Genomic DNA, 198,564 nt, shown 5'->3' on the forward strand with positions numbered 1-198,564 from the left:
CAGGCCAGGGTTGGCTGCCGCCACTTTGACCCGGTTAGCGAGGATAAACATATTCCAGCCCGCAAAGGCCAGACCGAGGCCGAGGCAGTACGGAACGGTACCTGAATAATTCGAAGGCCACGGTTGATAGAAGAAAATCGCCAGCGCAATTTCGACGATCCCTCCTGCCAGGGCAGGCCGCCAGCGCCGATAGCGCACCACGATGGCCGAGGCAATTTGGAGCGCGCCATCCAGCAAGAACAGCGTGCCGAAGATCATTGCCAGCACAATATTACCGTCGTGGTTTCCGGCGAGGATGAGCACGGCGGCCAGCGAAAACGTCGCCCCTTTGACATAGCGCAAAATGCGCTGTCCGCCCATGCCGCTGTGTGCGACCAGCAAGGTGGCGACGCCCTCGACCAGCAGCAGACACGCAAAAGGTTCGATAGGGAAGTAGAGCACGCCGTCCAGTGCGTCGATAAAAATAACCGTCCCGGCGATGAGCGTGACCCACCCGAAGCGCCGCAGTCCGCGCCAGTGCGAACGCAGATAATCAACGCCGAGCAGAATCAGGATCAATCGCATCATAAGAGGGGCTTCCGGAATTGGCCTCCCACATTTATAACCCACGCAGGGCGGAAGTGCCTCAGGAAATGATAGCGAGTTGAAGGGAAGGGGCCGTCCATCGTCATGCCCATATCGATCGTGACCGATATGGGCATTTAGCTCAGCCTTTTAAACGTTAGAAGGTTTCCCAGTCGCTGTTATTGACAGCGCTACTGGTCAAACTGCGCGCCTCGGATTGTCGTACTGCGGACGAATGCTCCAGTCTCTGCGGCTTAACGGTGGTGGCGAGTTTTACCGTGTTGGCTCCGGCATGATTCGGTAAAGTAAAAACGGCTACCGCTTGTTCCAGTTGCGCCGCCTGATCTTCCAGCGAGCTGGCGGCGGCTGACGATTCTTCAACGAGCGCGGCGTTTTGTTGGGTAGAGGTGTCCATTTCAGCCATCGCCTGTGCAATCTGCGCAATGCCACGACTTTGCTCATCGGAGGCGGCAGCAATTTCGCTCATGATATCGCGCACCTGAATGACCGATTTCACCGTCTCACCCATAATAGAACCGGCGTGCTCTACCTTCACAAAACCGCTATCTACTTTTGATACCGATTCATTAATCAGTGCTTCAATTTCTTTGGCGGACTGCGAACTGCGTTGCGCCAGGCTTCTCACCTCTCCAGCAACCACGGCAAAACCACGCCCCTGCTCACCCGCACGCGCCGCTTCAACTGCCGCGTTGAGCGCCAGGATGTTGGTCTGGAAGGCGATACCGTTTATCACCGAAATAATTTCTGAAATACGCTGCGAGCTGTCACGGATATCTTTCATTGTGGCGATTAATTCATCGACCACTGCGCCGCCATCGTTGGCCTTCTGCGACGCCTGCTCGGAGAGCTGACGGGCCTGATGCGCATTCGAGGCGTTCTGCTGCACGGTAGACGTCAGCTGCTCCATACTGGCAGCCGTTTGCACTACCGCCGCAGACTGCTGTTCAGTGCGGGCCGACAAATCCATATTACCGGCAGCGATTTCCGTTGAGGCCCGGCTCACGCTTCCTACGCCGTCGCGCACGTTATAAATAATGTCTTTCAGATTCTCATTCATCGTAGACACGGCCTGAATCAGCTGGCCGGTTTCATCTTTGCGATTATTGATCAACGTACCGGTGAGATCGCCTTTCGCGATCTGCTGCGCAAGAGTCAGCGTCTGATTCAACGGGGCGGTAATTGAGCGGGTAATGAGCCAGGCCAGTATTATCCCGAGGATGACCACTGTCAGGGCGGTGGCTCCCATCATCCATTCGGCATTGCCAACAAACTGTTTTGACAGTTCTTGCTGGTAGGTGAACCAGCTATTGATGTCTGTGCCCAATTGCACGCCTAAGCGCGAAAACTCGGCCTGCGTGTCTATCTGTTTTTTCAGCGCCTGTTGGTAAGCGTCAAGGGCATCTAAATAGCGCTGTGATGCGGCAAGACCGCGAATGAGTATTTTCTGCTGGTCGGTCGATAATAACGGGCGCAGTTTTTCAGCCATCGCGACAGCGGCGGGAATTTGATCTCTGATTCCCTGTTTGCTCACCTCGAGCGGATTAAGGGTAAAGTTCTCAATGCGGGTGACGATGTCGTTCCATTCAAATGCCAGGTGCGCCATATCGCGTGACGTTTCAATCGATAAGCCTGGCTGATGGCTAAGCGCATCTAAGTCGACAGAGCTTTTGTACAGATCGGTGGTGTTAAGGGTCTGAGCCAATTCAGCTCGCTTGTCAAAAGCATCCAGGAAAATGGCGCGAACCACGAGATCGGTTTTAAACAGCTCATCCACCTTGTCAGCACTCGCTTTCCCTACAGGTCTCCACTGAAACTGCTCATGGAGCTGCGCGATCAGTTCACCCATCCGATTCATGGCTGCTGTGTTGACGTCACGATCCTTTTGATTGTTTGTAGACTGGAAAATCAACCGACTGGATCGGGCATTCCCGAGCGAATCCATTAACTTTACCATCACCGCTGTTTTTGCCGAATTGTCCTGAATTTGTTCAAAACCGCGAATACCGGTTAAAGCAACAATCACTGTCAGAAGCAGCACGATGGCAAATCCGAGACTCAATTTTTTACCGATTCGCAAATTTGCAAAATAAGTAAATTTACTTTGATGCTGGGTCATTATTCCGGTCCACATAGATAAAGAAGAGAATAGGATGATTTTCAGAAGGTTATTTCTCTCAACATCCCGCATCTCAACTATCGGCAACCGCGTTTTAGAATTTATTCTGTATTTTAACCCTGCAGAGATTAAAGGTCTGATTGGTGGTTATCTGATTGATTTATTTAACTAAAATAAACTTACTACGCTAATGCTTAGCAGGGTGGAATTGTCATTATTAATATAATATTCAATGGGTTAAATATCCAGTGGGGTAAGTTGACGCAATCAATTTTCAGTCTTGATAGGTCATTAAGCGTGATGAAACAGGGCTTTTTTCTCGTTTGGTTTAAATACTGGTTTTTTACGTTGATGATGAAAATATATATTAATATTTTTTCTGTAAAAACAATGATGTTGGAACCGGAATAAATCATTTAGGCGCAGAGTAAACAAGAGAAGAAAAAATCGAGCAATGCTTAATGGCTGATATCAAATATAAAAATATCCAGGCGTGCCTGCGACTATCCTGATTTACTGCATGGCGTCATGATGTTAACAAACGAAATAAAGGATTCTGGATGACTGCACAGTGGCTGAAAGCTCTGGCGGGTGTGTAGCGACAAAAGAGGATGTCAGATGTGCGTGGATTTTGTTGGGATGGGAGATGGGTGACGCGTCATCGAACGGATTTGAGGGCGACGCGTGCTTCCAAAAGCAAAAAACCCGCCATAGGCGGGTTCTTCTAAATAGTGGTGCCCGGACTCGGAATCGAACCAAGGACACGGGGATTTTCAATCCCCTGCTCTACCGACTGAGCTATCCGGGCAACGGAGCGCATTAAACCTTAATCCCGTTTGGTCGTCAACCCTAATTCGGGGAAAGCTGTTCAACTGCTTAACTTTACGGCAATCTGTCGATCTACGCGTCGATTTTGCACAAATCTTCCAGACAAAAACGCCAGGGCGAGCAATGCTGATTGTGATGAGGGGGAAGTATGGCAAACGACTGGCTTGAGCTGCGTCAGCATGCGGAAACAGGTATTGAGACGATCAAAGCGCACTTTGAAGGCCACGCCTTCGATCCGCACTGGCATGACAGCTATCTGGTGGGCATTACCCTGTCTGGCACGCAGCAATTCCACTGCCGCCGCGAGCGGCATCGCAGTCATCCCGGCGATGCGTTTTTACTGGAACCGGGTGAAATTCACGACGGTGACGCGCCGGTAGACGGTGGTTTTACCTATCTGACGTTTTACCTCGATGAGCAGTGGCTGACAAATACGCTGCACGGCTTATATGAATCCACGCCGGGAAGTTACTCGCTGCATTTCGCGCAAACCCTGACGCGTGAACCGCAGCTAGTGCGTACCATCAGCGACACGTTTTCCACGCTTCACAATGATGAGATGAAGATCGTGCAGCAGAGCACAATGGATAATCTGCTCGCACAAATCACGTCCCATTGTCACTGGCGCAAAAGATTGCCCTCTCAGCTTCAAAGCGCCGCGGTTGCTCATCGTGCGCGCGATTATTTGTATGCGCACATGGGAGACAATATCGGCTTGTCCGATCTGGCGCGAGAAACAGGCACCGATCGCTTTACGCTGACGCGCTGCTTTAAACGCGAATTCCACCTGGCACCGCACGCCTGGCTTATCCAGCTGCGCCTGGCAAAAGCGCGTCAAATGTTGGGAATGGGCAAGCAACCTGTCGAGGTGGCCGCGGCGCTCGGTTTTGCCGATCAAAGTCATTTAGGACGCTGGTTCCAGCGTGCCTACCGCATAACACCTGCCCATTACCGTCGGTTGTGCACAAACCTTCCAGACGTTTCCAGAAAATAGCGGCACAGTCAGGACTCTAAAAATAAGGAGTCACCTGTGGATCTGATGCCGTTTCTGCTGTTTGCGTTTGTCGCTTCAATAACGCCCGGACCGACCAATATTCTCATTTTGACCAACAGTCAGCACGTTGGCGTTATAAAAACCGTGCCTGCGATTCTGGGGGGATGTGGTGCGGCAAGCCTGATTGTGTTGATTTCTGGCGCGGGGGCAGGGGAGATTTTGCGTCAATATCCGCTGGTGCGTCAGGTGATGAGCTTGGCCGGCGTGCTGTGGCTGAGTTGGATGAGCTGGCAGCTTTTCAGCGCGCCAGCGGCAAATTTATCGACAGGAACACATCGACGGTTTACCGCTCGCGCGGCGGCATTATTGCAGGTGATCAACCCAAAAACATGGATGATGGCGCTGGCGGTTGTGAGCTTGTTTACACCCGCAGGCGCGAATGCGCTGCACGATGTGGCGTTAATGGCGCTGTGGTTTCTGATGATTTCGATGGCGTGTTTGATGTGCTGGGCATGGCTGGGAAAAGCGGTGAATCGGGTGTTTCGCACCACCGTGGCGATGGTGCGCTTTCAGCGCCTGATGGCGCTGTGTCTGTTCATCTCCGCGTGGGCGGGAATGCTGGCTTAGGTTAGCGCGCCGCCCATGCGACACTGGGCAAAGCGCAGAATATCTTCTGCCAGACGATGCGCCGTCTCAACGTCAGTCAGGCTACGATTGATTAGCATGCGGCTCAGGCAGCCCTCCAGCACCAGTTCCATCTGTTTGGCGACCATTGCCGGATCGTCGACCTCAAGCTTTGTGAGCAGCTCATGGGTAAAGTCGTGAGCGGCACGTTTTTGCTGATCGGCGAGCTGATGGATCGGGTGGTCCGGATCCGGGTAGAACGTGCAGGCGGCGATAAACAGGCAGCCTGGATAGCGGTTGTTACGCACGCAATCCGCCAGCGCGGTATAGCGCGCCAGTACTTTTTGCTCGGCCGTCAGCTCTTCGTTCAGCATGAGCTGTCTGCGCCAGATATCGACCTGTTGGCTAAGATAGCGGAGCGCATCGTAGAGCAGCGCTTCTTTATCCGGCCAGAAACGGCGCAGTTCATCCAGAGGATAATCGATGCGTTCGGCGACCATCTCAAGCGTGGTGCTGGCGATCCCTTGTATCTCAAGTAATTGCAGGGCTTGTCCCAGTACGTCTTCACGTTGCACGGTTTTCTCCTCCCAATGCTAACGGTTTATCCCGTTAACAGTGTCGTTTACGGTTGGCGATCGCGCAAATGCGCGCTGAACGCTGTTGCATCCATAAATCCTGTCACCCGCTCGCTCGGCTGCTCTTCTCCCTGCTCATTGAAGAACAGAATAGTCGGCAGGCCGAGCACGCTGAGTTGTTTCAGTAAAGCCTTGTCCTGCGCGTTATTAGCGGTAACGTTCGCCTGCAACAGGACCGTATCTTTTAACGCATTTTGTACCAGCGGATCGCTAAAGGTGTATTTTTCGAACTCTTTACAGGCGACGCACCAGTCGGCGTACAGATCGAGCATGACGGGTTTACCTTTTGCCTGCGCCAGCGCTTGGTGCAGCTCATCAACGTTGCTGATTTGAATAAAGTTAAGATGAGCCTGATTTTGCGCTGCAGGTGTACCAAATGCCCAATCCTGAAGCGGTCGCACGCTGATCAACGCAGCCGCCAGCAGGATGATTTGCACGATGCGCATCCACCCTTTTTGTGCCTGCAGGCTGGTTATAAACGCCCAGCCGAAGAACGCGACGCCAAGAAGCGCCCACAGACGAAGGCCCCCTACGTCACCAATCACGCGCTCCAGGAGGAACACCGGCAGCGCCAGGATGACGAAACCGAAGGCGATTTTGACCGTTTCCATCCACGGCCCGCTTTTCGGCAGCAGACGGTTACCAAACACGGTGACCAGAATCAGCGGCAAACCCATGCCCAGCGCGTACAAATACAAGGTGCCGCCACCCAGCCACATGTTCCCGCTTTGTGCGATGTAGAGCAGGATCGCGCTCAGCGGCGCGGTGGTGCACGGCGAGCAAATCAGCCCGGCAATCGCGCCCATCACAAACACGCCGCCAGCGGAGCCGCCTTGCTGACGGTTGCTCATCAGCGTTAAACGCGTTTGCAGCGATGACGGCAGTTGCAGGGTGAACAGGCCAAACATCGACAGCGCCAACAGGGTAAAGACCACTGACAGGCCGATAAGCACATACGGATGCTGAAGCGCGGCCTGGAACTGAAGTCCGGCGGCGGCGACCACAATCCCGAGCGCGGTGTAGGTGAGCGCCATGCCCTGAACGTAGATGAACGCCAGCAGCAATGCGCGACCGGTGGATAAACGTTGTTTACCGCCGAGCACGATGCCTGAGATGAGTGGATACATCGGCAACACGCACGGCGTAAAGGCGATACCGATACCGATGAGTAGCGCCCACAATGCGGAGAACGGCAGCTCTGCACTGTCTTCCCCCTTCTCACTGGACGGCGGTACAGCAGGCTGAGCAGCCGCAGCCACTTCACTGAGCGGCACAATTTTGGTTTCGGGCGGATAGCAGAAACCCGCGTCGGCACAGCCCTGATACGTCACGGTGAGCGTCGCGCCTTTATCGGCCTGATTGACGCTAACCGGCACGACAAGCTGGTGGCGGTAGATTTCACTTTTGCCGTAAAACTCGTCTTCGTGCCACTCGCCCGCAGGCAGTTGCGGCTCGCCGATTTTCGCATTGGCTGGCGTGATGCTGACCTGTTTGCGATAGAGGTAGTACCCGTCTTTGACCTGCCAGTTGAGGCTGAGATCGTGCTGGTTTTGCTGGAAGTCGAAGACAAACGCCTGGTCAGCAGGAATAAAATTGGAGCGGCCAGGTGCGTCGAACAACCCGGCAAAAGCTGATGTGCTGCACAGCAGCAGGATCAGCGTAAAGAAGCGTTGAGCCATGAGAGATAGTCGTTATCGCCGTGGGACACTGGGAGCACCAGCAGTTCCGGAGTCTGGTAGGGATGATGAGATTTGAGGCAATCCAGCAGCGCCTGCTGATGCGCTACCGTGGTTTTGAGCAGCATTTGCACTTCGTACTCTTGCTCAAGCTTGCCTTCCCAGTAGTACAGGGAGGTGGCGCCAGGCAGGATCGTGACGCAGGCAGCGAGCTTGTCAGCCAGTACTTTGGCGGCCAGCTCCTGAGCAGTCGCTTCATCGGGAGCGGTACAAAGTACAACAACGGCGTCAGGCGTGTTCACAAGTCGACCTCCTCATCGCGAAAAAATCACTATATCACGGCGGGTCGGAGGTCATTAATGAATCGGGCCGCTGAGCGGCCCGAATTTAACAAATTTTACAACATCAAACGCTTAAAGAATCACGCTACCGATGAGGAAACCGAAGCACACGGCAAACACTACGCCCATCGTGCCTGGAATAAAGAACGGATGGTTAAAGACGAAACGCCCGATGCGCGTCGTCCCGGTATCGTCCATCTGCACGGCTGCGACAAGCGTCGGGTAGGTTGGCAGAATAAACAGGCCAGAAACGGCAGCGAAGGAGGCGACCGCTGTCAGTGGCGACACGTTCAGCGCCAGCGCCATCGGCATCAGCGCTTTCGCCGTCGCGGCCTGAGAGTACAGCAGCGCGGAAGCCACAAAGAAAATCACCGCCAGCAGCCACGGATGGCCCTGAATCACGGTGCCTGCGGTATCTTTAATCCAGTCGATATTGTGGGAGACGAAGGTATCACCCAGCCACGCCACGCCGAGAATACATATACAGGCGCTCATCCCGGCTTTGAAAGTACTGGAGCTGAGTATGCTGTCCGTTTCCACGCCGCACAGCACGGTGGTCAGGGTCGCGACGCTCAGCATAATAATCAGGATCGCGTTGGTGGTATTCATCAGCGGCGTTGCCACCAGACCCAGGCTTGGGCTGTTGACGATGGCATAAATCACCACGCAGACCACCCCCAGCAGGAACAGCAGCACCGACAGTTTTGCGCGTGGTTTGATCTCAACTTTATTTTCACCGCGCAGTTCGATCAGACCTTCTTCCAGACGTTTCAGGTACACCGGATCGTCAGAAAGTTTGGAGTTAAACAGCGTGGTGACCAGGAACGACATCAGCAGTACGGCCAGCAGCGTCGACGGGATCACCACGGAGAGCAGATGAATATAGCTGACGCCATGGCCTTCCATTACCGATGACATATACACCACCGCGGCAGAAATCGGCGAGGCGGTAATCGCAATCTGCGCAGACACCACGGCAGTCGACAGCGGGCGGCACGGCTTAATACCTTGCTCTTTCGCCACTTCGGCAATAACCGGCAGCGTCGCCAGAGAGATGTTGCCCGTACCGGCAAAAATCGTCAGGAAGTAAGTGACGACTGGCGCGAGAATGGTGATGTATTTCGGGTTTTTGCGTAGCAGTTTTTCGGTTTGATTAACCAGATAATCCAGACCCCCTGCAATCTGCATAGCCGAGATGGCCGCAATCACCGCCATGATGATGGAGATCACGTCAAAAGGGATTTTCCCCGGAGCGACACCAATGGCTGCCAGAACCAGTACGCCCAATCCCCCGGCATAGCCGATACCAATTCCTCCTAGCCTGGCGCCGATGAAAATCGCCGCTAAAACGATAATCAGCTCAATGACAATCATAATCGCTTCCTTGAATGTTAGATGTTGGATACATAAATGTTATTTTTGTGATGTCCTATAAAAGCAAAAAGGCACGTCACCGGGTGACGTGCCTTTCGGAAATTTAACCGGAACGGTTACTGTTCGCTTTCATCGGTATACCGTTTCGCTTTATATGCCGGATGCATCAGGTTTTGCGCCGAGAAGATATCATCCAGTTCGGCCTCTGTCAGCAATCCACGCTCAAGTACGACTTCGCGCACGCTCTTACCGGTTTCAGCACAAATCTTACCAACGATATCGCCGTTGTGATGGCCAATGAACGGGTTCAGATAGGTGACGATGCCGATAGAATTGTAGACGAAGCTTTCACACACGGCTTTATTGGCCGTGATGCCGTTGATGCATTTTTCCAGCAGGTTGTAGCATGCGTTAGTCAGGATATGGATGGATTCAAACATTGCCTGGCCAATCACGGGCTCCATGACGTTCAGCTGCAGCTGGCCGGCTTCGGAAGCCATGGTGACGGTGATGTCGTTACCGATGACTTTGAAGCACACCTGATTCACCACTTCTGGCACTACCGGGTTCACTTTGGCTGGCATGATGGACGAACCGGCCTGCAGCTCTGGCAGGTTGATTTCGTTCAGGCCAGCGCGCGGGCCGGAAGAGAGCAGGCGCAAGTCGTTACAGATTTTGGACAGTTTAACCGCCAGGCGTTTCAGCGCACTGTGCACCATGACGTAAGCGCCGCAGTCGGACGTCGCTTCGATCAGGTCTTCGGCTGGAACAACCGCGAGGTTAGACACTTCTGCCAGCTTCGCGACGGCCAACTGTTGATAACCGTCTGGTGTATTCAGACGAGTCCCGATGGCCGTTGCGCCGAGGTTGACTTCAAGCAGCAGTTCGGAGGTACGCAGAATGTTGCGGGTCTCTTCATTCAACAGCACGTTAAACGCGTGGAATTCCTGACCGAGGGTCATCGGCACCGCATCTTGCAACTGGGTACGACCCATTTTCAGAATGTCCTGGAACTCCACCGCTTTGCGCTGGAAGCCGTCGCCCAGTTGGTTAATCGCGTCGATCAGTTTCAAAACAGAAGCGTAAACCGCGATGCGGAAGCCGGTCGGGTAGGCGTCGTTAGTAGACTGGCATTTGTTTACGTGGTCGTTAGGATTGAGGTACTGGTACTCACCTTTCTGGTGACCCATCAGCTCCAGGCCAATGTTTGCCAATACTTCGTTGGTGTTCATGTTCACGGATGTGCCTGCGCCGCCCTGATAGACGTCGACGGGGAACTGGTCCATGCATTTTCCGTTGTTCAACACTTCATCGCAGGCTGCGATGATGGCATTTGCAGCGCTTTTAGGAATGGTTTGCAGCTCTTTGTTTGCCAGCGCTGCCGCTTTCTTCACCATCACCATACCGCGTACAAACTCAGGGATGTCACTGATTTTGTTGTTGCTGATGTAGAAGTTCTCAATCGCTCTCAGAGTGTGAATACCATAATAGGCATCCGCTGGAACTTCCCTGGTACCCAACAAATCTTCTTCGATACGAATGTTGTTTAACATGTGAACCTTCTTTTAAAGCTGCCGATGGATTGTACTAAACACACAGTAGATATGTGGTTTTGAATATTTGCTGACCGACGATTATTCCCTCAATCAGCCAGATATCCGAGATGATATGCTGATGATAGCGAATTGCCGTAATCTGGATCACTTATTATCGCCCTCGCGGCATGATAATTATTAATCTGTGAAATGAGTCACCGCTTGAATGTTTCCAAAAAAATATCCGTGCAAACCGATTGAATTTTGGCTAACCGTCACCATTTCAAAGAAACGCGAATCGCAAACACATTCAGACAGGGGCCAGACGGCGTCTGCCATACAGGAGAAGCCAGTGCGCTGGATACCTTTTATTGCTATTTTTCTCTACGTTTACATAGAGATTTCCATTTTTATCCAGGTCGCCCATGTGATGGGAGTCCTGCTGACGCTGATCCTGGTCATCTTTACATCAGTAATAGGTATGTCGCTGGTACGTAATCAGGGTTTCAAAAATTTCCTGTTAATGCAGCAAAAGATGGCGGCCGGTGAAAGCCCTGCTGAGGAGATGATCAAAAGCGTGTCGCTGATTCTTGCTGGTCTGCTGCTGATCCTGCCAGGATTTTTCACCGATTTCCTGGGCCTGTTGCTGCTGCTGCCGCCAGTGCAAAAGCTCCTGACGATGCGCCTTTTGCCCCATTTGCGTTTTAACCGGATGCCCGGTGGTGGATTCAGCACCGGGCCGGGAAATGGAGACACCTTCGAAGGGGAATACCAGCGTAAAGACGATCAGCGTGACCGCCTCGATCATAAAGATGACGACCGCTAAGACAACAACGCCCGGCTTTGCCGGGCGTTTTGCTATCTAATGATGCTGCGCTTGGGCAGTAAGAACCATAGCCCCGCCAGCATAATAATCGCGTAGAGGCTTTTCCAGCCCACCATGGCCAGCAGGAGCATACACAGCACGCCACCGATGACCGCCAGCACTTTAAAACGCCCCGTCAACAATCGACATCCTGCCAGCATACACAGCAGGTAAATCATAATGAAAATGCCGTTGGCATAGATAATGAGCGCATCCAGATTGATGTTGAGCCAATAAATGCCGAGCGTACTCAACACGCAGCAGCCCAGCACCGCGTTTAATGCATTTATCGGCAACTGGCGCTTCGACAGGCGTGACAGACGGCTGTTCGGCTTGTATTGCGCCTGGGACCACATCAGGCGAGCAAAACTTTGAATGTAGATGTTCAGGCTGGCGAAACAGGCGAGATAGCCAATCACGCAGGCAATCCACAACGCTTTCACTCCAAACAGTTGTACAACGATCCCCGGCAGCGATGCGGCCGCAGCGGTATCTGAGCCGTAGGCGTTAAAGTGCAGCACCAGCACGGTACATGCCCAGTAAACCGTCCCGGCCAGCAACAGGCCAATCATCAGCGCGCGCGGAAAATCACGTTCAGGCTGTTTAAATTCTGATGCCAGATGCGCAAAAGCTTCCAGCCCGACAAAGCACCAGAACATCACCGAAAGCGCGGCGAAGAGTTGTGAATGATTCACGTCCGATATGGCCGGGAACGGAATTTCGCCCACGCGAATGTCACCCGCCCACCAGATCGCCGCGATCAACGCCACAATCAGTATGGCGACCAGCGTTTGCAGGTTGGCGCTGGAGCTGGCCCCGCGTGAACCCACCCACCAGACGATCGCCAGCGTGCCCAGCTCAGCAAACAGCAGTTGCTCATCGTGCCAGCCAAACAGTGCCTGGCCGAAACCGGTGGCGATATGCAGGGCGGCGGGTAAGCCAACCGGAATCACCGACAGAAAAAGCCAGCCCGTGACGCGCTCCAGGCGCGGCCCAAACGCCATGCCGACAAAATGCGCCACGCCGCCAGCGCTGGGGAAATGGCGGCCGAGAATTGCGAAGACAATGGCTATCGGAAAGACCAGGGCGATCAACACTGGCCACGCCCACAGGCTGTTGTTTCCGGCCACCAGCGCCGCCAGTGCGGGCACCGCAAACACGCCGGTTCCCAGTAAGGAGGTTGAGAGTAAACCCACGCCCTGCGCAAGTCCCAACTCCTGTTTTAGTCCACTCATTGACCTCGTCCTGCCACTGCTAAAAGAGAAGCGATGGTAACACTTTCGTAAATTTTTTTTCGACAACCCCTTGAAGGGGCAGTTTTCGACCCCCATCTCTCAGGTCACCAGTCGGTAAACCTTTTACGGCCCGGCGTCTTCCATAACTGATAATGACTTTCTCGAAGGAGAGCTATCAATGAGTATTCGTCCGTTACATGATCGTGTGATCGTCAAGCGTAAAGAAGTTGAAACCAAATCTGCGGGCGGCATCGTTCTGACCGGTTCTGCAGCAACCAAATCAACTCGTGGCGAAATCATCGCTGTCGGTAAGGGCCGCATCCTGGAAAACGGTACTGTGCAGCCACTGGACGTTAAAGTGGGCGACATCGTGATTTTCAACGATGGTTACGGCGTGAAATCCGAGAAGATCGACAATGAAGAAGTGTTGATCATGTCCGAAAGCGACATTCTGGCAATTGTTGAAGCGTAATCCGCGAACGACACTGAACATACGAATTTAAGGGAAAGATAAAATGGCAGCTAAAGACGTAAAATTCGGTAACGACGCTCGTGTGAAAATGCTGCGCGGCGTAAACGTACTGGCAGACGCAGTAAAAGTCACCCTCGGCCCGAAAGGCCGTAACGTAGTGCTGGATAAATCCTTCGGCGCTCCAACCATCACGAAAGATGGTGTTTCCGTAGCACGTGAAATCGAACTGGAAGACAAGTTCGAAAACATGGGCGCACAGATGGTGAAAGAAGTTGCCTCTAAAGCGAACGACGCTGCAGGCGACGGCACCACCACCGCAACCGTACTGGCACAGGCTATCATCACTGAAGGTCTGAAAGCGGTCGCTGCGGGCATGAACCCGATGGATCTGAAACGTGGTATCGACAAAGCGGTTATCGCCGCTGTTGAAGAGCTGAAAACCCTGTCCGTACCGTGCTCTGACTCTAAAGCTATTGCGCAGGTGGGTACTATCTCCGCTAACTCCGACGAAACCGTAGGTAAATTGATCGCTGAAGCGATGGATAAAGTCGGTAAAGAAGGCGTGATCACCGTTGAAGATGGTACCGGCCTGGAAGACGAACTGGACGTGGTTGAAGGTATGCAGTTCGACCGCGGCTACCTGTCTCCTTACTTCATCAACAAGCCAGAAACTGGCGCTGTTGAACTGGAAAGCCCGTTCATCCTGCTGGCTGACAAAAAAATCTCCAACATCCGCGAAATGCTGCCTGTTCTGGAAGCCGTTGCGAAAGCAGGTAAACCACTGCTGATCATCGCTGAAGATGTTGAAGGCGAAGCGCTGGCGACGCTGGTGGTTAACACCATGCGCGGTATCGTGAAAGTGGCTGCCGTTAAAGCACCTGGCTTCGGCGACCGTCGTAAAGCTATGCTGCAGGACATCGCAACCTTGACTGGCGGTACCGTTATCTCTGAAGAGATCGGTATGGAGCTGGAAAAAGCGACTCTGGAAGATATGGGTCAGGCGAAGCGCGTCATCATCAACAAAGACACCACCACCATCATCGATGGCGTGGGTGAAGAAGCCGCTATTCAGGGCCGTGTTGGTCAGATTCGTAAGCAAATCGAAGAAGCGACCTCTGATTACGACCGTGAAAAACTGCAGGAGCGCGTAGCGAAACTGGCTGGCGGCGTTGCGGTTATCAAAGTCGGTGCAGCGACCGAAGTTGAAATGAAAGAGAAAAAAGCACGCGTTGACGATGCTCTGCACGCGACCCGTGCAGCAGTGGAAGAAGGCGTGGTTGCAGGTGGTGGCGTAGCGCTGATTCGCGTGGCGTCTAAACTGAGCGAACTGCGTGGTCAGAACGAAGATCAAAACGTGGGTATCAAAGTTGCGCTGCGCGCAATGGAAGCGCCACTGCGTCAGATCGTGCTGAACTGCGGCGAAGAGCCTTCAGTAGTGGCTAACACCGTGAAAGCGGGTGACGGTAACTACGGTTACAACGCTGCAACCGAAGAATACGGCAACATGATCGACATGGGTATCCTGGATCCAACTAAAGTGACCCGTTCTGCTCTGCAGTATGCGGCGTCCGTAGCGGGTCTGATGATCACCACCGAATGCATGATTACCGACGTGCCGAAAGGCGACGGTCCTGACTTAGGTGCAGGCGGTATGGGTGGTATGGGTGGTATGGGCGGCATGATGTAATTTGCCCGCGCCCGGCATCCTTCAGGCTGCAGATGCGTTGGCTGCGTTCGCGAACCCCAGTCACTTACTTCAGTAAGCTCCTGGGAATTCACGAACTTGCCGCCTTCCTGCAACCAGAATGATTTGGGCGTATACGTCCCAGAATTGAAAAACCCTCAGGCAGAAATGTCTGGGGGTTTTTCTTTTGGTCATCTTTTTAGTATAAGGTTTAGACAGGGACAACGTTTGTCCAGCTTATTGAAAACGAGGAATAACATGCGCGTAACAGTCTGTGCAGGGATCGTAGGGGCAGCAATGCTGCTGGCGGGTTGTAGCTCCAGTAACGAGCTATCCGCAGGTGGTCAGAGCGTTCGCTTTGTGGAAGATAAGCCGGGCAGCGAATGTCAGCTAGTAGGCACGGCGACCGGTGAACAAAGTAACTGGATGTCAGGCCAACACGGTGACGAGGGCGGTTCAATGCGCGGAGCGGCGAACGCGCTACGCAATCAGGCAGCAGCGATGGGTGGGAACGTGATTTATGGCGTCAGCAGCCCAACCCAGGGCGTGCTGTCGAGCTTTGTCCCGACCGCCAGCACAATGAACGGTCAGGTTTATAAGTGCCCGAATTGATCGATGTTTTCTGAGCCCCTCTCCCGCGGGAGAGGGGATTGTTCGGTGCAAACATTCTGTCGAATAGGTACAGGACTCGTCACCCTCTTCCAGCAGAAGAGGACTGGGGAATTAATTCTGCCGCAGCTGTAAATCTAGCGGCGTTTTACTTGGCTCACCGCCGATTTCTCTCGCCAGTTTCGGCACCATATAGCCGGAAACAAGCGTCAACAGCTCCCGCATAATCTGCCGGGCTTCTTCATCGCTCACCATGAAGTGCGCTGCACCCTGAACCCTGTCCAAAACGTGCAGGTAATAGGGCATTACCGATGCATCAAACAGGGCGTTACTCAGGTCAGCAAGCGTCTGAGCATTATCATTCACGCCGCGCAGCAGCACGCTTTGATTCAACAGCGTCACGCCCACGTTACGCAGACGCGTCATCGCAGAGCGGAACGCCTCATCAATTTCATTCGCGTGGTTAATATGATTGACCAACAGGATTTGCAAAGGGGACGCTGCAAATCGGGAAACCAGACCGTCAGTAATGCGCGCTGGGATGACAATCGGCAAACGGCTGTGAATACGCAAACGCTTAATATGCGGGATCGCTTCCAACTGCGTGAGCAGCCAGTCAAGCTCGTGATCCTTCGCCATGAGCGGATCGCCACCGGAAAAAATAATCTCATCCAGCTCGGGATGGGCCGCAATATAGTCCAGCGCCACCTGCCAGTTGCGCTTATTGCCTGGATTTTCGGCGTATGGGAAGTGACGGCGGAAGCAATAACGACAATTTACCGCGCAGCCTCCTTTCACCAGCAGCAGTGCGCGGTTACGGTATTTGTGCAGTAAACCGGGCACGACGCTGTTCTGCTCTTCTAACGGATCGGTGCTAAAACCGGGGGCGGCAACAAACTCATCTTGCGATGTAAGCACCTGTTTTAACAGTGGATCGTTAGGATTTCCTTTCTCCATGCGTGCGACAAATGCCCGTGGCACACGCAGCGCAAAGAGACGCTTTGCCTCACGGCCAGCCAGCATATTTTCATCAGAGTCTATATTCAACAGACGCAGCAGTTCATCGGGACTGGTGATGACATCGGCAAGTTGCGATAACCAATCTTCTCTGTACGGGGTATTTAGGGTTACAATATGCGCCATTTTGTGGCTTAGCTACCAGTTAACAATTTTCAGAGGGCCTTATGGCGACTTACTATAGCAACGATTTTCGTGCTGGTCTTAAAATCATGATGGATGGCGAACCGTATGCGGTTGAAGCGAGCGAATTCGTTAAACCAGGTAAAGGCCAGGCATTCGCGCGCGTTAAGCTGCGCCGCCTGCTGACCGGTACCCGCGTTGAGAAAACCTTCAAATCTACTGACTCTGCCGAAGGCGCAGACGTAGTCGATATGAACCTGACTTACCTGTACAACGACGGTGAGTTCTATCACTTCATGAACAACACGACTTTCGAACAGCTGTCTGCTGATGAGAAAGCCGTGGGTGAGAATGCGAAATGGTTGTTGGATCAGGCAGAGTGCATCGTGACTCTGTGGAACGGTCAGCCAATCTCCGTAACGCCACCAAACTTTGTAGAACTGGAAATCATCGAAACCGATCCAGGCCTGAAGGGTGACACTGCTGGTACTGGCGGTAAGCCAGCCAAACTGTCTACCGGTGCAGTGGTTAAAGTACCGCTGTTCGTACAGACTGGCGAAGTCATCAAAGTCGATACCCGCTCCGGCGAATACGTATCTCGCGTGAAGTAATTCATGTAAAAGACTTAAGGCGCAGCGCTCGCTGCGCCTGTAATATTCAGGCAGGGATGATGAAACGTACGATTAAAATTCTGCTGATGCTGACCCTTTCCAGCGCCATCCTGTCTGGCTGCAATACCGCGCGTGGTGTAGGCGAAGACATTAAATCCCTCGGCCATGCCATTTCTCACGCCGCCAGCTAAAACGTCTAATTTTCCTAAAAATCGGCCCTTTTCCGTCGAACGGATGGATTTTGTCTATCCTTAAGTAGCTATACACAAATAACATTGGCTATAAAAGGAAGATATTATGGTTAAGAAAACAATTGCAGCGATCTTTTCTGTTCTGGTGCTTTCCTCGGTTCTGACCGCCTGTAACACCACGCGTGGTGTAGGTGAGGATATTTCGGACGGCGGTAGCGCAATTTCTGGCGCAGCGACGAAAGCGCAAAACTAAGCAGTGTGATATCCGGACGGTACGGGATACGAACGATCGCCGTACCGTCAGCTTTGTACGGCCTGAAGTGACAAAAACGGTGAAAAACGGGTATCCATATGTAGCTTCACGCGGATATTTCGTTTGTAGGTATACACCGTTTTACTGTTAATGCTGAGCTGCCCGGCTATCTTCTGATTGCTGGCGCCTTCCATCCAGAGCGTTAAGACTTTCTCTTCCTGTCTTGTCAGAAGGGGTTGTGTGACGCTCGGCGACGCACATTGAACACGAGTGCTCAATGCTTCGTTAATGACTTTCGCCAGCAATTCCAGTCGGGCACTTTTGCAGAGAGTGGCCCACAGCGGGTATTGCTTAATATACCCTGACATATCTGTCTGTTCGCTGGATTGCAGTAATATAAACGGCAGCCTCTCGCTCGCGTTAAGCAGCGAAGATAATTGCTGCGCATCATTCATATCCTGCATAAAACTATTTAAATCAGCGATGACCAGCGTCGGTTTCCAGTGGAGAATATGTTCTCTCGCCAGGAAAAGGTTATTCACACCCGTTATTGTAAAATCGCCGGTGAACAAACCTGAATGATTGAGCCATGCTTCAAGCCCTGAACGGGTGAAGTGACAACGGTCAATCAAAAGAATTTTAAACATGTCGTTTTCGCATCAGGCAAAGGGATAAGCTGACTGTCATCAGAAAGGCCCCTATCTTAAACAAGTCCGATGAGTGATAAAGGAGCGAACTCCGTTACATACCGCGGCTATTTCCGGCTATTACCTGTCTTTTAGAAATGGATTGAAATAAATTCGCTTTCTGCGGAAAATACACACTCTGCTTATGCCTTGCGGGACGACCTGCAAGCGCTTCGAACATCGGGGACGGCCCCATACTGTTATTTAAGTTAAGGAGCCTGATATGTCCTGGATTATTCTTTTGATTGCCGGTTTGCTTGAAGTGGTGTGGGCGATTGGCCTGAAATACACCCACGGTTTTACCCGTTTAACGCCGAGCATCATTACGGTGACGGCGATGATTGTCAGCATTGCGCTGCTCTCATGGGCGATGCGAACGCTGCCCGTAGGGACCGCTTATGCTGTCTGGACAGGGATCGGTGCGGTCGGCGCTGCGATCACCGGCATTCTGCTGCTGGGTGAGTCTGCGAGCCCGGCGCGTATCGCCAGCCTCGCGTTAATCGTGGCAGGAATCATCGGGTTAAAAATCAGCACGCACTAATGCGGCTGTTCAATCCACATTAATTTCGACACATCAAACCCTTGCCGGGTCGCGACATCAAGCATCTGCTGTTTCATTTCGTCTGAAATGGTCGGGGTGCGAGAGAGTATCCACAAATAGTCGCGATCTGGCCCGCATACCAGCGCATGGCGATATTCTTTGTCCAGCGCGATGACGTTATAGCCACCATAGAATGGCCCGAAGAAGGACACTTTCAGGGCCGCTCTGCTTGGGTCGCCGGTAAAGTAGGCCTGGCCAACCACCTGCTGCCACATTCCGCGTTCAGGGTTATATCCTCGGTTCACCACCTGAATTCCGCCATCATCCATGGAACTGTAGGTTGCCGTCACGCGCTGTAATCCGCGCTCAAAACGGTGGTCAAATCGGGCGATTTCATACCATTTGCCAAGATAACGTTGCGAATCGAAAGGGGTGACAACGGTGACGCCCGGAGGTGGCGTCGGGGAGCTACAGGCAACAACGAGAAACGCGGCTGTCACCGCGGCGATAACAGGCAAAATACGCATAGCCATTTCCTTGCTGTTTTTTTGATAAGTGTAGATGACAGCAAGGAAAATGGGGGTAAATCGGTTATTTCAACGCGTCCAGGATACGATACGCCGCATCGACACGCGCAGGGTTAGGATAGCTTTTATTCGCCAGCATCACGATGCCGATGTTCTTTTCAGGAATAAAGGCGACGTAGCTCCCAAATCCGCCGGTTGAACCCGTCTTGTGTACCCACGAGGCTTTAACTGCGGGCGCGGGAGGATTCACTTCGACGGCCGTCAGCGGTGCCAGTGCGATTTTGTTATCGCTGCCGTCGACGACGGTTTTTGCTTTCACCGGCCAGTTCAGCATTTCCCAGCCTAAGCCCTGATACATCTCCCCGATACGCCAGTAACGTGACTGTGCCAGTTCGATTCCTTGCTTAAGCATTTCATCTTTAACGCCCGCAGGATTCATATTGGCCCGAACCCAGCTCGCCATATCTTCAATGGTCGTTTTGACGCCGTAAGATTCCGCATCAAGCATGCCGGGCGAAACGTGCACCGGTTTACCGTCACGATAGCCCCAGGCGTAATGCTTCTTCTCTGCTGCCGGGACGTTAATCCAGGTGTGATTGAGTTCCAGCGGCTGGAACACGCGTGTGGTCATCGCCTGTTCAAAATCCACCCCTGATGGCTTGACCGCCAGCATGCCGAATAAACCGATACTGGCGTTGGCGTACAGGCGTTTTGCGCCCGGCGTCCACTGCGGTTGCCAGTTTTGGTAGAAATGCAGAAGCGCCGCCTGATCGGTTACCTCATCCGGTACTTGCAGCGGCAAACCGCCTGCGGTGTAGGTAGCCAGATGCAGCAGAGTAATGCCTTTCCATTGTTTACCCGTCAGCGCAGGCCAGTATTTGCTGGCGGGATCGTCAAGCCTGATTTCACCGCGTGCGATGGCTTCGCCGCCCAGAACGCCGGTAAAGGTTTTGCTCACGGAGCCCAGCTCAAACAAGGTGTGCTGAGTGACGGGCTGATTCGCGGCGATATCTGCTTTGCCATAGACAAAATAGTGCGTCTTTCCCTGATAAATCACGGCGACGGCCATGCCCGGAATCGCCTGTTCTTTCATGAGCGGGGTCATGATGCGATTGACGGTATCAGCGATCTGTTTTTCAGTTTGAGGCGCGGCAAGCGCAGAGCATGAAGCGGTGAGCAGCAGCACGGCGCAAAGGGATTTTTTCATCTGATTCTCTTCCATAAAAAAAGCCCGCCGGGAAGGGCGGGCCGGATGAAGAACCACAATATCAGATAGTGACGATAGCCACCAAAGTTACCACGGTCAGGATCGTCGCCAGACCGTAAAATACCCATTTACCGTTGGGTACGTGGATTTTTAAATCATGCATGGCGTGATGAATACGGTGCAGTCCCAGCCACAGCGGCAGAACAATCATCAGGAAGATAAACACGCGACCAATAAAACTGCTCGCGAATGCCAGTACACGCTCGTATCCCAGTGCCTCGCCAGGGAACAGCCCCAGCGGCAGCAAAATAGCGACCAGCAGAATAATGACCGGAGCGACGATGGCGCTCCACATTCCGCCTGCGCCAAACAGACCCCAGAATACCGGCTCGTCAGAGCGCTTTGGATTTGGATTAATCACTCAGGCCTCCTTACCAGAACAGTGCGACAAACAGAACGACCGCAGTCACGACTGCCGTCACCGCCCAAAGCCCTTTAATGACCGGCTCGGGTCCCATTTTTTCGCCTTTAACAATGATATTCGCGGCTTTTGGCGCCAGCTCAAACCAGGTTTTGGTATGCAGCAGCGCGGCTGCCAGCACGATCAGGTTCAGGATCACCACCACCGGATTTTGCAGGAAACCCACAAAACCCGCCCAGGTTTCCGGACCGTGTTTCAGGGCGAACACCCCATACATCAGCTCAAGGCTGAACCAGACCGCCGGAACCGCAGTGCCTTCGCGCAGCATATAGAAGCGATAAAACGGCAGTTTTTTCCACCAGGTGGACGGCATTGGCCGCACGTAGGCTTTGCGTTTAGTCGTCATCATGCACTCCTTAGCGTGGTTTCAGGGTGGCGATAAGAAAGTCTTTCGAGCTTTCCACTTTACCCTGCTGAATGGCGGCGGCCGGATCGACATGTTTCGGGCACACTTCGGAGCAGTAGCCCACGAAAGTACAGCTCCACACGCCGTTCTGACTGTTCAACTGCGCCATACGTTCTTTCTTACCGTGGTCGCGGCTGTCTTCGTTGTAACGATGCGCCAGCGTAATCGCAGCCGGACCGATAAACTCCGGATTCAGGCCGAACTGTGGGCAGGCCGCGTAGCACAGACCGCAGTTGATACAGCCGGAAAACTGATGGTATTTCGCCATCTGCGCAGGCGTCTGGGTGTTTGGACCCTGATCCGGCGTACGCGGGTTACCGATAATATACGGCTTAATCGCTTCCAGACTTTCGATAAAGTGGGTCATATCGACCACCAGATCGCGCTCGATCGGGAAGTTGCCCAGCGCTTCGACCTTCATGCCTTTGGTGTATTCACGCAGGAACGTTTTACACGCCAGCTTCGGCACTTTGTTGACCATCATGCCGCAGGAACCGCAGATTGCCATACGGCAAGACCAGCGATAGCTCAGGTCCGGGGCCAGGTTATCTTTGATGTACCCAAGCGCATCCAGCAGGGACGTTTGCTCGTCATAAGGTACGTCATAGAAAGCGCTGTGCGGTGCGGCGTCCACTTCCGGGTTGTAGCGCACCACTTCGATTTTCAGCGTTTGCATCTCAGCCATTTGCCGTCTCCTTTTTGTCGGCTGCTTCCGCTTCTCCACCGTAAACACGTTTTGCTGGCGGCAGCGTGGTGATCTTCACATCGCTGTAGCTCAGGCGAGTCGTGCCGTCAGCGTCGCGATAAGCGAGGGTATGCTTGAGGAAATTGACGTCATCACGTTCGGTGCAGCCTTCGTCAAGACGTTGATGCGCGCCGCGCGACTCTTTACGAGCCAGCGCAGAGTGCGCCATACATTCGGCGACGTTCAGGCCGTGGCCCAGCTCGAGGGTGTAGAGCAGATCGGTATTGAACACGCTGGAGGTATCGGTAATACGCACGCGCTTGAAGCGCTCCTGCAGTTCTGCCAGCTTATCAACGGTTTTCTGCATCAGCTCTGGCGTACGGTAGATACCGCAGCCTTCTTCCATGGACAGACCCATTTCATCGCGGATCTTCGACCAGTTCTCGTTACCTTCCTGATTGACCAGCGCTTTCAGACGCTTCTCGACATCAGCCACCTGTGCGTCCAGCGCGGCGCTATTGGCCTCACCGGTTGTTGCCGCACGTTCCATCGCTTTTTCACCGGCCATGCGGCCAAAGACGACCAGCTCTGCCAGAGAGTTTGATCCGAGTCGGTTCGCGCCGTGCAAGCCGACAGAAGAACATTCGCCAACGGCAAACAGCCCTTTAATGTGGGTTTCGCACTCCTGGTTGGTTTCGATACCGCCCATGGTGTAGTGCGCGGTTGGACGAACAGGAATCGGCTCTTTTACCGGATCGACGCCGACGTAGGCTTTTGCCAGTTCACAAATGAACGGCAGACGCTCCAGCAATTTCTTCTCGCCAAGATGACGCAGGTCGAGGTAAACCACATCGCCGCGCGGCGTCGGAATGGTGTTGCCTTTGCGCCACTCGTGCCAGAACGCCTGGGACACTTTGTCGCGTGGGCCGAGTTCCATATATTTGTTTTTCGGCTCGCCAAGCGGGGTTTCAGGACCCATGCCGTAATCCTGCAGATAGCGATAGCCATCTTTATTGACCAAAATCCCGCCTTCACCGCGGCAGCCTTCCGTCATCAGAATGCCGGAACCCGGCAGACCGGTTGGGTGATACTGCACAAATTCCATATCGCGTAGCGGAACGCCGTGACGTAACGCCATGCCCATTCCGTCGCCCGTCACAATCCCGCCGTTGGTGTTGTAACGATAAACTCGACCCGCACCGCCGGTTGCCATCACCACGGCGTTCGCGCGGATTTGCATCAAGGTGCCTTCCATCATGTTCATCGCCACCAGACCGCGCGCATGACCGTCATCGACCAGAATATCCAGGACGAAGTGTTCATCGAAGCGTTGAATTTGTGGGAACTGGAGGGATGTCTGGAACAGGGTATGCAGCATGTGGAAGCCGGTTTTGTCGGCGGCAAACCATGTTCGTTCGATTTTCATGCCGCCGAAACGGCGAACGTTGACGCTGCCATCTTCACGGCGGCTCCACGGGCATCCCCACTGTTCCAGTTGCGTCATTTCGGTTGGACAATGATGAACGAAGTAGTCAACGACATCCTGTTCGCACAGCCAGTCGCCACCGGCCACCGTGTCGTGGAAATGGTATTCGAAGCTGTCATGATCCTGCGCGACGGCGGCGGATCCTCCTTCTGCGGCAACCGTGTGGCTGCGCATCGGATAGACTTTTGAAACCAGCGCGATTTTAGCATTCGGATTAGCCTGCGCTGCGGCAATAGCGGCGCGTAATCCCGCACCGCCAGCGCCTATAACGACCAGATCGGCTTGAAAAGTGTGCACGACATTCCTCCAGATTTTTGTTATTCCGCAACGCGAATGCCTTAACGGTGTTCACCTGCCCGAGGGCGATTGCGAAAGAGATTCCACTGCTCCTTTATGGGTAAAACAGTATAACCGTATGGATGTCGGGGAAATTTGACGTGTTCGATTTTTTTGCTGTTCTGTGCGCAGATTTATCATCTTGATTGATGAATTGTGTCACGGAATCACGCGGTCGGCTGAATCGAGAGAATTTAGTGTGCAAAATTTGTCACTCCCGACGCTTACGAGTAGACTTCGTGCCCTTGTCTGAAATCGGAGAAAGTCTCATGAGCGAAACGGCCACCTGGCAGCCGAGCGCATCCATCCCAAACCTGTTAAAACGCGCGGCAATTATGACGGAAATCCGTCGTTTCTTTGCTGACCGTGGCGTACTGGAGGTGGAAACGCCGTGCATGAGCCAGGCGACGGTAACCGATATTCATCTGGTGCCGTTTGAAACCCGTTTCGTGGGGCCTGGCCACTCGCAGGGGATGAACCTCTACATGATGACCAGCCCGGAATATCACATGAAACGCCTGCTGGCGGCGGGCTGTGGGCCGGTTTATCAGCTGTGTCGCAGCTTCCGTAATGAAGAGATGGGGCGTCACCACAATCCGGAATTTACCATGCTGGAGTGGTATCGCCCGCATTACGACATGTATCGTCTGATGAACGAAGTGGACGACTTGCTGCAACAGGTGCTGGATTGCGCTGGAGCAGAAACCCTGTCGTATCAGCAGGTCTTCCAGCGTCATCTGGAAATCGATCCGCTGTCGGCAGATAAAACGCAGCTGCGCGAAGCGGCAGCAAAGCTGGATCTCAGCAACGTCGCGGACACGGAAGAAGATCGCGATACCTTATTGCAGCTGCTGTTTGCTTTTGGCGTTGAACCGCACATTGGCAAAGATCGCCCGACTTTTGTTTATCACTTCCCGGCAAGCCAGGCGTCGCTGGCGCAGATCAGCACCGAAGATCACCGCGTCGCCGAGCGTTTTGAGGTGTATTACAAAGGTATTGAGCTGGCGAATGGTTTCCATGAACTGACGGATGCCCGCGAGCAGCAGCAGCGTTTTGATCAGGATAACCGCAAGCGCGCCGCACGCGGATTGCCGCAGCAGCCTATTGATACGAATTTACTGGAAGCGTTGAAAGCCGGGCTTCCGGATTGCTCCGGCGTGGCGCTGGGCGTCGATCGTCTGGTGATGCTGGCGCTGGGGGCTGAGCAACTGGCGGACGTGATCGCCTTTACGGTCGATCGGGCCTAGCCAAAAGCAAAACGGCAACTCAGTTGCCGTTTTTAGTATTTTCTCCCTCTCCCGTGGGAGAGGGCTAGTGTGACGGCATCAGACCGCACCGACCTTCCCGCATCACACCTTACAAACTTCCTGCCGGGCGTTTTCGCGTTGCCGACGACAGTGTTCTACCCGTTTTACGCCCATCGAGAGTTTCCAGACGCATCTGGAACGGTGGGAACGGCATATCAATCCCGTGTTCACGGAAGCCCGCCAGAATAAGCTGATGGATTTCGTGGCGCAGCGGCATACGGTGTCCCATTTCAGCGGCGTAGATACGCAGCTCGAAAATCTGAATCCCCTGCTGTAAATCCACCAGGAACACTTCCGGCGCTGGATTATCAATCACCAGCGAGCAGCGCTCCGCCGCCGTGTACAGAATCTGCGTCACCTCTTCGCTGTTGGCATCCGATGGCGCAGGCACGGTGAGCACCACGCGCGTCACGGAGTCGGAGAGGGACCAGTTGATAAACTGTTCGGTGATAAACGCTTTGTTCGGCACGATGATCTCTTTGCGATCCCAGTCGCTGATCGTCGTGGCGCGGGTGTTGATCTTGGTAATGCTGCCGGTCAGATCGCGGATCGTCACGGTGTCGCCAATACGTATTGGTTTCTCGAACAAGATGATCAGACCCGAGATAAAGTTGGCGAATATCTCCTGTAAGCCGAAGCCTAACCCGACACCCAGCGCGGCGACCAGCCATTGCAGCTTCGACCATTCAATACCTATCATCGAAAAGCCCATCAGCGCGCCAAACAGCAAGATCAGATATTTAGTGATCGTGGTGATGGCGTACCCGGTGCCGGGGGTCAAATCCAGATGCTGCAACAGCGCCAGTTCCAGCAGGGCTGGGAAATTTCGCACCAGTTGGGTAGTGATAATCAGGACCAGAATCGCGATCAGCACTGCACCGAGGGTTATCGGTTCAATGCTTTCGACACCCTGAACGGTCGAGGTGGCATCCCACAGCGAAATGTTCTCCAGGAAGCCAAACGCCGAGTGGATTTCCGACCACAGAACGATGACCGACAACAGCGCGATCAGCATCAGGATGGATCGCACCAGGCGCAGAGACTGGGTACTGATGGCGTCAAGATCCAGCTCGACTTCATCGACATCCATATTGCCTTCTGTACTACTGGTGCTATGCGGATCTTCTTCACCGCGCGCACGCTGGGCAAGAATTTCGGCTCGGCGATGCTTAGCACGATCAAAAGCCAGTCGGCGGCGCTGAATCAGCATCCAACGACGGATAACGTGATACACCACCAACAGCAGGAACCAGATCGCGACCGACGTTTCCAGACGCGCCAGCAGCGCCTGCGCGGTGGCGAGATACCCCACGGCGGCAGCCAGAATTGCCGCCAGCGGGGCGCTAAGCAGCAGGTTCCACAGCATGCGGTTCACCATGTTGTCGCCGCTGCCGGTCTTGTCGACATACAGCGGAATGCCTGCGCGCTTGAGACTTAGTGTGACCATCGCCAGCGCGCCGCAGATCAGCATAAAGCACAGCCGTCCGAGCGAGCCCGAAAATTCACGGTCGTTCAGATTATCGAACATAATCAGCGCCATAATCAGCGGCACAATCAGTCCGATGCTCATCAGGTAATAGCGCATCGCGCGCGACACACGCTGGCGCGGCCAGGCAAAGTGGGCGATAAACAGGCCATTGGGGCGAGCAAAGGTGGCGCAAATCATCACCACCCATAGCAGCGGAACCGTGGCGGTTACACCATCGCCAATCGCCACGGCCAGCGGATATGGCCACGCTTCTCGCAGGCCATAGCCCAGCGTCATCCACAGAACCGGCAGCGGTGACGCCACCAGAATCGACCAGAAAACGGTGCGCAGCGTGAGCCAGAAGTGGTCCTGCGTCACTTTACCGACGCGGGAGCTGGAACGTTCCAGGAACCGCGTGAAATGCCGGCGCGAGTAAATACTAAATCCAACCAGGATCAGTGCGCCCAGCAGCGGGAAGATGGTCTCTTTGCTGGTGAGAATCATGACACCGGCTTTGCCCACCTGACCAAAGGTATCCAGTGAAATCAAACGACGCAGATCCTGCACGATATCAATTGGCCAGGAGAAGGTCATGGGCCGAACATCGGAGGTCCAGAAAAGGTAGCGATGCGTCGCCTCGTTGACTTCTTTCAGCGCGTCTTCAAGCTGGCTATTGGAAACTTTCAGCTTGGTCAGTTCGAGAATGAGCGTATCACCACCCTGTAACAGCGAGTTCAGCAGTTCGCGTTGGGTACGCAGTTGCGCTTCCAGAATGCGGTTTTGCTCGCTGGTCAACGGCTTACCATCCGCCTGCTTAAGCTGGCGAATTTGCGGCTGTTTGTTGAGTAGATCTTCAAAACGCAGGCGCTGAACGCGCAATTGCGCCATTTCGGTGTCCAGCTGCTGCGGCTTTGGCATTTCAGGCAGACGCGAAACCTGCGCACGTAATGCTTCGCCGAGTAAATTCGATGAGCCGAGCCACTGCGATTGCTCGCGCAATGTGTTCAGGGCCTGTCGGACCTGCAACGTCTGATTGGTGGCCTGGCGCTGCTGAGAGGCCACCAGATCCATGCGTTGAGCCTGCTGGTTGAGCGCGGCGGACAGCTCACGGTTAATTTTGAACTGATCGACGATGCCCGCAGGCAGGTTTTCGCTGTTTTCGGCCAGCAGTTCGGTGCTCTCCAGCGCGCGCTCGGCTTCACGCTGGCGTTGACTGTTCAACTGATTACGCAGGGCTTGCAGATAGGCATCAAGCTGCTGGCTCTGTTTTTGCGCCAGTTCTGAACGCATACGCGCCAGTTCCTGACGGTTATTGGCCGACAACTGGGCGAGTTCGAGCTCATCAACTTGTGCTTTTAGTTTGGCTGACTCTGCCTGCAAACTGAGATTTTGCGGGGTATTGCCTGGCTGCGCACCGGTCCGGCGTTCAATTTCATTTAACTGGCGACGGGCATCGGTTTGCTGTTGCGGCAGTTGGCTTAGGGAATCCGCGATTTCGCGGGCGCGCTCTTGTTCCTGCTGGGCCTGACGACTTTTTTCCAGCAACTGGCTACTGACCTGAAGGATTTCCTGGTTCAGGGCGTCGGACGTCATACCCAAAGGGGCATCACGCGGCTCGTCGCGCAGATTAGTCAGCTGCGAACGCAACGTTTGCGAGAGTTTAGGGAAGTTATCAATAACTTGTTGATACTGCTGCGCACGCTCAAGAGAGCCTTTACGTTCTTCAAGCGCATTCAGGGCGGCCTGGAGCGACTCAACGGTCTCGGGCTGAGCGGGTTTTGCCGCTTTAGCCTGTTCCAGTTCCTGGGTGATTTGTTTGGCGTCAGGGGCTGTTGCTGCATACGCCCCCACACTGAGGCACCAGGCCATCAGAAAAATAATTATCAGGCGCACGTCAGCGGTTCCTTCATACATTTTTTACTTCAGGCTGCCGATTGGCTCAGCGCAGCCTGAAGGGTATGCGTATGTTTTAGACTGGGTCTTTACTGTCGTCAACCAGCGGGCTGGCGTCGTGTTCAGCGTTGATCTCTTCTTCTGCCAGCGGTGCAGGTTCTGCATCCGGCGTTACGAAGGTTTCGGTAGAGATAGCCAGCGGTTGACCAATCTTAGTCACGGACAGGCTTTTCAGCGACTCCACCAGGCTAACTTTGCCCGGGGCGAACAGGTTAATCACCGTTGAACCGAGTTTGAATCGACCCATTTCCTGGCCTTTCAGCAGGGCGACAGACCCTTCGCTTTCTCCAGCCGGCCAGGTCCAGCGTTTGATGACGCCTTCACGCGGTGGAGTAATCGTGCCAGCCCATACGGTTTCGATGCTGCCCACAATCGTCGCACCTACCAGAATCTGGGCCATCGGACCGAATTCAGTATCAAACAGGCAGATGACGCGCTCGTTACGGGCGAACAGGTTCGGTACATTTTGCGCGGTCAGATGATTGACGGAGAACAGATCGCCCGGCACATAGATCATCTCGCGCAGGATGCCGTTGCATGGCATATGTACGCGGTGATAGTCACGCGGTGACAAGTAAGTGGTCACAAACGAGCCGTTACGGAACAGATCCGCCATCAGATAGTTTCCTGCCAGCAGGGCTTCCATGCTGTAGTCATGGCCTTTGGCCTGCAGGATTTTGTCTTCTTCAATCTTGCCGAGCTGACTGATTACGCCGTCAGCCGGCATCACCAGCACGTTGGGATCGGTATTCAGCGGGCGAACTTCATCACGCAGTGGGCGCACGAAAAAATCGTTAAAGGAGCGATAGCTGGCAGTATCCGGCTTCTGCGCTTCTTTCATATCGACCTTGTAGTATTTAACGAACAGATCGATAACCAGCTTCGTTAACCAACCCGCTCGTTTGCTCGCGCCCCAACCCGCCAGGCGGGTGAGCCATAGTTTCGGCAGAATGTATTGAAGCGAAAGTTTAAATGAGTTTAACAAGGTAGCCTCCAGGCCATTGTTTTGTCGTTCCTGATCCGGCTTAACGCAGCCGGAACCTGAAAAAAGGGGACGATTTTAGCGACGCTTAGCTTAGTTGTCAGTTATCAGAATCAGAAAAGTTTTTACGTGTTTTTACCTGATCCATGCTTTCGAGAATGTGGTGATAGTTGTAAAAGCGTGTCTCCGCAATTTTGCCGTCTTCAACTGCCTGACGAATGGCGCAGCCAGGGTCATTGTCGTGTTTGCAGTCGCGGTATTTGCAAGCGCCTAAATATTCATGGAATTCGACAAATCCGTTGAAGATTTGTTCCGGTTCAAGATGCCACAGACCAAACTCACGTACGCCGGGGGAGTCGATCACATCGCCGCCGTGCGGGAAATGATACAGGCGAGAAGCCGTGGTGGTGTGCTGGCCCAGACCCGAGTTGTCCGAAACATCGTTAGTGAGGATCTCTTCCTGTAACCCCAGCAGGTTGTTCAGCAGGCTGGATTTACCCACGCCAGACTGGCCCGCAAAAATGCTGATACGATCTGTCAGCGCTTCTTCAAGCGGCTTCAGGCCATCTTTCTTATGGCTCGACACCATCAGCACGCGATAGCCAATCTTCCGGTATATATCCATCTGCTCATTCACAAAACGCATGCCTTCGTCGTCGAGCAGATCGATTTTGTTAAGAACGATCAATGGCTCGACTTCAAGCGTTTCGCAGGCAACAAGATAGCGGTCGATAATATTGAGTGAAAGTTCGGGTAAAATCGCCGAAACAATCACGATTTGATTGATGTTGGCGGCGATAGGTTTAACGCCGTCGTAAAAATCAGGACGATTGAGCACCGATGTGCGCTCATGAACCGCTTCGACGATCCCTTTTACTCGGACGCCCTCAGCGGCTGCTTTTCCCGGTCGCCAAACGACGCGGTCGCCGGTCACCAGCGATCGGATGGTGCGGCGGATGTTGCAGCGGTGAACGCCACCGTCGGCGGCTTCTACGTCAGCATGCATGCCGAAACGGCTTATGACCATGCCTTCAGTGGGCTCGCCAAACAGATTGTCGTCGTAATCGGGTTTCTCCGAAGTGGTTTTAAGACGGCGTTCATGGTTGGCATTTACGCGGCGCTGTTGCCCTTTGGAGAGTTTATTTTTACTCAATCGTGCTGGCTCCTGGTCGCCCATAACGGGCAAAACCTCTATGATACACACTAATTAATACTAGTTAACCAGCTACAGCCGGTTATGCGAGAAGGGTGGAAAATAACATGAGCGCAGATGAAAACAACCTGATTTGGATCGATCTGGAAATGACCGGCCTTGATCCCGAGCGCGATCGCATCATTGAGATCGCGACGCTGGTGACCGATGCCAACCTGAATATTCTGGCTGAAGGCCCGACGATTGCGGTGCATCAGTCCGATGAGCAGCTGGCGCTGATGGATGACTGGAACGTGCGGACTCATACTGGCAGCGGGCTAGTGGAGCGAGTGAAAGCCAGCACCCAAGGCGATCGCGAAGCGGAGCTGGCAACGATTGAGTTCCTGAAACAGTGGATTCCAGCGGGCAAATCGCCGATTTGCGGTAACAGCATTGGGCAAGACCGCCGCTTCCTGTTTAAGTACATGCCGGAACTGGAAGCGTATTTCCACTACCGTTATCTGGACGTGAGCACGTTGAAAGAGTTGGCGCGTCGCTGGAAGCCGGAAATTTTAGACGGCTTTAAGAAGCAAGGAACGCATCAGGCGATGGACGACATTCGCGAGTCAGTGGCCGAACTGGCGTTTTACCGCGAGAATTTCATTAAGCTTTGATTTTTATGCCCGGTACGCTTGCGCGGCCGGGTATTTGCCGTTAAATTGTCCAGCTTGCCGATTAATTAATCACTTGAACGTGATTTTAAAAAAATCGCTTTCAGGGGGGTTGCAGCTAAAAGGATTTCTCGTATAATGCGCCTCCCGTAACGACAGAGAATTACGCGTTACGACAGCAGCAAAAGCAGTAGCAAATTTGCGGGAATAGCTCAGTTGGTAGAGCACGACCTTGCCAAGGTCGGGGTCGCGAGTTCGAGTCTCGTTTCCCGCTCCAAAATTTGAAAAGTGCTTTTTAAGCACGTACCAACCAACCAATCGAAGAATTTTGAGTCGCTATCATACGGCAGCTTAAAAGACATAGATTATGCGGGAATAGCTCAGTTGGTAGAGCACGACCTTGCCAAGGTCGGGGTCGCGAGTTCGAGTCTCGTTTCCCGCTCCAAAATTTGAAAGTGCTTTTAAGCACGTACCAACCAATCAAAGAATTTTGAGTCGCTATCATACGGCAGCTTAAAAGACATAGATTAAGCGGGAATAGCTCAGTTGGTAGAGCACGACCTTGCCAAGGTCGGGGTCGCGAGTTCGAGTCTCGTTTCCCGCTCCAAATTTTTCTCCAGTCTCCAGATTATCCACAGCGAATTCCTTCGTTGGGGGCATTTTCTATTGTATTTGAAATATTCTTGTAAACAGAGTTATCCACAGTTAATAGCGCTTTAGCGAAACGACCAAACGCTTCGCAGGGTGAAGGGTTATTTTTTAACTGCATGAATAATATCAATAAAATTTCATTTCAAAATGTTATCCAGATCACTTGACCTGTTTGCAAAGCCTGATGGTATCTGGCTTGGTAATTTTATTCACAGGCTGTGAATATATCAGGCGTCGCGGATAAGCCCTTTTTCGATCACTCTGACCAGTCGCTGTTTCTTCGGTAATTGCACCTCGACCACGCAGGCATTTCGCTTCTCGATTTGCTGCGCAATAGCCCATTCTATGTGCTCATCGAGAAGTGGGTGCTCACCTCTGCGACTTTCCAGCGCCGTAATATTCGCTTCATCCCAGGAGGCGTTTCCTAATGCAACGGCAATATTTCGCAGCCAGCGCAGATGACCAATGCGTCGAATCGCAGACCCTTCCGTTATCCGCAGGAAATAAGCTTCGTCCCAGGCGAATAACTCGATGAGCTTTGGCGCGTGCAGGGCTTTTCGTGGGCTGAAATCGTCTTCATCAGTCAGCTGCGAGTAGCGATTCCACGGGCAAATCAGCTGGCAATCATCGCAGCCGTAAATTCGGTTACCGATAAGAGGTCGAAACGCTTCCGGAATTGCGCCTTCCAGTTCGATAGTGAGATACGAGATGCAGCGACGTGCATCAACGGTGTAAGGCTCAACAATCGCACCCGTCGGGCAAATCGTCATGCAGGCCACGCAACGCCCGCAACCTTCTTCAACCGGGCCATCAACGGGCAGCGGTAAATCAATCAGCAATTCGCCGAGAAAAAAGAATGAACCCGCATCACGGCTGAGAATAAGTGAGTGCTTACCTGTCCATCCCAGGCCTGCTTTTTCGGCGATTGGGCGCTCAAGAATAGGCGCAGAGTCGACAAAGGGTCTAAAATTCAGCGAGCCACAATGCTCCTGGATGGTCTCCCCGAGTTTTTTGAGTCGGTTACGCAGAAGTTTGTGGTAGTCACGCCCCAGGGCGTAACGGCTGACGTAACCCAGCGACGGATCTTTTAGCGTGCGGGCAAACGCCGCGTTGGCGGGAAGATAGTTCATGCGAACGCTGATGACGCGCAAGGTTCCCGGCAATAGTTCATGAGGGCGCGCGCGCATCATACCGTGGCGCGCCATCCACTCCATTTCGCCGTGGTATTGTTTGTCCAGCCAGGCCTGCAGTTTTGGCTCGCTCGCGGAAAGATCGGTATCGGTGATACCGACTTTCTGGAAGCCAAGCTCAGCGCCCCACTGTTTAATGTTTTGCGCTAACTGATTGAGATCGAGGGGCTGTGACATGACGGACCATACAATGAAGAAAATCCCCATCAGTATACCACATTCCATTTGGCCTGCGGATGACCTCCGTCGCGCTGAAAAAGAGGCCGCAGACAGCCTGGGTATCACGCTGTATGAACTGATGCTCCGTGCCGGCGAGGCGGCGTTTTCCGTGGCGCGAGAGACGTGTCCCGGGGCACAACATTGGCTGATTCTGTGCGGGCACGGCAACAACGGCGGCGATGGTTATGTGGTCGCGCGTCTGGCCGTTGCCGCTGGTCTGCGCGTCACGCTGCTGGCCATCGAAAGTGAAAAACCGCTGCCGGAAGAGGCGAGCGAAGCTCGTGAGGCGTGGCTGAATGCGGGTGGGGAGATTCATGCTGCCGATATCATCTGGCCAGAAGGGATTGATCTGATTGTTGATGGGTTACTGGGGACGGGGCTCAGGCAGGCTCCACGCGAAACAATCGCAACGCTCATCGATAAAGCGAATGCGCATCCGGCTCCTGTCATTGCGCTGGATATTCCGTCGGGTCTGATTGCCCAGACGGGTGCCACGCCGGGTGCAGTCATTAACGCAAAGCTTACCGTTACGTTTATTGCGCTCAAGCCTGGATTACTGACCGGCAAAGCCCGCGATGTGGTGGGAAAACTTCATCACCATGCGCTGGGGCTTGAAAGCTGGCTTGCCGGACAAGAACCGCCCATCTCACGCCTGGATGCGAATCAGCTTGAGGCGTGGCTACCGCCGCGCCGTCCTACGTCGAACAAGGGCGATCACGGCAAGCTGGTGATTATTGGCGGCGATCACGGCACTGCGGGTGCGATTCGTATGACCGGAGAGGCCGCGCTGCGTGCGGGAGCCGGCCTGGTCCGAGTGCTAACGCGCATCGAAAATATCCCTCCCATTATTACCGCTCGCCCTGAACTGATGGCTCATGAACTGACGCCAGAATCTCTTGATGCGAGCCTGGAGTGGGCCGATGTGGTGGTCATTGGCCCTGGATTGGGACAACAAGCGTGGGGCAAGAAAGCGCTACAAAAGGTCGAGAATTGTCGTAAACCGATGCTGTGGGATGCCGACGCGCTTAACCTTCTGGCAATCAATCCTGATAAACGTCACAATCGCATCCTGACGCCACACCCCGGCGAAGCCGCGCGGCTGCTTAGCTGCAGCGTCGCAGAAATTGAAAACGATCGCTTACTTTCTGCGCAGCGTCTGGTAAAACGTTACGGAGGTGTTGCAGTTTTAAAAGGGGCGGGCACGATTGTGGCCTGTGAGTCCGGCGCGCTCAGCATTATTGACGCGGGCAATGCGGGAATGGCGAGTGGCGGAATGGGCGATGTGCTCTCCGGTATTATCGGCGCATTGCTGGGACAACAATTTAATTCTTATGAAGCAGCCAGCGTAGGCTGCGTGGTCCACGGGGAGGCAGCAGATAAGCTGGCTGTTCGCTACGGAACGCGCGGTATGCTGGCCACCGATCTTTTTGACACGCTGCGGCGTGTTGTTAACCCAGATGTGATTGACGTAGAAAATGACTAATCGAGTGATGGCTTTACCCGACGAGCAGGCAACTTTGGATCTTGGCAAGCGCATGGCGCAGGCCTGTGAGGGCGCGACCGTCATTTATTTGTACGGTGATTTGGGGGCGGGTAAAACAACGTTTAGCCGGGGCTTTTTGCAGGCTCTTGGCCATAAAGGGAACGTGAAAAGCCCGACTTACACGCTCGTTGAACCCTATACTCTCGACAATCTGATGGTGTACCACTTCGATCTTTACCGTCTTGCGGACCCTGAGGAGCTGGAATTTATGGGGATCCGTGACTATTTTGCCAACGATGCCATTTGCCTGGTGGAGTGGCCGCAACAAGGTGCGGGTGTGTTGCCTGACCCGGATGTCGAAATTCACTTAGATTACCAGGCTCAAGGGCGTGAGGCACGCATCAGTGCAGTTTCCTCATCAGGTAATTCCTTGCTGGCGCGTTTAGCTGGCTGAACTCAGGGATAACGGGATGATTAATCGCGTTAAAGGTTGGTTGTTAGCTGCAACGGTTCTGCTGTGCGCGCAGGCCGGAGCCGCAAGTTTATCGGATATTCAGGTCTCCAACGGTGATTCGCAGGCGCGGATCACCTTCAGTTTTATGGGCGATCCGGATTATGCGTTTTCACAGGTTGATAAGCGCAGCGTTGCGCTGGATATTAAACAAACTGGCGTGATTCAAGGCCTGCCGCTGCAATTTAGCGGTAATAACCTGGTCAAAAGTATTCGTTCCGGCATGGCAAAAGATGCTCAGTCTTTACGGCTGGTGGTCGATCTTACCCAAAACGGTAAAACCCGCGCCGTGAAGCAGCAAAACGGTGCGAATTATACCGTGGTCTTTACGATCAATGCTGATGTTCCGCCGCCTCCACCGCCACCGCCTGTCGTGGCGAAACGCGTTGAAGCGCCGATTGTTGCACCGCGTCCGTCTGAACCTGCGCGTAATCCGTTTAAAGCGGAAAACGATCGCATAACCAGCGTCACCAGCAGCAATACGGTCACGCGCCCTGCGGCTCGCGCTCGTCCTGCCACGAATACCAACGGTGAGAAAGTGATTATCGCCATTGATGCGGGGCACGGCGGGCAAGATCCTGGCGCAATTGGCCCAAGTGGGATGCGTGAGAAAAATGTCACGATCGCGATTGCGCGCAAACTGCGTGAACTCTTGAATGATGACCCGATGTTTAAAGGCGTAATGACCCGCGATGGCGATTACTTTATCTCCGTCATGGGGCGTTCTGACGTTGCACGCAAGCAAAACGCTAACTTCCTGGTGTCAATTCATGCGGATGCTGCGCCAAATCGCAGCGCGACCGGCGCGTCCGTTTGGGTGTTGTCGAATCGCCGCGCCAACAGCGAGATGGCGAACTGGCTGGAAGAGCATGAGAAACAGTCTGAACTGTTGGGTGGCGCAGGTGATGTGCTGGCAAACAGTCAGTCCGACCCGTATCTCAGCCAGGCGGTGCTGGATTTACAATTCGGTCATTCCCAGCGCGTCGGGTATGATGTGGCCACTAATGTGATAAGCCAGTTGCAGCGTGTGGGCGCAATCCACAAACGCCGTCCAGAGCATGCCAGCCTTGGCGTGTTGCGTTCGCCGGATATCCCGTCGATTCTGGTCGAAACCGGTTTTATCAGTAATAACGGCGAAGAGCGCCTGCTGGCGAGCGACAGTTACCAGCAGGAAATCGCCGATGCTATTTACAACGGTCTGCGCAATTACTTTGCGTCACATCCGTTACAGTCAGCGCCGCAAGGGGGCGGGGGACAAACTGCCAGTGCAGCCCTCCCCGGTGAGATGAGCGCGACCCACTAAGGAGAAGTCATGCCGATTCAGGTTCTGCCGCCGCAGCTTGCGAACCAAATCGCCGCCGGTGAGGTGGTGGAGCGTCCTGCATCGGTTGTGAAGGAACTCGTCGAAAACAGTCTTGATGCGGGCGCGACCCGCATCGATATCGACATCGAACGCGGCGGCGCAAAGCTTATCCGCATTCGTGACAACGGCTGCGGCATCAAAAAAGACGAACTGGCGCTGGCGCTGGCACGTCATGCCACCAGTAAAATTGCCTCACTTGACGATCTGGAAGCCATTATTAGCCTCGGTTTTCGCGGCGAGGCGCTGGCCAGTATCAGCTCCGTATCCCGCCTGACGCTCACTTCCCGCACGGCTGAACAGCAGGAAGCCTGGCAGGCTTACGCCGAAGGGCGTGACATGGACGTGACGGTCAAACCCGCTGCCCACCCGGTGGGCACGACGCTGGAGGTGTTGGATCTGTTTTACAACACCCCCGCGCGCCGCAAATTCATGCGCACCGAAAAAACCGAATTCAACCACATCGACGAGATTATTCGCCGCATCGCGCTGGCCCGTTTTGACGTTACGATTAACCTCAGCCATAACGGTAAGGTGATGCGCCAGTATCGCGCGGTAGCGGAGGGCGGGCAGAAAGAGCGCCGTCTGGGCGCGATCTGCGGTACGGCTTTTCTTGAACAGGCGCTGGCGATTGAGTGGCAGCATGGCGATTTAGCGATGCGCGGCTGGGTTGCCGATCCTAAAACGGTGAACGCGACGCTGGCTGAGATTCAGTATTGTTATGTGAATGGCCGCATGATGCGCGATCGCCTGATAAATCACGCCATTCGCCAGGCCTGTGAAGACAAACTGGGTGCCGATCAGCAGCCCGCATTTGTGCTTTATCTTGAAATCGATCCGCATCAGGTTGATGTCAACGTGCATCCGGCCAAGCATGAAGTGCGTTTTCATCAGTCGCGACTGGTTCACGATTTTATTTATCAGGGCGTGCTGAGCGTTTTGCAGCAGCAGGCTGAACCGTCGCTACCGCTGACTGAAGAGGTTGTCAGCCCACGGCCGATCCCGGAAAACCGTATTGCAGCGGGACGCAACCAGTTTGCTGAGCCTGCGGTTGCGCGACAGCCTGAAGCGCCGCGCTATTCATCGGGCGCAAGTGCGCCGCGTCCCACCGGGGCGAATTATCCCCATGCACCGGTTTATCAGAAACAGCAGGGTGCGCTTTACAGCAAATTGCTGGATACTCCCGCAGTTGAACGTAAAGAGAATGTTGCGCAGTCGGCTCCGGCACTCGATGGGCACAGCCAGAGTTTTGGCCGCGTGCTGACCATTATTGCGCCGGACATGGCTTTACTTGAACGCGATAGCCACCTTGCGTTGCTGGCGTTACCCGTCGCGGAGCGCTGGCTGAAACAAGTGCAGCTGACGCCGGGAGCAAACGCAGCGTGCGCACAGCCGCTGTTGATTCCCGTCCGGCTTAAAGTGTCGGCAGAAGAAGTGGCGGTTTTACAGCGTGCGAAAGCGGTGTTGGTGGAAATGGGCATTGAATTTGTTGTAGAAGCACATCATGTGACCATTCGCGCGGTGCCTTTACCCTTACGCCAACAAAATTTACAAAACTTGATTCCTGAACTGATAGGCTACCTGGCGCAGCAAACAACCTTTGATGCTGCCAATACCGCGCAGTGGATCGCCCGCCATTTAGCGAGTGACCATCCTCTGTGGAGTATGGCTCAGGCCATTACCGTATTGGCGGAAGTTGAACGTCTTTGTCCACAACTGGTCAAAGCTCCGCCGGGTGGTTTATTACAACGTGTTGATTTGCATTCGGCGATGAAAGCCCTGAAAGATGAGTGATGTGAGTAAGGCGAGCCTGCCTAAGGCGATTTTTTTGATGGGGCCTACGGCCTCCGGTAAAACGGCGTTAGCCATTGAGCTACGTAAAGTTTTGCCAGTAGAGTTGATTAGCGTCGATTCCGCCCTTATTTATCAAGGGATGGATGTCGGCACGGCGAAGCCAAATGCAGAAGAACTGCATGCGGCACCGCACCGGTTGCTGGATATTCTCGACCCGGCGCAGGCGTATTCCGCAGCGGATTTCCGTCGCGATGCGCTCGCTGAGATGGCCGAGATAACCGCGGCGGGACGGATACCGTTGTTGGTTGGCGGTACCATGCTTTACTTTAAGGCGCTGTTGGAGGGGTTATCACCTTTGCCATCAGCGGATCCTGAGGTAAGAGCCAAGATTGAGCAGCAGGCGGCAGAGCAGGGATGGGGCGCGTTGCATAAGCAACTGGAAGAGGTTGATCCGGTTGCCGCAGCACGGATTCATCCAAATGATCCGCAAAGGCTTTCCCGAGCACTGGAAGTTTTTTTCATTTCGGGTAAAACTTTAACGGAACTGACGCAAACGTCAGGCGAGGCTCTGCCGTATCAGGTGCATCAGTTCGCCATCGCCCCGGCGAGCCGTGAACTGCTCCATCAGCGAATTGAGCAGCGTTTTCATCAGATGTTAGCTTCAGGTTTTGAAGCAGAAGTGCGGGCGTTATTTGCTCGCGGAGATTTGCATACGGACATGCCTTCCATTCGTTGTGTCGGATATCGCCAGATGTGGTCATACATTGAAGGTGAGATCTCATACGATGAAATGGTTTACCGAGGTGTTTGCGCCACCAGACAGTTGGCGAAGCGGCAGATTACCTGGTTGCGTGGTTGGGAGGGGATTCACTGGTTAGACAGCGAAAAACCTGAACAGTCATACAACGAAGTTTTACAGGTAGTGGGTGCTATCGCAGACTGAGTGTGTACAATTAAGTCGTACCGTGCGCAATTTTTCAGAATCGCAAGGTTCTAAGTACAAAACAAACATATAAGGAAAAGAGAGAATGGCTAAGGGGCAATCTTTACAAGATCCGTTCTTGAACGCACTGCGTCGTGAACGTGTTCCAGTTTCTATTTATTTGGTGAATGGTATTAAGCTGCAAGGTCAGATTGAATCTTTCGATCAGTTCGTGATCCTGTTGAAAAACACGGTCAGCCAGATGGTTTATAAGCACGCTATCTCTACTGTTGTTCCGTCCCGTCCAGTTTCTCATCACAGCAACAACGCTGGCGGCGGCACCGGTAGTAACTTCCATCATGGCAGCAACGCGCAGGGTTCTTCTGCTCCTGCGCAAGACAGCGACGAAACCGAATAAGGTTGCGGGCTGTTTTTCCACACGGGGAGCCAGGTCTTCTGCGTTCCCCGCTGATTTATATTGAGGATAATACGCTTGTTTGACCGTTATGATGCCGGTGAGCATGCGGTGCTGGTACACATCTATTTTACGCAAGACAAAGATAAAGAAGATCTCGAGGAGTTTGAAGCTCTGGTCTCTTCCGCTGGCGTCGAAGCAATGCAGGTGATTACCGGTAGTCGTAAAGCACCGCACCCGAAGTTTTTTGTAGGCGAAGGTAAAGCAATCGAAATTGCGGAAGCCGTAAAAGCAACCGGCGCGTCAGTCGTGCTGTTTGATCATGCGTTGTCTCCGGCTCAAGAGCGTAACCTGGAAAGTCTGTGCGAATGTCGTGTTATCGACCGTACCGGCCTGATATTAGATATTTTTGCTCAGCGTGCACGTACCCACGAGGGGAAATTGCAGGTTGAGCTGGCGCAATTGCGTCATCTGGCAACGCGCCTTGTGCGGGGCTGGACCCACCTTGAAAGACAAAAAGGCGGTATTGGTTTGCGCGGCCCGGGTGAAACCCAGCTCGAAACTGACCGTCGATTACTGCGTGGCCGTATTACCCAGATCCTCTCGCGACTGGCAAGAGTCGAGAAACAGCGTGAGCAAGGACGTCGTTCGCGAACCAAAGCTGACATCCCAACGGTGTCGCTGGTGGGGTATACCAATGCCGGTAAATCCACCCTGTTTAACCAGATTACGAATGCTGAAGTCTACGCCGCAGACCAGCTGTTTGCGACGCTCGATCCTACGCTTCGCCGTATCGATGTAGCGGACGTTGGCGAAACCGTGCTGGCGGATACCGTAGGGTTTATTCGTCATTTACCCCACGATTTGGTGGCTGCGTTTAAAGCGACCTTGCAGGAGACGCGTCAGGCGACCCTGCTGCTGCATATTATCGACGCCGCCGATTTCCGCGTGCAGGAAAATATTGATGCGGTGAATACCGTACTCGAAGAGATCGAAGCGGATGAGATCCCAACGCTGTTGGTGATGAATAAAATCGATATGCTCGAAGACTTTGAGCCGCGTATCGACAGAGATGATGAGAACAAACCGATTCGGGTCTGGCTGTCTGCGCAGACCGGGATTGGCGTGCCACTGCTTTTCCAGGCTTTAACAGAACGTCTTTCCGGTGAGGTTGCTCAGCACACGCTGCGTCTGCCACCACAGGAAGGCAAGCTGCGCAGCCGGTTTTATCAACTTCAGGCGATAGAAAAAGAGTGGATGGAGGATGACGGCAGCGTGGGGATGCAGGTGCGTATGCCAATCGTTGACTGGCGTCGCCTCTGTAAACAAGAACCTACGTTGATCGACTACGTAGTCTGATCAGATTAGGGTAGTCCTGAAGATATTCGCCCTTGCATAACAAATATGGAGCATATACATGGCGTGGAATCAGCCCGGTAATAACGGACAAGACCGCGACCCGTGGGGAAGCAGCAATAATCAAGGCGGCAACTCTGGGGGAAATGGCAACAAAGGTGGTCGCGAGCAGGGGCCTCCTGATCTGGACGATATCTTCCGCAAGCTAAGCAAAAAGCTTGGCGGTTTTGGTGGAAAAGGGTCCGGTTCGGGTTCCGGCGGAAATGCCCCGCAGGGGCCGCGCCCGCATATTGGTGGCCGCGTAGTGAGCATTGTTGCCGCTGCCGTGGTGATCATTTGGGCCGCCAGCGGTTTCTACACCATTAAAGAAGCGGAGCGCGGTGTCGTCACTCGCTTCGGCAAGTTTAGCCATCTGGTTGAACCGGGTCTGAACTGGAAGCCAACGTTTGTCGATAACGTGACTGCGGTCAACGTAGAATCGGTTCGTGAACTGGCGGCGTCCGGCGTGATGCTGACCTCTGACGAGAACGTGGTTCGCGTCGAGATGAACGTCCAGTACCGCGTAACCGATCCACAGCATTATCTGTTTAGTGTGACCAGCGCGGACGATAGCCTGCGTCAGGCGACGGACAGTGCGCTTCGTGGTGTGATCGGTAAATACACCATGGACCGTATTTTGACTGAAGGTCGTACCGTTATTCGTAGCGATACCCAGCGCGAGCTGGAAGAGACCATTCGTCCATACAACATGGGTATCACCCTGCTGGACGTCAACTTCCAGGCTGCTCGTCCGCCGGAAGAGGTGAAAGCTGCGTTTGATGATGCGATTTCCGCACGTGAAAATGAGCAGCAGTATATCCGTGAAGCAGAAGCCTACACCAACGAAGTTCAGCCACGTGCTAACGGTCAGGCGCAGCGTATCCTCGAAGAGGCGCGTGCGTATAAGACTCAGACCGTGCTAGAAGCGCAGGGTGAAGTTGCCCGCTTTGCTAAGCTCCTGCCTGAATATAAAGCCGCTCCGGAAATTACCCGTGAACGTCTGTATATCGAGACCATGGAGAAAGTGCTGAGCCATACCCGTAAAGTGCTGGTGAATGACAGCAAAGGTGGCAACCTGATGGTTCTGCCGCTGGACCAGATGCTGAAAGGCGGTAATGCGTCCGGCGCAAAACAGGATAATAGCGGAGCCAACAATCTGCTGCGCCTGCCTCCTGCGTCCGGGAGCAACTCCAACGCCAAAAACACGTCGTCTTCAACCGATGGTGACATCATGGACCAACGTCGCGCTAATGCGCAGCGTAACGACAGCCAGCGTCAGGGGGAATAACGATGCGTAAGTCAGTTATTGCGATTATTATCATCGTGCTGGTAGTGCTTTATGCCTCAATCTTTGTAGTGAAAGAGGGCGAACGCGGTATCACCATGCGCTTCGGCAAAGTTCTGCGTGACGATGAAAACAAACCGCTGGTTTTCGAGCCGGGTCTGCACTTCAAGCTCCCGATGATCGAATCAGTGAAAATGCTCGACGCCCGTATCCAGACCATGGATAACCAGGCCGATCGTTTCGTGACCAAAGAGAAAAAAGACCTGATCGTCGATTCTTATATCAAATGGCGTATCAGCGATTTTAGCCGCTACTATCTGGCAACGGGCGGCGGTGACGTCTCTCAGGCAGAAGTGCTGCTGAAACGTAAGTTCTCTGACCGTCTGCGTTCTGAAATTGGTCGTCTGGATGTAAAAGACATCGTAACCGATTCCCGTGGTCGTCTGACGATTGAAGTCCGTGATGCGCTGAACTCCGGTTCTGCGGGTACAGAAGACGAAGTCGCAACGCCAGCAGCAGATGATGCAATTGCGAAAGCGGCTGAACGTGTTCAGACCGAGACCAACGGCAAAGCGCCGGTAATCAACCCGAACAGTATGGCGGCGTTGGGTATCGAAGTTGTCGACGTGCGGATCAAGCAGATCAACCTGCCTACCGAAGTGTCCGAAGCGATCTACAACCGTATGCGCGCTGAGCGTGAAGCGGTCGCACGTCGCCACCGTTCACAAGGTCAGGAAGAAGCTGAAAAGCTGCGCGCAACAGCCGATTATGAAGTGACGAAAACGCTGGCAGAATCTGAACGTCAGGGCCGCATCTTGCGCGGTGAAGGCGATGCAGAAGCTGCGAAACTGTTTGCTGATGCATTCAGTCAGGATCCGGATTTCTATGCCTTTATCCGTAGCCTGCGTGCGTATGAAAACAGCTTCCAGAGCAATCAGGATGTGATGGTGCTCAGCCCGGATAGCGATTTCTTCCGTTATATGAAGACGCCAGGCAACGCCACGCGATAAACTCAAATCCGTTTGAGTGATCAAACCACCGCTCTCTTCCGAGGCGGTGGTTTTCTTTTATAAGGATCCGCAATGAATTCAACCATCCTGTTGGCACTGGCGTTAGTTTTAGTGCTGGAAGGCCTTGGACCGATGCTTTATCCGCGTGCCTGGCGACGCATGATCGCCACCATGAGCCAACTGCCGGATACTATTTTGCGTCGTTTTGGAGGAGGTCTTGTGGTTGCCGGTATCGTTATCTACTACATGTTGAGGAAAACGATTGGCTGATCAAAAAGTGGTCGGATTTGCCTTATATTGCGGGCAAAAAGTGCTGTATATCTGAAAAAGCGGTGGTAGAATCCATTTTTAAGCAATCGGTGATTTTTAAAATGGGTAACAACGTTGTCGTACTGGGCACCCAATGGGGTGACGAAGGTAAAGGGAAGATCGTTGATCTTCTGACTGAACGTGCTAAATATGTTGTACGCTATCAGGGTGGCCACAACGCGGGCCATACTCTCGTAATCAACGGTGAAAAAACCGTCCTCCATCTCATTCCATCAGGTATTCTTCGCGACAATGTGACCAGCATCATCGGTAACGGTGTTGTGCTGTCTCCTGCTGCGCTGATGAAAGAGATGAAAGGCCTGGAAGACCGTGGTATCCCGGTTCGTGAGCGTCTGCTGCTCTCCGAAGCTTGCCCGCTGATCCTCGACTATCACGTGGCGCTGGACGTAGCGCGTGAAAAAGCGCGCGGCGCAAAAGCTATCGGCACCACGGGCCGTGGTATCGGCCCTGCTTATGAAGATAAAGTTGCCCGCCGTGGTCTGCGCGTTGGCGATCTGTTCGACAAAGCCACCTTCGCTGACAAACTGAAAGAAGTGATGGAATATCACAACTTCCAGCTGGTGAATTTCTATAAAGCTGACGCTGTTGACTACCAGAAAGTGCTGGATGATGTCATGGCGGTAGCGGATATCCTGACCGGTATGGTTGTGGATGTGTCCGATCTGCTGGACCAGGCGCGTAAACGTGGCGATTTCGTCATGTTCGAAGGTGCACAAGGTACGCTGTTGGATATCGACCACGGTACCTATCCGTACGTGACCTCCTCTAACACCACCGCGGGTGGCGTGGCGACCGGCTCTGGCTTGGGTCCGCGTTACGTGAATTACGTTCTGGGTATCATCAAAGCTTACTCCACTCGCGTGGGCGCAGGTCCATTCCCGACTGAGCTGTTTGATGACATCGGCGAGTTCCTGTGCAAGCAGGGTAACGAGTTTGGCGCCACCACCGGTCGTCGTCGTCGTACCGGCTGGCTGGATATCGTTGCGATTCGTCGCGCAGTGCAGATCAACTCCCTGTCTGGCTTCTGCCTGACCAAGCTGGACGTGCTGGACGGCCTGAAAGAAGTGAAACTGTGTATCGGTTACCGTATGCCAGATGGCCGCGAAGTGACAACCACGCCGCTGGCTGCTGACGACTGGGAAGGCATCGAGCCAATCTACGAAACCATGCCTGGCTGGTCAGAAACCACCTTTGGCGTGAAAGAGCGTAGCGGCCTGCCGCAGGCGGCGCTGGACTACATCAAGCGTATTGAAGAACTGACTGAAGTGCCGATTGATATTATTTCTACCGGCCCTGACCGTAGTGAAACGATGATTCTGCGCGACCCGTTCGACGCATAATTTTCGTGAATCCTGGCCTGCGGAGCGATCCGTAGGCCGGATAAACGCCGTTCCATCTGGTTTTTGTCCTCTCTTTCCGCTTTTACCCCTTTCCGTTTAAATAAATTCGCCGTTAACTATCTGGCTGGTTTATCATCATTATTGAATATCTCTGCGGTTACACCGCGTTTTTCCCTTTTCCTGAGGTTGATGTGCAGTTAACGAGTTTCACCGATTACGGCTTACGTGCGCTGATTTACATGGCGTCGTTGCCACAAGGGCAGATGACCAGTATCTCTCAAGTTACAGAGGTCTACGGCGTGTCCCGTAATCATATGGTCAAAATAATCAATCAACTTAGCCGTGCGGGATACGTGACTGCCGTCCGCGGGAAAAACGGGGGAATTCGTCTCGGTAAGCCCGCACAGAGTATTCGTGTAGGGGACGTGGTGCGCGAACTGGAGCCGCTGTCTCTGGTGAATTGCAGCAGCGACTTTTGCCATATCACCCCCGCATGCCGCCTGAAACAGGCACTTTCTAAGGCTGTGCAAAGTTTCCTTATGGAACTGGATAACTACACGCTGGCCGATTTGGTTGAAGAGAATCAACCGCTGTATAAATTATTGCTGGTGGAATGAAGAAAACTTTCGCCGGAGCTGACAACGGAGGAACCGCTATGTCACATGATCCTTTCCAGGACCGCGAAGCAGAAAAGTACGCGAATCCTATCCCAAGCCGCGAGTTCATCATCGAACACTTAACAAAACGCGAAAAACCCGCCAATCGTGAAGAACTTGCCGTTGAATTAAATATTGAAGGTGAAGAGCAAATTGAAGCCCTTCGCCGCCGTCTGCGCGCTATGGAGCGTGACGGTCAGTTGGTCTTTACCCGCCGCCAGTGCTATGCGCTGCCAGAACGTCTCGACCTGCTGAAAGGCGTCGTTATCGGTCACCGCGATGGTTACGGCTTCCTGCGCGTCGAAGGGCGTAAAGACGATCTGTACCTTTCCTCTGAACAGATGAAAATGTGCATCCACGGCGACCAGATTTTGGCTCAGCCGCTGGGGGCCGATCGTAAAGGCCGTCGCGAAGCGCGTGTGGTGCGTGTGCTGGTGCCAAAAAACAGCCAGATTGTCGGTCGTTACTTTACCGATGCCGGCGTGGGCTTTGTGGTGCCGGACGACAGCCGTATGAGCTTCGACATCCTCATCCCACCGGAAGAGGTGATGGGCGCACGAATGGGCTTTGTGGTGGTGGTTGAACTCACCCAGCGCCCAACGCGCCGCACCAAAGCGATCGGTAAAATCGTAGAAGTGCTGGGCGATAACATGGGTACCAGCATGGCCGTTGACATGGCGCTGCGTACGCATGAAATCCCTTACGTCTGGCCGCATGCGGTGGAAGAGCAGGTCAAAGACCTGAAAGAACAGGTGCCAGAAGAGGCCAAAGTCGGCCGCGTGGACTTGCGTGATTTGCCGCTGGTGACCATCGATGGCGAAGACGCGCGTGATTTCGATGACGCCGTGTTCTGCGAGAAGAAACGCGGCGGCGGCTGGCGTTTGTGGGTGGCGATTGCTGACGTCAGCTATTATGTTCGCCCTAACACGCCGCTCGATGCCGAAGCGCGCAGTCGCGGTACGTCGGTGTACTTCCCGTCGCAGGTCGTGCCGATGCTGCCAGAAGTGCTCTCCAATGGCCTGTGTTCTCTGAACCCGCAGGTTGACAGGCTGTGTATGGTCTGCGAAATGACCATCTCCACCAAAGGGCGCTTAACCGGCTACAAATTCTATGAAGCGGTGATGAGCTCTCATGCCCGTCTGACCTATACCAAGGTCTGGCATATGCTGCAGGGCGATCAGGAACTGCGCGAGCAGTATGCGCCGCTGGTCAAACACATTGAAGAGCTGCACAACCTCTACAAAACCCTGGAGCAAGCGCGCGAAGAGCGCGGCGGGATCTCCTTTGAGAGTGAAGAAGCCAAATTCATCTTTAACGCTGAGCGCCGTATCGAACGTATCGAGCAGACCCAGCGTAACGATGCGCACAAGCTTATCGAAGAGTGCATGATTTTAGCTAACATCTCGGCGGCGCGTTTCGTTGAGAAAGCCAAAGAGCCTGCGTTGTTCCGTATCCACGATAAGCCGACGACCGAAGCCATCACCTCTTTCCGTTCAGTGCTGGCGGAGCTGGGTCTTGAGCTGCCGGGTGGTAGCAAGCCAGAGCCGCGCGATTATGCCGAACTCTTGACCGCGATCGCCGATCGTCCTGACGCAGAAATGCTGCAAACCATGCTGCTGCGTTCGATGAAACAGGCGATTTACGATCCGGAAAACCGCGGTCACTTTGGCCTGGCGCTGCAGTCTTACGCGCACTTTACTTCACCGATCCGTCGTTATCCGGATCTGTCGCTGCACCGCGCCCTTAAATACTTGGTGGCGCAAGAGCAGGGGCATAAGGGCAACACCACCGAAACCGGCGGCTACCATTATTCCATGGAAGAGGTGCTGCAATTGGGTCAGCACTGTTCCATGGCGGAACGTCGCGCCGATGAAGCAACGCGTGATGTTGCTGACTGGCTGAAGTGTGACTTTATGCTGGATCAGGTGGGTAACGTCTTTAAAGGCGTGATTGCCAGCGTGACCGGTTTTGGTTTCTTCGTCCGTCTCGATGAGCTGTTCATTGATGGTCTGGTGCATGTCTCCTCGCTGGACAACGATTACTATCGTTACGACCAGGTAGGACAGCGCCTGACCGGTGAGTCCGGCGGTCAAACGTATCGTCTGGGCGATCGCGTCGAAGTGCGCGTTGAAGCCGTGAACATGGACGAACGTAAGATTGATTTCAGCCTGATTTCAAGCGAACGCGCGCCGCGTAATGTGGGTAAAACCGCGCGTGAAAGTGCGAAAAAAGGGTCTGGCGGTAAGAGCAACGGCAAACGTCGTCAGTCTGGCAAAAAGGTGAACTTCGAGCCAGACAGCGCTTTCCGGGGTGACAAAGGCAAAGCGGCACCTAAACAGCCAAAATCTCCGCAAGCTCCAAAAGCGAAAGCGGAGAAAGGCGCGAAAAAACCGTCAGCTAAAACGCAAAAAATAGCTGCTGCCACCAAAGCAAAACGCGCAGCGAAGAAAAAAATCGCTGAGTAATTTTTACCCTCACTTCCATGGAAGCATTTCCCCCCTCTTCCTGTGGGAGAGGGCCGGGGTGAGGGGAATCCGTTAACAGAGTGAAAGACGAGTCCATTAATGAGTGAAATGATTTACGGCATCCACGCGGTGCAGGCCCTGCTGGAGCGCGCTCCAGAGCGTTTTCAGGAAGTGTTTATTCTGAAAGGCCGTGAGGACAAACGTCTGCTCCCGCTGATCCATGCGCTTGAAGCTCAGGGCGTAGTGATTCAGCTGGCCAGCCGTCAGTTCCTCGACGAGAAAAGTGAAGGCGCGGTACACCAGGGGATCATTGCCCGTGCGAAACCGGGTCGTCAGTACCAGGAAAACGATCTGCCGGATTTGATTGCCCAGTTGGATAACCCGTTCTTCCTGATCCTCGACGGCGTGACCGATCCGCACAACCTCGGCGCGTGTCTGCGTAGTGCTGATGCAGCAGGTGTGCATGCGGTGATCGTTCCACGAGATCGTGCGGCACAGCTGAATGCGACGGCGAAGAAAGTGGCCTGTGGCGCAGCGGAAAACGTTCCGTTGATCCGCGTGACCAATCTGGCGCGTACCATGCGTCAGCTGCAGGAAGAGAATATCTGGATCGTTGGTACGGCGGGTGAAGCCGATCATACCGTTTATCAGAGTAAAATGACCGGCCGTCTGGCGCTGGTGATGGGTGCAGAAGGCGAAGGTATGCGTCGTCTGACTCGCGAGCATTGCGATGAGCTGATTAGCATCCCGATGGCGGGGAGCGTGTCGTCTCTGAACGTCTCCGTTGCGACAGGTATTTGCCTGTTTGAAGCGGTTCGTCAGCGCACGAAATAAACAGTAAGGCCGTCCTGTGGACGGCCTTACTGTTTTCTCTCTTTCCCAGTGGGAAAGCGCAGGAGTGAGGGCCCCAGACGGCGGCAACCTTACTCCTCTAACGACCGCAGATGGTCATCTTTATTGAGCGTCATCAGCGCCGCCATGCTGACCACCGCCGTCGCCATCACGTAGTACGCCGGAATATCGAGATTACCCGTCTGTTTGATCAAGCCTGTAATGATTAAGCCCGCACAGCCTGAGAAAATCGCGTTCGAAAGCGAATACGCCAGTCCAAGCCCTGTGTAACGCACGCGCGTCGGGAACATCTCCGAGAGCATTGCAGGCCCTGGCCCTGCCAGCATCCCCACCAAACCGCCAGCAATCAGAACCACAATGGCTTTAATGGCCAGCGTGCTGGATTCTGCCTGCAACACTTTGAGCAGCGGCAGCGCCAGAATCAGTAATAGCCCAGTGGCGATGAGCATCACCGTGCGCCGACCGATTTTGTCGCTCAATATCCCCGATGGAATAATGGTCAGCGCAAATCCGACATTCGAGATCACGGCAATCAGCAGCGCCTGGTTAAAGCCAGTATGCAGCGCCGACTGTAAATAGGTGGGCATGATGACCAGATAGGTATAGCCCGCAGCCGACCACACCATCACGCGCCCTATCCCCATCACGATCGCTTTGAGCGTTTCCGCAGTCTGCGCCTTCGCAACGACCGGTTTTTCCTGCTGTTTTACAAAGCTTGGCGTCTCTTCCATGCTCACCCGCAGCCACAGGGCGACCACGCCCATCGGCAGCGCGAGGAAGAACGGAATGCGCCAGCCCCAGTCGTGCAGCGCTTCGGGCGTGAGGACGGCGGAAAGCAGCGCCACGATCCCCGCACCGGCTAGTAGACCCAGTGCCACGGTAAAGGACTGCCACGCACCGTAAAGCCCGCGTTTGCCGCGTGGAGCGAATTCGGTCATTAGCGACACCGCGCCGCCGTATTCACCGCCCGCAAACAGCCCCTGTAAAATGCGCAGACCGGTGATAATCAGCGGGGCGGCAATGCCAATACTGGCGTAGACCGGCACGACACCAATCGCCGCCGTCGCGAGGGTCATCAGCACCAGCACAATGATCAACGTCGGCTTACGCCCAATACGGTCACCTATTCGCCCGAACACCACCGCGCCCAACGGTCGGAAGAAAAACGCAATCGCAAACGAAGCGTAGGTGAGAATCAGGCCGGTTGTTCCCGCTTCACCTTCAAGCTGGAAGAAATTTTTCGCAATAACGGTGGCCATAAAGCCATACACCGCAAACTCATACCATTCGATAAAGTTACCAATAGAGCCTGCAATTAAAGCGCGCTTATGCGCATCCGGCGCACGTTGGGAAGATTGCATAATGATTCTCTTCTGGAAGGTGAGAATAAATTATTCAACAGAATCGCCGGAGTGAAATAGTTTATTCTTATATTGTGTGACCTGTTTCACGAATGATCTCAGCAAGATCGCTGCCTTGTGACCCGACTCCCATGCAGCCTTCGCGCAGGTTGTCCATAATGACCTTCATTGCCATTGAAGGAGGGACGCACCATGCACTGGCAGACTCATACCGTTTTTAATCAGCCGTTACCCCTTTCCAACAGTAATCTGTTTCTTTCCGATTGCGCGCTACGTGACGCCGTCATCCGAGAGGGGGCGGAGTGGGACATGGAGCTGCTCGCCAGCATCGGCCAGCAGCTAGGTACAGCGGAATCGCTGGAGCTTGGCAGGCTCGCCAATGCAAATCCCCCTGAACTTTTACGCTACAACGCCGCGGGTGAGCGGCTGGACGATGTACGTTTTCATCCGGCGTGGCATCTGCTCATGCAGGGACTGTGTGCGAATCGGGTCCATAACCTGGCGTGGGAAGATCAGGCTCGCAAGGGATCGTTTGTCGCGCGCGCGGCACGGTTCATTCTCCATGCCCAAGTGGAAGCCGGAACGCTTTGCCCAGTCACCATGACGTTTGCCGCGACGCCGTTGTTACAGCAATCCCTCCCTAAACCTTTTCACGACTGGCTGACGCCGCTGATGAGCGATCGTTACGATCCGCATATCGCGCCTGGCGGGCAAAAACGCGGACTCCTGATCGGGATGGGAATGACCGAAAAACAGGGCGGCTCAGATGTACTGAGCAACACCACGCGCGCCGAAAAATGCAGCGACGGCAGCTATCGGCTGGTGGGGCATAAATGGTTTTACTCAGTGCCTCAAAGCGATGCGCATCTGGTGCTGGCGCAGGCGAAAGGAGGGCTTTCATGCTTTTTCGTCCCGCGCATATTGCCTGACGGGCAGCGCAACGCTGTTCGGCTGGAGCGCCTGAAAGATAAGCTCGGCAATCGCTCAAACGCCAGCAGCGAAGCGGAGTTTATGGACGCTTCCGGTTGGATTGTAGGGGAAGAGGGCGAAGGCGTACGCCAGATCCTCAAAATGGGGGGCCTGACGCGCTTTGACTGCGCGCTGGGTAGCCACGGGCTGATGCGCCGTGCGCTCTCTGTTGCGCTGTACCACGCCCACCAGCGCCAGACGTTTGGCAAAAATCTGGTCGATCAGCCGCTGATGCGCGAAGTACTGAGCCGCATGGCGTTGCAGCTCGAAGGGCAAACCGCGCTGCTGTTCCGTCTTGCGCGTGCCTGGGATCAGCGCGAGGATCAGAAGGAAATAGCCTGGGCGCGGCTCTTTACACCCGCCGCGAAATTCAGCGTCTGCAAAGCGGGGATCCCCTTTGTGGCGGAGGCGATGGAAGTGCTGGGCGGCGCAGGCTATTGCGAAGAGAGTGAATTGCCGCGTCTTTACCGTGAAATGCCGGTGAACAGCATCTGGGAAGGGTCGGGCAACATTATGTGCCTGGATGTTTTGCGCGTCCTGGCGAAGCAGCCTGCCATTCTCGACGTATTACAGGAGGATTTTGCCCAGGTAAAAGGGCAAGACCGACATTTTGATCGCAGCTGGCGACAACTGCTGCAAAAGCTACGTAAGCCTCAGGAGTCCCAGGGGCGGGAGATCACCCAGCAGATATTTTTGCTGGGCGCAGGCGCACAAATGCTACGGCACGCATCGCCACCGGTAGCGCAGGCGTGGTGCCGCATGATGCTGGATGCCCGTGGCAGTCTGGTGCTCAGCGAGCAGGTCAAAAATGACCTGCTGCTGCGCGCCACGGGACGGGTGGTTTAGTGTTTTAAGCGGAAAATGCTGACCACTTCAGCCAGGTGCGATCCCTTCTCACGCAGCGTTTGTGCAGTTTGCTCGCTGCGTGAAACGCGATCGGCGTTGATATGCGACGCTTCGCCAATGTGGGTCATCGCCAGGTTGACCTGATGGATGCCCGCAGATTGCTCATGCGACGCGTGGTTAATCTCGGTTACCAGCTGGTTGATGTTATCGATATGCACAATGATCGACTCCATCGCATGCTGGGTTTGTTCGGAAAGCTGGTGGCCTTCGCTCACTTTTTTCAGCGTGTCGCCAATCAACTGCTCGATTTCTTTCACCGCATTGGCACTGCGGGCGGCCAGCGCACGCACTTCCTGGGCGACAACGGCAAAACCTTTGCCGTGCTCACCCGCACGCGCGGCTTCCACCGCGGCGTTCAGCGCCAGAATATTGGTCTGAAACGCAATCGATTCGATCACGCGTGTGATGTCTTCAATACGTTTCGATGCGTCGCGAATATCATCCATGGTGGCGACCGCGTTTCCGACGGTTTCGCCACCGTGATGCACGGCGCGTGAGGTCTCGCCTACCAGCTGCTGCGTTTGTTCCATGTTCGCCGCATTTTGCTGCACAGTTGCGGCAAGTTGTTCCATACTCGCCGACGTTTCTTCAACGCTACTCGCCTGCTTATTTATTTGCTCAGAGATTTCACCGGTATCGGAAGCCAGCGCGTTAGTCCCCTGATGGATTTCACCTGCCGCTTCACGAACCTGCTGAACGATCTGCTGCAATCCAGCGCCAATGCCGTTAATCGCGCCAATCAACTGGCCGACTTCATCCTGACGGGTGACGGGCAGCTCCGCCCGAAGATCGCCCGCGGCGTATTGACGAGCCAAATCGATGACGTCGCGCAGTGGACGGGTTAACCAGCGACGGATAATCACAACGAACAGTGCGGCAAACAGCGCAGATAGTACGATTCCCGCCAGCAGGAAACGGTCGCGCAAGGCGTTGACGTTGGCCAGCAACACGGATTTATCCACTTCACCAATGATCGTCCAGTTCCAGCCTGGCAACGGGGTATACGCCATTTTAAGGGTACGCCCATCGTCGCTTTGACGTTCCAGGGTGCCGGATTTTCCGCTCAGAAGCTGTTGCTGAATTTCGTTATCCCACTTCGGCAATTTTCCTTCTTCGCTAGAGTGGAACAGATACTGCCCGCGCGTTTTGCCGTTGCCGCGATCTAACACATAGAAATGACCGCTGTCGCCGAGGCGGCGATTCAGGATCTTTTCACGCATCACGTTCCAGGAATTCGTGATATCGACCCCGACAAAAACGATCGCAATGACTTGGCCGCTCGCATCTTTAACCGGCTGATACTGGGTGATGTAGCGCTTGCCAAACAGCAAAGCCAGACCGCGATAAACTTCGCCTTTGGTCACGGAGCTAAACGCGGCGCTGGAATTATCCAGCACGGTGCCGATGGCGCGCTCGCCGTTTTCTTTACGCAGCGACGTCGCTACACGAATAAAGTCATTACCGCTGCGGACAAACAGAGTTGAAATCGCACCGGTACGATTCAGGAAATCATCAGAGAAGGCATTGTTTTCGTGGAGTTCGGTGTCACCCCCTTTCAGCAAAGGTGCATTTTGCCCGTTAATGGTACGCATTTGACTGGCATCGCTGCTCAGCGGCTGGGGCAGAAATGTGCCAAATAGTTTGGTGTAGCTCTCGACTTCTTCGCTGAGGCTGGTGTTGAACATCTGGACCATATCCACCACGCCCGTGGACTGATTATGCAGATCTTCCACCGCAAGGGCTTCGAGCTGTTGGCTGGCTTTTTGACTCAGGAGAAAGGTGAATAACAGGAAGAGCGTAGCAACGCTCGTACCGGTAAGCAGCGAAAGCTTGGTGCCCAAACCAGAACGGCGGAAAAAATTGATCATAAATTGCTCATTGTCGAAAAGGTATGGCAGTTCAACGGCAGAGCGGGGATAACATTTACCAAACTTATGTAACAAAATGTTACATTGATGTGATGAATGAGCAACAGTCAGGGTAAACGATTTGTAGAAATAGAAAAGCCACTAATATTAAGTGGCTTTTATGGACGGGCTTCAGGTGTAGAGAATCGCTTGCACTCGCCACTGGTCGGCATGTCGGTCCTCCTGCATCTGGACGATGCGATACCAGGAAGCACCTTGCTCATCCGCTTTTAAGGCAATTACACGTTCAACATCTTGCGGGCTCCCTGAAATGTTAGTCACGGAGATCAGACCCATTTCGTTTAAGCCTGTGACGCAATCCGCACTGGCAAATTCCGCTGACTGCGCGGTGGTGCTCATCAGTCCCGCTGAGAGCAGCAGTGAGGTCAAAGCAAGAGATCGTTTCATTGTCAGCTCCATTTCACATGTCTCCGGTATCCGCCGGGCAATCCTTCGCAAATAAACTCACTTCCTATGTCACAGGCATGGAGTTTATTGTGGACAGGAAAACGTCTATGGACGCAAAGCAGTGTAAATGTCGTTTAAATGCTGACAGTTATTTGCGGTACAAAATGGCTTGTGAGTACCACTGTCCCGTTATGATTGTTTCATCAATCATAATGATGACGTAATAATCTGCTTTCGCAGCGACAGCTTTGGCTTTTATTTCATCCTCTGCATCCGCCGGTGAACCGCGAACTAACGCACTGACGGTACCCAGTCGTTGTAATCCTTCGGTCTGATTACGGCGAATTTCCTGAGGATGATCGGTAGCCGCGGGAGCGGGTTGCGGTGTGCCTTGCAACGCGCTACAGCCCATTAATAGCGACACCAGCAATAAAGCAGCGAACCTGCGCATAACCATATCTCGTTTCCTGATAGTCATAGTGTAGATGTCTGCGAATTTCCTTTTGGGGGAATGTTCCCAAACTGTTATCTGTGACGTAAATTTCGAATGAAAATGTCGTGAAAGCGTAATCCAGTTCTCAACATTATGAATCACCCATCAGACAAGAGGATCGACCATGATTGAACTTACAACGCAGCGGCTTGGCGAACACGAAATTCTACACGCTTTTCCGGCGGGAATGCGTGAGCAGCCGTTGCCGGTTGTTATTTTTTATCATGGCTTTACGTCATCAAAACTGGTGTACAGCTATTTTGCCGTGGCATTGGCGCAGGCAGGCTTTCGGGTCGTGATGCCTGATGCTCCCGATCATGGCGCGCGATATTCAGGTGATGAACAGACGCGATTGGGCCAGTTCTGGCCCATTCTTCACGGCAATCTGCTGGAGTTCAGCGGATTACGTGATGCGGTGTATCAGGCGGGGTGGGTCGCTGATGACCGACTGGCCGTTGCCGGAGCATCAATGGGCGGCATGACTGCGTTGGGCATCATGACGCGTTACCCGGAAGTGAAATGCGTCGCGAGCCTGATGGGATCGGGCTTTTTCACCACGCTTGCTCACACACTTTTTCCGCCGACGGGTGATGTTGACGCGATGGTTTCTCTACTCGCTGACTGGGAGGTCACGCATGCTCTGCCGCGTCTGGCCGATCGCCCACTGCTGCTCTGGCATGGTGAAGCGGATGACGTCGTGCCTGCGGGTGAGACGTTCCGTTTGCAGCAAGCCTTGATTCGCGATGGGCTGGATAAAAATCTAACGTGTTTGTGGGAAGCGGGTGTTAAGCATCGCATCACACCCACGTCGCTGGATGCCACGGTTGCGTTCTTCCAAAAGCATCTTTAAAAGCACAGGTTTAACGCCATGGGCGCAAAAAAAAAGCCCCCGGGCAGGGGGCAAGTCAAACTAGGACTATGTTCTCGTTTTTGGCTTTCCTGGTGCTAACGTTAAGTCTTATCGGTAGATATCTGCGCTTGCATGCATATTGCCGTTGCTACCGGGTTCGCGTGTTAAAACTACATGGTAATACGCCGCACCCTGTGCGTCGGTCTCTTCATTAAGCGCCTGATCTGCTTCACTTTCAGTGGCGAAATTATGATTAATGTAAATCACGCCTAAGCTGTGCACATCATCCATATTTTTAGCCTGTTGGCTGTCTACTTTGATGGCTGCCATCGCGCTTGTACTCAGCACAAGCGCAGCCAAAATGACTATTGCGATGTTTTTCATGATCTGTACTCCACGACAACATGCTGTTTGCGGTTTTGCCTCTCCTGTCGTGTCTGGATGGGGTCTGATTAAAGTGTAATCGCTTATCTGGCGGGAAATCGCGACCATTTCTGATGCTGTTGTTCAAAAAAATGGCGCTTTCAGATGTGATTAATTTTAAATCATCCACTTAGACTGGCTTTACGCTTTGTGCGAATTAATTGTGCAATCAGCTTGAGTTTATGGGGCTTCGCAATTAGAATGGCGCGTCAATTTTTCAGCCGACCTTTAACAACGTTCCTTGCCTCCATGGGCCTCGGCTGACCCAGACAGGAGGCTGAATAATCCGTAAGGAGCAATTCGATGCGTCATTACGAAATCGTTTTTATGGTCCATCCTGACCAGAGCGAACAGGTTCCGGGTATGATCGAACGCTACACTGGTGCAATCACTGCAGCAGAAGGCACGATCCACCGTCTGGAAGACTGGGGTCGCCGTCAGCTGGCTTATCCGATCAACAAACTGCACAAAGCGCACTACGTTCTGCTGAACGTTGAAGCTCCGCAGGAAGCGATCGATGAGCTGGAAACTAACTTCCGCTTTAACGACGCCGTTATCCGCAGCATGGTAATGCGTACTAAAAACGCAGTTACTGAAGCATCTCCGATGGTTAAAGCGAAAGACGAGCGCCGTGAGCGTCGCGATGATTTCGCAAACGAAACCGCAGATGATTCTGATGCTGGGGATTCTGAAGAGTAATTTCTGATGACCAACCGTCTGGTGTTGTCCGGTACCGTGTGCAGGACCCCCCTTCGTAAGGTCAGCCCATCAGGAATTCCTCATTGCCAGTTCGTGCTTGAGCATCGTTCTGTGCAAGAGGAAGCCGGGTTTCACCGGCAGGCGTGGTGCCAAATGCCCGTTATTATTAGCGGACACGAAAACCAGGCCATTACTCACAGTATAACGGTCGGTAGCGCAGTAACCGTTCAGGGGTTCATTTCTTGCCACAAGGCAAAGAACGGTCTGAGCAAAATGGTTCTGCATGCCGAGCAGATTGATTTGATAGATTCTGGAGACTAGCCATATGGCACGTTATTTCCGTCGTCGCAAGTTCTGCCGTTTCACCGCGGAAGGCGTTCAAGAGATCGACTATAAAGATATCGCAACGCTGAAAAACTACATCACCGAAAGCGGTAAGATTGTCCCAAGCCGTATCACCGGTACTCGTGCAAAATATCAGCGTCAGCTGGCTCGCGCTATCAAACGCGCTCGCTACCTGTCTCTGCTGCCGTACACTGATCGTCATCAGTAATCGGGCACAGTCCATTAATACGACTTTAAGAGGATAAGGTAATGCAAGTTATTCTGCTTGATAAAGTAGCAAACCTGGGCAGCCTGGGTGATCAGGTTAACGTTAAAGCGGGCTACGCTCGTAACTTCCTGGTTCCACAGGGTAAAGCTGTTCCTGCTACTAAGAAAAACGTAGAGTTTTTCGAAGCACGTCGTGCTGAACTGGAAGCCAAACTGGCTGACGTTCTGGCGGCTGCTAACGCTCGCGCTGAAGCAATCAACGCACTGGGCACCGTTACTATCGCGTCTAAATCTGGCGACGAAGGTAAACTGTTCGGTTCTATCGGTACTCGCGACATCGCTGATGCTGTAACTGCAGCTGGCGTTGAAGTGGCTAAGAGCGAAGTTCGCATGCCGAACGGCGTTCTGCGTACCACTGGTGAGCACGAAGTGGACTTCCAGGTTCACAGCGAAGTGTTCGCTAAACTGGTAGTAAACGTTGTAGCTGAGTAATTTATTACTGAGTTAGCGTAAAAACGCCGGCCTTGTGCCGGCGTTTTGCTTTTTGTCTCACCCCACCTCTCACAACTCTCCCTATAGGGTAGTAATTGCTGCCGCAATCTCTGATAATGAATTGAAACGTCATTTTATTTTTGAGATGCGCCATGAACTCCGCTCCGCCTGTGCCCGTTTTTGCCCGTAAAAATGTTGCTTATGCTTGCGCGACGCTATGTTGTCTGCTGTGGGGTAGCTCTTATCCGGCAATAAAAAGCGGGTATGAACTCTTCCAGATAGCCATCGACGATATCCCGTCGAAAGTGGTATTCGCAGGGTATCGTTTTCTCTTTGCTGGTCTGTTGTTGCTGATTTTTGCGCTCGCCCAGCGTAAACCCATCGCCAGACTCACGCCGCGGCAATTTGGGCAACTGTCCCTGCTGGGGTTGACGCAAACCACGATTCAGTACACGTTCTTTTATATTGGTCTTGCATATACCACGGGCGTGAAAGGTTCAATCATGAACGCCACCGGGACTTTTTTCAGCGTCCTGCTGGCACACTTTATCTACCAAAACGACAAGCTCAGCTATAACAAAACCATTGGCTGTATTCTGGGGTTTGCGGGCGTGATGCTGGTGAACTTCAACAGTGGATTGATGGATTTTAGCTTTGTCTGGAACGGCGATGGCTTTGTGATTCTGGCCGCCTTTATCCTCTCTGCCGCCACGTTGTACGGGAAACGTATCTCTCAAACGGTCGATCCGACCGTGATGACCGGCTGGCAACTGGCGATTGGCGGACTGGTGCTGGTTGTGGGCGGCTACTCGACGGGCGGAACGCTGGAAGTGCACAGCATTGAAGCCGTTGCGATTTTGGGTTACCTGACGCTGTTATCGTCAGTCGCTTTTGCGTTGTGGAGTGTGCTGTTGAAAGTTAACCGCGTCAGTATGATCGCCCCATTCAACTTTGTCGTACCGGTGGCCGGGACGGTGCTGTCCGCTATTTTCCTGGGCGAAAACATTCTGGACATCAAATATGCCATCGCGCTGGTACTGGTGTGTTCAGGGATTTGGTGGGTGAATAAGGTCAGTAAAAAAACAGTCTAAAAAGTCTGCCCGGTGAACGTCACGTCACCGGGCGGAGAATTATTTCGCGCGGATAAAACTGCCGTCAGTCTGGCGAGTGAACAACACCTGTTCGCCATTTCCGGTATCAATTGTCAGACCCGTCACCACGCCGCTGGCATTCTGGCGAATCTGCACCATCTGACCGCTTTGCAAATTGCTGAGCGGTTTCCCTGCACCTTCTACCTGCGCCATGGAATAGACATCAGTCGGTGGCAAATTGTGGTCGCGGAACAGCTGCGCCATTGTTTTCCCAGGCTCAACGCGATACGAACGCCATTGCTGTTCGATACCCGAAGGTTGCTGGGCCTGTGGTGCGGATGCTTGTTCCTGAGGCTGTTCGTCCTGGATTGGTTCAGGCTCTACCGGCGCAACTTGGCCGGGATCGTTTGACGGCGTCACCAGCTGTGTCTGCATGGGCTGCTGATCGCGTTGTGGTTGTGATTGCGACTGGATATCCAGCTGCGCGTTGCGACTCGCTGGTACGGTATCGCTGTCATCGCCAGAAGGAAGCAGGAAGCCTACCACCACCAGCAGGGCGGCAATGATGATGCCTCTGCGATGGAGGTTCGGCAGCGGGTCCATGATGCGAAAATTATCTGGCGCATGCCAGATTTTCGCCAGGGTAGGTTTCAGTTCAAATCGCCCGGGCATGGCTCTCCTCCTGCTCCGCGTCTTTTACCCGTCATCCACGGGTCGATATCCTGTCTCAGAAGTATAGTTCGCTAACTGCCTGAATGGCGTAGCAAAGCCGCCTTCACTGTCCCACGTTTGGGAAAAATCCTGGTAAGCCCTATTGTTTCTGTTTCGCGGCGGTTTGTCATCTTAACTTAAGACAAAGTTTTACCCGTAAGGGCGTGGCTGCTATGCTGCCCGCTACTTTAAATGTGATGGAAGGAAACCCCCCATGACCACCCCGACTTTTGACACTATCGAAGCGCAGGCAAGCTACGGTATCGGTTTGCAGGTAGGACAGCAGTTGAGCGAATCCGGCCTGGAAGGACTGTTACCTGAAGCGCTGGTGGCGGGTATCGCTGACGCGCTGGAAGGCAAACAGCCGGCAGTGCCAGTCGACGTTGTTCATCGCGCACTGCGTGAAATCCACGAGCGTGCTGATGCCGTTCGTCGCGAGCGTTTTGAAGAAATGGCTGCTGACGGCGTGAAATATCTCGAAGAAAACCGTGAGCGCGAAGGCGTGAACATCACCGAATCTGGCCTGCAGTTCCGCGTGATCACTCAGGGCGAAGGCGCAATCCCGGCTCGCACCAACCACGTTCGCGTGCATTACACCGGTAAACTGATCGACGGTACCGTGTTCGATAGCTCCGTTGCGCGTGGCGAACCGGCTGAATTCCCGGTTAACGGCGTGATTCCTGGCTGGATCGAAGCGCTGACCCTGATGCCGGTTGGCTCTAAATGGGAACTGACGATCCCACAAAACCTGGCATACGGTGAGCGTGGCGCGGGTGCTTCTATCCCACCATTCAGCACCCTGGTATTTGAAGTCGAGTTGCTGGAAATCCTGTAATCGACGTGCATTTCCTCTCCCGCTTTGGGAGAGGAAATGCGTGATAAAACCTAAAGTTACAGCGATATCAACATTTTATTTTGCATATGCACACTTTGCGTGTATTTTTGTGAGCTGTTTTGCATTGTACAAGTGATATGACACTCACTTTAAACATATTGTTAACATAATATCTAATTCACAGTATTCATCCTGCCGATTCTTACCTACTATCGACGAGTCCTTGTATAGGGATCGTTGCATTTTGACGTCATTAAAGGCCAGAAGAGCCTAAACAACACAGACAGGTACAACAGGAAAATCACATGGTAGATCAGGTTAAAGTCGTCGCCGCTGAAGAGGCTTCGTCTGAACAGTCGCTGCGGCGCAATCTCACAAACCGTCATATTCAGCTTATCGCCATCGGCGGTGCCATTGGCACCGGGCTGTTTATGGGGTCGGGTAAAACCATCAGCCTTGCCGGGCCATCGATCATATTCGTCTATATGATCATCGGTTTTATGCTTTTCTTCGTGATGCGGGCAATGGGTGAATTGCTGCTCTCGAATCTCGAGTACAAATCGTTTAGCGATTTTGCCTCCGATTTACTCGGACCGTGGGCGGGCTATTTTACCGGCTGGACCTACTGGTTCTGCTGGGTAGTAACCGGAATGGCCGATGTCGTCGCCATTACCGCGTATGCACAATTCTGGTTCCCCGGATTGTCTGACTGGGTCGCGTCGCTGGCGGTGATCGTGCTGTTACTGAGCCTCAACCTTGCGACCGTCAAAATGTTCGGTGAGATGGAGTTCTGGTTTGCGATGATCAAAATCGTCGCGATCGTCGGCCTGATCGTGGTGGGTCTGGTGATGATACTGACGCACTTCCAGTCACCAACCGGCGTTCAGGCATCGTTTACCCATCTGTGGAACGACGGCGGCTGGTTCCCGAAAGGCCTGAGCGGATTCTTCGCAGGCTTCCAGATTGCGGTGTTTGCTTTTGTGGGCATCGAACTGGTGGGGACAACGGCGGCGGAAACCAAAGATCCTGAAAAATCCCTGCCACGCGCCATTAACTCGATTCCGATTCGCATCATTATGTTCTATGTGTTTGCGCTGATCGTGATCATGTCCGTGACGCCATGGGGTTCCGTGGTGCCAACGAAGAGCCCGTTCGTCGAGCTGTTCGTACTGGTGGGACTGCCAGCTGCGGCAAGCCTGATTAACTTCGTGGTGCTGACCTCTGCGGCGTCTTCTGCGAACAGCGGCGTGTTCTCCACCAGCCGTATGCTGTTTGGCCTGGCGCAGGAAGGTGTTGCACCCGGCGCATTCGCTAAGCTGTCTAAGCGTGCGGTTCCCGCGAAAGGGCTGACCTTCTCCTGCATCTGCCTGCTGGGCGGTGTGGTGATGCTTTACGTCAATCCGAGCGTGATCGGCGCGTTTACCATGATCACCACGGTATCCGCGATTCTGTTCATGTTTGTCTGGACGATCATTCTTTGCTCGTACCTTGTGTACCGCAAACAGCGTCCGCAGCTGCATGCGTCATCCAAATACAAAATGCCGCTCGGCAAACTGATGTGCTGGGTGTGTATGGCGTTCTTTGTCTTTGTGCTGGTATTGCTGACGCTGGAAGATGATACCCGTCAGGCGCTGATGGTCACGCCGCTGTGGTTCATTGCGCTGGGTCTCGGCTGGCTGTTTATCGGTAAGAAACGTATGGCCGGTATGCGCTAAAGAAAAAAGGCCACGTGAGGTGGCCTAAAGCAAGGACTTCCAACAAGACGCTCTCGGGCGTCTTTTTTTATTCGCCTGCGAGGGCTCGCGGGAATAAGACGTTGTTTTCGAGGCTGATGTGTTCCATCAGATCGTCGATCAATTCGTTAATGCCGTTATACATCGCTTTCCAGGTGGTACATGCATCCGCTGGAGGCGTCACGTTATCGGTGGTGTGTTTAATCACTTCGAGCAGTTCGCCCGCATCGTCATGCTCACTTTCCATCACGCTGATAGGCCCCATCGCCTGGCTACCCATTCCCTGTTTAATCATCGGGAACAGGATTTGCTCTTCTTTCATCATGTGGCTGGAGAGTTCTTCGTGCAGCATGGTCAGGTATTTTGCCAGTCCGCGCGGGACAGAGGCTTTATCGGCATGCACGCGCTCGACTTTCGTCGCCTGCAAGATCAGCTCCGGCAACTGTTCGCGGTGGCGATCGTGGTAGCGCACGATGATGTGATCGATGATTTCGGCAAGCGCGACGGTACGCCAGTCTTTGTCGATGGGCTGCTCGGCCAGTTGCGCCAGTTCAGCTTCAATCGCGTCAACATCCAGCTCCTTACGCAGAGCAGCGCGTGCCAGCGTTTGCTTACCGCCGCAGCAGTAATCCATGTCGTATTTACGAAACAGCGCAGATGCGCGCGGGATGGAGAGCGCCAGCTCGCCTAAAGGTTGGTCGCGAAAGGCCATCAGCAGTTACCTCATCATCAATAGTATAAGATGCATATTAAATACATCTTTAAGTGAAGGCTATAACCCTTTAGTGGCAAAGAGTAAAATGTGAGGTGTATCACAAATTTATTTTGAAGTATTAAGATGCTGAATGGATTTGAGAAATTCAGAAAGTGTGGGTATTAGAGAATTTACAGCGTTAAACAACCCAGCGCACCTGCCGATAGATACACGTCAGACAATATCCTGCATATAACAAAGGCATACAATGTTTAAGCGTATTAAAGTTATCACACTACTTGTTTCGGTGTTGCTGGTGCTGGGTGCCATGCAAATTATCTCTGCAGGCGTATTCATAAATGCGCTGAATAATGACAAAGACAATTTCACCGTTTCACAGGTGTCCAGTCAGAACGTTGCAGAGTTTACCGACGCATGGATCAGCCTCAACCAGGCGCGCGTAACCCTCAACCGCGGCATGCTCCGCCTGCAAAGCAGCACAGCGAGCCAGATAAACGGCGGACAGCTCAGCGAACTGGTCGCCACGGCGAAAAACCTGCTGGCGAACGCACAAGGACATTACGACAAATACTACGCCTTGCCGGAAACGCCGGGAATGGACGAAAACCTGGGTAAACAACTGGAAGAGCAATATCGCGTCTACTCTTCCACGCTGGCGCAAATGAACAGCTTGCTGGCGCAGGGTAATCTGGAAGATATGTTTAAACAGAATGCCGAGTCAAAGCAGCAGGCGATGCAAAAAGTGTATCGCGAATGGCGCGAGGCGCAGGCTAAGCTGACCAACAGAGGGATTGCGGATAACGAAAAGGACTATCAGCGCATCCTGTGGATCCTCTCTGCGATTATGATTGTGGTGGTGGGCGTGATTATCACCAGTTGGATTGCAATGCGTCGCGTGCTGCTCAAGCCGCTGGACGAGGTCATTAGCCATATCCGCGCGATTGCCGCAGGCGATCTGACGCAGCCAATCGAAGCCCATGGCAAAAACGAAATGGCCGTGCTGGGGCGCAACGTGCAGGAAATGCAAACCGCGCTGGCGAATACCGTCGGTGTCGTGCGTGAAGGCGCAGACACTATCTTTACGGGCGCAGGTGAAATTTCTGCAGGCAGCAACGATCTTTCTTCTCGTACCGAGCAGCAGGCCGCTTCTCTGGAAGAAACCGCAGCCAGCATGGAACAGCTGACCGCCACCGTGAAACAAAATGCGGACAACGCCCGTCAGGCGTCACGTCTGGCGAAAGACGCGTCCACCACCGCCAAAAAAGGCGGCAATGTGGTCGAAGGCGTGGTGCGTACGATGGATGAAATCGCCACCAGCTCCAGCAAAATTGCGCAGATCACGAACGTGATCGACGGTATCGCTTTCCAGACCAATATCCTGGCGCTCAACGCGGCGGTAGAAGCCGCACGCGCAGGCGAGCAGGGACGTGGTTTTGCGGTGGTTGCCGGTGAAGTCCGCACCCTGGCGCAACGCAGCGCTCAGGCAGCGAAAGAGATCAAAGCGCTGATCGATGATTCCGGCGAGCGCGTCAGCGCAGGTTCTCAGTTGGTTAACGAAGCGGGCAGCACGATGGCAGAAATTGTCAGTGCCGTCACGCGCGTGACCGACATTATGGGCGAAATCGCTTCCGCCTCTGATGAGCAAAGCCGTGGTATCGACCAGGTTGGTCTGGCGGTAGCGGAAATGGACCGCGTGACGCAGCAGAACTCCTCATTGGTTGAAGAGTCAGCGGCAGCGGCCGCAGCGCTGGAAGATCAGGCCGCACGTCTGAACGAAGCGGTTGCGGTGTTTAAAATCAACCGTAGCCGGGCCGTGAAAGCCGCGCCGGTCAAAACCTTCGCAGCGAAGGTCAAGCCGACGGCAACGGTTTCAGACGGTAACTGGGAAACGTTCTAATAAGTTGCCCGGCGGCACACCGCCTGCCGGGCATTATTCAACTCAGCGAAACCGGAACGACCGTGGGTTTTTCCGGTTTTGCTTTTACCGCGATCACCACGCCAATCACCAACAGCGCAATCCCGCAGGCGGTTAACAGCGGCGGCACGCTCTCACGCATCAGGAACGTATAAAGCAAACCGGCGAGCGTTTCGAACACGATCAGCGGCCCCAAAATCACCGTCGGCAATTTCTGGCTGGCAATGTTCCAGCACAGCGCACCCACCCACGAGCACAGCACGGCGATGGCGATCATCAACCCTACAAACACCCACGGCCTCGGCCCAAACGGCAGGGCAAACTCCGGCTGCTGAAGCCCTAACCATCCGCATGCAGCGAGGTAACCCACCAGTGAGACGGGCAGCGTCACCAGCGCTTGCGCAGTCGCCCACATCATCGGGTTTTTATCTGGGTTTTCCCTCAGCCATTGGGCATTACGCAGGGCATACCACGCCCAACACACCACAGAAATCATTGCCAGCACAATGCCTGAGCCATAGCGCCATCCGCTCATATCGGCCAGTCCATGACGCAGTTCCGCAATATTCACGCACGCCAGTCCGGCCGCAATGCAGACCAGCGCGGGCAGCATTTTTGACCACGCCAGCTTGCCGTCACGATGGCTATACAGAAGGTTGGCGAACACCGGGATCACCACGGGTAACGTGCCGATAATCATGGTCGATACTGGCGCGCCGGTGCGCTGAATGGCGCTTGCCAGGCAAACGTAATAAATCAGATTCCCCATCATGGTCAGCGCCAGCGCGGTCATCCAGTCTTGACGGCGTAGCTGACGTAAACGCGCACGGCCCAGCCAGGCCAGCGGCAGAGCGATCAAGCCCAACGCCAGATAACGTCCCATCGACTGCAAAACCGCCGGGTATTCCGGCACGATCAGCGGGCCGACAAAAATCAGTCCCCACATCAAACCTGCAAGCAGGGCATACAGCACTCCGCTAATCATTTTTCCCTCCACAACCAGTAAACCTGCGTGAAGTGTAGGAAGACCAGCGCCTGGCGTATTGTATGAGATTGCGCATTAGCGCTGAGCGACCTGCTTTTGATAGCGCACGGGCGTAATACCGTAGCGATGCGTAAACGCGCGGGTGAGATGCGATTGATCGGTGAGTCCGGTCGCAGCCGCCACGTGTGCCGCGGGCATGCCGTGGGTGAGAAACGCTTTGGCGCGCCACAGACGAATCGCCATCAGCATTTGATGCGGCGTAACGTGAAAGTGCGCCTTAAACTGACGCTGGAAATGATAAGGGCTCAGCGACACCACGCGTGCCAGCTCGTCGAGCGTAACCGGATGCATATAATTGTCGTGCAGATAGTCACGCGCCTGCTCAAAGCGGTGCGCGCCTTCCTGTACCCTCGGCGCATGGCGAGCCAGCGGCGTAAAGGTGTCGATCAGATCCAGCAGCAACCCTTTTTGCGCCAGCGGATCGTCCGTATGCCACAGGCCATAAATCAGCTGGCAGATTTGCTGTGAGCGTTGCGGATCGTGGCGCGTCACGTCGCTGAACCACCAGTGGCGAATACCGGTCACCTCCTCCAGTAAATCAGGCTCGAGATAAACCATGCGATAGCGCCAGCCGTCGTCCGTAGCGGATTCGCCGGTATGCAGCTCATCTGGATTCATGGTGACGACGGAATGGACAGGGGCGACGTATTGCGTGCCGCGATAGCGAAAGCGCTCGGCACCGGCTTCAATCGCGCCGATTCCGAAGGCTTCGTGGGTGTGAGGCTCAAAGGCGTAGCGAGAGATATGGGCGTGATACAGCTCGATGCCCGGCACCTGCGCCAGATGGCGAAAACGCGCGCTGTCTCTCTCATCGATGAACTGTTCGGGTACGCCTTGCACGGTGAGTCTCCTCCAGGGTCATCCTTTGATTATCAGAGATGACCCTGGGGGATGCCACAAAAATTAACCCGTGCTTAACCGTTACAGAATACTTTTGACGCTTTCCGCCAGCGGCGTAGTGGCGCGGCCAATCAATTTGCTCAGCGTATGGCTATCGTCAAACAGACCGCCTTTTGACGCGCCCGTGTCAGAATCGGCCAGCATATCCGCCAGGCCTGCGGGTAATCCCACACCCTTCAGCGCGGCGGCGAAATCCGCTTCGCTCAGGTTCTGATACGTCACGGGTTTGCCGCTCTGTTTGCTCAGCTCTGCCGCCAGCTCGCTTAAGGTCCATGCGCTGTCGCCAGCCAGTTCGTACACGTTGCCCGCGTGACCGTCTTGCGCGATGACTGTTGCCGCCGCAGCGGCGTAATCCGCACGGGTAGCCGCGGCAATTTTACCGTCGCCAGCCGCGCCGATAAACACGCCGTGTTCAATAGCAGGTGGTGCGCTTGCCAGATAGTTCTCGGTATACCAGCCGTTGCGCAGCAGGGCGTAAGGGATACCAGAATCTGCCAGCGCTTTCTCGGTCGCGACGTGTTCATCGGCAAGGCCCAGCGGCGACTTATCCGCATGCAGCAGGCTGGTGTAGGCGATAAATTTCACGCCCGCCGCTTTGGCTGCGTTGATAACATTCTTGTGCTGCGGTTCACGCTGGCCGACTTCGCTGGACGAGATCAGCAGCAGTTTTTCCACGCCAGTCAGCGCAGCGGTGAAGGCGGCCTGGTCGGTGTAATCCGCCTGACGCACGGTAATGCCTTGTTTGCTCAGCGCATCGGCTTTTGCCGGGTTACGCACGATAGCCACAATCTGACTGGCCGAAACGGTTTTAAGCAGATGTTCGATAACGTGTTGGCCAAGCTGGCCGGTAGCGCCGGTAATCGCGATCATGAGGAACTCCTTCGTGTTTGTCTGATGTTGTGGCACACTATCACTCAAACTAACTTATAGTAAGTACGTACAAAAAGGTAAGTATGAACTCAACCCTCCCGACGCTCAGCGAGCAAATGCGCGACGGCAATCTTTTTGCCGAGCAGTGCCCATCCCGGGACGTGCTCAAGCATGTCACCAGCCGCTGGGGCGTGCTGATTCTGGTGGCGCTGCGGCAGGGAACGCATCGGTTTAGCGATCTGCGCCGTAAAATGGGCGGCGTCAGTGAGAAAATGCTGGCGCAGTCGTTACAGGCGCTGGAGCAGGATGGGTTTGTGAAACGCGTCTCTTATCCTGTGGTGCCTCCGCACGTTGAGTATAGCCTGACCCCTCTTGGCACGGAGGTGAGCGAGAAAGTAGCCGCGCTGGCGGACTGGATTGAGGTGAACACCCCGCAAGTGCTCACTAACCGGGACGAACGCGCAGCGTAAAGTCGTTGAGGAAACCTCTGCACGCCTTGCAGGGATGGCGGCGAATAAAAATGGATTTTCAGGCGCTGTGCCTGCGTCAATTTATGGCTTTTCTGGGCATTGAACGGGTGGAGTGTATCCGTGCTGAAGGTGCATCAAAAAGTGAAGACATGAAGCAATAAGAAATATATCTAGCTATGGCGTCACTTCCCCATGGTATTAACAATATTTTAAATCATGGGGAATGAGCTATGTTGCATGCCGTAACGTTAACGTATTCGAGTTATGAAGAAGACATTGCCCTAGATTTTGATGCACACAAGAAATGGCTCATTAGGGGAATATATTCTTTTTTAAAGTAATAATGGTTACCGATTTACTATATTCAGACTTGCTTGAAGTGAAATACTGTCTGCCGGATTGCCTTTGCCTTCTACCGTATTGGTAAAATAATTATAATCAAGCTCAATCCATTTCTGCAGTTTAGTTTCATAGTTGTCGGGATATTGTGCCTGCTCGATATCCGGTAACGTTTTGAAGTGTTCCAGCACGGCGCTAAAGAAATTTGTCAGCTTTCCGCTGCTGTTATATTCAGCCATCGCTTTGGCGACAACCTCTTTTCGCCAGGCGTATTCCTGATCGGTAGACGCTTCCCATGCGGCTCTTCTTTCGTTGGTGGTGTAGATCCCGCTGTCGTCATAAGTCACTAAAGCCAGTTGCTCGCGTGTAAAGCCAGCGAAAGGGTTTCTGCCGTCGCCATTAACAAATTTTGTGGCTTGCGCGGCTCTGGCTAAACGTTCGGGATCTGAAGAATCAGGTATTTCGGCGTTATACATCGCCCGGTTCGCGATATATTCAGGTCCGGTAATTTTATTAAGCAGCGTTTCTGCTTTTGCCCCCAACTCTTTTCTGCTGAGGCCTGCATTCTCAGCATCGGCCCGACTTGCACTCTCACTGAATTGTTGAGCAAGCGAGGAAAGCACAACGTCTTTTTTGGTCGTCATGTCGACCTTACCGGTTGTATTACCAGATCTCTCTGGCTGCATCATGGTGCGCCTGTTATCCGTCGAATCATTATTGAGACTCGATTTACTTCCGACAGGGTTGAGCATAGGTGTCTTTCCTTTTGCTGCGGCTACACCTGCAGCGCTGTTATCCATCGCTAATAAAGAGTATATCGGTCAACCGTCAATAATCTTTAATTTCGTTTCTCCTGAATGTGTCGTCGTTTTCGCTGAAAAATGGCATTTAAAATCATGAAGTGACTCAATGATAAAAACGCATCCTTAGAAGGTTTGCGCTTAAGAACGGGCAGGATAACGTTATTTTTCATCGTATGCGTAAAAGCGCTTTCCTGAAAAGTTAAGAGGCAAAACCGGAAGCTCATGAAATTTGGTAGCTATACATTTACGCCGGGTTGTTATGCTAATACGGGTTGGTCTTGTAGTTAACAGCAGGAGTATTTATGAATTCGCATCCGCTACGCCAGGTGATTGAATCGTGTGACAGAGCGATATCCGATAAAGATTATGATTCGTTAATGGAAAATTATAGCGAAGACGCTGCGCTGGTGGTTAAGCCCGGTATGGTCGTCAAAGGTAAAGAGAATATCCGCAAAGCCTTTATTGCCATCTCTGATTATTTTCAGGACCAGCTCGTTGTGGAGCAGGGAAATATGGAGGTCATCGAAGGGGGGGACAGCGCGCTGGTTATCATGGAAACGGTACTGCGCTTCCCGGATGGTAAGAACGAAACGGTGGAAATAACCCGTCGCGCCACCTATGTCTTCCGGCACGAAAACGACGGTCGTTGGCTCTGTACCATCGACAATTCGTACGGTACCGCTCTGTTGGATGCGGAAACGGCGTAGCCTTTCTCTCTGAATGGCTGCGCTTTGCGCTAAGCCGCCCTGAATGGTCAAAGGCGACCAACGCCGACCCGGCGCAGTTAATCGCGTAACGCGTCGATATCACCGGACATGATTGCCGTGAGGTTTTGGGTGATCTTTTCTACCGGCCAGTCCCACCAGGCGAGTTTTTCAAGCGTCGTGATGGTGTCATCTGAGAAGCGCATCTTAATGAGTCTGGCAGGATTACCGCCCACAATCGCATAGGCCGGTACGTCGGAGGTCACAACCGAGCGTGAGGAAACGATCGCGCCGTTGCCTACCTTCACGCCCGGCATAATCAGTGCCTGATAACCGATCCACACATCGTTCCCAATCACCGTATCGCCCTTGTAGGGTAAATCTTCGGGCTGCGGCGTGGCTTTCTCCCAGCCGTTGCCAAAAATATAAAACGGAAAAGTCGAGATCCCAGAAAGCTTATGGTTTGCGCCGTTCATTATAAATTGAACGCCTTTTGCTATCGCGCAAAACTTGCCGATGATCAGCTTGTCGCCAATAAAAGGAAAATGATAAAGGACGTTACGCTCGAAGTTTTCCGAGTCTTCCGGATCGTCGTAGTAGGTATAATCGCCCACGATGATATTGGGATTGGTCACCGTGTTTTTGATAAAACAAACCTGAGGGAATCCCTCCATCGGATGTGCCGTTGATGGGTTTGGTCCGTTCATACGCCTCCCGTTGCAATGTTTTACTGCCCGCAGGCCTTTGACTGGCGTCTAACGCAAAGGCGCGCAGAGTGCTCCGCGCGCCTGCTGTGTTTATTTCTGATTCAACTCCACCTGGTAAATCGCAAAGCCGATCTCATCGGTGCTGACTTTGGTCATCGGATATTGCGCTTTCTCTTTGATAAACGCCGCCGCTTTATCGGACGGTGAGGTCTCGAAACGGATATCCAGCGTGGTGTCGCTGTGAATCGGCGCCAAACGCCAGTTGTTGTCCGCTGCCGGATGGACCGCGCCTGCTTTCTTCGACTGCTCGCTAATCCAGGCCGCCAGCACCGAGCGGTTTTCATCCGGTGAGGCAAACGCAATATGGCTATCGCCGGTTCCGGCAAACTTGCCACCGTAGGCGCGATAGTTATTGGTGGCAACCAGGAATGTAGCATTCGGATCGACAGGCTTGCCGTTGAAGGTCAGGTTCTTGATGCGTTCCGCTTGCGGGTTAATGGCCTGACACTCACCGTCGTATTTCGCCGGCTGCGACACGTCAATCTGATATTCCACGCCGTCAATCACGTCGAAGTTATAGGTGCGGAAACCGTCCCAGTTGATCAGCGACTGCGGCTTGCTGCTTTTGGTATCAATCTGGTTAAACTGCCCGGCGGAACACTCCAGCCACTCTTTTACCTCTTTGCCCGTCGCTTTCACCACAACCAGCGTGTTGGGATAAAGATACAGATCCGCCGCGTTGCGGAAGGTGAGTTGACCTTTTTCCACTTCGACGTAGCTGGCCGGATCGTTCTTACGTCCGCCGACTTTGAACGGTGCGGCAGCCGAGAGAACCGGCAGTTTTGCCAGATCCGGATCGCCCTGAATGAAGTGCTCAACGTAGGCTTTCTGCGCCATGTTGACGATCTGCACGGTCGGATCGTCCTGCACCAGCGCCAGGTAGCTGTACATGTTGTCGGACGATTTTCCGATCGGCTTACTGACAAACTCACGCGTGGCGTCATGGTCGTGCTTGAGCACGTTCACCAGATTTTTATCTTCTGCGGCCAGCGATTTTTTGGCTGCCGCATCGTAAATCGGGCGAGCCTCGGCTTTCGACTGCGTCACCTGCCATTTTCCGGCGTCATTGTTCAGCACCAGATCGACTACGCCCAGATGATCGCCCCACATGCCAGGCATCACTGACGGCACACCGTTCAGCGTTCCTTTTTCGATATCCGCGCCTTTGATGCTGGCAAAATCTTTGCCCGGGAAGACGGCATGGGCGTGACCAAACAGAATTGCGTCGACGCCTGGCACTTCGCTGAGGTAATAGACGGAGTTCTCAGCCATCGCCTGATACGGATCGGCTGACAGCCCGGAGTGGGCGACGACCACCACGATATCTGCGCCTTTCTCGCGCATCTCTGGCACATACTTGCGCGCGGTTTCGGTGATGTCGTTCACGGTCACTTTGCCGGTGAGATTAGCCTTATCCCACGTCATGATCTGCGGCGGCACAAAGCCGATATAACCGATTTTCAGCGTCTGCTTTTTACCGTCCTGATCGACCACTTCAGTCTCTTTGATCAGGTACGGCGTAAAGAGCGGCTTTTTGGTTTTAACGTCAATGATATTGGCGTTAACGTACGGGAATTTCGCGCCAGCGAGCGCATTGTGCAGATAATCCAGCCCGTAGTTAAACTCGTGATTACCGAGGTTGCCCACCGCGTAATCCAGGGTATTCAGCGCTTTATAGACAGGGTGAACATCACCCTTTTTTAGCCCTTTTGCTGCCACATAGTCGCCGAGAGGACTACCCTGAATTAAGTCGCCGTTATCGACCAGCACGCTATTTTTTACTTCACCCCGCGCGGCGTTAATCAAACTTGCGGTGCGTACCAGTCCGAATTTCTCCGTCGGGGTATCTTTGTAATAGTCAAAGTCCATCATGTTGCTGTGCAGGTCTGTTGTTTCCAGAATGCGAAGGTCGACCGTCGCGGCCTGTGCGCTTGCTGCTATCAGCGTCGCAAGGAGCGTTGCGCTAAACTTAATCATCAGAGGAGTCCTTTTTTCGATCCAAGCCACAAAAGAATATGTATGTACATTTTGTTGCTTACAGAAGTGTGAATCCTGCCAGAAAAAAGCGCAATGAAACCAGAATTGCTTCACAGAGTGTGATTACGATATAAATAAAACAAATAGTTATGCCCACTGCGTTAACGAAGAGGTGGAGTATGTTAGAAAAAATTTGTCAGCTCGCACGGGAAGCCGGTGAGGCCATCATGCAAGTGTACGATGGCGCAAAGCCGATGGACGTGGTCAGCAAAGCTGATGACTCCCCGGTGACCGCCGCCGATCTTGCGGCCCATGCGGTGATCCTCAAAGGCTTGCAGGAACTCACGCCGGATATCCCTGTGCTGTCAGAAGAAGACCCGCAGGGCTGGGACGTGCGCCAGCACTGGCAGCGCTTCTGGCTGGTCGATCCGCTCGATGGTACAAAAGAGTTCATCAAGCGCAACGGCGAGTTCACGGTCAATATTGCCTTGATTGAAAAAGGCAAAGCGGTGATGGGCGTGGTTTACGCACCCGTGTTGAAAGTGATGTACAGCGCTGCAGAAGGCAAAGCGTGGAAAGAGGAGTGCGGGGTTCGTAAACAGATTCAGGTGCGTGATGCTCGTCCACCGCTGGTGGTCATCAGCCGCTCGCACAGCGACAACGAACTGCAGGAGTATCTGCAACATATCGGTGAGCACCAGACGACATCCATTGGATCGTCACTCAAATTCTGCCTGGTGGCGGAAGGGCAGGCCCAGCTGTATCCGCGCTTTGGGCCGACCAACGTCTGGGATACCGCAGCGGGTCACGCGGTTGCCGCCGCCGCCGGAGCGCATGTGCATGACTGGCAGGGTAAGCCACTGGACTATACCCCGCGCGAGTCGTTCTTAAATCCGGGCTTTAGGGTCTCGATTTATTGACCGAGCAATTTGTGCAGCAGGGCGATCACCTGCTGCACCTCTTCCTGCGTCAGCGCCCCATCTTTCGCCCACTGCACGCGGCCGTCTTTATCCAGCACCACCACCGCAGAACTCTCTTCTTCCAGCTGCCAGGCTTTGCGCGTCACGCCATTGCTGTCGACAATAATCTGTGACCATGGGTAGAGTTTTTTATTGCTCTCAAGACTGCTGCGCACAAACATGCCGGAACCCGGAATCGCATCATCGGTGTTAACAATCGTGGTGGTCTGGTAGCGGTCATGAGGGAGGTTTGCGCTCTTAATCGCTTCAATCATGCTGGCGTTTTTCTCTTTTGCCGAGGAGCGCCCGGCAAGATGTTGCACCACTCGCACTTTCCCTGGAAGCTGCGCGCTATTCCAGGCTTTGTAGCTAAACTTATCATTGTCGAGAATCAATTCTCCCCGATCGGTAATACCGACCGCTGGCACACGTTGTCCATTTTCAATGTTGTGCGCGGAAGCCATCAGCGGCAGTAACAGGCAGGCTGCGGCCAGGACGTTACGAAGGGTCATAGTGTTTCCTTTTTATGTGCTTATATGCAGGTGATCCGACCACTTGGTCATACGTTTTAATCATAAGTGCGATCAATATGCTTTACCCGCAATCTGAGTGCCAGTTTGCGGGCGAACGCACATATCCTTAAAAAAACGACGCCTTATACTGCTTTCGGTAATGCTATGCAAAGAATGTTCTGATTAATTGTAATCAAACGGTAAATAAACTGATGCATACTGGGTATCAATGTTTTTCTGGTCTATAGTCATTGGGCAACAAAATTTGCGCTCAGGACCGTCGGGCCGATTGTGGCGCCGCAAGAGCGTATGATTCGCAGGAGATACAAGAATGAAAATTTTCCAACGCTACAACCCGCTTCAGGTGGCGAAGTACGTGAAGATCCTGTTCCGTGGACGGTTGTATATCAAGGATGTTGGCGCTTTCGAATTTGATAAGGGTAAGATTCTTATCCCGAAAGTGAAGGACAAACAGCACTATTCTGTGATGTCCGAAGTCAACCGCCAGGTTATGCGTCTGCAGACTGAGATGGCTTAACCAACGTGCTATGCAGTAGTTAAGCAGTAAAAAAAACGGCTCCCAAAGGGAGCCGTTGATGTTTGTGCGGCGCGTTATGCGGACACTTTTTCTTCTGCATCCGGCAGTCTCGGCACCAGCACCGTCGGCTTATTATCGATGCGCGTCACCAGCAACTGGTCGATGCGATAGTTGTCGATATCCACCACTTCAAACTTGTAGCCGGAAAACTTCACCGAGTCGGTGCGTTTCGGGATTTTACGCAGCATGAACATCATAAAGCCGCCGATGGTCTCGTAGTTGCCGGACTGCGGGAATTCGTCGATATCCAGCACGCGCATGACGTCTTCAATCGGCGTACCGCCGTCAACCAGCCACGAGTTCTCATCACGCGCGACGATCTGCTCTTCCAGACCCTGACCAACCAGGTCACCCATCAGCGTCGTCATCACGTCATTCAGAGTGATAATGCCCACCACTAGCGCGTATTCGTTCATGATAACCGCGAAGTCTTCACCTGCGGTTTTGAAACTTTCCAGCGCTTCAGAGAGCGTTAAGGTATCCGGCACAATCAGCGTGTTGCGAATCTGCACGCCACTGATCAGCGCCAGACTCTGGTTCGCCAGCACGCGGTTCAGCAGGTCTTTGGAATCGACATAGCCAATGATGTGATCGATATCTTCGTTACACACCAGGAACTTAGAGTGCGGATGCTCGGCCACTTTGTTCTTCAGGCTCTGCTCGTCTTCGTGGAGATCAAACCAAATCACGTTTTCGCGGCCCGTCATGGAGGACGGCACGGTACGGGATTCCAGTTCAAACACGTTCTCGATCAGTTCATGCTCCTGCTTGCGCAGTACACCGGCCAACGCACCGGCTTCGAACACGGCGTAAATATCGTCAGAGGTGATGTCGTCTTTACGCACCATCGGGATCTTAAACAGGCGGAAAATATTGTTCGCCAGGCCGTTAAAGAACCACACCAGCGGGCGGAATACGTACAGACAGAAGCGCATCGGGTTGATGATGCGCAAAGCCACAGCTTCTGGCGCAATCATACCGATGCGTTTCGGGGTTAAATCCGCGAACAGGATGAACAGACCCGTCACCAGCGAGAAGGAGAGAATAAAGCTCAGCTGCTCGGAGAGTTCAGGTGCGAAGTATCGGGAGAAGAGACCGTAAAACACCGGCGAGAACGCCGCATCGCCCACGATACCGCCCAAAATGGCGACAGCGTTCAGGCCAATCTGCACCACGGTAAAGAACATACCGGGGTTTTCCTGCATTTTCAGGATACGTTGTGCATTGATGTTGCCATCGTCGGCCAGCAGTTTAAGTTTGATTTTTCGGGAAGCGGCCAGTGAAATCTCTGAAATCGAGAAAAAGGCACTGACAGCGATGAGACAAAGTATTAGTAAAATACTGTTTAACATAGTTTATCCGGCCTAACGCCAGATCCTCGGAAGGGAAGTTAATTACATTTGTGTGAAGACACATTGAACGTCAGCTCGTAGCGTTGAGCCGATTATTTCAGCGGGTAGTATAGCGTAAGAGAGTGTAAAGCCGCCAGAGGGCACATTTTCGGCTTTTTTCGGTGGACACATCGCTGAAAAAGCAGGCCGGATGGCGATGTGCCACCCGGCATTTACAACGCTTAGGCGAGCTGTGGCGGCAGGCAAACGCCAATCCCACCGATGCCGCAATAGCCATACGGATTTTTATGCAGATACTGCTGATGGTCATCTTCTGCATAGTAGAACGGCGTCGCGTTGGCGATTTCCGTGGTCACCTTGCGATTGTCATTCGCCGCCTGCATGGCGTCCTGGAAGCGCGCCAGACTCGCACGGGCGGCGGCGTCCTGTTCCGGCGTTAATGGATAAATCGCGGAACGGTACTGTGTCCCGTGGTCGTTGCCCTGTTGCATTCCCTGAGCGGGGTCGTGGTTTTCCCAGAACACCTGTAATAATTGTTCGTAGCTGATTACGCTCGGATCGTACACGATGCGCACCGCTTCAGCGTGGCCGGTTTCACCCGAGCATACTTCGCGATAGGTTGGATTTGGCGTATAGCCGCCAGTATAGCCCGCAGCGGTGCTGTAAACTCCGGGTAGCTGCCAGAACAAACGTTCTACGCCCCAGAAACAGCCCATCGCGAAAAGGGCGATTTCCATGCCATCCGGGACGTTGGTCATTGAATGATTGTTGACGGCATGCAGCGTTGCCACTGGCATCGGAGTGTTGCGTCCCGGTAATGCATCGGCTTGAGAAACAAGCTGCTTTTTGTCGAATAAACTCACGGTGGGGCCTCCCGGGTAGCGATATTTCAGTTAGGGTTGTCACGAAGCGTTTAATTGAACACAATAAATACGCTGAATGAGTCTAGATTTAAACATAAGAAATATTAGGCCTCTCGGCCATTTTTCAACCCGCGAATTGGGTTTTGGGCTTTATGCCGTGATATGCCGCGGAGCGGCACTTCATTGCTTCCAGGGTGGAAACAAGGATATTCAGGAGAAAACGTGCCAAAGATCCGCCAGTTATGTTTGGTCAGTTTATTGCTGACAAGCGGAGTCGCCAGCGCGGCGAATGTCCGTTTGCAGGTTGAGGGGTTATCCGGGACGCTGGAAAAAAACGTGCGTGCGCAACTGTCGACCATCCAAAGTGACGAAGTGACGCCCGACCGGCGATTTCGTGCGCGCGTGGATGATGCGATTCGTGATGGCTTAAAAGCCCTGGGTTACTACGAACCTACGATCGAGTTCGATTTACGTCCGCCACCTGCCAAGGGGCGCCAGGTGCTGATCGCCCGTGTCTCGGCGGGTGAACCGGTGCTGATTGGTGGCACCAACGTTGTGCTTCGCGGCGGCGCGCGTACCGACCGCGACTATCTGGATCTGCTGAGCACGCGGCCCAAAGTGGGCACGGTGCTTAACCATGGCGACTACGACCACTTCAAAAAAGAGCTGACCAGCGTCTCGCTGCGCAAAGGCTATTTCGACAGCCAATTTACCAAAAGCCAACTGGGTGTGGCGCTCGAAAGACGTCAGGCCTTCTGGGATATCGATTTCGACAGCGGTGAGCGCTTTCGTTTTGGCGATGTCACCTTCGAAGGATCGCAAATCCGCGATGAATATCTGCAGAACCTGGTGCCATTCAAAGAGGGTGACTATTACCAGTCAAAAGACCTCGCTGAACTGAACCGCCGTCTCTCGGCGACCGGCTGGTTTAACTCGGTCGTTGTTGCACCTGAATTCGACAAAGCGCGTAAAACCAAAGTGTTGCCGCTGCATGGCGTGGTGTCTCCACGCACTGAGAACACCATCGAAACGGGTGTCGGGTATTCAACGGATGTCGGCCCGCGCGTCAAAGCGACGTGGAAAAAACCGTGGATGAACTCCTACGGTCACAGTCTAACCACCAGCACCAGCATCTCCGCGCCGGAACAGCAGGTGGATTTCAGCTATAAAATGCCGCTGCTGAAAAACCCGCTGGAACAATATTATCTGCTGCAGGGCGGTTTTAAGCGCACCGATTTAAACGATACCGAACAGGATTCCACCACGCTTGCTGTCTCTCGCTTCTGGGACCTCTCCAGCGGCTGGCAGCGGGCGATCAACCTGCGCTGGAGTCTCGACCACTTTACGCAGGCCAACGTCACCAACACCACAATGCTGCTTTATCCGGGCGTGATGATCAGCCGCACCCGTTCGCGCGGCGGCTTAATGCCTGTCTGGGGCGACTCCCAGCGTTATTCCATTGATTATTCGAACACCGCCTGGGGATCGGACGTCGATTTCTCGGTCGTACAGGCGCAAAACGTCTGGATACGTACCCTCTATGACAAACACCGCTTCGTGATGCGCGGCAACCTCGGCTGGATTGAAACCGGTGATTTCGAGCGTGTGCCGCCGGATCTGCGCTTCTTTGCCGGCGGCGATCGCAGCATTCGTGGCTATAAATACAAATCCATCTCCCCGGAAAACGAGAAAGGCCAGCTGACGGGGGCGTCCAAGCTGGCGACCGGCTCGGTGGAGTATCAGTACAACGTCAGCGGAAAATGGTGGGGCGCGATGTTCGTCGACGGCGGCGAGGCGGTGAACGACATCCGCAAAAGCGATTTTAAAACCGGCGCGGGCGTCGGCGTGCGCTGGCAATCACCCGTCGGGCCAATCAAGCTCGATTTCGCCGTTCCGGTTGGGGACAAAGACGAGCACGGATTACAGTTTTACATCGGTCTGGGGCCTGAATTATGAGTTTATGGAAGAAGATAAGCCTCGGCGTGTTGATTTTTATCGTGCTGTTGCTCGGCACAGTGGCGTTTTTGGTCGGGACGACAACCGGCCTGCATCTGCTGTTTAACGCAGCAAACCGCTGGGTGCCTGGGCTGGAAATCGGCCAGGTGACGGGCGGCTGGCGCGACCTGAGCCTGAAGAATATTCGTTACCAGCAGCCTGGCGTAGCGGTTAACGCGGGTGAGTTTCATCTTGCGGTCAAACTGCGCTGCCTGCGTGACAGCAGCCTGTGCGTAAACGATCTGTCGCTAAAAGACGTTAACGTGACGATAGATTCGAAAAAAATGCCGAAGTCTGCGCCTGTTGAAGAGGAAGACAGCGGCCCGCTGAATCTCTCGACGCCGTATCCGATTGCGCTATATCGCGTGGCGCTCAATAACGTCAATATCAAAATCGACGACACCACCGTGTCGGTAATGGACTTTACCTCCGGCCTGCGCTGGCAGGAGAAGAATTTAACCCTGACGCCAACCGCGCTACAGGGGCTGCTGATTGCGCTGCCGAAAGTGGCAAAAGTGGCGCAGGAAGAGATCGTCGAACCCAAAATTCAGAACCCGCAGCCGCAAGAAAAACCGCTGGGCGAAACGCTGAAAGATCTTTTCTCCAAACCGGTTCTGCCGGAGATGACCGACGTTCATCTGCCGCTCAATCTGAATATCGAAGCGTTTAAGGGCGAGCAGCTGCGCCTGACGGGGGATACCGATCTGACGGTGTTCAACATGCTGCTGAAGGTGAGCAGCATTGACGGCAATATGAAGCTCGACACGCTGGATATCGATACCAATCAGGGCAGCGTGAACGCCACCGGTAACGCACTGTTGCGCGACAACTGGCCGGTGGATATGACCCTGAACAGCACGCTGAACATCGATCCTCTCAAAGGCGAGAAGGTGAAGCTCAAAGTGGGCGGCGCGCTGCGCGAGAAACTGGAGTTTGGCATTAACCTGTCAGGCCCGGTGGATATGGTGCTGCGCGGGCAAACTCAGCTGACGGAGGCCGGTTTACCGCTGAATATTGAAATTGTAAGCCAGCAGTTGTACTGGCCATTCACCGGTGAAAAACAGTTCCAGGCCGATGATCTCAAGCTGAAGCTCAGCGGCAAAATGACCGACTACACGCTGTCGTTCCGCACTGCCGTGAAAGGCGAGGGCGTGCCGCCTGCAAATATCACACTGGATGCGAAGGGCAACGAGCAGCAAATCAATCTTGATAAACTCACCGTCGCGGCGCTGGAAGGAAAAACCGAGCTGACTGCGCTACTCGACTGGCAGCAGGCGATCAGCTGGCGCGGTGAGCTGAAACTGACGGGCATCAACACCGCCAAAGAAGTGCCGGACTGGCCGTCGAAACTCGACGGTTTGATCAAAACCCGCGGGAGTCTGTACGGCGGAAGCTGGCAGATGGAGGTCCCGGAAATCAAAATCACCGGCAACGTGAAACAGAACAAGGTGCTGGTGGAAGGGGCGCTGCGCGGCAACAGCTATTTGCAGTGGATTATCCCTAAAATGCACGTTGCGCTGGGGCGCAATACGGCCGATATCAAAGGCGAGCTGGGGGTAAAAGATCTCAATCTGGATGCGACGATTGATGCGCCAAACCTCGACAACGCGCTGCCGGGCCTGGGCGGGACGGCAAAAGGCCTGGTGAAAGTGCGCGGTACGGTCGATGCGCCACAGCTGCTGGCGGACATTACCGCCAACAACCTGCGATGGCAGGCGTTGTCCATTGCTCGCGTGCGCGTCGAGGGCGACGTGAAATCCACCGATCAGATTGCCGGAAAACTGAACCTGCGCGTTGAGCGTATTTCGCAGCCGGATGTGAATCTCAGTCTGGTCACGCTGGACGCGAAAGGTAGCGAGAAACAGCACGATCTCCAGCTGCGTGTGCAGGGCGAGCCGGTTTCTGGCCAGCTGCATTTAACGGGCAGTTTTGACCGCAAAGAACAGCGCTGGAAAGGCCTGCTCGATAATACCCGCTTCACGACGCCGGTCGGGCCGCTGGCGCTCTCGCGCTCTATTGCGCTGGATTACCGCAACGCAGAGCAGAAAATCAGTATTGGACCGCACTGCTGGACCAACCCCAATGCCGAGCTGTGCGTGCCGCAGACTATCGATGCTGGTGCAGAAGGCCACGCGGTGGTGAATCTGAACCGCTTTGATCTGGCGATGCTGAAACCGTTTATGCCGGAGGCCACACAGGCCAGCGGTGTGTTCAGCGGTAAGGCCGATGTGGCATGGGACACCACCAAAGAGGGCTTGCCGCAGGGCAGCGTGACGCTCTCAGGGCGTAACGTGAAGGTCACGCAGACGGTGAACGACGCACCGTTGCCGGTGGCGTTTGACACGCTGAATCTGAAAGCCGATTTGCATAATAATCGCGCTGAGCTGGGCTGGCTGATTCGTCTGACGAATAACGGCCAGTTCGACGGCCAGGTGCAAATTACCGATCCGCAGGGACAGCGTAATTTGGGCGGTAACGTGAATATCCGCAACGTTAACCTTGCGATGGTAAATCCGATATTCTCGCGTGGTGAAAAAGCGGCGGGGATGCTCAGCGCTAATCTGCGGCTGGCGGGAAATCTGCAAAGCCCGCAGCTGTTTGGTCAAATGCAGCTGAACGGGGTGGATATCGACGGCAACTTTATGCCATTTGATATGCAACCAAGCCAGATTGCGATGAACTTCAACGGCACAAGCTCGACGCTGGCTGGGGTTGTGCGTACCCAGCAGGGGCAAATCAACCTGAGCGGTGATGCGGACTGGACTCAAATTGATAACTGGCGCGCGCGCGTGGCCGCAAAAGGCAGCAAAGTGCGTATTACCGTGCCGCCGATGGTGCGTCTTGACGTGTCGCCGGACGTGGTATTTGAAGCGACGCCAAGCCTGTTTACCCTCGATGGCCGCGTCGATGTGCCGTGGGCACGCATCGTGGTGCATGACGTGCCGGAAAGCGCCGTGGGCGTTTCAAGCGATGAAGTGATGCTGGATAACAATCTGAAACCTGCTGAGCCGAAAAGCGCCGGTATTCCGATTAACAGTAATCTGATCGTTCATGTTGGGAACAACGTGCGGCTTGATGCGTTTGGCCTGAAGGCTCGCCTGACGGGTGACCTGAAGGTGGCGCAGGACCAACAGGGCCTTGGCCTGAATGGGCAGATCAATATTCCTGAAGGGCGCTTCCACGCCTATGGTCAGGATCTGATTGTGCGTAAAGGTGAACTGCTGTTCTCTGGTCCGCCGGATCAGCCGCTGCTGAATATCGAAGCGATACGTAACCCTGAATCTACCGAGAACGACGTGATTGCCGGGGTGCGTGTTACGGGAACCGCCGATGAACCGAAGGCAGAGATCTTCTCGGATCCGGCGATGTCGCAACAAGAAGCGCTCTCTTATCTCCTGCGTGGGCAGGGTCTGGACAGCCAGCAGAGCGATAGTGCGGCGATGACGTCAATGTTAGTGGGTCTGGGGGTTGCACAAAGTGGTCAGGTTGTGGGTAAAATCGGCGAGACGTTTGGCGTCAGTAATCTGGCGCTCGACACCCAGGGCGTTGGCGATTCTTCGCAAGTGGTCGTCAGCGGCTATGTATTGCCGGGTCTGCAAGTGAAATATGGCGTGGGGATCTTTGACTCGCTGGCGACTCTCACGTTACGCTATCGCCTTATGCCTAAGCTATATCTGGAAGCAGTGTCTGGTATAGACCAGGCGCTGGATGTGCTCTATCAGTTTGAGTTCTAGCAATGCGAATATTTGTCTACGGTAGTTTACGCACTAAGCAGGGCAACAGTCACTGGATGACCAATGCTCAGTTGCTGGGTAATTACAATATCGAGAACTACCAGTTGTACAGTCTGGGCCACTATCCAGGCGCGGTTCCGGGGAACGGAACAGTACAGGGTGAAGTTTATCGTATTGATAATGCCACGCTTGCCGAACTTGATGCCTTGCGCACCAGGGGCGGTGAATATGCACGTCAGTTGGTCCAGACTCCGTATGGGAGTGCATGGATGTACGTGTACCAGCGTCCTGTCGATGGATTGAAACGGATTGAAACCGGTAACTGGCTAGACAGAGACCAGTACTGAGAATCGCCTCACAAGACCACGCTTCGGCGTGGTTTTTTTTTGATATTTTTCAGCTGCAAGAAATCCAAAAATAGATTTTACCGTTTATCTCAAAATGGACCATTAAACTCTTTTAGACAGTGAGTTAATCAGTAAAATACGCCGCAATAAGAAATGTATTTACCTCTATGATTTATACACCGTGAATATATTTCTAGTTATTGTTGTTGATTCGCTTTAAAGAATGCTTCCGTCGGGCTGTTAGATTTATTTATTAATATTTTTTATTTTATTGATACTGTCATGATGAGAAAATATTCATAGATTATTAATGAAAGGTCGGAGTATTTTTTAATTAATAATTTATACATACCCCAATAGTTTACTATTTAATAGGATTTAAAAATGAACTTCAAAAAAGCGGCTTTAGCTTCTGTTATGGGAATGTTGTTGGTTGCTGGCGCAGCGAATGCGAAGGACCAGGGCCATGGTAAAGTGACTTTCACCGGTTCTATCATTGATGCGCCTTGCTCCATCAACCCAGACAGCATTGATCAGACTGTGAACCTGGGTCAGGTTTCTAACGTTGCTTTACAAGCCAACAGCAATTCCGGTACTTCCGTGCCGCGTAATTTTGAAATCAAACTGGAAGGCTGTGATACCTCCACGCTGAAATCCGTTAAAACCACCTTCACGGGTGCTGAAGGTGCAACGGATGGCTCACTGGGTATCACAGGTACCGCGAAGGGTGCGAGCATCATCCTGACCAACGGTGACGGCGCGCAGATCAAAATGGGTGAGGCGTCCGCTGCACGTACGCTGCAGGACGGTAATAACACCCTGCTGTTCTCTGCATACCTGAAAGGCGATGGCGCTTCTGCGACCGTCACCCCAGGTGATTTCACCGCAGTCGCTGACTTTACTCTCGCTTACGAGTAATCGCACCTCCCTACTGAAACATACGCTCACGACAGTGGGCGTATGAATTTTCGAATCGCAGAGATGACTTATGAATTCTTTCATGCGCTGTACGACAGCCCTTTCGCTGATGGCGGTTGCATGTCTGGCGCAGGCCTCAAGGCAGAGCGTTACTCCGGGAAGTGAATTTGATCTTGGGCTCACCGGTCGCGTGAATATGGAAGGAACGATTCTTTCCAGCGCATGCGACATTGATACGGGTGATGGTTACCAGACCGTAGAAATGGGCTCTGAGACGCGCGGGCATATGGCTCGGGTAAGTGAAGGTGAACCCCATCCTTTTTCTATTGCACTGACAAATTGTTCACTGGCAGAGGCTGACAATCCATTACCCTGGCAGTTCATTCGTATCACGTTTGATGGCGATAAGAGCGATGGGTTATTTAAAGTAAGCGGCGTTGCTTCTGGCGTTGCATTAGAGCTGACGGACAGTAACGGTAAAATTATTCGTCCAGGTGAAACTGTCCCTTACCAAAAACTCACGGCAGATGAGATCCGCCTCGATTACCAAATTAAGTTAAAGACCACAATGCGGGAATTAATGGTGGGTGATTACCAGGCCATTCTCCGCTATCGGGTTGAGTATTTCTGATTAATTTAATCCTTTAGCGGGTACTAAGGTAATGGTTAATACATACATTAATAAAAAGTGCACAAAGACCTTTGTGGCAAAATGGTCTGTACTTGCAATTTGTGTTTGCGCAGGTATGCGCGCCCCTGCGATGGCAGCAGATGATATTCAATTTAATACCGATGTGCTGGATGTTAAAGACAAAGCAAATATCGACCTAAGTCAATTTTCTAAGCGCGGCTATATCATGCCGGGTGAGTATACCTTCCTGATTCAAATTAACCAAAACGAGCTGGAAGAACAAAACATATCTGTCTATCCGTCACCATCGGATAAGAATAATACCATTGCGTGTTTATCACCGGCACTGGTCCAGAAATTTGGTTTTAAAGATAAATTCCTTTCTCAGCTTCAGTCCTGGCATAACGGGGAGTGTTTAGATGTCGCTGGGCTAAAAGGCGTAGAGATCACACCGGATTTAGGTGCAGGCAAACTTGTTATCAACATGCCGCAGGCGTATCTCGAATACACCTCGAATGACTGGGTTCCCGCTTCGATGTGGGACGAAGGTATTCCTGGCCTGCTGGCAGATTATAACGTTAACGCCCAGGCCCGACACAATGAGCAAGGCGGTGATTCAAATACCGTATCGGGCAACGGGACCTTTGGCGCCAACCTTGGCGCATGGCGCGCACGTGCTGACTGGCAGACCAATTACGACCAAAACAGTGATGAAAACGGCAGCGGACAGAAGCAGTGGACCTGGAGCCGCATGTATCTTTTTCGTGCGCTTAAACCGATCAAAGCGAAGCTGACCCTCGGTGAAGATTACGTCAGTTCAGATCTGTTCGACAGCTTCCGCTTTGTGGGTGCAAGCGTGATCTCCGATGACAATATGCTGCCGCCTAATTTGCGTGGCTATGCGCCGGAAGTGACCGGCGTGGCAAAAACCAACGCCAAAGTGACTATCTCCCAGCAGGGACGCGTGCTCTATGAAACGCAGGTTGCTGCAGGCCCGTTTGCGATTCAGGACCTTAACAGCGCGGTAGCGGGTGAACTTAATGTGCGTGTTCAGGAGCAAGATGGCTCCGTGCAGGAATATAAAGTCAATACGGCCAATATCCCGTATCTGACGCGTCCCGGCAGCGTTCGATATAAGTTTTATGCAGGGAAACCCGTTGGCTACGATCACAAAACGGACGGTGACACCTTCGGAACTGCTGAGTTCTCCTGGGGGATCAGCAACGGTTGGTCGCTTTATGGCGGTATGGTTTCAAGCGCTAAATACATTTCTCTTGCAGCGGGTATTGGTCGCGACCTGATGGCGCTCGGCGCGTTGGCATTCGACGTCACGCGTTCCGATGCAAAACTGGAAGATGAGCATCGCTCTGGCCAGTCGTATCGGGTGAGCTACTCAAAGCGCTTTGATGACACGGGAAGTCAGGTGACCTTCGCAGGCTACCGCTTCTCTGAAAAAGATTTTATGAGCTTCTCGGACTACATCAGCTATCGCGCAGACAACGGCGATGTCATGCAAAGTAAAGAGATGTACACCGTCACCTTCAGCCAGCAATTCAAGGCGCTGGGGCTGAGTGCATACGCTAACTACTCGCATCAGACCTACTGGAATACTGCGGCCGAAGATCGCTACAGCGTGTCGCTGTCGCGCTATTTCGATATCGGTAAATGGAAAAATATCAGCGCGTCGCTGACGGCGTATCGCAATAAATTCAATGGGATCAACGACGACGGTATGTATATGTCGTTCTCCATTCCGTGGGGCGACACCGGCACGCTGGGGATGAACTCATCCTATAACGGTGATGCCCGAAGCCAAAACCTGAGCTATTACGACCGTCTGGATAATGGTGACAATTACCGCGTCGCAGCCGGCGGCACCAACGACGGCGGCTCGCTCAGCGGCTACTACGACCACCTGGGCGATGCGGCGGAAGTGACCGGCAACGTGGACTACCAGCACGGCCAGTACAGTTCGACAGGCCTGAGTCTGCGCGGCGGCGTCACTGCCACCGCGAAGGGGACGGCGCTGCACCGTTCCAATACACCGGGCGGCACCCGCGTGTTGCTGGACACTGGCGACGCAGCGGATGTGCCAGTGAAGGGCTACAGCGGCAACACGGCGACCAACCTATTCGGCAAAGCCGTCGTCACCGAGGTGAGCGACTACAACAAAAACAGTCTGAGCATCGACATCAACAATTTACCGGATAACGCCGAGGTGTCTACGTCGGTGGTGCAGGCGACGCTGACCGAAGGGGCCATTGGCTATCGTCGGTTCAACGTGCTTTCAGGTCAGAAGGCGATGGCAGTCATCAGCCTGAAAGACAGTAGCCATCCTCCGTTTGGGGCAAGCGTACGCAACGCTGAGAATCAGGAAGTCGGTCTGGTCAACGATGACGGTCAAGCCTATCTCAGTGGCCTGAGGCCAGGCGCGAAATTGAATGTGAGCTGGAATGGAACGGCACAGTGTGCCGTTACCGTACCGGAAAAACTAACAGGACTAAGTCAGAACGGAAATCTGTTACTGCCGTGCCAATAAGGCGCGGTACAGACCCTTTTTACAGAGCATATGATAATGAAAAATACCCAGTTGAAAAAATCAGTAATGGCCGTCTCTCTTTTAGCCGGTCTGATGATTACTCAGCAGGCCTCTGCGGCTATCGCCCTGGACCGTACCCGCGTTATCTATAACGGCGGCGAAAAGTCTATTAGCTTGAACATCAGTAACGAAAACAAAAATTTGCCTTACCTTGCGCAGGCATGGATGGAAGATGCGCAGGGGACAAAAATCACGTCGCCGCTGACCGTACTGCCGCCTGTGCAGCGCGTGGAGCCGGGTGCGAAAAGCCAGGTGAAAATGCAGGCGGCCCCGGCCGTCGCCGCTCTGCCTCAGGATCGCGAGACGCTGTTCTATTTCAACCTGCGCGAAATCCCCCCGCGCAGCACCAAGCCTAACACCCTGCAGATTGCGTTGCAGACTCGCATCAAGCTTTTCTACCGCCCTGCAGCCATCGCGCTGGATAAAACCCAGTCAGCACAAGGCGACTGGGTGGAGAAGGTGACGCTGACGCGCCAGGGGGATCAATTTGTAGTGAACAACCCAACGCCGTACTACCTGACTCTGGTGGAGGGCGCGCCGTCGGTGAAAGGCAAGCCGGTGGGCTTTGAGCCTGTGATGATCGCACCGAAAGAGAGTGGTGCGATTAAGGCATCCGCTGCGGCGCTCGGCGCTAGCCCGGTATTTACCTACGTCAACGACTACGGCGGCCGTCCGCAGATCCAGTTCAGCTGCGGCGGGGCGACCTGCACCGGCAAGCTAGTCAAAGACAAAAAATAAAGCCGGGACAAGGAGGAAAAGGATGAACAGAGCCGCGAAAAAAATGGCATTGCCGGTGCTCGCGCTGGTGTTGGCAGGCCCTGCGGCAGCGGATGAAAAGCCGCTGGCCGATACGGGTCAGTTGTATGTGCACGGCGATTTGCAAGAAAACACCTGCCGGCTGGAAATGGATTCTGCATGGCAGGAAGTGGATCTCGGCTCAACAGCCCGTGCCGACGTAAACCTGGTAGGCCGTGCAGCGAAACCGGTGACGGTGAAACTGTATCTGCGCGACTGTCCCGTACTGGGGAACTGGAGCACGAATATTACGCCGCTGACCGAAACGGTGAGCACGATGCAACCGCCTTATCGGGCACGCTTTGTCGCGGTGTCGGATGCGTCAAATCCAGATTTGGTGGCGGTCACCGGTGCCAGCGGTATCGGCCTGCGTCTGCGTGATAGCCGTGGCAAAACAGTGATGCTGTCGCGCACGGGTGACACGATGCTGCTGAACCCCGGTCAGGACGAGGTGGTCTTCACCCTGGCCCCGGAGCGGACTAACGCGCCGTTCATCGCCGGGCCGTACCACGCGGTCATTAACTTCAGCCTGATTTACCAGTAGGGGCGGGCGAAGAACATGACAATGAAATGCAACGCACTGGCTTTATGCCTGATGGCGGCGGCGCTGCTGCCGGGCTTCAACCCTGCTGCGCGGGCAAACCCAGGATCGACCTATTCGCTGAATATCGCCATTGACGGCACGATCATGGCAAACGGCTCTTGCAAATTTAACCAGGGCGGCACCCTAACGGTGGATTTTGGTGAAGTTCGGCTGCAGGGAAGCGCAAATAACACCGTGACGCTGGATGGCACTTACCGCAAGCCCATCGTCAGTGACTTTACTTGTAGCGGTGACAGTGCCGGGCTGCTCCAGATGAAGCTCAGCGATACCGGCGGCGGCGAAAAAACCTATAACAGCGTTCAGGTTTTGGATACCGATAAAGGGATCGTGGGCGTTGAACTGCTGGTCAACGGCGTTGCGCAAAGCACGGGGAGTTGGTTCACCGTAGACCAGGACAGTCCGCCGTCTCTGGAGGCTCAATTGGTCCAGACCAGCACGACGAACAGCAGCAATGTGGTCAGTGGCGATACGTTCACCGCAGCCGCGACGCTCGTGATGGCTTTTAATTAAGGTTACAGGATATGAAAAGCAAAAAAGCAGCAGCGCTTTCCGCCCTGGGGCTGATGTTACTGGCCGTGATATCGACGGGAAGGGCCGCGCAGACCGGCGACACGCTGAACATTACCTTCCAGGGGAAATTTATTCTCTCCACCCCCTGTACGGTGTCGAATGACAACGTGATTGATGTCTCCTTTGGCAATATCCGCGTCAATGGCGTCAATGGAAAGGATAACGTCCAGGTGATTCCTTACAGCGTGGATTGCCACGGTGCGCCGGACGATTCACCGCTGGATTTGACCATCATTGGCACACAAGAAAGCTATGACGATGCGGCGCTGACGACGTCGGCTGACGGCCTTGGGCTACAGATTCAGGCTAACGGCCAGGCGATGAAGCTCAATAAACCGCTCAGCACCACGCTTGGAGAACTGTCTTCGCTGACGCTCACCGCTGTTCCGGTAAAAGACGCGGCGAAGACGCTCACCGAGCAGCCCTTTACCGCCATCGCGACGCTGATCGCGCAGTACCAGTGAGGACGACATGAAGAGATCATTTTGTACACGCCTGTCGCGTTGCGCGCTCAGTTTAGCGCTGCTGGCTGCCATCAACGTCAACGAGGCGCAGGCGCTGGATAACAACCTGCATTTCAGCGGCGCGCTGGTCAGTGAACCCTGCAATCTGGACCCGGAGACCAGCGATATCACCGTAGATTTCAGTTCTGTGGTGGCGAAATACCTGTATCAGAATACCCGCACCCTGGGTGTGCCGTTTGTGGTCAACCTGACGGACTGCGATATGAGCCTGGGAAACAGAGTGACGATGACCTTTAAAGGCACCGAAAACAGCATACTGCCGGGGTTGTTGGCAGTGACGGGGACAGCGAAGGGAATCGCGATTGGTATGGAAACGCCGGAGGGCGCGGCGCTGCCGTTTAATCAACCGACGCCGGAATATGCGATAGCCAACGGTAGCAACAAATTAACTATACAGGCCTACGTGCAGGGCGAGCCCATCGCGATTGCCCAGCAGGCGATTATGCCTGGGGATTTTTCGGCGACTGCGACGTTTGAGCTGACGTATCCATGATGTCGACCCGTGGCAATGGCGAAATAAATAACGCTATTTTTCAGAGCAAATTATTATGTTAAAAAATATCCTGTTAATTATTGTGATAATGGTGGGTGCAATCGGAAATACGAATGCAGCTGTTAGCGGCTTCGCTGGAAGTTCAAAAAATGGCCCTCCTACTTGTCCAAACAGTGTTATGGGTAATCCATTGTCTGGCACACAGGTTTGGAGTTTTTCCGGTAATTTATGCACAATGGGCAGTCCTGGGTATGTGCCGTCTTCTGGTTACTATTTTGCGCAGACAGATATTATGCGTAACTTTTCTCTAATGTATAGTTTTAAATCAAATTCAGCATATATAGATGGTTCCAAACCTGTTAATAGTCAAACGATCAGCCTAAGTGCGCCAGGTTCTTATTCGCTTACTTTGTACACAGGCGAGTGGACCACTCTATGTGCTTATCTTGTGAACTCGGTAGGAACAAAATATATATTAGGTGATTACCAGCAGGCATGTTATGGGGCACCATTGCCCTATACGCCCACTGTTCCAGATACATCCTGTACGATAAACAGCGGTAATGCGCTAAGCGTCTCGCTTGGAACGTTAAACCGCGACGAAATCCCTACGGTCCCTGACTCGGGCTCAGCCATCAGCAAGACGATTTCGGTAACCTGTACCGGCGGGAAGGTAACGGCCAATATGAAGCTGAACTACACGCCTATTTCCATCGGCAGCAGTCAGGCGGTAAAAAGTTCAACAAACGGCGTCGGAGCAGCGATATTTTACGGTAATAAAGCGCTTTCACCTTCGGATGTCACACCGCTGAATTTTTTAGAGGGCTCGAATACTCTGACATTAGGTTTCCAGGCCGTGCGTGATTCTACTGTGGCGTTAAAAGATATTCCTACCGGTGCTTTTACGGCGAATGCGGTATTAGTGATGACCCAGCAGTAATCCATCGCCTTTATTTTTCATTAACAGGACGGGATATTTCCCGTCCTGAATGTTTATTGATTTCTATGTCACTACGTTATTTAAAAAATCAGCCCGCAAATAAAATCGTCACACTGCTTATTGTGATCTGGCTTTGCGGCGGACTGCTCTGGATGCTCCCCAACCACGGTAGCGCCGGGTTGGCTCTGCCACAAAACCTTCTCGCCTGGTGCGTGCTGGCGCTGATTGCGCTGTGTTGCGCCCTCTTTTCCCCGCGATGGAAAGTGGCGTGGCCGCCTGGCACGTACCTTATCATTGCGGGGGCGGCGCTCTGGTCCCTGCCGTTGCTGTGGTCTCCGCTTGCCGCCTGGCAATGGAACGCTTTACCCAAAGTGCTGGCACTGTGGGGGCTGGTCGGTATCTGGTTGCTGATGCTGAAATCCATCCCCTGCCACCGAATGCGTCGTGTCTGGCTGTTGATTCTGGTGGTCTCCGCACTGCTCCAGGTGGGTTTTGCCGTCGTTCAACTCAGCGATATCGCGCATCTGACCGGGGGCCGCCCCTATGGGAGTTTCCAGCAGGTCAACGTGCTGGCCTCGTTTCTGGCAACCGGAATGGTCTGTGCTCTGTGGTTATTTCTGCGTGTACGTCAGCGATTATCTGTCTGTATATCCGCCACTGCGCTGGTGGCGATCCCCGTCATGCTGGTGCTGGTACAAAGCCGCGCGGGAGGGCTGGGGGCCGTTACGGGCGCGCTGGTTCTGCTGCTCACGGCAGGCAAAAACCGACGTCGTATGGGATATGCGGTGCTGCTACTGATGGCAGGCGCTGGCGCGGGTGCGCTCACGTTGTACTACGGGCCGCTACTGATTCCGGGTTTTATACCTGAGCTGGTACAGAAGGAAGGCTCTAATGTGCAGCGCTGGTATTTGATCACATTGACATGGCAACTGATTCTGAACCACCCGTTCATCGGCAACGGTTACGGCAGTTTTGAAGCGCTGTTTGGGCAGTTGTCGCAGCAGGTTCCGCCGGGTATGGGGACGACTACGGTTCAGTACCCGCACAACGAGTTTTTGTATACCTGGATGGAAGGCGGGCTGGTTGCGGTGGCGGGTATTTTGTTCATGATCGCGGGTATTTTCAGGCGACTGTGGGGAAGAGGCGGCAGCCGGTGGTGCGGTCTGGCGATGATGCTGCCGTTGGCTCTGCACATGAACCTGGAATATCCGCTTTATCAGTCGGTGACGCACGGCCTGATGCTGGTGATGCTCCTGACCATTGCTGGCCCGGCGGCCAGAACGCATACCGATCAGAAGGCTGGCTATGAAAAGCCGTTGCGCGCAGCCGTGGGGCTGGTGGCATGCGGTGTACTGGCGTTTATGATTTCCGGTGCGGTGACGGAGGTCCAACTCACCCGCATCGAGCATCAGGGCCTGGTGCCTTTCGTCCATCATGAAGCGGCAGTGGTTGACGCGTTAGCCAACCCATACAGTCAGTATGATCGCCTCGACTTTGACCGTCATGTAGCGCTGCTGCTTCGCTTTAATATCACGCGGGACGCTGCGTTGCTCACCCGCTTCCGCGCGTGGTCAGAACGCTTTTCAACGGTGCATAACAACCCCGACGTCACTTACAGTCTTCTTATGATCGTTCGGTCGGAAGGTGATCCATCGGCTCAGCCCCTTTGCCTCAAGGCAAAAGCGATGTGGCCTGACGATCCCCGTTTTGACTGCTTTTAAAGCCTGGCGTTGCTGGATGGCCTGAAAAACGGCATCCGACGCCAGAAACAAACACACCGCCCGTAGGCGGTGTGTTTAGCATCGAAAGAATTACTTCTTCGCGGCGCGTTCGAAAGAGGCAACGATTTCAGCTTTAGCCGCTTCAGCGTTGTCCCAGCCGTCAACTTTAACCCATTTGCCTTTTTCGAGATCTTTGTAGTGCTCGAAGAAGTGGGTGATCTGCGCTTTCAGCAGTTCTGGCAGGTCGTTCACATCTTTAATGTGATCGTACTCTTTGCTCAGCTTAGTGTGCGGAACCGCAACCAGTTTCGCATCTTCGCCCGCTTCGTCGGTCATTTTCAGCACGCCAACTGGACGGCAGCGAATGACAGAGCCTGGCTCCAGTGGGTACGGCGTTGGGACCAGAACGTCAACCGGATCACCATCTAAAGACAGGGTGTGGTTGATGTAGCCGTAGTTGCACGGGTAGAACATAGCAGTGGACATGAAACGGTCAACGAACAGTGCACCGGTGTCTTTGTCGATTTCGTATTTGATAGGATCTGCGTTGGCCGGGATTTCGATAACAACGTAGATGTCTTCCGGCAGTTCTTTACCCGCAGGGACGTTGAGTAAGCTCATGTCTGTGTCCTTTAAAATGTATGGTAAACAAGTGGCGAGTATTATAGCCAACTCGCGATGAAAGTCTCCGCCTCTTTTCACTCTTGCCGACGCTTGCATGCCATTTTCAGACGCTTTCCATGACAGGAAAATCCATAAAGTCAGCCACATATTTAATGGGTGAATGAAAGCGATTACAAACTTGTGATTAACGTTTTGTTCACTTTTCCGAAGTGTGATGTAACGCATTCCGTTACGTATTGCTTTGGCTATAGTTTGGTCGCAGAACATCTTTTGACCACCAATAACCTGGGCTATGAGGGCATCATTATGTGGAAGCGCTTACTTCTTGTTACAGCAGTTTCGGCAGCCATGTCGTCTATGGCGATGGCCGCACCATTAACCGTCGGTTTTTCGCAAGTGGGTTCGGAATCAGGCTGGCGTGCAGCTGAAACCAACGTTGCCAAAAGCGAGGCCGAAAAACGCGGAATCACCCTAAAAATCGCCGACGGGCAGCAAAAACAGGAAAACCAAATCAAAGCCGTTCGTTCATTCATTGCTCAGGGCGTTGACGCTATCTTCATCGCGCCCGTCGTGGCGACAGGCTGGGAACCGGTGCTAAAAGAAGCCAAAGATGCAGAAATCCCGGTCTTCCTGCTCGACCGTTCTATTGATGTGAAAGACAAATCCCTCGTGATGACGACCGTCACCGCAAACAACGTGCTGGAAGGCCAACTGATTGGTGACTGGCTGATTAAAGAAGTTAACGGCAAGCCGTGTAACGTCGTAGAGCTGCAAGGTACGGTTGGCGCAAGCGTCGCGATTGACCGTAAAAAAGGCTTTGCAGACGCTATCGCTAAAGCGCCAAACATCAAAATCATTCGCTCCCAGTCCGGCGACTTTACCCGCAGTAAAGGCAAAGAAGTCATGGAAAGCTTCATCAAGGCAGAAAACAACGGCAAAAATATCTGCATGGTTTACGCCCATAACGATGACATGGTGATCGGCGCTATCCAGGCGATCAAAGAAGCGGGCCTGAAACCGGGCAAAGATATCCTGACGGGCTCCATCGATGGCGTACCGGATATCTATAAAGCGATGATCGATGGCGAAGCAAATGCCAGCGTAGAACTGACCCCGAACATGGCTGGTCCGGCGTTTGATGCCCTTGAGAAATTCAAGAAAGACGGCACCAAACCAGAACAGGTGACCATCACCAAATCGACGCTCTACCTGCCGGATACGGCGAAAGAAGAGTTAGAGAAGAAGAAAAACATGGGCTACTAAGGCCTTTTCCCTCACCTGAACCCTCTGCCCACCGGGGAGAAAGGCAAGGTGAGGCAGATAATTTATGGCTTGCACGAACCATCCCTCTCCCCAGTGGGGAGAGGGGCAGGGTGAGGGGGAAATTATGACCACTGAACAACACCAGGAAATCCTCCGCACAGAGGGATTAAGTAAGTTCTTCCCCGGCGTCAAGGCGCTGGATAATGTGGACTTCAGCCTGCGTCGTGGTGAAATCATGGCGCTGCTCGGGGAAAACGGTGCCGGTAAATCCACGCTGATCAAAGCTCTGACCGGGGTTTATCATGCCGATCGTGGTGCGATCTGGCTCGAAGGTAACGCCATCTCCCCACGAAATACCGCCCATGCCCAACAGCTTGGCATCGGGACGGTCTATCAGGAAGTCAACCTGCTGCCGAATATGTCGGTGGCCGATAATCTGTTTATTGGCCGTGAGCCGCGTCGGTTTGGCCTGCTGCGTCGAAAAGAGATGGAAGCGCGCGCCACCAAACTGATGGAATCTTACGGTTTTTCTCTCGACGTGCGCGAGCCGCTGAACCGCTTTTCCGTTGCGATGCAGCAAATCGTTGCCATTTGCCGCGCGATTGATCTCTCCGCGAAAGTCCTGATCCTCGACGAACCGACCGCCAGCCTCGACACGCAAGAGGTGGACATGCTCTTCACCCTGATGCGCCAACTGCGCGATCAGGGCGTCAGCCTGATCTTCGTCACCCATTTCCTCGATCAGGTTTATGAAGTCAGCGATCGCATTACCGTCTTGCGTAACGGTGCATTTGTTGGTTGTCGCGAAACACACGAACTGCCGCAAATCGAGCTGGTGAAAATGATGCTGGGCCGCGAGCTGGACACCAAAGCGCTGCAACGCGCTGGCCGCACGCTGCTGAGCGATAAACCGGTCGCTGCGTTTAAAGATTTCGGCAAAAAGGGCACGATCGCACCGTTCAACCTGGAAGTGCGCCCCGGCGAAATCGTCGGTCTGGCGGGCTTATTAGGATCGGGGCGTACCGAAACCGCCGAAGTGATCTTTGGGATCAAACCTGCCGACAGCGGCAGCGCGATGATCAAAGGCAAACCGCAAACCTTACGTTCACCGCATCAGGCCTCCTGTCTGGGCATCGGTTTTTGCCCGGAAGACCGAAAAACGGACGGGATTATTGCCGCCGCCTCGGTGCGGGAAAATATTATTCTGGCGCTCCAGGCCCAACGCGGCTGGCTACGACCTATTCCGCGGAAAGAGCAAAATGCGATTGCCGAGCGCTTTATTCGCCAGCTTGGGATCCGTACGCCAGGTCCTGAACAGCCGATTGAATTTCTCTCGGGCGGCAACCAGCAAAAAGTGCTGCTTTCACGCTGGCTGCTCACCAAACCCCAGTTCTTGATCCTGGACGAACCAACGCGCGGCATTGACGTGGGGGCGCATGCGGAAATCATCCGCCTCATCGAAACGCTGTGCGCTGATGGCCTGGCGCTGCTGGTCATCTCGTCCGAACTGGAAGAGCTGGTGGGTTATGCCGATCGCGTCATCATTATGCGCGATCGTAAACAGGTGGCAGAGATCCCGCTGGATGAACTGTCCGTTCCAGCGATCATGAATGCCATCGCGGCATAAGGAGTCAATCGTGATGCCCCGTTCACTTTCAAACGCTGGAGAGTCTAAGCGTCGCTTCCGCTGGCCAACCGGCACACCCCAGATTATCGCACTGCTGCTGGTACTGGCAGTCGATAGCCTCGTTGCGCCGCATTTCCTTCAAATCGTGTTGCAGGATGGCCGCCTGTTTGGCAGCCCGATTGATATTTTAAACCGCGCAGCGCCCGTCGCGCTGTTGGCGATAGGGATGACGCTGGTGATCGCCACCGGCGGTATCGATCTCTCCGTGGGGGCCATCATGGCCATCGCGGGCGCAACGGCCGCTTCACTGACCGTCGCCGGGCACAGTTTGCCGGTTGTGCTGCTGGGTGCGCTGGGAACCGGCGTTCTGGCGGGGCTGTGGAACGGCATTCTGGTTTCTATCCTCAAAATCCAGCCGTTCGTCGCGACGTTGATTTTGATGGTGGCGGGGCGCGGTGTGGCACAGCTCATCACCTCCGGGCAGATCGTGACCTTTGATTCCCCGGATCTGGCCTGGATCGGCAGCGGCAAGCTGCTGCTCTTCCCAACGCCAGTGATTATCGCGCTGGCTACGCTTATCGTGTTCTGGTTGTTTACCCGTAAAACAGCGCTCGGCATGTTTATCGAAGCGGTGGGGATTAACATTCGGGCGGCGAAAAATGCCGGGGTGAGCACGCGCTTAGTGGTGATGTTGGCCTATGTATTAAGCGGCGTTTGCGCAGCGATTGCCGGCATTATTGTGGCAGCCGATATTCGCGGTGCGGATGCCAATAACGCCGGACTGTGGCTGGAGCTGGATGCGATTCTGGCTGTGGTCATCGGTGGCGGTTCGCTGATGGGCGGGCGTTTTAACCTGGCCCTTTCCGTCGTCGGCGCTCTGATTATTCAGGGGATGAATACCGGGATTTTACTCTCAGGCTTCCAGCCGGAGCTTAACCAGGTGGTGAAAGCGGTTGTTGTGCTCTGCGTGCTGATTGTTCAGTCGTCGCGCTTTATTAGCATCATTAAGGGGATTCGCGGCCATGATAAAACGTAATTTACCGTTAATGATCACGCTCGGCGTCTTTGTGCTGGGCTATCTCTACTGCCTGACGCAATTCCCCGGTTTTGCCTCGACGCGCGTGATTTGTAATATCCTCACCGATAACGCCTTTTTGGGCATTATCGCCGTCGGGATGACGTTTGTGATCCTCTCCGGCGGAATCGATCTGTCGGTGGGCTCCGTGATCGCCTTTACCGGGGTTTTCCTGGCAAAAGCAATAGGCTTCTGGGGGATCTCACCGCTGCTGGCCTTCCCGTTGGTGCTGGTGATGGGCTGTGCGTTCGGCGCATTTATGGGCTTGCTGATTGATGCGCTAAAAATTCCGGCGTTTATCATCACCTTAGCCGGGATGTTTTTCCTGCGCGGGGTCAGTTATCTGGTCTCGGAAGAGTCGATTCCCATCAACCACCCGGTCTACGAAACGCTGTCGAGCCTGGCCTGGAAAATCCCCGGCGGCGGTCGCCTGAGCGCCATGGGTCTGCTGATGCTGGGCGTTGTCGTTATCGGTATTTTCCTTGCGCATCGCACCCGTTTTGGCAACGAGGTTTACGCCATCGGCGGGAGCGCCACCTCTGCCAATCTGATGGGGATTTCCACGCGGAGCACCACCATTCGTATTTATATGCTGTCGACGGGTCTGGCGACGCTGGCGGGTATTGTCTTCTCCATTTACACCCAGGCAGGCTATGCGCTGGCGGGTGTCGGCGTGGAGCTGGATGCGATTGCCTCGGTGGTCATCGGCGGGACGCTGTTAAGTGGCGGGGTCGGAACGGTTCTGGGCACGCTGTTTGGCGTGGCGATTCAGGGGCTGATTCAAACCTATATTAACTTTGACGGCACGCTGAGTTCGTGGTGGACCAAAATCGCCATTGGGATATTGCTGTTTATCTTTATCGCGCTACAGCGTGGCCTGACGGTGCTGTGGGAGAACCGCCAGAGCTCGCCTGTGACGCGCGTTAGCACTGGACCACTCAACAGATAACTCCCTGAATTTGCGCAAAGTCTAAACTTTTTCCGGTAGCGGCCGATAACCTTTTGTTGTGCCAAAAAATATCTCGCTACCGGAAATAACATCATGCTTAAAACGCTATCGATTCGTACCGGCTTGCTTTCTTTACTGGCCGTGATGACCCTTCTTCTGCTGATTGTCAGCGGTATCGGTATTTATGCCCTTACCCAGAGTTCCTCTTCTTTGCAGCGTATTAATCACCTTCAGGGTGAACAGATGGTGCAGCTCAATTCGGGCTACACGCTGATTTTACGCGCCCGAAACGAAGCCGGTCAGGCCGTCCGATTGATGGAGATCGGCATGCTGGATGACGCCGCTAAATCGGTGCAAAGCATTAATAAAGAAGTCACGCAGGCGCAGAAAACGCTAAAAGCGGTGATTGACGGTGGAGTCTCGGATCCGCAGGGCCAGCAGTTGCTGGATAAAGTCGCGGCAAGCCTGGCTGCTTACAACGCGCAAGGGATCACGCCGATGATCGCGGCCCTGAATCAGCAAAGCTCTGATGCCTATTACGATCTGCTGGAAAATAAGCTGATCCCGGTGGCGCGTCAGTTTGATAACGACATGCAGGCGTTTCAGAAATGGAGCGAAGCGCGCGGAAATGCAGAAGTGCAGGCGGTGCAGTCGAGTAAAAACCACGTAATGCTGCTGATCGTGATCGCGGCGCTTATTACGGCAGGGATTATCGTGCTGGCCTGGCTGTCGTTGCGCCATATGCTGCTCAAGCCGCTTTCGGCTTCTATTGCTCAGCTGGAAAATGTGGCCGCAGGCGATCTCACGCATGTCCTGAATATGCCTGTGAGCCAGGAGTTTAATCGCCTGAATGCGGCGATCGAAGGGATGCGTCAGTCTTTGATGGAATCTGTGCTGCGCGTCCGTGATGCCAGCTCGCAGATTGACACCGGCAGCCGTGAACTGACTGCGGGCAATATGGATCTGGCCCAGCGTACAGAATCGACCGCGACCTCTCTTGAGCAGACGGCGGCGAGCATGGAAGAGATCACCGCGACGGTGAAACAAAACGCCGATAACGCTGAACAGGCGCACCAGATGGCGAAAACCGTCTCTGATACGGCGGATCACGGCAGTGAAATGGTCTGCTATGTGATTGAGAAAATGCGTGATATTTCCGGTAGCTCAGCTCGTATCGCCGACATTCTTAGCGTGATCGACGGTATTGCGTTCCAGACCAATATTCTGGCGCTTAACGCATCCGTTGAAGCGGCGCGAGCCGGTGAGCAGGGGCGGGGATTTGCCGTGGTGGCGGGTGAAGTGCGTAATCTGGCCAGCCGAAGCGCGGACGCCGCGAAAGAGATTCGCACGCTGATCAGCGCCTCACAGACCCACGTTAACGAGGGCAGCGAGTTGGCGCAACAGGCGGGCGAAACGATGGATGAGATCGCCACCGAAGTGATGCGTATGACCCGACTGATGCGAGAAATCGCCAGTGCGTCTCAGGAACAAAGCCGCGGCATTGAGCAGGTGAATATCGCGGTGAATCAGATGGACGAAACTGCCCAACAAAACGCCGCACTGGTGCAACAATCCTCCGCGGCGACGCGCTCTTTAGAAGAGCAGTCGCGCGAATTAATTGAAGCGATGTCGTCATTTAAACTGACTTCACAAGCGGCGTAATAATAATAAATCCTGGTGCTATCTGCGCCAGGATTTATACCATCTCAACCTCAGCGTTTACTGCACCAATATTGTGATGAATATCCGCCATTAATTTTTCCAGCGAATGGGTTAATTCCAGCGCTTTTTTTGTGGGCTCAAGATATAAACCTTTGCGAACAAATAAAGGCTCATCAAAGAGTTGATTAAAACGCTTTAACGCCAGACTGACCGCAGGACGCGACATCTCAAGGCGGACAGAGGCTTTCGCCATGCTGCCGCATCTGACGATTTCAATAAACACTGGAATAAGATTTAGATCGATACCGGTATTTGCACGACAAAAGTTTTGCGTCATGACGGCGACTCCCCTGAATAAATAATAAACTGTTATCGAAATAATGCAGGAGTAGGCGGGAAGATTAAAGCGCGATTTTTATATTCATTTATACGGTAAAATATATAAATAAAAAACGGGGAGCAGGCTCCCCGTGATAAAACGTTAGGCGTCCGGGAATTCGCGGATCAGACGCTCAACATCTTCAACCATATGATTGTTACCGACAAAGAAAGAGCGGCGCTGGTGCAAGCTTTCCGGGGTAATATCCAGAATACGCTCTTTGCCGTCACTCGCCTTGCCGCCTGCCTGTTCGGCCAGGAACGCCATCGGGTTGCATTCGTACAACAGACGCAGCTTCCCGTCCGGGTGGCTGGCGGTGCTTGGGTACAGGTAAATGCCGCCTTTCAGCAAGTTGCGGTGGAAGTCCGCCACCAGCGAGCCGATATAGCGCGAGGTGTACGGGCGCTGCGTCGGCGTATCTTCTTCCTGGCAGAATTTGATGTACTTCTTCACGCCATTAGGGAATTTAATGTAATTACCTTCGTTAATGGAGTAAGTGCTGCCGCTCGCAGGATAACGCATACGCTCCTGGCACAGGCAGAAAACGCCCAGCGACGGATCGTACGTGAAGGCGTGAACGCCACAACCCGTGGTGTACACCAGCATGGTTGATGAGCCGTAAACCACATAGCCTGCGGCAACCTGTTTGTTACCCGGTTGCAGGAAATCTTCTTCCGTCACGGCTGTACCAACCGGCGTGACGCGGCGATAAATGGAGAAAATCGTCCCAACAGATACGTTGACGTCAATGTTAGACGAGCCATCCAGGGGATCCATCAGCACGACATATTTGGCGTGTTCGCAGCCTTCGAAAACGACGATTTCATCTTCTTCTTCAGAGGCGATACCCGCGACAATGTCGCGTGCGCGCAGTGCAGCTTTCAGTTTTTCATTGGCGAACAGATCGAGTTTTTGTTGCACCTCTCCCTGAACGTTTTCGGCACCGCTGGCACCCAGGATATCGACCAGACCGGCCTTGTTGATATCACGGTGGATGATCTTTGCGCCGAGCTTTATCGCCGACAGCAAAGCAGTGAGTTCACCCGTAGCATGAGAGAACTCGTGCTGCTTTTCGACAATAAATTCACCTAACGTTTTCATAACACTTTCCCTGCATCGTATGTTGAGTAAAGCGATCGAATGATGGTTAAAGCGGTCAATCTCAAACAATCTTAACAAACATTCAAATATTAGCGCAGTGGTGAATCGCGCCAGCAAAATACGGATTTACCTGAAATGCGTTTCTCTGACGCTGACATGTGAGTAAAATGTGCGCCAAATAGAAGAGGAATAGTGACGTATGCGCATTCATATATTAGGGATTTGTGGCACTTTCATGGGCGGACTGGCAATGCTGGCGCGCTCTCTGGGCCATGAGGTGACGGGTTCGGACGCCAATGTGTATCCGCCAATGAGCACCTTGCTTGAGAAGCAGGGGATCGATCTCATTCAGGGATATGATGCCAGCCAGCTGGACGTCGAACCGGATCTGGTTATCATCGGCAACGCCATGACGCGCGGTAACCCGTGTGTGGAAGCGGTACTGGAACGCAATATTCCGTTTATGTCCGGCCCGCAATGGCTGCATGACTTTGTCCTGCGCGACCGCTGGGTACTGGCCGTTGCCGGTACGCACGGTAAAACGACGACGGCCGGGATGGCAACCTGGATTCTGGAAGCTTGCGGCTACAAGCCGGGCTTTGTGATCGGCGGCGTGCCGGGCAATTTCGACGTTTCTGCTCGCTTAGGCGAAAGCCCGTTCTTTGTGATTGAAGCCGACGAATACGACTGCGCCTTCTTCGATAAACGCTCCAAGTTCGTGCATTATTGTCCGCGCACGCTGATCCTCAATAACCTTGAGTTCGATCATGCGGACATTTTTGACGACCTGAAAGCCATTCAGAAACAGTTCCATCACCTGGTGCGTATCGTGCCGGGGCAAGGCCGCATTATCTACCCTGAGAACGACATCAATCTGAAACAGACTATCGCGATGGGTTGCTGGAGCGAGCAGGAGCTGGTGGGCGAGCAGGGCCACTGGCAGGCGAAGAAGCTGACAACTGACGCATCCGAGTGGGAAGTGTGGCTGGACGGTGAAAAAGTCGGCGAAGTGAAATGGACGCTGGTCGGTGAACACAACATGCACAATGGCCTGATGGCGATTGCTGCGGCGCGTCATGTAGGCGTCAAGCCTGCCGACGCGGCCGATGCGCTGGGCTCCTTTATCAATGCGCGTCGTCGTCTTGAATTGCGCGGTGAAGCCAATGGCGTGACGGTGTACGACGATTTCGCCCATCATCCGACGGCCATTCTGGCGACGCTGGCGGCACTGCGCGGCAAAGTCGGCGGAACGGCGCGCATTCTGGCGGTGCTCGAACCGCGCTCTAACACCATGAAAATGGGGCTCAGCAAAGACGATCTCGCACCGTCTCTCGGCCGCGCTGACGAAGTGTTCCTCCTGCAACCGCAGCACATTCCGTGGCAGGTCGCGGAAGTGGCTGACGCCTGCATTCAGCCTGCGCACTGGCATGCGGATGTCGACACCTTAGCGGATATGGTAATTAAAACCGCGCAGCCGGGCGATCACATTCTGGTGATGAGCAACGGCGGTTTTGGTGGAATTCATCAGAAGCTGCTGGACGGTCTGGCGAAGAAAGCCCAGGCCGAAGAGTAATCAAACGACCCGGTAGCGTTGCGCTACCGGGTGAACTTGCCTGACAAGCAATAACGCTTACTCTTTGGCGATAGGCGTTTCAATCTCCTCAATCGGGGTGCTGCCCTGAATCTCACCGATTTTCTTCACAACGTCATCCACCTGACCCGAGGTGTGAAGCAGCGTGTAAGTCAGATCAAACTGCGTGCTCTGACCGGCTTGCAGCTGCTTCACGCGCTTTTGTTCCCGTTCGATGGTCACCGGATAGGCATAGCTGGTGCCCGGCTCAATCCCGGTGACATAGCCTTGTTTTTCAGTGTCGGTGTTTTTCCACAGCGTTAAAACAGGCAGCTGGCGGGTGTCGAACTGAATCGCCGCCCCTTTGTCGCCTGCTTTATTAATCACTGCGGCAGTGGTGTGGTGATTCTCATCCGACAGCGGTTTGATGTTAAACACCATTTCATCAAAGCCTTTCGTTGGCCCTGCATAGTTTTGCCACTCTTTTAAGCCCGCTTTGGCGTAATCATTGAATGGGCTGATGCTTGCCATTGGTGCGATAAACCGCGCCCCTGCTTCCAGAATCGGTTTACCGAAATTGCTGTGATAAATTATCTGATAGTCATGCGGATAATCAGCGTGATTGGTTAGCACATCGTGAAGAGCAAAGCTGTTACTGCCTGGAACATAGCGCAGTTCAGTCATGGTCTGCAGATCGGCTTTTTTGAACGTGCTTTCTTTTACCAGACCTCGGACACGAATTTCGTATGGCGCGCTGTCGCTCACCTCGACTTCCACCTGCGAGGCTGGCGTATTGCCTGCCTTCCCGTGCAACGTATAAATCTGACCGTCTGCAGTGACGGGATGCCCGGTCCATTCGTAGCCACAGCGCACCATCATTTCGTTGAAACCTTCCAGCCATCCCAGACCATTTCGGCTTTCAAGGTTCATGAAAGCCGGGTTGACCACCTCTTTGACCGGAGAATCCCAACCCATCCGCACGCCGTAGCCTTCAACGTGCAGCAAATTCATGCCGCGTGTAGGGCTTAACGCGATCGTCAACCCGTCTTTACTGGTGATAATAATGACTTTGCTGCCTTCCTGTTTGCCGCCATGAAGGACTTTTTGTTCAATGCTGAAGTTTTGGTTTTTCACTTTCAGCATATTGCTGGTCACTTTCCAGTTACCCAGTTCCGTCGCGCTATCAGCGCTTGTCAGCACCCATGTTTTTGCCATGACAGGCGCGGAAATTAAACAGGCCAGTGCGGTTAAAGCCAACGTTTTTTTCATCATTCTCCCCTTTTTGCTGAATCGATTATTTCTTTCACCGGCAAATCTAGATTCTTAACAAAAGTGAAAGTGTGATGCGTTTCACCTGATGGCGAATTAAGCGTTTTTTCTCGTTGGAGTGTGCGGAATGATCGATAATTGTGTAATGAACTGCGTTAATTGCAAAAATAAGTGTGAATTAAGAGGGTTTTTGCTTTAACGATTCAGCATTAAGGGCGCGTAGAAAAAAGACGATGTCATGTCAGGGGAAGGGACGGGAGAGGAAAAAATGACGCTAACCCATCAATGAGTTAGCGTGAGAGGATTAGCCTTCGTTCTCAGCCAGTTCGCGCAGATACTGGAAAATCAGACGCGCAGATTTCGGCGGCTTATTCCCTTCTTTCTCTTTCTTCGCGTTACGGATTAATGAACGCAACTGCTGGCGATCGGCGTCAGGCCACAGGTTCAAGACTTCTGCGACGGCATCGTCACCGTTGTCGACCAGACGATCGCGAATTTGCTCAAGCTTATGGAACAGCGCAACCTGCTGGTTGTGGCGGTTTTTCAGCTTATCCAGCGCCTGACGAATCGGCTCAACATCGCGCTGGCGCAGCATTTTGCCGATCAGCTGAAGCTGGCGGCGACGGCCTTCTTTTTTGATTCGTTGGGCCAGTTCAATGGCACTGCGCAGATCCGGGTCGAGCGAGAGTTTATCCAGCGCGTTTTTTCCCAGTTCTACCATTTCCGCACCAAGTTGTTTTAACTCTTCGGCGTCACGTTTAATTTCACTTTTACTGACCCAGATGATTTCATCATCTTCGTCTTCGATGTCATCACCGGGAACGTCGTCGAGCCAGTCTTCGGGCTGCTTAGTCATGTCAGGCTCCTTAAAAAAGAGGCTAATGTTACCAGTTAAGACGCGCACTGAAAAACGGTTCTCTGTTAGACTTCAGATAACTATCTCTTACAGTATGGCATTTGCGATGAAAGTAACCTCACAAGTTGAAGCGCAGCGTAAGATTCTGGAAGAAGCGGTCTCCACAGCGTTGATGCTGGCTTCCGGGAAATCAGACGGCGCGGAAGTAGCAGTCAGCAAAACCACGGGTATCAGCGTAAGCACGCGCTACGGTGAAGTCGAGAACGTGGAATTTAACAGTGACGGTGCGCTGGGGATTACGGTTTATCACCAGAATCGCAAAGGCAGCGCGTCATCGACTGACCTCAGCCCGGATGCCATCGCCCGTACCGTGCAGGCTGCGCTGGATATTGCGCGCTATACCTCACCCGATCCGTATGCAGGCGTCGCGGATAAAGAATTGCTGGCGTTTGACGCGCCGGATCTCAGCCTTTTCCATCCGGCTGAAGTGTCTCCAGACGAAGCCATTGAGTTTGCCGCGCGCGCCGAACAGGCCTCTCTGAAGGCGGATAAACGCATCACCAATACCGAAGGCGGCAGCTTTAACAGCCACTACGGCATCAAAGTGTTCGGCAACAGCCACGGCATGTTGCAGGGCTACAGCTCTACGCGCCACTCCCTTTCCAGCTGCGTTATCGCTGAAGAAAATGGCGACATGGAACGTGATTACGCCTACACCATTGGCCGTGCGATGGGCGATTTGCAGTCGCCAGAGTGGGTCGGTGAAGAGTGTGCAAAACGCACGCTGTCACGCCTGTCTCCGCGCAAACTGTCCACCATGAAAGCGCCGGTGATTTTTGCCAACGAAGTGGCGACCGGGCTGTTTGGTCATCTGGTCGGCGCAATTGCGGGCGGTGCGGTTTATCGTAAATCGACGTTCTTGCTCGACTCTTTGGGGCAACAAATTCTGCCGGAATGGCTGACCATCGAAGAACATCCGCATTTGCTGAAAGGGCTGGCGTCGACGCCGTTCGACGGCGAAGGCGTGCGTACAGAACGTCGCGACATCATTAAAGACGGTATTCTGACGCAGTGGCTGCTGACCAGCTATTCTGCGCGCAAGCTCGGTCTGCAAAGTACCGGCCACGCGGGCGGCATCCACAACTGGCGCATCGAAGGCCTGGGCCTGAACTTTGAACAGATGCTCAAAGAAATGGGCACCGGCCTGGTCGTGACTGAGCTGATGGGCCAGGGCGTCAGCGGGATCACCGGCGATTACTCTCGCGGTGCGGCCGGCTTCTGGGTTGAAAACGGTGAAATTCAGTATCCGGTGAGCGAAATCACCATTGCCGGTAACTTAAAAGACATGTGGCGCAATATCGTTACGGTCGGTAACGATATTGAAACACGTAGCAATATACAGTGTGGTTCAGTGCTGTTACCCGAGATGAAAATCGCGGGTCAATAATACCCGTCATACTTCACGTGGCAGATGCGTTGGCTGCGCTCGAATTATTTAGGGTATTTAGCTTATTTTTCATAATAAAAAAGGAAGTGAGCAATGCGTAAAAACCTGTTAGCCATTCTTGCTGTGTCGTCGTTAGTGTTCAGTTCTGCTGGGTTTGCCGCCGATCTTGAAGATGATATGAACACGCTCAGTACCAACCTGAAAGTGGTCCAGAAAACGGATAATGCGACGGAAATGAAAGACGCATTGACCAAAATGCGCGTCGCCGCACTCGATGCGCAAAAAGCGACGCCACCGAAGCTGGAAAACAAAGCCGCAGACAGCGCTGAAATGAAAGACTATCGCCACGGTTTTGACGTGCTGGTCGGCCAGATCGACGGTGCCCTGAAGCTTGCCAACGAAGGCAAGGTGAAAGAAGCCCAGGCCGCCGCTGACGGATTCATTGCCACCCGCAACGAAAACCACAAAAAATTCCGCTAATGGCACGCTAAGCCAGACGGCAAAATAATCAACGGGGGCGTATTGCCCCCGTTTTGTTTGCCACAACGTAATAAGAAAACCTTATCCGCGTCACACTTTACGACCTTGCGCGTAAATCTTTCCACTCTGCTTTCTGACCTTTCACCGCCGAATCACGTGACATTCATCACGTAAATCCAGTTGATAATACATATTCACCGTAATTATGTGGAACAGATCACTGGTGCCGCTTTCCTTTCCACTTCGAAGTGGAAAACAACTCGCTACAAACCTTTAACCTCCAGCGTTAGTTTTATCCCAGAGCCATTAACGGGGTAAGACGAGTGATTAACGGAGCGGTAATGAACGACGTTGGGGAACAGGCAGCGCAAACTGAAACGCTCGCAAACACCATGCTCGAGCAGGTCTATTCCCTGCTTGCTCGCCACAACATCATTCCCAATGACGTCCAGCGGCAGATGCTGACGTCACACGTTCGCGCAATGGCACACCGGTCAGTGACCGGCGAACCGCTGCCAGAGGTCGAAGCTGACCTGTTCGACGAAATTTCAGCAGATTCAATGCGGCTTGCCCGCGAAGTGGTCGCGCAGTTCGGCAATCTTCCTGATGAAGAAGCCTGGCTGCTCTCCGTTCACTTCGAAGTCGCTAAAGACAACCTTTAAGGAGCTACACAATGGAACAAATTACAGTCGTGATCGGCGATCGTCTTGGTAAAGGCCAGAAAGTGGCTATCGGTGTAGAAAAGGCCGGCGGCCGTGCGGTTGTCGTACCCGGCGTGGCGGCGGACATGAAATTGGGCGACGTGATGAAAGCGGAAAACGCCACATTCGGGATCTCGTTCTGCGGCAGCGGCGGTGCGGGTGCCATCACAGCGCAAACCAAACATGGCTACAAGGCTAAATACGGTATGCGTTCAGTGGAAGAGGGCGTCACTGCCATCAACGAAGGCAACAACGTTTTGGGTTTTGGTTTTATGGATAAAGAAGAGCTGGGCGAGCGACTGGTGCAGGCCTGGCTGAAAAAGTACGGCGCGTAACCATGAAAGAGCAATTCACCACCACGGTGAGAGTGAAGGGCAAAGGTGACGCCAAAACGCGCGCCTTTGCCGACGCGCTAAACCACGTACAGGCCGCGGTGATGAACGCATCGCCGCATATCTTACTGCGTATTGAGCCACAGGATGTGCAGGTTGTTCAGGCGCAAGAAGCGGTGCGTAAAGAAGCGTTTCTGTTCTTCTTTTTGCGCCGGGAAAGACGCACTTACAGCGTGGAGCTGGACGTGACCGTCAACGTGACTGCCATCAATCTTGATCGGGTGGATTTTGTCACGCAACGCTGATTCTCACTAATAGGGCAGACGAATGTTCCTGATAATATTAATAAAATCGCTCATCATCGGCGGCCTGGTTGGCGTCGGCGTTGGCGCCGGGGCTGCACGCATGTTTCATGCGCCTACCACACAGGGTATGGGCGCATTTCGTACGTTGGGGGAACTGAACTCCTGTGAAGGGGATCCCGCGTCTCACTTCTCCTTTGGTCTGGGGTTCTTCTTCAACGCCTGGGCATCGTCAGTGGCGGCGGGGGCCTTCACGCAGGACGTTGACCATCGCATCATCCCTAACTGGGGCGCCGCGGCGCTGATGTTAAAAAACCGCAACGTCGGTGAGACGCTGCACGATCCACGCAAAATGGCGATTGCCTGCGGCGTGATCGGCATGTTCGTGGTCACCTTCTTAAACCTCACTGCTTCGTCCGTACCGGCGGCGCTTCAGGTCACAGCCGTGAAGGTGCTGGTTCCTGCGGCGAACCTGCTGGTCAACACCGTCATGCCGGTCATCTTCTGGCTGGCGGCAATCGACGCGGGTAAAAAATCCGGCTTCTGGGCCACCGTTTTTGGCGGCGCGGCGCAGCTGATTATGGGCAACGCCGTACCGGGTCTGGTGCTGGGCATTCTGATTGGTAAAGGCGTCGAAGAGAGCGGCTGGAACCGCGTGACCAAAGTGATGATGGTGGCGATTGTTCTGCTGTTCGTGCTGAGTGGTTTCTTCCGTGGCTTCGATATGAAGATGATCGAATCCTTCCATCTGACCGTGCCGAACTGGCTCGACATGATCCACAGCTCGCTCAGCGGCAAATAACAGGAGCCTCAACATGGAACAGAATAAAGGTTTTTGGTATGCCGACTGGTCGTTCCCGATCTTCGTTGGCCTGCTCTCATCCGGCGTTTTCGCCGGGACGCATATGTTCTACCTGTACGGCATCGGCGCGTTTAACGAAGTGGCCTTCGTGGCGATGTTAAAAGCGGGCATGGATACCGGCGTTTACGGCGCAGTGGCGGCGTTTGGTGCCAGCTTCCTGTTTGCGCGCATCATCGAAGGCTCGCTGGTGGGCATTCTGGATATCGGCGGGGCGATTCAAACGGGCGTTGGCCTCGGCGTTCCGGCGCTGCTGCTGGGCGCGGGCTTTGTCTTCCCGGTGGCTAACTTTGTGGCTTCGCTGGCCACCGGTCTGGTGATTGGGCTGGCGATTGGCTACCTGATTATCCTGGCGCGTAAATTCACCATCAACCAGAGCGATTCCACCTACGGGGCGGACGTGATGATGGGCGCGGGTAACGCCTCTGGCCGCTTCCTTGGCCCGTTGATTATCCTCAGCGCGATGACCGCCTCTATCCCGATTGGTATTGGTTCTCTGATTGGCGCGCTGCTGTTTTACCTCTGGCAGAAGCCGATTACCGGTGGCGCGATCCTTGGCGCAATGATTTTGGGTTCGCTGTTCCCGGTGGCCCTTTAATACCCGGCGGGCGCTTCGGCGCTCGCTTTCTCAGGAGATGTTTATGTTTGATTTACTCCTGCGCCGCGCGCGCCTCACCGACGATACGCTGGCTGACATCGCCATTCAGGACGGCAAAATTGCGGCGCTGGGTGAGATTAACGCTCCCGCACACAAAACCGTCGAGCTGAACGGCGAAGTGTTTGTCAGCGCGGGCTGGATTGATTCTCACGTTCACTGCTACCCCAACTCCCCGATTTATCATGATGAGCCGGACAGCGTCGGTATCGCGACTGGCGTCACGACCGTCGTGGACGCGGGTAGTACCGGTGCCGACGATGTGGACGATTTCTACGAAATTACCCGCAAAGCCAGCACGGCGGTTTTCGCGCTGCTGAATATTTCCCGCGTCGGGCTGATCGCTCAAAACGAGCTGGCGAACATGGCCAATATCGATGCGGATGCGGTACAGCAGGCCGTGAAGCGCCACCCTGATTTTATCGTTGGCCTAAAAGCCCGCATGAGCAGCAGCGTGGTCGGTGAAAACGGCATCACGCCGCTGGCGCGCGCAAAAGAGATGCAGCAGCAGAATGGCGGCCTGCCGCTGATGGTGCATATCGGCAATAATCCGCCAAACCTCGATGAAATTGCCGATCTGCTGAGTTCTGGCGACATCATCACCCACTGCTACAACGGCAAACCGAACCGCATTCTTACGCCGTCGGGCGAACTGCGCGCGTCCGTCACCAGCGCGCTGAAGCGCGGCGTGCGCCTTGACGTCGGCCACGGCACGGCGAGTTTTAGCTTCGAGGTGGCGAAGCGCGCCATCGCAATGGGTATTCTGCCGCACACCATCAGCTCGGATATCTACTGCCGCAACCGCCTCAACGGGCCGGTGGGGAGCCTTGCCAGCGTGATGTCGAAATTCCTCGCCATTGGCATGTCGCTACCGCAGGTGATCGAGTGCGTGACCGCCAACGCCGCCGACGGCCTGCGTCTGACGCAAAAAGGCCGCATTCAGCCGGGTCTGGATGCCGACCTGACGCTGTTCACCGTAAAACGCCAGCCGACGCTGCTGGTAGATGCTGAAAACGACAGCCTGCAGGCTGAACATATTTTGCTGCCGCTTGCCGCGATCCGCGCAGGCAAGGGCTACATGACCGAACAAGGGAGCACGGAACATGCCTTCGATTTATGAGAAATACCATTTAAAACAGGTGATCAACACCTCCGGCCGCATGACGGCCCTGGGCGTTTCCACCCCGCGTCCGGAAGTGGTGCAGGCGGCGATGGACGGCATGAATCAGTATTTCGAGATGAAAGATCTGGTCAATAAAACCGGTGAATACATCGCGAAGCTGTTGGACGTAGAAGGCGCAACGGTAGTCTCCTGCGCCTCGGCGGGTATTGCGCAGTCCGTGGCCGCGGTGCTGGTGAAAGACAGCGACTGGCTGCTGGAAAACCTGCACGTCACGCCCATTGAGAACAACGAAATCGTGCTGCCGAAAGGTCACAACGTCAACTTCGGCGCACCGGTCGGCACAATGGTCGCGCTCGGTGGCGGCAAAATGGTCGAAGCGGGTTACGCCAACGAATGCTCCGCCGATCAGCTTGCGGCGGCGATCACCCCGCGTACCGCAGCCATTCTTTACATCAAGTCTCACCACTGCGTGCAGAAAAGCATGCTCAGCGTCGAGCAGGCGGCGGTGGTTGCGCGCAAACACGATCTGCCGTTGATCGTCGATGCAGCAGCGGAAGAAGATCTGCATGTCTATTACCGCTCCGGCGCGGATCTTGTTATCTACAGCGGCGCGAAGGCGATCGAGGGGCCAACCAGCGGCCTGGTGATCGGCAAAACGCAGTATGTGGAATGGGTGAAACGCCAGACGGCGGGCATTGGCCGCGCCATGAAAGTGGGTAAAGAAGGCATTCTGGGCCTGACCTGCGCTATCGAACATTACCTGACGGCGACCAAAGAGAGCGGCGCTGAAATGGTCGCGAAAATGACCCCCTTTATTGACGCACTGAATACCTTAAACGGCGTGACGGCCCGCGTGGTCTGGGACAGCGCCGGACGGGATATCGCGCGTAGCGAAATCAAATTCGACGAAGCCGCCACCGGCGTGGGCACCGGCGATCTGGTGAACGCGCTCAAGCAGGGCGAATACGCTATCTATTTCCGTGGCTACAAGGCCAACGAAGGGATTATCGAAGCGGACGTGCGCAGCGTGACCGCCGACCAGCTAGAAATTGTTTATCGCCGCATCCGCGAAGTATTAGGCCAGGAGAAAAACGCATGAAATTAACCCCCAATTTTTACCGTGATCGCGTGTGCCTGAACGTTCTGGCAGGTTCAAAAGCGAATGCCAGTGCGATTTACGAGGCGGCTGAAGGTCATGTTCTGGTGGGCGTGCTGTCTAAAAATTATCCTGATGTGGACAGCGCCGTCGCGGATATGCGCGAGTACGCCGCGCTGATTGATAACGCACTCTCTGTAGGGCTTGGCGCGGGCGATCCCAATCAGTCGGCGATGGTCAGCGAAATCTCCCGCCAGGTTCAGCCGCAGCACGTTAATCAGGTGTTTACCGGCGTGGCGACCAGCCGCGCGCTGCTGGGACAAAATGATTCCGTGGTGAACGGGTTAGTGTCACCAACCGGTACGGTCGGGATGGTCAAAATCTCCACCGGGCCGCTGAGCAGCAACGCGCCGGACGGCATCGTGCCGGTAGAAACCGCGATTGCGCTGCTGAAAGATTTTGGCGGCAGCTCCATCAAATACTTCCCGATGGGCGGCCTGGCGTGTCGCGACGAGTACAAAGCGGTGGCAGAAGCCTGCGCGAAGCACGATTTCTGGCTGGAACCGACGGGCGGTATCGATCTGGAGAACATCGAGGCGATCCTGCAGATCGCGCTGGATGCGGGCGTCAGCAAGATTATCCCGCACATTTACAGCTCGATTATCGACAAAGCCAGCGGCGACACCCGCCCGGAAGATGTCCGCACGCTGCTGGATATCACGAAGAAGTTAGTGAAGTAGAATTTTGCCCCTCACCCTAACCCTCTCCCCAAGGGAGAGGGGATTGTCCGGAGCAGTTTTTTCCCTTCTGCTCATAAGGAGAGGGATTGCCGATGCACTCTTTGCTCTATACCCATAGGGAGAGGGGATTGTTTTCTCCCTCTCCCTTTTGGAGAGGGGACTGTCCGGAGCGGTCTTTTCCCTTCTGCTCATAAGGAGAGGGAGTGCCGATGCACTCTTTGCCTATACCCATAGGGTGAGGGGATTGTTTTCTCCCTCTCCCTTTGGGAGAGGGCAGGGGTGAGGGGACACAAACCGCACCATCCAACAGGAGCCACCATGCACACTCATCATCTGCTTGCTGCTTCACTCTCTTTGCTGGCGACGGCTGCCGTTGCCCAGCCGCAGTACGCCTGGGTCGGGACGTATAATCCGAACGGTGAAGGGCTGTACCGATTTACCGTCGATCCGCAAACCGGCGCGCTCGACCATAAAACGCGGGCCAGCACGCTGGCGAATGCCGCGCAGTTGACCGTCTCGCACGATGGCAAAACGCTGTATCTGGCGAGCGAAGTGGATCAAGGCGTGGTGCAGGCGCTGCGTATTGGTGATAACGGCGAGCTGAGCGCGTTAAATCAGGTCGCCTCAGGCGGCGCGGGTCCTGTTTATCTGTCGCTGACGCCAAACGGTCGTCATTTGCTGGTGGCAAACTACGTCAGCGGTTCGATTGCGGTGCTGCCGGTGAAATCTGACGGCAGCCTCGGCGAGGCAACGGACACCCATCAGGATCGGGGCGAACCGGGCGCAGCCGCACCCGAAGCCGCCGTGGAAGGCAGTTTTGCGATAAGCGATCATAACGGTCCGCACGCGCACATGATCGCTGCCGATCCGAGCGGGAAGTTTGTCTTTTCAACCGATCTGGGTCTGGATAGGATCTACCAGTACCGTTTTGACGATCGCAGCGGAAAGCTCACCCCGAACGATCCGCCGTTTATCAACGCATCCTCGAAAGGTGCGGGGCCGCGCCATTTTGTCTTCACGCCAAAAGGCGATGGGCTGTGGCTGATTAACGAAGAGGCATCGACGCTGACCCATTATTCGCTCGATAGCACATCCGGAACGCTAAAAGAGGGTAAAACGATCTCCGCGCTGCCGAACGCCTACAAAGGGACCAGCTTTGCCGCGGGCCTGGTGTTGAGCCGCGATGGCAAACAGCTGTACGTCGCTAACCGTTTGCATAACAGCGTCGCGCACTTTACCGTAACGGCGGACGGAACGCTGACGCATCAGGACGATGTCTGGACGCGTGGCGATTACCCGCGCACGCTGACGCTTGATAATCAGGGGCGCTGGCTGTACGTCATGAATCAGCGTAGCGATAACATTACCCGTTTTCGCGTTGAGCCAGACGGTAAGCTACGCTTTGAGCCGGACTACACGCCGGTTGGCAGTCCATCCCAGATGGTCATTTCACCAGGGCCATGAGCCGTAAGAGGACACCGACGTGCGATTTCCGAACCAACGTTTAGCGCAACTGTTTGATTTGTTGCAAAACGAGACGCTGCCGCAGGACGAGCTGGCGCAGCGCCTTTCGGTCTCAACACGTACCGTCCGCGCTGATATCACTGCCCTGAATGCGCTCCTGGCGAGTCACGGCGCGCAGTTTATTTTGAGCCGAGGCAACGGCTACCAGCTTAAAATCGACGATGCCGCGCGCTATCAATCATTGCAGGATTCCCGTCCGCGCGCGCTGCGTATCCCGCGTACCGGACAAGAACGAGTGCACTACCTGGTAGTGCGATTTCTCACTGCCGCCTTCTCTTTAAAGCTAGAAGATTTGGCTGATGAATGGTTTGTCAGCCGCGCCACGTTGCAAAGCGATATGGTGGACGTGCGTGAGTGGTTTCACCGCTACAATCTGACGCTCGAAACCCGCCCGCGTCACGGCATGAAACTCTTCGGCAGCGAAATGTCCGTGCGCGCGTGTCTGACCGATCTGCTGTGGGAACTGGCGCAGCAGGACAGCCTGAATCCGCTGGTCACCGAAATCGCGCTGAATGTCGGCGTGCCGGAACAACTGATTGGCGTGCTTCACGACACGCTCACGCGCCATCACATTCGTCTCACGGATGAAGGCGAGCTGTTTGTACGCCTGTACTGTGCGGTGTCGGTGCGGCGCATCAGCGAGGGTTATCCGCTGCCGGAATTTAACGCCGAAGATGTGGAAGAGAACGTGCGCGCCGCCGCGCGGGATATCGCCGCCGCCATTTCGCAACTGGCGGATAAAGCGCTTTCTCCCTCAGAAGAGAACTGGCTGTGCGTCCATCTGGCGTCCCGTCAAATCCAGGAGATTGCCCCGAGCGCCATTAACGCCGACGACGACGAAGCGCTGGTCAATTACATCCTGCGCTACATCAACACGCACTATAACTACAACCTGCTGAACGATGCGCAGCTGCACGCGGATTTGCTGACGCATATTAAAACCATGATCACCCGCGTGCGCTACCAAATCATGATCCCCAACCCGCTGCTGGAAAATATCAAGCAACACTATCCGATGGCGTGGGACATGACGCTGGCGGCGGTCTCTGGCTGGGGAAAATACACCCCCTATATCATCAGCGAAAACGAAATTGGTTTTCTGGTGCTGCATATCGGCGTCGGGCTGGAGCGCCATTACAACGTCGGCTATCAGCGTCAGCCGCGCGTGCTTTTGGTGTGTGATGCCGGTAACGCGATGGCGCGCATGATCGAGGCGGTGCTGCAACGCAAATATCCGCAGATAGACGTGACGCGTACCGTCACGCTGCGCGAGTACGAACTGGCGGAAAACATCAGCGAAGATTTTGTTATCTCGACCGCGCGGATCAGCGAAAAGGCCAAACCGGTGGTTTTGATTGCACCGTTCCCAACCGATTATCAGCTGGAGCAGATCGGCAAGCTGGTGCTGGTGGACCGTACACGCCCGTGGATGCTGGAGAAATATTTCGATGCGGCGCATTTCCGCGTGATTAATAAAGCCGTCGATCAGCGCACGCTGTTCCAGGAACTCTGTTTGCAGCTCGAAGCGGAAGGATTCGTTGGCGCGGAATTTCTCGACTCGGTGGTGGAGCGTGAGGCGATTGTCAGCACCATGCTCGGCGACGGCATTGCGCTACCGCACTCCCTCGGCCTGATGGCGCAAAAAACGGTGGTCTACACCGTGCTGGCCCCGCAGGGCATCCAATGGGGCGATGAAACGGCGCACGTCATTTTCCTGCTGGCAATCAGTAAAAGCGAGTATGAAGAGGCGATGGCGATCTACGATATTTTTGTCACTTTCCTGCGGGAGCGGGCAATGACGCGGCTGTGCGCCTGTCACGATTTTGATGAGTTTAACGCGGTGGCGATGGAGAGTTTGAGTCGTTTTTAAAGGTGGGGGCGGAGAGTCGCAATCCGCCTTCACTTAACGCAGATGATGGACCACCTGGTTGCTGCTGCCGCGCCAAATTAGCGCCGGATCTTTTAAATCCTGCACAAACTTACCGTCGACCAGCACGTTGATCAGATCAACCACGTCCTTTTGCGCATCACTCAGTTCATCCAGCCGGTAGCCGGTCCAGACCCAAATATCTTTGCCTGCACACTCTGCGCGAATACGTTTTACCAGCGCGAGAATATCCGGCACGTTCTGCGGATGCAGCGGATCGCCGCCCGAAAGGGTAATCCCCTGGCGCTTTATCCGCGTGTCGTTGAGGTCGTCAATGATGCGATCCGCCATCTCGTCGGTAAACGGCTGGCCTGAGTTCAGCCGCCAGGTGCTTTTGTTATAGCAGCCTGGGCATTCGTGAACGCACCCTGAAACAAACAGGGTGCAGCGTGTGCCAGGGCCGTTGACGATGTCGACGGGGTAGTAGTTGTGATATCGCATAGCGGTGTCCAGAAAGAATGTGCTGTCTGATGCCCTCACCCCGGCCCTCTCCCACAGGGAGAGGGGGAAAGAGGGTTGCTCCCCCTTGAGGGAAAGGCGAAAAGCATGTCCCTCGATCGATTCCCTCCCCGTTAACGGAAAAGAGGTAAACGCGTTGCTCGATCGGTTCCCTCCTCGTTAACGGAAAAGAGGTAAACGCGTTGCTCGATCGGTTCCCTCCCCGTTAACGGGACGGGGTAAACACGTCGCTCGATCGGTTCCCTCCCCGTTAACGGAAAAGGGGTAAACGCGTTGCTCGATCGGTTCTCACCCCGTTAAGGGAAAGGGGTAAACGCCTTGCTCGATCGGTTCCAACCCTGTTAACGGAACGGGGTAACCGCGTCGCTCGATCGGTTCCCTCTCCCTTGAGGGAGAGGGGTAGGGTGAGGGGAAAGTATCGCGCTACAACGTTAACCGATCTGCCCATTTCCCAAATGCTTCACGCGGCGTTTCACTTCTTCTTGCTTACCGGCGTTGAACGGACGAGCGTCCGGGCTGCCAAGATAACCGCACACGCGGCGGGTTACCGAGACGCGCGCGGCGTCGTGGTTGCCGCATTTCGGACAGGTAAAGCCTTTGCTGGTGCATTCAAACTCACCGGTAAAGCCGCACTCGTAGCACTCATCAATCGGCGTATTTGTCCCGTAGTACGGCACGTGCTGATAGCTGTAATCCCACACGTCTTCGAGCGCTTTAAGGTTGTGCTGAATGTTCGGGTACTCGCCGTAACAGATGAAGCCGCCGCTCGCCACCGGTGGATAAGCCGCTTCAAAGTCAATTTTGTCGTACGGATTGACCTTTTTCTCGACGTCGAGGTGGAAGCTGTTGGTGTAGTAGCCTTTGTCGGTCACGCCATCCACCACGCCAAACTCGGCGGTATCCAGGCGGCAGAAACGGTCGCACAGGTTTTCGCTCGGGGTGCTGTACAGGCTAAAGCCATAGCCCGTTTCATCTTTCCACAGGTCGACGGCGTCGCGCAGACGCTGAACGATCGCCACGCCTTTGGCACGCAGCGCTTCGCTGTCATAGACATGTTGATCGCCAAACAGCGCGTTGATGGTTTCGTGAATACCGATATAGCCCAGAGAAATCGACGCGCGGCCGTTCTTAAAGATTTCAGAAACGTCGTCGTCCGCTTTCAGACGCACGCCGCAGGCGCCTTCCATATACAGAATAGGTGCCACGCGGGCTTTAACGCCTTCGAGACGCGCGATGCGGGTCATCAGCGCTTTGCGCGCCAGCACCAGTCGCTCATCCAGCAAGTTCCAGAACGCGTCTTCGTTGCCTTTGGCTTCCAGCGCGATGCGCGGCAGGTTCAGGCTGATCACGCCCAGATTGTTGCGCCCATCATGGATCTGCTCGCCGTTTTCATCTTCATACACGCCAAGGAAACTGCGACAGCCCATGGGCGTTTTGAACGAACCGGTGACTTTCACCACCTGGTCGTAGTTCAGAATATCCGGATACATGCGCTTGCTTGCGCATTCCAGCGCCAGCTGTTTGATGTCGTAGTTTGCGTCGCCAAACTTGTGGTTCAGACCGTCGCGGATCGCAAACACCAGTTTTGGGAACACGGCCGTTTTGCGGTTTTTGCCCAGTCCAGAGATGCGGTTGCGCAGAATCGACTGCTGAATCAGACGCGATTCCCAGCTTGTTCCTAAACCAAACCCAAAGGTCACAAACGGCGTCTGGCCGTTGGCGGTGTGCAGCGTGTTCACTTCATATTCCAGCGACTGGAACGCGTCATAGCACTCTTTTTCGGTGCGGGAATGGGCGTATCCGTCTGCGTCTGGGATCTGCCACTCTTCGGCTACTTTACGGTGTTTTTTGAAGCTTTCAGCAACGAAGGGCGCGAGCACTTCGTCGATGCGGTTAATGGTCGTCCCGCCGTAAATATGGCTGGCGACCTGCGCAATAATTTGCGCCGTCACCGCCGTCGCCGTGGAGATTGATTTTGGTGGCTCGATCTCGGCGTTACCCATTTTAAAGCCGTGGGTCAGCATGCCTTTTAGATCGATCAGCATACAGTTGAACATCGGGAAGAACGGGGAGTAATCGAGATCGTGATAGTGGATCTCACCGCGCTCATGCGCCTGTACCACGTCGCGCGGCAGCAGGTGCTGACGGGCATAGTGTTTGGCGACAATCCCGGCCAGCAGATCGCGCTGCGTCGGGATCACCTTGCTGTCTTTGTTGGCGTTCTCGTTGAGCAGCGCCGAGTTGGTCTGCTCGACCAGACCACGAATTTCCTGGTTCAGGCGACCGCGCTTTTCACGCTGAATATCACGATCGTGGCGGTACTCAATGTAGGCGCGCGCCAGCTGTTTATGTGGGCCAGACATCAGCTGGTTTTCGACCGCCGTCTGGATCTCATTGATATCCACCTGACTGCGCTCATTCATCTGCTGGCTGACGATTTCTGCGACGGTGGCGCAGTAATCTGCGTCATCGACTCCCGCTGCTTTAGCTGCACGCAAAATGGCTTCTTTGATGCGCTCTGACTTAAACGGCACTTTACAGCCATCTCGTTTCATCACATGCGGTGTCATGATCACTCCATTAAAAACAGGTTATCCACAGAGGTGGGGAAGTATGCATTGAGCAGATTTATAGATGCTCCAGCCACTTCCCTCGTTTTCGACCCGTGTTATCCACAACTCCGGCCGACGTCGGCGCCGTTGTATTGTTGGAATAGTAGACGAAAAATACAATATGTAGGGTCGGTGTGCATTTTAAGTTCTATATGTAGTGATTTGCATCAAAGATGTTTGCGATTTTTTTGATTCAGAACAAAGTAAACGGACGAGAGTACAAACGACGGGCACTACAGGGTTTGTAAATTTAGGCGGGAAAATTCTGATTAATTATTCAACTAAAACATGCTTGTAACGCCGGGCAAGTGGAGGATTGTCCGGCGTTTTTCGTCAGTCTTGCAGCCACCAGATGGCTTCGAAGGGGCGCAGGGTAATGGCAGCCAGAGTATTGGCGGCTTCGTCGTAGTTACTGAGCACCACGCGCCAGTTCCCCTCCTGGGCAGTCGGATGCCACTGCTGGCATTCTCGGCTCAGGTTAGCGGCGACAATCAGCGTCTGCCCTTGCCACTGACGGCGATAGCACCACAGAGACGGGTGCTCGGGCAGGAGATCCTGATAGTCGCCCCAGGTCAGTACCGGCAGCGTTTTGCGCAGCTGAATCAACGTCTGATAGGTGTAAAAAACAGAGTCTGGATCCTGTAGTGCTGCGGCGACGTTAATCGTGGTGACGTTATCGCAGAGATCGATCCACGGTTCACCCTGCGTAAATCCGCCGTGTTGGCTGGCGTCCCACTGCATGGGCGTCCGGCCATTGTCGCGGGATTTACTCGCCAGAATCGCCAGAAGTTCGTCCGCTTCGCGGCCTTTTTCACGATTTTCGGCGAACATGTTGTGGCTTTCGACATCGCGATAGTCGGTGATACGGGTGAAGTGCGGATTGGTCATACCGATCTCTTCGCCCTGATAAATATACGGCGTGCCCTGCATCCCGTGCAGGACCATGCCGAGCATTTTGGCGGCGGGCACGCGGTATTCGCCCTCATCGCCAAAGCGCGACACAATGCGCGGCTGATCGTGATTACACCAGAACAGCGCATTCCACGCCTTATTGTGCATCCCTTGCTGCCAGTGGCTGAACAGGGTTTTAAGCGCCACGAAATCGGGCAACGCCTGCGTCCATTTTTCGCCGTTCGGGTAATCCACCTTTAAATGGTGGAAGTTGAACGTCATCGACAGTTCGTGCCCGTCCAGCGCTGCGTACTGCTGGCAATTTTCCAGCGAGGTGGATGACATCTCGCCCACGGTCATCAGCGCGCGCGGGGTAAACACGTCGCGGCTCATCTCCTGCAAAAATTCGTGTACGCGCGGCCCGTCGGTGTAGAAGCGACGCCCGTCGCCGAGGTTATCGTCGGGGAAATCTTGCTGTTTGGAGATCAGGTTAATCACGTCGAGACGCAAACCGTCCACCCCGCGATCGGCCCAGAACTCGCAGACTTTTTTCAGCTCTGCGCGCACCTCGGGGTTTTCCCAGTTGAGATCCGCCTGCTCGGGGGCAAATAAGTGCAAATAATATTGCTCGCTCTCGGCGTTCCAGCGCCAGGCGTTGCCGCCAAATTTGGAGCGCCAGTTGTTTGGCAGGGCATCCGGCGTGCCGTCGCGCCAGATGTAAAATTGGCGATACGGGCTCGCTTTATTGAGTGACTCGCGGAACCACGCGTGCTGCGTGGAGGTGTGGTTGAGCACCATGTCGAGCACGATGCGAATCCCCCGCGTATGCGCCTGCGCCACCAGTTCGTCAAAATCATCCAGCGTGCCGTAGGCCGGGTCGATGGCGGTGTAATTCGCCACGTCGTAGCCGTTATCCACCTGCGGGGAGATATAGAACGGAGTCAGCCAAATCGCGTCGATGCCGAGGGTTTTGAGGTAGTCCAGACGCTGCGTCACGCCGCGCAAATCGCCGGTGCCGCTTCCGGTGGTGTCCTGGAAACTCTTTGGGTAAATCTGATAGATGACGCCGTTTTGCCACCAGTGAGGAAGGGTATTCATAGTTCGTTCCTGCAAATGCGAAGGGGCGCAAGTGCGCCCCGAAAGAAGAGGTTAAACAATCTGCAGCGTGCCCTGACGGAACTTACGCTGATAAACCACGGTGGTCAGCGCCATCGGCACGATAACCGCAATCGCCGTTGCCAGCGCAAACACCTGCCAGTAAGCCGGCTGAATGGAGAGAATGCCTGGCAGGCCGCCGACGCCAATTCCGTTCGCCATCACCCCGTTCAGACCGCACAGCAGCGCGGCCAGGCCGGAACCAATCATCGCGCACAGCATCGGGAAACGGTATTTCAGGTTGATGCCGTACATCGCCGGTTCGGTCACGCCGAGATAGGCGGAGATCGCAGCCGGAACCGAGATTTCGCGTTCGTTGTGTTTGCGGCTGACGATGATAATGCCCGTTACCGCCGAAGCCTGAGCGATGTTTGACAGGGCGATCAGCGGCCACACTGGTGTGCCACCGAGGCTCTGGATCATCTGCATATCAATCGCCAGCGTGGTCTGATGGACGCCGGTTATCACCAGCGGTGCATACAGGAAGCCAAACAGCGCCGCACCAATCGGCGCAAAGCTGCCGGTCATCAGGTGACGCACCGCGAAGGCCACGCCGTCGCCAATCATGCGGCCAAACGGACCGATAAACGCGTGGGCGAGGAATACCGCCAGAATCAGTGAACAGACCGGAACGACCACCAGATAGAGATAATCCGGCACGATGCGTTTCAGGCGCGTCTCAATAAAGCCCAGCGCCAGGCCCGCCAGCAGCGCCGGAATCACCTGCGCCTGGTAGCCCACTTTCGCGATAGTAAACATCCCGAAGTTCCAGACATCCGGTACTTGCTGCCCCAGTAAGTAAGCGTTCATTAACTGCGGAGAGACCAGCGTAATGCCCAGCACGATACCCAGAATCGGCGTTCCGCCCATTTTGCGCACCGCTGACCAACAAATCCCGACGGGGAGATAGAAGAAGATCGCTTCACCAATCAGCCACAGGAAATCGTAAATGCTTTGCAGCGCGGGATACATCTGCGCCAGCGTTTTGCCGTCGCTTATCGGCACGTCGCCGATCACGTTGCGGAAGCCCAAAATCAAGCCGCCGCTGATCAGCGCAGGCAGCAGCGGGAAGAAGATTTCCGCGAAGTGGGAAATCAACTGCTCGTGCCATTTCATGTTCTGGCGCGCCGCTTTTTTGGCCTGCTCTTTATCAGCCGAAGAGTGGCCTGTTGTCGCCAGCAGCGCCTGGTAGTAATCGCCCACTTCGGTGCCAATCACCACCTGGAACTGGCCGGCATTGGTGAAGCAGCCTTTGACCATCGACAGATTTTCGATGGCTTTCGGGTCGGCTTTGGCCGGGTCGTTCAGCACAAAGCGCAGGCGGGTGATGCAGTGGCTGACGGTGGCGATGTTCTCGCGTCCCCCAACCAGCACAATCAGCTGGTCGATATCGGTTTGTTTTACTTTGCTCATCATGAAGCCTCATGACAGATGTGGAGGGTAATGACCTGGACGCAAGCCTACTCTTTAAGCGTAACGACGAAAATGGGAACGTTCCCGAAATCAGGGGGAGATCACAATAACGTTAACTATCACTAAACAATTTGCGTTGAAAAAAGGCGGCAGGTGGGGGAGTCCCAGCAGCATAGACAACAGCTATGCGACTGGGATGAACGCACGCAGCCAACGCATCTGCTGCGTGAAGTATGACGGTGAATTAAGCGATTTTGGCGGGGATAACGATTTGCCGCGGCTCGCTGCGGCCATTTATCTGCTCAATAAGCTGTGCCGCCGCCTGATGACCGGCTTCCGCATAGCCCGGATCGACGGTGATAATTTCCGGATGCAGGAACTTCATCAACGGCGTACTGCCGACGCTCGCCAGTTGAAGATTGTCGATACGCTGCTCCTGCAAATACTTGCTTGCGCCCAGCGCGAGGGTATCCGTGGCGCAGATCAGCGCGGTGGTGTGCGGTGTTAACACGCTCGCCACCTGATCGTAACCCTGTTTCATCGCCAGCCCCGGCAGAGAGGCAACGGCGGGCAAGTTATGTTTTTTGCAGAACGCCAGATAGGCTTCGTGACGGCGCTTACCGGTGGTGACGTCGCTGTGCGGCACGCCGAGATAGCTGATATGGCGATGCCCCTGCTCGTACAGTTTTTGCATCAGGGCGCGGATCGCCCCTTCATCGTCGTAACACACGGAGGCAAATCCGCTGGCATCGCGCGCCAGCAGCACCAGCGATGCCTGCCACGGTTTCAGCATATCGTCTTTAATGCCGCTAAAGCCAAAAAGCACCACACCGTCGATGTTGCGGCGCTGCAGCATACCGAGATGCTCTTCCACCATCTGCGTCGAAAACTGGCTTTCCATCATGATCGGGTCGTAACCCTGCTCGTAAAACGCCGGGAGCATGGTTTGTACCGCCAGGTTTTCCGACAGGGAATCAAGACGAGAAACGATAATCGCGACCACTTTGTCGCTCTGCCCGCGCATGGCGCGTGCGGAACGGGAAGGAGAAAAACCGTGCTGATTCATGACCGCCTCGACGCGTTCACGCGTGCGCTCGCTGACACCACTTTCGTTGTTCAGCACGCGCGACACGGTGGATTTACCCACGCCGCTTAAGCGCGCAATGTCTTTGATGGTCAGGCGGTTCTGCATCCTTTATTCCCTGTAACAGCGATAAATCGTCATCTGAGCCTAATGCGACACCACGATTTCGCAATGGGCAAAGTCTGGTTTCGACAGGTCATCTATCCAGGGCGTGCGCTTAATGCCGCGTGAATAGTGCCGTGTATACGTTCGGTTTAATTACGCAGGCTTATCATACCGCTCGAATCGTCACAAACGGTATGGATAAAACACGATACTGCGCGTCGACTTACTCTTTTTCACTTACCGGAGGCTGTATGGACCCTGATCCCACCCCTCTCCCGCGAGGGAGAATCTCTTTCCGGTAAGCCAGCCCTCGCTGTCTCACCGGTGATGTGAGGCAGCGATTTACCCGTCAAACTTTACGCTGCATGTGCGTTGGCGACGTTTGTTCACCCCGTCACTTACTTGAGTAAGCTCCCGGGGACTCACGCGTTTGCCGCGTGACACGACTTTCAGTCTCGCCCCTTCGGGGCCAGCGTAAGCGCTGTTCAATAATGCTTGGGCATTGTTGTCATGCAAGTTGAATGAGTTAGGAAAAAAATCTCTGCTTTGAAAAAGTTAAGTGCCCTTCAGGTACGGCACTGCCACGCCTGAGGGAAAAACTGCGTCCGCCTTTGCGGATGCGGGGGAATTGTTATGCTGAAAAATATCACCCGGCAGCTACACGCGTTGTTTGGCCGCCACTTGCCGCGCCGTCTCATTCAGCGCGATCTCCTGCCTGATACCAAACACGTGGCGGGAACCGTCATTCCACCGACGCTGACGGAACACTGCCTGAAAGCCGCCGCGATGGATGAGAATGAAGTCTGGCGTGCGTTTGGCGGCCATCCGGAAGGGCTGAACGCTGCGGAAGTCGAAAAAACACGCGCCAAACATGGCGACAACCAGATCCCGGCGCAAAAGCCGTCGCCGTGGTTCGTCCACCTGTGGCTGTGCTATCGCAACCCGTTTAACCTGCTGCTGACCGCACTGGCTATCGTTTCGTATGCCACAGAAGATCTGTTCGCTGCGGGTGTCATCGCGCTGATGGTTGCCATTTCTACGCTGCTGAATTTCATTCAGGAAGCGCGTTCTACCCGTGCGGCAGACGCTCTGAAAGCGATGGTCAGCAATACCGCCACGGTGCAGCGTGTAATCAACGAGAAAGGCGAAAGCGCCTGGCTTGAGTTGCCTATCGATCAGCTGGTCGTCGGCGACGTCATTAAACTCGCCGCAGGCGACATGATCCCGGCCGATTTGCGCATCGTTAAGGCGCGCGATCTGTTTGTGGCGCAGGCCTCGCTGACCGGTGAATCGCTGCCGGTCGAGAAAGTGGCGCGCAGCCGTGACCCGCAGCAAACCAACCCGCTTGAAAGCGATACCCTGTGCTTTATGGGCACCACGGTGGTGAGCGGTACGGCGCAGGCCATTGTGATCGCGACCGGCGGTAACACCTGGTTTGGTCAACTGGCGGGGCGCGTCAGCCAGCAGGAGAGCGAGCCGAACGCGTTCCAGAAAGGCATCGGTCGTGTCAGCATGCTGCTGATCCGCTTTATGATGGTGATGACCCCGATTGTGCTGCTGATCAACGGCTACACCAAAGGCGACTGGTGGGAAGCCGCGCTGTTTGCGCTCTCCGTCGCGGTGGGTCTAACGCCGGAAATGCTGCCGATGATTGTTACCTCCACGCTGGCGCGGGGGGCGGTCAAACTGTCTAAGCAAAAAGTGATCGTGAAACATCTCGACGCTATCCAGAACTTTGGTGCGATGGACATCCTGTGTACTGATAAAACCGGGACGCTGACGCAAGATAAAATTGTGCTCGAGAACCACACGGATATCGCCGGTAAAGTGAGCGAGCGCGTGCTGCACACCGCCTGGCTGAACAGCCATTATCAAACCGGCCTGAAAAATCTGCTGGATGTCGCGGTACTGGAAGGGGTGGATGAAGATTCGGCCCGCACGTTGTCGACGCGCTGGCAAAAAGTGGATGAGATCCCGTTCGACTTTGAGCGCCGCCGCATGTCGGTAGTGGTGAGCGAACAGGCGGATGTACATCAGCTGATTTGCAAAGGGGCGCTCCAGGAGATCCTGAACGTCTCGGCTCAGGTGCGTCATAATGGCGAAATCGTACCGCTGGACGACACCATGCTGCGCCGCATCAAACGCGTGACGGACAATCTCAACCGTCAGGGGCTGCGCGTGGTGGCGGTTGCCAGTAAATTCTTGCCTGCACGCGTTGGCGACTATCAGCGTATCGACGAATCCGATTTGATCCTCGAAGGTTACATCGCATTCCTCGATCCGCCGAAAGAGACGACCGCGCCGGCGTTGAAAGCGCTTAGCGCCTCCGGCATTACCGTCAAAATCCTGACCGGAGACAGCGAGCTGGTGGCCGCAAAAGTATGTCATGACGTCGGGCTGGATGCTGGCGACGTGGTCACGGGCAGCGATATCGAAACGCTCTCCGATGATGAACTGGCGGTCCTGGCAAAACAGACCACGCTGTTCGCGCGCCTGACGCCGATGCACAAAGAGCGCATTGTCACGCTGCTGCGTCGCGAAGGGCACGTGGTGGGCTTTATGGGCGATGGCATTAACGATGCGCCTGCGCTGCGGGCGGCGGATATCGGGATTTCCGTGGACGGCGCGGTGGATATCGCGCGGGAAGCGGCCGATATCATCCTGCTGGAAAAGAGCCTGATGGTGCTGGAGCAGGGCGTGATTGAAGGGCGTCGTACCTTCGCCAATATGCTGAAATACATCAAAATGACCGCCAGTTCAAACTTCGGTAATGTCTTCAGCGTACTGGTGGCGAGCGCGTTTCTGCCGTTCCTGCCGATGCTCCCGCTGCATCTGCTGATCCAGAATCTGATGTATGACGTCTCCCAGGTGGCGATCCCGTTTGATAACGTGGACGAAGAGCAGATCCAAAAGCCGCAGCGCTGGAACCCCGCCGATCTGGGCCGCTTCATGCTGTTCTTTGGCCCGATCAGCTCGATCTTTGATATTTTGACCTTCTGCCTGATGTGGTTTGTGTTCCACGCCAACACGCCGGAACATCAGACCCTGTTCCAGTCCGGCTGGTTTGTGGTCGGGTTACTGTCGCAAACGCTGATTGTGCATATGATCCGCACGCGCCGTATCCCGTTCATTCAGAGCCGCGCCGCATGGCCGCTGATCATCATGACCCTGCTGGTGATGGTGATGGGCATCGCGCTGCCGTTCTCACCGCTGGCAAGCTACCTGAGCCTGCAAGCGTTGCCATTGAGCTACTTCCCATGGCTGGTGGCGATTCTGGCGGGGTACATGGTGCTGACGCAGATGGTGAAAGGGTTCTATGCCCGTCGCTACGGCTGGCAGTAAGACGATTTTCTCTCACTTTAACCCTCTCTCACGGGGAGAGGGTTATCGCACGGGCTTGTTTTCCCTCTCTACGCGTGGTCGATGGGGTCGTACGGGGCTTTTCCCCCCTCTGCTTGTGGTGGAGAGAATCGCTCGGGGCTGTTTCCCTCTATGCCCGTGGATGATGGGATCGTACGGGGCTTTTTTCCCCTCTGCTTGTGGTTGAGGGAATTGCTCGGGGCTGTTTCCCTCTATGCCGTGGTCGATGGAATCGCGCGGAGCTGTTTCCCCCTCTCCCTGTGGGAGAGGGCCGGGGTGAGGGCATCAGACCCTACAACACGTCGCCGCTCTCCATCGGATGGCGTTCCTCCCAAATTTAACAACCTGTGATCCCCGTCGCCCTCTCTCCTTGACGACAATTTACCCACATGTTAACAAAATGTTTTGATCTAATTTGGCCCGTCAAATTTGATAAGGAACATGATGTTGCGCTACAGCCTCCTGACTGCCGGGCTTTTGCTCGGCTCTTCTGCACTTGCGGCTCCGGCGGGCGATTTGCCCCTCATGCCGTGGCCTGCCAACGTTGAGCGGCCTTCCACGCAAGGCGCACTGATTCTGAACGATACACTTTCTGTCAGCGTGAGCGGCGACGATCTCGGTGATGCCGTGGATCGTCTGCGCCAGCGCATCGCGCTGCAAACCGGCTGGACGCTTCAGCCGCAGGCCGTGAATCCGGATAAACCCACCATTCACATCGCGATCGCTAAAAAAGTGACCCCGCAACCCCTGCCCGACAGCGATGAAAGTTATACGCTCACCGTCGACGCCAACGGCGTCAATATCGCGGCCAACACCCGCTTTGGTGCGCTGCGGGCGATGGAAACGCTGCTCCAGCTGATTCAAAACGGCGCGGAAAATACTTCGCTGCCGTGGGTGAAGATTGACGATGCCCCGCGCTTCCCGTGGCGCGGGCTATTACTCGACTCCGCGCGTCATTTCATTCCGCTTGAGGATATCAAACGTCAGATTGACGGTATGGCGGCCGCCAAGCTGAACGTGCTGCACTGGCATTTGACCGACGATCAGGGCTGGCGATTTACCTCAAAACGCTATCCAAAACTGACGCAACTGGCCAGCGACGGACTGTTTTACACGCCGGAGCAGATGCGTGACATCGTGCGCTACGCCACCGCGCGCGGCGTGCGCGTGGTGCCGGAAATCGACATGCCCGGTCACGCGTCGGCGATTGCCGTGGCCTATCCGGAACTCATGAGCGCGCCAGGACCCTATGCGATGGAGCGTCACTGGGGCGTGTTGAAACCGGTTCTCGATCCGACAAAAGAGGCGACTTATGCCTTCGCTGAGGCGATGGTCAGCGAACTGGCGGCGATCTTCCCCGATCCGTATCTGCACATCGGCGGCGATGAAGTTGACGACACGCAGTGGAAAGAAAACAAAGCCATCCAGCAATTTATGCGAGACAACAAGCTTGCCGACAGCCACGCTTTGCAGGCGTATTTCAACCGCAAGCTGGAAACGATCCTTGAGAAACATCACCGCCAGATGGTCGGCTGGGATGAGATTTACCATCCGGATCTGCCAAAAAGCATTCTGATCCAGTCTTGGCAGGGGCAGGACGCGCTGGGCGAAGTGGCAAAGCAGGGCTACAAAGGGATTCTCTCAACTGGTTTTTATCTCGATCAGCCGCAAAGCACGGCCTATCACTATCGCAATGAAATCGTGCCGCAGGGCTTAAACGGCGTGGATATCATTGGCGATAACGACAGCGCGCAGAGCTGGACGTTCACCATGCCGCGCCTGAAAGGCAAGCCGGTGGAGGGCAGCTTTACGCTGGTGAAAGCCGTTTCTGGTTGGCGCGGATTTATTGATTTCAACGGTAAATCCCGGCGCGCGGTGAATGATATTGCGTGGCGTGATGACAATCAGGTGACCTTCACCGTTGATACCTGGATGGGCGAAACGCGTCCGGTGGTGAACGTCGCAAACGATAAGCTGACGGGCTATTTCCTGGTGGGTAACGCCCGCTATCCCATTTCCGGTGCGCGTCTGGATGACATACCAAATGGCACGCAACCGGTGGTGCCGGATGCCAATCAGCAGGCGAATCTGATGGGCGGTGAAGCGGCGCTATGGGCGGAAAACGTGGTTGCGCCGGTGCTGGATATCAAGCTGTGGCCGCGCGCGTTTGCGGTGGCGGAGCGTCTGTGGTCCGCGCAGGACGTGAAGGATGTCGACAACATGTACAGCCGTTTGCAGGCGATGGACAGCTGGACGACGGTATCGGTCGGCCTTCAGCAGCACAGCCAGCAGCAGGCGTATTTCACGCGTCTGGCGAATACGACCGAGACGCTGCCGTTGCAGATTCTCGCGCAGGCGCTGGAGCCGGCGCAGTATTACACCCGGCAGCATCTTAAATTCCAGGCCGGAAATTATCATCAGTTCGAGCCACTGAACCGCTACGCCGACGCGCTGAGCGCGGAGAGCAACACCGTGCGCCAGATGAACAAATGGGCCGAACGCCTGGTCAGCGATGCGGAAGACAGCGAAAGCGCCGAGGCGCTGCGCCACGTGTTTACCCGCTGGCAAAGCAATACCAGCGATGCGCAGGCGCTGAGCGAAAATAACTATCAGCTCAAAGCCATCACGCCAATTATTCAGGAGGTGGATAAACTGGCGTCGATTGGCCTGCGATTGACCGACCTGGTGGCGCGGCAGGGCACGCTGGATGATAAGGAGATAGCCTCTATCCAGAAAGAGCTGGATAAAGCTGCGGAGATTCACGATGAAGTGGTGATTGCAGCGGTTTATCCGGTTGAGAAGCTGTTAAGGGCGACGCGGAATCAGTAGGGATACCGGTACAAAAAAGGCCTGATGTTCAGGCCTTTTTTTTCATAATACAGTTAGAATTTTTGCAGCTCACGAACAAGCTTCACAATAATATTACCCTATGGCTGATGAGTGAGGATCTATTGCCTGTGTGCTTGATTTGCATACAAACGCGCGCGAAAATCCATAAAAATAACGCGGAAATAAGGATATTTGATGCTAAGACTCTATACACTGTGGGAACTCGAGCGGGAGCTGTCTCCTGATGAGTTTCATCACATACTGACGCCCGATGCAGCACTGGAAAAAGCCACATTTTCCTATGACCTGGACTATCGGAATTATGTCTCGCCACCAGTTAATAAAGCTCCTGAACGATTGCCATCTCCGAAGAACACGCCCTATATCCGTTCAGGATATGACCCCGTTTATGACTACCTTGAAGTCAACCTAATGGAAGGCTGGATCATCGGTCTGGATACCCATGAACACTGGGACGACGCCGTAAACCCTTTTCACATCAACGCCACGGGCGATCTGGTTTTTGATGGAGTTGATCCTTTTTGCTGGGTGGTCAGTGATTTCCAGCGTGCCTATCAGTTCGCTATCAATAACCAAAACGGCAAGAAACCCGGTGCGACAGAGAAGCTCCGCCCTTCAGGTGAGCCAGTGCAACATGCCCAGGCAGCGAAAACGATCAACAGCAAAGCGGCAGGCAGGCTTTTGGCGGCTGGCGGCATCTATAACGGCAACATTGAAGGATTCCATCAGACCGCGCAGCAGCTCGGCGGTGATGCTCCAGCGGGTTACGATCAGGTCATGGATAACAAAGGTCTGATTATCGCTGGAGCCTCTGTTGCGGCAGGTCTTGGCCTTGGTCGCCAGGGCGCGATGAATGAACTATCCGGGCTTAAGAATCTCCACGTTCTTGGAAAAGTGGAGGGTGAATACTCGATGATAAAACCTGGGCCATTATCGAATAATTTAGCAGAGACCTTTTCAGGCGGTACTTACAAAGAAATTACTCTATCAACAGATACGACGTTCTATCGCGGCGGTGTCGATGGAAGACCTTTGGGTCAATTCTTTGGCTATGAACAGCCTCAAGGAGTGCTCCAGACTCGGGTTGATAAAGCACTATTGCCGATATGGCCAAATGGCAGCGAATCTCCACTCAATGCTTATCATGAGATCCAGATCCCTGCAGGGACTAAAGTCTATGTTGGCGAAGTAGGCTACCAAACGGATATTTTCTTAGGTGGAACAGAGCAGGTAATTGTACCTACCCCATGGAAAATACCCGGAGTTAATATAATTGGTAATGGGACATTGAAATGAAAAATGAAATAAAAAAAACTGCTGTCGAAATCGCTAACATATTGTCATCAAACGATGAAGTGCCATGGGCAAAAGCATTTGAAAAATTAGGCTCAGAACTGGATGTTGATTACGAATCATCCCTTCACTCCCTCAAAGGTTTTTACGGCGGAATGGGCTCGTTTAACGATATTGTCCTTCACAAAAATGGAATTCCGTTAATCCGAGAAAATAACGAATTAGATGACCTGAGACATTTACTTTACAAACAGCTAGCTCAGGCAATCGAAGCACTAAAAGCTCCGGAATAACCATAACATCTGAATTACACGCCCTCGCAGAACACGCCTCCTGCACCTGTCACGTACTGAGCTTAGTCCCCGGCCTCTAGCCGGAGGCTAACTCATCAATTCCAGAGCAACCCGACCTACATCCCTCGCCGCACCACCGGCACATTCCCCGTATCGTTCAACGCCCCGGGAAAGGTTTTCAGCCACTCCGCTACGCGTTGTTTGTTCATTGCCGCCACGCTCATGCCTTCAAGGCAGCCCCATAGCTCGCGGGTGTTTTGTGGGGCGATGATGATGCAGTCCAGCATGACGCGGATTTTTACAGGCATCCCGTCAATAAAACCGGCTTTCAACAGCCACGCTCCGGCGAGTGGGATTACGTAGTGGCCTGCGCGGGAATGAAGTTCGCAGCAGGCGGCGCTGTTCTGTAGAGTATCGGCTCTAGGATGAACCGCTGCCACCGTCGGGCTCTTACCGTGCAAACGGCGCGCATCTTTTTGCGAGTCACCTCAGGAAAACGATCATTATCCTCCGATCTCTCAGGATCTGTTTAGGAAATTCTGAATAAACATCTCATCGCGTAAAACCAATAATACTCCTTGGATAAAAAAACAGTGCTCAGAAATATGGGGGGAACACAGGAAATGCGAGGGCGATTCAGAGAGAATTAAACAGAGATGAAATTTTGCAGAACTGCGGGGAATCCTGCTTGTTACCTAATCTTCACGCCGTACTGGATATTCAGTTTTTTTGTAGTATGCAAATAAATTCAAAATACGTAACCAATCGCACATTTTTGAACAGTAAGGAGGGGGTAATATTTAAATACTTAACGCAAATCAGCCAGGGGCGGCTATGTATTACGACAGTGAAGTTATAAGGTATTTACAGGCCAATAAAATACTCGCATTAAAGCTCGAGCACGCATTAACAGGCGTTGGAAAGGCGGTATCTAATCAGATTGAAATGATAGGGAGTGGCGCGCAACGCATGCTTTATTACACATCCTGCTTTACTGATGAGTATCAGGACGTTTGTCAGAAACAGAAAACAGAGGATGTGCGATTCAGGCAAGGTATCGTTCACCTTATTCAGCATGGCAATGTAGTTTTTGACATGCTAAAAATATATTTCGAAGAGATTTTTAAATACAGAACAACAGAACAATTAGAGCATATCAAAAAAATTCTCATGGCTGTAAATATTCATATCGCTGCTAGTTCACTTACAAACCTAGGGTTTGCTTTAGCGGCGGCATCATTAGTCGTTGTTGGAACAAATCTTGGCCTAAATATGAGCGTCATAACTGGTCGTGTTAGTGGTACAGCTCTCTCTATCGCAGGCGTATACGGCATAGTCCAGAAAGCAGCAGACAGCGCAAATCGTCTTCACTATATCTATCCAGCTTACTACTCTGCGCTATATTCTCAAGAATTGGAAATGATGTTTTTTTTGATTGAACCCCTGTTTGAACGGGCTGATGCATTTAATGCGCAATGGGCCTCTGATGGGGAAATAGCAGACATCATTAAAAAGATGGTCCAGTAGATATGCTTGATTTATGCAAAAGATTTTTTAAACGCATATTCAGATCTTTAATCTCGTTACAGGGTCCCGCTGTGCTAACAGTTATATTTTCATTAGCGCAAGGTTTTTTATTCCCTGATAGCCCCGTCTGGCCTATAGGTTTATTCGCTATAATCATGATCTATATATTTTCTAAATATGTTAAATGGTAAGTTTTACGAATTGTATATGGATTAACTAATAAGGAAATCGTATGTCTACCCCAGCTTATTTATGGCTTGAAGATGAAAATGGCAGCCCTGTCATTGGAAGCTGCCTGATGCCAACGCGTTTAGGCTCAATCGAATTAAAATCCTTTTCCCACGGCGTAACCATTCCGGTTGATCCGAGTTGGGGAAAATTGACAGGTACGCGAGTGCATCGCCCTATCACAATAGTGAAAGAATTCGACCAAACTACGCCCCTTCTTTATCGCGCGGTGTGTGAAGGCCGAACCATGAAGAAAGCGACCATCAGGATGTATCGTATTCTGGAATCAGGCGTGGAATCCGAGTATTTCAATATTGTCCTGGAAGATGTCAAAATCACGACGGTTTCGCCATATCTTGCCCCTAACGAATTAAGCAGCACGCATCTGGAAACACTCGAACTACGCTATACCGCCATCACCTGGAAATACACAGAAGGGAATATCATCTATCGCGATGCATGGAATGATTGGTGTTGTGCCTGAACGATTTACCCACGCGGAAAGCGAAGATGTTTCAAAGAAAAGTTGAGTGGAATGAAAAAGTTGCAGGGAAGGGGAGTACCAGAAACAGCCCCCTCCGCAGTGGAGAGGGCAAACCGATTAACGACGAACCGCAATCGCCTCAATCTCAATCTTCACATCTTTCGGCAGACGCGCCACTTCCACGCAAGAACGCGCCGGGAAGGTCGCATTGTGCTCAGTGAAGAACGATTCGTAAGTGGCGTTAACGGTCGCAAAATCGTTCAGATCTTTCACAAACACCGTGGTTTTCACGATATCGCCCACTTTCAGGCCCGCGGATTCCACGATCGCTTTTACATTTTCCAGCGACTGACGTGCCTGAGCGGAAACGTCATCCGGTACTTCACCGGTTTTTGGATTCACCGGGATCTGACCGGAAGTGATGATCATGCTGCCCAGATCAACGCCCTGAACGTATGGGCCGATAGCCGCTGGTGCATTTTCCGTCGCAAGTACTTTTGTCATGATTTCTCCAGGATAACAGCGTTAAAAAATTCCCAGCCATTATACACTTCATCCTTCACGCTGCCTCATCGTTGGCCGCGTCCTCCTACCCCGGTCACAGAGTTTTCTCTGCTGCCGGGGATATTCGGACTTACCGCCTCAATGAAGCGCGAATGATTTCGGGTAGCAGAAGGCCTCAATTAGTTAGCCAGCACCACGTAATGAGAAAACTCTTTTTCACAGTATTTGCATTTGAGTGCGATGTCTTTCTCGCGCTTTTTAACTGCAAAGCTGGATGAAACCGGCTCAGCGTGGCTGATGCAGTTGCTGTTCGGGCAAACCAGAACAGTGTCGATACGTTCTGGTAAATTCGGGCGAGATTTCCCCACCACTTCGTAATCGTCGATGCGGTTAACGGTCGCATCCGGTGCATACAGGGACAGCTGGTTCACCTGCTCGTCGGTCAGGAACGTGTTCTCGATTTTGATCAAATCCTTGCGACCCATTTCGCCGGATGGCAGGTTCAGACCGATGGTGATGCGTTGATCGGTTTCGGTCAGCTTGAACAGGGTCAGTAGCTTAAAGCCGATTTGCGCAGGGATATGGTCAATCACCGTGCCACGCTTGATGGCTTCTACCTGGAGTTTGTTATCGTGTGTCATTTTCCTGTCCCTCTACAGTGTTAATTCGCGATTCAAAACCAGTGCCAGCAGCGCCTGGCGAGCAAAAATACCGTTGCCAGCCTGCTGGAAATACCAGGCGTGCGGCGTCTTGTCCACGTCGGTGGCGATCTCGTCGATGCGCGGCAGCGGATGCAACACTTTCATGTTGTTGCGCGCGCCTTCAAGATCGCTGGCGCGCAGGACAAATTGCGCCTTCACGTTGGCATATTCGGACGGGTCCAGGCGCTCTTTCTGCACGCGAGTCATATACAGAATATCCACTTCACCCATCACCTCTTCGATGCTGGCGTGCTGGCTCCAGGTGATGCCTTTTTCATCGAGCATATCGAGAATGTACTGCGGCATCGCCAGCGCGGCCGGGGCGATGAAGTAGAAGCGGTTGCCGTTAAACTTCGCCAGCGCCTGTGCCAGCGAGTGGACGGTGCGGCCATATTTCAGATCGCCGACCATCGCGATATTCAGGTTCTCAAGCTGCCCCTGGGTTTCCTGAATGGTGAACAAATCCAGCAGGGTTTGCGTCGGGTGCTGATTCGCGCCGTCACCCGCATTCAGAATCGGAATGCCCCCGGAAAACTCTGTCGCCAGACGCGCCGCGCCTTCTTGCGGGTGGCGCATTACAATCGCGTCCACGTAAGTGCTGATAACCGAAATGGTGTCCGCCAGCGTTTCGCCTTTTTTGCCCAGCGACGTGTTGCTGCTGTCAGAGAAGCCCACGACGCTGGCACCCAGACGGTGCATGGAGGTTTCAAACGACAGACGGGTGCGCGTCGACGCCTCGAAGAAACAGCTGGCAATCACTTTATGCTTCAGCAACTCGGGCTGTGGGTTGGCCTTCAGTTTTGCCGCGGTATCGAGAACCAGTTCCAGCTCTTCGCGGCTGAGGTCATTGATGGAAATGATGTGTTTTTGATAAAGCGGATTCATGTTTATCTCCTGACGCCGGGCAAAAAAAAGCCCCTCAAATGAGGGGCTCTGGGAATAGGGGGAGCAACGGGAAGAAAAACGGCAGGCCAGCGTCTGTTTTCAGACGCGGTAAGACATGATGTCGAACACGCTTGAGCATGGCTTCCTCCCGGCAAATTGTCGGCGATTATACTCAGCTCGATGTTCTGATCAAGCGATTAATGCACACTTTACTCATCGCAAACGGTTCTATCTGAATATTAATGCGTTCTGAGTAAATAATTAATTTGCTTGTGCACCAGCGGCGTGCGCTTCACCACGCGGGGCGCAACCCAGACGATACTGCTCCCGGCCACCACGCCTAAAATTTCCGGTAACTGGTGATAATCCAGAATTCGCGCCACGGCGCGGCCATATCCGGCCACCGTGTGGATAAGGATAAACTCGCTATTGTGCTCCACGCTCACCACCATTTCGGCGATCGAACGTGCCGCATCGGGAGCAGGGCGCAGCTGCGGATTCATGGAATAAATCTTTTGGCCTTTAGCATTGCGAATTTTTATGACGCCAAGCAACTTCAGCAGCCGGGAAACACTCGACTGGCTGATGCTGTCAAACCCGCGCTCCTGCAAATCGCGGCGTATTTCTTCCTGGGAAAGGTAACTTTTTTCGCTGATCAGGCTCTGGCAAACCCTGAGCTGAAGCTGTTCTTTTGGGGAGTAATCTCCGTATTCCGTCATATCTAATCCCATTTGATGGCCAAAAATGTCCGGTGGCGCCGCACCGAACCGGGGTCCGGATAAGCACAGCGCCATCCGGCAAATTACAACAACGCACCCAGGCTTAACGCCGCCATGATCACTACCGTCAGAATGCCGAGCAGTGGCGCAACCCATTTCAGGTAGCGCACGTAAGGTACGCGGGCGATGGCAAGGCCACCCATCACGACGGCAGACGTCGGCGTGACCAGATTGACGATGCCGGATGCGGACTGGTACGCGGTCACAACCAGGTCGCGGTTGACGTTAGCGAAATCGGCGAGCGGCGCCATGATCGGCATCGTCAGAACGGCCAGGCCGGAGGAAGAAGGCACAAGAAACGACAGTACGACTTCCAGCCAATACATCACGTTGATGAACGCCACCGATGACAATCCGGTGACCAGACCTTCAGCACTGTGCAAAATCGTGTGCGTAATCATGCCTTTATCCATAATGACTACGATACCGCGTGCGATGCCGATAATCAGCGCGACGCCCAGCAAATCCCGCGCCCCGTTGATAAATGTTGAGGTCAGCTCTTCCTCACTCATGCGGGCAATCAGACCAACAATAATCGCGCTGGCGAGGAACACGGCGGAAATCTCCGCCATCCACCACCCCAGCACCGCCACACCGTAAATCATCACCGCGAAGGCGAGGGCGAAAATCACCAAAATCACTTTGCGCACTGGGGTGAATTCCAGCGACTGTTCGCTTTTGTTGCCCAGGAAATGGTTGCGGTTCTCTTCCAGTTTGTCGGCGACGATCGACAGGGACGGATCCTGGCGCACTCTACGAGCGTAGCGCATCACCCACGCCACGCAGATGAGCCAGCCGATCACCAGCAGCGCGACGCGCAAAGCGATGCCGTTGGTGAAAGGAATGCCCGCCGCGTTGGCGGCGATTACCGTGGCGAAGGGGTTGATGGTCGAGCCGAGCGTGCCGATGCCTGCGCCGAGCAAAATGGTGGAGGCGGCGACAACCGGATCGAAACGGGCGGCCAGCATCACCGGCACTAACAGCGTGTAGAACGGCAGCGACTCTTCGGCCATGCCGTAGATCGTCCCGCCCGCGGCAAACAGCGCCATTAGGATCGGGATCATCCACTCTTCATGCCCGCGTAACCGCGTGGTGACGCGTTCGATCCCTGCGTCAATCGCCCCGGTTTTGGTGACGATCCCCAGAAATCCGCCGATGATCAGGATAAACAGCGCCACGTCGATCGCGCCCGCCTGACCGGAAACCGGATCGTACAGCCCGGCAATCGGGGCCATCAGCACCGAAACGATCCCCTGCGGATGCGCCGCGACGTGCGCGTAGGTTCCGGCTACAGGGACTTCTTTGCCAAGCGCGGCGTTCATCGCCATCTGGTACTGACCGGCCGGAATAACCCAGCTCAGTGCGGCCACAACGGCAATAAGGAAAAAGAGAATGGTGTAAGCGGAAGGAAATTTGAACTTGCCCATGATGTTCTCCTTGCCCCGGCGCAACCTCAGGCCGCGCCGGGCGGTGATTAGTCGCCGAGTGTCGCCACCATGACCGCTTTAATGGTGTGCATGCGGTTTTCAGCTTCGTCGAAGACGATAGAGTTCGCGGATTCGAACACCTCTTCAGTCACCTCCAGCCCTTTCAGGCCGTAGGCCATTTCGATTTCGCGACCCATTTTGGTGTGCTCGTTATGGAAGGCCGGCAGGCAGTGCATGAACTTCACGTTCGGATTGCCGGTCGCTTTCAGTACCGCAGTGTTGATCTGATAGGGCTTCATCAGGCTGACGCGCTCAGCCCAGGCTTCTTTCGGCTCGCCCATCGACACCCAGACGTCGGTATAGAGGAAATCTGCGCCGTGAACGCCTTCATTGACGTCGTCGGTCAAGGTGATGCGCGCGCCAGTTTGTTTGGCGATAGCGCGGCACTGCTCAACCAGTCCGGATTCTGGCCAGAACGATTTCGGCGCGACCAGACGGATATCCATGCCCATTTTTGCTGCGCCGACCATCAGCGAGTTGCCCATGTTGTTGCGTGCGTCACCGAGGTACGCAAAGCTCAGCTCCGGCAGCGTTTTGCCTGGTGCGTGCTCCAGCATGGTCATCAGGTCGGCGAGGATTTGCGTCGGGTGGAACTCGTCGGTCAGCCCGTTCCAGACCGGTACGCCCGCGAATTCACCCAGCTCTTCGACAATTTGCTGGCCGTAGCCGCGATATTCGATGCCGTCGTACATCCGGCCCAGCACGCGGGCGGTGTCTTTCATCGACTCTTTATGCCCAATCTGCGAGCCGCTTGGGCCGAGATAGGTCACCTGTGCGCCCTGATCGAATGCGCCGACTTCAAATGCGCAGCGGGTGCGAGTGGAGGTTTTTTCGAAGATCAGCGCGATGTTTTTGCCCTTTAAGGTTTGCTTTTCGCGACCCGCTTTTTTTGCGGCTTTCAGTTCGATGGCGAGATCGATCAGGTACTGAATTTCTGCCGGGGTGTAGTCCAGCAGTTTAAGGAAATTGCGATTTTTCAGGTTAATGGTCATGGGTGGATCCTTTTTAAATGTGTGCGGTTTGATGCCCTCACCCCGGCCCTCTCCCACAGGGAGAGGGAGAAAACGGCTTCTCTCACTGAGTGGGAGGTGAAAACGTCCTCACTCACACTGTCATGTAGACATAGGGAATTAATTCCCTCTCCCTGTGGGAGAGGGTTAGGGTGAGGGGAAAATGTGCCTCAGTGGCAAATCAACGTGCCTTTATCCCCGGCCAGAATTGCCGCGCCGTCGGCCAGCGCACCGATTCCGGCGATGCCTCTGCACGTCTCGACAAACTCACGGCAGGCGGCGACTTTTGGCCCCATCGAACCGGCGTCGAAATGCATATTTCTGAGCACCTCCGGCGTCACCTGCGCCAGAGGGCGCTGTGTCGGTTTGCCCCAGTCGAGATACACCGCATCGGCGTCCGTCAGGATCAGCAGCGCATCGGCCTCAATCTGGCGAGCCAATAGCGCGGCGGAGAGATCTTTGTCGATCACCGCTTCGATACCGTGGTAGCCGTTGGCGTTTTCCACCACCGGCACGCCGCCACCGCCGTTACAAATCACCAGGTGATCGCGCGCTATCAGCGCCGTAATGGCCTCTTTTTCGACGATCCGTTTGGGCTGCGGAGAAGGCACTACGCGACGGAAGTACGTCCCGTCAGCCTTAAATTCCCAGCCTTTTTCAGCACCTAACGTCCTGGCTTGTTCCTCGCTATACACCGGGCCGATGTATTTCGTCGGATTGCGAAATGCAGGATCGGCGGGGTCAACTTCAACCTGGGTAAGCAGGACGCTCACTTCACGCTGCGGCAGGTTATTTTTGAGCGCTTGCTGGAGCATGTAGCCGATCATCCCCTGGCTTTCGGCCCCGAGAATGTCGAGCGGATAGGGTGCGACGTTGGTGTAGGCACTGTTCTGTAAAGCCAGCAGCCCGACCTGCGGCCCGTTGCCGTGCACCAGCACCACGCGCCACTGTTCCGTCAGTCCGGCAATGGTGCGGGCGGCTAGCTCAATATTTTGGCGCTGGATATCGGCTTCGAGCGGCTCACCGCGTTTCAACAGTGCGTTGCCGCCTAGCGCCACGACCAGAGTGGGTTTTCTTTCCATGATGATTCCCTTAAATTCCGTCTCGTTCTAATGGACAGCTCATGCAGCGCGCGCCGCCGCGACCGCGTCCCAGCTCGTCGCCCGGGATTGGCAGCACGGTAATGCCCGCTTTGTCGTATTTTTCGTTGGTCCAGATGTTGCGCTCGTAGCCAATCACCACGCCGGGGCGGATGGTTAGCACGTTGTTAGCGTCGTTCCACTGTTCACGTTCGGCTTCAAACGCGTCGCCGCCGGTAGTGATCAGGCGTACCTGATTGATACCAAGGGCTTTTTCGATGGCGTGCAGCAGATCGGTTTCCTGCGTACGCAGCAGGCCGCCGCGCCCATCGGGCGTGAGGGTCCAGCACTGGGCGTCTTTGCGCACCACTTCCGGATAAACGGAGAATGTGTCGACATCAATGTGGGTCATGACGGTGTCGAGATGCATACAGGAGCGGTGTTTTGGCAGCTCAACGGCAATCACGCGTTCTGCCTGGCGATGCGTAAACAGGCTTTGCGCCAGGAATTCAACGCCCTGCGGCGTGGTTCGTTCCGACAGGCCAATTAATACCGCGCCGCGACCAATCACTAATACGTCGCCGCCTTCCAGGGTGGCGTGATCGTAATTAATATTTTCATCGCCGAAATACTTAATGAAATCGCCATCGGCGAAAGCAGGATGCCAGCGATATATTGCGCGCAGGTTATTCGTTTCACGCTGGCGGGCCGGTTTTGCCATCGGGTTAATAGAAACGCCGTTATAAATCCAGCACGATGTATCGCGGGTAAATAAATGGTTTGGCAACGGCTTCATAATAAAATCATTAGCCGTGTGGGTATCGACAACCATATTTTTAATAAAGGCCGGAATTTCGCCGTAGGTCAATCCGCCGCTTAAACGACGCGCCAGTTCGCGATGCGGCATATCCGCCAGCCAGCCGCGAACGTCATTGGCAAAGGTGGGCCCGAGGCGATAATCAGAGATTTGGGTATCCAGCAGCCAGGCTTTGGCGTCTGCAATATCAAGCGTTTGGGTGAGCAAGTCGGTTAACAGCAGGACTTCCACACCCTGATCGCGCAGCGTGTTTGCGAAAATATCATGCTCTTCACCCGCCCGCTCAACGGATAATACGTCATCGAATAAGAGTTCCTGACAATTCGACGGCGTTAAGCGTTTCAGACTTAAATTTGGGCGATGCAGCATAACGCTACGCAATTGACCGATTTCAGAACCGACGTAATGCTTTTCCATGATTATTCCTTTAACTGTTTTTTCAGAATAAAAAGGGCTGTGCTATGAATCTGGGTTTATTTCATAGCCCTCTAAGCTCAATTGTTTTCACGGCTTATAGTAGGCGGCTTGAAATTATAGAATGTGATACTGCTCACGCCGGATCGGGTAATAAGAGGTTTGTTTTCTATTGCATGATTCGCATCAGATAATGATTAGTTAGTCATTATCTTAAGATGAATGGCTAAGCGTTATTAACACTCGTTATGTGTGTTTGTTATTATTTTGTTGGTTGTAGGAAATATCGAATATATTATATGTTGTTGATTTTATTTGGTTAATTTTATCGAGCGGAATAGGTATGCAAAAAGGCGCATTAACTATTACAAACTTAACGGGAATCACTAAATAATTATTTATTTTTAGAGCAAACTTTCAAAGTAGTAAAGTGTGAACTGGAAGTGGGTTTTAAGATTACATACTATTAATCAATGGATTAGAAGCTTACCGAAATGACGTCACGCTCATGTTATGCATAATCCCTGCATAAATGTGGGAAATGCATTAACAGCGGCTTAACACATTTCCCGATAAACATGCGCTGTCGCAAGGATGACGCAAAAAGGTGTGGTATGGCAGTGGGAATTCTCGTATAAAAGATTAAAATGAAACATTGTTTTATATTGAGGGTTAAATCATGATCGTGGGTAATATTCACAACTTACAGTCCTGGCTGCCGGAAGAGCTGCGTCAGGCTATTGAACACGTCAAAGCGCATGTCACCGACGCGACAACGCCAGGTAAGCATGATATCGACGGTAACAATCTGTTTTACCTGGTCTCTGAAGATATGACCCAGCCGTTTGCAGAGCGCCGTGCGGAGTATCACGCGCGTTATCTGGATATCCAGATCGTGTTGAAAGGTCAGGAAGGGATGACCTTCAGTACCCTGCCGCACGGTACGCCGGACACTGACTGGCTGGCAGATAAGGACATTGCCTTCCTGCCAGAAGGCGAGCAGGAAAAAACCGTCGTATTAAATGAAGGTGATTTTGTGGTGTTCTATCCGGGCGAAGTTCACAAGCCGCTGTGCGCCGTGGGTGCGCCTGCGCAAGTGCGTAAAGTCGTCGTGAAGATGCTGATGGGCTAACTATTTTGGCCCGGCGCTTCCTGGCAGCCGGGCCTTGAACGTTACCGCGTTGTTACATCATTTCGTGATCCAGTCTAAAATTTCACCTCTTCCTGCGCTTTCCCGGTTTACCTCTTCCTTTATCACGTCATAGTATGAGGGATAAATTAATGAACGCTGTTCTATAATGTAGAACAAAATGCTTCAGTAAGGAGATCTCATGCAGCAGACCGTGCAGTTTTCGGGGATTATTCCGCCTGTCTCCACCATCTTCACCGCCGATGGGCAGTTTGATAAACAGGGCACCGCCGCGCTCGTCGATGACATGATTCGCGCAGGCGTTGATGGCCTGTTCTTTTTAGGCAGCGGGGGAGAGTTCTCGCAGCTAAACGCCGAAGAGCGTAAAGCGATCGCCCAATTTGCTATTGATCACGTAAACCGTCGTGTGCCCGTTCTGATTGGGACCGGCGGCACCAATGCCAGGGAAACCATTGAACTCAGCCAGCATGCCCAGCAAGCAGGGGCAGACGGAATCGTTGTCATTAATCCGTACTACTGGAAAGTCTCCGAACACAATCTGATTCACTATTTCCAGCAGGTGGCAGACAGCATGACGCTGCCGGTGATCCTGTATAACTTCCCGGCGCTCACCGGCCAGGATCTGTCTCCGACGCTGGTCAAAACGCTGGCAGATTCTCGCCGCAATATCGTGGGTATCAAAGACACCATTGATTCTGTTGCCCATCTGCGCAGTATGATCCTGGCGGTGAAGTCGGCTCACCCGCACTTCACCGTGCTGTGCGGTTACGACGATCATCTGTTCAATACCCTGCTGTTGGGCGGAGATGGCGCGATATCGGCCAGCGGCAATTTTGCGCCGCAGGTTTCAGTGAAATTGCATCAGGCGTTCCGCGATGGCGATCTGGCTCAGGCCGCACATTTTCACCAGACTCTGCTGCAAATTCCGCAGATGTATCAGCTGGACACACCCTTTGTGAACGTCATTAAAGAAGCGATTGTGCTGTGCGGACGTCCGGTTTCCACGCACGTATTACCGCCTGCCCGGCCGCTGGATGACGCTCGCAAAATGCAGCTCAAATCGCTGTTACAACAGCTCAAGCTCTGCTGAGGCGCAAGAATACGATGTCGATAGAAACGATTTTTACGCCGCAAAGTGACGCCTTTTATTCCGTCACCACTCATGCGGCTGGGCCGCAGGGGGCGCTGCCGTTGACACCGCAGATGCTGATGGAATCACCCAGTGGCAATCTGTTTGGCATGACGCAAAACGCGGGTATGGGTTGGGATGCGAATAAACTCACCGGTAAAGAGGTGCTGATTATTGGCACGCAGGGGGGTATCCGCGCCGGAGATGGCCGCCCGGTCGCGTTGGGTTATCACACGGGGCACTGGGAAATAGGCCTGCAAATGCAGGCGGCAGCAAAAGAGATTACTCGCCACGGTGGGATCCCGTTTGCCGCGTTTGTCAGCGATCCCTGTGATGGGCGTTCCCAGGGGACGCACGGGATGTTTGATTCTCTGCCGTATCGCAACGATGCGGCCATCGTGTTTCGGCGTCTGATTCGTTCGCTGCCGACACGCCGCGCCGTGATTGGGGTTGCCACCTGCGATAAAGGCCTGCCAGCGACCATGATCGCCCTGGCCTCAATGCACCATCTGCCGACCATTCTGGTGCCTGGTGGGGCCACGCTGCCGCCCACCTTTGGTGAAGATGCCGGAAAAGTACAAACCATCGGGGCGCGCTACGCCAATGATGAGCTTTCCCTGCAGGAGGCCGCCGAGTTGGGTTGTCGCGCCTGTGCCTCGCCGGGTGGCGGCTGTCAGTTTCTGGGAACGGCGGGGACGTCGCAGGTGGTGGCAGAAGCACTCGGTCTGGCGTTACTGCATTCTGCGCTGGCTCCGTCAGGGCAGGATGTGTGGCTGGAAATCTCGCGACAATCTGCCCGGGCGGTCTTTGAACTGGATAATCGGGGCATTACCACGCGCGATATCCTGACCGACAAAGCCATTGAAAACGCGATGGTTATCCACGCCGCGTTTGGCGGTTCCACCAATTTACTGCTGCATATCCCGGCGATCGCACATGCGGCGGGCTGCACGCTGCCGGACGTTGAGCACTGGACGCGTATTAATCGCAAAGTGCCACGGTTGGTCAGCGTGTTGCCAAACGGACCGGATTATCACCCGACGGTGCGCGCTTTCCTGGCGGGCGGTGTGCCAGAGGTGATGCTTCACCTGCGCGCGCTCGGCCTGTTGCATGAAGATGCCATGACCGTCACCGGTCAGACGGTGGGGGAAAATCTTGACTGGTGGCAGGCATCGGAGCGGCGTGCGAGATTCCGCCAGTGTCTGCGCGATCAGGACGGCGTCGATCCGGATGATGTGATTTTGCCGCCCGCGCGCGCCAAAGCCAGAGGGTTAACCTCGACGGTGGCGTTCCCGGTGGGCAATATCGCCCCAGAAGGCACGGTTATAAAAGCCACGGCGATCGATCCCTCGGTGGTCGGTGAGGACGGTGTTTATCGTCATACCGGCCGGGCACGGGTGTTTGTCTCTGAAGCACGGGCGATTAAAGCCATCAAAAACGGTGAAATCGAACAGGGGGACATTATGGTGGTCGTCGGCGGCGGGCCGTCCGGGACCGGTATGGAAGAGACCTATCAGCTGACATCGGCCTTAAAGCATGTGTCGTGGGGGAAATCGGTCTCTCTTATCACCGATGCGCGCTTCTCCGGCGTCTCCACTGGCGCGTGTTTTGGCCACGTGGCGCCCGAAGCGCTGGCCGGAGGACCGATTGGTAAGCTCCGCGATGATGACATTATCGAGATCGTTGTTGACCGCCTGTCACTCACGGGCAGCGTGAATTTCATCGGCACACGACACGCGCTACTAACGCCTGACGAGGGGGCGGCGGAACTGGCGGGTCGTCAGCCACATCCCGAACTGCATGCTCATGATTTTCTGCCCGACGATACCCGTTTATGGGCAGCCTTACAGTCGGTGAGTGGCGGGACATGGAAAGGGTGTATTTATGATACGGATAAAATTATTGAGGTTATTAACGCCGGCAAAAAAGCGCTCGGATTGTAATTATTAAATATTAATGCGTCTGCGAAAATTATTTCGCGGACGATTTTACTACGCCATTAATATATCAAATGGTAGAAACCATAATTTCATAACTCATTAAAATAAAAAGTAAAACTATATTTAAATTTCAAAATTATAACGACGCTAATCACAAAAGCAAAATATCATAATTCATAAATAAGAAATGAACATTGCGGGTAAAACGATCATCTCATTACACTTTGTTAACACTAAAATGTGAAATCAGCACACGAACAAAGGGTGTATTCCTGACGATGCACCAGGCGATAAATTTGCCTGGACCAGGTCCCTGACGTCTGCACCGTTCCACTCTCTGCGTTGGGGATCAATATGCAATTAACCATGAAAGACAAGATTGGCTACGGGTTGGGTGATACCGCCTGCGGCTTCGTCTGGCAGGCGACAATGTTCCTGCTCGCCTATTTCTATACCGATGTTTTTGGCTTATCCGCAGGCATCATGGGCACGCTGTTTTTAGTGTCTCGCGTGCTGGATGCCGTCACCGATCCGTTAATGGGGCTTTTGGTCGACCGCACCCGGACGCGTCACGGGCAGTTCCGCCCATTCTTGCTGTGGGGAGCCATCCCGTTTGGCATCGTGTGTATGCTCACCTTTTACACCCCGGATTTCTCGGCCAACGGCAAAATCATTTACGCCTGCGTGACCTACATCCTGCTGACGCTGGTCTACACCTTCGTTAACGTGCCTTACTGCGCGATGCCTGGGGTGATCACTGCCGATCCGAAAGAGCGCCATGCCCTTCAGTCGTGGCGTTTCTTCCTGGCGGCGGCGGGATCGCTGGCTATCAGCGGCGTTGCTTTGCCGCTGGTTGGGATCATCGGTAAAGGCAATGAACAGCTGGGCTATTTTGGCGCGATGTGCGTGCTGGGGCTGAGCGGCGTGGTGCTGTTGTATGTCTGTTTCTTCACCACCAAAGAGCGCTATACCTTTGAGGTACAGCCGGGGGCATCGGTCTCGAAAGACCTCAAACTGCTGTTCGGAAACACCCAGTGGCGCATCATGTGCGCATTCAAAATGATGGCAACCTGTTCTAACGTCGTGCGCGGCGGGGCCACGCTCTATTTCGTCAAATACGTGATGGATCATCCTGAAATGGCGACGCAATTCCTGCTCTACGGCAGCATTGCCACCATGTTTGGATCGCTCTGTTCTTCCCGACTGTTGGGCCGCTTTGATCGCGTGAAAGCGTTCAAGTGGATTATCGTGGTTTATTCACTGATTAGCCTGCTGATTTTCTTCACCCCAGCCGAAAACATGGCACTGATTTTTGCCCTTAATATTGTGTTCCTGTTCGTCTTTAACACCACCACGCCGCTGCAATGGCTGATGGCGTCGGACGTGGTCGATTACGAAGAGAGTCGCAGCGGACGCCGCCTGGACGGGCTCGTGTTCTCAACCTATCTCTTCAGCCTGAAAATTGGCCTGGCGATTGGCGGGGCGGTAGTGGGCTGGATTCTGGCCTGGGTGAACTACTCCGCCAGCAGCAGCGTGCAGCCGGTTGAAGTCTTAACCACCATCAAAATTCTCTTCTGCGTGGTTCCGGTGGTGCTCTACGTCGGCATGTTCATCATGCTTTCACTCTATAAGCTGTCCGATGCGTGCGTGGAAGCGATCAGTCAGCAGTTGCTCAAGCATCGTGCGGCGCAGGGTGAGGATATCCCGGCGGCGGCGACAGCGGCATCACATTAAGAAGGACGCAAAATGTACACTCTGACTAACCCGATTTTGACCGGCTTTAACCCGGACCCCTCGATGTGCCGCCAGGGAGAGGATTACTACATCGCCACATCCACATTTGAGTGGTTTCCTGGCGTGCGAATTTATCACTCACGTGATTTGAAAAACTGGTCGCTGGTCAGTACGCCGCTGGATCGCGTGTCGATGCTAGATATTAAAGGCAATCCGGACTCCGGTGGAATTTGGGCACCCTGTCTGACCTATGCTGACGGGCAGTTCTGGCTGCTCTACACGGACGTTAAAATTGTCGATTCGCCGTGGAAAAATGGCCGCAATTTTTTAGTGACCGCACCGTCCATCGAAGGGCCATGGAGCGAGCCGATCCCGATGGGCAATGGCGGGTTCGACCCGTCGATGTATCACGACGATGATGGCCGCAAATATTATATTTATCGTCCCTGGGGGCCGCGCCACCACAGTAATCCGCACAATACCATCGTCATGCAGGAGTACTTCCCGCAGACGCAGCGACTCTCGCCGGAACGTAAAACTCTCTTTACCGGTACGCCGCTGTGCTACACCGAAGGGGCGCATGTTTATCGCAAAGACGGCTGGTACTATTTGCTGGTGGCCGAGGGTGGAACGAGCTATGAACACGCCGTGGTCGTCCTGCGGGCGAAAACGCTGGAAGGCCCGTATGAATTACACCCTGATGTGACGATGATGACCAGCTGGCATCTGCCTGAAAACCCACTGCAAAAGAGTGGGCACGGGTCATTACTGGAGACGCATACCGGCGAGTGGTATATGGCGTATCTCACCAGTCGTCCGCAGCGTTTGCCGGGAATTCCACTGCTCGCCTCCGGTGGGCGGGGCTACTGCGTGCTAGGACGTGAAACCGGAATTGCACGTATCACGTGGCGCGACGGATGGCCGTATGTCGAAGGCGGGAAGCATGCGCAGTTGACCGTCCCGGGGCCACAAATGACGGAGAGTCATGTCATCGCGCAGTCCAACTGGCGTGACGATTTTGACGCCGACGCGCTCGACCCTGAACTTCAGACGCTGCGCATTCCTTTCGACAGTACCCTCGGGTCCTTGAGCGCGCGCCCCGGTTTTCTGCGCCTGCACGGCAACGATTCGCTTAACTCAACGTTTACGCAGTCTACCGTGGCGCGTCGCTGGCAACACTTTTCCTTCCGCGCGGAGACGCGCATGGAGTTTGCTCCGCAGCACTTCCAGCAGAGCGCGGGGATCACCTGCTACTACAACACCAAAAACTGGAGTTATTGCTTCGTTGATTATGAGGAAGGGCTGGGGCGAACGCTGAAGGTGATCCAGCTTGACCATAACGTACCGTCGTGGCCACTTCACGAGCAGCCGATTCCCGTTCCGGAGCATGCCCAGAGCGTGTGGCTTCGTGTGGACGTCGATCGGCTGGCGTATCGCTACAGCTACTCGTTTGACGGTGAGACGTGGCAGACTATCCCGATCGTTTATGAGGCGTGGAAATTATCGGATGATTATATTGGCGGACGCGGGTTCTTTACGGGGGCGTTTGTGGGCCTGCACTGCGAGGATATCAGTGGTGATGGCTGTTACGCCGATTTCGATTACTTCAGCTACACGCCGGTAGCTGAGTAATCACCCCTCAGGCCGGGTAGCCCAGCGCTCGTGAGAGCTGTAGCCCGGCCTCTTCCAGCTGAAGCCGAAAACGCGTCAGTTCGTTATCGTCCACGCGGGAGGTCAGCGTTGACAGACTCAGCGCGGCAATCACGCGCGATTCATGATTCCACACCGGCACCGACACGCAACGCACGCCTTGCTCATTCTCTTCGCTGTCGAGGGCGTAACCCTGCGCGCGCGTTTGCGCCAGCGCGGACAGAAGATCCTCGCGAGAAGTAATGGTCGCGGGAGTGAACGTGGTGTACTGATACCCCTCCAGCAGCGGATTTAGTTCTGCGTCATCCAGCCAGGCGATCAGCACCTTTCCGATGGCGGTGGCATGCACCGGCAGGCGGCGGCCAATGCGCGAATAGGCAATCGCGGCGAGCTTTCCCTCGATCTTCTCGATGTAAACGCCTTCCCGCCCGTCAAGAATACCCAGATGGGTTGTTTGCCCGGTATCACGGGACAGCGCGGTCAGCCAGCTTTTTGCCTTCTGACGGATATCCATCGACCCCACCACAAAATGGCCGCGCTCGACCAGCTTCATGCCGAGGCGATATTTGCCGTTTTCGGGATTCTGATCGATATAGCCATGAAGTTGCAGCGTTTTGAGGAGTGAATGGAGGGTGCTTTTGCTCAGCCCCATCAGTTTGCTGATGTCGGTGATCTTAAGCTCCGTGGCCTGCTCGTTAAACAGGTCAAGGATCTGCAATGCACGTTCAACAGACTGAATGATAGGCATAATGGCGGTTTGTCCACGCTGAAGTTAAGGCGAAAACGTACCCTTTTTACGCTGAAAAATCAATCGACTGCTCACCCTCTCCGCGTGGGAGAGGGCCAGGAAAAGAGTATCAGAACGCCGAAAATTTACTTGCCGAGCGTCGCAACCATAACGGCTTTGATGGTGTGCATGCGGTTTTCCGCCTGATCAAAAACGATGCTGGCTGCGGATTCGAACACGTCGTCCGTCACTTCCATGCCGCCATGCAGGTCGAACTCTTTTGCCATCTGCTTGCCGAGCGCGGTTTGATCGTCGTGGAATGCGGGCAGACAGTGCAGAAATTTCACGTTCGGATTATCCGTCAGCGCCATCATCTCGCTATTCACCTGATAGCCGCGCAGCAGCGCGATACGCTCCGCCCATTTCTCTTTTGGCTCGCCCATCGACACCCACACGTCGGTATAGATGAAATCTGCGCCTTTCACGCCCGCCGCGACATCTTCTGTTAGCGTGATTTTTCCGCCGTTCTGCAACGCCTGTGCGCTGCACTCCGCCACCAGACTCTCTTCCGGCCAGCAGGCTTTTGGTGCGACCAGACGCAGATCCAACCCAACCAGCGCCGCCGCCTCCATCATCGAGTTGCCCATGTTGTTGCGCGCATCGCCCGCATACACCAGCGTCATCTCATTGAACGATTTACCCGGGAGATGCTCTTGCATGGTCAGCAGGTCCGCCAGCAGCTGCGTGGGATGAAACTCGTTTGTCAGGCCATTCCACACCGGCACGCCCGCGAATTGCGCCAGCGTTTCGACAACGTCCTGACCGTGACCGCGATACTGAATACCGTCATACATGCGGCCAAGCACACGTGCAGTATCTTTAATTGATTCTTTATGCCCAATCTGGCTACCGCTCGGCCCGAGATACGTGACGCGAGCGCCCTGGTCAAATGCGGCAACTTCGAAAGAGCATCGTGTGCGAGTTGAGTCTTTTTCGAAGATGAGCGCGATATTTTTGCCAGTAAGCTTTTGTACTTCCATGCCATTTTTTTTGTCGGCTTTAAGTTGGGCGGCAAGCGACAGTAGGGAATTGATTTGTGCAGGGGTAAAGTCGAGCAGTTTCAGGAAGTGTTTTTTATACAGTTCAGACATTTTATCCTCACATGGCAAAGGCCACTTATTGAATTAAAATTCACTTTATATGTATGAATATTCATTTGCAACCCTGTTTCACAAATCTTTCTTACATTAGGTGGAGGCAAACACATCCGTGTGTGAAAATAGAAGTATCTGCCGAACTTTAAAGAGGAACGAGCCATGGCAAACCCAGAACTGCTGGAAGAGCAACGCGAAGAGACGCGCCTGATCATTGAAGAGCTGCTGGAAGACGGCAGCGATCCGGACGCGCTGTATACCATCGAGCACCATTTCTCTGCAGATGACTTTGAATCGCTGGAGAAGCTGGCAGTAGAAGCGTTCAAAATGGGTTACGAAGTGACCGAGCCAGAAGAGCTGGAAGTGGAAGAGGGCGAAACCGTCATCTGCTGCGATATCCTGAGCGAAGGCGCGCTGAAAGCGGAACTTATCGACGCGCAGGTAGAACAGCTGATGGATCTGGCTGATAAATTCGAAGTGGAATACGACGGCTGGGGAACGTACTACGAAGATCCTAATGGTGAAGACGGCGACGACGAAGATGATGAAGATAGCATCGACGAAGACGACGACGGCGTACGTCACTAAGTGTTAATAGCGGCAGCTCCGGCTGCCGCATCAGGAACCACAATGGATTACCCGCAGATTCTCTCCCCTGTTCTGAACTTCCTCCAGTGCCCGACTCCGCAAGCGTGGATTAATAAAGCCCGCGATCCTGCCAATTTACCGCTGCTGCTTACTGACCACATGGTGTGCGAACTCAAGGCTGCGCAGACTGCGCTCCTGCTGGTGCGTAAATACGTTGCCGATAAAAGTGGTGCGGATGCGTTGCTCGACTGGCTCAAGCCCTACGAAGCGTTCACCTTCCGCGACGGGCCGGAACCTGATTTTGTTGCTCTGCATAAGCAGATTGGCAAAAGCGTGATGCCAAAAACCGACGACCCGTGGGGGCAGGCGCTTATCGACAGCATGGTTCTGTTAATAAAAGAAGAGCTGCATCATTTTTGGCAGGTGCGTGAGGCGATGCTGACGCGCAACATTCCCTACGTCAAAATCACGGCCAGCCGCTACGCCAAAGGCATGTTGAAAGAGGTGCGCACTCACGAACCGCTGACGCTTATCGATAAACTGATCTGCGGTGCTTATATAGAAGCACGCTCTTGCGAACGCTTCGCCGCACTGGCGCCGTGCCTGGATGACGACCTGCAAAAGTTTTATTTGTCGCTATTGCGCTCGGAAGCGCGTCATTATCAGGACTATCTGACACTTGCCCAACAGGTGAGCGACAACGATATCTCTTCACGGATACAGATTTTTGGCGAAATAGAAGCCACACTTATCTCGACACCGGACAACGAATTTCGCTTTCATAGCGGCGTGCCGGTGTAACCCGTCACTGCAAAAAGGATGCGAGATGAGAAGAACGTGGAAACCTATTGTTGCCGTCGCTGTACTGGCCGCCGCAGTGGCCTTCTGGGTCTATTACGACAAACAGCGTCTGCAGCACACCCCTGAATATCGCCTTGATACCACACTCAATAGCATGCCCGCGTGGCAAGTACTGAAAGAGCAGGACCCTGCTTTTCAGGAACGAATTCGCGCTCAGATCCTGGCGATGCAAAAAGAGGGCGATTCCGAGCAACATATTATCGACGTGATCCAACCGCAAATCCTGCGCCTGCAGATGTCGCGGCTGCAAAACGCGCCGGACGCCAACGTGGTGGATTACATGCGTGCGAATATGGAACAGACCGCTGCTATTCAGAAGGTGAGTGACGATGCCTGTTTCCGCTTTCTTTATCCTGATGTGAAAGGCGGCATCAATCCGCTACGGGTGCTGGATAAACCGATGATGCAGCGTCGTATGCAGGCCGACGCTGACATGATGCGCGCCGCGTATGGAAAGAATAAACATACCGTGACGCCGCAGGAGCGTGAAACGGCCGTTGCCGATGTGCGACCGATCATGAAAGCGCTGGCCGCGAAATACGGCGAGGATATCCAGCTGTTGCAGACCCCTGATAAAGCGGCGGGTAAAGAGAAGGTGTCGTGCGATATGGTGCAAGAGATGTGGGCGAAGGTGCTGAAACTGCCCGAGAGCCACGCCGCAGGCGTGATTCGGCTCGCGGTTTCGGAACTGGAATAGGCGTTACGCTGGTTTTTTCGACACTTAGCACAGGTTTAGCGCGCTGCCGCTTGCAAGGCGGCGCGTGACAGGTATAATCCACAACGTTTCCGCATCATCCCCTTCAGTGCCGAAGTGGCGAAATCGGTAGACGCAGTTGATTCAAAATCAACCGTAGAAATACGTGCCGGTTCGAGTCCGGCCTTCGGCACCATCGGAACATCAATAGACGTCAACGGACGTCTTTTTTTGTGCCTGAAATCCAGTATCCGCATGGCTTTCCTCGCTTTTTCACTCAACCTAAGTCAACCTGATTCAATCTACATCAACTTACTGATGCGGGTACAACTGCGGGTATATCCCGGTTCGATAATGTTTGTACCCACACAGAACCCTTGAAAGGATACTCATCATGGCTCTGAGTGATGTGAAGGTTCGTTCGGCTAAGCCTGAAGCAAAAGCCTATAAACTAACTGACGGTGAAGGCATGGTTTTGCTGGTTCACCCTAACGGTTCCAAATATTGGCGTCTTCGTTATCGCTTCGGCGGTAAAGAGAAGATGCTAGCGCTGGGGAAATATCCCGAAGTCTCGCTGGCGGATGCCAGGGCACGCAGGGATGAGGCCCGTAAGCTATTAGCTAATGACGTCGATCCCAGTGAGAACAAGAAAGCCGTTAAGGTAGAGCAGGAGCAAGAGGCAATAACGTTTGAAGTGGTCGCCAGAGACTGGCATGCCGGCAATCAGAAGTGGTCTACATCGCACAGTGCCCGTGTTTTGAAAAGCCTTGAAGATAATCTCTTTGCTGCTATCGGTAAGCGGAACATTGCGGAACTGAAGACACGAGATTTGCTTGTACCCATTAAGGCTGTGGAATCATCCGGACGACTCGAAGTCGCCGCCCGTTTACAACAGCGAACTACCGCGATTATGCGCTTTGCCGTTCAGAGTGGCTTAATCGACTACAACCCCGCGCAAGAGATTGCCGGTGCGGTTGCTACGGCGAAAAGACAGCATCGTGCTGCTCTGGAACTTAATCGCATTCCTGAATTGCTTCACCGCATCGATCACTATTCTGGCAGGCCGTTAACCCGACTGGCGGTTGAACTCACTTTGTTGGTTTTCATCCGTTCAAGCGAGCTGCGTTTTGCCCGTTGGACAGAAGTGGATTTTGAAACGGCTATGTGGACGATTCCGGGCGAGCGTGAACCGCTGGAAGGCGTTAAACACTCTCAGCGTGGCTCAAAGATGAAGACGCCGCATCTTGTTCCCTTATCTCGACAAGCTCTCGCCATTCTGGAAAAGATCAAAAGCATGAGTGGAAACCGCGAATTGATTTTCGTTGGTGATCACGATCCGCGTAAGCCGATGAGTGAAAACACGGTTAACAAATCGCTACGAGTCATGGGCTATGATACGAAAGTTGAAGTCTGCGGGCATGGCTTTAGGACGATGGCGTGTAGTTCGTTGATTGAGTCGGGGCTATGGTCGAAGGATGCGGTAGAGCGGCAGATGAGTCATCAGGAACGTAACTCTGTGCGTGCGGCTTACATTCATAAGGCTGAGCATCTGGGGGAGCGGAGGCTAATGGTGCAGTGGTGGGCGGATTATCTGGATGCGAATCGGGAGAAGGGAGTGAGTCCATTTAATTTCGGAAGAGTGAGCGATATTGCACGCTAATGTTCGGTTGAAGGTGAGTATTACCTATCCGTAATCAAAAAAAGATTTGATATGTGCGCCAACAAGGCACCATTCGTGCTACGCACGGCAAATACTTGGTTCAGTGAAGTGCTTTTGTTAACGAAAAAAAGTTTATCTTAGGCACTTATTTCATCTTAATTCTGATTTACGTTTTGAGACCTATGTGGAGAGAAAATGCGTGACGCTTAGACAAAACAGAGCTAAATTCGCTTATATCTAAATAAAATTTATACAAATGAGTCACATAATATATGCCTAAAGAATCAGACCCAATCATCATTGACCTATTTCAACCTGATTTCTCATATGCAGACTCGTTGCTGCAAAGGGATGCGCTTAATAGCCTGAAGAACTTAGTTGCTGAACGGATCCAAGAATTAGAGAATCTCGATGAAGCAGAAGAGGATGCATCGGATTTATTTTACCGTAGGTTTCACCGAGCAGTTCTGATTGAGGGGGGGCGAGGGAGTGGTAAAACAACCTTTTTGTTAAAATCTCTCAAAGAGATGAAGTTGGAAAAAGGTTCCCATTTATGCATCTTGCAAATGATTGATCCCACTTTGATTGAAACCAAGGATCATATCATCCTAGTAATTCTGCAGATGATTGACGCGGCGGTTGATTCTGCAGGTTATGATGGGCACATGCTCAACGAACTGAATCAGGCTCGTGAAGCTTTAGCTGATGGACTGGCCTTGCTTGATGGGATCGGCCCTAAAGAACCTTATGGAAATGAATGGGAGGATTCTGTTTGGGTCATGAGTGAAGGTCTAAGGAAAGCGAAAAAAGGGCGATTATTCGAACAGAAGTTCAACTTTTATATAAAATGTGCACTGAAAGCTCTCAAGAAGAAAGCGTTCGTTCTTGCTTTCGATGATGTGGATACCAATTTCAAACGCGGGCACATGATTCTTGAGACGATCCGCAAGTATTTAACATCGCCATATCTATTTCTAATACTGTCAGGTGATCTTGATCTTTATGGCAGACTTGTACGGAAAGATATTTATGCAACATTTGGCTCAGACGTAATGAAACATGATGGGGAAATTATCCCTATAGGGAAAAATAGTCTCTCTAATGCAACAATTGAGCTCGAAGAACAATACCTTTTGAAAGTTCTGCCACCGCAGTACCGAATCCCAATGCTACCGTTAGGTGCGCTAAGAGACCCGGTAGAAATTCGTTCAGTCGAAAATGCAGAAAGTAAAAGTCTAGAAAACTGGGTATCGGAAAAAATTAGAATTCAGCTTCGTGAAAGGGAGAACGGACAGCGTCATCCTTTCTTGAATGTGATTTTTGCTGAGCATCTGAGACTTGTACTGGGGTATATGCGCGCGTTGCAGAATGCAGTTGATGATACGACAGTTAGTCGCAGAAAAGTCCTACAAGTTTTTGATGCTAGGTTGCGAGCTGCTGGGATAACTGATCTATTTCTACAGCGCGGTATGTTTAATCGAACCCTACGCACAATTTTTGAGTGGTTTTGCGAGCGAGATGAACCTTCAGCTCTAATCATGTTTAGAAATCAGGAAACATCAGAAGAGACTGTGGCTCTACATTGTTTATCACTTACGTTGGCGGATGGACTTAAGGATGGAAGTGCTGTCCTAAAAGCTCTATTCACCCTTGCCCTACCAGCAGCCATGACGAAGCAGGGGGAGCTTAATGGTACAGAGGGCCATAGGAAAATGCTGGATTTCTTGTGGTGGCCAGGTAAAGTCTCACTCTTGGATGTTGCAGCTCGTATAACATCTATAAGTAGAAGCAGTGAAACTCGTGGGCGTTTACGAGCAAGCGTATTTGGGTCTGTGGGATTGGCTAAAAATGGTAGTTTTAGTTCTCAGCAACCTGCAATTGTTCGAATTTATGGTATTCCTAATCCGAAAGATGCTCGAGCACTTACTTTTGAAGAGTTAAAAGTACAATGTAACAAAACTATCAAAGGACAAATTGCTACTAATTTAGCTTGGCTTGAAATCTTAGAAAATACAGATCAGAAAGATCTCAATCCTACTCAAAACGTATCTTGGTTCACCATAGATAAATTATTGGAAGAAGACCGCTGCGGTTCTTTTGGATCGTTGCTAAATATGATCTCTTTTCGCCATTTTAATTCCAGTAATGAAATTCAGTATTCCATCTCTGCTCTGTCGCTTTTTGCTGCAATAGGGGAATTGCTTGAGCTAACATCTGTAACAAATGACGATCTTGTAAAGCTATCTTTGGAAGATATCATTCCTAATTTCGGTCAGAGCAATAGGCAAAAGACGGACGATGAAATTATTGAGGAGAACTCAGAAGAAGATGATGCCATTCCTGTAAGGGGAGGAAGCGATCAAAGCGTTAACACCATGGAAGATGACACAGCTAGTTACAGTAACTTCCTCGCTAGTCTAAATGAATGGCTTAATTTTTCCCATGAATTTAAAGATAAGACCACTCTATCTCCATCGATGCTTGGCGCAATTGCCAATCGGCTACATGATGACTTGCAGGATCTTGATGAGGTATGGAGGATAGGAAAAGTAATTATGACTGGGCAGATCCTGCATCGTCAAATCTCCAGTATTTTAAATGCTGTTGTAACGGTGACCGCAGAGCTTTCAGGACGTAAGGAGAGCCCTAAATCCTCAGATGCTCCATTTGGACGAGCATTAAAACGTACTCAAGCAGAAATGCTACACCCATTAGCGGCTGTCATACTCTCATGTCCACTGGTTTGGGCTTTCCTCAATCCCAAAGGAACATTCGAACAAAGTGCAGGTAGCAGTGAAAATCTACGAGATACTGTATGTGCAACATTGACTACCTGGCAGAAGGCTCTCCCGGGATCAACACATCAAACTGTAGTTCGAAATTTTGAAAAATGGATGAGAGCGCCTAAAGTGACTGTGAAAATTGGTAGGGTTTTGAGTAATCCTGCCAGCCAACGGGTTGTTATCATTGATGGTTTTTTTGATTTGCTTAATGTAGTGCCCCGCTATGCATAAGAGAGCAAATAAGGTAAAAAATGATTATAGATAACGCAAATGAGACCTTTGAGGCACAAGAGCTGGTCATTTATGCAAAGGCGCTTTTTCGAAATCATGAATTTCTGCGTCAGCTAGATCAGTCTTTCAATGGTAATTCACTTAGGTTAAAGCATAAGCTGTTTAGTTCGGCTAAATCGCGTGAGCTTTCTGACGCTTTTAATCGAGGATGCTTCCTTGAAATGCGTCGGCTGTCTCCGAAGGCAACTGATGAAGCGATTGAAAATAGACTCACGCGGTTGTCGAGAAAGTTAAAAAGTGAAAGCGCCTTAGGTACTACTAGTAAAGATTCGTACTATGATTTTGTTGACCTACTACCCACACTGCTTCGCTCCTTAGCAGAGATTTTTCTTTGTGAGGGAAATGATGGTTCAATACGCATACGCAGCCGATTTCTTGAACTATGGCAAGATCTCATATTGGTTGTACCCCCATTACTTATCTCATGCTCATGGATGACATCTCGCCTTTTAGCTGACGGTGATTTGAATCCTCCACCCGACCGGCAGAAAAAAGTTGCCCTCCGTTTGGCGAGTTGGTTATGTGATTCAACTTTGCCAGTCGATGATAATCCCTTTCTGGATTATATCTGTCGTACGCACGGATTAGACGAAGTGCATATGCATTTAAATGGTACAACTGAAGCAGAGAAAATTTGGTGCGATGCATTGAGACGCCCTGACAAGGTTCTCGACCAACTATTAAAAACCAAGCTTAAGGATTCAGGGATACGGATACCTATCGGTAATGGCATTAGTCGCCTGTTCCAACAAGAAGATAGCCAACTAACACCCCAATTATTACGCCGAAGAGTTGATATTGCTATTTTCCTAAAGACAGGACTGCTTAATTCGAGTTTAGGAAAAAACGCTTTTCGAATAAAAATGACTGTTATCGATGAAGAAATTCCTGTTGCAGTACAATTTAGAAAGTCTAGCAATTCTATTCTTTCTCGTGGTGCGTATCATTCAGCATCTTGCGTGGTAAGAGAAGCATGGCAGCTTTGTCAAATTTATGCTTTATTCTCACTTCAACGTGCAAAATTGGAAGATGGTCTGAGTCTTTGGCACTATTCTCTCTTACGTTCACAGTTCTGCCGATTACTAGTACAGCAGAATGAACAGATAGGATTCGATCAATTTCAATACATCACCCAGAATGAGTTGCGTGAAAGCTCTGAAAAAGACTATGCCGAGCGATTTCGCCAGATTGAACGTGGGCATCAGCAAGGGATTGCTTATGTCGAGGGGCGCTTTGCTCCAAAATCTTCCCCAGATAAAACGGCTGCTCTTCTTACTAGAATTTTGCGCGGTTATCTATTGTTCCTCAAAGAGAATGCCCTTGGTGAAACTCCTTTGAACAGAGCTAAAGACTCTAATCGTTCGCTTCATGAACTCGTGAATAGTATTAGGGATTTAGAAGAAGGATTGCGGAAACAAGAAAATGCCTCTACTAACATAACAATCACTATGCAACCAACACTTAGGCGCCTTCGTTTTGGATTGGTTGCTCATTTCATCAAGAAGCAAGACGCGCGTGAACAATTCCAGTTTTTTAATGAGGAGGTACGCCCCCCGTGCCGGAATAGTAAAGTACGTCAAGAGACTGATCAGGCGGCTCGTGCACTTGTAAAGGTATTAAAAAACACCCCAGGTTTGAAGGAATTAATTCGAGGCATCGATGCGGCAAGTAATGAACGCCACTCCTCACCAGAAGTTTTTGCTCCGGCCTTTAGAAGAATGCATGCTGCGGGAATAAAGCGATTTACCTATCATGCAGGTGAAGATTTTATACATGTTGCCTCCGGTCTAAGGGCTATGTTCGAAGCAATAATATTTCTTGGACTTGATGCTGGATGCAGAATTGGTCATGGCACTGCATCAGGTCTTGAGATAGAAGATTGGTGGAAATCAGTCGGGCCGTACATTATTATGCCATTAGAAGATCGTTTAGATGACTTAATTTTCACGAGACACATGCTTTTATCATGCCGCATACATCTGCAACAGATTCCATTAATAGACTCTGAAATTTTACGTTTGGCACATTATATTTGGGAAGATCCTAAAGTAATGCCTGATGATTTAGCGCGAGCGTGGCTCTTGAGAGAGCTAGATCCATTAGCACAGAAAAGTAACTTAAATGATGTGGAGCCAAGGCGCCGTGCTGAAGCTTTTCTGTTTGAAAAAGCTAGGCGTGATTATCCGTTCGCTCATGAACTTTTTCTGAGGCGCCATGGTCATGGAGCTAAATCTGTTCAGCTGAGGCGTTCTCAAGAAGACATTGTAATTGCTAGAGAAAGTGACATTCTGAATAACGATTTACTTCGTAGCTTACAGAATTATGTACTCTCCGAGCTGAGGCAGCGGCAAATAGCAATTGAAACACTTCCAAGTAGTAATATTCGTATAAGCATCCATAATAACTATGGCAATCATCACGCTCAAAATTGGTTGCATCCTGACTCTAATGAACCTACTTGCTTCACCATCGGTTCAGACGACCCTGGCATCTTCGCAACTAGTTTACGCATGGAGTATGCGCATTTCCTTCGACCTTTACAGCTACAAAGTTCTCAAAAAAATGGAATTGAGAGGCCTGATTTATTACTTGAAAAAATTTGTTTGGATGCTAAAAAATTTCGTTTCTGAGTCTAGCACTCTGACGCTTCTAAAATAATGATACTTGAACTTAAATAGTTGAGTTACGCGAATTCAAGTATCGAATAGCTGTTGAATTATTCAAATCTGTTTTGGTCATAATGAGTGTTCAATGCGATTCAGTGTAGTGGTCAACAAAAACTGGCCACGGCTTTAGAGTTTTTCCAGAACAATCGTTCTGATTCATTCGGCGTCAAACCACCATTATATTGATGAGGTCTGAGCTGGCTGTAATATCCTGTGATGTAATTCGTTATTGCCGTGCTGGCTTCGCTAAAATTCACGTAGCCGTTATCCGGTACCCACTCTGTTTTCAGGCTTCTGAAGAATCGTTCCATTGGGCTGTTATCCCAGCAATTCCCCCGGCGACTCAGGCTTTGCTTTATCTGACACCTCCACAGTAACTGCCTGAAATTCCTGCTGGTATAGTGACTGCCTTGATCCGAGTGATACAGTAAATTAGCCGGCTTTCCTCGCGCTTCCCAGGCCATGGACAGCGCTTTAGCTGTCAATGCAGAATCCGGGAAAAATGACATCGCCCAGCCAACCGGTTTACGGGAAAACAAATCGAGTACTACAGCCAGATAAGCCCAGCGTTTTCCCGTCCAGATATAAGTCACATCACCGCACCAGGCCTGATTAGGCTCGGTAACAGCAAACTGGCGATCCAGATAATTAGGGATCTCAATGTGTTCCTTAGACGCCTTCTTATAACGATGGCCAGGTTGCTGACAGCTGATAATATTGAGTGCTTTCATCAGCTTTGTTGCCCGCCAGCGGCTCAGTTTTATACCTTTGATGGTGACCATCGCGGCAATGCTTCGCGCTCCTGCTGAGCCGTTACTTTCGCGATAAACTTCACGCACAAGGCTCAGTAATGCCACTCTCGTGGCGTCAGGCTTCTTGGGCTGCCGCCAGTATTTATAACTGCTGCGATGAACCCCAAACACGTTGCACACAACGGCAACAGGAAACCGCGCCCTGAGTTTCTCAACTAATGAGAACTGTTCAGGGAGTCTGACATCAAGAGCGCGGTAGCCTTTTTTAATATATGCCTTTCCATTTCAACGCGTTGAAGTCTTTTCTTCAACTCACGTATCTCAATCTGCTCAGGTGTCATGGGTGAAGCTATGGGTGATTTTCCCGCTCGCTCTTCTTTCAGTTGTCGAACCCATTTGTCCATCGTGGATTTGCCGACATTCATCGCAGTGGCAGCGGCGGCAACGGTGTAGTGCTGATCGAGTACAAGCTGGGCAGCTTCGAGGCGAAATTCGGGGCTAAAATTGCGTCTGTTACGTCCGGTCATAATGTCACCTGTTTTGACTATGAGGTAATGATATCACCTCTATTCAGGTGGCCAAATTCAGTGTGCCACTACACAGACAGCTCAGCATTGACTGTTACTTCGTTAATCAGTTTATCAACATATGTCTAAACTGGTTAAGGTCAGCGATCTGTAACTAGTTTAACCGTAAGAGCCATGAGTTGCTTTTTTCTATAATTTCCCTGCATCCATTGCTGGTGTGAACGCAAGAAATTATAAATTTTATATTACATCCTCATGGCCAGTTTGAATTTTTTTAGCCCAAAAAATTAGGCATTGCTCTCAGAACAGTACCATTTACTCACCAATCATTCGTTGCATGCTTTGTGTCCAGGATGCTTTGAATGCCGAGTCCCCTGCGAATAGCTTATAAAGCTCCAGTTCATCCTTACGTCGTTGCAACATAATCTCTTTAAGCATTTTCTCAAAAGCCAAGTTTCTGTTATGTGGATCAGGATTATTTTTATACTTAGACTCAAAATCAGGGTGATTACGAATGCTCTCAGCAATGTTTATAAACTTCACTTTCTGCTCTTCAGGCGTAGCACTCCAACCCTGGAACCACCTCTCATTGAAGGTGCGGATTATTTCGTCTAATGGATCTTTTTCCTTTTCACTGCTATGTGCTCCACGTGGATTTGGGTTTTGTGGATCAAGCTCCGCTTCCTCATCGCTCAACTTGATTGTGTGATTGAGCTTCACACGCTGCAGCCCATAGGAACTCAAATCAACAGAATCTAAAAGCTCATCGATGGCATCTGCATCAGGGTCTTCAACTTTCAGCTTAGGTATGAGGAATTTCAAGAACCAGAACAGTTTCTCCCAAGTCACCATTTCATAAGGCATGATAGAGGCCATTTGTCCGTAGATTTTCACGAATTGTTTGGCTTTAATTTTGAAATCAACTTTAGCTTCAGGTTCGAGTTCTAACTCATAGTCAAAACGAGCTGCTGCAACATCGATTATCGGGCTAAGAGTCTGGGCATCCTCATTATTAAAATAACGAATTACAAACTCTTCAACTTCATACCACTCATAAACCCCCACATCATCCATTTCGTCTTTTAACTCGTGCAGGACGTTAATATCGGTGGCTTGCGACAAAGATGTGGCTGTATAAAACGGATCAAATGCTAACTGAATGTCTTCAACAGAATTGAAGAAATCCAGTACAAACAAATCTTCTGTTTTCTTTCCCAACTTGGGTGCACTACGGTTGAGTCGCGACAATGCTTGCACACACAAGACGCTCGCTAGCTTTTTATCCACATACATTGCACAAAGCTTTGGTTGGTCGAAACCGGTAAGATATTTGTTGGCGACAACTAAAAGTCGATATTCATCAGTATCAAACATATCTTTAGTATCAGTTTCGGCAAAGCCATTGATATCGGATTCAGTGTACTCAATGCCGTCAACCTCTTTCGTGCCAGAGAATGCAATCAGAACTTTAAATGGGTTACTTTGTTCCTCAAGTATACGTTTGATGGCTTTGTAGTAACGAATAGCAGTCTCAATGTTTTGAGTCACCACCATCCCTTTTCCTTTCCCCTTGAGCTTTTTCGCATTCACCACGTGAGGCACAAAATGCTCCAACATGATCTCAGCTTTCGTATCAATAGTCTGCTGACTACGTTCAACATAGGCTCTAAGTTTTTTCTGGGCTTTTTTAGTATCGAATTCGGGGTTATCAGCTATCGATTTTTCAATCTCATAATAGCTTTTGTAGGTCGTATAATTGGCAAGCACGTCCAGAATAAAACCTTCCTCTATTGCTTGCTTCATCGAGTAAAGATGGAAGGGTTTAAAAGAACCATCCTCCTGGCGCTCTCCAAATTTTTCTAACGTGCTGTTTTTCGGTGTTGCCGTAAATGCCAGATACGATGCATTACCTCGCATTTTACGTGACTTCATTGCCTGAAGAATTTTATCCTGAGTATCTTCAGCCTCTTCCACTTCAGCCTTACCCATCGCTCGGTTCATATTGTCATGTGCTGAACCAGACTGAGAACTGTGAGCCTCATCGATGATCACGGCAAAACGCTTATCACTCAGGTCGGCAATACCATCAATGATAAACGGGAATTTTTGAATCGTCGTAATGATGATTTTCTTGCCGTTTTCAAGTGCTTGCTTAAGCTCGGAAGACTTATTCGCAGGAGCAATAATATTCTTAACCTCTGAGAACTCTTTAATATTGTCTCGTAATTGCTTATCCAGCAGGCGTCTGTCAGTCACAACAATCACAGAGTCGAATAAAGGCTGCTCCAGGCTTTTACCACCTGCCACAGCTTCGGTAGCAGGATAGGTCTCAATAAGCTGGTAGGCAGCCCACGTAATCGAATTAGACTTACCAGAACCGGCCGAGTGTTGAATTAAATATGTCTGACCAACGCCATGAGTAGCAGCATGATCGACCAATTTTCTGACAACGTCTAACTGGTGGTATCGAGGGAAAAACAAGGTTCGCTTCGGTAATGGCTCTTTGCTTGTGCCATCAAGACGGACAAAATGTTGAATGATGTTGGCAAGGCTTTCTTTGGTGAATATCTCTTGCCATAGATACGCCGTTTTGTGGCCAGCTGGGTTAGGGGGATTGCCTTGGCCAAGATTGTGTCCTTTATTGAACGGCAAGAAAAATGTATTGCTTCCCGCCAACTTCGTGGTCATATAGACCTCGTCTGTATCCACTGCCATATGCACCAGACAACGACCAAAGGTTAATAGTGGCTGAGTAGCATCACGATCATCACGATATTGCTTTTGCCCATGGTAGCGAGCTGTTTGCCCCGTCCAAGCATTTTTTAACTCTAGGGTGATCAATGGTATGCCATTGATGAACAACACCATGTCTATTTCTTGTAAAGGATTCGCTACCGAGTAATGTACCTGCCTGGTACAACTAAAAACGTTACCAGAAAAGTTTTGCTTAACCTTCTCGCTACTGCTCGCCAGTGGTGCCGGATAGAGCAAAATAAAATGGGCATCATCTACACTCAATCCTCTCTTAAGTAAGTGCAAAATACCGTGCTTTTTAATGAGCCGATCAAACCTTTCCAATAATTTGCGTTGCCAGTCTGATGGATTATTTTTTTGTAATTTAGTCAGTTCAGCTTCCTGTGTCTTTTCTAGAAATTGCCAGAAAAAACGCTCATCGATGGCATATTGCATGTTAAAGTCATTAGAAGCACCAATGCCATATCCTGCCCCGAAGAGCTGGGGGTTTAGGCCCTCTTTTAGCTCTTCAGTACTGATACCTACCAAACATTTTTCAATAGTCGACTCTAATGCTTGTTCATTGGTTTGACTAACCATAGTTGTAAGATCCCTTATTCAAAATATCTCTATCTAGCGCTAGTATATCCAGATGTTCACGGGCATCACCAAAACTGCACTACCTGCGGTTCTTTGCTTAGTGCTTCAGGTCGGCGCACCGTCCATTTCTTAAGACGTTTGCGTGCGGTAAAGCCCCGAAAGCCACGTTCGCTGAGCTTCCTGACCGTAACCAGATTGGTTTGATAATTCACCGTGAACATATTGCAGCGTCCTATCGCTCCACCATCTCTGGGGTAATTTTTATTTTGCCTGTCACAACGCTATTGATCAGAGTTGCTTTGTATTCTTTAATTTTTTCGATTTGTTGCTCTTTAAGGGCAATAGCTTCGTCGATTTGCTCTGTCTTTTGGACGAGAAAATTAGCAATTTGTATTTGTTCCTCTTCGGGTGGCAGAATGAAAGGAATTGCTTTCATTCTATCCTTTGAGAGATCCCACTGCCCAATGCGTACTCCATCTGAAGCACTACCGAAAAATGAAACATACAACTTACTTCTAATTGCCCAATTGAAAAACTCCGGATTGATGGCTTTGGTAAAGTTAAAAACAAAGTAAGCAGGACTCACAATGCCTGTATACTTTGAGACACCATATGAGCCTTGCCAAGCTTTCATTTTATTCATACCAAACTGTCCTTTTTCTAGCTTTTTATAGCCGCTTAGGTCGTCTGGGATGAAGTTGTGATTAGAATCTTGATCTTCAACATCCCTTTCAATAACACCTAATTCACGCGTTATTGATAGTAATGGGAGATCAGGGTGGTTTTTTATTGACACCGGGGAAAGACAGGAACCTAATTTGGTAATTTTCCAATGCTCTGGAATCTTGCCAATCCAAGTCACACCAGAGTCCTTCAACGACACATTGGGATCAAGCCCTTGTGTTACCGCCTTGTGAGTAATAACTTGCTTACGCTCTTTAAGCAGATTGATTTGTTGCTCTTTAAGGGCAATAGCTTCGTCGATTTGCTCTGTCTTTTGGACGAGAAAATTAGCAATTTGTATTTGTTCCTCTTCGGGTGGCAGAATGAAAGGAATTGCTTTCATTCTATCCTTTGAGAGATCCCACTGCCCAATGCGTACTCCATCTGAAGCACTACCGAAAAATGAAACATACAACTTACTTCTAATTGCCCAATTGAAAAACTCCGGATTGATGGCTTTGGTAAAGTTAAAAACAAAGTAAGCAGGACTCACAATGCCTGTATACTTTGAGACGCCATATGAGCCTTGCCAAGCTTTCATTTTATTCATACCAAACTGTCCTTTTTCTAGCTTTTTATAGCCGCTTAGGTCGTCTGGGATGAAGTTGTGATTAGAATCTTGATCTTCAACATCCCTTTCAATAACACCTAATTCACGCGTTATTGATAGTAATGGGAGATCAGGGTGGTTTTTTATTGACACCGGGGAAAGACAGGAACCTAATTTGGTGATTTTCCAGTTTCGAGGGATTTCGCCAACCCATTCATGACCCGAGTTAATATGTTTTTCATATTTTGGCATTAAAGTGAAATTAACCATTAAGTTTCTCCTTACACTACTGCTACTTTCACACCCAAAATCTTCGCAATTAATCCCTCAGACTTTTTCTCTAGATTTATAATATCTGTTGCTACGTCTTCTGGGCTTCGCAGTGGCTTGTGACGGTAGAAATATCTGTTAAAGCTAATTTCATAGCCAATTTTAACGGAATCCAAATTAATCCAGGCTTCATCGACATGCGGTTTTACTTCATCAAGAAAGTATTGGTAAATACTTTGTTTCAATGGAATAGACTCAGTGTCACGAAATTCACTGTTGCTCTCATAAATAATGTATTCACCTTTTTTTCCGCTTGGAAAGTAGCCAAAATCAGGTAAGTCTTCCGCTTCGCATTCATAGCGAGTAAGCAGTTCATCTAGTTTTTCATCACTTAGTTTAACGACTTTTTTAATCACTTTCTTTGCAGATTCGTTATACCAGCTAACGGCATTTAAGATAGCATTCTTCTCAGATGCAGTTAATTTTACACCGTTTGCTTTAAGTGATTTATCGACAAGGCTTGTGAATTTATTAAAATCATCAAATTCATTATCGCCAATGTCAGACATCAAGTTTTGAGCGGTTTCCAGAACGGTTCTAAGTGCCGACCAATGCTTGACATCAAGTAATTTGGTCCTGGATTTTGCATTTAAGCTGATTTTGTTCTCTTCACACCAGGAGAAGATTTCTTTCTCAATGGATTTCAGGAAACTCTTTTTCAGATCACTGCCGAAACCTGTCTTTTTATAGACATCATCACCATATTCGGCGTACAAGTGCATCATGACGTCGCCAAACTGCTTATCAAAACGCAATGGTGCAATAGCTTCCTGAGTAAAGCGTGCTTTACGTCGGTCTGGACGTTCAATAGTGACTTTATAGTAACCAAAGTCATCATTGCTAAATACTTTGCTGGCAATACCAATAGGGTCGTTGTTTGTATCTAACTGTCTTTCAAAATCCATGCAGGAAAGGTAGGTATCAGTGATCTCAGTGATATGTTCAGGTGCAAATTCGCAGTTTTTATTGCCTAAATTTTTGCGCAGTTTGCGATAGAGTAAGCTGGCATCAATCAACTGCACCTTGCCTTTTCGAGAGGTGGGTTTATTGTTGTTAAGAACCCAAATGTAGGTAGTAATACCTGTGTTATAGAACAGGTTATTAGGTAATTGAACGATGACGTCCAGCATATCGTTTTCGATAATAAACCGGCGAATATTACTTTCACCACCGCCCGCATCCCCTGTAAACAAGGATGAACCATTGTGAACAGATGCGATCCGGCTACCGAGCGGACTGACATTAGGGTCTTTCATCTTGTTGACCATCTCCATTAAGAAGAGTAACTGGCCATCACTTGAGCGCGGCGTGGCATCGACCACTTCAACGTTGCCCCAATAATCTTTCAGGCTTACTTTAAAGCGAGGATCAATTACATCGTTACCATCTTTGATGTGTTTTTGCTCTGATGCCCAACTCTTTCCGTAAGGTGGATTAGATAACATAAAGTCAAACCGTGAGGATGCAAACTCGTCTGTAGACAATGTAGAGCCTACTTTGATGTTCTCAGGATTATTACCCTTAATCATCATGTCCGATTTACAGATAGCGTAGGTTTCGTCGTTAATCTCTTTGCCGTATAAATAGATGTCGCGATTGTTATTGGGATACTTCTCTTCAATGAAATTCTGAGATTCAGTCAGCATACCGCCGCTTCCACAAGCCGGGTCGTAAACAGTCATGGTGAGTGGAAGTTGGTCCTTGAGCGGGTCAAAAACCAAGTGCGTCATCAACTCGATCACTTCCCTAGGGGTAAAGTGTTCACCGGCTTCTTCGTTGTTTTCTTCATTAAACTTGCGGATTAGCTCTTCAAACACATAGCCCATACCCAAGTTGGTGAGGGCTGGCATCTTGTTGCCTTCGGGATCTTCCACGACTTCTGGCGTTAAATTGATGTAAGGAGAGACAAATTTTTCAACCACATCTAGTAGAACTTGCTTCGAAGCCATGTGGCGAATTTGTGACTTAAGGTTAAAGCATTCAATGATTTCTTTAACGTTGTCGCTAAAGCCAAGTAAGTAATCTTCAAAATTCGCTAGGAGTATTTGCTGGTTGTTAGTTGCGATGTTAAATAGTGACTTCAATGTCCACTTTGACGTGTTATAAAACACATAGCCACTGGCTGCCTTTAAAGGCTCATCATCCAGTTCTGTAGCTTGCATCTCTTCTTTTTGGAATTTAACTTCCGCCAACACAGCTTCCTTGGTCGGCTCTAACAAAGTATCCAAACGTCGCAAAATCACCATAGGTAAAATCACATCGCGGTACTTACCTCGAACGTACACATCGCGTAAGCAATCGTCGGCAATGTTCCAAATAAAAGAGATAAGCTTGTTGTGCACACTATGATCCATTTTTCTTCCTAATCACTGCTCATTTTTACATCTGAATGAAGAACTAAACTTGGTCTGCATGACTGTTGGTATGTTCACAAAAAGGTACAAGCAGCCAAAGATAGTTTCGAATCGTCCCAGTTTAACCAAGTACGCTCCTTAGTCCAGCCCTAACCTAAGATGGAAAGATGGTGTTAGCGGACAGCTTGATATTCATGCTGTATCACATAGTAGATGGCTTCATTCTCGGCCGTTACAATGCTTCAGAGCACTGCTTGTAACTACTGCATTTCCTCATGCTTTTTGCCAATCAAAAGAAATTTCACCACAACTCATCTACAGCAACGCAATCACTGCACGGATATCTATTGGTTTATAACTATTTTCAGAACTAAATCATTTTCGTGAGCAGCAGATATTCTCTTTCTGACAATGCGGAATGCGACAGGTTGTGTCGTTTTTTTGATGATGCCTTCGCCTTGGAATCAACTAACTAACTTATATTTCATAGCATTAGATCACTGCAGTTACCCCCACCATTTTTTCAATCCACCTCCCTTTGGTACGACATAACGTGTCGAACCAGTACGTCATAATCTCCCATATCAATATCTGGTTATTTTGGGAGTTCAGGACTGTTCTCACCATGAAAACACAACATGATCATTATGACCGCCTGTCCGTCAGGTTATCGGTCATTATCAGCCGATTGTTGGCTGGTCAATCCCTGGAGCTGAAAGCGCTGGCAAATGAGTTTGGTGTTTCAGAGCGCACTCTACAGCGGGATTTTCAACAGCGTCTAATCCATCTGGATCTTGAACATTCCAGTGGCAGCTATCGACTTATCCGACGAACTGGTCGAGAGCATTTACCTAATACCTTTACGTTTATCCTCAATTCTGGGATTTCGGGGATCATTCCGGCCCAGAACCGCAGATTAATCCGGCTCATTACCAGCAGCTCTGGGTACTCACCATGCCTTATCGGACATGGAGGATTGCCATCGCCAATCACCCAAACCACCTGCTTTCTGGAGCTGGCCGAAGCGATCCGTGACTACCGAGCCGTTACGCTATTAGTCAATGGTAAGAACTACGACGCAGTGGCTCCTCGCCGCCTGATCTTCCAGTCCAGAAACTGGTTTCTTGTGGCTACTCGAGCGAGAAAGCTACAGGTGTTTCGGATGGAAGACGTTAACGCTGTGACTGTTCTTGACACTTCTTTTCGCAGAAAGCCTGAACTTGATGCACTTACCGCCAGTGAGGAGTTTATTTCGGCTCTTCCTCATTTTCGTTTCATCAGCGACGTTATTCACACCTTCAAAGAGTAACTGGCAACGTTCATTTCAACATAAGCAAGGAGACCTTTATGGATGACCCGGTGAAGGGCGAAGGCCGGATGATTACTGATGCTAATGGCATCACCAGAAGAGAAGGGGGAATTTCAGGAATATGGGGCAGTATGTTTAATGATAGCAACGGAGTAAAAGCCGACAGCCCGCCGCTCATACCTGACATTAGGGATATTCTCGATGTTTTCCCTCAGTCGCTGCGGGAAAGTCTGGTTAACAAAATCAGTGAAGCTATCGACTATGAACCCGTTATTGGTGTTATGGGAAAAACCGGTTCCGGAAAGAGCAGCGTGTGTAATGCGTTGTTTCAGGGAGAGGTGTGTGCGGTCAGCGACGTTGAGGCCTGTACACGGGAGGCTCAGGAGCTGCGCATACGCTTCGGCAAACGTTCGCTGGAGATAATTGATATCCCTGGCGTAGGTGAGAATGCCCGGCGGGATAAAGAGTATGAAGACCTTTACCGCACTTTGCTTCCCTCTCTGGATCTCATCCTCTGGGTGATAAAAGGCGACGATCGGGCTTTTTCTGCCGATGAGCATTTCTACAACAATGTTCTGCTGCCTGCAGGAGGTGGTGAGCGCGTTTTGTTCGTCCTCAACCAGGTGGATAAAATCGAGCCCTTCCGTGAGTGGGATACACACCTGCATCAGCCATCCCCGGCACAGCGCATCAACATCGAAAAGAAAGAAGCCTACATTACTGAACGATTTGGCTTTACGCACTATCCGGTCATCCCCATTTCCGCCGATGAGGGCTACAACATCCTTCGTCTGGTCGAAACGATGATCCGCGCGTTGCCTGATCGGGCTAAAAGCAGCACCGCCTCGCAGTTTAAGGAAGAGTACAAAACCGATGACGTAAAGACGGAAGCGAAAGGCGGCTTTGCCAGCGTTGTCTCCGGGATACTTGACGACGTTATTGATTCTGTTCCGTTACCAAAGCCCGTCAAAGAGCTTGCCCGTAAGGGGAAAGATAAGGTTATCGAGTGGGCGGGTAACGTCTGGGACCATTTTTTTGGATAAGGAAAATATGTAATGAAACCACTGATTATTCCTGCACTGCTGATAGCGTTATTTGCTGCTCAGTCTGCTCATGCAGGTGGCGGTTACGACCTGCAATGCCTGCTTGAAAACGGCGAGCAAATGACGCTCAGTCATGCCAGTGATACCGTTTATATCAGTTTTGAAAAGCCAGGCGGTGACGCCGAAGAGGGCGGCTCCGTCATTAAACTGGACACCCCCTCCGGTGAGGCGAAACAGATTGTCATCGCTAAATCAGAGGCGGGAACCGCTTCTTTCACGTTGCGCGGAGAAAGTGACGATATTGAAGGCGCTGTTGCCGTCAATTATTCGGAATATGATGGTACAGGCGATGCTTATTACACGGCCATGAATTCACTGGGGCAGGAAACCAGCACCGTATCCTGCAAACCCGGTACGATTAACGTTTCCAGGAGCCTCCTTCAGAACGGTATTAATGGCGTGGGTAGCCAGCAGGCTAATAAACCTGCATCCTCTCAGCAACAGCAGATACAGCAATCCACGACGCCACCGTTTAAAGTGCAGTTTGGCAGCGCCGTCAGCAATGAAGGCTGGAATACTAAATATGGCGTTATTCAGCTCACTATCACTGATGACAACGTGGTGCTGAAATCCATTCGGGTTAACCGAGGGAACTGTAAAATGGAGAGCGTCGGTAACAGAACCCTGCCAGCCAAATATCAATTCGGTGATGTGGCCACGTTCAAATATATGAAATGTGACCGTATTATAGAAGCCAATATTGAGACCGATTCTGGTAGCTGGACCTTTAATAATTAAATATATCTGTGGTTAGTATGGGGGAGCGAGTGCCAGTAAATAATCTGACACTTCCCCCCTTTTAATTATGTGTAACTCTACAGTGAAGCTATCCATTTCATCACCACAATATTACTACCGGCTAATGCACAGCAAAAGCCCTGTCAGGCGTTTACCGACATAGTGTATTATGGGTAAGGCGTACAGAAAGTGCCCAGAGGCATTATTAGCGGGATTCTTCTATGCGCTCCATCACCCAGCGCCTGACATCACTTTCCAGCCAGCGGGAACTGCGGCCAAACTTGATAGGTCTCGGAAACACCCCGTCCTTAATCAGCTTGTAGAACCACTTATCGGTTAAGCCCGTAAAGGTGGTGATAAAGACCATATCCACCAGCTTATCGTTCATCAGCTCGGTTTCGGGAGTCAGTATATTGTTCATGACGATTTTCCTTCTGTCTTTGAGTGGGTAAAAGACAGGAGCAGAACTAACCTTTTGATTTAAGGTCATGTTGTGTGCTCCGTCATTACAATCACTTCTCCAGTAATAAATTACTTTTCGCTTTGGTCTTAAACTGACTGCAGCCAAAATTACGCTCGCCGTCCTCATTTTCTTTGGAACGTTTTTTGGCGAGATAGCAGATCCGATTCAGGTAATTCTCATAATCAAGGCTGTTTGTTCCCTCTCTGCGGTTCAGCTCAAATATGCCTGCCAGATGATAACTTACGCTCTCCTTCGCTTTACCCTTCAGTTTCAGCGCGTGGCACCACGCCTTAGCTGCCATCGTTAGCAATAACCCTCTTCCGGTACCCTTAATCCCAAGTTTCAGCATCATGAAACTGAACACCTCACGGTTAACCAGCAGCACCAGGTGATAATGCTTATTGCCATTAAGCTCACCGAACTCTCTGGCCCATGCGTAATACACCGGGCAAGGGTATATTCGTTTACCTTCTCTGCTGCGTCTCTTCAGATAAGCGGCTATTTGTGCCTTAAGTGAGGCAATAAAACGGGTTATCACCGCAGATTCATATCCCTTATGTTGGTTATGCTGCGGCAGGCTTAAATCCAGCCCGAAGGCTAGAACACGGGCATGCTCATTCATCACGAAAGCTGTCAGCGCTTCCAGACGCTGCATATGGTAAGCATTCTTCTCGCTGTTACATGCTTTGAGTATCATTTCCGGGCTCTCATGTTGTTAGTGACATACCCATGAAAGCTTCAGTAACTTTTAACGAAGGTACAGGACGATCAAAGAAAACACTGACTCACATTACTACTGGCTTTAGCCTTTGCTGATAGCTTTACTCTCTTTTAACGGTTCTATACCCACTTCCCTGTGGATCTCTGTATACCCCTCTTCCCAAGATGTACTGCTACATACTGTAGAGAACAACAATAAGCATAATATTAGTGTCCGGCAGTAAATAATCACTGAAATCGCCACCTGCTACCTCGTACGCCCCTGCTGTATTGGGTTTTCTGGCTGTTATTACTCCCGCCATTCGGACTAAAACCACTCTTAAGTTATCCCGGTACGCTGACTACGGGGCTATTTCTTGCCTAGGTTTACGGATGAACATTTTACTTTCGCTCATGCCACCATAACGGATATTGCCGAAAGCAGTTGTTTTAGCATGGAGCACACTTCTGATTTAATTAGGTTTTTAAAAAGGTGCAGCACTGTTAAAATATAAAAAGTGCTGCACCTTATAAGGAATATGTGATGGTAAGTAAAAAAAGGATAACGGTTAATCTTTCCTATCCTGAACTTCATCAGATGATAGTTAGCCTGGCGAAAAGGACGGGTAGCAGTAGTTCAGCTGTTATTCAGGACATGATTCTTGATGCCTTGAAGTACAGGATGGAAAACGATGCACTTTTACCTTCAGGTAAACTGATGGCGAATAAAAATCTGGTACCGGAAAAGGTTTTCAATGCAGGTTTTGAAATCAATAATCTGACTATTGATGGAAAAACAAGAGGGATAACGGATGAGTTTCATCGTTTGTTTCAAAGGAGGGCGTTTACTGAGACGCTTCCTTACATCATGTTTAGTGACATTCCAAAGCCTGCGGAAGCAATAAATAAGAGGGATATACTCAGAAGAGTAATTTCATATCTGCAGGCGCGAATTCATGTTCCTGATGATATTAACTTTAAACCGGATTTGTTTTTATTTTTTATCGGAAAGGTAACGGTAAAGTATAAGCAGTACACTGCTGATGGCCTCGAAATAGAAATAAGTTATTCATGTAAGGTGATTCCTGTGCGCAGTAACAGATCAAATGGCGATGAAGCACTTTTGTTCGATCTTAGTAACATTAAGTACAGAACTTTCCATGACATGGCCAAAAATGGATGGAACAGAAAAAAACATTCACACCAGTTGTATATTAATGGGCTGGAAGGTATGCGCGGGGGCGGTTTTTTTGTCGGGGTTTTGTATGAGCCACAATCACCAGATGAACTGGCTACCCCATCAGAGGGAGACTTTATTAGTTGCACAGGTCTCAGATATCGATTTTTTAGTCACCCCTCAACGGTTAAAATCATAAAGGATTATTTTCCGCACTCAGTCACTATTGACCAGAATGGAACCACCTACATAGTAAAAGAAAAAACTATACAAGATTTGGACACGCTCAACCGGGCTATTAGGAAGCAGAATGCTGGCTGGTAATATTAAATTACAATCGTTTTTATCTCTGTACTATCCGTGTGATCTTACCCGAATTTAATACAATCTTTTTTCACCGTTCACTTTCAGAAAGACCATGTCTCAAAGTGAGGCATGGTCTTTTTTTCATATCTCAATAAGGAACTAATAATGACACGTTTAGCCAGCCGCTTCGGTGCGGTCAATCTCGTTCGACGCGACCGCCCGCTAACCCCCGATGAACTGGCGCATTATGTGCCGAGTGTATTCAGCGAAGAAAAGCATGAATCCCGCAGCGATCGGTACACATACATTCCGACCATTACCCTGCTTGATAACCTGCAACGTGAAGGCTTTCAGCCATTCTTTGCGTGCCAGACTAGAGTCCGAGACCAGAGCAAACGCGAACATACTAAGCATATGCTACGTCTACGTCGCGAAGGCCAGATCACTGGCAAGCAGGTGCCTGAAATCATACTGCTTAATAGCCACGACGGCTCCAGCTCATACCAGATGCTACCAGGGTTATTCAGATCGGTTTGCCAGAATGGACTAATTTGCGGTGAGAGTTTTGGAGAGGTACGTGTGCCACATAAAGGCAACGTGGTGGAGAAAGTCATTGAAGGAGCTTACGAAGTGCTGGGGATTTTTGATCGCGTAGAAGAGAAACGCGATGCCATGCAGTCGCTGATGTTACCGCCACCTGCACAGCAGGCGATGGCAAAAGCGGCATTAACTTATCGCTTTGGTGAAGAGCATCAACCGGTGACGGAATCGCAAATCCTATCCCCGCGCCGCTGGCAGGATGAAAGTAACGACCTGTGGACCACTTATCAGCGCATTCAGGAAAACCTGATTAAAGGCGGCCTGTCTGGACGAACGACTAAAGGCAAACGTGCCCATACCCGTGCTGTAAAAGGTATCGACGGTGATGTGAAGCTTAACCGAGCTCTATGGGTAATGGCCGAGAATATGCTGCAGCTTGCCTCCTGAACCATTTTATTTTCCCTTCCCTCAGGCCTCATCAATAAACCGGCGAGCCTTTTTGTTTCAAGGAGCAATTATGTCTGTATTCAATTTATCCCCGGTATTTCCTGCAAACGAGCAACGCATCATTCGTCGGGCGTTACGACTATTGGAGAAATATCAGCGTCAGCCGAGTGAGTCATTTACCTCCACCAGCTTCACCAAAACCTGGCTTCAGCTACAGATGGCTCATCAGGAACGTGAAGTTTTTATCGTGATATATCTCGATAACCAGCACTGCCTTTTGGGGCGAGAAACACTGTTTACCGGCACACTCAGCCATACCGAAATGCATCCCCGCGAAGTGGTTAAATTGGCTCTGAAACACAATGCCGCTGCGGTAATTCTGGCGCATAACCATCCTTCAGGTAAGACAGAAATCAGTCAGCAGGATAAACACATCACTCAGCGGATAGTGAAAGCGTTAGCACTGGTAGAAGTGCGAGTGCTAGATCATTTGGTTGTTGGAAATGGAGTGGTTTCTTTTGCTGAGCAGGGGTTGCTTTAAACGGGGATTTTTATGTCATTCACACTACCTTATGAATGGGGGATACAAAGCAATATCACCCCACGATTTGGCGCAAGATTAGTTCAGGAAGGCAACCGGCTGTATTACCTGGCTGACAGGGCTGGATTGACGGGCCGTTTTAGCCCGATACACCTGCAGAAATTAGATCTGGCTTTTCCGCTGTTTGTAGCACAACTGGAAAATATGCTGCGTGCTGGCGAACTAAATCCACATCAGCAACATCAGGTGACCATTCAACTTGCTAGTTTAACTTGCATAGCTGATACCTGTGGAAGCTGCGGCTACGTTTACATTTCTATTTATCCAACCCCGTAACACCTTCTCTCTTCTTCTTTTCTCAGGATTCTACCTATGCACATTTCAACTGTACCGGCCGCGGTGCCGGTTTCGTCACGGCTGTCGCCCGTACAGGTCTGGCAGCAACTGTTAACGTATTTGCTGGAGCACCATTACGGCCTGACACTTAACGATACGCCATTCCACGACGATGCGGCCATTCTGGAACATATCGAGGCGGGAATAACGCTTGCCGATGCGGTTAATTTCCTCGTGGAGCGTTATGAACTGGTACGCACTGACCGTAAGGGGTTCACCTGGCAGGAGCAGACACCGTTCCTGACCGCCACCGACATTCTTAGAGCCAGGCGAGCTACTGGATTAATAAATACTTGAATTCTTCGAGCCTCATTCCTGATTTTTACCTCTGAACTTTCCACCTTTTTTATTCATCGCATAATGCGCCTGCCACTCCCGGCAGGCGTGTTTGCTTTTATGGACGATAAACGATGCAAACAGAACCCGACGTGTTAACGGAACACAATGAACTCATCCTTTCGACCAATATCGAACGAGTAGTTTCTGGCCGCGATGCAGCACTGCTGCAGATTGAACTGCTCATCCAGCAGCTTGATGCCATTTCAAGGCTAACCTCAGAAATTGGTGGTGGTACGGCGCAAGACTGGGTGATGAAGTCAGGGCACCGCTACGATAGTTGGCTGACTGAGAAGGCTGATAAAGCGATGCCTGCCGTTACTCGCAATATCGACAGCAGTATCTGGCGCGATTTGATGCTGAAGTCCGGCATGATGGCCTTGATGGATGCGCAGGCTCGAGACCAGTGGCACAAGAACCTGGAGGAGGGCAATCTTCCTGCTATCAGCGAGGCGAATATTCTCAGCACCTTTGAGCAGTTACATCTGAATAAAATGGACGTCTTCGAACGTGGCATCATTAACGTCTTCAAAGCCCTCTCGTGGGATTACAAAACCAACAGTCCCTGCAGTTTCGGTAAGAAGCTCATCATTAACAATCTGGTGACGCATAACCGCTGGGGCTTTAGCCTTAACTGGGGTTGGCGACGGGATCAGCTAGCGGACCTGGAGCGAATGCTGTTTCTGCTGGATGGAAAACCCATCCCTGACAACCGTGGTGATATCTCTACCCGATTGATGGAGCATATCCGGGATAATCCGGCTAAGGACTTTTACGAAGATGAGTTCTTCAGCATTCGTTACTATCAAAAAGGCACCGTGCACTTGACCTTCAAACGCCTGAACTTGATTGAGCGTATGAACGACATCATCGCTAAGCACTATCCGGCAATGCTGGGGCAATAGCAGTCATTTTAAAGCCGTTGGAAATCGAATTCGGCATTTTTTATGGTAATTGACTGAATTTATTGAAATACCTTTAACTGGATTTTTTGTTGCTTCCCTTGAACAGGTAGTGACTGGATTGAGATTTATCCGATAAGATGCAGATATCCCATTTCTAAATCGCCTTACACACGGAGTATGTGATGGTTCAGGATTCCTCTGCATTAGCCCCTTTCTTTCAATCTCATATTGCAAAAAATAATCAATACAGCCCCGACTGGGGCAAACACTATCGTCAGCTTGTAGAACAGATTCAAGCCGAAAAACCCAACTTTTCTACGGATACAATTCGACAGATTTGGTACGAACGCAGCAATGGCATCTCCAGCCTCCGACAGGGGGGTATGTCCCAGTTTGAATTCGAAACGGCGCAAAAACAGCTGCTCGCTCTCACTCGCATGATGGCAGAAGAGTGTACGCAGGAGAATTACGACCGGGTGATTAAGCGCCTTATTAAACTTAAAACGGATGGAATATTGAACAAGGTGTACTGGGCTCTCTGCCATCGCGCCTTTGCCGCTCTCTATCCGTCTAAAATTACGAACGTCGTGAATATCAGCAATTTTTTTAGCAGCTATAACTACTGCAATAACCATTTTCAACTTGGCCTTTCAGAGGATCAGGAGTGGTTCGCTCGCAATCTTGATCTCAAGAAAGCATTGCACCGCGCACTAGGTGATGATGTCGATCCTATCGAGCTGAATATGTCGCTCTGGCATCTCTATACGCAGGTTATTCAGAAGAACGATATTGGATTAATTGGTAACGAGACTACCTTGCCTGAAGACGAACAAGATGAGGAAGTTACCACCCCGCAACTACCAAAAAATACTATCCTCTATGGTCCGCCAGGCACTGGTAAAACTTACCGCACAATCGATCTGGCCGTACGCGCTTGCGAACCGGCAGCCTACTCGCTTCAGGAAGGTAAAGAGGAGCACGAAAAACGCCGTGAGCTGAAAAAGATTTATGACCGCCTGATTGCTGAAAAGCGGGTGCGTTTTATCACCTTCCATCAGAGTTTTGGCTATGAAGAGTTCATCGAAGGGCTAAGAGCAGAGACCACCGACGATGGCAATGTGCGCTACGAAATCAAAGCGGGTATTTTTAAGCAAATTTGTGAAGATGCTGCTTTTGGTCACGCTGGTGTTCAGCAGAAGCTTGACGAGGCACTTGTCCGCCTACAAGAACGTTTATCTGAAAGTGGAAGCATTACCCTTGAAACGCTGCAGGGCAAAGCCTTCCAACTGGCTTACAAGAGCCAGACCACCTTTGGTATTTTCCCGTCGCAATCGAAAAAAGAGGATTTAGGGCAGGGTTACAATGCTTACCTCAAGAATATCAGTCTGGTCTACCAAAATCCTCAGGCAAAGGTACATAATCCGTCATACGTACGTAGTATCCTTAATTACCTGATTAAACAGGAAGGTTTGCCTTCCAACCCACAAGATTCTGTATCTGAAAAACGGCAAAACTACGTTTTAATTATTGACGAAATTAACCGTGGCAATATATCCAAAATCTTTGGTGAACTGATCACCCTGATAGAAACCTCTAAACGTGCCGGAGAAACGGAGGCTCTTAGCGTAATGCTTCCTTATTCTTCCACCCCATTCAGCGTGCCGAATAATCTCTATTTAATTGGCACCATGAATACCGCCGATCGTTCGCTCACGGCTTTGGATACCGCCTTGCGCCGCAGATTTGAGTTTGAAGCTATGCTACCGGATATCAATGTCTTGAAAGATACGGTTATCAAAGGGATTGATTTGCCACGCCTTCTGCAGACTTTGAATGACCGCATTCAGGTGCTGTACGATAGAGAACATACATTAGGCCATGCCTTTTTTATCCCAGTTGTTCAGGTAAAAGAGGACGAAGAGCTGGCATTTGAAAGGCTCAAGCGGATCATGCGAAACAAGGTGCTGCCACTGCTGGAGGAGTACTTCTACAACGACTGGCAAAAAATTCGTATGGTGCTGGGCGACAATCAGAAAAGCGAAAACCCGCACCTGCAGTTCGTATGTGAGGTGAGAGATCAGAAACAGTTTGCGGATCTTTTTGGCAATAGCGGAACTGAAGATCTGCATGATATCGGTGCCAGTTTCCATTTGGCCTCTGAGAGCGACGATGTCTGGGATATTCCGCTCGCCTGGCAACAAATTTATGCGCCAAAAAATAGTAATCCTGGGAGCAGGGAATGACGTCTCGTCAAAACTTTACCGTCTTCGAATACGGGCTTCTGGTTGATGAAAAAGATAGGGGCCGCATAAATAATGCGGTCGTTCTGCCCTCCAAGCTGTTTGAGTGGCTTGAGCAACGGTGTCTGAAAGATGACGCGGATAACACTCATCGTCTGCTAACCCTGCGCAGCCGGGGGAGTGTAAAAACTCTGCAAGTAAAAAATTATGCTGGTGTTATCTCTCTTCCAGGAAATGCGTTTATTGAAGTGTTGCCAAAAACGGGGCGGCGTGACGAGAACATTGATAATGCGCGTCAGCAGCTTTTAATGATGCTACGTACGCTAAAATCTTTTCGCCATCTTGCCACTTCCGCATCCAGAGTTCGAACCTCGAAGATGCCGCTGATGGATGTATTTATTCAGCAGTTTATCGATAGCGTACAGCAGATTGTGCGCCATGGTCTAAAGCGTGACTATATACGTCAGCAGGACAATTTGTCCTGGATGAAAGGGAAGTTGCTGGTCTCCGCTCAATTAAGCAAAAACTGCGTGCGTCGGGATCGCTTTCAAGTGGAATTTGACGATTACAGCGCTGAACGTCCGGAAAACCGGATACTGAGAACTGCTATCGATAAAATTCGCCAGCAGATCAGCAATCCGCAGCTACTACTACAAGTTAACTCTTTACAGGTTCACTTTGACGATATTGCGCCTGTCGGTGATTTTCGCATCGCCTTCGACCAAGTGTGTCTCGACCGGCATATGCGTCATTATGAACTTGCCTTGGCGTGGGCGCGGCTGATTTTGATGGGGCAGTCTCCTCACTGCATGCAGGGTGACGCCAACGCAATTTCACTGCTTTTCCCAATGGAAGCTGTGTTTGAATCTTTTGTGACTGCATGGATGCGTCATCGTTATAACGATAACTGGCATGTGAAGGCACAGGTGGATTCGCACACCTTGGTTCGTCTCAATGGCAAAGGAGTATTTAAGCTTAGGCCCGATATCTATCTACAGCCTCGTGGGGAGTATGAGGAGCAGGCGATGATTTGTGATGTTAAATGGAAAATGGTGGAGGGGGGCGGAAAGGCGACACTCGAACAGTCGCAGGCTGACCTTTACCAGATGTTGGCCTACGGTATGAACTATCAGGAGGGTATAGGGGATATGCTGCTGATTTATCCTTCACATGAGGGTTTTAGTCAGCCGTTAACTCATCCCTATGAATTCAGCCATCAAAAGGAAAACTCACTGCGTTTATGGGTTGTGCCATTTTTCATTGGTGATAGTTTGCAAAGTTCTGGTCTGCGTTTCCCTGATGGGAAAAACTTGATATAAAATCCCTGTTATTCTCTTTTCACGGTTAGCCATATCGTTGATGGGTAATACCCTCCCAACATCACGGGATGTCCACTTTTTGCTTAAGTGGACATCGCTGCGCATTTCTTGCAAGTTTACTTTTTGGTTTCCACCTGTGGTAATTTTTCAAGTGTCAGCAGTTCCTGACTCTTTACCCTACGGCAATGAGAAACAGCATCCTGAAGTTTGCCACGAACGCTATCATCATAGGCGGTATCCAATAGTTGGTATTGAAGACTGTCTTTGTATGATTGAATGATATTTAGTGGACAGATAAGGCGTATATCTCCGAGTGAATAAATTTTCACTGCCTTAAGTAAATAGTATTTTTCATCTGAAGATCGTACACCCTGCCAGGCCGAGTCTCTAAAATATTCAGCAGGATATGCGGCAGTCGGTACGCCATAAGTATGAGGTGTCAGATCCATTATCCCTGATGTTTTAAGGAACATCGTTAGTATCAAAGCTGGTACCATATGCACAAACGTAAAAATGAGGAATAGTATTCCAGCCATGATTCCACCCGTAACAGTTACTTGATGTAACAAGCTGGTGCGGGTTCTTAACCTGAGGAAAACAACGCCGGGAATAAGTGAGAAAATAATCAGGAACATGGATAGCGCTATAACAGTCAACGCCTGCCAGATCTCGTTTGTTCCGTCCGGAAACTCCAACGTACGAAGAAATAACTCAAGAGGAAAAATATATATACAGGCTGCAAGGGAGAAGAGCACTGGTTGTAAAAAATGCATAGAAAGAACCTTTTTGATCTTCTTCCACTTACCCTCTGTGCTTATCTGTCTATAAGTAATAGAGCCATTGAACCACAGGGAAAGTATAAAGCTGCAAAGCCAAATAGTACTTAACTGAAGTGATACATTCTGTGCAACTTCTTTTCCAGCGTTGTGCATGAGGAAAAAATAGCCAAAAAATATCACTGTTGACAATAGCGAGGTCAGAAGAACGATTTTGATATTGTTTTCTGCCAGCTCATTCCGGAAACTACGTTCCCCCTGATAGTTGGAAATAAAAAGTCCCGTCAGTAGCGAGGGCATAAATAATACAATGCAAAAAAGGAGCATGCTGGTACAAGCAAAGACCATCAGATAACTGAACAATGATGAAAAAGAGATGCTGTCAAAAAAAAGTCCTGTTTGTCCAATACGCGCAAGATGCGACCAGACAAACAATGCCGCAATAGAAGTTGACGCGAACGCAGGTGTAAGGATTGTTAAAAACCAAGCACGTATTTTTATAAAGCGTTTGTTTATTCTGTTATTTTCCATATTCTAGTATCCATCCAAGTTTGACATATGGCCTAGCTAATGACTCCATTTTAGGTCATAGCTCACCAGCTACTTCTCAGGTGATTATGTTCAGTTGTTGCCCTTGAGGAAAGCAGCTCTTCCTACCTGGATCTTGCATTCAAAGCTATGTAAGTGTTCTACTGATATGGCTTTATATCCACTAATTTTGTCTGTTTTTTGTACGGATTTTAACTTGTGGGTACAAGTGCGGGTATAAACATTTATTCCTTATTTTAAAATACATTGATATCAGTCTATTAGGTGTGAAATTCGAGTCCGGCCTTCGCACTCACCCTTTAAAAACTTCCCGCCTATGCCAATCCACAAACCCATCTTTCGGGTAATTCCCTTTCACTATCGGTAGCGCAATCTGTGTCCCGGCAAAATCCCAGAAAAGCCGCTCAACAATCCCGCCGCCATTTACCGCCTCAGACACTAACACCTGCATATTTTCATCTAGCCCAATCGAACCCTTATCAAACGCCTTATGGTGAATTGCGCATAGCGCCAGCCCGTTTGAGATCTCACACGGACCGCCATACTGTTTCCATTTGATATGTGCCGCTTCAAGTGCGACGGAGGCATTGTCATGTCGCATATTAAACCCGCAGATTGCACATTCGTAGTTGTAGGCGCGAAGCACCTGCTGACGGAACAACGGATCGCGAACTTTGCGAATCTGCTGAATATCAAAATCCATTTCCTCAGCGATCTCTTCCTGAATACTTTCAGGAAAATGAGCTTCCAGAATTTGCTGGGCCAGTGAGCCGATGAGGTATTTGTTTTTCGTCAGCAGCGCGTAATGCTCTTCATCAAATCCGCCAGCGACGTTGTATTCGACCAACTCTCGCGTCGGCGGTTGCTTGCTTCCCGCAGTTGAACAGTGTTCATCATTTTGAAGTTCCCAGAAGCCATCACCCTTAAGACGCCAGAAGGGCATATCAGGCCGGTACTGGGTACGCTGTGGACCAAAACGTTCCAGAAGACTATGCAGCTGATCGCGCACTTCTGTCCCGTAGTTAAACAGGCGAGCGTGGCCGCGTTGATAGTTTGCAAGAACATAAAGAAGCAATAATGGTTTATGCGGCGCACGTTGTTCACCCTTGCGCCAGATGGTGATGTTGGCAATTGCCTGTTCTAGATTTTTGCTGGACGTCATCGCGTTATATAAGAAGCTAAATAATTGCGATGATGCTCGCGAAACTCCATCCAATCAACCTACTGGTTTCTCACAACGAATAAAAAAAGAACCCAATGACGCCTTCTTCCCTCCATTGATTTATCCGCTTTTTGCAACCTTTGCAGATAGCACCCCGATGAAATCCATAACCTGCTTTTGCATGTGCAATGGCGGTTTGCTGACTTTACGCACCCGTTTCTTTAACTCGGTTTCTTCGAGATCTGCGAGTTGCCAGCAATCTGCTCGTCGATCCTGCCGATCGGCATGTCGCGCTTTCTCTTCACTCGGGAAAACGTGCTGAGATTTTCCCCTGCTGGCGGAGCGCCACGCAAAAATTTCCCCCATCGGGTGATGGGGGAGGCGTTTACTTCTTACCGTTAGGCTTGAGCAGTTCACCCGGCTTAAGCTTGAACAACTCATCGTCACGGGTGGAGTAGCGAACCGTCCCGTCCGACATCCGATAAGCGCCTTCGGTGAATCCCGCACCGTTCAGGAACGGCGCAACCGCGTCCGATTTATTGTTGAAAGCCGCTTCCAGCGCAAGCAGTGCGTAAGGCGCAATATGGTCGATGTTGGCAAACTCAGCCTGCGGATCGTCCACGAAGAAGCCGTTCACGCGCTGGGTGTTGAGGATATTTTGTCCCACGCGATCAGCCAGCGTCAGATACGCCTTTTGCCCCGTCGCCTGCCACAGGTCGATCAGCGCAAAAATGGCATAGGGCTCGTGGTTATCCGTCTGCATGTTCAGCGCGAGTTTTGCACCGCCGGGCTCACCGATATCGCCAAGATTCTGGCCTTTGGCGATGCCGCGTGCTACGCGCCAGATGGCGTGATCAGGTTCGAGCGTCCAGGCGCGGGCGTAGGAAAGCAGGAATTCATTGCCCGCAGGATAGGCTTTCAGCGTTGTGCCTTTTTTGCCGTAGTAGCCGTCCCGTTTTAAGACGTAGCCAGAGAGATCCGTTCCATTGGCCAACATCGGACGGAAGGTATTGGTCGGCTCGTCATAGGCGTAGGTGGCGAAGGCTTTCAGGCCATCCAGCGTCCATTTTTTGAGATCGTTACCGTCGTTGCCCAGTTGTTTTGCCAGCGCCAGCTGCATCAGCGCGTTTTCGGAATAGAGTGTGCTGGTCCTGCCTTTCAGCAGCATATTGCCTTCCAGTGCGTCGGGGCCCAGCTCCGGACCAAACTGACGCTGGGCGCGATCGCCATACTTTGAGTGGGTATCGCTGTCATCGAGGGTGTCGGCGCGCTTGAGCGCCTGCGTAAACTGGTAAACCCCCAGCCCGGTTTTTTTATCGCGCGGCAGTACGTACTGCTCGGCAAGGCGCGTCGACCAGGTCAGCGCGCCCGCGTCACGATCGTACTGATAGAGTAGCGAAGCGGAGTAGATAAGATCGTTCCCGGCGTTGAGGAAGCTCAGTCCCTTAGTGGCAAAAAATGGTGGCTGTTGCTCAAAGTCGCTTTGCCACAGCGATCCCATCGCTTTGCCGTACTCACCATGGCGGCTGGTTTCCAGTGTTTTCCAGTCGTAAACGTGCGCATTCCAGAAGGCTTTGATAAATCGCGCGGTGGCTTTGTCATTCACAGCAAACATCAGATCGTAATAGGGATAGGCATTCTTGAGCTCGTGAACCCTCTCCTTTTCACTGGGGCCCTGTGGTTCAAGGGTTCTCAGGTCGATAAAACGATGCCCGCCCCACAGCAGCAGGCCGCTCGGATCTTGATAGTGGTCGAAGTAATAACGGACATTCGCTTCGGCCCGCTGTTTATATTTCGCCTCGCCGGTCAGATGAGTTAATCCCACCAGGACGCGCATCAAGTTCTGTTGGGCGGAGAAGTTGGACAGCACCGCCGCTTTGCCGTCCGGGAAGATCCACTCCATCTGTTTGCCAGTGCGCGGATCCACGCCGTCTGCCAGCAGCGGCGAGTTATGTCCATATCGATCGCCAGCCTTATCGAGAACCGTGTCCGCGAACAGCTTAACGCTGCTCAAACGCTCACTGTCCTGTGCGAGAGCGGAAAACGAGAAGACGCTCAGAATACCCACCGTCAGCGCTATTTTTGAAATCGTCATTATTGTCCCCATAATAAAATAAGGGTTTAAAGAAACCCTTATTTATTGACTCCAGATTATTACACGTTCATCAGAATGAATATTTCACACCAACGCGGTAACGCGTTTGTCTTTCATCCGTGACTTTACTGCCGGACACATTCCCAACCGCCATATACGGGGACCAGTTTTTATCAAACTTATAGGTGAGTTTAAAATCATGCGTCCAATCATAATTTTCGCTGTCAGCTAACACCACGCCCGCTGAGTTCGCTTTTTTATAGTCAATTTCGTAGTCGAGCTGGTAATCCTTCAGGAATTTCCACGACAGTACGCTCGTTAAGTTATAGCCGTTTTCCGACGTGTCTTTTGCGGTGCCAATATTGCCAGAGTTACGTTTATAGTAAGGACGATAACGCAGTGAGGCGCTGACGTCATCGGTCAGGTTAGCTTTACCGCGCAGGTAAGGGCGATAATTATTCGATGACGAGCTGGTATCCAGCGAGAAACCCGGCTCAATCTGGAAAGTATTATTAATTTTATATACGTAACTTGCTACCACTTCGGTGCCATTGCTGACGGTTTCATCAAAGGCTTTATCTTTATCCTGAGATCCTTTCCATTTACCTTCAAGGGATAAGCCAAAGCCATTGGCAAAGCGGTGAGACATTAACAGCCTGTCTTTATGACTATTACCGGCGCTGTCGTTCATTTCATGACGATAATCAAAGGTGACTGCGTGTGCCGCAATACTCATAAAAGGGACGGTAAATAATAACAATGAGCGCAACATAGAGATCCTCTATTTTTATTTTCCAAAGGTATAAGATATTCTCTGCCACAAAGCAGTTGGGTCGATAAAAGTAATAATTAAAATGGGCGTGTGGTGCCGGGTGCCTCCCGGTGAATTGAGCGCCGATTTCTCAATTCGTCCATAAAAACGAAATACATTGAGGGTTCCCTCATGTCAGCATGACCCCTCCGCTTAGGGGGATTCACCACACATAATTCTGTTATTCCCTGGTGTTGATGTTTTTAGTAAAGGTTGTGATTTTGTGGAATTAACTTTTACACAAAATGAAATAGTGTTTTGAGATCGAGATCTGAATCTTAATAAGAGGCGTTGGATTATTTAAGGTCATGCTTATAAAGATAATCTTAATAATTATTTTATGTTTTAAAACAATAAGATATGGGTCTTTTGCTGGATTTTACTATTATTTATAATACCGAGTTTAAGATATATCGGCAGTGTGTGGTAAATTTATTCCTGGATAAATGGCAACACACCGATGGAAAAATACCGTAAACTTATCGGCATAAGTTACCGTGAAAGACACATCGAGCGTTTAGCAGGGAGTGAAGTTAAACAAACGTTAAACGAATTGGCGGAATAATAAAAAAGTGTCGTGACCTCTGGAGCCTCAAAATGACTATCTATGGAAAAGATCATTTATTCATTTATGGAGTAGAGAAAGTACTGAAGCAACTGCGTCGGGAGCAGCACGTAGGACCAAACGGCGATCCCCCCTGTGTGTATGTCACGTCGGGAATGGATATTCAGGAAATGTATTCTCTGTTCTTCACCACCCCGCCGGATCACTGTTCTATATTTATCACCTCCGAGCGGTACTTTGATTCACTTAACCGCCTGTTTCCGGGGCTCATGAAGCTATGCCTGTCAGAAAAGCTGACGGTCGAAGAACTGCGTCAGGCGCTTAAGGTGATGAGCCTGCTGTCGGCGCAGAATCAAAGTTCAGGCTATCTGCCTGATACCTTTAAATTTACCAACGCTGAACAGCAGATCATGAGATTGATTCTGCGCGGACATTCACTCGATGATATCGCGCGGATCCGCGGCGTGAGCCCTACTACCGTGAGCGTTCAGCGCAATGGCTTGATGAAGCGCACGGGAACGAAAAGCCTGATGGAGCTCTGTTCGCTTTATACCGCGATACGTTCCCATTAACTGCTCCTGACGAAAGGCGCTAAAACACCGGCACGCCCAGCCCCAGCTTCACTTCACGCAGTGTCTGCTGGGTGATGTCGTGCGCGCGCTCGCTGCCTTTTTTTAGCAGGGACATCAGCGTTCCTTTATCCTGAATATAGGTCGCGCGTCGCTCGCGCATGGGTGCAATCAGCTCCTGCAGGCACTCTTCCAGCTCATTTTTACATGTTCTGTCGCCCAGTCCGCCCTGCTGATAATGCGCTTTCATCGCGGCCACTTTGGCTTTGTCCGGGTGAAACGCGTCGAGATAAGTGAACACCACATTGCCGTCAATTTGCCCCGGATCGCTGACCTTCAAATGCTTCGGATCGGTATACATAGCGCTCACCGCGCGGTGAATGCTCTCTTCGCTGGCGGAAAGGAGCAGCGTGTTGCCGAGTGATTTCGACATTTTGGCGCTGCCGTCGATACCCGGCAGACGGCTGGTGTCGCTCAGCATGGCTTTGCAGTGGCGCAACACGGGCGCGGGCAGCAGGCTATTCATCTTATGGACGATTTCATTGGTTTGCTCGATCATTGGCAACTGGTCGTCACCAACGGGCACGACTTCGGCCTTGAACGCGCTGATATCTGCCGCCTGGCTGATGGGATACACCAGAAAACCGACCGGCAGCGAGCGGGCGAAACCTTTCTGCGCGATCTCGTTTTTCACCGTCGGGTTACGCTCCACGCGGGCGACGGTGACAATGTTCATATACAGCGCGGTCAGCTCGGCGAGCGCGGGCAGGGCGGATTGCAGGCAGATCGTGGTGAGTGTGGGATCGATACCTGCCGCCAGATAATCAGCCAGCACTTCAGGAATGTTGTCGCGGATTTTTTGCGGATTGCTGCCGTTATCGGTCAGACCCTGCAGGTCGGCGACCAGAACATACTGCTGATAGTCGTGTTGCAGTGCCACGCGCTGGCGCAGCGAGCCCACAAAATGGCCGAGATGCAAAGGGCCGGTGGGACGATCGCCGGTCAGAATAGTGGTTTTGGTGTGCATAAATGACTCCTTCATTTTTAAAAGCCGAAAGGAGTCTTTAGAAACGCAAAAACCGCCTTTCGGCGGCTATTGGAAATGGGAAAAACACATTTGGGCCGCCTTTAAGAAGGCAGCCACCAGCGGTTGATTGGATTGACGCTGAAATGTGTATTCATCAAATTACCGTACCATGGCTGAGCGCAGGGGTAAAGCGGTGCTCAGAGGTCCCAAATCATCTCATGCTGCGCCATCGACGCTGGCAGATATCCACTTCCAGTGAAAAGAGGCGCGAGACAACCTGGCACCGCAACGGGGGTAAAAAGACCTGAATAGCGCGCATTAAGTTCCTGGAGCATTCGCCGCGCATTACCCTGGCCTCGCATCGCCGGCTCAACAAACAGAAAGCGCAGCTGCGGGGCAGGGGTCTGCGTGGTGATAGCGGCCCAGGTTCCGGCGTTGTCCGTCAAAACCTTGCTGGGAAGAACGGTCAGCATCTGGGGATCAAGCAGCCAGGGCGTGGGCTCAGCCGGTGCGCGAAAGACGGCGCGTAGCAGCGCATCGGGTGGAGTGGAAAAGAGTTCTGCCACGGGCGCATTCTGCGTTTCGGCACTTTTAAAGCCCTTTAAGCCCTGCGTGATGCGAAAACCCAACGACTGATACAGCGCAACGGCAGCGGTGTTTTCCGCAATCACTTCCAGGTAAAATCGTTCAACACCGCGCGTTTTTAGTGTCTCAAACAGAGGTGCGAGCATGGGTTTTGCCAGTCCCTTCCCGCGAAATGCAGGGCTAATCGCAAATGCCGCCAGCCGCGCAGCGTTGGCGCGACGCGTAATAATGGCGATTGCCGCCGGTTCGCCATCCACCGTCCATACGCAGGAATCCTCCACGCTCATTCCTTCTGCCCGAAAGCGCAGCGCAAACGCGTCTGGCGTGAGCGATACCGGCACAAAATAGTCCTCGAAGCAGCGCTCAAGAATGTCGGTAAGTTCTGCAAAACTGAAGTGAAGCGCGCTAACGGCGGTCAGTCCCATGGCGATTGTCCCTGCGTGATAGATGGACAGTCAGTGTAGCGGATTACTCGCCAACCAGCTCGATCCGGTTGCCGTCCGGGTCCGCAATCACCGCTTCATAATAGCCATCACCAGTCATGCGCGGGGCGCTCAACAACGTGCCGTTCTGACGGGCGTTTTCCGCCATCCGATCGACGTCCGCTTTGCCACCGACGTTGATGGCAATATGCGCCCAGCCGACATATTCCGCAGCCGACGGCGCGTCGGCAAGTTCCGGTAACGCCATCAGCTCAATCGTAGGGCCGTCACTTAGCGTAATAAAATGCGATTCAAACCCAGGGCGGTTTTTGCTGACGTAACGTTCATTACTCTGGCCGGCAAAAACCGTTTCCCAGAACTTAACCTGCGCGTCCAGATGGCGGGTCCAGAGTGCGACGTGTGCAATGTTCATATTTATCCTCGTTGTCTGCTGTTAACCGTTGAGTGGCGATCGACCTGGCGGGCGGGCAGCTCTTCCTGCGCTACTTTCTCGCGCGATCGTTCTGCCTGAACGGGCTGAAACCAGAAACCCTCATTGGGCTTACTGGCGACAATTTGCGGAGGCTGATGAGTCAGTTTCATACGGAAACTCCCGTGGATTGACAGGCCGGGCGTCATGCAACATTATGCGCATTGATGCTCGATTTGGATTTTAACAGGATTTATTATGCTCGATTATGCTGCTTTTCCGGAACAACGGCAAGATCGGATCCGCGCGATCCTTCAGGAGAACGGCAGAGTGGTATGCGCCGAACTGGCGACGCAAATGAGGGTGTCGGAACATACGATTCGCCGTGATTTACATGAACTTAGCAAAGAAGGTATTTGCAAAAAAGTCTACGGCGGCGCGGTGCTCCAGCTGCCGGATGCCGGAAATTTCTTTAGTCGTGAGCAGAAAAATAGTGCAATAAAAGACACAATCGCGCAGAAAGCTGCAACATTTATCAAGCCGGGGAGTTGTATTTTTATCGACACCGGTACGACCAATCTCGCGCTGGCGAAGGCGATTCCTGCCGATCTTAGCGTGACGATCGTGACCAATTCTCCGGCGATTGCGGCGGAACTGCTGCGTCATCCGCAGTGCGACGTGATCATGACCGGCGGACAGATCCAGCGTGCGTCGGGCGGAACGGTGTGCGCGACGGCGGCGAGCCAGATCCAGGGCATTATTTTTGATCAGGCCTTTATTGGCGGCTGCGCGATGGATCCGGAAACGGGTCTGACCGGCTTTGATTTTGCTGACTGTGAGTTCAAGAAAATGGTTATTGCACAGAGCAGTCAGACGCTGGTGGCGCTGACGACGGATAAAATCCCCGGCGTGGCGCGCTTTGTGGTGGCGAAAAGCAGCGATATCGATGTGCTGATCGTCGAAGCGAGTATGAATAAAGCGGTTTTAGACGCGTTTGCGACTCAGGATGTTCGCATTGTGTGCGCCTGAGGACTTTGACAGGCAAAACAGGCTACACTCTGATTTTGAGCGCTAAGAGCCGAGGATAAGAACAATGCACTACTCACAGAAAGATCGCGATAACACGGATAAAGCAGAAGGCAAAAACGGCACGGGCGCTTTGCAGCAAAAGCTGCTTGAGTCACGCTCGATTATTATTTCCGGCGAAATTGACCAGACGCTGGCTGAAAAAGTGATTACTCAGATGATCCTGCTGCAAAGCGTCAGCAACGATCCGATCAAGCTCTATATCAACAGCCAGGGCGGCCACGTTGAAGCGGGCGACACCATCCACGACTTCATCAAATTTATTCGTCCGGATGTGCACGTCATCGGTACTGGCTGGGTCGCGAGCGCGGGGATCACTATTTTCCTGGCGGCGAAAAAAGAGCATCGTTACGCGCTGCCGAATACCCGCTTTATGATCCACCAGCCGCTGGGCGGCGTGCGCGGTCAGGCGACGGATATTGAAATCGAAGCCCGCGAAATCATCCGCATGCTGGAGCGCGTAAACAAACTGATTTCTGACGCGACCGGACAGCCGCTGGAAAAAGTGAAAAAAGACACCGACCGTAACTTCTGGATGTCCCCTGCGGAGGCGCTGGACTACGGCATCGTGGGCAAAATCATCACACATTATGATGATTTAAAGCTGGATTAATCGCTCCCGTTAGCGCCCACGGTTCGGGCGCTAACGCACCTCAAACACCACGGCCATCCAGTTCGTTCTGGTATTTTCTGGAAAGGCTGGATAAGGATCGAGCGGTGTACATGCCCCCGCCCAAATATAGACATCCTCGTCGATGCGATACCAGTGCGCATTGCCTTCCACCGCGTCACCCACGACCGCTCCCTGAACACCCACCTGACTTCCTGCGAGCAGCTCACGCGCGACAGGCGAGAAAATCGACGGACTTTCTTTGCGCGCATACACGCTCATCAGGGTTTGCACGTTGCCGGTGACTGGCAGTTCGGTGAAGGGGCGCATATCTGACCTCATCAAAACACTCTCTTATTAATTAACGATATAAGTCGCAGTGAATCAGGCGCTCACGATAAAGAATGAAACTGTCACGGTGTGTCATCCGAATGGCTGAAGATGCGCTTTTCGCGGCCACTTGACCCACGACAAGGCAGCCCAACGTCGGCTCTTTCATAATTGCGCCTGTCTCTCATCTCACTGGTGCTTTCCATGGCGTATCAACTGAATCTCAACTGGCCAGAATTCCTCGAAAAATACTGGCAAAAACAACCCGTTTTGCTGAAAAATGCTTTCCCGAATTTTATCGATCCGATCACGCCAGATGAGCTGGCAGGGCTGGCGATGGAGCCCGAGGTGGATAGCCGTCTGGTGACCCATTTCAACAATCAATGGCAGGCCAGCAACGGCCCGTTCGAGCATTTCGATGGCCTCGGTGAAACCGACTGGTCGCTGCTGGCGCAGGCGGTGAATCACTGGCATATGCCCTCCGCCGAGCTGGTGCGTCCGTTCCGCGTACTGCCAGACTGGCGTCTTGACGATCTGATGATCTCTTATTCCGTACCGGGCGGCGGCGTGGGTCCGCATATCGATCAATACGATGTGTTTATCATTCAGGGGATGGGGAGCCGTCGCTGGCGCGTGGGTGACAAGCTGCCGATGCGTCAGTTCTGCCCGCATCCGGCATTGCTGCACGTCGATCCTTTCACACCGATCGTTGATGAAGATTTGGAACCGGGCGATATTCTGTATATTCCACCTGGATTCCCGCACGACGGCTTTACCCATGAAACTGCGCTGAACTATTCCGTTGGTTTCCGTGGGCCGAACGGTCGCGATCTGATCAGCAGCTTTGCGGATTACGCGCTGGAAAACGATCTGGGTGGCGAGCACTACAGCGATCCGGATCTGACCTGTCGCGCGCATCCTGGCCGCATTGAACAGTACGAACTCGATCGCCTGCGCAGCATGATGATCGAGATGATCAGCCAGCCGGACGATTTCAAAAAATGGTTCGGGAGCTTTGTCTCTACGCCGCGCCACGAGCTGGATATCGCCGCGGCGGAACCGGCATATGAGCCAGAAGAGGTGCTGGACGCGTTGATGGGCGGTGAAACGCTGAGCCGTCTGAGCGGCCTGCGTGTGCTGAACATCGGAGACAGCTTCTTTATCAACAGTGAACAGCTCGAAACTGTAGATGCGAAAGCCGCCGACGTGCTGTGTCGTTACACCGAGTTTGGCCAGGCTGAACTGGGTGACGCACTGCAAAATCCGGCGTTTATCGACGAACTGACCAGTCTGATTAACCAGGGTTACTGGTATTTCGACGAGTAAGCCGCTCCGCTAAATAGGCGACGGCGTAGCCTTTGCGCCGTCGCAATGATAAGGTTTCTCCGTCTCCCGTTTACGCAAACATCACTATGAATCTTGCCTCGCCGTCATATCCGTCAAATAAGCGCCTGTTTTGCGTGGAGGACTTTATCGGTTTTGGCGAGCGCTACGGCATTGATTATCACTTTCCGCGCCTCAACGATGTGGCTAGCCAAAACAGCCCGGTGCTGCATGGCGACGTCGAAGAGATGACTCTTTCCTCCGGTATTTCGTTAACCCATTCTGATGTGCGCGTGCTTCAGCCCTATGAAACCACCTCCCGCCACAGCAGCCCGCTGTATATGCTGGTGGTGCTGGAAGGGTGCGTCACGTTGACGCTGAACGGCGAAGAATATCAGGTGCGATCCGGGATGGCGTTCAGTTCGTGTTTAAGCGAGCAGCAGGTAATGAGCGCACGCCACGACGCCGATAGCACATTGAAAACGCTCTCTTTTGGCGTCTATCCAAACGATGCCCAGCGCGAGAGTTTGCTGGAATCGCTGCTTCAGGAATGGCAGTGTCTGCATGCGCCGACGTTTGTCTGGCAGGTGCCGGGATTTGTGCTGACGGGTATGCAGCATGCGCAGCAGCGTAGTTTAAGTGCGCTATCGCGCAAGCTGCTGCTGGAAGGGCTGATGTATCAGTTGCTCGGTCACGGTTTGCATCAGCGTCAGCAGCAGGTGAGTTGTCGCGCAATGCCGATGGCCGGCGAACGCGCGCGTCTGGAACATATCCGGCATATGCTGGAACAGTCACCGGAACAGGAGTTCACGCTTGCACATCTGGCTGCTCAGGCGGCGATGAGCCCGAGCAGCCTGCGCAGTAAATTCCGCCAGGCGTATGGCTGCACGGTATTTGACTATCTGCGTGACTGCCGTCTTGAACTGGCGCGCCGTTATCTGCTTGAAGGCCACAGCGTTCAGCAGGCGGCGTGGATGTCTGGCTATCAGCACGCCACCAATTTTTCTACCGCGTTTCGCCGTCGCTACGGCATCTCCCCCAGTGATTTCCGCCAGCGCGGCTAACGCACTTTCCCCTTTCGCGCGAATGCATCGCGTGCGGTTTGTCATTGCGCATACGTAACCTGGCGGTGCGCATAGCTGTTTGCGATCTCAAAAAGGTAATAATTCTTATTAACAATTAGAAATGCCTTTGGAGATTTTCATGTTCGCTCATTCACGGCTGGCCTTGCTGATAGGGTGCGTTACCGGGAGCGTTGCGTTCCCTTTGCTGGCGCAGGATGCTCAAAAAACCGAAACCGTTGTGGTCACTTCGCAAATGCAAAGTGGCGCGACCAAACTCGAAACGCCGGATATCGAAACGCCGCAGGCGGTGTCGATTGTCACGCGCGAACAGTTTGAAGAGCAGGGCGCGACCAGTGTGCGTCAGGCGGTGAGCTACACGCCGGGCGTTTACAGCAATCAGATTGGCGCGTCGAATCGTTTTGATTACATCGTACTGCGCGGTTTTTCCGACGGTAGCCTCGATAACATCTATCTCGACGGCCTAAAAATGATGGGCGACACCAACTCCCACAGCTCGCTGGTGGTTGACCCCTGGTTCCTGGAAAATATTGAAGTGGTGCGCGGTCCGGCCTCGGTGCTGTATGGCCGTTCATCGCCGGGCGGCATTGTCGCGCTCACCTCACGCAAACCGTCGTTCGATCCGGGCGGTGAGATCAAACTGTTCGCCGGCAATAACGACCAGCGCGGCGCGATGTTCGACGTTACCGGCCCGCTGGACGACAACGACCGCGTGGCAGTACGCCTGAGCGGCATGACGCGTTATGCCGATTCGCAGTTCGATCCGCTGAAAGAAGAACGCTACGCGCTGATGCCAAGCCTGACCTGGCGCATCACCGATAACACGCGTCTCGATCTGATGGCCTATCTGCACCGCGATCCTGAAGGCGGCAGCCACTCCGGTTTACCCTATGACGGTACGGTTGTTTCCCGTAACGGCAAGAAAATTTCCAATACGTTCTTTGAAGGCGAGGACGATTACGACAAATACGATCGCCGCGAGAACATGGTGGGCTACAACATTGAACACATGTTCGATAACGGCTGGTCTGTGCGTCAGAAACTGCGTTATCTGCACACCAAAGTTGAGCTGAATCAGGTGTATGCCGCAGGCTGGCTGAATGACACTGAGCTTAACCGTGGTTATTCCGGTTCCGACGAGAAAATGAATGCCATCACGCTGGATAATCAGGTCGACGGCAGCTTTGATACCTGGGCGGTCAATCACCGCGTGCTGATCGGCATGGATTATCAGGATCGTAGCAACAATACCACCGGCTACTACGGTGGCTTCCCGGCAATTGATGCGTTCCATCCGGTGTACGGCGCGAAGCCAGACTACATCACGATGTACGGCCAGGAAAAACATAAGCTGCGTCAGACCGGCTATTACCTGCAGGATCAGATGTCCATCGATCGCTGGCGTTTGACGCTCGGCGGGCGTTATGACCAGGTGAGCGTCTCGAATATTGATAAGCTGAATAATACCCGCAGCGATCTGGATAAGAATAACTTCAGCAGTCGTGCGGCGTTGTTATACCTCTTTGATAATGGCGTTGCGCCGTACATCAGCTATTCCACCGCGTTTACGCCGACCAGTTTTGCCGATGAGAATGGCCAAATTCTGGACCCAATGAAAGGCAAGCAGTGGGAAGCGGGTGTGAAATATGAGCCGGAAGGAATGAACAGTCAGTTCAGCGCATCCGTCTTCCGCATCAACCAGAAAAATATCGCCACGAAAGAGGAGCCGACCGATCCGTATCGTTCTATCGGCGAAATCGAATCCGAAGGCGTAGAACTTGAGGCGGTTGGTCAGCTTACTGATAGCCTTCGCATGCAGGCGGCGTATACCTACACCGATATTCGTTACAAGAAAAGCAGCCCAGAGGAAGAGGGTAAACGCGCGGTTTACGCCCCACGCAATATGGCAAGCGCGTGGCTGAGCTACGATGTCAAAACCGGTCCGCTGGACGGCCTGACGATCGGTTCCGGCGTGCGTTACGTGAACGGCGTGACCAGCGATCGCCAAAACACCCATACGTTGCCGTCTTATACGCTGGTGGATATGGCGGTGGGCTACGATCTGTCGAAGGTCGGGCTGACGGGTGTGAGCGCGCAGCTTAACGTCAATAACCTGACCGACGAAAGCTACGTGGCGGCGTGTAACTCGCTCTCATATTGCTACTTTGGTGCCGAGCGCAGCATTGTCGGCAGCGTGTCGTGGAAGTTCTGATTTGTTAGCTGTTGCCCGGTGGCGTTGCGTCTGCCGGGCCTCAGAGCTGGGTTCCTGCCCTTTACAGGCTGAGGAGATGGTTGCACATTGTACTCACTCTCCATTTAGGGAGAGGGCTGGGGTGAGGGGGAGCATGTTGCTCAGGAGGTTATTCCGTTCACTTCCAGACACGTTCTTCTCTGTGGTTCCTGAAACGGTGAACGTGTTAAGGGGGCTATCG

The 198,564-nt window shown here is 52.5% G+C and carries 180 protein-coding genes, 5 tRNA genes and 1 pseudogene (1 of these 186 cut by a window edge); 111 read left to right on the forward strand and 75 right to left on the reverse strand.

Features of this window, described 5'->3' with window-relative positions; all coding sequences use genetic code 11:
• The 3 genes from AC0LWE_RS16220 to AC0LWE_RS16230 all read right to left on the reverse strand — a co-directional run.
• Positions 1 to 567: the 5' portion of an HdeD family acid-resistance protein gene (locus tag AC0LWE_RS16220; RefSeq protein WP_059179901.1), read on the reverse strand. Its footprint begins 795 nt before the window's first position; 567 of the gene's 1,362 nt are visible here — the first part of the coding sequence; the start codon lies at positions 565 to 567; its stop codon lies beyond the left edge, outside the window.
• A gap of 154 nt (positions 568 to 721) precedes the next feature.
• Positions 722 to 2,701, reverse strand: a complete 1,980-nt coding sequence (locus AC0LWE_RS16225) for a methyl-accepting chemotaxis protein (protein WP_202668063.1) — start codon at positions 2,699 to 2,701, stop codon at positions 722 to 724.
• Positions 2,702 to 3,433: 732 nt separating this feature from the next.
• Positions 3,434 to 3,509, reverse strand: a tRNA-Phe gene (locus tag AC0LWE_RS16230).
• A 168-nt stretch (positions 3,510 to 3,677) separates the two neighbouring features.
• On the opposite strand from AC0LWE_RS16230, the gene AC0LWE_RS16235 reads away from it, so the two are divergent.
• Positions 3,678 to 4,523 (forward strand): AraC family transcriptional regulator, encoded by an 846-nt coding sequence (locus tag AC0LWE_RS16235; protein WP_059179903.1) that lies wholly within the window; start codon positions 3,678 to 3,680, stop codon positions 4,521 to 4,523.
• Positions 4,524 to 4,559: 36 nt separating this feature from the next.
• Positions 4,560 to 5,150 carry a LysE family translocator gene (locus AC0LWE_RS16240; protein WP_474265842.1) on the forward strand — a complete coding sequence of 197 codons (591 nt, stop codon included), beginning with the start codon at positions 4,560 to 4,562 and terminating at the stop codon, positions 5,148 to 5,150.
• Here AC0LWE_RS16240 and AC0LWE_RS16245 read toward each other — a convergent pair.
• From AC0LWE_RS16245 to aspA, 5 genes are all read right to left on the reverse strand, one after another.
• The gene (locus tag AC0LWE_RS16245) at positions 5,147 to 5,722 is read right to left on the reverse strand and encodes a transcriptional regulator (protein WP_059179905.1); all 576 of its coding nucleotides are present in this window, start codon (positions 5,720 to 5,722) and stop codon (positions 5,147 to 5,149) included. The genes AC0LWE_RS16240 and AC0LWE_RS16245 overlap by 4 nt on opposite strands.
• Positions 5,723 to 5,769: 47 nt before the next feature.
• Positions 5,770 to 7,461, reverse strand: a complete 1,692-nt coding sequence (locus AC0LWE_RS16250) for a protein-disulfide reductase DsbD (protein ID WP_219347144.1) — start codon at positions 7,459 to 7,461, stop codon at positions 5,770 to 5,772.
• Positions 7,437 to 7,760 (reverse strand): divalent cation tolerance protein CutA, encoded by a 324-nt coding sequence (gene cutA, locus AC0LWE_RS16255; RefSeq protein ID WP_059179907.1) that lies wholly within the window; start codon positions 7,758 to 7,760, stop codon positions 7,437 to 7,439. The genes AC0LWE_RS16250 and cutA overlap by 25 nt, the downstream gene beginning before the upstream one ends.
• Positions 7,761 to 7,871: 111 nt before the next feature.
• On the reverse strand, positions 7,872 to 9,173 hold the full coding sequence (locus AC0LWE_RS16260) for an anaerobic C4-dicarboxylate transporter (protein WP_059179908.1): 1,302 nt from the start codon (positions 9,171 to 9,173) through the stop codon (positions 7,872 to 7,874).
• 116 nt (positions 9,174 to 9,289) lie between these two features.
• Positions 9,290 to 10,726: an aspartate ammonia-lyase gene (aspA, locus tag AC0LWE_RS16265; RefSeq protein WP_059179909.1), complete on the reverse strand. Its 1,437-nt coding sequence runs from the start codon at positions 10,724 to 10,726 to the stop codon at positions 9,290 to 9,292.
• A gap of 334 nt (positions 10,727 to 11,060) precedes the next feature.
• Between aspA and AC0LWE_RS16270 the strand changes: the two genes are divergently transcribed.
• The gene (locus tag AC0LWE_RS16270) at positions 11,061 to 11,534 is read left to right on the forward strand and encodes an FxsA family protein (RefSeq protein ID WP_174342724.1); all 474 of its coding nucleotides are present in this window, start codon (positions 11,061 to 11,063) and stop codon (positions 11,532 to 11,534) included.
• A gap of 32 nt (positions 11,535 to 11,566) precedes the next feature.
• On the opposite strand, the gene yjeH is transcribed toward AC0LWE_RS16270, so the two are convergent.
• Entirely contained in the window at positions 11,567 to 12,808 is a 1,242-nt protein-coding gene (gene yjeH, locus AC0LWE_RS16275) for an L-methionine/branched-chain amino acid transporter (RefSeq protein WP_202668059.1), read from the reverse strand.
• A gap of 178 nt (positions 12,809 to 12,986) precedes the next feature.
• Between yjeH and AC0LWE_RS16280 the strand changes: the two genes are divergently transcribed.
• The 3 genes from AC0LWE_RS16280 (at position 12,987) to AC0LWE_RS16290 (ending at position 15,576) form a co-directional block, all read left to right on the forward strand.
• The gene (locus tag AC0LWE_RS16280) at positions 12,987 to 13,280 is read left to right on the forward strand and encodes a co-chaperone GroES (protein ID WP_011915590.1); all 294 of its coding nucleotides are present in this window, start codon (positions 12,987 to 12,989) and stop codon (positions 13,278 to 13,280) included.
• 43 nt (positions 13,281 to 13,323) lie between these two features.
• Positions 13,324 to 14,967: a chaperonin GroEL gene (groL, locus tag AC0LWE_RS16285; protein ID WP_059179911.1), complete on the forward strand. Its 1,644-nt coding sequence runs from the start codon at positions 13,324 to 13,326 to the stop codon at positions 14,965 to 14,967.
• Between the two features lie 255 nt (positions 14,968 to 15,222).
• Positions 15,223 to 15,576, forward strand: a complete 354-nt coding sequence (locus tag AC0LWE_RS16290; RefSeq protein WP_202668058.1) for a DUF4156 domain-containing protein — start codon at positions 15,223 to 15,225, stop codon at positions 15,574 to 15,576.
• 111 nt (positions 15,577 to 15,687) lie between these two features.
• On the opposite strand, the gene epmB is transcribed toward AC0LWE_RS16290, so the two are convergent.
• Entirely contained in the window at positions 15,688 to 16,716 is a 1,029-nt protein-coding gene (gene epmB / locus AC0LWE_RS16295; protein ID WP_219347143.1) for an EF-P beta-lysylation protein EpmB, read from the reverse strand.
• A gap of 41 nt (positions 16,717 to 16,757) precedes the next feature.
• Between epmB and efp the strand changes: the two genes are divergently transcribed.
• The 3 genes from efp to ecnB all read left to right on the forward strand — a co-directional run bounded on the left by efp (position 16,758) and on the right by ecnB (position 17,768).
• Positions 16,758 to 17,324: an elongation factor P gene (gene efp / locus AC0LWE_RS16300; RefSeq protein WP_011915594.1), complete on the forward strand. Its 567-nt coding sequence runs from the start codon at positions 16,758 to 16,760 to the stop codon at positions 17,322 to 17,324.
• 59 nt (positions 17,325 to 17,383) lie between these two features.
• Positions 17,384 to 17,515: an entericidin A/B family lipoprotein gene (locus AC0LWE_RS16305; RefSeq protein WP_059179914.1), complete on the forward strand. Its 132-nt coding sequence runs from the start codon at positions 17,384 to 17,386 to the stop codon at positions 17,513 to 17,515.
• Positions 17,516 to 17,621: 106 nt separating this feature from the next.
• Positions 17,622 to 17,768: a lipoprotein toxin entericidin B gene (ecnB, locus tag AC0LWE_RS16310; RefSeq protein WP_006178941.1), complete on the forward strand. Its 147-nt coding sequence runs from the start codon at positions 17,622 to 17,624 to the stop codon at positions 17,766 to 17,768.
• Between the two features lie 47 nt (positions 17,769 to 17,815).
• Here the strand turns inward: ecnB and AC0LWE_RS16315 are convergent, their stop codons facing one another.
• Positions 17,816 to 18,415, reverse strand: a complete 600-nt coding sequence (locus AC0LWE_RS16315) for a response regulator transcription factor (protein WP_131486885.1) — start codon at positions 18,413 to 18,415, stop codon at positions 17,816 to 17,818.
• 262 nt (positions 18,416 to 18,677) lie between these two features.
• Here AC0LWE_RS16315 and sugE point away from each other — a divergent pair, with 262 nt between their 5' ends.
• Complete coding sequence (sugE, locus tag AC0LWE_RS16320; protein WP_011915598.1) at positions 18,678 to 18,995, forward strand: quaternary ammonium compound efflux SMR transporter SugE; 318 nt, start codon at positions 18,678 to 18,680, stop codon at positions 18,993 to 18,995.
• Here the strand turns inward: sugE and AC0LWE_RS16325 are convergent.
• From AC0LWE_RS16325 to frdA, 6 genes are all read right to left on the reverse strand, one after another.
• Complete coding sequence (locus AC0LWE_RS16325) at positions 18,992 to 19,522, reverse strand: lipocalin family protein (RefSeq protein WP_131486886.1); 531 nt, start codon at positions 19,520 to 19,522, stop codon at positions 18,992 to 18,994. The genes sugE and AC0LWE_RS16325 overlap by 4 nt on opposite strands.
• A gap of 64 nt (positions 19,523 to 19,586) precedes the next feature.
• Entirely contained in the window at positions 19,587 to 20,729 is a 1,143-nt protein-coding gene (gene blaLAQ / locus AC0LWE_RS16330; RefSeq protein WP_219347142.1) for an LAQ family class C beta-lactamase, read from the reverse strand.
• 61 nt (positions 20,730 to 20,790) lie between these two features.
• A complete protein-coding gene (frdD, locus tag AC0LWE_RS16335; RefSeq protein WP_011915601.1) occupies positions 20,791 to 21,150 on the reverse strand; it encodes a fumarate reductase subunit FrdD in 360 nt (119 codons plus the stop codon).
• 10 nt (positions 21,151 to 21,160) lie between these two features.
• Positions 21,161 to 21,556 carry a fumarate reductase subunit FrdC gene (gene frdC, locus AC0LWE_RS16340; RefSeq protein ID WP_059179917.1) on the reverse strand — a complete coding sequence of 132 codons (396 nt, stop codon included), beginning with the start codon at positions 21,554 to 21,556 and terminating at the stop codon, positions 21,161 to 21,163.
• A 10-nt stretch (positions 21,557 to 21,566) separates the two neighbouring features.
• Positions 21,567 to 22,301, reverse strand: coding sequence for a fumarate reductase iron-sulfur protein (gene frdB / locus AC0LWE_RS16345; RefSeq protein ID WP_059179918.1), 735 nt, complete (start codon positions 22,299 to 22,301; stop codon positions 21,567 to 21,569).
• On the reverse strand, positions 22,294 to 24,084 hold the full coding sequence (frdA, locus tag AC0LWE_RS16350) for a fumarate reductase (quinol) flavoprotein subunit (RefSeq protein ID WP_202668053.1): 1,791 nt from the start codon (positions 24,082 to 24,084) through the stop codon (positions 22,294 to 22,296). The genes frdB and frdA overlap by 8 nt, the downstream gene beginning before the upstream one ends.
• A gap of 308 nt (positions 24,085 to 24,392) precedes the next feature.
• Between frdA and epmA the strand changes: the two genes are divergently transcribed.
• Entirely contained in the window at positions 24,393 to 25,370 is a 978-nt protein-coding gene (gene epmA / locus AC0LWE_RS16355) for an elongation factor P--(R)-beta-lysine ligase (protein WP_059179920.1), read from the forward strand.
• A gap of 109 nt (positions 25,371 to 25,479) precedes the next feature.
• On the opposite strand, the gene mscM is transcribed toward epmA, so the two are convergent.
• The 3 genes from mscM to rsgA form a co-directional block, all read right to left on the reverse strand.
• A complete protein-coding gene (gene mscM, locus AC0LWE_RS16360) occupies positions 25,480 to 28,791 on the reverse strand; it encodes a miniconductance mechanosensitive channel MscM (RefSeq protein WP_219347727.1) in 3,312 nt (1,103 codons plus the stop codon).
• A gap of 76 nt (positions 28,792 to 28,867) precedes the next feature.
• Positions 28,868 to 29,836: an archaetidylserine decarboxylase gene (gene asd, locus AC0LWE_RS16365; protein ID WP_219347141.1), complete on the reverse strand. Its 969-nt coding sequence runs from the start codon at positions 29,834 to 29,836 to the stop codon at positions 28,868 to 28,870.
• A 97-nt stretch (positions 29,837 to 29,933) separates the two neighbouring features.
• On the reverse strand, positions 29,934 to 30,986 hold the full coding sequence (rsgA, locus tag AC0LWE_RS16370; RefSeq protein ID WP_072241920.1) for a small ribosomal subunit biogenesis GTPase RsgA: 1,053 nt from the start codon (positions 30,984 to 30,986) through the stop codon (positions 29,934 to 29,936).
• Between the two features lie 107 nt (positions 30,987 to 31,093).
• Between rsgA and orn the strand changes: the two genes are divergently transcribed.
• The 4 genes from orn (at position 31,094) to AC0LWE_RS16390 (ending at position 32,243) form a co-directional block, all read left to right on the forward strand.
• A complete protein-coding gene (gene orn / locus AC0LWE_RS16375; RefSeq protein ID WP_174342720.1) occupies positions 31,094 to 31,639 on the forward strand; it encodes an oligoribonuclease in 546 nt (181 codons plus the stop codon).
• Between the two features lie 198 nt (positions 31,640 to 31,837).
• A tRNA-Gly gene (locus tag AC0LWE_RS16380) sits at positions 31,838 to 31,913 on the forward strand.
• Positions 31,914 to 32,005: 92 nt separating this feature from the next.
• Positions 32,006 to 32,081, forward strand: a tRNA-Gly gene (locus AC0LWE_RS16385).
• Positions 32,082 to 32,167: 86 nt separating this feature from the next.
• Positions 32,168 to 32,243 (forward strand) — tRNA-Gly (locus tag AC0LWE_RS16390).
• Between the two features lie 271 nt (positions 32,244 to 32,514).
• Here AC0LWE_RS16390 and queG read toward each other — a convergent pair.
• Positions 32,515 to 33,654 (reverse strand): tRNA epoxyqueuosine(34) reductase QueG, encoded by a 1,140-nt coding sequence (queG, locus tag AC0LWE_RS16395; RefSeq protein ID WP_131486889.1) that lies wholly within the window; start codon positions 33,652 to 33,654, stop codon positions 32,515 to 32,517.
• On the opposite strand from queG, the gene nnr reads away from it, so the two are divergent.
• The 14 genes from nnr (at position 33,653) to rlmB (ending at position 49,496) form a co-directional block, all read left to right on the forward strand.
• Positions 33,653 to 35,179, forward strand: coding sequence for a bifunctional ADP-dependent NAD(P)H-hydrate dehydratase/NAD(P)H-hydrate epimerase (gene nnr / locus AC0LWE_RS16400; protein WP_219347140.1), 1,527 nt, complete (start codon positions 33,653 to 33,655; stop codon positions 35,177 to 35,179). The genes queG and nnr overlap by 2 nt on opposite strands.
• A complete protein-coding gene (gene tsaE / locus AC0LWE_RS16405; protein ID WP_202668049.1) occupies positions 35,172 to 35,633 on the forward strand; it encodes a tRNA (adenosine(37)-N6)-threonylcarbamoyltransferase complex ATPase subunit type 1 TsaE in 462 nt (153 codons plus the stop codon). Before nnr ends, tsaE begins: the two co-directional genes overlap by 8 nt.
• Before the next feature lie 16 nt (positions 35,634 to 35,649).
• On the forward strand, positions 35,650 to 36,993 hold the full coding sequence (amiB, locus tag AC0LWE_RS16410) for an N-acetylmuramoyl-L-alanine amidase AmiB (RefSeq protein ID WP_219347139.1): 1,344 nt from the start codon (positions 35,650 to 35,652) through the stop codon (positions 36,991 to 36,993).
• A gap of 9 nt (positions 36,994 to 37,002) precedes the next feature.
• Positions 37,003 to 38,844 (forward strand): DNA mismatch repair endonuclease MutL, encoded by a 1,842-nt coding sequence (gene mutL / locus AC0LWE_RS16415; protein ID WP_219347138.1) that lies wholly within the window; start codon positions 37,003 to 37,005, stop codon positions 38,842 to 38,844.
• Positions 38,837 to 39,787, forward strand: coding sequence for a tRNA (adenosine(37)-N6)-dimethylallyltransferase MiaA (miaA, locus tag AC0LWE_RS16420; RefSeq protein ID WP_059179928.1), 951 nt, complete (start codon positions 38,837 to 38,839; stop codon positions 39,785 to 39,787). Before mutL ends, miaA begins: the two co-directional genes overlap by 8 nt.
• Before the next feature lie 85 nt (positions 39,788 to 39,872).
• Complete coding sequence (gene hfq, locus AC0LWE_RS16425) at positions 39,873 to 40,184, forward strand: RNA chaperone Hfq (protein ID WP_011915616.1); 312 nt, start codon at positions 39,873 to 39,875, stop codon at positions 40,182 to 40,184.
• 75 nt (positions 40,185 to 40,259) lie between these two features.
• Positions 40,260 to 41,540 carry a ribosome rescue GTPase HflX gene (gene hflX, locus AC0LWE_RS16430; RefSeq protein WP_059179929.1) on the forward strand — a complete coding sequence of 427 codons (1,281 nt, stop codon included), beginning with the start codon at positions 40,260 to 40,262 and terminating at the stop codon, positions 41,538 to 41,540.
• Between the two features lie 58 nt (positions 41,541 to 41,598).
• A complete protein-coding gene (hflK, locus tag AC0LWE_RS16435; RefSeq protein ID WP_059179930.1) occupies positions 41,599 to 42,864 on the forward strand; it encodes an FtsH protease activity modulator HflK in 1,266 nt (421 codons plus the stop codon).
• Positions 42,865 to 42,866: 2 nt separating this feature from the next.
• Complete coding sequence (gene hflC / locus AC0LWE_RS16440) at positions 42,867 to 43,871, forward strand: protease modulator HflC (protein ID WP_059179931.1); 1,005 nt, start codon at positions 42,867 to 42,869, stop codon at positions 43,869 to 43,871.
• Positions 43,872 to 43,943: 72 nt separating this feature from the next.
• Positions 43,944 to 44,141: a DUF2065 domain-containing protein gene (locus AC0LWE_RS16445; protein ID WP_059179932.1), complete on the forward strand. Its 198-nt coding sequence runs from the start codon at positions 43,944 to 43,946 to the stop codon at positions 44,139 to 44,141.
• A 101-nt stretch (positions 44,142 to 44,242) separates the two neighbouring features.
• On the forward strand, positions 44,243 to 45,541 hold the full coding sequence (locus tag AC0LWE_RS16450) for an adenylosuccinate synthase (protein WP_219347137.1): 1,299 nt from the start codon (positions 44,243 to 44,245) through the stop codon (positions 45,539 to 45,541).
• 191 nt (positions 45,542 to 45,732) lie between these two features.
• Positions 45,733 to 46,158, forward strand: a complete 426-nt coding sequence (gene nsrR, locus AC0LWE_RS16455) for a nitric oxide-sensing transcriptional repressor NsrR (protein WP_011915622.1) — start codon at positions 45,733 to 45,735, stop codon at positions 46,156 to 46,158.
• Between the two features lie 38 nt (positions 46,159 to 46,196).
• Positions 46,197 to 48,662 (forward strand): ribonuclease R, encoded by a 2,466-nt coding sequence (gene rnr / locus AC0LWE_RS16460; protein WP_202714495.1) that lies wholly within the window; start codon positions 46,197 to 46,199, stop codon positions 48,660 to 48,662.
• Between the two features lie 99 nt (positions 48,663 to 48,761).
• Entirely contained in the window at positions 48,762 to 49,496 is a 735-nt protein-coding gene (gene rlmB / locus AC0LWE_RS16465) for a 23S rRNA (guanosine(2251)-2'-O)-methyltransferase RlmB (protein WP_011915624.1), read from the forward strand.
• An 89-nt stretch (positions 49,497 to 49,585) separates the two neighbouring features.
• Here rlmB and AC0LWE_RS16470 read toward each other — a convergent pair whose 3' ends face one another.
• The gene (locus tag AC0LWE_RS16470; protein ID WP_059179934.1) at positions 49,586 to 50,875 is read right to left on the reverse strand and encodes an MFS transporter; all 1,290 of its coding nucleotides are present in this window, start codon (positions 50,873 to 50,875) and stop codon (positions 49,586 to 49,588) included.
• Between the two features lie 192 nt (positions 50,876 to 51,067).
• Between AC0LWE_RS16470 and AC0LWE_RS16475 the strand changes: the two genes are divergently transcribed.
• On the forward strand, positions 51,068 to 52,690 hold the full coding sequence (locus tag AC0LWE_RS16475) for an isovaleryl-CoA dehydrogenase (protein WP_219347136.1): 1,623 nt from the start codon (positions 51,068 to 51,070) through the stop codon (positions 52,688 to 52,690).
• On the opposite strand, the gene AC0LWE_RS16480 is transcribed toward AC0LWE_RS16475, so the two are convergent.
• The 3 genes from AC0LWE_RS16480 to bsmA form a co-directional block, all read right to left on the reverse strand.
• Positions 52,687 to 54,618, reverse strand: coding sequence for a methyl-accepting chemotaxis protein (locus AC0LWE_RS16480; RefSeq protein ID WP_202668044.1), 1,932 nt, complete (start codon positions 54,616 to 54,618; stop codon positions 52,687 to 52,689). The two genes, AC0LWE_RS16475 and AC0LWE_RS16480, sit on opposite strands and share 4 nt — an antisense overlap.
• 171 nt (positions 54,619 to 54,789) lie before the next feature.
• The gene (gene yjfN / locus AC0LWE_RS16485) at positions 54,790 to 55,077 is read right to left on the reverse strand and encodes a DUF1471 family protease activator YjfN (RefSeq protein ID WP_059179937.1); all 288 of its coding nucleotides are present in this window, start codon (positions 55,075 to 55,077) and stop codon (positions 54,790 to 54,792) included.
• Between the two features lie 136 nt (positions 55,078 to 55,213).
• Positions 55,214 to 55,543, reverse strand: a complete 330-nt coding sequence (bsmA, locus tag AC0LWE_RS16490) for a biofilm peroxide resistance protein BsmA (RefSeq protein ID WP_072241921.1) — start codon at positions 55,541 to 55,543, stop codon at positions 55,214 to 55,216.
• Positions 55,544 to 55,682: 139 nt separating this feature from the next.
• Here bsmA and yjfP point away from each other — a divergent pair, with 139 nt between their 5' ends.
• Entirely contained in the window at positions 55,683 to 56,408 is a 726-nt protein-coding gene (yjfP, locus tag AC0LWE_RS16495; RefSeq protein WP_219347135.1) for an esterase, read from the forward strand.
• A 108-nt stretch (positions 56,409 to 56,516) separates the two neighbouring features.
• Here the strand turns inward: yjfP and yjfY are convergent, their stop codons facing one another.
• A complete protein-coding gene (gene yjfY, locus AC0LWE_RS16500) occupies positions 56,517 to 56,792 on the reverse strand; it encodes a DUF1471 family protein YjfY (protein ID WP_219347134.1) in 276 nt (91 codons plus the stop codon).
• A 342-nt stretch (positions 56,793 to 57,134) separates the two neighbouring features.
• On the opposite strand from yjfY, the gene rpsF reads away from it, so the two are divergent.
• The 5 genes from rpsF (at position 57,135) to AC0LWE_RS16525 (ending at position 59,665) form a co-directional block, all read left to right on the forward strand.
• Positions 57,135 to 57,530, forward strand: a complete 396-nt coding sequence (gene rpsF, locus AC0LWE_RS16505; RefSeq protein ID WP_011915632.1) for a 30S ribosomal protein S6 — start codon at positions 57,135 to 57,137, stop codon at positions 57,528 to 57,530.
• A 6-nt stretch (positions 57,531 to 57,536) separates the two neighbouring features.
• Complete coding sequence (gene priB, locus AC0LWE_RS16510) at positions 57,537 to 57,851, forward strand: primosomal replication protein N (protein WP_006178996.1); 315 nt, start codon at positions 57,537 to 57,539, stop codon at positions 57,849 to 57,851.
• 4 nt (positions 57,852 to 57,855) lie between these two features.
• The gene (gene rpsR / locus AC0LWE_RS16515) at positions 57,856 to 58,083 is read left to right on the forward strand and encodes a 30S ribosomal protein S18 (protein ID WP_000135199.1); all 228 of its coding nucleotides are present in this window, start codon (positions 57,856 to 57,858) and stop codon (positions 58,081 to 58,083) included.
• A 41-nt stretch (positions 58,084 to 58,124) separates the two neighbouring features.
• On the forward strand, positions 58,125 to 58,574 hold the full coding sequence (rplI, locus tag AC0LWE_RS16520; RefSeq protein ID WP_059179941.1) for a 50S ribosomal protein L9: 450 nt from the start codon (positions 58,125 to 58,127) through the stop codon (positions 58,572 to 58,574).
• A gap of 152 nt (positions 58,575 to 58,726) precedes the next feature.
• On the forward strand, positions 58,727 to 59,665 hold the full coding sequence (locus AC0LWE_RS16525; protein WP_219347133.1) for a DMT family transporter: 939 nt from the start codon (positions 58,727 to 58,729) through the stop codon (positions 59,663 to 59,665).
• 39 nt (positions 59,666 to 59,704) lie between these two features.
• Here AC0LWE_RS16525 and AC0LWE_RS16530 read toward each other — a convergent pair whose 3' ends face one another.
• A complete protein-coding gene (locus AC0LWE_RS16530; protein WP_219347132.1) occupies positions 59,705 to 60,337 on the reverse strand; it encodes an OapA family protein in 633 nt (210 codons plus the stop codon).
• 253 nt (positions 60,338 to 60,590) lie between these two features.
• Between AC0LWE_RS16530 and fklB the strand changes: the two genes are divergently transcribed.
• Positions 60,591 to 61,211 (forward strand): FKBP-type peptidyl-prolyl cis-trans isomerase, encoded by a 621-nt coding sequence (gene fklB, locus AC0LWE_RS16535; protein WP_012015790.1) that lies wholly within the window; start codon positions 60,591 to 60,593, stop codon positions 61,209 to 61,211.
• Positions 61,212 to 61,516: 305 nt separating this feature from the next.
• Positions 61,517 to 62,926, forward strand: coding sequence for a D-serine/D-alanine/glycine transporter (cycA, locus tag AC0LWE_RS16540; protein ID WP_059179945.1), 1,410 nt, complete (start codon positions 61,517 to 61,519; stop codon positions 62,924 to 62,926).
• 67 nt (positions 62,927 to 62,993) lie between these two features.
• Here cycA and ytfE read toward each other — a convergent pair whose 3' ends face one another.
• Positions 62,994 to 63,656, reverse strand: a complete 663-nt coding sequence (ytfE, locus tag AC0LWE_RS16545; RefSeq protein WP_059179946.1) for an iron-sulfur cluster repair protein YtfE — start codon at positions 63,654 to 63,656, stop codon at positions 62,994 to 62,996.
• A gap of 250 nt (positions 63,657 to 63,906) precedes the next feature.
• Between ytfE and AC0LWE_RS16550 the strand changes: the two genes are divergently transcribed.
• Positions 63,907 to 65,556 (forward strand): methyl-accepting chemotaxis protein, encoded by a 1,650-nt coding sequence (locus tag AC0LWE_RS16550; RefSeq protein WP_059179947.1) that lies wholly within the window; start codon positions 63,907 to 63,909, stop codon positions 65,554 to 65,556.
• Between the two features lie 37 nt (positions 65,557 to 65,593).
• On the opposite strand, the gene AC0LWE_RS16555 is transcribed toward AC0LWE_RS16550, so the two are convergent.
• The 3 genes from AC0LWE_RS16555 to AC0LWE_RS16565 form a co-directional block, all read right to left on the reverse strand.
• Positions 65,594 to 66,559 (reverse strand): DMT family transporter, encoded by a 966-nt coding sequence (locus tag AC0LWE_RS16555; protein WP_202714502.1) that lies wholly within the window; start codon positions 66,557 to 66,559, stop codon positions 65,594 to 65,596.
• A 75-nt stretch (positions 66,560 to 66,634) separates the two neighbouring features.
• The gene (locus AC0LWE_RS16560) at positions 66,635 to 67,459 is read right to left on the reverse strand and encodes an AraC family transcriptional regulator (RefSeq protein ID WP_174342706.1); all 825 of its coding nucleotides are present in this window, start codon (positions 67,457 to 67,459) and stop codon (positions 66,635 to 66,637) included.
• Between the two features lie 81 nt (positions 67,460 to 67,540).
• Positions 67,541 to 68,389 (reverse strand): SDR family oxidoreductase, encoded by an 849-nt coding sequence (locus AC0LWE_RS16565; protein WP_216980579.1) that lies wholly within the window; start codon positions 68,387 to 68,389, stop codon positions 67,541 to 67,543.
• Between the two features lie 83 nt (positions 68,390 to 68,472).
• On the opposite strand from AC0LWE_RS16565, the gene AC0LWE_RS16570 reads away from it, so the two are divergent.
• Positions 68,473 to 68,859, forward strand: a complete 387-nt coding sequence (locus tag AC0LWE_RS16570; protein ID WP_216980578.1) for a winged helix-turn-helix transcriptional regulator — start codon at positions 68,473 to 68,475, stop codon at positions 68,857 to 68,859.
• 347 nt (positions 68,860 to 69,206) lie between these two features.
• On the opposite strand, the gene AC0LWE_RS16575 is transcribed toward AC0LWE_RS16570, so the two are convergent.
• The gene (locus AC0LWE_RS16575; RefSeq protein ID WP_219347131.1) at positions 69,207 to 69,950 is read right to left on the reverse strand and encodes a hypothetical protein; all 744 of its coding nucleotides are present in this window, start codon (positions 69,948 to 69,950) and stop codon (positions 69,207 to 69,209) included.
• A 353-nt stretch (positions 69,951 to 70,303) separates the two neighbouring features.
• Here AC0LWE_RS16575 and AC0LWE_RS16580 point away from each other — a divergent pair, with 353 nt between their 5' ends.
• Positions 70,304 to 70,708, forward strand: a complete 405-nt coding sequence (locus AC0LWE_RS16580) for a YybH family protein (protein ID WP_202665611.1) — start codon at positions 70,304 to 70,306, stop codon at positions 70,706 to 70,708.
• Between the two features lie 77 nt (positions 70,709 to 70,785).
• Here AC0LWE_RS16580 and AC0LWE_RS16585 read toward each other — a convergent pair whose 3' ends face one another.
• Together AC0LWE_RS16585 and AC0LWE_RS16590 are read right to left on the reverse strand one after the other, a co-directional pair.
• Entirely contained in the window at positions 70,786 to 71,412 is a 627-nt protein-coding gene (locus AC0LWE_RS16585; RefSeq protein WP_202714509.1) for a Vat family streptogramin A O-acetyltransferase, read from the reverse strand.
• A 90-nt stretch (positions 71,413 to 71,502) separates the two neighbouring features.
• Entirely contained in the window at positions 71,503 to 73,449 is a 1,947-nt protein-coding gene (locus AC0LWE_RS16590) for a bifunctional 2',3'-cyclic-nucleotide 2'-phosphodiesterase/3'-nucleotidase (protein WP_219347130.1), read from the reverse strand.
• 179 nt (positions 73,450 to 73,628) lie between these two features.
• On the opposite strand from AC0LWE_RS16590, the gene cysQ reads away from it, so the two are divergent.
• Positions 73,629 to 74,369 (forward strand): 3'(2'),5'-bisphosphate nucleotidase CysQ, encoded by a 741-nt coding sequence (cysQ, locus tag AC0LWE_RS16595; protein ID WP_059179955.1) that lies wholly within the window; start codon positions 73,629 to 73,631, stop codon positions 74,367 to 74,369.
• On the opposite strand, the gene AC0LWE_RS16600 is transcribed toward cysQ, so the two are convergent.
• Entirely contained in the window at positions 74,363 to 74,920 is a 558-nt protein-coding gene (locus AC0LWE_RS16600; protein WP_131486906.1) for a YtfJ family protein, read from the reverse strand. The two genes, cysQ and AC0LWE_RS16600, sit on opposite strands and share 7 nt — an antisense overlap.
• 331 nt (positions 74,921 to 75,251) lie before the next feature.
• On the opposite strand from AC0LWE_RS16600, the gene AC0LWE_RS16605 reads away from it, so the two are divergent.
• Positions 75,252 to 75,458 (forward strand): DUF1107 domain-containing protein, encoded by a 207-nt coding sequence (locus tag AC0LWE_RS16605; protein WP_012015808.1) that lies wholly within the window; start codon positions 75,252 to 75,254, stop codon positions 75,456 to 75,458.
• Between the two features lie 74 nt (positions 75,459 to 75,532).
• Here AC0LWE_RS16605 and paeA read toward each other — a convergent pair whose 3' ends face one another.
• Entirely contained in the window at positions 75,533 to 76,870 is a 1,338-nt protein-coding gene (gene paeA, locus AC0LWE_RS16610; RefSeq protein WP_059179957.1) for a polyamine export protein PaeA, read from the reverse strand.
• Positions 76,871 to 77,091: 221 nt separating this feature from the next.
• Entirely contained in the window at positions 77,092 to 77,733 is a 642-nt protein-coding gene (msrA, locus tag AC0LWE_RS16615; RefSeq protein WP_059179958.1) for a peptide-methionine (S)-S-oxide reductase MsrA, read from the reverse strand.
• A 222-nt stretch (positions 77,734 to 77,955) separates the two neighbouring features.
• Between msrA and tamA the strand changes: the two genes are divergently transcribed.
• The 13 genes from tamA (at position 77,956) to AC0LWE_RS16680 (ending at position 93,604) form a co-directional block, all read left to right on the forward strand.
• The gene (tamA, locus tag AC0LWE_RS16620; protein WP_219347129.1) at positions 77,956 to 79,689 is read left to right on the forward strand and encodes an autotransporter assembly complex protein TamA; all 1,734 of its coding nucleotides are present in this window, start codon (positions 77,956 to 77,958) and stop codon (positions 79,687 to 79,689) included.
• Entirely contained in the window at positions 79,686 to 83,462 is a 3,777-nt protein-coding gene (gene tamB, locus AC0LWE_RS16625) for an autotransporter assembly complex protein TamB (protein WP_216980574.1), read from the forward strand. Before tamA ends, tamB begins: the two co-directional genes overlap by 4 nt.
• Before the next feature lie 2 nt (positions 83,463 to 83,464).
• Positions 83,465 to 83,809, forward strand: coding sequence for a gamma-glutamylcyclotransferase family protein (locus AC0LWE_RS16630; RefSeq protein WP_059179961.1), 345 nt, complete (start codon positions 83,465 to 83,467; stop codon positions 83,807 to 83,809).
• A 384-nt stretch (positions 83,810 to 84,193) separates the two neighbouring features.
• Positions 84,194 to 84,727 carry a fimbrial protein gene (locus tag AC0LWE_RS16635; RefSeq protein WP_202668029.1) on the forward strand — a complete coding sequence of 178 codons (534 nt, stop codon included), beginning with the start codon at positions 84,194 to 84,196 and terminating at the stop codon, positions 84,725 to 84,727.
• An 82-nt stretch (positions 84,728 to 84,809) separates the two neighbouring features.
• Complete coding sequence (locus AC0LWE_RS16640; RefSeq protein WP_202668028.1) at positions 84,810 to 85,358, forward strand: fimbrial protein; 549 nt, start codon at positions 84,810 to 84,812, stop codon at positions 85,356 to 85,358.
• A gap of 31 nt (positions 85,359 to 85,389) precedes the next feature.
• Positions 85,390 to 87,897: an outer membrane usher protein gene (locus tag AC0LWE_RS16645; RefSeq protein WP_202694562.1), complete on the forward strand. Its 2,508-nt coding sequence runs from the start codon at positions 85,390 to 85,392 to the stop codon at positions 87,895 to 87,897.
• Positions 87,898 to 87,927: 30 nt separating this feature from the next.
• Positions 87,928 to 88,695: a fimbria/pilus periplasmic chaperone gene (locus AC0LWE_RS16650; protein WP_410199985.1), complete on the forward strand. Its 768-nt coding sequence runs from the start codon at positions 87,928 to 87,930 to the stop codon at positions 88,693 to 88,695.
• Positions 88,696 to 88,717: 22 nt separating this feature from the next.
• Positions 88,718 to 89,296, forward strand: coding sequence for a fimbrial protein (locus AC0LWE_RS16655; protein WP_234593624.1), 579 nt, complete (start codon positions 88,718 to 88,720; stop codon positions 89,294 to 89,296).
• Positions 89,297 to 89,311: 15 nt separating this feature from the next.
• Positions 89,312 to 89,866 carry a fimbrial protein gene (locus AC0LWE_RS16660; protein ID WP_202668025.1) on the forward strand — a complete coding sequence of 185 codons (555 nt, stop codon included), beginning with the start codon at positions 89,312 to 89,314 and terminating at the stop codon, positions 89,864 to 89,866.
• 11 nt (positions 89,867 to 89,877) lie between these two features.
• Positions 89,878 to 90,390, forward strand: a complete 513-nt coding sequence (locus AC0LWE_RS16665; RefSeq protein ID WP_202694561.1) for a fimbrial protein — start codon at positions 89,878 to 89,880, stop codon at positions 90,388 to 90,390.
• A gap of 7 nt (positions 90,391 to 90,397) precedes the next feature.
• Positions 90,398 to 90,943, forward strand: a complete 546-nt coding sequence (locus AC0LWE_RS16670) for a fimbrial protein (RefSeq protein WP_202668023.1) — start codon at positions 90,398 to 90,400, stop codon at positions 90,941 to 90,943.
• A 55-nt stretch (positions 90,944 to 90,998) separates the two neighbouring features.
• Positions 90,999 to 91,883: a fimbrial protein gene (locus tag AC0LWE_RS16675; protein WP_234593625.1), complete on the forward strand. Its 885-nt coding sequence runs from the start codon at positions 90,999 to 91,001 to the stop codon at positions 91,881 to 91,883.
• A gap of 65 nt (positions 91,884 to 91,948) precedes the next feature.
• On the forward strand, positions 91,949 to 93,604 hold the full coding sequence (locus AC0LWE_RS16680) for a PglL family O-oligosaccharyltransferase (protein ID WP_234593626.1): 1,656 nt from the start codon (positions 91,949 to 91,951) through the stop codon (positions 93,602 to 93,604).
• A gap of 90 nt (positions 93,605 to 93,694) precedes the next feature.
• Here AC0LWE_RS16680 and ppa read toward each other — a convergent pair whose 3' ends face one another.
• Complete coding sequence (ppa, locus tag AC0LWE_RS16685; protein WP_012015824.1) at positions 93,695 to 94,225, reverse strand: inorganic diphosphatase; 531 nt, start codon at positions 94,223 to 94,225, stop codon at positions 93,695 to 93,697.
• A gap of 309 nt (positions 94,226 to 94,534) precedes the next feature.
• Here ppa and ytfQ point away from each other — a divergent pair, with 309 nt between their 5' ends.
• The 5 genes from ytfQ (at position 94,535) to AC0LWE_RS16710 (ending at position 100,804) form a co-directional block, all read left to right on the forward strand.
• A complete protein-coding gene (ytfQ, locus tag AC0LWE_RS16690) occupies positions 94,535 to 95,491 on the forward strand; it encodes a galactofuranose ABC transporter substrate-binding protein YtfQ (RefSeq protein ID WP_059180043.1) in 957 nt (318 codons plus the stop codon).
• Positions 95,492 to 95,615: 124 nt separating this feature from the next.
• Entirely contained in the window at positions 95,616 to 97,118 is a 1,503-nt protein-coding gene (gene ytfR, locus AC0LWE_RS16695) for a galactofuranose ABC transporter, ATP-binding protein YtfR (protein WP_131489232.1), read from the forward strand.
• A gap of 10 nt (positions 97,119 to 97,128) precedes the next feature.
• Positions 97,129 to 98,154 carry a galactofuranose ABC transporter, ATP-binding protein YtfT gene (gene ytfT / locus AC0LWE_RS16700; RefSeq protein ID WP_174342691.1) on the forward strand — a complete coding sequence of 342 codons (1,026 nt, stop codon included), beginning with the start codon at positions 97,129 to 97,131 and terminating at the stop codon, positions 98,152 to 98,154.
• On the forward strand, positions 98,141 to 99,142 hold the full coding sequence (gene yjfF / locus AC0LWE_RS16705; RefSeq protein WP_059179973.1) for a galactofuranose ABC transporter, permease protein YjfF: 1,002 nt from the start codon (positions 98,141 to 98,143) through the stop codon (positions 99,140 to 99,142). The genes ytfT and yjfF overlap by 14 nt, the downstream gene beginning before the upstream one ends.
• A gap of 93 nt (positions 99,143 to 99,235) precedes the next feature.
• The gene (locus AC0LWE_RS16710; RefSeq protein WP_202694560.1) at positions 99,236 to 100,804 is read left to right on the forward strand and encodes a methyl-accepting chemotaxis protein; all 1,569 of its coding nucleotides are present in this window, start codon (positions 99,236 to 99,238) and stop codon (positions 100,802 to 100,804) included.
• A 34-nt stretch (positions 100,805 to 100,838) separates the two neighbouring features.
• Here AC0LWE_RS16710 and AC0LWE_RS16715 read toward each other — a convergent pair whose 3' ends face one another.
• Positions 100,839 to 101,141, reverse strand: coding sequence for a helix-turn-helix domain-containing protein (locus tag AC0LWE_RS16715; protein ID WP_059179975.1), 303 nt, complete (start codon positions 101,139 to 101,141; stop codon positions 100,839 to 100,841).
• A 144-nt stretch (positions 101,142 to 101,285) separates the two neighbouring features.
• Positions 101,286 to 102,284, reverse strand: coding sequence for a class 1 fructose-bisphosphatase (gene fbp, locus AC0LWE_RS16720; protein WP_174342688.1), 999 nt, complete (start codon positions 102,282 to 102,284; stop codon positions 101,286 to 101,288).
• Positions 102,285 to 102,483: 199 nt separating this feature from the next.
• Between fbp and mpl the strand changes: the two genes are divergently transcribed.
• Complete coding sequence (mpl, locus tag AC0LWE_RS16725; protein WP_059179977.1) at positions 102,484 to 103,857, forward strand: UDP-N-acetylmuramate:L-alanyl-gamma-D-glutamyl-meso-diaminopimelate ligase; 1,374 nt, start codon at positions 102,484 to 102,486, stop codon at positions 103,855 to 103,857.
• Positions 103,858 to 103,914: 57 nt separating this feature from the next.
• Here the strand turns inward: mpl and AC0LWE_RS16730 are convergent, their stop codons facing one another.
• Entirely contained in the window at positions 103,915 to 105,123 is a 1,209-nt protein-coding gene (locus AC0LWE_RS16730) for an aldose 1-epimerase family protein (protein ID WP_202694634.1), read from the reverse strand.
• Positions 105,124 to 105,427: 304 nt separating this feature from the next.
• Positions 105,428 to 105,979 carry a ribosome biogenesis factor YjgA gene (gene yjgA, locus AC0LWE_RS16735; protein ID WP_059179979.1) on the reverse strand — a complete coding sequence of 184 codons (552 nt, stop codon included), beginning with the start codon at positions 105,977 to 105,979 and terminating at the stop codon, positions 105,428 to 105,430.
• A 94-nt stretch (positions 105,980 to 106,073) separates the two neighbouring features.
• Here yjgA and pmbA point away from each other — a divergent pair, with 94 nt between their 5' ends.
• The 12 genes from pmbA (at position 106,074) to AC0LWE_RS16795 (ending at position 117,108) form a co-directional block, all read left to right on the forward strand.
• A complete protein-coding gene (gene pmbA, locus AC0LWE_RS16740; RefSeq protein WP_219347726.1) occupies positions 106,074 to 107,426 on the forward strand; it encodes a metalloprotease PmbA in 1,353 nt (450 codons plus the stop codon).
• A 93-nt stretch (positions 107,427 to 107,519) separates the two neighbouring features.
• Positions 107,520 to 107,906, forward strand: a complete 387-nt coding sequence (gene cybC / locus AC0LWE_RS16745; RefSeq protein WP_059179981.1) for a cytochrome b562 — start codon at positions 107,520 to 107,522, stop codon at positions 107,904 to 107,906.
• Between the two features lie 323 nt (positions 107,907 to 108,229).
• Positions 108,230 to 108,568: a glycine dehydrogenase gene (locus tag AC0LWE_RS16750; RefSeq protein WP_096759565.1), complete on the forward strand. Its 339-nt coding sequence runs from the start codon at positions 108,230 to 108,232 to the stop codon at positions 108,566 to 108,568.
• A gap of 11 nt (positions 108,569 to 108,579) precedes the next feature.
• Entirely contained in the window at positions 108,580 to 108,942 is a 363-nt protein-coding gene (locus AC0LWE_RS16755) for an SFCGS family glycine-rich protein (protein ID WP_012015838.1), read from the forward strand.
• A gap of 2 nt (positions 108,943 to 108,944) precedes the next feature.
• Positions 108,945 to 109,244, forward strand: coding sequence for a DUF4312 family protein (locus AC0LWE_RS16760; protein WP_059179983.1), 300 nt, complete (start codon positions 108,945 to 108,947; stop codon positions 109,242 to 109,244).
• Positions 109,245 to 109,266: 22 nt separating this feature from the next.
• Positions 109,267 to 110,043: a DUF4311 domain-containing protein gene (locus tag AC0LWE_RS16765; protein ID WP_012015840.1), complete on the forward strand. Its 777-nt coding sequence runs from the start codon at positions 109,267 to 109,269 to the stop codon at positions 110,041 to 110,043.
• A 13-nt stretch (positions 110,044 to 110,056) separates the two neighbouring features.
• Positions 110,057 to 110,698 (forward strand): DUF4310 family protein, encoded by a 642-nt coding sequence (locus AC0LWE_RS16770; protein WP_059179984.1) that lies wholly within the window; start codon positions 110,057 to 110,059, stop codon positions 110,696 to 110,698.
• 43 nt (positions 110,699 to 110,741) lie between these two features.
• A complete protein-coding gene (locus AC0LWE_RS16775; RefSeq protein ID WP_219347128.1) occupies positions 110,742 to 111,875 on the forward strand; it encodes an amidohydrolase/deacetylase family metallohydrolase in 1,134 nt (377 codons plus the stop codon).
• Positions 111,859 to 112,977: a DgaE family pyridoxal phosphate-dependent ammonia lyase gene (locus AC0LWE_RS16780; RefSeq protein ID WP_219347127.1), complete on the forward strand. Its 1,119-nt coding sequence runs from the start codon at positions 111,859 to 111,861 to the stop codon at positions 112,975 to 112,977. Before AC0LWE_RS16775 ends, AC0LWE_RS16780 begins: the two co-directional genes overlap by 17 nt.
• Entirely contained in the window at positions 112,974 to 113,714 is a 741-nt protein-coding gene (dagF, locus tag AC0LWE_RS16785) for a 2-dehydro-3-deoxy-phosphogluconate aldolase (RefSeq protein WP_219347126.1), read from the forward strand. Before AC0LWE_RS16780 ends, dagF begins: the two co-directional genes overlap by 4 nt.
• A gap of 318 nt (positions 113,715 to 114,032) precedes the next feature.
• Complete coding sequence (locus AC0LWE_RS16790) at positions 114,033 to 115,178, forward strand: lactonase family protein (RefSeq protein ID WP_219347125.1); 1,146 nt, start codon at positions 114,033 to 114,035, stop codon at positions 115,176 to 115,178.
• A 19-nt stretch (positions 115,179 to 115,197) separates the two neighbouring features.
• Entirely contained in the window at positions 115,198 to 117,108 is a 1,911-nt protein-coding gene (locus AC0LWE_RS16795) for a BglG family transcription antiterminator (protein ID WP_219347124.1), read from the forward strand.
• Between the two features lie 33 nt (positions 117,109 to 117,141).
• On the opposite strand, the gene nrdG is transcribed toward AC0LWE_RS16795, so the two are convergent.
• From nrdG to treR, 5 genes are all read right to left on the reverse strand, one after another.
• Positions 117,142 to 117,606: an anaerobic ribonucleoside-triphosphate reductase-activating protein gene (gene nrdG, locus AC0LWE_RS16800; protein ID WP_059179990.1), complete on the reverse strand. Its 465-nt coding sequence runs from the start codon at positions 117,604 to 117,606 to the stop codon at positions 117,142 to 117,144.
• 449 nt (positions 117,607 to 118,055) lie between these two features.
• Positions 118,056 to 120,194, reverse strand: a complete 2,139-nt coding sequence (nrdD, locus tag AC0LWE_RS16805; RefSeq protein WP_202668013.1) for an anaerobic ribonucleoside-triphosphate reductase — start codon at positions 120,192 to 120,194, stop codon at positions 118,056 to 118,058.
• Between the two features lie 375 nt (positions 120,195 to 120,569).
• Positions 120,570 to 122,225, reverse strand: a complete 1,656-nt coding sequence (gene treC, locus AC0LWE_RS16810; protein WP_219347123.1) for an alpha,alpha-phosphotrehalase — start codon at positions 122,223 to 122,225, stop codon at positions 120,570 to 120,572.
• Positions 122,226 to 122,276: 51 nt separating this feature from the next.
• Positions 122,277 to 123,695 (reverse strand): PTS trehalose transporter subunit IIBC, encoded by a 1,419-nt coding sequence (treB, locus tag AC0LWE_RS16815; protein WP_059180044.1) that lies wholly within the window; start codon positions 123,693 to 123,695, stop codon positions 122,277 to 122,279.
• A gap of 244 nt (positions 123,696 to 123,939) precedes the next feature.
• Positions 123,940 to 124,887, reverse strand: a complete 948-nt coding sequence (gene treR, locus AC0LWE_RS16820; RefSeq protein ID WP_059179993.1) for a trehalose operon repressor TreR — start codon at positions 124,885 to 124,887, stop codon at positions 123,940 to 123,942.
• Positions 124,888 to 125,135: 248 nt separating this feature from the next.
• Here treR and mgtL point away from each other — a divergent pair, with 248 nt between their 5' ends.
• The 5 genes from mgtL to AC0LWE_RS16845 all read left to right on the forward strand — a co-directional run bounded on the left by mgtL (position 125,136) and on the right by AC0LWE_RS16845 (position 132,680).
• The gene (gene mgtL / locus AC0LWE_RS16825; protein ID WP_131489246.1) at positions 125,136 to 125,186 is read left to right on the forward strand and encodes a mgtA regulatory leader peptide MgtL; all 51 of its coding nucleotides are present in this window, start codon (positions 125,136 to 125,138) and stop codon (positions 125,184 to 125,186) included.
• Between the two features lie 331 nt (positions 125,187 to 125,517).
• Complete coding sequence (gene mgtA, locus AC0LWE_RS16830) at positions 125,518 to 128,226, forward strand: magnesium-translocating P-type ATPase (RefSeq protein ID WP_219347121.1); 2,709 nt, start codon at positions 125,518 to 125,520, stop codon at positions 128,224 to 128,226.
• Between the two features lie 462 nt (positions 128,227 to 128,688).
• On the forward strand, positions 128,689 to 131,073 hold the full coding sequence (locus tag AC0LWE_RS16835; RefSeq protein ID WP_219347725.1) for a beta-N-acetylhexosaminidase: 2,385 nt from the start codon (positions 128,689 to 128,691) through the stop codon (positions 131,071 to 131,073).
• Positions 131,074 to 131,268: 195 nt separating this feature from the next.
• Positions 131,269 to 132,390 carry a DUF8093 domain-containing protein gene (locus tag AC0LWE_RS16840; RefSeq protein ID WP_202668010.1) on the forward strand — a complete coding sequence of 374 codons (1,122 nt, stop codon included), beginning with the start codon at positions 131,269 to 131,271 and terminating at the stop codon, positions 132,388 to 132,390.
• A complete protein-coding gene (locus AC0LWE_RS16845) occupies positions 132,387 to 132,680 on the forward strand; it encodes a DUF6966 domain-containing protein (RefSeq protein WP_202668009.1) in 294 nt (97 codons plus the stop codon). Before AC0LWE_RS16840 ends, AC0LWE_RS16845 begins: the two co-directional genes overlap by 4 nt.
• A 116-nt stretch (positions 132,681 to 132,796) precedes the next feature.
• Here the strand turns inward: AC0LWE_RS16845 and AC0LWE_RS16850 are convergent.
• Positions 132,797 to 133,159, reverse strand: a pseudogene (locus tag AC0LWE_RS16850) (SymE family type I addiction module toxin); the annotation flags it as partial.
• Between the two features lie 355 nt (positions 133,160 to 133,514).
• Between AC0LWE_RS16850 and AC0LWE_RS16855 the strand changes: the two are divergent.
• Both AC0LWE_RS16855 and AC0LWE_RS16860 read left to right on the forward strand, forming a co-directional pair.
• Positions 133,515 to 134,207, forward strand: a complete 693-nt coding sequence (locus AC0LWE_RS16855; RefSeq protein ID WP_202668007.1) for a hypothetical protein — start codon at positions 133,515 to 133,517, stop codon at positions 134,205 to 134,207.
• 232 nt (positions 134,208 to 134,439) lie between these two features.
• Positions 134,440 to 134,919 (forward strand): Hcp family type VI secretion system effector, encoded by a 480-nt coding sequence (locus AC0LWE_RS16860; protein WP_216980561.1) that lies wholly within the window; start codon positions 134,440 to 134,442, stop codon positions 134,917 to 134,919.
• Between the two features lie 117 nt (positions 134,920 to 135,036).
• Here AC0LWE_RS16860 and ridA read toward each other — a convergent pair whose 3' ends face one another.
• From ridA to AC0LWE_RS16880, 4 genes are all read right to left on the reverse strand, one after another.
• The gene (gene ridA, locus AC0LWE_RS16865) at positions 135,037 to 135,423 is read right to left on the reverse strand and encodes a Rid family detoxifying hydrolase (protein WP_216980560.1); all 387 of its coding nucleotides are present in this window, start codon (positions 135,421 to 135,423) and stop codon (positions 135,037 to 135,039) included.
• Positions 135,424 to 135,602: 179 nt separating this feature from the next.
• Entirely contained in the window at positions 135,603 to 136,064 is a 462-nt protein-coding gene (gene pyrI, locus AC0LWE_RS16870; RefSeq protein ID WP_012015859.1) for an aspartate carbamoyltransferase regulatory subunit, read from the reverse strand.
• Positions 136,065 to 136,076: 12 nt separating this feature from the next.
• The gene (gene pyrB / locus AC0LWE_RS16875) at positions 136,077 to 137,009 is read right to left on the reverse strand and encodes an aspartate carbamoyltransferase (RefSeq protein WP_059180001.1); all 933 of its coding nucleotides are present in this window, start codon (positions 137,007 to 137,009) and stop codon (positions 136,077 to 136,079) included.
• Between the two features lie 34 nt (positions 137,010 to 137,043).
• Entirely contained in the window at positions 137,044 to 137,148 is a 105-nt protein-coding gene (locus tag AC0LWE_RS16880; RefSeq protein WP_072241926.1) for a pyrBI operon leader peptide, read from the reverse strand.
• Between AC0LWE_RS16880 and AC0LWE_RS16885 the strand changes: the two genes are divergently transcribed.
• The gene (locus tag AC0LWE_RS16885) at positions 137,147 to 137,245 is read left to right on the forward strand and encodes a hypothetical protein (RefSeq protein WP_234593629.1); all 99 of its coding nucleotides are present in this window, start codon (positions 137,147 to 137,149) and stop codon (positions 137,243 to 137,245) included. The two genes, AC0LWE_RS16880 and AC0LWE_RS16885, sit on opposite strands and share 2 nt — an antisense overlap.
• 3 nt (positions 137,246 to 137,248) lie before the next feature.
• On the opposite strand, the gene AC0LWE_RS16890 is transcribed toward AC0LWE_RS16885, so the two are convergent.
• From AC0LWE_RS16890 to arcA, 5 genes are all read right to left on the reverse strand, one after another.
• Positions 137,249 to 137,728, reverse strand: coding sequence for an arginine repressor (locus AC0LWE_RS16890; RefSeq protein WP_059180002.1), 480 nt, complete (start codon positions 137,726 to 137,728; stop codon positions 137,249 to 137,251).
• A gap of 83 nt (positions 137,729 to 137,811) precedes the next feature.
• A complete protein-coding gene (locus AC0LWE_RS16895) occupies positions 137,812 to 139,215 on the reverse strand; it encodes a YfcC family protein (RefSeq protein WP_202668005.1) in 1,404 nt (467 codons plus the stop codon).
• A 47-nt stretch (positions 139,216 to 139,262) separates the two neighbouring features.
• Complete coding sequence (gene argF, locus AC0LWE_RS16900; protein WP_174342676.1) at positions 139,263 to 140,267, reverse strand: ornithine carbamoyltransferase; 1,005 nt, start codon at positions 140,265 to 140,267, stop codon at positions 139,263 to 139,265.
• A gap of 188 nt (positions 140,268 to 140,455) precedes the next feature.
• A complete protein-coding gene (gene arcC, locus AC0LWE_RS16905; protein WP_219347120.1) occupies positions 140,456 to 141,367 on the reverse strand; it encodes a carbamate kinase in 912 nt (303 codons plus the stop codon).
• Between the two features lie 10 nt (positions 141,368 to 141,377).
• Positions 141,378 to 142,598, reverse strand: coding sequence for an arginine deiminase (gene arcA / locus AC0LWE_RS16910; RefSeq protein ID WP_219347119.1), 1,221 nt, complete (start codon positions 142,596 to 142,598; stop codon positions 141,378 to 141,380).
• A 676-nt stretch (positions 142,599 to 143,274) separates the two neighbouring features.
• Here arcA and AC0LWE_RS16915 point away from each other — a divergent pair.
• The 5 genes from AC0LWE_RS16915 (at position 143,275) to AC0LWE_RS16935 (ending at position 150,180) form a co-directional block, all read left to right on the forward strand.
• A complete protein-coding gene (locus AC0LWE_RS16915) occupies positions 143,275 to 143,727 on the forward strand; it encodes a YhcH/YjgK/YiaL family protein (RefSeq protein ID WP_219347118.1) in 453 nt (150 codons plus the stop codon).
• A gap of 199 nt (positions 143,728 to 143,926) precedes the next feature.
• Positions 143,927 to 144,835 (forward strand): dihydrodipicolinate synthase family protein, encoded by a 909-nt coding sequence (locus AC0LWE_RS16920; protein WP_202668001.1) that lies wholly within the window; start codon positions 143,927 to 143,929, stop codon positions 144,833 to 144,835.
• Between the two features lie 14 nt (positions 144,836 to 144,849).
• Positions 144,850 to 146,817 carry a YjhG/YagF family D-xylonate dehydratase gene (locus AC0LWE_RS16925; RefSeq protein ID WP_219347117.1) on the forward strand — a complete coding sequence of 656 codons (1,968 nt, stop codon included), beginning with the start codon at positions 144,850 to 144,852 and terminating at the stop codon, positions 146,815 to 146,817.
• A 351-nt stretch (positions 146,818 to 147,168) separates the two neighbouring features.
• Positions 147,169 to 148,548, forward strand: a complete 1,380-nt coding sequence (locus AC0LWE_RS16930; RefSeq protein WP_219347116.1) for an MFS transporter — start codon at positions 147,169 to 147,171, stop codon at positions 148,546 to 148,548.
• A gap of 12 nt (positions 148,549 to 148,560) precedes the next feature.
• Complete coding sequence (locus AC0LWE_RS16935) at positions 148,561 to 150,180, forward strand: glycoside hydrolase family 43 protein (protein WP_219347115.1); 1,620 nt, start codon at positions 148,561 to 148,563, stop codon at positions 150,178 to 150,180.
• A 7-nt stretch (positions 150,181 to 150,187) separates the two neighbouring features.
• Here the strand turns inward: AC0LWE_RS16935 and AC0LWE_RS16940 are convergent, their stop codons facing one another.
• The 3 genes from AC0LWE_RS16940 to argL form a co-directional block, all read right to left on the reverse strand.
• Positions 150,188 to 150,946, reverse strand: coding sequence for an IclR family transcriptional regulator (locus AC0LWE_RS16940; protein ID WP_202667997.1), 759 nt, complete (start codon positions 150,944 to 150,946; stop codon positions 150,188 to 150,190).
• A gap of 125 nt (positions 150,947 to 151,071) precedes the next feature.
• Positions 151,072 to 152,076, reverse strand: a complete 1,005-nt coding sequence (argF, locus tag AC0LWE_RS16945) for an ornithine carbamoyltransferase (protein ID WP_202667996.1) — start codon at positions 152,074 to 152,076, stop codon at positions 151,072 to 151,074.
• Complete coding sequence (gene argL, locus AC0LWE_RS16950; RefSeq protein WP_410199990.1) at positions 152,046 to 152,342, reverse strand: putative translational regulatory protein ArgL; 297 nt, start codon at positions 152,340 to 152,342, stop codon at positions 152,046 to 152,048. Before argL ends, argF (AC0LWE_RS16945) begins: the two co-directional genes overlap by 31 nt.
• On the opposite strand from argL, the gene rraB reads away from it, so the two are divergent.
• The 7 genes from rraB (at position 152,242) to AC0LWE_RS16985 (ending at position 161,586) form a co-directional block, all read left to right on the forward strand.
• A complete protein-coding gene (gene rraB, locus AC0LWE_RS16955; RefSeq protein WP_012015873.1) occupies positions 152,242 to 152,667 on the forward strand; it encodes a ribonuclease E inhibitor RraB in 426 nt (141 codons plus the stop codon). The genes argL and rraB overlap by 101 nt on opposite strands.
• Positions 152,668 to 152,709: 42 nt before the next feature.
• On the forward strand, positions 152,710 to 153,468 hold the full coding sequence (gene miaE / locus AC0LWE_RS16960; protein ID WP_219347114.1) for a tRNA isopentenyl-2-thiomethyl-A-37 hydroxylase MiaE: 759 nt from the start codon (positions 152,710 to 152,712) through the stop codon (positions 153,466 to 153,468).
• A gap of 25 nt (positions 153,469 to 153,493) precedes the next feature.
• Positions 153,494 to 154,225 carry a hypothetical protein gene (locus AC0LWE_RS16965; protein WP_059180010.1) on the forward strand — a complete coding sequence of 244 codons (732 nt, stop codon included), beginning with the start codon at positions 153,494 to 153,496 and terminating at the stop codon, positions 154,223 to 154,225.
• 108 nt (positions 154,226 to 154,333) lie between these two features.
• Positions 154,334 to 154,418, forward strand: a tRNA-Leu gene (locus tag AC0LWE_RS16970).
• A gap of 198 nt (positions 154,419 to 154,616) precedes the next feature.
• Positions 154,617 to 155,882, forward strand: a complete 1,266-nt coding sequence (locus AC0LWE_RS16975; protein WP_474265886.1) for a tyrosine-type recombinase/integrase — start codon at positions 154,617 to 154,619, stop codon at positions 155,880 to 155,882.
• Positions 155,883 to 156,154: 272 nt separating this feature from the next.
• Positions 156,155 to 158,896, forward strand: a complete 2,742-nt coding sequence (locus AC0LWE_RS16980; RefSeq protein ID WP_474265888.1) for a hypothetical protein — start codon at positions 156,155 to 156,157, stop codon at positions 158,894 to 158,896.
• A gap of 20 nt (positions 158,897 to 158,916) precedes the next feature.
• Positions 158,917 to 161,586: a hypothetical protein gene (locus tag AC0LWE_RS16985; RefSeq protein ID WP_474265890.1), complete on the forward strand. Its 2,670-nt coding sequence runs from the start codon at positions 158,917 to 158,919 to the stop codon at positions 161,584 to 161,586.
• Positions 161,587 to 161,726: 140 nt separating this feature from the next.
• On the opposite strand, the gene AC0LWE_RS16990 is transcribed toward AC0LWE_RS16985, so the two are convergent.
• The 4 genes from AC0LWE_RS16990 to AC0LWE_RS17005 all read right to left on the reverse strand — a co-directional run bounded on the left by AC0LWE_RS16990 (position 161,727) and on the right by AC0LWE_RS17005 (position 170,191).
• Positions 161,727 to 162,901, reverse strand: a protein-coding gene (locus AC0LWE_RS16990) for an IS3 family transposase (protein ID WP_474265892.1) whose coding sequence is annotated in 2 segments (ribosomal slippage) — positions 161,727 to 162,643 and positions 162,643 to 162,901 — 1,176 coding nt in all. Because the reading frame shifts where the segments join, the coding sequence is not laid out codon by codon here.
• 315 nt (positions 162,902 to 163,216) lie between these two features.
• Positions 163,217 to 166,234: a type I restriction endonuclease subunit R gene (locus tag AC0LWE_RS16995; RefSeq protein WP_474265894.1), complete on the reverse strand. Its 3,018-nt coding sequence runs from the start codon at positions 166,232 to 166,234 to the stop codon at positions 163,217 to 163,219.
• Between the two features lie 232 nt (positions 166,235 to 166,466).
• Positions 166,467 to 167,777 (reverse strand): restriction endonuclease subunit S, encoded by a 1,311-nt coding sequence (locus AC0LWE_RS17000; protein ID WP_474265896.1) that lies wholly within the window; start codon positions 167,775 to 167,777, stop codon positions 166,467 to 166,469.
• A gap of 11 nt (positions 167,778 to 167,788) precedes the next feature.
• Positions 167,789 to 170,191 carry a type I restriction-modification system subunit M gene (locus tag AC0LWE_RS17005; RefSeq protein WP_474265898.1) on the reverse strand — a complete coding sequence of 801 codons (2,403 nt, stop codon included), beginning with the start codon at positions 170,189 to 170,191 and terminating at the stop codon, positions 167,789 to 167,791.
• Positions 170,192 to 170,816: 625 nt separating this feature from the next.
• Here AC0LWE_RS17005 and AC0LWE_RS17010 point away from each other — a divergent pair.
• The 3 genes from AC0LWE_RS17010 to AC0LWE_RS17020 are packed head-to-tail and all read left to right on the forward strand — an operon-like array spanning position 170,817 to position 173,341.
• The gene (locus tag AC0LWE_RS17010; protein ID WP_474265900.1) at positions 170,817 to 171,500 is read left to right on the forward strand and encodes a WYL domain-containing transcriptional factor; all 684 of its coding nucleotides are present in this window, start codon (positions 170,817 to 170,819) and stop codon (positions 171,498 to 171,500) included.
• 38 nt (positions 171,501 to 171,538) lie between these two features.
• The gene (locus AC0LWE_RS17015; protein ID WP_474265902.1) at positions 171,539 to 172,543 is read left to right on the forward strand and encodes a GTPase family protein; all 1,005 of its coding nucleotides are present in this window, start codon (positions 171,539 to 171,541) and stop codon (positions 172,541 to 172,543) included.
• 12 nt (positions 172,544 to 172,555) lie between these two features.
• Complete coding sequence (locus AC0LWE_RS17020; protein ID WP_474265904.1) at positions 172,556 to 173,341, forward strand: hypothetical protein; 786 nt, start codon at positions 172,556 to 172,558, stop codon at positions 173,339 to 173,341.
• A 205-nt stretch (positions 173,342 to 173,546) separates the two neighbouring features.
• Here AC0LWE_RS17020 and AC0LWE_RS17025 read toward each other — a convergent pair whose 3' ends face one another.
• Together AC0LWE_RS17025 and AC0LWE_RS17030 are read right to left on the reverse strand one after the other, a co-directional pair.
• Positions 173,547 to 173,762: a helix-turn-helix transcriptional regulator gene (locus tag AC0LWE_RS17025; RefSeq protein WP_474265906.1), complete on the reverse strand. Its 216-nt coding sequence runs from the start codon at positions 173,760 to 173,762 to the stop codon at positions 173,547 to 173,549.
• 91 nt (positions 173,763 to 173,853) lie between these two features.
• On the reverse strand, positions 173,854 to 174,459 hold the full coding sequence (locus tag AC0LWE_RS17030) for an inovirus Gp2 family protein (RefSeq protein WP_474265908.1): 606 nt from the start codon (positions 174,457 to 174,459) through the stop codon (positions 173,854 to 173,856).
• Between the two features lie 588 nt (positions 174,460 to 175,047).
• Here AC0LWE_RS17030 and AC0LWE_RS17035 point away from each other — a divergent pair.
• From AC0LWE_RS17035 to AC0LWE_RS17070, 8 genes are all read left to right on the forward strand, one after another.
• Positions 175,048 to 176,004 carry a hypothetical protein gene (locus AC0LWE_RS17035; protein WP_474265910.1) on the forward strand — a complete coding sequence of 319 codons (957 nt, stop codon included), beginning with the start codon at positions 175,048 to 175,050 and terminating at the stop codon, positions 176,002 to 176,004.
• 147 nt (positions 176,005 to 176,151) lie between these two features.
• Entirely contained in the window at positions 176,152 to 176,973 is an 822-nt protein-coding gene (locus AC0LWE_RS17040) for a DUF932 domain-containing protein (RefSeq protein ID WP_474265912.1), read from the forward strand.
• Between the two features lie 70 nt (positions 176,974 to 177,043).
• Complete coding sequence (gene radC / locus AC0LWE_RS17045) at positions 177,044 to 177,514, forward strand: RadC family protein (RefSeq protein WP_474265914.1); 471 nt, start codon at positions 177,044 to 177,046, stop codon at positions 177,512 to 177,514.
• A gap of 12 nt (positions 177,515 to 177,526) precedes the next feature.
• Positions 177,527 to 177,850, forward strand: coding sequence for a type IV toxin-antitoxin system YeeU family antitoxin (locus AC0LWE_RS17050; protein WP_474265916.1), 324 nt, complete (start codon positions 177,527 to 177,529; stop codon positions 177,848 to 177,850).
• Between the two features lie 36 nt (positions 177,851 to 177,886).
• Positions 177,887 to 178,207, forward strand: a complete 321-nt coding sequence (locus tag AC0LWE_RS17055; protein ID WP_474265918.1) for a TA system toxin CbtA family protein — start codon at positions 177,887 to 177,889, stop codon at positions 178,205 to 178,207.
• Positions 178,208 to 178,320: 113 nt separating this feature from the next.
• On the forward strand, positions 178,321 to 179,151 hold the full coding sequence (locus AC0LWE_RS17060) for a DUF4942 domain-containing protein (protein ID WP_474265920.1): 831 nt from the start codon (positions 178,321 to 178,323) through the stop codon (positions 179,149 to 179,151).
• A gap of 182 nt (positions 179,152 to 179,333) precedes the next feature.
• Complete coding sequence (locus AC0LWE_RS17065) at positions 179,334 to 181,394, forward strand: McrB family protein (protein ID WP_474265922.1); 2,061 nt, start codon at positions 179,334 to 179,336, stop codon at positions 181,392 to 181,394.
• Complete coding sequence (locus AC0LWE_RS17070) at positions 181,391 to 182,710, forward strand: McrC family protein (protein ID WP_474265924.1); 1,320 nt, start codon at positions 181,391 to 181,393, stop codon at positions 182,708 to 182,710. The genes AC0LWE_RS17065 and AC0LWE_RS17070 overlap by 4 nt, the downstream gene beginning before the upstream one ends.
• A 116-nt stretch (positions 182,711 to 182,826) precedes the next feature.
• On the opposite strand, the gene AC0LWE_RS17075 is transcribed toward AC0LWE_RS17070, so the two are convergent.
• The 4 genes from AC0LWE_RS17075 to AC0LWE_RS17090 form a co-directional block, all read right to left on the reverse strand.
• On the reverse strand, positions 182,827 to 184,017 hold the full coding sequence (locus tag AC0LWE_RS17075; RefSeq protein WP_474265926.1) for a hypothetical protein: 1,191 nt from the start codon (positions 184,015 to 184,017) through the stop codon (positions 182,827 to 182,829).
• A 310-nt stretch (positions 184,018 to 184,327) separates the two neighbouring features.
• On the reverse strand, positions 184,328 to 185,197 hold the full coding sequence (locus AC0LWE_RS17080) for a phosphorothioated DNA-binding restriction endonuclease (RefSeq protein WP_202667978.1): 870 nt from the start codon (positions 185,195 to 185,197) through the stop codon (positions 184,328 to 184,330).
• Between the two features lie 385 nt (positions 185,198 to 185,582).
• The gene (locus AC0LWE_RS17085; protein WP_219347092.1) at positions 185,583 to 187,292 is read right to left on the reverse strand and encodes a pectate lyase; all 1,710 of its coding nucleotides are present in this window, start codon (positions 187,290 to 187,292) and stop codon (positions 185,583 to 185,585) included.
• A gap of 70 nt (positions 187,293 to 187,362) precedes the next feature.
• Positions 187,363 to 188,064, reverse strand: coding sequence for an oligogalacturonate-specific porin KdgM family protein (locus tag AC0LWE_RS17090; RefSeq protein ID WP_131489618.1), 702 nt, complete (start codon positions 188,062 to 188,064; stop codon positions 187,363 to 187,365).
• Positions 188,065 to 188,700: 636 nt separating this feature from the next.
• On the opposite strand from AC0LWE_RS17090, the gene AC0LWE_RS17095 reads away from it, so the two are divergent.
• Complete coding sequence (locus AC0LWE_RS17095; RefSeq protein WP_059180027.1) at positions 188,701 to 189,240, forward strand: helix-turn-helix transcriptional regulator; 540 nt, start codon at positions 188,701 to 188,703, stop codon at positions 189,238 to 189,240.
• A 19-nt stretch (positions 189,241 to 189,259) separates the two neighbouring features.
• On the opposite strand, the gene trpS is transcribed toward AC0LWE_RS17095, so the two are convergent.
• From trpS to AC0LWE_RS17115, 4 genes are all read right to left on the reverse strand, one after another.
• Positions 189,260 to 190,264: a tryptophan--tRNA ligase gene (trpS, locus tag AC0LWE_RS17100; protein WP_059180028.1), complete on the reverse strand. Its 1,005-nt coding sequence runs from the start codon at positions 190,262 to 190,264 to the stop codon at positions 189,260 to 189,262.
• A 197-nt stretch (positions 190,265 to 190,461) separates the two neighbouring features.
• Entirely contained in the window at positions 190,462 to 191,274 is an 813-nt protein-coding gene (locus AC0LWE_RS17105; protein ID WP_202667975.1) for a GNAT family N-acetyltransferase, read from the reverse strand.
• A gap of 43 nt (positions 191,275 to 191,317) precedes the next feature.
• Positions 191,318 to 191,704 (reverse strand): VOC family protein, encoded by a 387-nt coding sequence (locus AC0LWE_RS17110; RefSeq protein WP_174342644.1) that lies wholly within the window; start codon positions 191,702 to 191,704, stop codon positions 191,318 to 191,320.
• A 2-nt stretch (positions 191,705 to 191,706) separates the two neighbouring features.
• Entirely contained in the window at positions 191,707 to 191,874 is a 168-nt protein-coding gene (locus AC0LWE_RS17115; protein WP_202667974.1) for a hypothetical protein, read from the reverse strand.
• Between the two features lie 85 nt (positions 191,875 to 191,959).
• Between AC0LWE_RS17115 and AC0LWE_RS17120 the strand changes: the two genes are divergently transcribed.
• The gene (locus tag AC0LWE_RS17120) at positions 191,960 to 192,730 is read left to right on the forward strand and encodes a DeoR/GlpR family DNA-binding transcription regulator (protein ID WP_202694449.1); all 771 of its coding nucleotides are present in this window, start codon (positions 191,960 to 191,962) and stop codon (positions 192,728 to 192,730) included.
• Positions 192,731 to 192,794: 64 nt separating this feature from the next.
• A complete protein-coding gene (locus tag AC0LWE_RS17125) occupies positions 192,795 to 193,400 on the forward strand; it encodes an ATP-dependent Clp protease proteolytic subunit (RefSeq protein ID WP_059180032.1) in 606 nt (201 codons plus the stop codon).
• Between the two features lie 30 nt (positions 193,401 to 193,430).
• On the opposite strand, the gene AC0LWE_RS17130 is transcribed toward AC0LWE_RS17125, so the two are convergent.
• Positions 193,431 to 193,727 (reverse strand): SH3 domain-containing protein, encoded by a 297-nt coding sequence (locus AC0LWE_RS17130; protein ID WP_131487315.1) that lies wholly within the window; start codon positions 193,725 to 193,727, stop codon positions 193,431 to 193,433.
• A gap of 204 nt (positions 193,728 to 193,931) precedes the next feature.
• On the opposite strand from AC0LWE_RS17130, the gene AC0LWE_RS17135 reads away from it, so the two are divergent.
• From AC0LWE_RS17135 to foxA, 3 genes are all read left to right on the forward strand, one after another.
• The gene (locus tag AC0LWE_RS17135; RefSeq protein WP_219347091.1) at positions 193,932 to 195,053 is read left to right on the forward strand and encodes a ribosomal protein uL16 3-hydroxylase; all 1,122 of its coding nucleotides are present in this window, start codon (positions 193,932 to 193,934) and stop codon (positions 195,051 to 195,053) included.
• An 86-nt stretch (positions 195,054 to 195,139) separates the two neighbouring features.
• Entirely contained in the window at positions 195,140 to 196,114 is a 975-nt protein-coding gene (locus AC0LWE_RS17140) for a helix-turn-helix transcriptional regulator (protein ID WP_219347090.1), read from the forward strand.
• 121 nt (positions 196,115 to 196,235) lie between these two features.
• Entirely contained in the window at positions 196,236 to 198,344 is a 2,109-nt protein-coding gene (gene foxA / locus AC0LWE_RS17145; RefSeq protein ID WP_219347089.1) for a ferrioxamine B receptor FoxA, read from the forward strand.
• Positions 198,345 to 198,564 lie beyond the last annotated feature (220 nt).

This window comes from Lelliottia sp. RD5 (assembly GCF_056032945.1).

Bases quoted from the DNA above. Each gene is read 5' to 3' on its own strand.
- rplI (WP_059179941.1), top strand. From the start codon at position 58,125: ATGCAAGTTATTCTGCTTGATAAAGTAGCAAACCTGGGCAGCCTGGGT.
- AC0LWE_RS17055 (WP_474265918.1), top strand. From the start codon at position 177,887: ATGCACATTTCAACTGTACCGGCCGCGGTGCCGGTTTCGTCACGGCTG.
- AC0LWE_RS16530 (WP_219347132.1), bottom strand. From the start codon at position 60,337: ATGCCCGGGCGATTTGAACTGAAACCTACCCTGGCGAAAATCTGGCAT.
- AC0LWE_RS16860 (WP_216980561.1), top strand. From the start codon at position 134,440: ATGTCTACCCCAGCTTATTTATGGCTTGAAGATGAAAATGGCAGCCCT.
- AC0LWE_RS17140 (WP_219347090.1), top strand. From the start codon at position 195,140: ATGAATCTTGCCTCGCCGTCATATCCGTCAAATAAGCGCCTGTTTTGC.
- pyrB (WP_059180001.1), bottom strand. From the start codon at position 137,009: ATGAATCCGCTTTATCAAAAACACATCATTTCCATCAATGACCTCAGC.
- AC0LWE_RS16775 (WP_219347128.1), top strand. From the start codon at position 110,742: ATGTTTGATTTACTCCTGCGCCGCGCGCGCCTCACCGACGATACGCTG.
- AC0LWE_RS16980 (WP_474265888.1), top strand. From the start codon at position 156,155: ATGCCTAAAGAATCAGACCCAATCATCATTGACCTATTTCAACCTGAT.
- AC0LWE_RS16660 (WP_202668025.1), top strand. From the start codon at position 89,312: ATGACAATGAAATGCAACGCACTGGCTTTATGCCTGATGGCGGCGGCG.
- AC0LWE_RS16280 (WP_011915590.1), top strand. From the start codon at position 12,987: ATGAGTATTCGTCCGTTACATGATCGTGTGATCGTCAAGCGTAAAGAA.
- AC0LWE_RS16225 (WP_202668063.1), bottom strand. From the start codon at position 2,701: ATGACCCAGCATCAAAGTAAATTTACTTATTTTGCAAATTTGCGAATC.
- yjfN (WP_059179937.1), bottom strand. From the start codon at position 55,077: ATGGAGCTGACAATGAAACGATCTCTTGCTTTGACCTCACTGCTGCTC.
- AC0LWE_RS16670 (WP_202668023.1), top strand. From the start codon at position 90,398: ATGAAGAGATCATTTTGTACACGCCTGTCGCGTTGCGCGCTCAGTTTA.
- yjeH (WP_202668059.1), bottom strand. From the start codon at position 12,808: ATGAGTGGACTAAAACAGGAGTTGGGACTTGCGCAGGGCGTGGGTTTA.
- AC0LWE_RS16640 (WP_202668028.1), top strand. From the start codon at position 84,810: ATGCGCTGTACGACAGCCCTTTCGCTGATGGCGGTTGCATGTCTGGCG.
- AC0LWE_RS16475 (WP_219347136.1), top strand. From the start codon at position 51,068: ATGCACTGGCAGACTCATACCGTTTTTAATCAGCCGTTACCCCTTTCC.
- argF (WP_174342676.1), bottom strand. From the start codon at position 140,267: ATGACCATTAACCTGAAAAATCGCAATTTCCTTAAACTGCTGGACTAC.
- mgtA (WP_219347121.1), top strand. From the start codon at position 125,518: ATGCTGAAAAATATCACCCGGCAGCTACACGCGTTGTTTGGCCGCCAC.
- AC0LWE_RS17070 (WP_474265924.1), top strand. From the start codon at position 181,391: ATGACGTCTCGTCAAAACTTTACCGTCTTCGAATACGGGCTTCTGGTT.
- hflC (WP_059179931.1), top strand. From the start codon at position 42,867: ATGCGTAAGTCAGTTATTGCGATTATTATCATCGTGCTGGTAGTGCTT.
- rpsF (WP_011915632.1), top strand. From the start codon at position 57,135: ATGCGTCATTACGAAATCGTTTTTATGGTCCATCCTGACCAGAGCGAA.
- cysQ (WP_059179955.1), top strand. From the start codon at position 73,629: ATGTTAGAAAAAATTTGTCAGCTCGCACGGGAAGCCGGTGAGGCCATC.
- AC0LWE_RS16840 (WP_202668010.1), top strand. From the start codon at position 131,269: ATGCTAAGACTCTATACACTGTGGGAACTCGAGCGGGAGCTGTCTCCT.
- AC0LWE_RS17105 (WP_202667975.1), bottom strand. From the start codon at position 191,274: ATGGGACTGACCGCCGTTAGCGCGCTTCACTTCAGTTTTGCAGAACTT.
- AC0LWE_RS16315 (WP_131486885.1), bottom strand. From the start codon at position 18,415: ATGTTTAAAATTCTTTTGATTGACCGTTGTCACTTCACCCGTTCAGGG.
- tsaE (WP_202668049.1), top strand. From the start codon at position 35,172: ATGACTAATCGAGTGATGGCTTTACCCGACGAGCAGGCAACTTTGGAT.
- ridA (WP_216980560.1), bottom strand. From the start codon at position 135,423: ATGACAAAAGTACTTGCGACGGAAAATGCACCAGCGGCTATCGGCCCA.
- ytfR (WP_131489232.1), top strand. From the start codon at position 95,616: ATGACCACTGAACAACACCAGGAAATCCTCCGCACAGAGGGATTAAGT.
- yjgA (WP_059179979.1), bottom strand. From the start codon at position 105,979: ATGACTAAGCAGCCCGAAGACTGGCTCGACGACGTTCCCGGTGATGAC.
- AC0LWE_RS17030 (WP_474265908.1), bottom strand. From the start codon at position 174,459: ATGCAGCGTCTGGAAGCGCTGACAGCTTTCGTGATGAATGAGCATGCC.
- AC0LWE_RS16235 (WP_059179903.1), top strand. From the start codon at position 3,678: ATGGCAAACGACTGGCTTGAGCTGCGTCAGCATGCGGAAACAGGTATT.
- argF (WP_202667996.1), bottom strand. From the start codon at position 152,076: ATGTCTGAACTGTATAAAAAACACTTCCTGAAACTGCTCGACTTTACC.
- AC0LWE_RS17075 (WP_474265926.1), bottom strand. From the start codon at position 184,017: ATGGAAAATAACAGAATAAACAAACGCTTTATAAAAATACGTGCTTGG.
- AC0LWE_RS17010 (WP_474265900.1), top strand. From the start codon at position 170,817: ATGAAAACACAACATGATCATTATGACCGCCTGTCCGTCAGGTTATCG.
- AC0LWE_RS16930 (WP_219347116.1), top strand. From the start codon at position 147,169: ATGCAATTAACCATGAAAGACAAGATTGGCTACGGGTTGGGTGATACC.
- nrdG (WP_059179990.1), bottom strand. From the start codon at position 117,606: ATGCGATATCACAACTACTACCCCGTCGACATCGTCAACGGCCCTGGC.
- AC0LWE_RS16450 (WP_219347137.1), top strand. From the start codon at position 44,243: ATGGGTAACAACGTTGTCGTACTGGGCACCCAATGGGGTGACGAAGGT.
- AC0LWE_RS16525 (WP_219347133.1), top strand. From the start codon at position 58,727: ATGAACTCCGCTCCGCCTGTGCCCGTTTTTGCCCGTAAAAATGTTGCT.
- AC0LWE_RS16565 (WP_216980579.1), bottom strand. From the start codon at position 68,389: ATGATCGCGATTACCGGCGCTACCGGCCAGCTTGGCCAACACGTTATC.
- AC0LWE_RS17080 (WP_202667978.1), bottom strand. From the start codon at position 185,197: ATGACGTCCAGCAAAAATCTAGAACAGGCAATTGCCAACATCACCATC.
- AC0LWE_RS17020 (WP_474265904.1), top strand. From the start codon at position 172,556: ATGAAACCACTGATTATTCCTGCACTGCTGATAGCGTTATTTGCTGCT.
- arcC (WP_219347120.1), bottom strand. From the start codon at position 141,367: ATGGAAAGAAAACCCACTCTGGTCGTGGCGCTAGGCGGCAACGCACTG.
- radC (WP_474265914.1), top strand. From the start codon at position 177,044: ATGTCTGTATTCAATTTATCCCCGGTATTTCCTGCAAACGAGCAACGC.
- AC0LWE_RS16655 (WP_234593624.1), top strand. From the start codon at position 88,718: ATGAACAGAGCCGCGAAAAAAATGGCATTGCCGGTGCTCGCGCTGGTG.
- AC0LWE_RS17085 (WP_219347092.1), bottom strand. From the start codon at position 187,292: ATGACGATTTCAAAAATAGCGCTGACGGTGGGTATTCTGAGCGTCTTC.
- treB (WP_059180044.1), bottom strand. From the start codon at position 123,695: ATGAGCAAAGTAAAACAAACCGATATCGACCAGCTGATTGTGCTGGTT.
- AC0LWE_RS16715 (WP_059179975.1), bottom strand. From the start codon at position 101,141: ATGACGCAAAACTTTTGTCGTGCAAATACCGGTATCGATCTAAATCTT.
- AC0LWE_RS16730 (WP_202694634.1), bottom strand. From the start codon at position 105,123: ATGAAAAAAACGTTGGCTTTAACCGCACTGGCCTGTTTAATTTCCGCG.
- AC0LWE_RS16555 (WP_202714502.1), bottom strand. From the start codon at position 66,559: ATGATTAGCGGAGTGCTGTATGCCCTGCTTGCAGGTTTGATGTGGGGA.
- hfq (WP_011915616.1), top strand. From the start codon at position 39,873: ATGGCTAAGGGGCAATCTTTACAAGATCCGTTCTTGAACGCACTGCGT.
- sugE (WP_011915598.1), top strand. From the start codon at position 18,678: ATGTCCTGGATTATTCTTTTGATTGCCGGTTTGCTTGAAGTGGTGTGG.
- paeA (WP_059179957.1), bottom strand. From the start codon at position 76,870: ATGTTAAACAGTATTTTACTAATACTTTGTCTCATCGCTGTCAGTGCC.
- AC0LWE_RS16635 (WP_202668029.1), top strand. From the start codon at position 84,194: ATGAACTTCAAAAAAGCGGCTTTAGCTTCTGTTATGGGAATGTTGTTG.
- ytfE (WP_059179946.1), bottom strand. From the start codon at position 63,656: ATGGCCTTTCGCGACCAACCTTTAGGCGAGCTGGCGCTCTCCATCCCG.
- epmB (WP_219347143.1), bottom strand. From the start codon at position 16,716: ATGGCGCATATTGTAACCCTAAATACCCCGTACAGAGAAGATTGGTTA.
- AC0LWE_RS16680 (WP_234593626.1), top strand. From the start codon at position 91,949: ATGTCACTACGTTATTTAAAAAATCAGCCCGCAAATAAAATCGTCACA.
- AC0LWE_RS17120 (WP_202694449.1), top strand. From the start codon at position 191,960: ATGCTCGATTATGCTGCTTTTCCGGAACAACGGCAAGATCGGATCCGC.
- miaE (WP_219347114.1), top strand. From the start codon at position 152,710: ATGGATTACCCGCAGATTCTCTCCCCTGTTCTGAACTTCCTCCAGTGC.
- fbp (WP_174342688.1), bottom strand. From the start codon at position 102,284: ATGAAAACGTTAGGTGAATTTATTGTCGAAAAGCAGCACGAGTTCTCT.
- pyrI (WP_012015859.1), bottom strand. From the start codon at position 136,064: ATGACACACGATAACAAACTCCAGGTAGAAGCCATCAAGCGTGGCACG.
- AC0LWE_RS16765 (WP_012015840.1), top strand. From the start codon at position 109,267: ATGTTCCTGATAATATTAATAAAATCGCTCATCATCGGCGGCCTGGTT.
- yjfP (WP_219347135.1), top strand. From the start codon at position 55,683: ATGATTGAACTTACAACGCAGCGGCTTGGCGAACACGAAATTCTACAC.
- AC0LWE_RS16590 (WP_219347130.1), bottom strand. From the start codon at position 73,449: ATGATTAAGTTTAGCGCAACGCTCCTTGCGACGCTGATAGCAGCAAGC.
- AC0LWE_RS17095 (WP_059180027.1), top strand. From the start codon at position 188,701: ATGACTATCTATGGAAAAGATCATTTATTCATTTATGGAGTAGAGAAA.
- AC0LWE_RS16895 (WP_202668005.1), bottom strand. From the start codon at position 139,215: ATGGGCAAGTTCAAATTTCCTTCCGCTTACACCATTCTCTTTTTCCTT.
- treC (WP_219347123.1), bottom strand. From the start codon at position 122,225: ATGAATACCCTTCCTCACTGGTGGCAAAACGGCGTCATCTATCAGATT.
- trpS (WP_059180028.1), bottom strand. From the start codon at position 190,264: ATGCACACCAAAACCACTATTCTGACCGGCGATCGTCCCACCGGCCCT.
- AC0LWE_RS16920 (WP_202668001.1), top strand. From the start codon at position 143,927: ATGCAGCAGACCGTGCAGTTTTCGGGGATTATTCCGCCTGTCTCCACC.
- argL (WP_410199990.1), bottom strand. From the start codon at position 152,342: ATGGTATACAGCGCGTCCGGATCGCTGCCGTCTTCCAGCAGCTCTTCA.
- AC0LWE_RS16570 (WP_216980578.1), top strand. From the start codon at position 68,473: ATGAACTCAACCCTCCCGACGCTCAGCGAGCAAATGCGCGACGGCAAT.
- AC0LWE_RS16845 (WP_202668009.1), top strand. From the start codon at position 132,387: ATGAAAAATGAAATAAAAAAAACTGCTGTCGAAATCGCTAACATATTG.
- foxA (WP_219347089.1), top strand. From the start codon at position 196,236: ATGCCTTTGGAGATTTTCATGTTCGCTCATTCACGGCTGGCCTTGCTG.
- AC0LWE_RS16305 (WP_059179914.1), top strand. From the start codon at position 17,384: ATGAAACGTACGATTAAAATTCTGCTGATGCTGACCCTTTCCAGCGCC.
- AC0LWE_RS17060 (WP_474265920.1), top strand. From the start codon at position 178,321: ATGCAAACAGAACCCGACGTGTTAACGGAACACAATGAACTCATCCTT.
- AC0LWE_RS16575 (WP_219347131.1), bottom strand. From the start codon at position 69,950: ATGCTCAACCCTGTCGGAAGTAAATCGAGTCTCAATAATGATTCGACG.
- AC0LWE_RS16605 (WP_012015808.1), top strand. From the start codon at position 75,252: ATGAAAATTTTCCAACGCTACAACCCGCTTCAGGTGGCGAAGTACGTG.
- AC0LWE_RS16915 (WP_219347118.1), top strand. From the start codon at position 143,275: ATGATCGTGGGTAATATTCACAACTTACAGTCCTGGCTGCCGGAAGAG.
- rpsR (WP_000135199.1), top strand. From the start codon at position 57,856: ATGGCACGTTATTTCCGTCGTCGCAAGTTCTGCCGTTTCACCGCGGAA.
- AC0LWE_RS16835 (WP_219347725.1), top strand. From the start codon at position 128,689: ATGTTGCGCTACAGCCTCCTGACTGCCGGGCTTTTGCTCGGCTCTTCT.
- AC0LWE_RS16890 (WP_059180002.1), bottom strand. From the start codon at position 137,728: ATGACGGAATACGGAGATTACTCCCCAAAAGAACAGCTTCAGCTCAGG.
- AC0LWE_RS17005 (WP_474265898.1), bottom strand. From the start codon at position 170,191: ATGGATCATAGTGTGCACAACAAGCTTATCTCTTTTATTTGGAACATT.
- AC0LWE_RS16600 (WP_131486906.1), bottom strand. From the start codon at position 74,920: ATGACCCTTCGTAACGTCCTGGCCGCAGCCTGCCTGTTACTGCCGCTG.
- miaA (WP_059179928.1), top strand. From the start codon at position 38,837: ATGAGTGATGTGAGTAAGGCGAGCCTGCCTAAGGCGATTTTTTTGATG.
- AC0LWE_RS17015 (WP_474265902.1), top strand. From the start codon at position 171,539: ATGGATGACCCGGTGAAGGGCGAAGGCCGGATGATTACTGATGCTAAT.
- AC0LWE_RS16940 (WP_202667997.1), bottom strand. From the start codon at position 150,946: ATGCCTATCATTCAGTCTGTTGAACGTGCATTGCAGATCCTTGACCTG.
- blaLAQ (WP_219347142.1), bottom strand. From the start codon at position 20,729: ATGAAAAAATCCCTTTGCGCCGTGCTGCTGCTCACCGCTTCATGCTCT.
- AC0LWE_RS16995 (WP_474265894.1), bottom strand. From the start codon at position 166,234: ATGGTTAGTCAAACCAATGAACAAGCATTAGAGTCGACTATTGAAAAA.
- pmbA (WP_219347726.1), top strand. From the start codon at position 106,074: ATGGCATTTGCGATGAAAGTAACCTCACAAGTTGAAGCGCAGCGTAAG.
- rnr (WP_202714495.1), top strand. From the start codon at position 46,197: ATGTCACATGATCCTTTCCAGGACCGCGAAGCAGAAAAGTACGCGAAT.
- AC0LWE_RS16665 (WP_202694561.1), top strand. From the start codon at position 89,878: ATGAAAAGCAAAAAAGCAGCAGCGCTTTCCGCCCTGGGGCTGATGTTA.
- AC0LWE_RS16480 (WP_202668044.1), bottom strand. From the start codon at position 54,618: ATGATCAATTTTTTCCGCCGTTCTGGTTTGGGCACCAAGCTTTCGCTG.
- AC0LWE_RS16710 (WP_202694560.1), top strand. From the start codon at position 99,236: ATGCTTAAAACGCTATCGATTCGTACCGGCTTGCTTTCTTTACTGGCC.
- AC0LWE_RS17040 (WP_474265912.1), top strand. From the start codon at position 176,152: ATGACACGTTTAGCCAGCCGCTTCGGTGCGGTCAATCTCGTTCGACGC.
- fklB (WP_012015790.1), top strand. From the start codon at position 60,591: ATGACCACCCCGACTTTTGACACTATCGAAGCGCAGGCAAGCTACGGT.
- AC0LWE_RS17135 (WP_219347091.1), top strand. From the start codon at position 193,932: ATGGCGTATCAACTGAATCTCAACTGGCCAGAATTCCTCGAAAAATAC.
- yjfF (WP_059179973.1), top strand. From the start codon at position 98,141: ATGATAAAACGTAATTTACCGTTAATGATCACGCTCGGCGTCTTTGTG.
- AC0LWE_RS16975 (WP_474265886.1), top strand. From the start codon at position 154,617: ATGGCTCTGAGTGATGTGAAGGTTCGTTCGGCTAAGCCTGAAGCAAAA.
- AC0LWE_RS16985 (WP_474265890.1), top strand. From the start codon at position 158,917: ATGATTATAGATAACGCAAATGAGACCTTTGAGGCACAAGAGCTGGTC.
- rraB (WP_012015873.1), top strand. From the start codon at position 152,242: ATGGCAAACCCAGAACTGCTGGAAGAGCAACGCGAAGAGACGCGCCTG.
- frdB (WP_059179918.1), bottom strand. From the start codon at position 22,301: ATGGCTGAGATGCAAACGCTGAAAATCGAAGTGGTGCGCTACAACCCG.
- AC0LWE_RS17000 (WP_474265896.1), bottom strand. From the start codon at position 167,777: ATGGTTAATTTCACTTTAATGCCAAAATATGAAAAACATATTAACTCG.
- AC0LWE_RS16645 (WP_202694562.1), top strand. From the start codon at position 85,390: ATGGTTAATACATACATTAATAAAAAGTGCACAAAGACCTTTGTGGCA.
- bsmA (WP_072241921.1), bottom strand. From the start codon at position 55,543: ATGACTATCAGGAAACGAGATATGGTTATGCGCAGGTTCGCTGCTTTA.
- amiB (WP_219347139.1), top strand. From the start codon at position 35,650: ATGATTAATCGCGTTAAAGGTTGGTTGTTAGCTGCAACGGTTCTGCTG.
- AC0LWE_RS17065 (WP_474265922.1), top strand. From the start codon at position 179,334: ATGGTTCAGGATTCCTCTGCATTAGCCCCTTTCTTTCAATCTCATATT.
- rlmB (WP_011915624.1), top strand. From the start codon at position 48,762: ATGAGTGAAATGATTTACGGCATCCACGCGGTGCAGGCCCTGCTGGAG.
- groL (WP_059179911.1), top strand. From the start codon at position 13,324: ATGGCAGCTAAAGACGTAAAATTCGGTAACGACGCTCGTGTGAAAATG.
- nnr (WP_219347140.1), top strand. From the start codon at position 33,653: ATGACGGACCATACAATGAAGAAAATCCCCATCAGTATACCACATTCC.
- AC0LWE_RS16650 (WP_410199985.1), top strand. From the start codon at position 87,928: ATGATAATGAAAAATACCCAGTTGAAAAAATCAGTAATGGCCGTCTCT.
- ytfQ (WP_059180043.1), top strand. From the start codon at position 94,535: ATGTGGAAGCGCTTACTTCTTGTTACAGCAGTTTCGGCAGCCATGTCG.
- orn (WP_174342720.1), top strand. From the start codon at position 31,094: ATGAGCGCAGATGAAAACAACCTGATTTGGATCGATCTGGAAATGACC.
- AC0LWE_RS16770 (WP_059179984.1), top strand. From the start codon at position 110,057: ATGGAACAGAATAAAGGTTTTTGGTATGCCGACTGGTCGTTCCCGATC.
- mutL (WP_219347138.1), top strand. From the start codon at position 37,003: ATGCCGATTCAGGTTCTGCCGCCGCAGCTTGCGAACCAAATCGCCGCC.
- AC0LWE_RS16790 (WP_219347125.1), top strand. From the start codon at position 114,033: ATGCACACTCATCATCTGCTTGCTGCTTCACTCTCTTTGCTGGCGACG.
- epmA (WP_059179920.1), top strand. From the start codon at position 24,393: ATGAGCGAAACGGCCACCTGGCAGCCGAGCGCATCCATCCCAAACCTG.
- AC0LWE_RS16250 (WP_219347144.1), bottom strand. From the start codon at position 7,461: ATGGCTCAACGCTTCTTTACGCTGATCCTGCTGCTGTGCAGCACATCA.
- AC0LWE_RS16470 (WP_059179934.1), bottom strand. From the start codon at position 50,875: ATGCAATCTTCCCAACGTGCGCCGGATGCGCATAAGCGCGCTTTAATT.
- treR (WP_059179993.1), bottom strand. From the start codon at position 124,887: ATGCAGAACCGCCTGACCATCAAAGACATTGCGCGCTTAAGCGGCGTG.
- AC0LWE_RS16630 (WP_059179961.1), top strand. From the start codon at position 83,465: ATGCGAATATTTGTCTACGGTAGTTTACGCACTAAGCAGGGCAACAGT.
- AC0LWE_RS16855 (WP_202668007.1), top strand. From the start codon at position 133,515: ATGTATTACGACAGTGAAGTTATAAGGTATTTACAGGCCAATAAAATA.
- AC0LWE_RS16885 (WP_234593629.1), top strand. From the start codon at position 137,147: ATGGCTTCCTCCCGGCAAATTGTCGGCGATTATACTCAGCTCGATGTT.
- queG (WP_131486889.1), bottom strand. From the start codon at position 33,654: ATGTCACAGCCCCTCGATCTCAATCAGTTAGCGCAAAACATTAAACAG.
- AC0LWE_RS16290 (WP_202668058.1), top strand. From the start codon at position 15,223: ATGCGCGTAACAGTCTGTGCAGGGATCGTAGGGGCAGCAATGCTGCTG.
- AC0LWE_RS16325 (WP_131486886.1), bottom strand. From the start codon at position 19,522: ATGCGTATTTTGCCTGTTATCGCCGCGGTGACAGCCGCGTTTCTCGTT.
- AC0LWE_RS16675 (WP_234593625.1), top strand. From the start codon at position 90,999: ATGTTAAAAAATATCCTGTTAATTATTGTGATAATGGTGGGTGCAATC.
- nrdD (WP_202668013.1), bottom strand. From the start codon at position 120,194: ATGACACCGCATGTGATGAAACGAGATGGCTGTAAAGTGCCGTTTAAG.
- AC0LWE_RS16580 (WP_202665611.1), top strand. From the start codon at position 70,304: ATGAATTCGCATCCGCTACGCCAGGTGATTGAATCGTGTGACAGAGCG.
- tamB (WP_216980574.1), top strand. From the start codon at position 79,686: ATGAGTTTATGGAAGAAGATAAGCCTCGGCGTGTTGATTTTTATCGTG.
- efp (WP_011915594.1), top strand. From the start codon at position 16,758: ATGGCGACTTACTATAGCAACGATTTTCGTGCTGGTCTTAAAATCATG.
- AC0LWE_RS17115 (WP_202667974.1), bottom strand. From the start codon at position 191,874: ATGAAACTGACTCATCAGCCTCCGCAAATTGTCGCCAGTAAGCCCAAT.
- AC0LWE_RS17050 (WP_474265916.1), top strand. From the start codon at position 177,527: ATGTCATTCACACTACCTTATGAATGGGGGATACAAAGCAATATCACC.
- ecnB (WP_006178941.1), top strand. From the start codon at position 17,622: ATGGTTAAGAAAACAATTGCAGCGATCTTTTCTGTTCTGGTGCTTTCC.
- AC0LWE_RS17130 (WP_131487315.1), bottom strand. From the start codon at position 193,727: ATGCGCCCCTTCACCGAACTGCCAGTCACCGGCAACGTGCAAACCCTG.
- AC0LWE_RS17090 (WP_131489618.1), bottom strand. From the start codon at position 188,064: ATGTTGCGCTCATTGTTATTATTTACCGTCCCTTTTATGAGTATTGCG.
- AC0LWE_RS16445 (WP_059179932.1), top strand. From the start codon at position 43,944: ATGAATTCAACCATCCTGTTGGCACTGGCGTTAGTTTTAGTGCTGGAA.
- AC0LWE_RS16880 (WP_072241926.1), bottom strand. From the start codon at position 137,148: ATGCTCAAGCGTGTTCGACATCATGTCTTACCGCGTCTGAAAACAGAC.
- AC0LWE_RS16585 (WP_202714509.1), bottom strand. From the start codon at position 71,412: ATGAACGGACCAAACCCATCAACGGCACATCCGATGGAGGGATTCCCT.
- AC0LWE_RS17035 (WP_474265910.1), top strand. From the start codon at position 175,048: ATGGTAAGTAAAAAAAGGATAACGGTTAATCTTTCCTATCCTGAACTT.
- yjfY (WP_219347134.1), bottom strand. From the start codon at position 56,792: ATGAAAAACATCGCAATAGTCATTTTGGCTGCGCTTGTGCTGAGTACA.
- AC0LWE_RS16550 (WP_059179947.1), top strand. From the start codon at position 63,907: ATGTTTAAGCGTATTAAAGTTATCACACTACTTGTTTCGGTGTTGCTG.
- cybC (WP_059179981.1), top strand. From the start codon at position 107,520: ATGCGTAAAAACCTGTTAGCCATTCTTGCTGTGTCGTCGTTAGTGTTC.
- priB (WP_006178996.1), top strand. From the start codon at position 57,537: ATGACCAACCGTCTGGTGTTGTCCGGTACCGTGTGCAGGACCCCCCTT.
- AC0LWE_RS17110 (WP_174342644.1), bottom strand. From the start codon at position 191,704: ATGAACATTGCACACGTCGCACTCTGGACCCGCCATCTGGACGCGCAG.
- AC0LWE_RS16780 (WP_219347127.1), top strand. From the start codon at position 111,859: ATGCCTTCGATTTATGAGAAATACCATTTAAAACAGGTGATCAACACC.
- hflK (WP_059179930.1), top strand. From the start codon at position 41,599: ATGGCGTGGAATCAGCCCGGTAATAACGGACAAGACCGCGACCCGTGG.
- AC0LWE_RS16965 (WP_059180010.1), top strand. From the start codon at position 153,494: ATGAGAAGAACGTGGAAACCTATTGTTGCCGTCGCTGTACTGGCCGCC.
- mpl (WP_059179977.1), top strand. From the start codon at position 102,484: ATGCGCATTCATATATTAGGGATTTGTGGCACTTTCATGGGCGGACTG.
- AC0LWE_RS16260 (WP_059179908.1), bottom strand. From the start codon at position 9,173: ATGATTGTCATTGAGCTGATTATCGTTTTAGCGGCGATTTTCATCGGC.
- arcA (WP_219347119.1), bottom strand. From the start codon at position 142,598: ATGGAAAAGCATTACGTCGGTTCTGAAATCGGTCAATTGCGTAGCGTT.
- frdC (WP_059179917.1), bottom strand. From the start codon at position 21,556: ATGACGACTAAACGCAAAGCCTACGTGCGGCCAATGCCGTCCACCTGG.
- ppa (WP_012015824.1), bottom strand. From the start codon at position 94,225: ATGAGCTTACTCAACGTCCCTGCGGGTAAAGAACTGCCGGAAGACATC.
- AC0LWE_RS17125 (WP_059180032.1), top strand. From the start codon at position 192,795: ATGCACTACTCACAGAAAGATCGCGATAACACGGATAAAGCAGAAGGC.
- cycA (WP_059179945.1), top strand. From the start codon at position 61,517: ATGGTAGATCAGGTTAAAGTCGTCGCCGCTGAAGAGGCTTCGTCTGAA.
- aspA (WP_059179909.1), bottom strand. From the start codon at position 10,726: ATGTTAAACAACATTCGTATCGAAGAAGATTTGTTGGGTACCAGGGAA.
- dagF (WP_219347126.1), top strand. From the start codon at position 112,974: ATGAAATTAACCCCCAATTTTTACCGTGATCGCGTGTGCCTGAACGTT.
- AC0LWE_RS16935 (WP_219347115.1), top strand. From the start codon at position 148,561: ATGTACACTCTGACTAACCCGATTTTGACCGGCTTTAACCCGGACCCC.
- AC0LWE_RS16760 (WP_059179983.1), top strand. From the start codon at position 108,945: ATGAAAGAGCAATTCACCACCACGGTGAGAGTGAAGGGCAAAGGTGAC.
- AC0LWE_RS16925 (WP_219347117.1), top strand. From the start codon at position 144,850: ATGTCGATAGAAACGATTTTTACGCCGCAAAGTGACGCCTTTTATTCC.
- AC0LWE_RS16755 (WP_012015838.1), top strand. From the start codon at position 108,580: ATGGAACAAATTACAGTCGTGATCGGCGATCGTCTTGGTAAAGGCCAG.
- AC0LWE_RS17025 (WP_474265906.1), bottom strand. From the start codon at position 173,762: ATGAACAATATACTGACTCCCGAAACCGAGCTGATGAACGATAAGCTG.